A 207,500-nucleotide genomic window follows, 5' to 3' on the forward strand; every position below is an offset into this window, starting at 1 on the left:
TAAGATCGGCGCCCTTGGCCTTGAGCGCGTCGAGCAGTTCGATGCGCTTGAACAACCCGGCGTACATCGCCGCAGTCTGGCCTGCGCCGTTGCGCTGATCGGGGCTGCAATCGGTGGCCATCAGCCTTCGAGCAATCTGCATCTCGCCTTTGAAAATCGCGCCCATCAGCGCTGTGTTGCCACGTTGGTCCTGCGCGCAGGCATCAGCGCCCGCCGCCAGTAACCGGTCAACTGCCGCACCCTGGCCGTGATACGCCGCCAGAATCAAAGCGGTGTAGCCCTTGCTGTCGCGGGTATCGAGGGAATAACCGGACTCGATAAAGGTCTCGAGCATCGGCACATCACCACGCCGGGCGGCATCGAAATAGTAATCCTGCAACTGCGCCTTGATCGCCTCGGGGTTCTGTTCGGCCAGCGCTGTAAATGACAGGCAACCGAGCAACAGTAAAAGAAAGGCACGCATAAACGCTCTCCTTGGGCAGAACGGGGCCTGAATCAGGCCCCGCGTTGCATGACGTCGAGATCAGTCGACCAGTTTCGCTGCCAGCGCCTTGACCCGGCTCAGGTCACCCTTGGCCACTTTGGTCACACCGGTGCCGTATTCCGGATCTGCCTTATAAAGAAAGGACAGGATGATGTGCTTGCTCTCGTCATCGGTGGTCGCCAGCGAACCGCCGAAGCTGGCGATCAGGTCCTGACGCTCCTGCTGGCTGAACGAGCGATACAGATCCCCGGCCTGTTTGAAGTTCTGCTCACGCTGAATCTTCGCCTGCTGGGTGCTGCCCGACAGTGCCAGCTGGCTGTAACGCGCGCTCTGCGGCTCTTCACGCGGTTGCAGGCGGCTTGGCTGATAGTTCACGCCAGACGCCGTGGCACCGAAGTTCATCGCACCGTCCTGATTGCCATTGTTGACCGCAACTTTTGGCGCATTGATCGGAAGTTGCAGGCCGTTTGCACCCAGGCGATACATCTGCGTATCGGCATAAGAAAACACTCGACCTTGCAACAGACGATCTTCTGAAGGTTCGATACCCGGCACAACATTGGCCGGGGCCATGGCAACTTGTTCGGTTTCCTGGAACACATTGGCCGGATTACGGTTCAACACCATTTGTCCAACTTTTCGCTCAGGAACATTCGGCCAGATCTTGGTAGCGTCCAATGGATCGAAATCAAACTTGGACAAATCTTGCGGATTCAGCACTTGGATGTACAAGTCCCATTTCGGGAAATCACCCTTATTGATATGACTGACCAGATCATTAGTCATATGACTGTAATCTTTGCCCTGAACTTTCTCGACTTGTTCAGGTGTCAGGTTTTTGATGCCCTGCAAACTTTTCCAGTGGAACTTCACATAGTGCACTTCGCCTTTGGCGTTAACCAACTTGTAGGCATGCACGCCATTACCGTCCATTTCCCGATAACTGGCTGGAGTACCCGAATTGGAATACAGCTCGGTCAGCGTGCGAGTGGCTTCCGGCACGTGGGAGAAGAAGTCGAAACGACGCGAGTCATCGTCAAGGTTGGTGCGTGGATCGGGTTTGAACGCATGGACCATGTCCGGAAACTTGATCGCGTCGCGAATGAAGAAGGTCGGGAAGTTGTTGCCGACCAGGTCCCAGTTGCCATCAGCGGTGTAGAACTTGGTGGCAAAGCCCCGTGGATCGCGCAGGGTTTCCGGGGAGTGGTTACCGTGAACCACTGCGGAGAAGCGCACGAACACTGGCGTCACCTGCCCGGCAGCGAATACCTTGGCCTTGCTCAGGTCGCTGAGGTCGTTGGTCACGGTGAACGTGCCATGGGCACCGGTACCGCGGGCATGCACCACGCGTTCGGGAATGCGTTCACGGTCGAAACGCTGGAGTTTCTGGATCAGTTGCACGTCTTGCAGCAGCACCGGGCCGTTGGCGCCGGCGGTTTGCGAGTTCTGATTGTCGCCCACCGCTGCACCATTATCCCGGGTCAGGGGCGCGGCGTGCACGGAGAAGGTCAACAGGCTGGCGGTGAGTACGCCGAGCGTACGGCGATGGGGAAAAGCCCCCAGTCCAAGGGTGGAATTCATATCAGGTTCCTCTGGTTCTTTTGGGCGCATCCAGGTGCGCCAACCAGAGGCTAGAGGGCTAAGTCCGCGAACATAAATAGAAAGTTCGTAACCCGACGATTGAAAATTTTGGCTTCCCGATCAGCGTGTTACGGCGTATTTCGCGCGCGATTAGTGGCACTTTGCAAACTAATTGCAGATTTATCGGTCGATAAAAACGGGCATTGTAAGAAGGTGTTTCGCGCAGGACGCGTTTGCTGATTTACACTGCGTACACCAACCTCATCTGTAACAAGGAAATAACCTATGGGCGTGCTTAGTGAGTTCAAGGCCTTCGCGGTCAAAGGCAATGTGGTCGACATGGCCGTCGGTATCATCATCGGTGCCGCCTTTGGCAAAATTGTTTCGTCGTTTGTCGGCGACGTGATCATGCCGCCAATCGGCCTGTTGATCGGAGGGGTGGACTTCAGTGATCTGGCCATCACGCTTAAAGCCGCCGAGGGCAACGCCCCTGCCGTGGTCATGGCTTACGGTAAATTCATCCAGAGCATTCTGGACTTCGTGATCGTCGCCTTCGCGATCTTCATGGGTGTCAAAGCCATCAACCGCCTTAAACGCGAAGAAGCCGTAGCCCCTTCCCTGCCACCAGTTCCGACCAAGGAAGAAGAGTTGCTCGGTGAGATCCGCGATCTGCTCAAGGCCCAGAACAACCGGCCTTGACTGCTTGATGAATAAAGAACGGCGCCTGATGGCGCCGTTTTTTTACCAGTAGTTTTCCACCGCCACCTGTCCCGGCCGCCGCGTCAGGCTCAGGCTCATGTGGCGTTTCTTCAGCAGTGCCCGGGTGTCGTCGATCATCTGCGGATTGCCGCACAGCATGACGCGCGAGTGGTCGGGGGCCAGTTCAACGCCGGCTTCACGCTCCAGCTCGCCACTTTCAATCAGGCTGGTAATACGCCCATGCAAGGCACCAGGAACCTTTTCTCGGGTAACGGTGGGAATGAACTGCAGTTTATGGGCGTGTTCTGCCAGGTACTCACGCTCGGACAGTTCTGCAATCAACGACTGATAAGCCAGCTCTCGCGCTTCGCGCACGCTGTACACCAGAATGATCCGCTCGAATCGCTCCCACACTTCGAAGTCCTGCAGAATCGACAGAAACGGCGCAACGCCGGTTCCGGTGGATAACAGCCACAAATCCCGACCGTCGACAAACCGATCCAGCGTCAGGTAACCAAAGGCCTGGCGTTCCACCAGCAGGGTATCGCCGACCTGCAAGCGGCTCAGTTCACTGGTGAATTCGCCACCTGGCACCACGATGGAGAAGAACTCGAGAAACTCGTCGAAGGGTGAAGAGACCATCGAGTAAGCACGCCAGACCGTGCTGCCATCAGCCTTTGTCACCCCCAGGCGAGCGAATTGTCCCGCGCGAAATCTGAAGCCCGTATCGCGCGTGGTGCGCAGGGTAAACAGACTGGGGGTCAAAGGCTGCACGTCGAGCAAGGTCTGGGCAGTAAATTTATCTGCGCTGACAGTCATGGGGGCACTCCACGGAAAAGACCCTGACAGTCTCGCGCAAACTCAGAGCATAAACACCACTGCTTTTGTAGTGGTTTACCGTTCAGACCGCCCGAAAAAATGAGAATTAAACCCAAATGCCGTTAATACAGCAGTATTCAAAGTCCGATTGAATGACAGGTTAAATCCAACGCGTTATTGATGACTAATAACCTTTCCAGCAACTAACCGCCCCCTCCAAGAGCAAAAAAATTCAACGCCATTTGTAAGACTTGTCCTACACTCGGTTGCGTGCAGGATCCGATTGGATCCATAAAAAGCACCCGACGAACGACTCATGGAGAGTGAGTGATGGAAATGTGGAAGGAGTCGCAATTAAAGCAACTGACTTTCGCAAGAGAAATAGAGACCGCTTATCCGATCTTGCTGCGATTCGCTCAAAATATTGGCTTCAATTTTTGTGCCATCTCATTGACATCAAACAATCGGAACGCTGACTTAAAGACCTTGCAAATCAATAACTATCCGAAAGAGTGGAACCAACTTTATGAAAGACAAAACTACAGAAAAATCGACCCGGTAGTAGCACACTGCAGTCATTCAATGCTGCCGATTGTCTGGACCGAGGACGTGTTTTCGCAAACCTTGTCGCTGTGGGACGCGCAACAGAGGCATGGGTTGCGACACGGTTGGTCCCAGTCGTTCCACCACGAAGACAGCGGGCTGTGCAGCACCCTGAGCCTTGCCAGGAAAAACGGTCCATTAAGTCCGCTCGAGTTATACGAGCATTTTGGCTATATGTTTTACGCAACCAGCCACCTGAGTGACCTGTTCGCCAAAACCTTGCCCAAACCGGCCAAAAAGCCCGTCCCCCCACGCCTTTCACCGCGAGAACTGGAAGTGCTCAAGCTCTCGGCGCTCGGCAAGACGGCCTATGAGATTGCCAGGATCCTCTGCCTGAGCGAGCGGACGGTGAATTACCACGTGCAAAACGTGATTCTCAAACTGAACGTCTGCAACAAGATTTCTGCGGTCATTGCCGCCAAGAGTTGCGGCCTTCTCGACATGCCCGCCCACTAAAAGCTGCGAGTATTTCAACGGAAAAAAACGTACCATTTGCAACCTTCCTGAGTGATGACGTGCGCCGCACGCCGCAGTCCACTCGGATGGTTCCGCCGCGCGACGCCCTGGGCTGCGGGCCACCCGTTGAATAACCAGAGTTCTCGCCCGATGCCCTTGCTCGAAACACCCTTTGCCCAACTCGACCTGATCCGCCAGCCCGAGCAGCAGAATGAACCTCTGCAAGCGTTCGATGCGGCTGACGAATACCTGCTCAATCATCTGGCCGCGCAACAACCGGCGGCAGACACCCGGGTGTTGGTACTCAATGACAGCTTCGGAGCGCTGGCGGCGAGTCTGGCAGGCAAGGTTCAGGTCAGCAGCAGTGGCGACTCGTTTCTCGCATTCCAGGGCCTGGAAAAGAACTTGGTACGCAACGGCCTGGCATTTGATGCCGTGCGCGGGATTGCGGCCAGTGAGCCGTTGATCGGGCCGTTCGACCGGGTGCTGATCCGCGTGCCCAAGACGCTGGCATTGCTGGAAGAGCAACTGATCCGCCTGCAAGGGCTACTGGCACCCGGCGCCGAAGTGGTGGCAGCGGCCATGATCAAGCATTTGCCGCGCGCAGCCGGTGATCTGCTGGAGCGTTACATTGGCCCGGTACAGGCTTCACTGGCGGTGAAGAAAGCTCGCCTGTTGATCGCAACGCCTGAAGCCAAAGCCCCGGCGACCTCGCCCTACCCTTCGCGTTATCAACTGGACGAGCCGGCCATCGAATTGCTCAACCACGCCAACGTGTTCTGCCGTGAAGGTCTGGACATCGGCACCCGGGCCTTCCTCCCGCACCTGCCAAAAAACCTCGGCAGCGCCCGGGTCGCCGACCTTGGTTGCGGTAACGGCGTCCTGGCCATCGCCAGCGCCCTGCACAACCCCGACGCGCACTACACGCTGGTCGACGAATCGTTCATGGCCGTGCAATCGGCCGCCGAGAACTGGCGCGCCGCGCTGGGCGAGCGCGAAGTGCTCGTGCGCGCTGGCGATGGTCTGGCCGGACAGGCGCCGCAATCGCTGGATGTGGTGCTGTGCAATCCGCCGTTCCATCAACAACAGGTGGTGGGTGACTTCCTCGCCTGGCGCATGTTCCAGCAAGCCCGCGAGGCGCTGGTGGTGGGCGGTGCGTTGTACATCGTCGGCAACCGGCACCTGGGTTATCACAGCAAACTGGCGCGGCTGTTCCGTGGCGTCGAGCAAGTGGCAGCCACACCGAAATTCGTGATTCTCAAAGCCCGCAAGTAAAGCGTCAGGCAAAAAAAACCCTCCGCAATGCGGAGGGTCATAAAACCGTGCCCAAGGGCAGCGGGACGGGATGTTTCAGTGTGTGGTCAGGCCGGCCGCGTTCATGAACAGGCGCATCAGGCTGGCGGCAATGAACAGCGCGCCGACGCTACCGATCCAGATCAGGGCCAACCAGCCGAGCCGCTGCCACAGCGGCTTTTTTTCGGCTTCTTCAATCTCGTGCAGGGAATGTTTGCCGTTCATTGCATCGTTCCTCTTGGGCGATGGCGTCGCTGAGGACGCCACCGCGAGACGGCTTGCTCTCACAAGGTGAGCAGAGCGAGAGATCAGTGGTAACCGTCTTCATGGGTGACCTTGCCGCGGAACACGTAGTAGCTCCAGAAGGTGTAACCCAGGATGAACGGGATGATGAACAGCGTGCCGACCAGCATGAAGCCCTGGCTCTGCGGCGGTGCGGCGGCGTCCCAGATCGAGATCGACGGCGGCACGATGTTCGGCCACAGGCTGATGCCCAGACCGCTATAGCCGAGGAAAATCAGCACCAGGGTCAGCAAAAACGGCATGTAGTTGGCATTGCGCGCCACCGCGCGGATCAGCCCGTACAGCGTCACCAGCACCAGAATCGGCACCGGCATGAACCAGAACAGGTTCGGCATGCTGAACCAGCGTGTCGCGATCTCGGGGTGAGCCAGCGGCGTCCACAGACTGACGATGCCGATCACCGCCAACAGCACGAATGCCAGCGGCCGCGCGAGGTTGTGCATCTGCTCCTGCAACTTGCCTTCGGTCTTCATGATCAACCAGGTGCAACCGAGCAAGGCATAGGCCACCACCAGCGCGGCGCCGCAGAACAGGGTGAACGGTGTCAGCCAGTCCAGTGAACCACCGGCGTATTGCCGATTGACCACCGGCAAACCGTCGATGAAAGCCCCGAGTGCCACGCCCTGGAAGAACGTCGCCGCCACCGAGCCGCCGATGAACGCCTTGTCCCACAGGTGACGCTTGTCGTCCTTGGCCTTGAAGCGGAACTCGAACGCCACGCCGCGGAAAATCAGGCCGATCAGCATGAAGATCAACGGCAGGTACAGCGCCGACAGCACCACCGAATAGGCCAGCGGGAACGCGCCGAACAACGCCGCGCCGCCCAGTACCAGCCAGGTTTCATTGCCGTCCCAAACCGGGGCGACGGTGTTCATCATCACGTCACGGTCGGTCTTGCCCGGGATGAACGGGAAGAGAATCCCGATCCCCAGGTCGAAGCCGTCCATGACCACGTACATCATGATGCCGAAGATGATGATCACGGCCCAGATCAGCGGAAGATCAATACCCATGAGTCAAATCTCCTTTTCCAGGCTGCGCTGCGAGTCGGCGTCGGTACCTTCATCATCGGCTGCGGACAACGGCCGAGCCGGAGTGCGTTTCTGGCCAGGACCACCTTCGTTGGTTTCCTTGCCTTCGTCGGTTTTCGGCCCTTTGCGCACCAGGCGCATCATGTAGCCAAGCCCCGCACCGAACAGCGCGAAATACACCACGACGAACATGATCAGGGTGATGCTCATCTGCATGAAACTGTGATTGGACGAGGCATCCGCCGTGCGCATCAGCCCGTAGACCACCCACGGCTGCCGACCGATTTCAGTGGTGAACCAGCCAGCGAGGATCGCGATCAGGCCGGACGGCCCCATCCACAGCGCCAGATACAGGAACGGCCGCGAGGTGTAGAGCGAATCGCGCTTGCGCAGCCACAGGCTCCACAGACCGGTGAAGATCATCAGGAAGCCGAGACCGACCATGACCCGGAACGACCAGAACACAATGGTCGAGTTCGGCCGGTCTTCAGGCGGGAACTCCTTGAGTGCCGGCACTTGCTTGTCCAGCGAGTGGGTCAGGATCAGGCTGCCGAGGTACGGGATCTCTACGGCGAATTTGGTTTTCTCTTCTTTCATGTCCGGCCAGCCGAACAGGATCAACGGGGTCGCTTCGTTGCCTTTGTTTTCCCAGTGGCCTTCGATCGCGGCGATTTTCGCCGGCTGATGCTCAAGGGTGTTCAGCCCGTGGAAGTCACCGATAACCGCCTGGATTGGCGCGACGATCAGCGCCATCCACATTGCCATCGACAGCATGGTGCGGATCGCCGGGTTGTCCTTGCCGCGAAGCAGGTGCCAGGCCGCCGACGAGCCAACGAAGAACGCCGTGGCCACGAACGCGGCGGTCGCCATGTGCATCAGGCGATACGGGAACGATGGGTTGAACACGATGGCCAGCCAGTCGGTCGGGATCACCTGGCCGTTGACGATCTCGAAGCCTTGCGGCGTCTGCATCCAGCTGTTGGAAGCGAGAATCCAGAATGTCGAGATCAGCGTGCCGATCGCCACCATCACCGTGGAGAAGAAGTGCAGTTTGCGTCCGACCTTGTTCCAGCCGAACAGCATCACCCCGAGGAAACCGGCCTCAAGGAAGAATGCCGTGAGCACCTCGTAGGTCAGCAACGGTCCGGTGACGGAACCGGCAAAGTCCGAGAAACGGCTCCAGTTGGTGCCGAACTGGTAAGCCATGACCAGACCGGAGACCACACCCATGCCGAAGTTGACGGCAAAGATTTTCGACCAGAAGTGGTAGAGATCCCGGTAAGTGTCGTTATGGGTTTTCAACCACAACCCTTCAAGCACCGCCAGGTAGCTCGCCAGACCAATGGTGATGGCCGGGAACAGGATGTGGAACGAGATGGTGAACGCGAACTGAATTCGGGCGAGATCGAGTGCCTCTAAACCGAACATAAGTCTTCCTCTGTCAGGTAATACCGGCATTGGGGCTTGTGGCCCCTGCCTACTGCCCCCACGGATATGGAGTGCGGCGAATTCTGATTCGTTCTTTTTTAACAGCCATCGCAACGCAGGGAGTCTGGCCAACGGGCCACCAGAGCATGGCCCGGGAGGGTCTTGATCTGGATCAAGCAACGTTAAAAGAGTAGTCCCATTTCCGACGAAGAACGGCGTGGTCGTTTGCCGCGTGACAAGTTGCCTCATTGCCTGGGCAACGTTCTGAAATACATCCCCAGAGCGGCACGACCTGTAGTGAGGGGATTCATCCCCGATGGGCGGCGAAGCAGCCCCACAGACATCCTGCCTTTTGGTGCATCGTCAATTTTTTACGACTGCTGCGCAGCCGATCGGGGATAAATCTCCTCACCACATTGAGATGAGGTATGCCAGGGAGCGATAGATGTCTGGCTAACTAAATTTTTTGTCATAGCAACTTCCTGTTACAGACTGGTGATAACCTCGACGTTCCCCTTCGAGCCAGACCTGCCTTCAGATGCCCAGCCAAGAGCCCCTGCTGTTACGTCACCATCGTCCTTTTCTTGCGTTCTGGTTCGCCCGGATCTTTACCGCCAGTGGCTTTCAGATGCTTACCGTGGCGATCGGCTGGAATCTGTATCAACTCACCGGCAACGTGCTCGACCTGGGGCTGGTCGGGCTGGTGGAATTCGCACCACGGGTGCTGTTCATGCTGCACACCGGGCATGTCGCCGACCGCTATGACCGACGCCGGGTCGCGGCGATCTGTCAGTCGTTGCAGGCGTTGATTGCCCTGGCACTGGCCATCGGCAGTGCGACCGACCACGTCACCCGGGAAATGATCTTTATCCTCGCCTTCCTGCTCGGTGCGGCGCGCTCCTTCGAGATGCCGACGACCCAGGCGCTGCTGCCAAGTATCGTGCCCAGCGCCCTGTTTCCACGGGCGGTCGCCGCAGCGCAGTCGGCTCAACAGTCAGCCACCATTGTCGCTCCTGCCCTCGGTGGCTTGCTTTACGCGTTTGGCAGTGTCTGGGTCTACGGCCCGACGGTGTTGCTCTATGTCATCGCCTGCACCTTGATGCTCAACCTGCCCGCACGACAGACGCCGCTGAACAAAGGCAAAGCCACACTGGATTCGTTGTTGGCAGGCATCCGCTTCATTCGCAGCCGCCCGGACATCCTCGGGGCGATCTCGCTGGATCTGTTCGCGGTGTTGCTCGGTGGCGCCACCGCGTTGCTGCCGGTGTTCGCCAAGGACATCCTGCTCACCGGGCCTTGGGGCCTGGGGCTGCTGCGTTCGGCGCCGGCGGTTGGCGCGTTGGGGATGTCACTGTTCCTCGCCCGGTTCTCCGTCGAACGCAACGTTGGCCGGGTGATGTTCACCGCCGTTGGCGTGTTCGGCGTCGCAACCATCGCCTTCGGTCTGTCGACCTCGTTCTGGTTCTCGCTGGCGGTGCTGGTGGTGCTCGGCGCGGCGGACATGATCAGCATGGTGATCCGCGCCTCCTTTGTGCAACTGGAAACCCCGGACGAAATGCGCGGCCGGGTCAGCGCGGTGAACGGCCTGTTCATCGGCGCCTCGAACCAGTTGGGCGAATTCGAATCCGGCCTCACCGCGCACTGGTTCGGCACCGTCCCGGCGGTGGTGATGGGCGGGATCGGCACGCTGGTGGTCACCGGAACGTGGATCAAACTGTTCCCGACCCTGGCCAACCGCGACCGGATGCATGTGCCGGTGGAAGAGGCGAAGGTCTGACTCTCGTCACACCAGCATCTCCCCCGCCACTTTCGCCCGTAACGCCTTGCCACCAAGCTGCTCCACCAGCGTCAGGGCAAACGCCAGTGCGCCACCGGAGCCTTGGGCGGTGATGCAATTGCCGTCGACCACCACCGGTTGATCAACAAACGTACAGCCCGACAATTGATGACTGGCACTCGGCAGGCAGGTCATGCGCCGTTGGCGTAATACGCCTGAGGCTTGCAGGGCAATGGCCGGGGCTTCGCCGATGGCGGCGAACAGGCGGCCGGCGCTGGCCTGGTCCTTGAGCAATTGCTGCAGCGGCTGATGCGCCGCGAGATGTTGGGCGCCGACGGCACCACCGGGCAGGACGATCAGGTCGAAGGTCTGCGCCAATACATCAACCAGCATGCCGTCCGCTGTCAGGCGCGTACCGCGCGCGCAGGTCAGCATGCGCCGGCCTTCGATGCTGGCCGCCACGACTTCGACGCCGGCGCGGCGCAGCACGTCGATCAGGGTCACGCTTTGCAGATCATCAATGCCCTCGGCGAGGGTAATCAGGGCTCTAAAGGTCATGGGCGCTATCCGCTGGGTGATCTTTCAAGCGTAGTCAGCTTTGCCTTGCCCTGTTCGATGACAGCCGTTACTTGATGTAAAGCTGGGCCGACAGGGTGTTGCGTGGCGCGTTGATCGAGGTGTTACTGAAGGTGAAGGTGCCTTCCTGCTTGCCCGCCAGATCAAAGGTATACAGTGAGCCGACGGTGTTGCTGCCAGGCTTGCACTCAGTCAGGTTGCCGTTATCAAAGGCGCACACCGGCGCCCGGGTGCCGTTGACTTCAAAACCATCGAGCGTGGCATGCGGCTGGTTCTGGCCATAGCCGATTTCCAGCACGAACACCTTGATGCTCGGGCCGCTGTGATCGCATTGGGTTTGCGGCTGGTTATCGCCGATGTCTTCCAGACCACAGGCCGGCGATTGAACCTTGATCACCTTCACTTCAGTCAACGGTGGCGCCGAAGCTGCCAGCGCCGCCGTCGACCCGGCCATCAGCCCGGCCACTACCCCGAAAGCCTTTATCCAGCGCTTGCCCATGTGATCACGTTTCCCCGAAAAATTCAGCGCGCAGTATGGCGCAGTTGGCCTTGTGGCAAAACTTCGACGACGTTCGGCACCAACAACCGCCATATTCCTCACGCTGCTGGTATGATGCGCGGCTTTTTCCGGCCCACCACAAAATCCCAGGCGCTTGCGACGGTCTGTGCTTTGCTGTTGAGGTCGATACATTCACGGCGCCGCGCGCGCCACGGGGAGCAGACATGCTGGAAAGGCTGTTTCAACTCAAGGCACACAACACCAACGTGCGTACCGAGATTCTGGCGGGCGTCACGACCTTCCTGGCCATGGCCTACATTCTGTTCGTCAACCCGAGCATCCTCGGCGAGACCGGCATGGACAAGGGCGCGGTGTTCGTCGCCACCTGTCTGGCAGCCGCCATCGGCTCGACCATCATGGGCCTGATCGCCAACTACCCGATCGCCCTCGCCCCGGGCATGGGCCTGAACGCCTTCTTCACTTACACCGTGGTCCTGCACATGGGCCACACCTGGCAAGTGGCGCTGGGCGCGGTGTTCATCTCGGCAGTGTGCTTCTTCCTGCTGTCGATCTTCCGCATCCGCGAATGGATCATCAACAGCATCCCGCTGCCGCTGCGCTCGGCGATTGCCGCCGGTATCGGCCTGTTCCTGGCGCTGATCGCCCTGCACAACGCGGGCATCGTGGTCAGCAACCCGGCGACCATGGTCGGCCTCGGTGACCTGAAAGCCCCCGCGCCGATCCTCGCCACCCTCGGCTTCGCCCTGATCGTCGCCCTCGAAGCGCTGAAAGTGCGCGGCGCAGTGCTGATCGGCATTCTGGCAGTGACCATCATTTCCATCGCCATGGGCTTCACCCCGTTCGGCGGCGTGACCTCGATGCCACCTTCGCTGGCCCCGACCTTCATGCAACTGGACATCAAGGGCGCGCTGGACATCGGTCTGGTCAGCGTGATCTTCGCCTTCCTGTTCGTCGACCTGTTCGACAACTCCGGCACCCTGATCGGCGTCGCCAAACGCGCCGGACTGATGGGCAAGGACGGCCACATGCCGAAAATGGGCCGGGCACTGATCGCCGACAGCACCGCGGCGATGGCCGGCTCGCTGCTGGGTACTTCGACCACCACCAGCTACATCGAATCCGCGGCCGGCGTGAGTGCTGGTGGCCGTACCGGGCTGACGGCGATCGTCGTGGCGATCCTGTTTCTGCTGGCGCTGTTCTTCTCGCCACTGGCGGCCAGCGTTCCGGCGTTCGCCACCGCTCCGGCGCTGCTGTTCGTCGCCGTGCTGATGACTTCCGGTCTGGCGGAAATAGACTGGGAAGACATCACCGTCGCCGCACCGGTCGTGGTCACCGCGCTGGCCATGCCGTTCACCTACTCGATCGCCAACGGCATCGCCTTCGGTTTCATCTCCTGGACCGTGATCAAGCTGCTGTCGGGCCGCGCCCGTGAGCTGAACCCGGCGCTGGTGATTCTGTCGATTCTGTTTGTGATCAAGTTGGGTTGGTTCAACGCATGACTTTCGATTCCCAGGCCTACGCCACTCAGCTCGAAGACAAGGTCACGCGTTTGCGTGACCTGCTGGCCCCGTTCGATGCACCAGAGCCGACCGTGTTCGACTCGCCGCTGCAGAACTTCCGCCTGCGCGCGGAATTTCGCCTGTGGCGCGAGGCCGGTGAGCGGCACTACGCGATGTTTTCCCAGGACGACAAACGCACGCCGATCCTGATCGAAGAGTTCCCGATTGCCAGCCTGCGCATCAACCAGTTGATGCCGCAGCTCAAGGCGGCATGGCAGGCCAGTTCGGCGCTGAGCCACAAGCTGTTCCAGGTGGAGTTCCTGACCACGTTGGCCGGCGATGCGATGATCACCCTGTGCTATCACCGTCCGCTGGACGAGCACTGGCATGCGGCCGCGTCGAAGTTGGCGGCTGATCTCAACGTCAGCGTCATCGGGCGTTCCAAGGGCAAGCGCGAAGTCATCGGCCACGATTACGTGGTGGAGCAACTTGAGGTCGGCGGCCGCACGTTCAGCTATCGCCAGCCGGAAGGCGCGTTCACCCAGCCCAACGGCACGGTGAACCAGAAGATGCTCAACTGGGCGTACGAAGCACTGGGTGATCGTCCTGACGATCTGCTGGAGCTGTACTGCGGCAACGGCAACTTCACCCTGCCGCTCGCCACCCGCGTGCGCAAAGTACTGGCCACCGAAATCAGCAAGACCTCGGTCAACGCCGCACTGAGCAACCTCAGCGAAAACGCTGTGGATAACGTCACGCTGGTGCGCCTGTCCGCCGAAGAGCTGACCGAAGCGCTTAACGAAGTGCGCCCGTTCCGTCGCCTGCAAGGCATCGACCTGAAGAGCTACGAGTTCGGCAGCGTGTTCGTCGACCCGCCGCGCGCCGGCATGGACCCGGACACCTGCGAGCTGACCCGGCGCTTCGACAACATCCTGTACATCTCCTGCAACCCGGAAACCCTCGCGGCCAACATCGCCCAACTGCACAACACGCACCGCATCACCCGCTGCGCGATGTTCGACCAGTTCCCGTGGACGCATCACATGGAGTCCGGGGTGTTGCTGACCCGGCGTTGATGGCGAATGCCGAATACAAAAAAAGCCGTCGTGATTGACGGCTTTTTTGTGGGTGCAGTTTCTTGATCTGTGCGATCACCGAACATAAAACGTCGGACGCAACGCCGTTCAATTGACCATGGTAACCATCTGGTACATTTTACCTCCACAGGCTGAAACCTTCGGCCCAAGCCAAAAACAATAAGTGGAGTTTGCCCCCATGCCCCCTATCGTTCTGGTGCTCAACGGCCCGAACCTGAACTTGCTCGGCACTCGTGAACCGGCAACCTACGGTCACGAAACCCTGGCTGATATTTCTGCTCTGTGCGGCCGCGCTGCCGAAGAATTCGGCCTGGCCGTGGAGTTTCGCCAGACCAATCACGAAGGCGAATTGCTCGACTGGATTCATGCGGCACGCGGCCGCTGCGCCGGGATCGTGATCAACCCGGCGGCGTGGACGCACACCTCGGTGGCAATCCGCGACGCGCTGGTGGCCAGTGAGTTGCCGGTGATCGAAGTGCACCTGTCCAACGTGCATGCGCGTGAGCCGTTCCGCCACCACTCGTTCGTCTCGGCCATCGCCACGGCGGTGATGTGCGGCTTCGGCAGCCATGGCTATCGCCTGGCCCTGGAGCATTTCAGTCAGCGACTGAAGGGGCGCGCAGCATGACCCGTAAACCGGTAATACTGGCTGGCCTGATCGGTGCGGGTATTCAAGCCTCGCGGACGCCAGCACTGCATGAACATGAGGGCGACGCCCAAGGCTTGCGCTACCTGTATCGGCTGATCGACCTCGATCAGTTGCAACTCGACAGCAACGCCCTGCCCGACTTGCTGCAGGCCGCCGAGCGGATGAACTACACCGGTCTGAACATCACTTTCCCGTGCAAGCAGGCGATCATCTCGCTGCTCGACGAACTGTCCCCGGAAGCCCGGGGCATTGGCGCGGTCAACACCGTGGTGCTCAAGGACGGCAAACGCATCGGCCACAACACTGATTGCCTGGGTTTTGCCGAAGGTTTTCGCCGAGGCCTGAAGGACGCTGCGCGTGAACGTGTCGTCCAGATGGGCGCCGGCGGTGCGGGAGCGGCGGTGGCCCACGCGTTGTTGAGCGAAGGCGTACAGCAGCTGAGTATTTTCGATGTCGACCGCGAGCGCGCCGAGAGTCTGGCGAACAACCTCAACCACCATTTCGGCGTCGGTCGCGCCGTCGCCGGACGTGATCTGCCGGGCACGCTGAATCAGGCCGATGGTCTGGTGAACACCACGCCGATGGGCATGGCCAAACTGCCGGGCATGCCGGTGCCGGTGGAGTTGCTGCGCAAGGAATTGTGGGTCGCGGAGATCGTTTACTTCCCGCTGGAAACCGAACTGCTGCGCAACGCCCGCGTGCTGGGTTGCCGCACGCTGGACGGCGGCAACATGGCGGTGTTTCAAGCGGTGAAGGCGTTTGAATTGTTCAGCGGCGTGGTGCCGGACGCACAGCGGATGCTGGCGCATTTTCAAAGCATGAATGGCTGAAGCTCAAAAGGAACCTGTGGGAGCGGGCTTGCTCGCGAAAGCGGTGTGTCAGGCGCCAGATGTATAGGCTGACATGCCGCCTTCGCGAGCAAGCCCGCTCCCACAATGGGTAGGTGTCACGGCTGCAAGTAGCGCAACACCGACTCGCAGATCATCTCGCGATGACGCTGCTTGATGCTTTCGTCCGGCAGGTCGATCTGAAAGATCTCACCGAACGTATGGCGGTTCGAGACGCGATAGAAGCAGAACGAGCTGATCAACAGGTGCACATCCAGCGCGTCCAGCCCGGCGCGGAAGACACCCTCCTCGGCACCGCGACGCAAAATCTCGCCCAGTGAATCGAGGATCGTATTGTTCATCGCCTTGATCGTGTCCGAACGCTTCACGAACTCGGCGTTGTGAATATTTTCGATACAGACGATGCGCACGAAATCGACGTTGCGGTCGTGGTGATCAAAGGTGAACTCCACCAGTCGGCGGATCGCCACCACCGGCGGCAACTCGGCCAGGTGCAGGCGGTTTTCGGTGCTGCGGATGTCGCCGTAAAGCTTCTCCAGCACCTCGACGTACAACTGCTCCTTACTGCCGAAGTAGTAATAGATCATGCGTTTGGAGGTGTGGATACGCTCGGCGATCGCGTCGACGCGGGCGCCGGACAAGCCCTGCTGGACGAACTCGACGATCGCCTCCTGCAGGATGTTCTCGCGGGTTTTTTCCGGGTTGTTCTTGCGACTCTTGCGCGGCTCGATACCGGATTCGACGGGAGCAGCGGGGAGTTCTGAAGTCATTGTCATTGCGGGCTCACGGCCATCACTGCACAGGTTGGCGATTATGGGCCGCGCTGCACAGTGAAGGAAGCCACGCGGCTCGTGTTTAATCCCGCGTTTACGAAATTCCTACAACTTCGCCTGACGCACGGCGCCGCTGCGTGATTTGGCCATCGCCGCCAGACGGACCGCAACGTTCGCCGCACCATAACCGGCATAGCCGTTTTTACGCTGGATGATCTCGAAGAAGAAGCGCCCCTCGAACGGCTCGGTGTACACGTGGAACAACTCGCCGCCCTGCGCGTCGCGGTCGTAGAGCACGTTGTAGTACGCCAGCTCGCTGAGGAACTCGTCGTCGAAATCGAAGCGCGCGGCGAGGTCGTCGTAATAGTTGAGCGGGATATCCAGCAACGGCACACCAGCTTCTTTGGCGCGGCTGACTTCGGCGAAGATGTCATCACAATCGAAGGCGATGTGATGCACACCGGAGCCGCGATAACTCGACAGCGCGTGGGAGATCGCGGTGTTGCGATTCTCGGAGATGTTCAGCGGTAGACGGATCGAGCTGTCGCGGCTGCGCAACGCCCGGCTTTTCACCAGACCGTACGGATCGGGCAGCACCACTTCATCGTCGGCCTCGAAATCCAGCAGGCTCTTGTAAAACAGCACCCAACTGTCGAGGCTGTCGGCCGGCAGCGCCATGGCCATGTGATCAATGCGCTTGAGGCCGCCACGGGCCTGTGCGTTCGGCAGCAGATTGAAGTCAGTGCCATAAACGTCCGCCGCCTCATCCACCAGATAAATCAGGCTGCCGTCCGGCGCACGCACTGCGGCCAGTTCCAGTTCGTTGGGGCCGACCAGTCCGCGATAGGGCTGGCCCTTGTAGGCAACGGCACGGGCCAAGGCGCTGGCGCTGTCCTTGACCCGCACAGCGGTGGCACACAGCGACGGGCCGTGGGCCTCGAAAAAACTGTGGCCGAACGAATACGGTTCGGCGTTGAGGATCAGGTTGATATCGCCTTGGCGCAACAGGCTCACGCTCTTGGAGCGGTGCTGCCCGGCCTTGACGAAGCCCAGGCGCTCCAGCCAGTTGCTCAGTTTGGCGCCGAGGCTTTCGTCGACGGCGAACTCAAGAAACTCGATGCCGTTGTACTCGCTGGCCGGCGGCGTTTCGAAGAGGATGTCGCGGTTGGCCACCGGCGTTGTTTGCTGTTCCAGGCGCTGACGGGTTTTCTCTTCCAGATACAGCAGCGAACGCAGACCATCGGCGGCATTCGCCCGTGGTGGTGCGGCGCGGAAGCCATCGTTGAAAATTTCCAGCGACAACGGCCCGGTGTAACCGCTCTGGATGATTGGCGCGAGGAACCCCGGCAGATCGAATTCGCCCTGCCCCGGGAAACAGCGGAAATGCCGGCTCCACTCCAGGACGTCCATGGCGAGGATCGGCGCATCGGCCATTTGCACGAAGAAGATCTTGTCGCCTGGAATGTCGGCAATCGCGCTTGGATCGCCTTTCAACGACAAGGTGTGAAAGCTGTCGAGCAGCACGCCGAGCGCCGGGTGATCGGCCTGGCGCACGATGTCCCAGACCTGTTGATAAGTATTGACGTGACGGCCCCAGGCCAGCGCTTCATAGCCGATGCGCAGCCCGCGAGCGCCAGCACGTTCGGCCAGCAGCCGCAGGTCATCGACCAGAATCTGCCGGTCGCCGACGCTGTCCGCCGAGGCGTTGCTGCAGACCAGCACCAGATCGGTGCCCAGTTCCTGCATCAGGTCGAATTTGCGCTCGGCCCGCTCCAGATTGCGCGCCAGACGATCACGGCGGCAGCCTTCAAAATCGCGGAACGGCTGGAATAGCGTGATGGCGATCCCCAGGTCAGCACACATCTGCCTGATTTCCCGCGGGCTGCCGTCGTAATACAGAAGATCGTTTTCGAAGATCTCGACGCCGTCGAACCCGGCGGCGGCAATGGCTTCGAGCTTTTCCGGCAGGGTGCCGCTCAGGGAAACGGTGGCAATGGAACGCTGCATGTTTCTACTCCCGATGGGGATCGTCTTGTCACGCGTCCCTGTAGGAGCTGCCGAAGGCTGCGATCCTTTGATCTTCACAAACAAAGATCGCAGCCTTCGGCATCTCCTACAGAGGTACGTTTTTTATCGTGAGGAAATTATTGGCTGCATCGTCTTCAGCAGCAATTTAAAGTGTACCAGCCGGTTAGTTTTGCGTGCGATTATCGAACACTATGGCGTTTCGGCGAATTGACGATTTTTCGTCCACTGCCCACCATCGACGTCACATTGAGTCCGGAAATGAACCTTCGGTCGCAGTGCGTGCAAACAACACCACATAACAAATTCAAAAACGGGTGGAACAATGATTCCTTCACAGACTTCCCGCATGGCTCCGGCCATGAGCACTGCCACGGGTGGCATCGGCGACAAGATCCGCGGCGCCATGGCTGTCGGCAAGACCCGTTGGGGCATGCTGGCGCTGGTGTTTTTCGCCACGACCCTGAACTACATCGACCGCGCCGCCCTCGGCGTCATGCAGCCGATCCTCGCCAAGGAAATGAGCTGGACGGCGATGGATTACGCCAACATCAACTTCTGGTTCCAGGTCGGCTACGCGATCGGCTTCGTCCTGCAGGGACGCTTGATCGACCGCGTCGGCGTCAAGCGCGTGTTCTTCTGCGCGGTGCTGCTCTGGAGCCTGGCCACTGGCGCCCACGGCCTGGCGACGTCGGCCGTCGGCTTCATGGTCTGCCGGTTCATCCTCGGCCTGACCGAAGCGGCCAACTACCCGGCCTGCGTGAAAACCACACGCCTGTGGTTCCCCGCCGGTGAACGCGCAGTGGCCACCGGCATCTTCAACGCCGGGACCAACGTCGGCGCCATGTTCACGCCAATGCTGCTGCCGCTGATTCTTCACGTGTGGGGCTGGCAGGCGGCGTTCCTGTGCATGGCGGCACTCGGTGGGATCTGGCTGCTGTTCTGGGGCCTGAAATACTTCAACCCGGAAGACCATCCACGGGTGAAAAAATCCGAACTCGACTACATCCAGCAGGAAGTCGAACCGGAACAGGCCCGCGTACCGTTTTCACGCATCCTGCGCATGCGCGGCACCTGGGCGTTCGCCCTCGCCTATTCGCTGACCGCGCCGGTGTTCTGGTTCTACCTGTATTGGCTGCCGCCGTTTCTCAATCAGCAATACAACCTGGGCATCAACGTCACCCAGATGGGTATTCCGCTGATCATCATCTACGTGACGGCCGACTTCGGCAGTGTCGGCGGCGGCATTCTGTCTTCGTTCCTGATCGGTCGCGGCATGAACCCGATCAAGGCGCGGCTGCTGTCGATGTTCCTGTTCGCCTGCTGCATCATCGGCGTGGTCATGGCGGCCGGCTTGAGCAACCTGTGGGTCGCCGTCGCGGCAATCTCCCTGGCGATCGGTGCGCATCAGGCCTGGACCGCGAATATCTGGAGCCTGGTGATGGACTACACGCCCAAGCACATGATGAGCACGGTGTTCGGCTTCGGCGGCATGTGCGCCGCGATCGGCGGGATGTTCATGACCCAGATCGTCGGCCACATCCTGACCGTCACCAATAACAACTACACGGTGCTGTTCACCCTGATCCCGGCGATGTACTTCATTGCCCTGACCTGGATGTACTTCATGGCCCCGCGCAAGATTCCAGACGTCACCGAGTAACCTGCCTGCCCCCCCTCCCCCCTGTGGGAGCGGGCTTGCTCGCGAAAGCGGACTGACATTCAACATTGATGTTGACTGATCCACCGCCTTCGCGAGCAAGCCCGCTCCCACAGGGTTATGTATCTCTCTCACCTGCGGCTCTGCTGCCACGCCGCCGCCAAGCCGCTGCAACAGATCACCGCAATGCCGATCACCGTCAACAGACTCGGCGTGTGATTGAACACCACCCACCCCAATAGCCCGGCAAACACGATCTGGCAGTAGCCGAACGGCGCCAGCAACGCTGGTGCTGCGTGGCGGAACGCCTGGGTCAGAAACAGGTGCGCGGTCATCCCGCAGCTGCCCAGCGCCAGCATCAACACAGCGTGTGACCAGGTCGGCACTTGCCAGAAGAACGGCACCAGCGCACTCATCACCAGCGTGTTGCACAGACCGGCGAAAAAGTTGCTGGTGGTCGGACTGTCGACCTCACTGAGCTTGCGCGTCAGCAGTTGATAGAAGCAGAAAAACAACGCCGAGCAGAACGGCAGCAGCACCGCCGGGGTGAACAATTCACCGCCCGGGTGAACGATGATCAGCACGCCGATGAATCCACAGATCACCGCAATCCACTGCCCGCGCGTCACCCGTTCCTTGAGCAACGGCACCGACAGCGCCGTCACCAGCACCGGCGCGAGAAAGTTGACCGCCGTGGCCTCGGCCAGCGGGATGTACAACAGCGCCGTGGTGAAAAACAGACTGGTGCCGAGCAGGCACAGCGCCCGCGCCAACTGCCATAACGGCCGTTTGGTGCGCAGCACGCGCAACCCCGACTGTGGCAGGAAAATCCCCGCCATCAGCAAGGTGTGCACCAGATACCGCGCCCACACCACCATGATGATCGGGTAGAAGCCCGAAAGGTATTTCGACAGCGCGTCGTGGCTGGAAAACAGGAAAGTCGCCACGACAATCAGCAAGATCCCCTTGAAGGGTTGGTTGACACCAGAGAGCGGGGTGCTGACGGTCATTGGATATCTCTGAAGGAAAAATAAACAGTGGCGAGGACGCTGGCGCCCCGCCACAAAAACTGACTTACAACTGCGCCAACAATTCCCGCGTCCTGTCGAGCGCCATCTGCGCTCGTTGCAATCCGCTTACGCCCTGCTCCAGCAGTTTTACCGTGGGGATCTCCAGGCTCAGTGGAATATTAGCTGGCAGACTGCGCAACAAACCGTGCAGGTCACAATCGCCCTCGCCGGGAAACCGCCGCTCATTGCGCGCCTGACGCAAGATCTCGGCCATGTCCGCCGGTCGCGGTCCCGCCACATCACACAATTGCGCATAACGCAGGCGCGCAGGCGCGACGTGGGCCAGATCCTCCAGCCGTGAACCGGAGCGATCGAAATGAAAGGCATCGACCAGCACCGCGGCGTTTTCCCGGTCGGCATTGGCAACGATGCGCAACGCCTGCTCGAGGTTGCGCGCATCGGTCCAGGGCATGAACTCCAGATGCGGATGCAAACCGTAAGGCGCCGCCAGATCACACAACGCCGCAAAGTTGTCGGTCAGCCGATGCTCGTCAGGATCATTGCCGGCGACCAGTAATTCACTGGCGCCGAACTCCGCGCCGACGGCCAGCAGCCTCTCGAAATCGGCGACCACGGTTTGCGGTTTCAGACGCAGGATTTCCACATCGAGCACAGCGATGCCAGTGTCGCGCAAACGCGCCAACGTCTGACGCCGTAAGCCGCCATCGGCCACCAATGGAAAGTGATATTCCTCAGGCGTCGCCGGCTCCAGGCGCAGGCCGACATGGCTGTAACCGGCACGCGCCGCCACCTCGACCATTTGCGGCGGTGACAACTCGAGTACGGTGAGACTGGCCAGAGAAAGAATTCGCTCTTTCATGCTCAAGCCTCGACCGCTGCTGGGGAACAGGCACGACCGCTGGCTGCTGCCGCGCGAATCGCCTCGACCAGCGCCAATGTTCGCGCGGCATCGGCGGCACTGACCAAGGGTTCGACTTCACGCCGCGCGACCTGCACAAAATGCTGCAGCTGCAACCGCAACGCGTCCCCGGCCTCACACTGTTCTTGCTGCGCGATCAGCGGTTCGTGCCAGCCGGCATCGACTTGATCGGCAGCGTAATGCCAGCGCTTGAGTTGCGGAATGCTCAGCGCCCCGGCGGTTCCCGCCAACAGATAACACGGCTGATCGTCCTGACGCGGATAGACCGGGTTCTCCCCGGAGTTCAGCTCCCAGCTCCACGGCGCGGCAACCGCATCGGAACCGCTCAGCGTGCCCAGTGCACCGTCGGCAAATTGCAGTAACACAGCGACGCTGTCTTCGTTGGCAAACCCACGCACCGCGTTGTCGGCGACGGCCTGCACCGACTGCACTTCACCGCACAGGTGACGCAGCAGATCGAGGTCGTGAATCAGATTGGTCAGCAACAGGCCCGCCCCCGGTTCACGGCGCCACGGAACCTCGAAATATCGGTCGGGTTTGCGTAACTGGAACAGCGCGGTAACCGTGGTCAGCCGCCCAAGCGCGCCGCTGCGCAGCAATTGGTGGGCACGCACGATCAGCGGATTGTGCCGCCGATGATGGCCGACCAGCACCGGCACGCCACTACGTTTGACTGCCGCCACCAACTCACGCACCTCATCCAGGTGCACGCCGAGCGGCTTCTCCAGCAATACGGGAACCCCGGCGACGAGGCAATCCAGCGCCGTGCTGACATGCTGATTATTCGGATTGGCCACGATCACCGCGTCCGGCCGTACCTGCTCCAGCATCTGCCGGTGATCGGCGAAATACGCCACGCCCCACTGCGCCGCCAGCGCGGGAGCCTGCGGGCCGGGATCGGCCACTGCGCACAACCGGGCTTCTTCGAGGGTTTGCAGGTGCTGGTAATGCTGCTGGCCCATGTTGCCAGCGCCGATCAGGGCGATACGAAGGGGCGAAGTCAAGGTGCGATCCTCTTGTGATTGTTGTTGGAAATGTCACTCCAGCAACAATTTAGAACCACGTTCCACAATCCAACACCCAGTGGTGGGAAAACCGTGCGGACACCGCACAACTTTGTACTTGACGCTCAACCTGTAGGAGCTGCCGCAGGCTGCGATCTTTTGACTTTGATTTTCAAGATCAAAAGATCGCAGCCTTCGGCAGCTCCTACATAGGATCGGTCAGACGAACAATTCGGACGCCAGACTCGCCGCCGACAATTCCTCGGCGAACGTCACCAGCAAAGGCGCCAATTCGTGCAGCCGCGCGCCGGGCATCCGTGCGCTTGGCCCGGCAATGCTCAGTACACCGATTACCCGCCCGTCAACGGGATGCTTGACCACCGCGGCAATCGCCGAGGTGCCCACCGCCGAACTTTCCTCGACACAGGCATAACCCTGCTCCCGCGCCAGCCGCAGGCGCTCCAGCAGTTCGATATTGGAGCGCGGCGCATTCGGCCCGACGCCCACCGGCACTTCCACGCCCTGGCGTTCAACCAGCGACAACGCTTCGGCGTCGCTCATGCAGGCCAGCCAGGCGTGCCCGGAAGCGGTGTAGAACAGCGGCGCATCGCGACCCATGTCCGGGTCATAACGCAGGCCCGTCCGTGCGCCCTGCGCCTTGGCGATCCAGGTCTGGCGCTCGCCATCGATCACCCCCAGGCGCACCAGTTCGCCGGTTTCCTGAGCCAGTCGATCCAGCACCGGTTGCACGATGTCGGCACCGCTGCTCGACAGGTACTGAAACCCCATCGCCACCAGTTTGGTCGACAGGTGATAGCGCAAAGTGTCGGCATTCTGCCGCACGTAGCCCAGGCGAATCAGCTCCGCGAGCATCCGGTGAGTGGCACTTTTCGGGATGTCCAGTTGCTCGGCCAAGGTCTGCATCGGCAGCCCGCGCGGCGCACTGGTGAGGCTTTCCAGCACGCTGAAAACCCGTTCGATCTGACTGCCGGCCATGGGAAAATCCAAGTGAAATTTTGCCGATTCTAGAAGACATCCGAGACAAAGCGAAATCCGGAACTGGCTGTGCGATAACCGCCCACTTTACTGAACCATGCCTTGTTGCAACTGCATATCATTGGTTAATTTCTGGAACCAAATTCCAATAAAACCCAGCTGCGGAGCTTTGCCTGATGCCTGCCGAACTTCCCGAAATCGACTGCGACGTTCTGGTCGTCGGCTCCGGTGCCGCCGGTTTATCCACCGCGGTCACTGCCGCGTGGCACGGACTGAAGGTCATCGTGGTTGAAAAAGATCCGGTGTTCGGTGGTGCTACTGCGTGGTCCGGCGGCTGGGCATGGGTGCCGTGCAATCCGCTGGCTCGGCGCGCCGGCATCGTCGAAGACGTCGAGCAACCGCGCACGTACCTGCGACATGAACTCGGCGAGCATTACGACCCGGCAATGGTCGACGCTTTCCTCACTGCCGGGCCGCACATGGTGGCGTTTTTCGAACAGCACACTGCTCTGCAATTTGCCGACGGCAACGCTATTGCCGACATTCATGGCGATACACCCAGCGCCGGCACGGGCGGTCGCTCGGTGATCGCGGCGCCTTACGACGGACGAAAAGTCGGACGCCTGCTCAGGCGCCTGCGTACAACGATGCGCGAAACGTCCTTCATGGGCATGCCGATCATGGCCGGCGCCGACCTTTCGGCGTTCCTCAATCTCAGCCGATCATTGAAAGCCGCGTGGCACGTAACCCGTCGCTTTACCCAACACTTGCTCGATCTGGCGGTACATGGCCGGGCCATGCAATTGGTCAACGGTGTGGCGCTGGTCGCAAGGCTGGCGAAGTCCGCCGAGGACCTTGGCGTTTTGTTATGGGAGTCGGCACCCGTGACCGAACTGCTGCGCGATGAAGCAGGGGTTTGTGGGGCGCTGGTCAACAGCGCCAAAGGCCCGATCCGCATTCATGCACGCAAAGCCGTGGTGCTGGCCGCCGGCGGTTTTGCCAACGACATCAAGCGGCGCAAGGCCTTGTTTTCGCGCACGCCCACGGGTCATGAACATTGGGCGCTGCCGCCGCTGGCGGTGAACGGCGATGGCCTGCGCCTCGGCGAAAGCGTCGGCGCCACGGTCAACACCGACCTGGCGTCACCCGTGGCCTGGGCGCCGGTCTCGCAAGTGCCGCATGCTGACGGCAGCATCGGCCATTTCCCGCACATCATCGAACGCGGCAAACCGGGAATCATCGGCGTACTGCGCAACGGCCAGCGCTTCGTCAACGAGGCCAACGGTTACTACGACTACGTCAGCGCCATGGTCGCCGCCACGCCTGAAGGCGAAGAAGTCGCCTCGTGGCTGATCTGCAGCCGCGCCTTTCAACGGCGATATGGCCTGGGCATGTCGCGGCCATTTCCCGTTCCGGTGTCAGGGTTTATCCGCAGCGGCTATCTGAAAACCGGCAACACCCTTGAAGAATTGGCCAGTGCCTGCGGCATCGATCCCGGCGGATTACGCCGCACGGTGGATCACTACAACCTGCAGGCTCGCCTTGGCGAAGACCCGTTGTTCGGGCGCGGTTCCACGTCCTACAACCGCAAGCAGGGCGATCCGGCGAACCTTCCCAACCCTTGCGTTGCCCCAATAGAGGCCGGCCCGTTCTATGCCGTGAAAGTCCAACCGGGCTGCTTCGGTACCTTTGCCGGGCTCAAGGTCAACCCGCATGCGCAAGTGCTCGATGCCCATGCCCAGCCCATCGCCGGGCTCTATGCCGCCGGCGGTGACATGGCCAGCATCATGGGCGGGCACTATCCGGCGGGCGGAATCAACCTCGGCCCGGCGCTGACTTTCGGCTACATCGCCGCCCGGCATATCGCCGGCATCACTGCTTTCGAACAGGAGATCGACCATGCAGCACATCGTTAACGCCCAGGGTTTGAACATGCCGAAACTCGGCCTCGGCACCTGGCCGATGCTCGGCGACGAATGCACCCGTGCCGTCGAGCAGGCACTGGAACTCGGCTACCGGCACATCGACACGGCAGCGGCCTACAACAACGAAGACGCGGTCGGACAAGCATTGGCGAACACACCGACACCCCGCGAGCAGATTCATGTCACCACCAAGGTCTGGTGGGACCAGTTGCAACCCGACGCCATGCGCCACTCGATGGAACGAAGCCTCAAGGCTTTGCGCAGCGAGTACGTCGACCTGTTCATGATCCACTGGCCGAGTACCGATTGGGATCTGCCGCGCACTCTCGACACGTTGGCCTCGTTCCAGGAACAGGGTCTGGCGCGCAACATCGGTGTGGCGAATTTTCCGCTGCCGCTGCTGCGCACAGTCGTCGAGGAATATGGAATTGCGCTGTCAGCCATTCAGGTCGAGTACCACGTCCTCCTCGGCCAGAACGCCCTGCTCGACTACGCGCGCCAACACGACCTGGCGCTGACCGCCTACACACCGCTGGCGCGCAACAAGGTCTCGGACATTGCGCAGATTCAGCAGATCGCGAAAAAACACGGTGTGCTGCCGACTCAGGTGGCGTTGAAATGGCTGCTGGAACAGCCCAACGTCGCGGCGATTCCCAAGGCCAGCAGCCGGGCCAATCAACTGGCGAACCTGGCTTCGCTGCAGGTTGAACTGGACGCTGAAGACCACGCACTGATCGCCGCACTGCCGAAAAACCAGCGTCAGGTCAGCCCGGATTTCGCCCCGGTGTGGGATGCCTTTGATCGCTGACACACAGTGCGAAAGGAGAAATCCGTCAACGGATTGAATTAGTCGCCCACACGTTCGTCAATAACAGGCCCGCCCTCGTCACCCGAGGCCGGGCCTGTTTGCGTGTACGCCAATAGACGGACGACCGGACTGGCGCCACACTCCCACACCAGCAACACTCATCACCACGAACAGAAAAGAGGATTCCCACATGCTATGGAAAAAAGGCCGACGCAGTGACAACGTCGTCGATGCCCGTGGCGATGATAGCGGCGGCGGTGGTGGCATGCGGTTCGGTGGCGGCAAAGGCCTGAGCCTGGGGGCGATCCTGCTGATCGTCGGCATCGGCTGGATCACCGGACAGGATCCGTTGCAGATCCTCGGCCAGCTCACCGGGCAAATGACCGAACAATCGGCACCGGCTTCGACGCAAACCCGTCAGGCGCCACCAGCCAATGACCAGCAGGCCGAATTCGTGCGTTCGATCCTCGGCGATACCGAAGACACCTGGGGTGCGATTTTCCAGCAGGCCGGGCGCCAATATAAGGATCCGACCCTAGTGCTGTTCAGCAACCGGGTGAACTCCGCCTGCGGCCTGGCGACTTCTGCCACCGGCCCGTTCTATTGCCCGGCAGATCAGAAAGTCTATCTGGACATGGCCTTCTTTCAGGAAATGGCCCAGCGCTTCAAGGCCGCCGGCGACTTCGCCCAGGCCTACGTGATCGCGCATGAAGTCGGCCACCATGTGCAGACGCTGCTCGGCGTCTCGGCGAAGATTCAGACGGCTCGTCAGCAAGGTCGGCAGATGGAAGGCGACGGCGGTTTGCTGGTGCGTCAGGAACTGCAGGCCGACTGCCTCGCCGGCGTCTGGGCCTACAACGCGCAGAAGCGTTTGAATTGGCTGGAACCGGGCGATATCGAAGAAGCCTTGAACGCGGCCAACGCCATCGGTGATGATCGCCTGCAACAACAGGGTCAGGGCCGTGTGGTGCCGGACTCGTTTACCCATGGCACGTCGGCGCAAAGGGTGCGCTGGTTCAAAACCGGATTCGCTCAAGGCCAGGTCGGCCAGTGCGATACCTTCGCGGCGAAAAACCTGTAAATGCGCAAATGGCTTCTGGCTTTACTGATCATCGGCGGCAGCGCGCACGCGGCGGGCGTCGATGCCATCAGCTCCGGGCGTCTGCAATTCAAGGCCGGCGAAATGGCCGTGGGCATCGGCCCGGCGCCGGAAAAGATCGAACGGGTGCTGATCGTCATTCACGGTCGTCTGCGCAACGCCGAGACCTATCGCAAGAGTGCCGAGCGCGCCACCGAACTGGCCGGGCAAACCGCGCACACGCTGGTGATCGCGCCGCAGTTTCTCAATGAAAGCGACGTCGCCCTGTACTCCCTGCCCAACACCTTGCTGCGCTGGAACGGCAACGAATGGATGGGCGGCGGGTTATCCACAGGGCCGAATCCGCTGAGTTCCTACGCCGCGCTGGATGAAATCGTCGCCCGTGTCAGCGACCGCAAGCAGTTTCCGGACGTGCAGCAGATCGTGATTTTCGGCCATTCCGGTGGCGGTCAAGTGGTGCAGCGTTATGCCCTGCTGGCCAAGGAGCAACCGGCACTGAAGGCCAACGGCATTCGCCTGCGGTACGTGGTGGCCAATCCGTCGTCGTACGCTTATTTCAACGAACAACGGCCGGTAGCGTTCGATCATGCACAGTGTCCGGGATTCAATCGCTGGAAGTACGGGCTGGCAGACATGCCAGTGTACGCCGGTGGGCAAACGCCGTTGCAGCTTGAGAGCAGTTACATCAAACGCGAAGTGATTTATCTGCTGGGGCAGCAGGACATAGACCCGCAACATCCGGCGCTGGACAAGAGTTGCGCCGCCGAGGCGCAGGGCGCGTATCGGCTGGAACGCGGCAAGCTGTTTTTCGGCTACCTGCTGCGCCGGCATCCGGAAGGGGTCAATCAGCGGCTGGTTGAAGTGCCCGGGGTCGGGCATAACGGCGATGGGATGTTGACGTCGCCGGAGGGGCTGAAAGCGCTGTTTGATTAATGCCTTGTGGTGACTGTTGAGGCGCCATCGCGAGCAGGCTCACTCCTACAGGGGAAACGCATTCCAATTGTAGGAGTGAGCCTGCTCGCGATGAGGCCAGATCAGACAATAAAGATCTCAGGCCAAAAGCATCCGCCGCAACTCGACACAATCCTGCGCATGCCAGTCCGTCAGCTCCGGCCACGGATTGTCCGGCAGATTCACCAGCACCGTCCGTGCCCCGGCCGCCCGACCGCAATCCAGATCAAAGCGGTAATCCCCGACCATCACCATTTCGCTGGCCGGCACGCTCCAGGCTTCGGCCAGTTTCAGCAACCCGCCGGGATGCGGCTTCGGTGGCGCTTCATCGCGGCCCAGCACATCTTCCACGGCGAAGCAGTCGGCCAGGCCGATGGCGTCGAGCGTCACATGCGCCAGCTCCCGTGCGTTGCGCGTCAGGATGCCTAGCCGATAGCCGCGCCCGTGCAGGTCGCGCACCAGCTCCACCGCACCGACCGCCGGTTTCGAGCCCAGCGCCAGATCGCGCTCATGCTCCAGCAACCACGCGTGTTTCGCTGCGGCCTCCTCGGCCGGCAGCGCTGCAAGGTGGGTGAGAATGTCGTCCTCGGGCGGAATCGCCAGCGCCACGCGAATCGCCGCAAAGTCATGCACGGCGATGGTCAGGGTGCCGTCCATGTCGAACACCCAGTGCTTCACATCGCTCAGGCTCATGCCCAGTCCTTGCGGTGACGAATCAGGCCTTCCTGGGTCACCGATGCCACCAGTTGCCCGGCGCGGTTGTACACGCTGCCACGGGAGAATCCCCGGGAATTGCCGGCCCACGGGCTGTCCATCGCGTAGAGCAACCAGTCATCGGCGCGCAGATCGTTGTGGAACCACAATGCATGATCGAGGCTGGCGACCTGCATGTCTTTCTGCCAGACCGACTTGCCGTGCGGCAGCATCGAAGTGGTCAGCAGGCCGAAGTCCGAGGCGTAGGCCAGCAGGTATTTGTGCAGCGCCGGAATATCCGCCAGCGCACCGTCGGCACGGAACCACACATACTTCACCGGATCGGCCGGCTGCGGGTTGTACGGATCCTTTTCGGTGACCGGGCGCACTTCGATCGGTTTCGGGCACAGCAGTTTTTCGCGCATGTGTTCGGGGATCAGGTGCGCGCGTTGCTGGGTCAGTTCCAGCTCCGACGGCAGGTTTTCCGGGCCGACCACCACCGGCATCTGGCTCTGATGCTCGAAGCCTGCCTCGTCGTACTGGAACGACGCGCTGCAGGTGAAGATCGGGTGGCCCTTCTGGATCGCAGTGACCCGTCGGGTGCTGAAGCTGCCGCCGTCACGCACGCGATCCACCGAGTACACCACCGGCAACTTGGCGTCGCCCGGGCGCAAAAAATAGCCGTGCATCGAATGCACATGACGCGCCTCTTCAACCGTCTGACTGGCCGCCGACAGCGACTGACCGAGCACCTGGCCACCGAACAACTGACGGAAACCCAAGTCCTGGCTGCGGCCACGGAACAGGTTTTCCTCGATCGGCTCCAGGGTCAGCAGGTCGACCAGATCTTCCAACACTTGGCTCATTCAGACTCTCCTCACACAACGCTATGCCGCGCAGTCTTGGCTGCGGCGGCCCATTCAGGTTCTGGCGCGAGCCATTGTCGCGCCATTGTAAACGTCCGTGTCGGCTTAGCCATGCAAGGTCTGCAGCCATTGCTCCCGGGTGATGCGGTACAACAGATGCCGACGCAACGGGTGATCGACGGCAAGTTTGGGGTGATCGAAATCATCGGCCGGATCGTGATGCATGCCAATCGCCTGCATGACTTTCTCCGAGGGCAGATTGCTCTGGGCGGTGAAAGACACGATTTCCTTCAGCGATAACCGGTCAAAGCCGCAACGCAGAGCGGTCCAGGCCGCTTCACTGGCATAGCCCAGGCCCCAATGCTCGCGGGCCAGACGCCAGCCGATTTCCACCGCCGGGGTGAACGGGGCATCGAAACCGACCACACCCAGGCCAGTGAAACCGATGAACTCACCGCTGTCCTTGCGCTCCAGCGCCCATAATCCGAAACCGTGTTCGGCAAAATGTCCGCGCACCCGCCCAATGAGCGATGCACTTTCCAGGCGGCTCAAGGGCTGCGGAAAGTAACGCATGACCTGCGGATCGGCACACATCGCCGCAAATGCCGGCAAATCTTCGTCCTGCCATTGGCGCAGCAGCAATCGTGCACTTTCCAGTTGCAGTATCGGCTCCATCGTGCCCCTCCGTTTCCATGCCGCAAGTCTACATCGCTGGTAGGATCCTTCACTCTTTCCATCGTTCCTACATGAAGTCGCCATGCCACTGCCGCTGATCTATCACGAAGACTACAGCCCCGAGTTTCCGGCGGATCACCGCTTTCCAATGGACAAGTTCCGCTTGCTGCGCGATCACCTGGTCGACAGCGGCCTGACCCGCGACGCCGACCTGCTGCGTCCCGAGATCTGCCCCAACGACATCCTCGCCCTGGCCCATGACCGTCGCTATATCGAACGCTACATGAGCGGCGAGTTGTCCCGCGAAGACCAGCGGCGCCTCGGCCTGCCGTGGAACGAAGCCTTGGCGCGGCGCACGGTACGGGCGGTCGGCGGCTCGATTCTGGCGGCAGAAAAAGCCCTGGAGCATGGTCTGGCCTGTCACCTCGCCGGCGGCACCCATCACGCCCACTACGACTACCCGGCCGGGTTCTGCATTTTCAACGACCTGGCGATCATCAGCCATTACCTGTTGCAAAGCGGCCGGGTGAACCGGGTGCTGATCTTCGATTGCGACGTGCATCAGGGCGATGGCACCGCGCGGATCCTGCATGACACCCCGGAGGCGATCACCGTTTCCCTGCATTGCGAAAAGAATTTTCCTGCACGCAAGGCCGAAAGCGACTGGGACATTCCGCTGCCCAAAGGCATGGGCGATGGCGACTATCTGCAGGTGGTGGATGACACCCTCAACTACCTGCTGCCGCTGTATCAACCGGACCTGGTGCTGTACGACGCCGGGGTCGATGTGCACAAGGACGACGCCCTCGGTTATCTGCAGCTGACAGACGAAGGCGTCGCCGCCCGCGATGAAAGCGTGATGCGCCATTGCCTGGGCCGCGACATCCCGGTAGTCGGCGTGATCGGCGGCGGCTACAGCAAGGATCGCCACGCCCTCGCCCGCCGCCACGGCATCCTGCATCACAGCGCGCAACGGGTCTGGACGTCACACGGTTGTCACTAAGCTGTGCTGCGTTACCCACAATGGCTGTGGAACGGCCTGTGGATAACCTGAGCGAAAGGGACTACAGGCCATATCGAACATGGCCTGCAGCACGATGGTTATTTTTTAACCACATACTGAATTCACCTCGATCTCTTTGTAGGAGTGAGCCTGCTCGCGATGGCGGACCAACATTCAGCACTTATGTCGCCTGATAAACCGCCATCGCGAGCAGGCTCACTCCTACAAAGGTCTGCGCTGTTAGAATGCGCGCCTTATCCCGCCATACCGCAGCGCACGCCATGACCCAGACCTCCGCCCCCTTCCCCGCTCACGTCGCCATCATTGGCGGTGGCCCCGCCGGCCTGATGGCCGCCGAAGTGCTGAGCCAGGCCGGCGTGCGCGTCGATCTGTACGACGGCATGCCCTCGGTGGGGCGCAAGTTCCTGCTGGCCGGGGTTGGCGGCATGAACATCACCCACTCCGAGCCTTACCCGGCGTTCCTCGCGCGCTACGCCGAACGCGCGCCGCAGATCGCGCCCTTGCTGCGCGGCTTCGACGCCGACGCGTTGTGCCGCTGGATTCATGATCTGGGCATCGAGACCTTTATCGGCAGCTCCGGCCGGGTATTCCCCACCGACATGAAAGCCGCTCCCCTGCTGCGCGCCTGGCTCAAGCGCCTGCGCGACAGTGGCGTGGTTATCCACACCCGTCATCGCTGGCTCGGCTGGGATGAACACGGCGCACTGCGCATCAGCAGCCCCGACGGCGAAATCACCGTCAAACCCGATGCCACCCTGCTCGCCCTCGGCGGCGGCAGTTGGTCGCGCCTGGGTTCGGATGGCGCGTGGATGCTGCCCCTGGAGCAAAAAGGCGTAGGACTGGCGCCCTTGCAGCCGAGCAATTGCGGATTCGAGGTGCAGGCCTGGAGCGAATTGCTTGTCAGCAAATTCGCCGGCGCACCGCTGAAAAATGTCGCCATCGGTTTGAACGACGACGTGCCACGCTTGGGCGAATGCGTGATCACTGCGACCGGGGTTGAAGGCAGCCTGATCTACGCGCTGTCGGCACCGATTCGCGAGGCAATCAACGCGCATGGCTCAGCCACGGTGCACATCGATCTGTTGCCCGGCCGACCTGTGGATAAATTGCAGGCAGCGTTGAGCAAACCGCGCGGCTCGCGTTCGATGGCCAAGCATCTGCACAGTCAGGTCGGGATCGACGGAGTGAAAGCAGCGTTGTTGCGTGAATTGACTGACTCGGCAACCTTCGCTGATCCGGCGTTGCTGGCGCGGGCGATCAAGGCGTTGCCGCTGCCCCTGGTGAAAACCCGCCCGCTGGACGAAGCCATCAGCAGCGCCGGTGGCGTGACGTTTGAGGCGATGGATGAGCGCTTGATGCTCAAGGCGTTGCCGGGGGTGTTTTGTGCAGGCGAGATGCTGGATTGGGAGGCGCCAACGGGCGGATATCTGCTGACGGCGTGTTTTGCCAGCGGGCGGGCGGCGGGATTGGCAATGTTGGAGTGGTTGCAGAGTAAGGGCTGAAGACCGCGGCGCGCCCTTCGCGAGCAAGCCCGCTCCCACAGGAGATCTGCATTTCACTGAAGACCAATGTGGGAGCGGGCTTGCTCGCGAAGGCGCCTTTACAGACAGCGCATCAAATTAAGGCTTGCGCTTGCGTGGCCCGGTATTAAATACCGGCACTTTACGCACAGGCTTGATCGACGGCTCCGGCGCCTGGGTGTCACCACTGTCGACCCACTTGCCCAGATTGCGCTTGCCGCCACCGCCGCCGGACGTTTTCGGCTTTTTCGGTTTCTTCGGCTTCTTGATCACCTGACCGCTGGCGTCGGTATCCGGCACGCGGTGCTCGGGTTCGAAGTCAGGCTCGTTCTGGCGCTTCAAGGTCTGACGCGTGAGCATCTCGATTGCCGAGAGCATGTTCACCTCATCGGCGCACACCAGCGAGATCGCCTCACCGGTCGCACCGGCACGGCCAGTACGACCAATACGGTGGATGTAATCCTCGGCGACGATCGGCAGGTCGAAGTTGACCACCAGCGGCAGGTCTTCGATGTCCAGACCACGGGCCGCGACATCGGTCGCCACCAGAATCTGCACTTCACTGAGTTTGAAACGATCCAGCGCACGCTGACGGGTCGCCTGCGGCTTGTCGCCGTGGATACCGTCGGCGTTCACACCGAGGCCCTGGAGTTTTTCCACCAGCGCGTCCACTCCATTGCGGGTTTTGGCAAACACCAGCACCTGCTTCCACTTGTTCTTGCGCATCAGGTGCACGAACAGTTCCGGCTTGCGCTTCTTGTCCACCGTCACCACCCACTGCTTGACGGTGTTGGCCGCGACGTTGCGCGGGCTGACTTCAATACTCAGCGGATCGTTGAGCATCTGCCCGGCCAGCAGTCGGATGTCATCGGAGAAGGTCGCGGAGAACAACAACGTCTGGCGCTTCTTCGGCAACGCACGGTAGATGTTCGCCAGCTCTTCGGAGAAGCCGAGGTCGAGCATGCGGTCGGCTTCGTCGAGCACCAGGGTTTGCAACTGATTGAATTTCAGCGCGTTCTGACGGAACAGGTCGAGCAGACGGCCCGGTGTCGCCACCAGCAGATCGACGCCGCCGCGCAGCTTCATCATTTGCGGGTTGATGCTGACGCCGCCGTACACCGCGTAAGTGCGCAACGGCAGGTTTTCAGCGTACTGGCGCACGGATTCGTGCACCTGCTCGGCGAGTTCGCGGGTCGGCACCAGAATCAGCGCGCGAACCGAGTTGGCGGTGACTTTCGGCCCTTCCATGGCCAGCAACTGCAGCAGCGGCAAGGCGAAACCGGCGGTCTTGCCGGTACCGGTCTGGGCCGCAGCCATCAGGTCGCGACCGGCCAGCACGGCCGGAATGGCTTGCGCCTGAACCGGCGTTGGAGTCTGGTAGCCGAGCGTCTCAAGGGAGCGCAGCAAGGGTTCGATCAGGCCAAGGGTGGCGAAAGTCATGGGAGTACCGTAGGAAAATTCAGCGCAATTGTGCGACACGAGTGTGCAATGGCGCGCAGTTTACCCTAATTCACACGCTGTTCTGCTGGAACGGCGGTCTTCGGCGGCTCCACGACGAGCGGCTGCGCCGGCCGCCGCCACTGCGGCAGACCGATCAGCACCACGGCACTGATGATCACCAGCATCGCCAGCGCTTCTTCCATGCCGATGGTCTCGCCGACAAACACGATCCCCAGCAACACCGCCACCGCCGGGTTGACGTAGGCATAACTGGTGGCCGCCGCCGGACGCACGTGTTTGAGCAGGTACATGTAGGAATTGAAAGCGATGATCGAGCCGAAGAAGATCAGATAACCCAGGGCCAGCCAGCCCTCCATCGGTGGCAAGGCTTGCAGGTGCTCGCCGCTCACTGCGCTGCCGATCAACAGCACCACGCCGCCCACCAGCATCTCCACGGCACTGGCCATCGCCCCTTGCGGCAGCGGCAGGTGCTTGCTCCACACCGAACCGAACGCCCAGGTCGCCGCCGCAAAAATCAACAGCGCCGCGCCCATCGGACTCGATTGCAGGTTGGAACCCATGTTGAGCATGGCGATGCCGACAATCCCCAACGCCACCCCGGCCCACTCCAGGCGAGTATTGCGCGCGCCCCAGAAATACCCGAAGAGCAACGTGAACAGCGGCACCGTCGCCACCGCCAGTGCCGCCACGCCGGAAGCCACGCCAGTATGCTCGGCGACACTGACCGCGCCGTTACCGAAACTGAGCAGCAGAATCCCGATGATCCCCGCCGCTTTCCATTGCGCCCAGGTCGGCGCCGGTGCCCCGCGCCAGCGCAGGAAGGCGTACATCAGGCTGCCGGCAATCACGAAGCGCACCCCGCCGAGCATCAGTGGCGGCCAGTATTCGACGCCGAGGCGGATCACCAGATAGGTTGATCCCCAAATCACGTACAGCGCGAAAAACGCGGCGATCAACGGCAAGGAAAAACGGCGCAAGGCAGGCATGGGCAGCTCGACAGTCAGAGGCAGGGTGTGAATTATTCTAGAAAGGCCCGCGAGCAAAAATAAGCTACAAAACCTGTTTATCGCGCCGGTACACTTTTGAAACAACGGAGATCGACGGGATAAACCGCGATTTCGAAAGTCTGGCAATTTCAGGAGTCCGGCCTTGGACAAATACGACCGCATGCTGCTCAGCGCCCTGTTGGAAAACGGTCGCGCGTCCTATGCCGATCTGGCGCGCAAAGTGAACCTGTCCGCCCCGGCAGTGGCCGAGCGCGTGGCCAAGCTTGAAGCCGCCGGAGTGATCACCGGGTATCAGGCGAACATCGACCTGTCGAAAATCGGTTTGCCGATCCAGTGCATGATCGAATTGCGCCTGCACCAGAACGGCAGCCAGAAGGTCTACGACGAACTGGTGAAAATCCCGCAGCTGACCGAGTGCTTTCGGGTGACGGGCGATCCGTGCGTGATGATGAAGGGTGCAGTGGCGTCGATGACGGAGCTGGAAGAATTGATCAATCGCGTGGCGAAGTTCGGCTTCAGCAAGACCTCGATTGTGCTGTCGAGCGCGATCGAGAAGCGCGTGCCGCTCAGCCACATCGAAGGCAACGGTAAGTAATCAGGAACTCAGAAGATCCAAATGTGGGAGCGGGCTTGCTCGCGAAGAGGGAGTGTCAGACAACCTTTTGCCGAATGACACACCGCTTTCGCGAGCAAGCCCGCTCCCACAGGGGATTTTGGGTGACTTCGAGATCAGCAATAGCGCTGCAGGTGTTCGCTGACTTTGGCCGCCGGGACTTTCTGCAGTTTGCACAGCAGGTCATGGTTCAGCTCACGCACCCCATGCTTGTGCCGCAATTCTTCCGCCAGATGCGCCATCAGGTTGGCCGCCATCTCGGCATCCGCCATCGCCCTGTGCGCCTGGCCGGTGTGTGGCAGGCGGGCGAACGTGGTGAGGGTGCCGAGCTTGTGGTTCGGCGCCGCCGGCATCAGGCGTCGGGCAAGCAGCAACGAACAGGCGAAGTTCTGCAATCGAGTGCGTTTGATCCGCCCAAGCTCGAAGTCCCAGAACTTCTGGTCGAACGAGGCGTTGTGCGCCACCAGCGGGGTGCAGCCGACGAATTCGTTGACCTCTTCCATGACCCGCTCGGCCGAGGGTGCACTGCGCAACATGGCGTTGCTGATGCCGGTCAGTTGTTCGATGAACGCAGGAACGCGCACGCCGGCGTTCATCAGGCTCTGGTAACGCTCGACGATACGGCCGTTTTCCAGCATGACCACGGCGATTTCCGTGGCGCGGCAGCTGCTGTTCGGCGACAGGCCGGTGGTTTCAAAGTCGATGACTGCAATGCGTTCCAAACCGGGTTCAACTCCGTACAAATCAATTCTTGAGCAACGCTCAGTTTTTCAACAGCAGTGCGCCTTCAATCGGCACATAACGGCTGGCGGCGCGGATCAGCGAGTTGGCGGTCAGGCCCGGCACGCCATAGGCCACTGCCTGTACGCCGTGCTTGCTGATGATGCGTTCGAGCAGCATGTCGAAGTCGCCGTCACCGGAGGCCAGGACGATTTCGTCGACGTGGTCGGCGGCGTCCATAATGTCGAGGGTGATGCCCACGTCCCAGTCGCCCTTGGCCGAGCCGTCGCTGCGCTGGATATAGGGTTTGAGCTTCACGGTGAAACCGAGGTTGCGCAGGATCTGCTGGAACTGCTGCTGCTTGCTGTCGCCACGGTCGATTGCGTAGGCATAGGCCTCGACGATCTGCCCTTGCTTGCTAATGTCAGCCCACAGCGCGGCGTAGTTGAAGTGACAACCATAGGCCTGACGCACGGTGTAGTAGAGGTTCTGCACATCGGCGAACACTGCGATTTTTTTCACCGGGATTCCTGTGAGCGCATAGCGCACGAAGCGGGATCAGGCGCCGGGCCCGAAAAAGGCGCTCAGTATGCCAGCCCACAGGAAGGTGGCGCGAATAATCGACCCACCACTCCGGACGGATGGTGGATTGTGGTGAGGGGATTTATCCCCGATGGGCAGCGCAGCGGCCCCGAAAATGGGACTGCTGCGCACTCCATCGGGGATAAATCCCCTCACCACAGATTTGATACTGACGGCTGATCAGTCAGACAAACGAATCGTCGTCATCGAAGAATGACGAGTTGTCATCGCTGTAGTCGGTGTCAGTGAATCCGCCCTGGTCATTGCCAGAGAAACCGTTATCGGCCACACGCTGGTCATTGCCCCAGTCGTTACCGCTCTGGTCGGCCACTTGCGCCGGCTCTTCCTTGATCACTTCAACGATTTCTTCGGGCTGCTGGTTGTGATGGAACAGGCTGCTGATGCCCTGCGCCAGCATCACGCCACCGGCCACGCCAGCGGCAGTCTTCAGGGCGCCGCCGAGGAAGCTGCTGCCCGCAGCCGGAGCTGCTTGCTGCGCGTAGTTGGGCGGTGGTGCGGCATAGTTCTGTTGTGGCGCTGGCGCAGCGTAGTTCTGCTGCGGTGCCGGCTCACGCCAGCCGCCGGTAGAAGCCGGAGCGCTCTGGGTCGGCGCTGGACGCGAGCTGCCGCCGCCGAAGATGCTCGACAGGAAACCACCGCCGCCGCTTGGCGCCGGGGCCGCAGTCTGGGACTTGGCCGCTTGCAGTTCAGCCTGCAACTGCTGGACTTGTCGGGTCAGCTGCTTGTTCTGTTCGTCGAGGCTCTTGATCGCCGCCTCTTGCACCAGAATCGCCTGGGTCATGAAATAACCTGCCGCCGGCTGGCGGGTCAGGTGTTCCTTGATCCGCGCCTCGGCCTGGGCGTCGCGCGGGGCTGCCTCCGTTTCGGCCTGTTGCAGCCGGGAAAACAGTCCATCGATCAGGGTTTGCTCTTCGCTGTTCATGGCGACCTCGTAGATTGCCGGGGATAACGTTGCCCGTGCCCACTGCGGACATGGCGCACCTCTGTAATGGAGGCAGTGACAGGATGTTTCAACGACCTTTACCGAATGTTTACGTTTGTGTCGGCCCGCGCGTCATCGGTTAAAGTGAGCCACTGTTTTCGACCTGCGATACCGACTGATGAATGCCTTCGATGTACTGCGCGACTCTCTGTATTTTTTCAAACGCCACCTGGTCAGCATCGTGCAGTTATGCCTGCCGTTGGTGATCTTCGAGGCCGTGCTGCAGCAAGTGGTGGATCGCGCCACTGACCCCGACAGTTTCTCCGCCGCCAGCGTGGTCGTCGGTTTGCTGGTGTATCCGCTGTACACCGCCGCGCTGATCCTGTTCCTCGACGCCCGCACCCGTGGCGACGCTCCGCGCAACCTCGACCTGCTGGCAATGTCTGCGCGCCTGTGGCCGCGCCTCGCCCTGCTCACGGCGCTCAATACCTTGCTGATTCTGCTGGGGTTGTCGCTGTACTTCCTGCCGGGTCTGATGCTGATGGTCATGCTCGCATTCGCTGAATACCTGCTGGTGCTGCGCGGGATGGGGCCGTTGCAGGCGATGAAGGAAAGCCTGCGCCTGACCCGTGGGCATTTCTGGCGGATCCTGCTGTGCATTCTGTGTGTAATGGGGCCGCTGTGGCTGCTCAAGGGTGCAACGCTGGCGGTGTACCCCGACCCGCAGAATCCGCTGATCGCGGTACTGATCGACAGTGCGCACAGTTTCCTGCAACTGTTCACCAGTGTGGTGCTGTTCCGCCTGTTCATGCTGATCAGCGAATTGCCTGACAAACGTAACGGAGCGGTCTGACCTCGCGGCCCTTGGGCCAAGCGTCCGCGGTCGGGTATGCTCGGGATCACTTTTGTAACGCGATAAGCCGAGCCATGCCCCGTCTGCTGCGCTACACCCTGTTGCTGATTGTGCCCGCCATCGCCGTGATCGGCGGGCTGATCTACAGCCTGACCTGGCGCCCCGATGCGCGAGAAACCTTGCCCGTCACCTGCAGCGGTACGCCGCCGACCCTGGTGCCGGGGCAAGCGCTGAAAGTCATGACCTGGAACGTGCAGTACCTGGCGGGCAAGCGCTACGTGTTCTGGAACGATCTTGCCCAAGGCTCTGATGAAGCGCCATCCCGGGAAGACATGGCCTTCAGTCTCGACGAAGTGGCGCGGGTGATCCGCGACGAGCAACCCGACGTGGTGCTGCTGCAGGAGCTGGATGACGGCGCCAAGGCCAGTGATTACCAGAATCAGCTCAAGCTGCTGCAGGAACGGGTCACCGATCTCTACCCGTGCAGCGCCCATGCTTTCGACTGGAAAGCCGAGTTCGTCCCCGACCCGCATATCTTCGGCAGCGTTGGCCGGCAACTGGTGACCCTGAGCCGTTACCGCATCGAACACGCCGAACGCCTGCAATTGCCGGTGCCCCCGGCGAATTTCATCTCCCGCCAGTTCCAACCCAAAGACGCCCTGCTCGCCACCAAGCTGCCGCTGAGCGACGGCGGACAACTGACGGTATTCAACACCCATCTGGATCGCGCCCGCCAACCGGACGAGACCTTGCAGGCGCAAGTGACAGCGGTGGCCAAAGTGCTCGACAAGTACGAAAGCCAGGGCCTGCCATGGCTGATCGGCGGCGACTTCAATCTGTTGCCGCTGGGCCAGTATCAGCGTCTGCCCGCCGAGCAGCGCACGCCCTACGCGATCGACAGCGCCCTGCATCTGTTGTGGGACAAGTACCCGATGATCCCGACCAACAACGAAGCCAGCGGCATCGACCGCGCCCACTGGCTGACCCACTACCCCAACGACCCCGGACTGAATGGCCCGGATCGCACCGTCGACTATCTGTTCTACAGCCCGAAAATCAAACGGGTCGAAGCAAGGGTGCGCCAGGACGATACGTTGCGCATTTCCGATCACTTGCCGGTGATTGCGCGGTTCCTGCTGCCCGCAGCCCCGTAGCCAGTTAACACGATATCCCCCTGTGGGAGCGGGCTTGCTCGCGAAAGCGTTGTGTCAGTTGATGCATCCGTGCCTGGCGCACCGCCTTCGCGAGCAAGCCCGCTCCCACAGTAGATTGATGTCGTACCGTGATTGGTTGGCAGGCTGCGATGTTTTGCTCTTCAGGTGCCGCGCGGCTTGGCCCGCGCGGTCGCCTCGGCCACCAATGGATCATCCGGCCAATAATGTTTCGGATAGCGCCCCTTCAGATCCTTCTTCACCTCGGCATAGGTGCTGCGCCAGAAGTTGGCCAGATCCTGCGTCACCTGCACCGGCCGGCGCGCCGGGGACAACAGATGCAGCTTGACCACTTGCCGGCCGCCGGCAATTCGTGGCGTCTCGGCGAGGCCGAACAGCTCCTGCAAACGCACCGCGAGAATCGGCGGAAACTCGCTGTAATCCAGACGAATCGATGACCCCGACGGCACGCTGATGTGATGCGGCGCCAGCTCATCAAGCCTCTGCGGCAACGGCCACGGCAGCAGATTGCGCACGATGCTCGACAGGTCCAGATTGGCGAAATGGCTGAGCCGCGAGACCTTGCCCAAGTAAGGCATTAACCAATGCTCGAGAGTGTTCAGCAACGTTGCATCGCTGACATCCGGCCATTGGCTTTCGGCCTGAGCGTTCAGATCCAGTTGCCGCAGCAACGCGACCCGCGCCTGCCACTGGCGCAACTCCGGCGTCCATGGCAACAACTCCAGCCCCTTGCGCCGCACCAGATTGACCAGCGCCTGACTGCGCGCCGCTTCGTCGAGACCGGTCAACGGTTCGCGGCTGAGGATCAGTTCGCCAACCTTGCGCTGACGCTCGGCGCGCAGCACGCCTTCGCGCTCGTCCCAGTCCAGTTGATCGACGGCGTGCACTTGCTCGGCGAGCACCGAATCGAACAGCGCCGGATCAAAATCCGCCGCCAGGTAAATCCGTTCCTCACGCTGGCCCTGACGACTGCCGAGATCGGCGATAACGATCCACTGCTCCTTCATCAGGCTGTCGGCTTCGGCGAACAGCGCAGCGCGACCATTGGCCAGACGATATTCGGCGCCACCGGCACGCCGCTGCTGGGCAACCCGATCCGGGTAAGCCAGCGCCAGCAGCGCACCGAGCCAGCGCGGGTGATCGGGATCGCTGACCGGCGCGCTGGCCTTGCCGCGCAGGTAACCGCGATATTGCCGCGCCAGTTGCCGCGCACGCTGCACGCCGCCCTGAGCACCGCGTGCCGCGCGTTCTTCGCCGGAGAGCAGCACCAGGCGGCTGTGCAGATCGGCCCCGGCGCCGCGCGAAATATCGCGCTCGCCGAGCAGTGCCGCGACGTCACACGCCATGTTCGCCAGCCCCAGCGCCTGACCACGCAGCAACAGATGGGCGATGCGCGGATGCGCAGGCAACTCGGCCATGGCCTGACCGTGCGCGGTCAGCGCCTCGCCTTCAAGTGCGCCCAGACGCTGCAACAAGTCCTGCGCCTGTGCATAAGCCGCTGCCGGCGGCACATCGAGCCAGACCAGTTCGCCCGGCGCCACGCCCCAGCGTCCGAGTTGCAGCGCCAGACTCGCCAGATCCGCCGACAGAATTTCGGCACTGCCGTAAGCGGCGAGTTGCTCGTGCTGATCCTGCGACCACAAGCGGTAACACACACCCGGTTCCAGACGTCCGGCCCGGCCCGCACGCTGGGTGGCGCTGGCCCTGGAAATACGCTGCGTATCGAGACGGGTCATGCCGCTGCCGGGGTCGAAACGCGGCACCCGCGCCAGCCCGGCGTCGATTACCACGCGCACGCCGTTGATGGTCAGGCTGGTCTCGGCGATGTTGGTCGCCAGCACCACTTTGCGCTGGCCGGCCGGCGCCGGGTCGATGGCAGCGCGCTGGGCGTTGAGGTCCAGTTCACCGTGTAACGGGCAGAGCAATACGTCTTTACGCTCGCCGATGGCATCGCTCAGTTGCTGATGCACCCGACGGATTTCCGCCTGCCCCGGCAAGAACACCAGCAGGCTGCCAGTTTCATCGTGCAGAGCTTCGAGGACGGTCTGGGTCACGCGCTGGTCGATGTATTCGCCGGGCTGGAACGGCCGGCCCCAGCGCATCGTCACCGGGTACATGCGCCCTTCGCTGCGCAGGATCGGCGCGTCATCCAGCAACCCGGCCAGACGCTCGCCTTCCAGCGTGGCGGACATCAGCAGAATCTTCAGCGGCTGTTCAGCGCGGAACAGTTCACGACCGTTCAAACTCAGGGCCAAGGCCAGATCGGCATCAAGACTGCGTTCGTGAAATTCGTCGAAGATCAGCAGACCGACGCCTTCCAGCGCCGGATCATCCTGCAGACGCCGGGTGAGAATCCCCTCGGTGACCACTTCGATACGGGTATCGGGGCCGACCTTGCTGTCGAGGCGGATGCGATAACCGACGGTTTCACCGACCTTCTCACCCAGTTCGCTGGCCAACCGTTCGGCAGCGGCTCGCGCGGCGAGACGCCGTGGTTCGAGCATCAGAATGGTCTGCCCGGCCAGCCACGCTTCATCGAGCAAGGCTAAAGGCACGCGGGTGGTTTTACCGGCGCCGGGCGGTGCTTCGAGCACGGCTTCGTGGCGTGTCGCCAAGGCTTCACGCAGGGCGGGTAAAACTTCATCGATCGGCAAAGAAATCATGCTGGCTCCCCAGGGCGTGCCCACAGTAAATTGCGAGTCGCGTTAAAGCTGTGAGCGTGCCAGGCAAGGCGCGGGACGCAGGTAAGGGTCGTTTCCTTGCCAAGTTCCGCAACGCAGCATGGCGCGTTCACAGCTTTAGCCCGGAGGGCCGAACCCCGCCAGGATTCATCAACCTTCACGCGGTGTCGATCTGGAGAAAACAACTTCAATCCTCAACATATTTCGGTAGGGGTGAGACGAGGCCGCAATTTACTGTGGGCGCGCCCTGCCGAGGGCGAGTATAACGGCGAACTGCCGGGCGTTCGTCAGGGTCTTAACTTCACAAGACGAAGCTTCGTTAATAGATGACTCAGGAGATTTTCCATGCGCTTACCTTCTCGCCTGATCGGCGGTGTTCTGGTTGCCACCCTGCTCACTCAACTCACGGCCTGCGGTTCGATTTTCTATCCGGACCGTCGCGGTCAGATCGACGGCAAGATCGATCCGGCGATTGCCGTGCTCGACGCCGTGGGCCTGCTGTTCTACGTGATTCCAGGGCTGATAGCGTTCGCGGTCGACTTCACCACCGGTGCGATCTATTTCGAACCGGGCCACACCGCTCAGGTCGATCCGGCCAAACTCAAACAAGCCATCGGCCCGGACGGTCAGGTCGATAACCTCAAGTTGCAGGCTATTCTCGAAACAGAACTGGGCCGCAATCTGCCGCTGGACGATCCACGCCTGATCCAGCACAAGGGCAGCACGCAACAACTGGCGATGTTTGGCCTGCAACCCGCCGCATAAGGAAATCACATGACCACCAGCCCCGAACACGCCCGCCTGCTGCGGCTGGCAACCCGCGCTTCGGTGGCGGTGGCCTGCACGCTGATCATCGCCAAAGCCATCGCCTGGTGGCTGAGCGGCTCGGTGAGCATGCTCGCCGGCCTCACCGACTCGGCGCTGGATGGCGTCACTTCGCTGCTCAATCTGCTGGCGGTGCATTACGCGCTGCGTCCGGCCGATGACGATCACCGTTACGGCCACGGCAAGGCCGAATCGCTGGCGGGCATGGCGCAAGCGCTGTTCATCGGCGGCAGTGCGGTGCTGATTGCGTTCCAGGCGTATGAACGCATCAAGCAACCGGAGCCGTTGGGCGCGCCGTGGCTGAGCATCGGCGTGATCGTGTTCTCGCTGCTGCTGACCGCGGCGTTGCTGACGCTGCAACATAGGGTGATCAAGCAGACCGGCTCCAACGCCGTGCGCGCCGACTCGCTGCATTACCGCTCGGACATGCTGCTCAACGGCAGCATTCTGATCGCGCTGATTCTCGCCGGCATGGGCTTTCATCAGTTGGACGCATGGTTCGGTCTGGGGATCGCCGGGTACATCTTGTGGAGCGCGATCCAGATCGCCCGGGAAAGTTTTTCGGTGCTGATGGATGAAGAGCTGCCGGCGGACGTCAGTCAGCACATGCTCGAACTGGCCTGCGGCGTACCCGGCGTATTGGGCGCGCATGATTTGCGCACGCGGATTTCAGGCAACCACTGGTTCGTGCAGTTGCATCTGGAGTTGCCAGGGGAGCTGACCTTGTCAGTGGCTCACGGCATCAGCGATCAGGCGGCGGATGCGATTCACGCCGCCTACCCGCGAGCCGAAGTGCTGGTGCACGCCGACCCACAGGAAGTGGTCAAGACCGAACGGGCGCAAACCCGGATTCAGTAAGACACCTGATAACCGCGACTGCTCAGGCAATTGCCCTGCGCCTGACGGTAAGCCTGCACCACCTCAGGCGCCGGTTGATAGGTCGCGGTACGCGGGTCGAAACCGCTCTGCTGCACAGCGTATTGGTAGCACTGATAACCGTCCTGCTGCACCTGTTCCGGCGACTGCCCGTTGGCCGGATAGGCCTCGACGTCATAGCCCTGGGATTGCGGCTGCGGTTGCGGCGGTTGCTGCACCGGGGGTTCGACTACGACGTAATCCTGAGTGGCTTCCTGATACGCATAGTAGGAACCGGCAGCGAGGAACAGCAGCGCACCGCCGATCCACACTTCACGGGCATAGTCCGGCAGATACTGGGTGCGAATCCCTCGTGGCGGCTGCACGACGATGTAGCGCGGGCCTTGCGGGCGATACCAGTAGCCGCCGGAATAGAAGTAATCCTGACCGCGATACGGCACTCGGTATTCGCGATCCGGGAAGCGGTCGATCACATGCCCCGGGCGGTATTGCGGGCCTGGCCCCCAACCGTTGCCATGTCCGTCCGGGCGACCCGGCCAGCGATTGTCATTGGGCCGGTTGCCGGTTTGCCATTGCTGGTTGTGGTAACCATTCTGCGGCCGCTCGTCGCGGTAGTAACCCTGGCGCGGTTCCTGAGTCTGGCGCACGGTGTCGGGCCGTGGCTGGATCGGCAGGTTGTTCGACGGGGGCGCCTGATGCACCGGAGCGGGTTGATTGGGCGCGCGGTTCTGGTTCTGCCACTGGCCATTGTTGTGCTGCTGGCCGTTGTGCTCGAACTGACGGCTGTTGTCGCCCCGAATGATTTCATTGTTCTGCGGCCGCGGCTGATTTTGCGGCGGCGGATTGTTCTGCCCGTGGGGCTGATGATCGCCCCCATGGCCCTGGTTATTTCCCTGATGCTCAGGGCCGCGTCCACCATTAGGGCTGCGGCTCTCCGGATCGTCGGCGAGCGCTTGCGCACTGACGCTCACACACAGCAAACCAACACCGGCCAGACGCCAGATGCGCGACTTCATGCTCTTCCTCACTGCGGGTATTAAGAGGGCTTGTAGCTAAGACCGGGAATACGCACACCGGGTTCTGCGACAGGTTATCAGTCACGAGACTTATTTATTGAGGAAGGCTGTGCATCGAGGCACAAAAAATCGCAGGCAAGAAAAAGGGAGACCCGTCGGCCTCCCTTTAGAGAACTTCGTCCTGGCTCGACGCTTTTGACGTCGGCTCACCTCACGCCGTCTTCTGGACAGTGTGCAGCTCGGGGGCCGGCCCAGCCCCGGTGGGGGTGGCGGCCGCGGCGGGCCTGATTGGGCGGGCCGCAGTGGACTGTGTTACCGAGCAGTGATTCTGGTGATAAGAATAGGCCGGGAGGCGCGACAGAGGATTGCGAAGATTGCTCAAATAAACACTGCTTGCGCAATTTTTAACCCTGGATAGATAATCCGCCGCAATAGTTACAACCAAGGACTGTTTCATGAGCAAACTCGACCGTTACGACCTGAGTATTTTGGCGGAATTGCAGCGCGACGCCCGCATCTCCAACCAGGAACTGGCCGAGCGCATCGGTCTGTCGCCCTCGCCCTGCTCGCGCCGGGTCAAGCAACTGGAGGACGACGGCTACATCTCGCGCCAGGTCGCCCTGCTCGATCGCAAGATGCTCGGCCTGAGCCTGACGGCCTACGTGCTGATCGGCATGGACCGGCACACACCGGAGCGTTTCGAGAATTTCGAAGCGGCGATCCGCACCTTGCCGCAGGTGCTGGAATGCAGCCTGGTGACCGGCGTGGATGCCGACTATCAGTTGAAAGTGGTGGTGCCGGACATGGATCACTATCAGAAGCTGTTGCTGGGGCACCTGACCCGGATTGAAGGCGTGACCAGCGTGCGTTCGAGTTTTGTACTGAATCAGGTGCTCAACAGCACCGAACTGCCGCTGACGCATCTGCGCAACTGACATCGCCTTCGCGAGCAAGCCCGCTCCCACAGTTGAGATTCGTCAAGCACACTATCTGTGTTCAACCGAGATCCCCTGTGGGAGCGGGCTTGCTCGCGAAGAGGCCGGTACAGGCACCCCATAACCGCGGCACACCGACACAGGTCAATGCGGCCCTGCCACCCTCGGCGTATAATCGCCCAGCCCTTTCAGCCCTGTGCGCGCCGGAGATGCCCGATGGATCCTGCAGTATTCGAAGAGTGGATGATGACTGGCCTGGTCAGCATCCTGATCATTTTCATGGGTTTCATCGTCTGGGATCTGGCGAAGAAGTCCAAGGCCGGGCGTTTCGGCTCGTTCATTCTGTTCTTCGTCCTGGGCCTGGGCGTGGCCGCGTTCATCATCAAGAGTGTGGTGATCGGCCTGATCGAATCCGGCGCTCTATAACCGCGCCGGCACTTCTTTCCATTGGCCCTGATCGAGCCCTTCAAGCGTCCAGTCGCCAATCCGTACCCGCACCAGCCGTAACGTCGGCAGCCCCACCGCTGCGGTCATACGTCGTACCTGACGGTTGCGCCCTTCACGAATTACCAACTCCAGCCAACTGGTCGGCACGCTTTTGCGAAAGCGTACCGGCGGATTGCGTGGCCACAGTTCAGGTTCCTCCAGTTGCCGCGCCTCGGCAGGCAAAGTCTTGCCGTCATTCAACTCGACACCTTCGCGCAGACGCTGCAACTGCTCGCCTGTCGGCACGCCTTCGACCTGCACCCAGTAAGTCTTCGCCAGTTTGTGTTTCGGATCAGCGATGCGCGCCTGCAACTGGCCGTCATTAGTCAGCAACAACAAGCCTTCGCTGTCGCGATCAAGGCGTCCGGCCGGATAGATACCGGGCACGTCAATGTAATCCTTGAGCGTCGCCCGCCCGCCTTCGTCGCTGAACTGCGTCAGCACATCGAACGGTTTGTTGAACAGGATCAACTTCGGCTCGGCCGGCGGCGCTTTGGCGACACGACGTGGAGCCGAGGAGGATGGCTTCGGACCGGGACGGCGGAAAGGTGGACGCGGGGGACAGGACATAAGAGAACAAACATCTAACGGTCAGGGCTGCTAATGCTAGTAGCCCGACCGTTAAATGACCATCAACAAATCAGCGGAACGGCGGCTCGTCGAAGCTGCGCAGTTTGCGCGAGTGCAGCGAGTTGAGTTCGGTGCGCAGCAGATCCACCGCCGCGATGCCGATCTTCAAGTGTTGGCTGACCGCGCGCTCGTAGAACGCGTTGGCCGAACCCGGCAGCTTGATTTCACTGTGCAGCGGTTTGTCCGAAACGCACAGCAACGTGCCGTAAGGTACCCGCAAGCGATAACCCTGGGCGGCGATGGTGCCGCTTTCCATGTCCACCGCCACGGCGCGGGACAGGTTGATCAGCGGACGTTCCTGCGCCCAGCGCAGTTCCCAGTTACGGTCGTCGTAAGTCAGCACGGTGCCGGTGCGCAGACGTTTTTTCAGCTCTTCGCCCTTCTCGCCGGTGATATTGGCGGCTGCTTGCTGCAGCGCCAGTTGCACTTCCGCCAGTGCCGGGATCGGAATGTTCGGCGGCACCACGCGGTCGAGAATCCCGTCACGACGCATGTAGGCGTGGGCCAGCACGTAATCGCCGATGGTCTGCGACTGACGCAGGCCGCCGCAGTGACCGATCATCAGCCAGCAATGCGGGCGCAGCACCGCCAGGTGGTCGGTGATGTTCTTCGCGTTGGACGGGCCGACGCCGATGTTGACCAGGGTCACACCGTGGCCGTCATTGGCGATCAGGTGATAGGCCGGCATCTGGTAGCGGTGCCAGACCACGCCGGCGGCAATCGCCGACGCTTCGCCGTGATCCATGCCTTTCTCGATGATCACGTTGCCCGGCAAAACCATGCGCACGAAACGCGGGTCGTTGCGCAGTTGTTCCAGGCCATGAACGATGAACTGGTCGACGTAGCGGTGATAGTTGGTCAGCAGAATCCACGGCTGCACATGCCGCCAGTCGCTGCCGGTGTAGTGCACCAGGCGACGCAGGGAGAAGTCGACGCGCGCGGCGTCAAACAGCGCCAGTGGCAGCGGATCGGTGTTTTCCCAGTCGTAGAGACCGTCGGCGATGCCATCGGTGGCGGCGGACAGGTCGGTACTCGGGAACACTCGCGCCAGCACCGCAGCGGTGACGCCGGAGCCGGCCAGCTCATCGCCCTGCTCGACCACGTACGGGTATGGAATATTCTGCTGACTGACGCCGACTTCCACGGTCACGGTGAAGTCGTGCATCAACGGCACCAGTTGTTCCAGCAGGTATTTGCGGAACGCCTTGGGATGGGTGACGGTGACGCTGTAGGTGCCCGGCAGTTGCACCTTGGCGTAGGCGCGGGTGGTCTGCGGGACTTCGCCCTGACACAGGTAGGTCAGACGCAGTTCGGGATAACGAAACAGGGCACGCTGTTCGGCGTCAGGCTCGACGCGATCCTTGAGGTAACGCTTGAGCGCCGAGTTGAGCGCAGTGGTGGCCCGCTCATGCAGCTCGGCCAGACGATCCACGGCTTGTTCGGCGGTTTGAACGACAATAAACGCTTCGGTCACGATCAGCTTCCTGTGTTCTGACTTGCAGAGCTTCATCTTGCCTGCATCGTGGTCTCACGGGAACAGTGGCGTTGTGGGTGTACCCAAATCTTCCCATCTATGGAGATACCCTGTGGGAGCGAGCCTGCTCGCGAATGCGGTGGGTCATTCACAAAGATGTCGACTGATACACCGCTTTCGCGAGCAGGCTCGCTCCCACATGGGGGATGCGTGGTGGGTCAGAAACCTTGCGGGGTTGAGCGAGCGACGATAGCTTCGACGTCCAGCCCACGCGGCAATGCACCGTAGACCCGGCCGCCACCGCTCAGGCGGCTGGCAATGAACGCGTCGCTGACCGCCGAGTTACCGGCCTCCAGCAATAGCTTGGCCTGCAAACCGAGCGCGATGTCTTCGGTGAGTTGCCGCGCCCGATACTGAATGTCGCTGGTGTCCTTGAACTGCGCCTGCAACTGCTGGATATGCGCGGCCAGGCGCTTGTCGCCGTGCCCATCGCCCAATTCGCTGAACAACACGTCGAGCACACCCGGTTCTTTCGACAGCGCACGCAGCACGTCCAGGCACTGCACATTGCCCGAGCCTTCCCACGTCGAGTTGACCGGCGCTTCGCGATACAGCCGTGGCAGGATGCTCTCCTCGACATACCCGGCACCGCCCATGCACTCGGCGGCTTCGTTGATCATTCCGGGGGCACGTTTGCAGATCCAGTATTTGCCCACCGCCGTCACCAGCCGGGCGAATTGCGCTTCATGGCGATCATCCAGATGATCCAGCGCCTTGCCCATGCGCAGGCTCAGGGCCAGCGCGGCCTCGCTTTCCAGCGCCAGATCGGCCAGCACGTTCTGCATCAACGGTTGCTCGCTGAGCAGTTTGCCGCCGACCTTGCGGTGCGCGCAGTGGTGGCTGGCCTGGGTCAGCGCCTGACGCATCAATGAACTGGAGCCGACCATGCAATCGAAACGGGTCATCGCCACCATCTCGATGATGGTTGGCACGCCGCGCCCTTCTTCGCCAACCATCCACGCCAAAGCGCCACGGAATTCCACTTCACTGGAGGCGTTGGACTGGTTGCCGAGTTTGTTTTTCAGGCGCTGGATGTAGAACTGATTGCGCGTGTCGTCGGGGCGATGGCGCGGCAGCAGGAAGCAGGTCAGGCCCTTGTCGGTCTGCGCCAGCGTCAGGAACGCATCGCACATCGGCGCCGAGCAGAACCACTTGTGCCCGACCAGTTCATAGGCCTGCCCCGGGCCACTGGCACCGACCGGATAGGCCTTGGTAGTGTTGGCGCGCACGTCGGTGCCGCCCTGTTTCTCGGTCATCGCCATGCCAATGGTCACGCCGGCCTTGTGCGCCATGCCGACGTTACGCGGGTCATATTCGGTGGCAAGGATCTTCGGCAGCCACTGTTCGGCCAGATCCGGCTGCAAGCGCATGGCCGGGACACTGGCGAAAGTCATGGTCAACGGGCAACCGCTGCCGGCCTCGGCCTGGCTGTGCAGATAGCTCATCGAGGCGCGGGCGACATGCGCGCCATCCTGCGGATGGGTCCAGGGTGATGAGGTCAGGCCATGTTCGATCGCGGTGCGCATCAGCTCGTGATAAGCGGGATGGAATTCCACCAGATCGATGCGATGGCCGTAGCGGTCATGGCTGACGAATACCGGTTTGTTCTGATTGGCGAGGAACCCGGCTGCCATCAGCGGTCCGCCGGCCAGCGCACCGTAGGCATCGATCCGCGACTCGGCCCACCCGGCGCCGAAACGGCGTGACCACTCCTGCAGCGGCAGGTCGATGCGGTACAGGTTGGCGCCATCCAGCGACGGTGGCTGGTTGGTGACTTCGTGGGTTTCGGCGAACTGATGCAGGTTCATGACGGGGCTCCTTTGGTCAGCCAAGGAATCCAGTTAAGCACCGGCTCGTGGCTGATCAAAGTGTCATAAGCGCCGAACTGTCGGCGCTTTCACCCTATTACGCGCTGAGCACCCGACGCTCCAGCGCCGTCTGCAGGTCTTCGAATTTCACCGGTTTGTTCAGGTAATCGATGCGCGTACCCGGCGCGCAGTGTTCGCGATCCGTGCCCAGTGCCAGCATGAACACCGGCAGATTGGCGCAGCCGGGCAACGCATGAATCTGGCAGCACAACGACGCGCCTTCATGATTGGGCAACTGGCAATCAATCAGCACCGCGTCGAAGGTTTCCCGTTGCAGGCAATCAAGTGCCGCCGCGCCGTTGTCCGCCGTGCGCACGCGGAAACCGAGCTTGAGCAGCATGCCGCGCATCACCAGTTGATTGACGCTGTTGTCGTCCACCAGCAACACCGTGCAGTCCTGCGGTGCCCGGCTGCGCTCATGCAGCGCGTCCGGGGTTGGCGCCGCTTCAACCTGCGGCAGCTCGAACTCGACATCCAGTTGAAAACGGCTGCCGCTGCCTGGTTGGGAGCGGTGAGTCAGCTTGCCGCCGAGCAGTTCCACCAGTTGCCGACAGATCGCCAGCCCCACGCCCAGCCCGCCGTATTCGCGGGTCATCGAGCCATCAAGCTGGAAGAAGCGCTGATACATCGTCGCCTCGCCCAGATCGGTGAAACCGATGCCGGTATCGATGACCGCAAACGACAGCGCCAGGCGGTTGTCCGTCGCCGGTTTGCCAGTGACCCGCAGCGCCAGACCGCCGACCCGGGTGAACTTGATCGCGTTGTCCAGCAGGCACTCCAGGCACTGCGCCAGTTTTGCGCTGTCGCCGTGCAAGCGATCCGGCAGGGTCGGCAGCACCTCGACCTTGAAGTCCAGCGACTTGCTCGCCGCGTTGCCGTCGAACTGCACGCGCAAGGCCTCGACCACCGCGCGCAGACTGAAGCTGCCCGGCGTCGCCTTGAGCTTGCCGGCCTGCAATTCGGTGAGGGTGAGGATGCCGTTGACCATGCGCATCATGTCCCGGGCAGAGCCAGCGGCGGTTTGCTGGTATTGTTCCAGTTCAGGCTCCAGCTCGACGGTCTGCATCAGTTCCAGCGAACCGATCACCCCGTTCATCGGCGTGCGCAATTCGTGGGTCAGGGTCGCGAGGAATTCATCCTTGAGCTTGTTGCTGTGGGCCAGTTGCTGGTTGAGCACTTCGAGTTTCTGCCCGGCATCGAACAGGGTTTGCGCCTGTTGCTCGCGCATCGCGTTGATGCGATCAGCCAGCGCCAGCGACAGCAGCGCGACTTCGATGGCCGAACCGATCTGGCTGGCGTACATGGTCAGGAACACGTTCGGCAGCAGGCCCAGCACCATCAGCGTATTGACGATGCCGCCGAGCAGGAATGCCGACCAGGCAATGATGAAATAACGCGCCACCCGCAAGCCACGCCACCAGGCGAGAATCCCCGCGGCGAAGATCACCACGGTGAACACCAGCGCCAACAGGGTCGCCAGGCGCAGCGACAATGCGTAACTGGTCATCAGCGACAGCCCGACCACCAGCGCGCCGAACGCGATCAGGGCGATCAGCAGATAGTCGAGCCAGCGGCTGTGGGTTCTGGTCTGCAGGAAACTGCGGGCGAACTGGCTGCCGAACAACCCGGCGCAACCGATGAAAAACGGTGTGGCGGCGTTGGCCCACCACGGATTGTCCGGCCAGAAATACTCGACCGCCGCGCCGTTTACCGACAGTTGATAAAGGCCGAACGAGGCGATGTAGAAGATGTAATAGAGGTAGCTGGTGTCGCGCACGCTCAGGTAGATGAACAGGTTGTAGACCAGCATCCCCAGCAGCACGCCATAGATGATCCCCAGCACATACAGGCGCACCGGCTGGTCTTCGAGGTACGCGGTGCTCGACCATAACGTCACTGGTGCCTGGATCGAGCCTTCACTGGCCAGGCGCAGGTACACGGTTTTTTGCTGGTCAGGGGCGAAGGTCAGGTCGAACAGGTAATTGTTCTGCCGGATCTCGCGACTGGCGAACGGCAAGGCGTCGCCGGTCTGCCGGATCAGGCGGTAGTCGCCATTGGCATCGGCCATATAAAGGTCGAGGTGATCGAGCGGCGGATACGCCAGCTCCAGCAGCCAGGTGCGTTGCGCGGCCGGATTGTTTGGACGGTAATGCAGGTCGATCTTCAGCCAGAACGCCGAGCGCGAGTAACCGGCATTGAGCGTGGCTTTGTCGTGGGGTTTGAAATTGCCCGCCGCCGCTTGAGCGCGGACGTCGGCGATGTTCGCCTGACCGCTCGGGTCTTCGAACACTTGCAAGGAGCGGCCCAGGGGAAGGCTCTGGGTATTTTCGTCGAACTCGACGGCGCTTGCGAGGAGGGGCAAGCAGAACAGCAACATCAGCAAATAGCGCATTGAAGCCCCAGCGTGGCTCGTCCGGTTGTGTCAGGAAGCCCCCCATTCCCTTTGAGTAGACGTAAAACCGGTATTACCTGTTATTGGTTTGGATCCAGACTAGCATAGCCGTTGATGGCCATTGAGCACCATCGAAATTTTTCCTACAAAGGCTCTAGAACGGGCGTTTCAGAGCAAAGCAGCGAGCTAGAGCTGTTGAGTTGGTCAACTCAGTAAAGCAGCAGACATTGTGAATGCTTTTGTGATGACAAGCTCGATCGGGACTGAACCCCAAATTCAGCTTTGGTGGTAAGCTCGCGCACCATGAATATCTACAGCTCCCGCCCCGTTGTCCTCTGTCTCTCCGGCCACGACCCCAGTGGTGGCGCCGGCTTGCAGGCAGATATCGAAGCCTTGCTCGCGCAGGGTTGCCATGCGGCTCCGGCCGTCACCGCCCTGACCGTGCAAGACACCGTCAACGTCACTGATTTCCGCGTCCTCGACCGTGAGTGGGTGCTGGCGCAAGCCAATGCCGTGCTCAACGACTCCGAAGTCGCAGCGGTCAAACTGGGCATGCTCGGTTCGCTGGAAATGGTCGACACCGTGGTCGAACTGCTCTCTGCGCACCCGCACTTGCCAGTGGTTTGCGACCCGGTGCTGCGTGCCGGCGGCGGCGGACGCCTGGGCAAGGACGAAGTCGGTTATGCGATGCGCGAGCGTCTGCTGCCGCTGTCGATCATTGCCACCCCCAACCTGCCCGAAGCGCGGATTCTCGCCGAACTGCCCGAAGGCACCGCGGATGAGTGCGCGGAAAAACTCCTGCCGTTCGTCAAAAACCTGCTGATCACCGGCGGCCATGGCGACGAAACTGAAATCCACAATCGCCTGTACAGCCGTGACGGCCTGCGTGAAACCTTCTATTGCCAGCGTTTGCCGGGTAGTTATCACGGCTCCGGCTGCACATTGGCCAGCGCCCTCGCCGGTCGGCTGGCCCAAGGTGAAAACCTCGCCAGCGCGGTGCGCACGGCACTGGATTACACCTGGCGCACCCTGCGCGATGCCGAACAACTGGGCAAAGGCCAGTTCGTGCCGCGTCGCCTGCCGCTGGATTTTTGCTCGTAACGTCGTGAGGTCTGCCTGATGAAACTACGTGGCCTGTACGCCATCACCGACAGCCAATTGCTGGCGGGCAAGTTTCTGTCCTACGTGGAGGCGGCGCTGGAAGGCGGCGTCACCCTGCTGCAATACCGCGACAAAAGCAGCGACGAGGCCCGCCGTCTGCGCGAGGCCGAAGCGCTGCGTAACCTGTGCGAACGCTACAAGACGCAGTTGATCATCAACGATGACGCCGAGCTGGCCGCGCGCCTCAACGTCGGCGTGCACCTGGGGCAGACTGACGGCCCGTTGTCTCCGACCCGCGCGCTGCTTGGTTCAAAAGCCATCATCGGTTCGACCTGCCACGCGCAACTCGAACTGGCCGAGCAAGCCGCCAAAGAAGGCGCGAGCTATGTCGCCTTCGGTCGCTTCTTCAATTCCAACACCAAACCCGGCGCGCCAAGCTGCAGCCTCGATCTGCTCGACGAGGCCAAACGCAAGCTGCATCTGCCGGTCTGCGCGATTGGTGGCATCACCCTCGACAACGCCGCACCGCTGGTGGCCCACGGGGTCGACCTGCTGGCGGTGGTCCACGGTTTGTTCGGTGCCGAAAGCACCGCCGAAGTGACCCGCCGCGCCCGCGCCTTCAACGAACTTCTGAAAATCTGATTTGAGAGCCCGATCATGTCTCGTTCCGAAACCCTGTTTGCCAATGCCCAGAAACACATTCCCGGTGGCGTGAACTCGCCGGTTCGCGCGTTCAAGAGTGTGGGCGGCACACCGCTGTTCTTCAAGCATGCCGAAGGCGCCTACGTCACTGACGAAGACGACAAGCGTTATGTGGATTACGTCGGTTCGTGGGGGCCGATGATCCTCGGCCACAGCCACCCGGACGTGCTCGATGCAGTGCGCAATCAACTGCAACACGGCCTGTCCTACGGCGCGCCGACCGCGATGGAAACCGAGATGGCCGACCTGGTCTGCTCGCTGGTACCGTCGATGGACATGGTGCGCATGGTCAGCTCCGGCACCGAAGCGACCATGAGCGCGATTCGTCTGGCCCGTGGTTACACCGGTCGTGACAGCATCATCAAGTTCGAAGGTTGCTACCACGGTCACTCCGACAGCCTGCTGGTCAAGGCCGGTTCCGGCGCGCTGACCCAGGGCGTGCCAAGCTCCGCCGGTGTGCCGGCCGCGTTCGCCAAACACACCCTGACCCTGCCGTTCAACGACATCGACGCCGTGGAAAAGATGCTCGCCGAAGTCGGTCAGGACGTCGCCTGCATCATCGTCGAGCCAGTCGCTGGCAACATGAACTGCGTGCCGCCGGCACCGGGTTTCCTCGAAGGCCTGCGTGCGCTGTGCGACAAGCATGGCGTGGTGCTGATTTTCGACGAAGTGATGACCGGTTTCCGCGTTGCCCTCGGCGGCGCCCAGGCGCACTACGACGTGACCCCGGATCTGACCACCTTCGGCAAGATCATCGGCGGCGGCATGCCGGTCGGCTGCTTCGGCGGCAAGCGTGAAATCATGGAGCGCATCGCGCCGCTGGGCCCGGTGTATCAGGCCGGCACCCTGTCGGGTAACCCACTGGCGATGGCCGCCGGTCTGACCACCCTGCGCCTGATCAGCCGTCCGGGGTTCCACGCCGAACTGACCGACTACACCACGCGCCTGCTCGACGGCCTGCAACAACGCGCCGATGCCGCGGGCATTCCGTTCGTGACCACGCAAGCGGGTGGCATGTTCGGCCTGTATTTCAGCGGCGCCGACGACATCGTCACCTTTGAAGACGTGATGGCCAGCGACGCAGCACTGTTCGGTCGCTTCTTCCATCTGATGCTGGAAGGTGGCGTGTACCTGGCGCCGAGTGCATTCGAAGCCGGTTTCACCTCGATCGCCCACGGCGAAGCCGAGCTGAAAATCACCCTGGACGCTGCAGAACGCGCCTTCGCTGCATTGAAGTAATCGCCGTACCGCTGACGTTGGCCATGGCCAGCGTCAGCTTTCACCTACACTCACGCCGTTTTTCCCACGCCTCTGCTAAAAATCCATCAGAAAGTGGCCGATATATTCCCCGCGCAGCAGAAAAACGAGTAAAGACTTTGTAAGGTTGGCCCTGCTTATTTCATAATGCGCGCTTATTGGATCCCTCGATGGGTCCGCGTGCCCTTCAGAGGTAAGTCGATTCCCATGAACCGCACCGGCCGCACCCTTGCCTTGGGCTGCCTGTTGCTCCTTCAGCCCCTGCTCGCGCATGCACAAGCAGGCGGCAACTCGTTGTTGATCCCGGCGATGGGTCGTTGCACCCTCAACACTCAGCCGCAAGACGTCACGCAGGCACTGGCCGCCTGCCAGAAAGCGGCCGACGAAGGGGATGCGCAAGCGCAATACGAGTTGGGTGAGTTCTACTACGACGGCAAGAATGCGCCACGCGATCTCAATCAAGCCCTGAGCTATTTCGAAAAGGCCTCGCTGCAAGGCCACGCTCAGGCGCAGTTCAAGCTTGGCACCATGTTCTTCCACGGCGAAGGCGTGCAGGCCAACAACATTCAGGCGTACATCGTGCTGAAGATGGCCGCGGTCAACGGCGCCGAAGATGCGCTGGACACCGCCGACGAAGTCTCCGAAAAAATGTCCCGCGAAGACCTCGAAACCGCGACCCAGGTGCTCGGGCAAATTTTCCGTAAATACCTGATGGAACTGCAGAGCGCCGACGGGCGTACGCCGTTCTCGCCACTTCCCTGATTTCTGCTTTGCTCTGACTATCCCCATTCGCGAGCAGGCTCGCTCCCACATTTGATCTCCAGCGCTGCGAAGATCTTTTGTGGGAGCGAGCCTGCTCGCGAAGGGGGGCGACGCGGTTCTGAGCCCTACTTCTCAGGCATCGGCATCGGAAACGGCATCACATTGCCGACCGCGCCACGGGCTTCGCTGATTTTCGGGGTGCCCAGACGTTCCACCTCGTCGATGCGCACGATCGAATGCATCGGCACAAAGCTGCGCACCACGCCTTCGAACTGCGCCTTGAGCTTCTCTTCGCTCGGATCGACCACCACTTGCGTGCGCTCGCCAAAGACGAACTCTTCCACTTCCAGAAAACCCCACAGATCACTTTGATAGATCTGCTTGGCGTACATTTCGAACACCTGGCCCTGGTTGAGGAAAATCACCTTATAGATTGGAGCTTCGCGTTTGGTCATGGCGGGGGATAACATCGGGGATAAAAATGAGGGCGCAAACTATAGCATAGCCACCGGACGCACAGCGGTAGGAACCTGAGGGCTTGTTCCCTATAATGCGCGGTTCTTTGAATCACGTGACGACCAAAATCCATGGCCAAGAAGCTTTACATCGAAACCCACGGTTGCCAGATGAACGAGTACGACAGCTCGCGCATGGTCGATCTGCTGGGCGAACATCAGGCCCTGGAAGTCACCGCCCGCGCCGAAGACGCCGACGTGATTCTGCTCAACACCTGCTCGATCCGCGAACGTGCACAGGACCGGGTGTACTCGCAGCTCGGCCGCTGGCGCGAACTGAAACTGGCCAACCCGGACATGGTGATCGCCGTCGGTGGTTGCGTGGCCAGCCAGGAAGGTGCGGCGATCCGTGATCGCGCCCCGTATGTCGACGTGGTCTTCGGCCCGCAGACCCTGCACCGTCTGCCGGAAATGATCGACGCCGCACGCAGCAGCAAGTTGCCGCAAGTCGACGTCTCGTTCCCGGAAATCGAAAAATTCGACCACCTGCCCGAGCCGCGCATCGACGGCCCGAGCGCCTACGTGTCGGTGATGGAAGGTTGCAGCAAGTACTGCACGTTCTGCGTGGTGCCTTACACCCGTGGCGAAGAAGTCAGCCGGCCGTTCGATGACGTGATTGCCGAGATCATTCATCTCGCCGAGAACGGCGTGCGTGAAGTGACCTTGCTCGGACAGAACGTCAACGGTTATCGCGGTACGACTCATGACGGTCGCCTGGCCGATCTGGCCGAGCTGATCCGCGTGGTCGCCGCTGTCGACGGCATCGACCGCATCCGCTACACCACTTCGCACCCGCTGGAGTTCTCCGACAGCCTGATCCAGGCCCACGCCGAAGTGCCGGAGCTGGTCAAACACCTGCACTTGCCGGTGCAGTCGGGTTCCGACCGGATCCTCGCGGCGATGAAGCGCAACCACACCGCGCTGGAGTACAAATCCAAGCTGCGCAAACTGCGCGCTGCGGTACCGGGCATCTGCATCAGTTCGGACTTCATCGTCGGCTTCCCTGGCGAGACCGAAAAAGACTTCGAACAGACCATGAAGCTGATTGCCGACGTCGGCTTCGACTTCTCCTACTCGTTCGTCTATAGCCAGCGCCCGGGCACGCCGGCGGCCGATCTGGCCGATGACACCCCGGAGGAGCTGAAGAAAGAACGCCTGAACGCCTTGCAGCATCGTTTGAATCAGCAAGGGTTCGAGATCAGCCGACAAATGGTCGGTTCGATCCAGCGCATTCTGGTCACCGACTACTCGAAGAAAGATCCGGGCGAGCTGCAAGGGCGTACCGAGAATAATCGTATCGTCAACTTCCGCTGCGATAATCCGACCCTGATCGGCCAGTTCGCCGATGTGCACATCGATGCGGCGCAACCGCACTCGCTGCGCGGCTCGTTGATCCAGTAACACCGCGCGTCTTCTGTGGCAGGGCTGTTGTGGTGAGGGGATTTATCCCCGATGGTTGGCGCAGCCGACCCAAAGCTGAAGTTGCGGTGAATCTGCCATAACGAGAGCTCTGGTTTTGGGGCCGCTCCGCGGCCCATCGGGGATGAATCCCCTCGCCACAGATAACTCCACCCGCCATAGAAAGGCGCTCCAAACTCGCATCGATATTTAAGAGCTTTCGCACCCACGCCACTGGCGTTATCCTTGATTTCATCTTAATTGCCCCAGGGCGGCTAAATACGACCTTGAACGCACCCATAGAACCACATCGTTTTATCCTCGAGCCCTTTGAGGCTCGCCGCTTCGCCAATCTGTGCGGGCAATTCGACGAGCATCTGCGCTTGATCGAACAGCGCCTGGCCATCGAGATCCGTAATCGCGGAAACCAGTTCGAGCTGATCGGCGACCCCAAGCACACCACGTCTGCGGAAAACCTGCTGCGCCGCCTGTACCGCGAAACCAAGGGTACCGAGCTGTCGCCAGACATGGTGCACCTGTTCCTCCAGGAATCGGCCGTGGTCGAACTGGACAACCACGCCCCCGCCGAAGCCTCCGTCGCCCTGCGCACCAAGAAAGGCATGATTCGCCCACGCGGCTTGAATCAGCTGCGCTACGTGAAGGAAATCCTCGGCAACGACATCAACTTCGGCATCGGTCCGGCCGGTACCGGCAAGACCTATCTGGCTGTGGCTTGCGCCGTCGATGCCCTGGAGCGCGAGCAGATCCGCCGCATCCTGCTGGTGCGTCCGGCGGTTGAAGCCGGTGAAAAACTCGGCTTCCTGCCCGGCGATCTCGCCCAGAAGATCGACCCGTACCTGCGCCCGCTGTACGACGCCCTCTACGAAATGCTCGGCTTCGAATACGTGGCCAAGCTGATCGAGCGCCAGGTGATCGAAGTCGCGCCGCTGGCCTACATGCGCGGTCGGACGCTGAACAACAGCTTCATCATTCTCGACGAAAGCCAGAACACCACCGTCGAGCAGATGAAAATGTTCCTGACCCGGATCGGCTTTGGCTCCACCGCGGTCATCACCGGCGACATCACCCAGGTCGACCTGCCGCGCGGTACCAAGTCCGGGCTGCACCATGTGATCGAAGTGCTCAAGGACGTTCCTGGCATCAGCTTCACCCACTTCCAGCCCAAAGACGTCGTGCGCCATCCGTTGGTGCAGCGGATCGTCGAGGCCTACGAGCGCTTCGAGACCCGTGCCGAAGCCGCCAGGGAAACCTCGCGCGATGCTTGAGCTGGATCTGCAAATCGCTACTGAAGCGAACGCCCCGAGTGAAGCCGACTTCCGCAAATGGTGCGAACTGGCCCTGCGCCAGCGCAGCGCCGACTCGGAAATGACCATTCGTCTGGTTGACGAGGAAGAAGGTCGTGAGCTCAATCACACCTGGCGCCACAAGGATTACGCGACCAACGTCCTGTCGTTCCCGGCCGAAGTCCCGGACGAGTTTCTCGATATCCCGCTGCTTGGCGATCTGGTGATCTGCGTGGCCGTGGTCGAGCGCGAAGCTGCCGAACAAGGCAAGGAACTCCAGGCCCATTGGGCACATCTAGTCATTCACGGCTGCTTGCATCTGCTCGGTTACGACCATATAGATGACGACGAAGCCGAAGAAATGGAAGCACTGGAACGCGAGTTGCTTGCCGAACTGGGCTATCCCGATCCGTACGCGGACGACGAAGCCGAAACATCCCCTATCGTTACAACAAAGGATTCAGAGTAATCGCTATGAGCGAAGATCGATCGAGCAACGGGCAGAAGTCATGGCTGGGTAAACTGACCCAGGCTTTTGCCCACGAGCCGAAGAACCGTCAGGAGCTGCTTGAGCTGCTGCGTGATGCACATCAGAACAAACTGCTGGACAGCGAAGCGCTGGCCATCGTCGAAGGCGCCATTCAAGTGGCTGACCTGCAAGTACGCGACATCATGGTGCCGCGCTCGCAGATGATCAGCATCAAGGCGAACCAGACACCCCGTGAATTCCTCCCGGCCGTGGTCGACTCGGCCCACTCGCGCTATCCGGTCATCGGCGAAAGCCACGACGACGTGATGGGCGTGCTGCTGGCCAAGGATCTGCTGCCGCTGATCCTCAAGGAGAACGGCGACAGCTTCAACATCAAGGACCTGTTGCGCCCGGCCACCTTCGTGCCGGAGTCCAAGCGTCTGAACGTGTTGCTGCGTGAATTCCGCGCCAACCACAACCATATGGCCATCGTCATCGACGAATACGGCGGCGTGGCCGGGTTGGTGACAATTGAAGACGTGCTGGAACAGATCGTCGGCGACATCGAAGACGAGCACGACGTCGAAGAAGACAGCTACATCAAGCCGCTGCCCAGCGGTGACTTCCTGATCAAGGCCCTGACACCGATCGAGAACTTCAACGAGTTCTTCGACAGCGAATTCTCTGACGACGAGTTCGACACCGTCGGCGGTCTGGTGATGAGCGCGTTCGGGCACTTGCCAAAACGCAACGAAATCACTGAAATCGGCGCCTATCGTTTCCGCATCCTGAACGCCGACAGCCGTCGGATTCATTTGCTGCGACTGACCCCTATCGCCCGGTAAGAAATCTAAGGATTGAAATGCGCTGGACAACCCGCCCCGGCTGGCCCGGTAACCTGCTGGCCGTGGCGGCCGGTGCAATCACCACCTTCGCCCTCGCCCCGTTCAACATCTGGCCGCTGGCTTTGCTCGCGGTCGGCCTGTTCTACGCCGGCCTGCGCGAGCTGAAACCGCGTCAGGCACTGGGCCGTGGCTGGTGCTTCGGTTTCGGCCTGTTCGGCGCCGGTACCAGCTGGATTTACTACAGCATCCACCATTTCGGTGGCGCGTCGGTGCTGCTGGCCGGGTTCCTGATGCTGCTGTTTACCGCAGCGATCGCGCTGTTCTTCGCCCTGCCCGCCTGGGTCTGGGCGCGCTGGTTGCGCCGCAACGAGGCACCGTTGGCCGATGCGCTGGCGTTTGCCGCGCTGTGGGTCGGCCAGGAAGCGTTTCGTGGCTGGTTCCTCACCGGTTTTCCGTGGCTCTACTCCGGCTACAGCCAGCTCGACGGCCCATTGGCCGGACTCGCGCCGGTCGGTGGCATGTGGCTGGTGTCGTTCGTGCTGGCGCTGACTGCGGCACTGATCTACAACGCACCGCGCCTGCTGCAATCCGGTCGCAAAGGCTTTATCGCGGCCGGTTTGCTGTTGCTGGTCGGGCCTTGGGTAGCCGGTATTGCGCTCAAGGGCCACGCCTGGACCAGTCCGTCCGGCCCGGCACTGAGCGTCGCCGCGATTCAGGGCAACGTCGAACAAAGCATGAAATGGGATCCGGCGCAGCTTAACGCGCAACTGGCGCTGTACCGCGACCTGAGTTTTCGCTCGAAGCCGGTGGATCTGCTGATCTGGCCGGAAACCGCCGTGCCGGTGCTCAAGGAGTCCGCCGAGGGCTACCTGAACATGATGGGTAACTTCGCCGCCGAGCGTAAATCGGCGCTGATCACCGGGGTGCCGATCCGCGAGACGGTTCGCCATGAAAAACGCTTCTTCAACGGCATCACCGTGGTCGGCGAAGGCGATGGCACATACCTCAAGCAGAAACTGGTGCCGTTCGGTGAGTACGTACCGTTGCAGGATCTGTTGCGCGGGTTGATTGCGTTCTTTGATTTGCCGATGTCCGACTTCGCTCGCGGGCCGGCGGATCAGGCGTTGCTGCAGGCCAAGGGTTATCAGATCGCGCCGTTCATCTGCTACGAAGTGGTGTACCCGGAATTCGCCGCTGGGCTGTCGGCACGCAGCGATCTGCTGCTGACGATCAGCAACGACACCTGGTTCGGCACCTCGATCGGCCCGCTGCAACACCTGCAAATGGCGCAAATGCGCGCACTTGAGGCAGGCCGCTGGATGATCCGCGCTACGAACAATGGCGTGACCGGACTGATCAACCCGTTCGGGCAGATCACCGAGCAGATCCCGCAGTTCGAACAGGGCATTCTGTATGGCGAAGTGGTGCCGATGCACAACCTGACGCCGTACCTGCAATGGCGTTCGTGGCCGCTGATCATCGTCTGTGTGCTGCTGTTTGGCTGGGCGCTGATGGCGAGCCGGATGTCGAAAACCCTTTAAAAAGCTTCGCGAGCAAGCCCGCTCCCACATTTGGAATGCAATTCAAATGTGGGAGCGGGCTTGCTCGCGAATGGACATCAGCAGCACCCAATCAATCAGGGTTGGCATCACCCCGGTAAAACAACGAATACCCCACCTGCCCCACCGCCTCATTCAGCAACTGCCCGCTCTGCCAGATCGACTTGAACTCCGGCAGCCAGCCACCAAAAGGGCGCGCATTATCGGTCCCGAGAAACCCAACGGGCGCCGGCACCACTTCGAATCCTGCCTGCTGGAAACACCACACGGCGCGCGGCATGTGCCAGGCCTGCGTGACCACCACGACGCGCTTGATGCCTTGGGGCAACAAGATGTCGGCGCTGAATTTGGCGTTTTCCCAGGTGGTACGGCTCTCGCCTTCCTGCCAGCGCGTGGTCACGCCAAAATCATCGCGCAACGAATCGGCCATCAGCTTCGCCTCGGTCGGCGGCGTGCCGTAATGCAGGCCACCGCTGGTCAGAATCGGTAGCCCGGAGGCTTTGGCCAATCGCGCCGCATAGCGCTGACGCTCCAGCCCCACGCCGGTTGGCTGGTCCTCGCCCCAGGCCAGATCGCCGCGCTCGCGCCCGGAACCCAGCACCACGATGGCATCGGCGCGCTGCGCCAATATCGACCACGACTCACGGGGCAGCGGCGGCTCACGCTCCAGCGCTTTGGCGCCCCATTGCACCACCACCGGCAGGCTCATCAGCCAGAAACCACCCAGGCCAAGGGCAAAACACAGGCCGGCCAGCCGTGGCCGGGAGCGACGCAGCCACCAGGCGAGCAGCAACAGCAGCAAAAGAATGCCGGGCGGCAAGAGCAGTTGTTTGATGAAGTAACGAAAAGGCATCGGGGCATCTCCAGAGATGCCCGAAGCCTAAGAGTGTTAATGAAACGTTACAACCGATAGGTAGGATCCTGTTGGAAAAGATCCGTTATTTGACCTGCCATGCGTTTACTTGGCCTGCACAGAACGAACCTTGACGGTGTCTCTGCCGGGCGCCTTGTCCTTGAGCCAGATGACCTTGGCCGATTGTGGTGCATCGAGCTGCTTCACTGCCTGTGACAAGCTGCCATGCGACTCACGTTCACTACGATCCAGATAGGCCTTGACCAGTTTGAACTCGGCGGGGCTCAAGCCACGCAATTCCAGTTCCACGGGGCGCTCGTCGCGCAGCCGGCCAGCGGTTTTGGCAGCGTCGAGCGCCATGCCCAGACGATCCATCAACCGTTCGTACAACTCGGGTTTCGTCACGTTTTTTTGCCGTTGCTCCACCATCCCTCACCTCATTGAAGATAAGACTCACTCCCCAATAAGAGCTTAGCTTCGCTGCACAAACCGGCTGAACGCCGCGACCAACGGCCCTCGCCACGGTTTTCCGGGGCCAGACAGCTGTAATCAGGGTTTCCCTAGGCCAAGCGCGGTCATGTATGCTACGGCGCTTCCTGTCATTCCACTTCCAGCCTGTCCGGAGCATCCCCCGGAGGGCGCGTTGAAGAGGATTAGGCCACCCCTATCCAGTACAAAAGTAGCCATGCACGAACAATATCAGCCCCGTGAAATCGAAGCCGCCGCCCAGTCGTTCTGGGACGAGCAAAAGTCCTTTGAAGTCAGTGAACAGCCAGGCAAGGAAACCTACTACTGCCTGTCGATGTTCCCTTACCCCAGCGGCAAGCTACACATGGGGCACGTGCGCAACTACACCATCGGCGACGTGATCTCCCGCTACCAGCGCATGCAAGGCAAGAACGTTCTGCAACCAATGGGTTGGGACGCCTTCGGCATGCCGGCGGAAAACGCCGCGATGAAGAACAACGTGGCACCCGCCAAGTGGACCTACGAAAACATCGCCTACATGAAGTCCCAGCTGCGCAGCCTGGGCCTCGCGGTGGACTGGTCGCGTGAAGTGACCACCTGCAAGCCGGATTACTACCGCTGGGAACAATGGCTGTTCACCCGCCTGTTCGAAAAAGGCGTGATCTACCGCAAGAACGGCACCGTGAACTGGGACCCGGTCGACCAGACCGTGCTGGCCAACGAACAAGTGATCGACGGGCGCGGCTGGCGCTCCGGCGCGCTGATCGAAAAGCGCGAAATCCCGATGTACTACTTCAAGATCACCGCTTACGCGGATGAGCTGCTGGAGAGCCTCGACGAACTGACTGGCTGGCCGGAACAGGTCAAGACCATGCAGCGCAACTGGATCGGCAAATCCCGCGGCATGGAAGTACAGTTCCCGTACAACGTCGACTCGATCGGCGAAGCAGGCACCCTCAAGGTCTTCACCACCCGTCCGGACACCCTGATGGGCGCGACCTACGTTGCCGTGGCAGCCGAGCACCCGCTGGCCACCCAGGCAGCGCAGAACAACCCAGAGCTGCAAGCCTTCATCGCCGAATGCAAGGGCGGCAGCGTGGCTGAAGCCGACGTCGCCACTCAAGAGAAAAAAGGCCTGCCGACCGGCCTGTTCGTCGAGCACCCGCTGACCGGTGAAAAACTTCCGGTCTGGGTCGCCAACTACGTGCTGATGCACTACGGCGACGGCGCCGTGATGGCAGTTCCGGCGCACGACGAGCGCGATTTCGAATTCGCCCACAAGTACAACCTGCCGGTGAAATCGGTGGTGCGCACCAGCTCCGGTGACACCAACCCGGCTCCGTGGCAAGACGCCTACGGCGAGCACGGCACGCTGATCAACTCCGGCGAGTTCGACGGCCTGGACTTCACCGGCGCCTTCGACGCCATGGAAGTCGCCCTGATCAAGAAAAACCTCGGCGCCTCGCGCACCCAGTTCCGCCTGCGCGACTGGGGCATCAGCCGTCAGCGCTACTGGGGCTGCCCGATCCCGATCATCCACTGCGCCACTTGCGGTGACGTGCCGGTGCCGGAAGACCAGTTGCCGGTGGTGCTGCCGGAAGACGTGGTGCCGGACGGCGCCGGTTCGCCGCTGGCGCGCATGCCGGAATTCTACGAGTGCAGTTGCCCGAAATGCGGCCAGCCTGCCAAGCGTGAAACCGACACCATGGACACCTTCGTCGAGTCCTCGTGGTACTACGCCCGTTACGCCTCGCCGCACTTCGAAGGTGGCCTGGTGGAAAAATCCGCGGCCGACCACTGGTTGCCGGTGGATCAGTACATCGGTGGCATCGAACACGCCATTCTTCACCTGCTGTACGCGCGTTTCTTCCACAAGCTGATGCGTGACGAAGGTCTGGTCAGCTCCAACGAGCCGTTCAAGAACCTGCTGACCCAGGGCATGGTGATCGCCGAAACTTACTACCGTCGCGAAGCCAACGGTGCCTACACCTGGTTCAACCCGGCGGACGTGGAACTCGAGCGTGACAGCAAGGCCAAGGTCATCAGCGCCAAACTGAAATCCGACGGCCTGCCGGTGGAAATCGGTGGCACCGAGAAAATGGCCAAGTCGAAGAACAACGGCGTCGACCCACAGTCGATGATCGATCAGTTCGGCGCCGACACCTGCCGCCTGTTCATGATGTTCGCTTCGCCGCCGGACATGAGCGCCGAATGGTCGGACTCCGGCGTTGAAGGCTCGCACCGTTTCCTCAAGCGCGTCTGGCGTCTGGCGCAGGCCCACGTCACCCAAGGCCTGCCGGGCAAGCTGGACATCGCCGGCCTGAACGACGAGCAGAAAGCTGTGCGCCGCGCCATCCACCTGGCCATCAAACAGGCCAGCCATGACGTCGGCCAGAACCACAAATTCAACACCGCCATCGCTCAGGTGATGACGCTGATGAACGTGCTGGAAAAAGCCGCGCAAGGCTCCGAACAGGAACGCGCGCTGATTCACGAAGGTCTGGAAGCCGTGACGTTGCTGCTGGCTCCAATCACGCCGCACATCAGCCATGAGCTGTGGAATCAACTGGGCCACGCTGACCCGGTGATCGATGCCGGCTGGCCTGCGGTCGATGAAAGCGCACTGGTGCAGGACAGCCTGCAACTGGTCATTCAAGTGAACGGCAAGCTGCGTGGCCAGATCGAAATGCCGGCCAGCGCCACCCGCGAAGAAGTTGAAGCGGCGGCCCGCGCCAACGAAAACGTGCTGCGTTTCGTCGACGGTCTGACCATTCGCAAAGTGATCGTTGTACCAGGGAAACTGGTTAACATCGTCGCCAGCTAAATTGGATTGGGCGTCAGGTTCGCCTGACGCACTGTAAAACCTTTCGGGCCGCAGGGTCGGCCCACATGGTTTCAAGGGGAGCAACACAATGATCAAACGCAATCTGCTGGTGATGGGCCTCGCCGTTCTGCTGAGCGCCTGCGGTTTCCAGCTGCGTGGCACCGGCACCAACGAACTGTCGATCAAGGAGCTCGATCTGAGCGCCCGTAACGCGTATGGCGAGACCGTCACCCAACTGCGTCAGGTGCTCGAGTCCAGCGGCGTCAAGGTCTACAGCGGTGCACCGTACAAGCTGTATCTGGCTGACGAACAGGAAAACCAGCGCATCCTCAGCTACGCCGGCGCCGGTCGTACGGGTGAGTACCAAGTGACCACCGTGCTGAACTACGACATCGTAGGCGAACACAATCTGAACCTGCTGAGCGACAAGCTTGAAGTGCAGAAAGTGTTCATCCACGACGGCAACAACCTCGTCGGCTCCGATCAGGAAGCCAACGACGCCCGTCGCGAAACCCGTCGCGAACTGGTTCAGCGCATGATGCTGCGCCTGCAACAGCTGACGCCGGGCCAACTGCAGCAATTGCAGCAAGCGGCCAACGACCGTGCCCGGGCTGAAGCCGACGCGCTGAAGGCGGCACAGAAAGCTGAAGCGGAAACCCCGCGTCAGTCGCCGCTCGAACTGCCGCAGCAGTAAGACGTACGGGGTGCTCAGGCGCCCCGTTCGCCCTCTCTTATGAAGCTCGCTCCCGCTCAACTCGGCAAACACCTGCAAGGCGCGCTCGCGCCCGTCTATATCATCAGCGGCGATGACCCGCTGTTGTGCCAGGAAGCCGCCGACGCCATTCGCAGTGCTGCCCGCCAGCAAGGTTTCGACGAACGCCAGGTGTTCGCCGCCGACGCCAATTTCGATTGGGGGACCTTGTTGCAGGCCGGCGCCAGCATGTCGCTGTTCGCCGAAAAACGCCTACTGGAACTGCGCCTGCCTTCGGGCAAGCCCGGTGACAAGGGCGCTGCCGCGCTGATCGAATACTGCTCGCGCCCCGCTGAAGACACGGTGCTGCTGATCAGCTTGCCCAAGCTCGACGGCAGTGCGCAGAAAACCAAGTGGGGCAAGGCCCTGGTCGAAGGCCAGCAGACCCAGTTCATCCAGATCTGGCCGGTGGATGCCAACCAGTTGCCGAGCTGGATTCGCCAGCGTCTGTCGCAAGCCGGTTTGTCGGCCAGCCAGGACGCGGTCGAACTGATCGCCGCACGCGTCGAGGGCAACCTGCTCGCCGCTGCGCAGGAAATCGAAAAGCTCAAGTTGATGGCCGAAGGTGGGCAGATCACCGTCGAAACCGTGCAGGCCGCAGTGGCCGACAGTGCGCGCTTCGACGTGTTTGGCCTGACCGACGCCGTGCTCAACGGCGAACCGGCCCACGCCTTGCGCATGCTTGAAGGCCTGCGCGGTGAAGGCGTCGAGCCACCGGTGATTCTCTGGGCACTGGCGCGGGAGTTGCGCCTGCTGACCAATATCTCGCTGCAGTACAGCCAAGGCACGCCGCTGGACAAGTGCTTCAGCCAGGCGAAACCGCCAGTCTGGGACAAGCGCAAACCGCTGATGAGCAAAGCCCTGCAACGCTACTCGGCGCAACGCTGGGCGCAGTTGTTGCTCGAAGCCCAGCGCATCGATGCGCAGATCAAGGGTCAGGCCGCCGGTTCGCCGTGGATGAGCCTGAGCCGGTTGGCGCTGTTGATGTCCGGCCAGCGTCTTTCACTGCCCGCCGAGTAAGACGTTCAACCGCATAACGCCCTTTCGCGAGCAAGCCCGCTCCCACAGTCGATCGCATTCACATGATAGAACTCGGTCGACTGTGGGAGCGGGCTTGCTCGCGAAGGCGTCAGAATATTCCTACGCAATAGAGGCTGGACAGACGCGCGGCTTCGGCAGATTATTCGCCCCGCAGCACCCACCTACCGAGAGAACCCTCATGAGCAAAAAGCCATCGAAACATGGCCCGAACAAGGCCAAATCCATCATCGCCCAACCCCTGTTCCGCAGTCGCCAGGAACGACCAGCCAAGGGTAAAGGCAGCTACCGCCGCGAAGCCTTCCAGTCTAATAGCTGGGAGGCTTCTTACTTTCTGGCTGCCTGAAGCACAGCACCCCCTGGTCATGTTAAGGTCTGCACCTGATTCGTATCCCCTGGAACTGTGCATGCCCTTCAGTCTTTCCCGTCGTTGGCCCATTCGCCAACTGATCGCTGCCTCCAGCTTCATTCTGCTTGTCGCCTGCGCGGAAAAACCTACCGCCGCCGATGCGCAACCCCTTCAAGCCGCCCCTGTCGCAACAGCCCCGGCAATCATCCCGCCGGTAGTGCCGTCCGCTGACCCGCTTGATCTTCAGCCAACCCAGACCTTTGCCGAATGGCAGGCGGGTTTCCGCAAGGATGCCTTGGCAGCCGGGATCCGCGCCGATCTGTTCGACCGCGCGTTTGCCAATGTCAGCTTCGATGCCAGTGTGATCAAAGCCGACCGCAGCCAGCCGGAGTTCTCTCGTCCAGTATGGGAATACCTCGATGGCGCCCTGTCGCCGCTGCGAGTGCGCAAGGGGCAGGCGCTGATCAGTCAGTACGCCGACATCCTGCAAAGCATCGAACAGCGTTATGGCGTGGATCGCCAGGCACTGGTGTCGGTATGGGGCATGGAAAGCAACTTCGGTCAGTTCCAGGGCAGCAAATCGGTGATCAACTCGCTGGCGACCCTGGCCTACGAAGGTCGTCGCCCCGCATTTGCTCATGCACAACTGATCGCGGCGCTGCAGATCCTGCAACAGGGCGACATCACGCCAGAAAAGATGCTTGGCTCGTGGGCCGGCGCGATGGGCCAGACCCAGTTCATTCCGACGACCTACAACACCCACGCCGTGGATTTCGACGGTGACGGTCGCCGCGACATCTGGAGCAGCCCGGCCGATGCACTGGCCTCCACCGCGCACTACCTGCAAAGCTCAGGCTGGCAGCGTGGTCAGCCGTGGGGCTTCGAAGTGCAACTGCCGAGCGGATTCAACTACACCCTGGCCGATGGCGCGATGCGCAAGACCGTTGCCGAATGGCGTCAACTGGGCGTGATCCTGCCTAATGGCGGTCAGGCCCCGGCCGGCTCGGAACAGCTGTCTGCCGCCCTGCTGCTGCCGGCCGGCTACCGTGGCCCGGCGTTCCTGATCCTCGATAACTTCCGGGCGATCCTCAAGTACAACAACTCGTCGTCCTATGCACTGGCAGTCAGCCTGTTGTCCGAGCGCTTCAATGGCGCAGGCCTGATCAATGGCACCTGGCCGAAAGACGATCTGCCACTGAGCCGCACCGAGCGTATCGAATTGCAGAACCTGCTGAGCGCGCGTAACTACGATGCGGGAACGGCGGACGGGATTATCGGCGCCAATACCCGCAAGGCGATCCGCAGTGCCCAGCAGTCGTTTGGCTGGCCGGCGGACGGCTATCCGACGCATAAGCTGCTTGAGAGCCTGCGCGCCCAATAGAAACACTGCCGTATGGCGGGTATCGCTTTCGCGAGCAGGCTCGCTCCCACAGTTAACAGTATTCCAATGTGGGAGCGAGCCTGCTCGCGAAGACTGACTGTCAGGCAATAACCGTTTCAGTCTTGATCACCACATCCTGTTCCAACATCAATTCCTTCTTCCCCGCATCCAGTCGAACCAGCGCCCCCATCGGCAGCGTCAGGTTCGGATCACAATGCCCGCTGCGCCACCCCGACAGCACCGGAATCCGTAACGGCTCGAACGTCTGCTTGAGCAAGCGGTTCAAAGCCTCGACATCGACCCCGGCGACATCCCCCACCAGCACACCGCGCAATCTGGCCAGCTTGCCGGCCAGACGCATCTGCGTGAGCAAACGGTCGATGCGATACAGCGGCTCGTTGACGTCCTCGATCAGCAGAATCACGCCCTCGACATCAATCTCATACGGTGTGCCCAGCGTTGCGGCGATCATCGCCAGATTGCCGCCGAGCAAACGCCCGTGCGCAATACCCGGTTCGACGGTGGTCAAGGGATAAGCCACCGGATGGCTCAACACACTCCCCGCCTTCAACTGACCGCGCAGCATGGCGAAGAATGAGGTGACGGTCGGCGGCTCCTTGTCGCCCAGCAGGTCGGCGTTGAGCAGCGGGCCGTGGAAGGTCACGAACCCGGCGTAGCGGCTGATCGCCAGATGCAGTGCGGTGATGTCGCTGTAGCCGACAAATGGCTTGGCGTGACGACTCAGCAGATCGTAATCGATCCGGTCCAGCAGGCGCGGCGTACCGTAGCCACCGCGCAGGCAAATGATCGCGTCGACTTCAGGGTCGGCGAACGCGGCATGCAGGTCGTTGAGGCGTACGTCATCGCTGCCGGCCAGATAGCCGTCCTTCTCGTAGACACCGGGGAACACTTTCAGCGCATACCCGCGGGCGCGCATCCACTGCACAGCCTTTTCCGTGTCCAGCGCACCGGGGCCAGCAGGGGCGATCACGCCGATCAGCCCTTCGGATGGCAGCGCCGGTACGGGTTTATGCGGAAAAAGGCTGTGGGTCGGTCGAACGGTCATCCATGGGTCTCCCTGTGTGAAGTCTTGCAGACACAGTAGTCAGGTCCAGAGACAAACAAAAGAGTGCGCGGCAGGCCCAAACAAAAATACCCGCCGAAGCGGGTATTTTTCGAGGCTATCAGCGCCGGATCAGGAACCGAGCAGTTCAGCCTTGACCAGTTTCGCCTGCTCGTCGGCGTGATACGAGGAACGTACCAGCGGGCCGGAAGCAACGTTCTTGAAGCCCATCTTGTAACCTTCCTCGGCGAACCAGGCGAAGGTGTCCGGGTGCACGAAACGCTGCACCGGCAAGTGGCTGCGCGACGGTTGCAGGTACTGGCCGAGGGTCAGCATGTCGATGTCGTGTTCGCGCATGCGCTTCATGACTTCGATGACTTCTTCGTCAGTCTCGCCCAGCCCCAGCATCAGGCCGGACTTGGTCGGAATGTGCGGCATCATCTGCTTAAAGCGTTGCAGCAGGGTCAGCGACCACTGGTAATCCGAACCCGGACGCGCAGCCTTGTACAGGCGCGGCACGGTTTCCAGGTTGTGGTTGAACACATCCGGCGGCTCGGCAGCGGTGATTTCCAGGGCGATGTCCATGCGGCCACGGTAGTCCGGGACCAGGGTTTCCAACTGCACGTTCGGCGACAGCTTGCGGATCTCGCGGATGCAGTCGGCAAAGTGCTGGGCACCGCCGTCGCGCAGGTCGTCGCGGTCAACCGAGGTGATCACCACGTACTTGAGCTTGAGGTCGGCAATGGCGATCGCCAGGCTCTCCGGCTCGTTGACGTCCAGTGGTTTCGGACGACCGTGGCCAACGTCGCAGAACGGGCAACGACGGGTGCAGATGTCGCCCATGATCATGAAGGTCGCGGTGCCGCCGGAGAAGCACTCGCCCAGGTTCGGGCAGGAGGCTTCTTCGCAGACGCTGTGCAGCTTGTGCTTGCGCAGCAGACTCTTGATCCGGTCGACTTCCGGCGAAACCGGGATGCGCACGCGAATCCAGTCGGGTTTCTTCGGCAGTTCGGTGGTCGGAATGATCTTTACCGGGATGCGTGCAACCTTCTCGGCGCCGCGCAGCTTGACGCCGGCTTCAACCTTGGGACGCGGGGCCGGGCGCTCGGTCACGTCGAGCGTCGGGATCATGGTTTGCACTGCATCAGTAGTCATATCAGTCGATTCCGCCCGTCAGGGTCGTCTGCTCAGCATAGTCGAGGTGTTTGACGAGCTGCGCGCGCAGCCGGGCACTTACCTCGGCAAATTCAATCGATCCTGCGTGATCGCTCAGCTGGGTCATCGCCAGCCCGGCATAGCCGCAGGGATTAATCCGTCGAAACGGCTCCAGGTTCATATCCACGTTCAGGGCCAGGCCATGAAAGGAGCAACCGTGGCGAATCCGCAAACCCAGAGAAGCGATTTTCGCTCCGTCGACGTAGACGCCGGGAGCATCTGGCTTGGCGGCGGCGGTGACGCCGTAGCTGGCCAGCAGTTCGATCAGGCACTGTTCCATGCGCGTGACCAGATCACGTACGCCGAAACCCAGCTTGCGCACATCCAGCAACAGGTAAGCCACCAATTGGCCCGGGCCATGATAAGTCACCTGCCCGCCGCGATCGACCTGTACCACCGGGATATCGCCCGGCAGCAACAGGTGTTCGGCCTTGCCGGCCTGGCCTTGGGTGAACACCGGAGGGTGCTCGACCAGCCAGATTTCGTCGGCGGCATCGCTGCCGCGTTCGTTGGTGAAGCGTTGCATGGCATGCCAGACCGGCTCGTAAGCCATCTGGCCAAGTTCGCGAAAGCCCAGCGTGCCCGGCATCACAACACCATGTGCACGAAACCGGAAGCCCGCAGTTCGCTGTTGATGTTGTACAGCTGATCCTGGTCTGTCGCGACGATGTGCAGCTGGATGGTGGTGTACTTGCCGTTGCTGCTTTGACGCTCGTCGATGCGCTCATCATTGATGGTTGCGTGTTTCTTGACGATGTCGATGATTTTGTCTTTGTTGCCGACGCCCGTATCGCTGATCACCTTAATCGGATAATCAGTCTGCGGAAATTCGATCTTTGGCGCCTTTACTTCGGTATCGGTCATGGCGTAACGGCCTCTAGAGCGCAAGCCGTGGTAACGCACATGGCCCCGCACCGGATCGGGGCGGGGCCATGCAGGTCAACACAAATCAGTTGAACAAGCCGTAGAAGAATAGACGGATGCTATCCCACATGCGGCGGAAGATACCACCCTCCTCGACAGCGTCCAGAGCGATCAGGTCAGCGCTGTGCACTACCTTGTCGTCCAGTTTCACTTCGACTTTACCGATCACGTCGCCCTTGGCGATTGGCGCGGTCAGTTGCGGGTTCATGGTCATGCTGGCAGCGAGCTTTTTCAGCTGGCCTTTTGGCAGGGTCATGGTCAGGTCTTCAGCCAGGCCGGCCTTGACTTGACTGGTGGTGCCTTTCCACACCGGGGCCTGAGCCAGTTCGGTGCCCTTCTGGTAGAAGGTCTGGGTTTCGAAGAAACGGAAACCGTAGGTCAGCAGCTTCTGGGTTTCAGCGGCACGCGCCACTTCGCTGTTGGTGCCGAACACCACGGCGATCAGACGCTGGCCATCACGTACAGCCGAGGACACCATGCAGTAGCCGGCTTCGTCGGTGTGACCGGTTTTCAGACCGTCAACGGTCTTGTCGCGCCACAGCAGCAGGTTGCGGTTAGGCTGCTTGATGCCGTTCCAGAAGAACTCTTTCTGCGAGTAGATCGCGTAGTGAGCCGGGTCTTCATGGATGATCGCACGGGCCAGGATCGCCATGTCGTGAGCCGACGAGTAGTGCTCAGGGTTCGGCAGACCGGTCGGGTTCATGAAGTGCGAGTTGGTCATGCCCAGATCGGCGACCGTCTTGTTCATCAGGTCGGCGAACGCGTCTTCGCTGCCGGCGATGTGCTCGGACAGCGCCACGCTGGCGTCGTTGCCGGACTGGATGATGATGCCATGCAGCAGGTCGCTGACGGTCACTTGCGAGCCGACTTTGATGAACATCCGCGAACCGCCGGTACGCCAGGCGTTTTCGCTGACAGTCACCGGGTCGTTCTCACCGATCTGGCCACGGCGGATTTCCAGCGTAGCGATGTACGCGGTCATCAGTTTGGTCAGGCTGGCTGGCGGCAGACGCTGGTCACCGTTGTTCTCCACCAGCACGTTGCCGCTGCTGGCGTCCATGAGCACGTAGGCTTTTGCAGCCAGTTGAGGTGGCGACGGCATCATCTCGGCCGCGAAGGCGGCTGGCGAGAGGAGCAGCGGGACTAGCAGACACAGGCGTTTGGCAAAGGTGGTGATGTTCATCCGTCTCTCGAAATCGCTAATGGAAACTTGCCCGAAGGCAAAACTATTCAGACAGCCTTCTAACGGGCCATCGCGTGTTCAGTTGCTCACTCCAGTCACCCTTGCCGGGCTTTTGTTCTTCGACGAGCCAACAACCTGGTCCACCCCCCAAAACCGCAAGTGAACCGTCAATCAAGTGCTACGTTTCTTACTCGGTGACCACGCTCGGCGAGCCGAGATTGGCCAGGCGCACACTGTTCTGCACCTGGGCGATCTCACCCGGCGAACCGATCGGCCCCAGGCGTACCCGGTGCAGGGTCTGCTGATTGCGCACGATCGAGCTGATGAACACCGGAGCGCTCACCATCCCGCTGAGCTTCGACCTCAGGAGTTCTGCAGCGTCCGGGTTGGCGAACGCGCCCACCTGCAGATACTGGCCAGACGCTGGTGCAGAAGCGTTTTTTTTTGCGCTGATCTGTACAGGGACAGTGTCAGAGGCATGTTGCTGCGGCGGCGGGGTCCACTGCTCGATGGTACCGGCCGACGCCGTGATCACCGGGGCGCTATTCTGCGCGACTTGCGGCTCGTTGAGCATCAGCGGCGCCGGACGGCCCTTGGCGGCCCACCATTGCTGCGGATCGATGCCCTCGACCTTGACCCGCGCGGTGCCGATTTCGGCATAACCGAGCTTCTTCGCGGCCGCGTAGGACAAGTCGATGATCCGGTCCGAATAGAACGGCCCGCGATCGTTGACCCGCAGGATCACGCTCTTGTTGTTGTCCAGGTTGGTCACCCGAACGTAACTTGGCAGTGGCAGAGTCTTGTGAGCGGCACTCATGCCGTACAGGTCATACACTTCGCCGTTGGCGGTGTTTTGCCCGTGGAACTTGGTGCCGTACCAGGACGCCGTGCCCGAGGCGACGTAGGTCTTGGATTCCTGCAACGGGAAATAGGTCTTGCCCAGCACGGTGTACGGGTTGGCCTTGTACGGGCCGGTGTGCAGGGTCGGCGTGGCGTCCGGGATCCGCGAAACATCGACATCCCACCACGGCGCGCCGTCTTTGTGCGCGCGGTTGATGTCCAGCCCCGGCTGCGCACGTACGGCGGTGGACGAGGTCTTCTGGGTTGGCGTGCGGCTGGTCGAACAGCTGGCGACCAGCACCGCCAACGCAGCGAAAGCCACCAGCTTCAGGGGTTTATTGATAGGCAATGCCCGCATTACTTGACGCCCCGTGCTTTTACCAGCTCTTCAGACAGTTGATGTACGGCCATGGCGTACATCACGCTGCGGTTATAACGCGTGATCGCGTAGAAATTCTTCAGGCCCATCCAGTATTCAGGGCCGTTGTCGCCTTCGAGGCGAAATGCAGTAACCGGCATATCATCGCGCAGCGCATCATGACTTGACCAGCCCAGCGCCCGCAACTCTCCGACCGTTTTCGTCGGCTCGATGCCGGTGGTCAGGCCTTCATCGACCTGCTCGCCGCGCACATCGGCGCGACTGACCACCGGTTCCCCGGCGACCCAGCCATGCCGTTTGAAGTAACTGGCCACGCTGCCGATCGCATCGTCCGGATTGGTCCAGATATTGATGTGACCGTCACCGTCGAAATCCACCGCATAGGCGCGAAAGCTGCTCGGCATGAATTGCGGCAAGCCCATCGCCCCGGCGTACGAGCCTTTGAGGGTCAATGGATCGACCTGTTCTTCACGGGCCAGCAGCAGGAACTCACGCAATTCCTTGCGGAAAAATTCGGCACGGGGAGGATAGTCGAAACCGAGCGTGGACAACGCATCAATCACCCGGTAATTGCCGGTATTACGTCCGAAAAAGGTCTCGACGCCGATGATCGACACGATGACTTGTGCCGGTACGCCGTATTCCTGCTCGGCACGGGCCAGCACGGCCTCGTGCTGGCGCCAGAAGTCCACACCACGGGCGATGCGCGCGTCGGTGATGAACATCGGGCGATATTCTTTCCACTGCTTGACCCGCTCGGCGGGTTTGGAGATGGCGTCGAGAATCGCCTGCTTGCGCTGCGCCTCGCGGAACACCGCCATCAGTTGCTCGCCGGCAAAACCGTAGTCGCGGGTCATTTCACCGACGAATTCGGCCACCTGCGGTGAGCCTTCGTAATCGCCGGCCAGCGCTTCCTGCGCGCTGCCAAGGATGCCGACCAGGCCGACCCACGGCGCGTAACGAGTCGCCCAGCTGCGCATGACTTGCATTGAACTCTTCACCTTATTCAAACCTGTGCGATCCACTTGCGATGCGTATGAATCGACATCAAAACCCCAAACGCTGACAGCAGTGTCACCAGCGAAGTTCCTCCGTAGCTAATGAAGGGCAACGGCACCCCCACCACCGGCAACAGGCCACTGACCATACCGATGTTGACGAAAACATAAACAAAAAACGTCATGGTCAGCGCGCCGGCGAGCAATTTGCCGAACAGCGTCTGCGCCTGGGCGGTAATCACCAGGCCGCGACCGATCAGCAACAGATAGATCAGCAGCAGCGCGCAGATGCCCACCAGACCGAACTCCTCGCCCAGTACGGCGATGATGAAGTCGGTGTGGCTTTCCGGCAAAAAGTCCAGGTGCGACTGGGTGCCCAGCAGCCAGCCCTTGCCGAACACGCCCCCGGAACCGATCGCGGCTTTCGACTGGATGATGTTCCAGCCGGTGCCGAGCGGATCGCTTTCCGGGTCGAGGAACGTGAGGATCCGCTGCTTCTGGTAGTCGTGCATAATGAAGAACCACATGGCGATCGCCACCGGTACGGCGGCGGCCAGCACGCTGAGGATCCAGCGCCAGCGCAGTCCGCCCATGAACAGCACGAACGCGCCGCCGGCCAGAATCAGCAGCGACGTGCCGAGGTCGGGCTGGCGCACGATCAGAATGAACGGCACACCGATCAGCATCAGGCTGATGCCGACGTGCTTGAGTTGCGGTGGCAGCGTGCGTTTGGACAGATACCAGGCAATCGTCGCCGGCATCAGAATCTTCATGAACTCCGAGGGCTGGAAGCGGATCACCCCGGGGATGTTGATCCAGCGAGTTGCGCCCATGGCGTTGTGGCCCATGATGTCCACCACCATCAGCAGCACCACGCCGACCACGTAACCGAGCGGCACCCAACGCGCCATGAACCGTGGTTCGAACTGGGCGATGACAATCATCGACACCAGGCCGATGCCGAACGACGTGGCTTGTTTGCCCAGCAGATCCCAGCTCTTGCCACTGGCCGAATACAGCACGAACAGACTGCCTGCGGCGAGGATCAGCAGCAGGATCAACAGCGGGCCATCGATATGCAGACGTTGCAGCAGCGTCGCCCGGCGACGCATCACATCCTCGCTGGAGAGCATGCGATCAAAATTATTCATCACGGGCCGTAGCCTCCGCACTGATAGGACCGGCGTATTCGGCCTTCAATCGACCCTCCTGGTCCAGAAGCCAGGCGTCCATCACCTGACGCACCACTGGCGCGGCGACCCCGGAGCCGGACTCACCGTTCTCGACCATCACCGAAACCACTATTTTCGGGTTGTCGGCCGGAGCGAATCCAACGAACAAGGCGTGGTCGCGGTGGCGTTCCTGAACCTTGGAACGGTCGTATTTTTCACCTTGTTTGATCGCGACGACCTGAGCGGTACCGGACTTGCCGGCGATGCGGTATTGCGCACCGATTGCTGCCTTGCGCGCAGTACCCCGGGCGCCGTGCATCACCTGCTGCATGCCGTGGTTGACCTTGGTCCAGTCCGACGGATCGCGCAGGACGATGTCCGGCATCGGGTTCTCGTCTACCGGTTTGGCGCCCTCAATGGTCTTGGCCAGGTGCGGCCGGTTCCAGATGCCTTTGTTGGCGACCAGCGCCGTGGCCTGCGCCAGTTGCAACGGTGTGGACTGCATATAACCCTGGCCAATCCCCAGAATCAGGGTTTCGCCCGGGAACCACGCCTGCTTGCGCGTCGCGCGTTTCCACTCGCGGGATGGCATCAGGCCGGGGGATTCTTCGAACATGTCCAGCGAGACCTTCTGGCCGATGCCGAACTTATTCATGTAGGCCGACAACCGATCGATGCCCAGCTTGTGCGCCAGGTCATAGAAGTAGGTGTCGTTGGAACGCATGATCGCCGTGTCGAGATCGACGAAGCCGTCACCGGTGCGGTTCCAGTTGCGGTACTTGTGATCGTAGTTGGGCAGCATGTAGTAACCGGGGTCGAACACCCGGCTCGACGCCGTCACTACGCCAGAATCTAGACCGGCAATCGCCACCGCCGGCTTGATCGTCGAACCCGGCGGGTACAGGCCGCGCAGCACGCGGTTGAACAGCGGCCGGTCGATGGAGTCGCGCAGTTCGGCATAGGCCTTGAAGCTGATGCCGGTGACGAACAGGTTCGGGTCGAAACTCGGCTGGCTGACCATCGCCAGCACTTCGCCAGTCTTCGGATCGAGCGCCACCACCGCGCCGCGACGCCCGCCCAGCGCGGCTTCGGCCGCTTCCTGCAGCTTGATGTCCAGGCTCAGGACGATGTCCTTGCCGGGAATCGGATCGGTACGCTTGAGCACGCGCAATACGCGGCCCCGAGCGTTGGTTTCGACTTCCTCGTACCCCACCTGCCCGTGCAGCTCCGGCTCGTAGAAACGCTCGATGCCGGTCTTGCCGATGTGGTGGGTGCCGCTGTAGTTGACCGGGTCGAGGGTCTTCAGCTCTTTCTCGTTGATGCGCCCCATGTAACCCACCGAGTGCGCAAAATGCGCGCCCTGCGGGTAGTGGCGCACCAGTTGCGCGACCACTTCCACCCCAGGCAGGCGGAACTGGTTCACCGCGATCCGGGCGATCTGCTCTTCGGTCAACTCAAACAGGATCGGCACCGGCTCGAATGGCCGACGCCCCTGACGCATGCGTTTCTCAAAGATCACCCGGTCCTCGGGCGTCAGTTGCAGCACTTCGACGATCACGTCGAGCACTTGCTGCCAGTCGCCGGAACGCTCGCGGGTCATGCTCAGGCTGAAGCTCGGGCGGTTGTCCGCCACCACCACGCCGTTGCGGTCGAAGATCAAGCCGCGGGTCGGTGGAATCGGCTGCACGTGGACGCGGTTGTTTTCCGAGAGTGTCGAGTGGTACTCGTACTGGATCACCTGCAAGTAGTACAGCCGCGCAATCAGCACGCAGATCAACAGCATGACCGCAATGGCCCCGAACACGACGCGGCTGCGCACCAGGCGGGCGTCCTTTTCGTGGTCCTTGATGCGGATCGGCTGAGACATGAGGGCAGGACTACTTGTGGTAAGGGTGACCGGACAGCACGGTCCAGGCACGGTACAGCTGTTCGCCGATCAGGATCCGCACCAGCGGGTGCGGCAAGGTCAGCGGCGACAACGACCAGCGCTGATCGGCGCGGGCACAGACTTCCGGCGCCAGCCCTTCGGGGCCACCGACCATGAAATTGACCGTGCGCGAATCCAGCCGCCAACGGTCGAGTTCGACCGCCAGTTGCTCGGTGCTCCAGGGCTTGCCGTGGACTTCCAGCGTGACGATCCGCTCGTTCGGCCCGACCTTGGCCAGCATGGCTTCGCCTTCCTGGCGGATGAAACGGGCCACGTCGGCGTTCTTGCCACGGGTATTGAGCGGAATTTCCACCAGTTCCAGCGCCAGCTCGGACGGAAGACGCTTGGCATATTCATGCCAGCCTTCTTCCACCCACTTGGGCATGCGTGAACCGACGGCGATCAGTCGCAGTCGCACAGCAATCCCTTACAGCTGGTCTTTGTTGAGCTTGGTGAAATGCTCGTGGGTGTTTTCCGGGCTGTGGTGCTTGGCGTCTGCCGCACGGCTTTGCTCGGCACCGGCCCACAGGCGCTCCAGGTCATAGAACTGACGTGCCGAGGCAGTCATCATGTGCACGATCACCAGGTCCAGGTCGAGCAGCACCCAGTCGCTGTCGCCCTTGCCTTCTTCGCCCAGCGGCTTGGCGCCCTGCTTTTTGACTTCTTCACGGACCTTGTCCAGCATCGCGTTGATCTGGCGATTGGACGTACCGGTGGCGATGATCATGTAGTCGGTGATGCTCTGCTTGTCGCGCACATCGATGATCTGGATGTCTTGTGCCTTGACGTCTTCCAGAGCTGCCACGGCAACCTTGACCAGCTCGTCGCCCTTGAGCGGCTCGTTGGTGTTGGCGACTTCCGGCAGCGGTGCGCTCTTGAACGTGCCTTTGCGCTTAACTTTGCTTACGTCTTTGTCAGTCATATAAAACTCGTTTTGCTCGTATATTCGGCGGCTTGGCGATACGTGGATTCGTATCAGTGAAGCACGCCTTGTTCAGTTCGACGCACGGTACAGACCGTGCGCATCGATGTAGGCCAGGACCGCGTCGGGCACCAGGAAACGTACCGACTTACCGCTGGCCAGCAGTTGACGGATCTGGGTGGCGGAAACCGCGAGCGGTGTCTGCCAGACGAATGCAATCTGTCCGCTCGGCCCTTTCAGGGCCAGCGGGTCGCTCACCGAACGCGCTGCCAGCAGGTTGCGCAAGGCATCCGGCGGTTCGCTGTCGGCGTCCGGGCGCTGTAGCACCAGGATGTGGCAATGCTGGAGCAACTCTTCCCAGCGGTGCCAAGTGGGCAGGCCGCAAAATGCGTCCCAGCCCAAAAGCAGAAAAACCTGGGTCTCGGCGGCCATTTCGGCACGCATCAACTCCAGGGTATCAATGGTGTAAGACGGCTTGTCCCGCTGCAATTCGCGGGCGTCCACCACCAGCGGCGGCACTCCGGCCACCGCGCACTCAACCATTGCCAACCGATCCTGCGCCGACACCTGCGGCGTATCGCGGTGCGGCGGCCGGGCGCTGGGCATCATGCGCAGCTCGTCGAGCAGCAGCGCTTCGGCGACTTCCAGCGCACCACGCAAATGGCCGATGTGCACCGGGTCGAACGTGCCGCCCAGTACGCCGATGCGCCGGGGTCGGAGTTCGCCGTCAGGCAGCGGCGCTGTCAAGTCGAGGTCGGTCAAGTCAGACCGTCGCCTGGCCGCGCAACTGGCCATCACCGACCACGATGTACTTCTCGCAGGTCAGTCCTTCGAGGCCGACCGGGCCGCGGGCGTGCAGCTTATCAGTAGAAATGCCGATCTCGGCACCCAATCCGTATTCGAATCCATCGGCGAAGCAGGTCGGGGTGTTGATCATCACCGACGCCGAGTCGACTTCCGCGACGAAACGCCGGGTGTCGGCGAGGTTTTCACTGACGATCGAGTCGGTGTGATGCGAGCCGTAATGGTTGATGTGTTCGATGGCCTGATCCAGTCCGTCGACCACACGGATCGACAGGATCGGCGCCAGATACTCGGTGCTCCAGTCGTCTTCGCTGGCCGCTATCACGTCGATGATCGCGCGGGTGCGTTCGCAGCCACGCAGCTCGACGCCTTTCTCGCGGAACTGGGCAGCCATCGACGGCAGGAAATCCTTCGCAACACTTTGATCAACCAGCAAGGTCTCCATCGCGCCACAGATGCCATAACGGTAAGTCTTGGCATTGAAGGCGATGCGCTGGGCTTTGGCCAGATCGGCGTGCTCGCTGACAAATACGTGGCAGATACCGTCCAGGTGCTTGATCACCGGCACCCGGGCATCACGGCTGATACGTTCGATCAGGCCACGGCCACCGCGCGGCACGATCACGTCGACATACTCGGGCATGCTGATCATCGCGCCGACGGCGGCACGGTCGGTGGTTTCGACCACTTGCACCACGGCTGCCGGCAATTCGGCCTCGGCCAGACCGCGCTGAATGCACGCGGCAATCGCCCGGTTGGAATGAATCGCCTCGGAGCCACCGCGCAGGATGGTCGCGTTACCGGACTTCAGGCACAGGCTGGCGGCATCGATGGTCACGTTGGGCCGGGATTCGTAGATGATCCCGATCACACCCAGCGGTACGCGCATCTTGCCGACCTGAATCCCGGACGGGCGGAAGCTCATGTCACGGATCGCACCGACCGGATCGGGCAGTGCCGCCACCTGACGCAGGCCGACGATCATGCCGTCGATGCGCGCCGGGGTCAGTTCCAGACGCTCCAGCAAGGCCGGCTCCAGACCGTTGGCGCGACCAGCCGCCAGATCCTGTTCATTGGCTGCGGCCAGCTCGGCGCGAGCAGCGTCCAGCGCATTGGCAGCAGCCTGCAGGGCGCGGTTCTTCTGCGCGGTGCTGGCACGGCCGATGACCCGGGAAGCTTCGCGGGCGGCGCGACCCAATCGGGTCATGTAGTCAAGAACGGACTCAGTCATGGTCTGCTGGGGTCTTGGCAAAGAGGAAAGCGGCAGATTATAGCTGTCGCGTCCCGGGACTAACAGCGGTGACAGGCGGATGGTCGAAATGGACTGCAATTTGCCGACGTTCAGCCGTAATTAAGCCGCGGATTGTTATCATCACGACCTCCTTCGCCTGGATAACCACCGTTTGCCATGTCCAACCTGACCGTTCGCGCCACCGACGAGCGCCTGCCTCTGGGCCTTCCGGACGCTTTTTTCGACCGTGACGCGCAAGTGCTGGCCCGCGATCTGCTTGGCAAAGTCATCCGCCACCGGGTCGGCGATCTGTGGCTCAGCGCCCGGATCATCGAAACCGAAGCCTATTACTGCGAGGAGAAAGGCAGTCATGCATCGCTCGGCTACACGGAAAAGCGTAAGGCTTTGTTTCTGGATGGCGGACACATCTATATGTATTACGCCCGCGGTGGCGATTCGCTGAACTTCAGCGCTCAGGGCCCCGGCAATGCGGTGCTGATCAAGTCCGCCTACCCGTGGGTCGATGAAATCAGCGGGCCGGCGAGTCTGGCGCAGATGCTGCTGAACAATCCCGATGCTCAAGGTCGACCGCGCCCTTCGCAAAAGCTTTGCGCCGGGCAGACGCTGCTGTGCAAGGCGCTGGGGCTGAAGGTGCCGATGTGGGACGCCAAGCGTTTCGATCATGAGCTGATGCTGGTGGAAGACACCGGGCCGGCGCCGACGCAGATCATTCAGACCACTCGCCTGGGCATCCCCCATGGCCGCGACGAACACCTGATGTACCGTTTCGTCGACGCCGCGTATGCCCAGTGGTGCACGCGGAACCCGCTGCGCCGGGGCCAGGTCGAAGGTCGCGATTATTTTTTGCTGTCCTGAAGTGACACAGGTTTTGAACCCTATGCGCCCTTGTGGGAGCGGGCTTGCTCGCGAAGAGGGCGTGTCAGATACGAGCTCGTGGATGACACACCGCATTCGCGAGCAAGCCCGCTCCCACAGGGGTACTGAGTGATTGCTGAAATTTTGTGCAGCCTTCGGGACTTATTGAAGATTTGATGGAGTTGTGTGTATGGGCCCATGGCTCGATAGCGTGACCGGGTGGCTCGCCGCCAATCCGCAGTGGCTGGCCGCTGCGGTATTTATCGTCGCTTGCGTGGAGTGCCTGGCAATTGCCGGGCTGATCGTGCCCGGCACGGTGTTGCTGTTTGCCGTGGCCGTACTCGCCGGCAGCGGCGCACTGTCGTTGAGTGAAACCCTGCTGCTGGGCTTTCTCGGCGGGATACTCGGCGATGTGATCTCGTACTTCCTCGGCCGCCATTTCCATCAGAACATCCGCCGCCTGCCGGGACTGCGCCACCATCCGGAATGGATGGCCGGGGCCGAAACCTACTTCCAGCGTTACGGCATCGCCAGTCTGCTGGTCGGGCGCTTCATCGGCCCGTTGCGGCCGATGTTGCCGATGGTTGCCGGGATGTGCGACATGCCCTTCCCGCGTTTCGCCGCCGTCAGCCTGCTGGCCGCCGCCGGCTGGAGCGTCGCCTACCTGCTGCCGGGTTGGGCCACCGGCGCGGCGATCCGCTTGCCGCTGCCGGAAGGTTTCTGGCTGCAGGCCGGCATCGTTGCCGCCAGTATTGCGGTGATGGTCGGCATGAGCGTCAACAGCAGCTTGCGCCAGCATCGCCGGGCGACGATCTGGATCAGCAGCATGAGCCTGTTGATTCTGATCGGCCTGTTTATTGGCTATCCGTATCTGCACGCCCTCGACCAAGGCGTGATGACTCTGGTGCAGGAACATCGCCAACCGATGCTGGACGAGATCGCGGTGACGTTCACCCTGATCGGTGAATTTCGCAACATGCTGATGTTCAGCGCCCTGCTTACCGGCCTGTTGCTGCTGTGCCGGCAATGGCGCCAGGCAATCTTTGCCGGTGGCGTGCTGCTGTGCACCGCACTGCTCAATACCGTCACCAAACAGTTTTTCGCCCGGGTCCGCCCGGAGGTGCTGACCGATCCGCTGACCAGTTACAGCATGCCCAGCGGCCATGCGTCGGGGGCTTTCGCGCTGTTTCTGGTGCTGGCGGTTCTCGCCGGTCGCGGCCAACCGCCACGCATGCGCCTGACCTGGCTGCTGCTCGGCTGTATTCCAGCGCTGTCGATTGCTCTGTCACGGGTGTACCTGGGTGCGCATTGGCCGACGGATATTCTGGCCGGCGCAATGCTGGCGGCATGCGTGTGTGCGGCGGGTCTGTGGCTGAGCCAGCGCCAGACGCCGCTCAATGCCATGCCGTTCAAGGTCTGGTGGCTGATTCTGCCGGCGCTGCTGTTACTGTTCAGCCTGTTCGTCTTCAGGCATCTGCCGCAAACGATGTTGCGATACGCTTATTGAGAATCAAAAGATCGCAGCCTGCGGCAGCTCCTACATGAGATTTCGTTTCACACCCACACCATCGCGCGAATGTGAAACCAAAACCCTGTAGGAGCTGCCGCAGGCTGCGATCCTTTTCGATCAGGCGAACAGCTCGCCCTGCAACTCATCAAGCAGCGCCTGGATCGCATCCAGTCGCTGCTGCGGATCGTCGAGTTGCAGCAGGTCGATCTTGTCTTCTTCGGCGAACGGCAGCAGATACGCCAGCTGATTGGCCAGCGACTGCTGCCCCAGCGCTTCGGTGCCCATGTTCAACGCCTCGACCATCGGGTGCTCGGCCAAGGCCTTGAGCAGCGCCACCAGATCGGCGTCTTCGTCCTGCAACGGTTGCTCCGGCTCATCGTCCAGCCACTCGACGTCGGCGAGGATCAACTGATCGCGCTGCACCTCTGTGCGCAACACCTGAAAACGCCGCCCGCCCTGCACCCGGATCCCCAGCAGACCGTTGTCCTGTTGCTGGAAATCGGTGATCCGCGCCTCGCAGCCGACCAGGGCAAAGCCCTCTGGCGCAACGCCGACTTCGTGGCCATCGAGGATGCACACCACGCCGAAACCGCCGCCCTGTTTCATGCAGCGGCCGATCATGTCCAGGTAGCGCGCCTCGAAGATCTGCAAGTCGAGGTTGCAGCCGGGGAACAGCACTGTGTTGAGCGGAAAAAGCGGCAGACTCATAGACATTTCCTTACACCACCATCGACACCGCCAACGGCAGGAACACCGCCGTGGCCACGCCCATCAGACTCATCGCCAGCGCCGCGAAGGCGCCGCACTCATCGCTTTCCTGCAGCGCCACCGAAGTGCCGACCGCGTGCGCGGTCATGCCCAGCGCCATGCCGCGCGCCTCGGGGCTGCGCACGCCGAGCCGGGTCAGCAGCGCCGGGCCGAAGATCGCGCCGATCACCCCAGTGATCAGCACGAACACCGCCGCCAGCGCCGCCACGCCACCGATCTGCTCGGCCACCAGCATGGCAATCGGCGAGGTCACCGACTTCGGCGCCATGGTCATCAGAATCATGTGCTCGGCGCCGAACCACCAGCCGAGCAACACGCCCATGCCCGTGGCGACCACGCCGCCTATCACCAGCGTAGTAAAAATCGGCCAGAACAATTGGCGGATGCGCTTTAGGTTGAGATACAGCGGCACCGCCAGCGCCACCGTCGCCGGGCCCAGCAGAATGCTGAGGATTTCGGTGCTCTTGCGGTACTCGGCGTAGGTCAGGCCGCAGCCGACCAGCACGCCGATCACCACCAGCATCGAGACCAGCACCGGTTGCAGAAAGATCCAGCGGGTTTTCTCGAACGCCGCCAGTACCAGTTGATAGGCACCGAGGGTGATGCCGATGCCGAACAGCGGATGATGGATCACCGAAGCCCAGGCGCCTTGCCAATCGAAGAGCATCACGACTCCTCCGAGTGCGGCGCATGGCGCTTGACCAGGCGTTGCATCAGCACCCCGGCGAAGGCCATCGACAGGATCAACGACAACACCAGCGCGCCGACAATGGCCCAGAAGTCAGCGGCAATGTCGCTCGCATAAACCATCACGCCCACCGCCGGCGGCACCAGCAGCAGCGGCAGATAACGCAACAGACTGCCGGCCGCGAGGTTCAGCGGCTCGCCGACTTCACCGCGAATGATCAGGAACACCAGCAACAGCAGCAGACCGATGATCGGCCCCGGCAGCACCGGCAACAGCAAATGGTTGAGTGCCGTGCCGAGCAATTGGAACAGCACCAGCATGGTCAGGCCACGTAACAACATCAGACATCTCCCCCCGCAAGTCCTCGGCATTATAAGCACGGCAGCGCTATGGATCGGCATTCGCCAAAAGCATGGTCGGTTGACCGGAGCAAATCGCCATGTTGATCTACAGTGGTTCGCAGGGCGGTCAAATCCCCCACCTGAAAAACTATAAAACCGATGAACCCAAGGAGAGTCTCAATGCCCTATGTTCCCGTTGCAGAGCTCAAAGATTATGTCGGCAAGGAACTCGGACGTTCCGAATGGCTCACCATCGATCAGGAGCGCATCAACCTGTTCGCCGAAGCCACCGGGGATTATCAGTTCATCCATGTCGATCCGGTCAAAGCCGCGCAAACGCCTTTTGGCAGCACCATTGCCCACGGTTTCCTGTCGTTGTCGCTGATCCCGAAACTGATGGAAGACATCCTCGTGCTGCCGCAAGGCCTGAAGATGGTGGTCAATTACGGCCTGGACAGCGTGCGTTTCATCCAGCCGGTGAAGGTCAATTCAAAAGTGCGCCTGAAAGTCGATCTGGCCGAAGTGACCGAGAAAAAACCCGGTCAATGGCTGCTCAAGGCCACCGCGACGCTTGAGATAGAAGGCTCGGACAAACCGGCCTATATCGCCGAACCGCTGTCGCTCTGCTTCGTTTAAGTCACGGGATGCGAAACAGCGCACGCTGTTTCGCATCAGCGCTGTTTTCCCGGCTGTATAAGGTCACATAGCTGCGGCATACTCGGTCGCCTAATTGCCCGGATCCCGCTATGCGCCCACTCGCTTCTCTTGCACCCCTTGCCCTGACCCTGATGCTCACCGCGTGCGGCGACGGCGAATCGCTGTTGCCCCCGGATGCACGGCTGCCGGACGGCGGACGCTATCGCGGTGAACTGGTCAACGGCTTGCTGCAAGGCCAGGGCCGGGTCGACTACCCCAATGGCAGCTGGTATGCCGGGCAGTTCGACAAGGGCCAATGGCATGGCCAGGGCGAATGGCACGGCAGCAACGGCGAGGTCTATCGTGGCCAGTTCCAGCAGGGCCTGTTCGATGGCCAGGGCAGCCTGACCACCAACGCCAGCAGTTACACCGGCGGTTTCAAGCAGGGCCGACGCGATGGCGAAGGCACCCTTAAAGAAAACGCCATGACCTACCGTGGCGAGTTCAAGGCTGACCAGTATTCAGGGCTGGGTCGTCTGGAAATGGACGACGGCAGCTCCTATCAGGGCCAGTTCGCCCACGGCAAACCCAACGGCGAAGGCCAGCGCGGCGACGCCAGCGGCAATACCTTCAGCGGCCATTTCGTCAACGGCCAGCTCGAAGGTAACGGCACATTCAACAGTGCCGATGGCGACATCTATGTCGGCGGCTTCAAGAACAGCCAGCTGCACGGCAAGGGCCGCTACGAGAACGCCGACGGCGACGTGTGGCTCGGCCAGTTCAAGGAAGGCGCGCTGACCGGCAAGGGCGAATTGATCGGCGCCGACGGCAGCCACTACATCGGCTACTTCAACGACTGGCGCTTCAGCGGCCAGGGCCGTTTGAACCTGTCTGACGGCAGCTTCTACATCGGCGGGTTCGACGGCGACAGCTACGCCGGGCGCGGCACTCTGGTGCTGACTGACGGCACCGTGCTCAGCGGCACGTGGATCAACGGCCAGCGCGTACGTGACGCCGACGGCAAGCTGTTGCCCGACACCCTCGAACTCGGCCTGCTGGCCCAGGGCCGCCTACTCGATAACGCGCTGGCCGCCGTGCCCGCCTCGACGCCGGCAGTCGAGCTGTACACCCTGACCCTCGGTGGCGACGGCAAGCAAAGCGTGTTCCTGCGCGAGTCCGACTACGTCGCCAACATGCTCACGACGCGTTTCGGCGCTTTTGGCCAGATTCGTCTGGTCAACCACCGCGAGCATCTCGCCGACCGGCCGATGGCCACCCGCGAAAACCTGCGCCGCGCCGCGCAGACCCTCGCTGAACGCAGCGGCCCGGAAGACCTGGTGTTCATCTACCTGACCAGCCACGGCACCGCCGAACACGAGCTGGTGCTCGACCAGCCGCGCATGGAGCTGGCCGACCTGCCCGCCGACGAACTCGCCGCCGTGCTTGCTCCACTGAAAAATCGCGACAAGGTGATCGTGATCTCATCGTGCTATTCCGGCGGTTTCATCCCCGCGCTGAAAGATGAGCGCACACTGATCATGACCGCCTCGCGCGCCGACCGCGTGTCGTTCGGTTGCTCGGAAGAAGCCAACTTCACCTACTTCGGCGACGCCCTGTTCGCTCAGGCCCTGAACCAGACCGACGATCTGGAGCAGGCCTTCAAACTGGCCAAGGCCACCGTCGCCGAGCGCGAACTGGCGGATAACTTCGAAGCCTCGGAACCACAGATCTGGGCACCGAAAACCGTGCTGGCGCACTGGCAACTGCTGCGTAAACAGCAGGCAAGAAAAGCGTTGCAGAGTGCTGCATTGAACGACGGAGCAACAAACAGCAACTAAGCTGAACAGTATCAAGGGAGAAACACTATGTACTTGACGCCTCAGCACGTATTGCTTGCCGGAGCCACCGGACTGACCGGTGAACATCTGCTCGACCGTTTGCTCAACGAGCCGACGATCACCCGCGTGCTCGCCCCGTCCCGTCGTCCATTGGCGGAGCATCCGCACCTGGAAAACCCGGTGGGCGACCCACAAGCGTTTCTGCCGCAACTCAGTGGTCGCGTCGATATCGCCTATTGCTGCCTCGGCACCACCATCAAACAGGCGGGTTCCGAAGCCGCGTTCCGCGCGGTGGATCTGGACATGGTGGTGGCCTTCGCCAAACGTGCGCGGGAGATGGGCGCGCGGCACCTGATCGTGATCAGCGCGCTGGGCGCCGATCCGAAATCGTCGATTTTCTACAACCGGGTCAAAGGCGAGATGGAGCAGGCGTTGCGCGCGCAGGACTGGCCGCAACTGACCATCTGCCGGCCATCGCTGTTGCTGGGTGATCGTACCGAACCGCGCCTGGGCGAACAGCTGGCGGCGCCGTTTTCCAAACTGATTCCCGGCAAGTACCGCGGCATCGAAGCCTGCCAACTGGCCCGGGCGATGTGGCGCCTGGCGCTGGAAGAACAGGATGGGGTGCGGATCGTCGAGTCGGATGAGCTGCGAAAGCTCGGCAAGTAAACACCGTACTTTGTGGCGAGGGGATTTATCCCCGATCGGCTGCGCAGCAGTCGTCGTTTTTCAGATTTTGGGGGCGCTGCGCACCCCATCGGGGATAAATCCCCTCGCCACACTCCCCTACAACCCACCAGTCGCCTGAAACCCCACGCCAATCACGGTCAGCAAAGACAACGGCAACAGCAGCGTATCAAGCAACGCACTCGCCGGCAGGTCCACTCCCGGATAACTCGGCGCCTCAGCCCCGAAGCGGTCCATCGCACAGCACCCGCCATTCATCGCGTACAAATCCAGGCGTGTCCCGGAATACACCACCGGCGCGCCCGGCTTGGCCGCATCCAGCGTACGCGCTGTGGCGCAGCCGGCCAGTTGCAGCGCCAGCGCAATCATCAACAGCTTATTCATCGCTGCTCAGATGATGCTCGCCCCAACGCGGCAGCATGTCCTGTGGAATGCCCAGCAGATTGAGAATCCGCGCCACGACGAAATCGATCAGGTCGTCGATGGTCTGCGGCTGGTGATAGAAACCCGGCGAGGCCGGCAGGATGGTCACGCCCATGTTCGACAACTTGAGCATGTGCTCCAGATGAATACTCGAATACGGTGCCTCGCGTGGCACCAGAATCAACTGGCGCCGCTCCTTCAAGGTGACGTCCGCCGCGCGCTCGATCAGGTTGTTGCACGCGCCCGTGGCAATCGCCGACAAGGTACCCGTGGAACACGGCACCACGACCATCGCCGCCGGTGCGCCGGAGCCCGAAGCTACCGGCGACATCCAGTCTTCCTTGCCGTACACGCGGATCTGCCCGGCGGCCGCCCCGGTGTACTCGGTGAGGAACGCCTGCATCATCTGCGGCTTGGGCGGCAGCGTGACATCGGTCTCGGTGGCCATCACCAGTTGCGCGGCCTTGGAGATCAGGAAGTGCACTTCGCGATCTTCCCGTACCAGGCAATCGAGCAGGCGCAATCCGTACTGCGCGCCGGACGCGCCGGTCATCGCCAGCGTGATGCGTTCCGGGCCGCCGCTCTGGGCAAAAGTGTTCATTTCAGCGCCTCGGCGAGTTTGCCGTGCAGGCCGCCGAAGCCGCCGTTGCTCATGATCACCACGTGGGTGCCGGGCTGGGCCTGGCTCTTCACGCGTTCGATGATGCCTTCCAGCGAATCGCTGACAATCGACGGCACGCTGCACAGTGCGGCAGTGGCGCCCAGATCCCAACCGAGGTTGGCCGGGGCGTACCAGATCACCTGATCGGCATCGACTACGCTGTCCGGCAGACCGTCACGGTGCGCGCCGAGCTTCATCGAGTTGGAGCGCGGCTCGATGATTGCGATCAGCGGTGCATCGCCGATGCGCTTGCGCAAGCCATCGAGGGTGGTGGCGATCGCAGTCGGGTGGTGGGCGAAGTCGTCGTAGATGGTGATGCCGCGTACTTCCGCGACTTTCTCCATCCGGCGTTTGACGTTCTTGAATGCGCTCAACCCGGCGATGCCCATCGCTGGCACCACACCGACATGCCGCGCCGCTGCCAGCGCAGCCAGGGCGTTGGCAACGTTGTGCTGACCGGTCAGCTCCCATTCGACAGTGCCCTGGGACACGCCTTCGAACATTACTTCGAACGCCGAGCCATCGTCTTTGAGCAACTTGACCTGCCACTGACCGCCGACGCCGGTGGTCTGCACCGGGGTCCAGCAGCCCATTTCAATCACGCGCTGCAAGGCCGGTTCGGTGGTCGGGTGGATCACCAGACCTTCGCTCGGAATGGTCCGCACCAAGTGGTGGAACTGCCGCTCGATCGCCGGCAAATCGGGGAAGATGTCGGCGTGATCGAACTCAAGGTTGTTGAGGATCGCGGTACGCGGGCGGTAGTGGACGAACTTCGAACGCTTGTCGAAAAACGCGCTGTCGTACTCGTCGGCCTCGATCACGAAGAACGGCGTGCCGCCCAGACGTGCGGACACCGAGAAATTCTGCGGCACGCCGCCGATCAGGAACCCCGGGCTCATCCCGGCATGTTCCAGCACCCAGGCGAGCATGCTGCTGGTGGTGGTCTTGCCGTGCGTGCCGGCAACCGCCAGCACCCAGCGCCCTTGCAGCACGTGATCGGCCAGCCATTGCGGGCCGGATACGTACGGCAGGCCTTTGTTCAGCACATATTCCACCGCTGGGTTGCCGCGGGACATGGCGTTGCCGATCACCACCAGATCCGGTGCCGGATCGAGCTGGGCCGGGTCGTAGCCCTGGGTCAACTGAATGCCCTGGGCCTCAAGCTGCGTGCTCATCGGCGGATAGACGTTGGCGTCGGAGCCGGTCACGTGATGGCCCAGCTCTTTGGCCAGAACCGCCATCGAGCCCATGAAAGTCCCGCAGATACCCAGAATATGAATGTGCATAGTCGACCTCGTAAAACATGGCCGCAGGTTAGCGCAGGGAGGGGGAAATCGCACCTTGTGTTTCGCCTTTGCCGACGCCTTCGCGAGCAGGCTCGCTCCCACAAGATAGGCGCTGATCCTGTGGGAGCGACCTGCTCGCGAACGGTGCGGCGCGGTTTAACGGGAGATCGCGTGTTTGCGCAGCTTTCTATAGAGGGTATTACGGCTGACCCCGAGCTGCTGCGCGGTCTGGGTCATGTGCCAGCGCGTTTGCTCCAGCACATCGAGCAACGCCAGACGTTCAGCGTCTTCCAGCGGATGCTCGGACTCAACCGACTTCAGTTCCAGCGTTGGCCGCCCCTGCCGAATCATCGCCGGCAAATCCTCCAGCCCGATTCGCCCTTCATCACACAATGCCGCCAATGTGCGCAAGACATTGCGCAACTGCCGCACGTTGCCCGGCCAGTTGAAGGTCAGTAACGCCTGACGCGCCGGTTCGTCGATCAAGATTGTTTCGCCGCCGGCCTCCTCGGCCAGCAGGAAATCCAGCAACTGCGATTTATCACTGCGTTCGCGCAACGCCGGTAGCGCAACTTCGAGGCCATTGAGCCGGTAATACAGATCTTCACGGAAGCTGCCGCCTTCGACCCGTTCCAGCAGATTACGGTGAGTGGCGCTGATGATCCGCACGTTGACCGCCTCCGGCTCGCCGCCAATCGGCACCACCTGCCGGTCTTCCAGCACCCGCAACAACCGGGTTTGCAGCGCCAGCGGCATGTCACCGATCTCATCGAGAAACAGCGTGCCGCCATCGGCCTGATGCAGCTTGCCGCGCATGCCGTCCTTGCGCGCGCCGGTGAAACTGCCGCCGCGATAACCGAACAGCTCGCTCTCGATCAGGCTTTCCGGGATCGCCGCACAATTGAGGGCGACGAAGGCTTTGCTGGCGCGCTGGCTGGCGTGATGCACAGCCTTGGCAAAGGCTTCCTTGCCGGAGCCGGTTTCGCCATTGATCAGCAGCGGCACGTCGCGTTCGAATACCCGCAACGCCTTGCGGAAATCCGCTTGCAGCGCCGCGTCACCGAGGCAAATGCCCACCAGCGCTTGAGGCTTGGCCACGACCGGGGCCGGCAGGATCGGCGCCGGCTTGCGCGATTCGCCGCGCAACAAGGCAAACAGATGCCGTCCGTCGCGGGTGCGCAGCGGCCAACTGGCGCTGGCATTGGCGCTGGCCCGACCGAGCAGCTCATCCAGCGAACAATCGAAAAACGCTTCCACCGGTTTGCCGAGCAAACCACCGCGAATATGCCCGAGCAGGTTCAGCGCACTCTGGTTGACCGCACTGATCCGCCCTTCCCCGTCAAACGCCAGCAGCCCTTCGCTGAACAAGCCGACGGACTCGGCCTGCAAGTGAAAACGCAGCAGCCACTGGTTATCAAAGCAGCGCAGGAAATAGCAGCTCTCGATCATCTTCGCCGACAGGTTGACCAGCGCCATGGTGTGGAACTGGCTCTGCCGCGAGACATCGTGGCGCGCCGAGGACACGTCGAGCACCGCCAGCAGTTCGCCGTGCGGGTCGAACACCGGGCTCGCCGAGCAGGTCAGGCCGGTGTGGCGGCCGCGAAAGTGTTCGTCCTGATGGATGGTCAGTGCCTGGCGCTCGACCAGACAGGTACCGATGCCGTTGGTGCCTTCGCAGGCTTCGCTCCAGTCGGCGCCGAGCCAGAGACCGGCGCGTTCGAAAATCTTGCGCTCGGCCGGCGCGGTGACGCAGTTGAGGATCACCCCGCGCGCGTCGGTCAGCAGCACCGCATGACCGGCGCCGGAGAGTTGTTGATGCAGGCTGCTCATTTCATTACCGGCGATCTGCAACACCTGTTGCAGGCGTTCGCGGCTTTCAAGCACGCGCCCGTGTTCGAGCACGGTGGGCGCCATGGTCAGGGCCGGATCGAGGTGATAGTCCTCAAGACAGCGCAGCCACGAGCGGGCAATCGACGGATCGGCACCGGGCCCGTGCAGGTGCGGCTTGCCCTGACTGACGGTGAGAACCTGCTGGGCATGGCGACTCAAATGGTTGTCGTGCATTTCTTATTATTCTCCCCGAGATCAGTGCCGCCTCTTTATTGGCTGGCACATACCTTGTGGTGAGGGGATTTATCCCCGATCGGCTGCGCAGCAGTCGTAAATCCGGCATACGCGGTGAATCTGAGTCGCCACAATTTTTATTGGGGCTGCTTCGCAACCCATCGGGGATAAATCCCCTCACCACAAAGGTGCATCTGGGCAATTGGCAGTCAGCATCCTCCAGCCATCGACGCATTGCAATGCTGGCAAGACCAGCCGGTCACTGGCTGTGCCAAAAGCGGTACAAACTGTCACCCCCTCTGTACCGAAACCATCACAGGCTGCGTCCGCCCGTCCGACACAAACCGCGCAAAGCCTTGATTTGCCTGCCCTGCACGGCAGTGGCCCGACCTTTGCTCTACGCTTATAGCAAGCGCACTTGCGCGTTTCTCTAATAAGTACAAAGCCAAGGAGAACAACATCATGCGTTACGCTCACCCCGGTACTGAAGGCGCCAAAGTCTCGTTCAAGAGCAAGTACGGTAACTACATCGGCGGCGAGTTCGTCGCACCTGTCAAAGGTCAGTACTTCACCAACACCTCGCCAGTGAATGGCCAGCCAATTGCCGAATTCCCTCGCTCCACTGCCGAAGACATCGACAAGGCACTGGACGCCGCCCACGCCGCTGCCGATGCGTGGGGCGCGACCTCTGTGCAGGCGCGCTCGCTGATCCTGCTGAAAATCGCCGACCGCATCGAACAGAACCTCGAACTGCTGGCGATCACCGAAACCTGGGACAACGGCAAAGCCATCCGCGAGACCCTCAACGCCGACATCCCGCTGGCCGCCGACCATTTCCGCTACTTCGCCGGCTGCCTGCGCGCGCAGGAAGGCAGCGCTGCCGAAATCGACGGCAACACCGTGGCCTATCACATCCATGAACCGCTGGGTGTGGTCGGGCAGATCATCCCGTGGAACTTCCCGCTGCTGATGGCCGCGTGGAAACTCGCCCCGGCACTGGCCGCCGGCAACTGCGTGGTACTCAAGCCTGCCGAGCAAACCCCGCTGGGCATCTGCGTGCTGATGGAGCTGATCGGTGATCTGCTGCCACCGGGCGTGCTCAACGTGGTGCAAGGTTTCGGCAAAGAAGCCGGCGAAGCCCTGGCCACCAGCAAACGCATCGCCAAGATCGCCTTCACCGGCTCGACCCCGGTCGGCTCGCATATCATGAAATGCGCCGCCGAGAACATCATTCCGTCCACCGTGGAACTGGGCGGCAAGTCGCCGAACATCTTCTTCGAAGACATCATGCAGGCCGAACCGACCTTCATCGAAAAAGCTGCCGAAGGCCTGGTGCTGGCGTTTTTCAACCAGGGCGAAGTCTGCACCTGCCCGTCCCGCGCACTGGTACAGGAATCGATCTACGACGAATTCATGCAAGTGGTGATGAAGAAAGTCCTGCAGATCAAACGCGGCGACCCGCTGGACACCGACACCATGGTTGGCGCGCAGGCGTCCGAGCAGCAATTCGACAAGATCCTTTCGTACCTGGAAATCGCCAAGGGCGAAGGCGCCGAGCTGCTGACCGGCGGCAAGGTGGAAAAACTCGAGGGCAATCTGGCAACCGGTTATTACATCCAGCCGACCCTGCTCAAGGGCACCAACAAAATGCGCGTGTTCCAGGAAGAAATCTTCGGCCCGGTGGTGAGCATCACCACCTTCAAGGACGAAGCCGAAGCCCTGGCGATCGCCAACGACACCGAGTTCGGCCTCGGCGCCGGCCTGTGGACCCGCGACATCAACCGCGCCTACCGCATGGGCCGCGCGATCAAAGCCGGTCGTGTGTGGACCAACTGCTACCACCTGTACCCGGCGCACGCCGCGTTTGGCGGGTACAAGAAGTCCGGCGTCGGCCGTGAAACCCACAAGATGATGCTCGATCACTATCAGCAGACGAAAAACCTGCTGGTGAGCTACGACATCAATCCGTTGGGCTTCTTCTAAAACCCGGGGGCGATACAGATATTTCTGTGTCGCCCTTTCGACCGCTTTCGCGAGCAGGCTCGCTCCCACAGGGGAGTCGTGTCGCACCACATACACAGGCTCGGCACAAATCCACTGTGGGAGCGAGCCTGCTCGCGATGGCGTCCTCAATGACACAACACAAGGCCTGGCCGCTCTGGCACGGCCCTTGCGTACCCGTCATTCAGGTTTTGCACAAAAACTGCCGCTGCGTGAACAGCATCCATCCACCTCAACCACTGCACCCGAAAGTCCAACAGATCGAACAATAAAAAACAGAGAGGACTTATGACTTCCACCACACAGCTCAAACCCACACTCGGCACCCTGCACCTCTGGGGTATTGCCGTCGGCCTGGTGATTTCCGGCGAATACTTCGGCTGGAGTTACGGCTGGGGCACCGCGGGCACCCTCGGATTTCTGGTCACGGCGCTAATGGTCGCGACCATGTACACCTGCTTCATCTTCAGCTTCACCGAACTGACCACCGCGATTCCCCACGCAGGCGGACCGTTTGCCTACAGCCGCCGGGCGTTTGGCGAAAAAGGCGGGTTGATTGCCGGCATCGCCACGCTGATCGAATTCGTTTTTGCCCCACCGGCGATCGCCATGGCCATCGGCGCCTACCTCAACGTGCAGTACCCGGAGCTTGATCCGAAGGTGGCAGCGGTCGGCGCGTATTTCGTGTTCATGACCCTGAACATCCTAGGCGTCAGCATTGCCGCGACTTTTGAGCTGGTGGTCACCGTGCTGGCGGTCGCCGAGTTGCTGGTGTTCATGGGCGTGGTCGCGCCGGGCTTTAGCTTCAGTAACTTCGTGCTCAACGGCTGGTCGGGTGCCAACGAGTTCACCCTGGGCTCGATCCCCGGAATCTTTGCCGCGATCCCGTTCGCGATCTGGTTCTTCCTCGCCATCGAAGGCGCGGCTATGGCCGCCGAAGAAGCGAAGGATCCGAAACGCACGATTCCCAAGGCCTACGTCAGCGGCATCCTGACCCTGGTGTTCCTTGCCATCGGCGTGATGGTGATGGCCGGCGGCGTCGGCGACTGGCGTCAGCTGTCGAACATCAACGACCCGCTGCCGCAGGCGATGAAAGCGGTGGTCGGCAACAACTCATCGTGGATGCACATGCTGGTGTGGATCGGCCTGTTCGGCCTGGTGGCGAGTTTCCACGGGATCATCCTCGGCTACTCGCGACAATTCTTCGCCCTCGCCCGCGCCGGTTATCTGCCGAAAAGCCTGGCCAAACTGTCGCGCTTCCAGACCCCGCATCGGGCGATTCTGGCTGGTGGTGTGATTGGTATCGCGGCGATTTACAGCGATGGACTGGTCAATCTGCAAGGCATGACCCTGACTGCTGCGATGATCACCATGTCGGTGTTCGGCGCGATCGTGATGTACATCATCAGCATGCTCAGCCTGTTCAAACTGCGCAAAACCGAACCGAACCTGGAACGCACCTTCCGCGCCCCGGGCTATCCGGTGGTGCCAGCAATTGCGCTGTTTCTGGCGGTGGTGTGCCTGATCGCGATGGCGTGGTTCAACACGCTGATCGGTTGTGTGTTCCTGGGCTTTATGGCCGCCGGCTACCTGTATTTCCAGCTGACCGCCAAGCAACGCTCAGAAGCGCCGGCAGACGCTATGCTCGAAGGTATCTAGTTGCACCGGCACCGGGCCTGTCGCCCGGTGCCCGCTATATAGAAGTGCATGAAGATCCAATGTGGGAGCGGGCTTGCTCGCGAAGGCGTCGTGTCATCCAACATCGATGTCGTCTGACACGACGCCTTCGCGAGCAAGCCCGCTCCCACAGGGAGACCGAGTTACCCACAGAATCAGGAGGACACCGCCCCATGGCCGCATTTGCCCATTCCGTCGGCGCCCAGACCTACCGCTTCGACAGCCTCAAGGACGTCATGGCCAAGGCCAGCCCGGCGCGCTCCGGTGACTTTCTGGCCGGCGTTGCCGCGCTCAATGACGGCGAACGCGTGGCTGCACAAATGGCGCTGGCCGACATCCCGCTCACGCACTTCCTGCAAGAAGCGCTGATTCCCTACGAAGCCGATGAAGTCACCCGACTGATCATCGACACCTACGACAAACAAGCCTTCGCCGTGGTCAGCCACCTCACCGTCGGTGGTTTCCGCGACTGGCTGCTCAGCGACGCGGCGGACGAAACCAGCCTGCGCGCTCTCGGCCCCGGCCTGACCCCGGAAATGGTCGCCGCCGTGTCGAAAATCATGCGCGTGCAGGATCTGGTGCTGGTGGCGCAGAAGATCCGCGTGGTCACAAAATTTCGCGGCACCCTCGGCCTGCGCGGGCGCTTGTCGACCCGGCTGCAACCGAACCATCCGACCGACGAGCCCTCCGGCATCGCCGCGAGCATTCTCGACGGTCTGCTGTACGGCAATGGCGACGCAATGATCGGGATCAACCCGGCCACCGACAGCATCGCCTCGATCTGCGCGATGCTGGAGATGCTCGACGCGATCATCCAGCGCTACGACATCCCGACCCAGGCTTGCGTGCTGACCCACGTCACCACCTCGATCGAGGCGATCAACCGGGGGGTGCCGCTGGATCTGGTGTTCCAGTCGATCGCCGGCACCGAAGCGGCCAACGCCAGTTTCGGCATCAACCTCAACGTATTGCAGGAAGGCTATGACGCGGGGCTGAGCCTGAAGCGCGGCACTCTGGGGCAGAACCTGATGTATTTCGAGACCGGTCAGGGCAGCGCGCTGTCGGCCAACGCCCACCACGGTGTCGACCAGCAGACCTGCGAAACCCGGGCCTATGCCGTGGCGCGGCACTTCAAGCCGTTTCTGGTGAACACCGTGGTCGGCTTCATCGGCCCGGAATATCTCTATAACGGCAAGCAGATCATCCGCGCCGGCCTCGAAGATCATTTCTGCGGCAAGTTGCTCGGCGTGCCGATGGGTTGCGACATCTGCTACACCAATCACGCCGAAGCCGATCAGGACGACATGGACACCCTGCTGACCCTGCTCGGTGTGGCCGGGATCAACTTCATCATGGGCATCCCCGGCTCCGACGACATCATGCTCAACTACCAGACCACCTCGTTCCACGACGCGCTCTACGCGCGCCAGACCCTGGGCCTGAAACCGGCGCCGGAGTTCGAGCAATGGCTGGCGAACATGGGCATCTTCACCCAGGCGGACGGCAAGGTTCGCTTTGGCAACAACCTGCCGCCGGCCTTCCGCCAGGCGCTGGCGCAACTGGGATGAGTGTGATGGAAAAACCGCCTGTCGACCCGCAAAACCCATGGTTGGAGCTGCGCCGCCTGACTCCGGCACGCATCGCCCTCGGCCGCACCGGCACCAGCCTGCCGACCAGCGCCCAGCTGGATTTCCAGTTCGCCCACGCTCAGGCACGGGATGCGGTGCATCTGCCGTTCGACCACGCCGGGCTCAGCGCGCAACTGAGTGAACGCGGGCGCGAGACCTTGTTGCTGCACAGCGCCGCGACTGATCGCAACAGCTACCTGCAACGCCCGGATCTGGGGCGCAAACTCAGCGACACCTCGGCGCAGAGCCTGCGGGATTACGCGCAGGCCAACCCCGGCGGGGTCGATCTGGCGATTGTGGTGGCGGACGGTCTGTCGGCACTGGCGGTGCATCGGCATACCCTGCCGTTTCTGACCCGCCTGGAGGAGCAGATGAGCGCCGACGGCTGGTCGCTTGCCCCGGTAGTGCTGGTGGAACAGGGCCGCGTCGCCATCGGTGACGAGATCGGTCAGTTGCTGGGTGCAAAAATGGTCGTCATGCTGATCGGAGAGCGTCCGGGCCTCAGCTCGCCCGACAGCCTCGGTTTATATTTCACCTACAATCCAAAAGTCGGGCTGACCGATGCCTACCGCAATTGCATCTCCAACGTGCGGCTTGAGGGCTTGAGCTACGGCATGGCGGCACATCGCTTGCTGTATCTGATGCGCGAAGCCTGCCGGCGGCAGCTGTCGGGGGTCAATCTGAAGGACGAAGCACAGGTGCAGACGTTGGAGTCGGACGCCGGTGCGGACATGAAGGGAAATTTCCTGCTTGATCCGCCCACAACCTGAACCGTTTCCGCATTGCGTTTCTGCGCTGCTTTCAGGCAGGATCGACGCACGGCCGCAGGGTTTCCCATCGCCGTCAGAGCAGTTGAAGACAGCCACTTGAAGACGAGACCTATCATGCGGATTATTCAAGCGACCCTCGAACACCTGGATTTGCTGACCCCGTTGTTCGTCAAATATCGCGAGTTCTACGGTTCCCTGCCCTACCCGGATTCCTCCCGCGCGTTTCTCGAAAAACGCCTGCGCCGCAAGGAGTCGGTGATTTATCTGGCCCTGGCCGATGATGACGACAAGAAGCTCATGGGTTTCTGCCAGCTGTATCCAAGCTTTTCCTCGCTGTCGCTCAAGCGCGTGTGGATCCTCAACGACATCTATGTCGCCGAAGACGCCCGCCGCCAACTGGTGGCCGACAACCTGATTCGCACCGCGAAGAAAATGGCCAAGGAAACCCAGGCCGTGCGCATGCGCGTTTCCACCAGCAGCAATAACGAAGTGGCGCAGAAAACCTACGAATCCATTGGTTTCAAGGAAGACACCGAGTTCAAGAACTACGTGCTGCCGATCAGCGACGAGCTCTGAAATCAAAAGATCGCAGCCTTCGGCAGAACGCATTCCAATGCAGGAGCTGCCGAAGGTGCGATCTTTTGATCTTTTATCAAACCCGAAGTCTGCCTGACATTTGTTCACACCCCGACATCCCTCGCTACAAAACCAACGCGCTTTTCACCTCTCAGACCGTATAATCCCGAGCTTTCCGGCTTGTAAGAAAAACTACACCCCACTGTAGGCTTACACCCGAATCATCCGCACAGGCCTGCCGAGTCGGGCCGTCACCACAGGTGCCCCCATGGATTTCAACCCGCTCGACCTTATCCTGCATCTCGATGTGTACCTCGATTTGCTGGTCACCAACTACGGGCCGTGGATCTACGCGATTCTGTTCGCTGTCATCTTCTGTGAAACCGGTCTGGTGGTGATGCCGTTCCTGCCGGGTGATTCGCTGTTGTTCATCGCCGGTGCCGTGGCGGCGGGCGGTGGCATGGATCCGGTGCTGTTGGGCGGACTGCTGATGCTCGCGGCGATCCTCGGCGACAGCACCAACTATGTGATTGGCCGAACGGCGGGCGAAAAACTGTTCAGCAACCCGAACTCGAAAATCTTCCGTCGCGACTACCTGCAAAAAACCCACGATTTCTACGACAAGCACGGCGGTAAAACCGTGACCCTGGCGCGCTTCCTGCCAATCATCCGCACGTTTGCCCCGTTCGTCGCCGGCGTCGGGAAAATGCCCTACCCGCGTTTCTTCGCGTTCAGCGTGTTCGGCACCATCCTCTGGGTCGGCGGCCTGGTGACCCTGGGTTACTTCTTCGGCAACGTGCCGTTCATCAAGAAGAACCTGTCGTTGCTGGTGGTTGGCATCATCCTGCTGTCGCTGGTGCCGATGATCATCGGCGTGGTGCGCAGCCGTTTCGGCGGCTCCAGCTCCAAAGCCGAAACCCACTGATCCGATGTGGTCACTGAGCGCCTGGCGTCGCCGGCGCATTCTGGCCAGGCACCCGATTGCCGACGACCTGTGGCAACGGGTGCGCCATCACCTGAGCTTTCTCGACGGCATCAGCGCCGCCGAAGACCAATGGTTGCGTGAAGCCAGCGTGCTGTTTCTGGAAGAAAAACACCTGACCGCCCTGCCCGGCGTCGAACTGCATCAGGAACAGCGCCTGCTGCTCGCCGCCCAGGCCCAGTTGCCGCTGCTCAATCTCGGCGACTTGAACTGGTATCAGGGTTTCCACGAAATCGTCCTCTACCCCGACGACTTCCTCAGCCCGCAACGCCATCGCGATGCCAGCGGCGTCGAGCACGAGTGGGACGGCGAACACAGTGGCGAAGCCTGGCAACAGGGGCCGATCATCCTCGCCTGGCCGGGGGTGATGGCCAGTGGTGGCTGGGAAGGCTACAACCTGGTGATCCACGAACTGGCGCACAAACTCGACATGCTCAACGGCGACGCCAACGGTCTGCCGCCACTGCACGCCGACATGCGCGTCAGCGACTGGGCCGAGGTCATGCAACACGCCTACGATGACCTCAACCGCCAGCTCGACCGCAACCCCGACGCCGAAACCGCCATCGACCCGTACGCCGCGGAGAACCCGGCGGAGTTCTTTGCGGTCACCAGCGAATACTTCTTCAGCGCTCCGGATCTGCTGCACGCGGCTTATCCACAGGTCTACTTGCAACTGCAGCTTTTCTACCGGCAGGATCCGTTGGGCAGGCTGCGGCAACTTCAGGCCACAGACCCGGTCTATCAGGCGCACGAGTAAGCGCTGCACGACTTCTGGTACGTGGCGTCGGCGTAGGAATATGCCTATAATCGCCGCCACTTTTTGGTCAATCCGGCCAAGTTTTTTTGGTCAACTACGGGGGCAACGCCCAATGAGCTACAGCAAGATTCCGGCTGGCAAAGACCTGCCGAACGACATCTACGTCGCGATCGAGATCCCGGCCAACCACGCGCCGATCAAATACGAAATCGACAAAGACAGCGATTGCCTGTTCGTTGACCGTTTCATGGCCACCCCAATGTTCTACCCGGCCAACTACGGTTACATCCCGAACACCCTGGCTGACGACGGTGATCCCCTCGACGTGCTGGTTGTGACCCCTTACCCGGTTGCTCCAGGCTCGGTGATCCGCGCGCGTCCAGTCGGCATCCTGAACATGACCGACGACGGCGGCGGCGATGCCAAAGTCATCGCAGTCCCACACGACAAGCTGTCCCAGCTGTACGTCGACGTGAAGGAATACACCGACCTGCCACCACTGCTGATCCAGCAGATCGAGCACTTCTTCGCGAACTACAAAGATCTCGAAAAAGGCAAGTGGGTCAAGATCGAAGGCTGGGCTGGCGCTGATGCCGCTCGCGACGCGATCACCAAGTCGGTAGCTGCCTACAAGGGCTAAGCGCCGGCTGGCTGCATGACGCTTGAAGAAAACCCCGGTTGATCCGGGGTTTTTTGTGCCTGAAAAACGCCGCTTTAAACAGTGTGTTTATTGCGGACTACAGAAAAGTTTCGAAGTGAGTGATTTCCCACAAGCACGTCTTACATCCAGTCGCAAAATACAGGCTTTTTTTGAACAGCCGGTTTATTCAAACCGCTCTGGCACGGCCGTAGACTCGGTGTTTATGAGAAAGAACACTAGCGGTCCAAGATTCAAGGCACTCCTGGAAGCAGCGAACATCACCACCACGGGATTCGCAAAGTTCTGGGGCACGGAAGCCCAAAACATTCATAACTGGTACACCCGGGGCGTCCCGGCGTATCGCATGGAGGAAGTCTCACGCCTGCTCTCGGTCAACAGCGAGTGGCTGAAAACCGGCGAAGGCAGCAAAGAGTCACCCCGCCTGCAAACGCCTGCCAGCAACGGCGACACCTTCGACGCGCAGTCCGTCAACGGCGTCTATTCCATCATCAACCCCAACGACATCGAACTGCCGTTTTTCAAGGAAACACCGCTCAGCACCGGCGCCGACAAAACCCACGTCATCCTCGACCCCGAGCAAACCGTTCGCCTGCCCCGCGCCCATCTCGCGCAACTGGAAATCCGCCCAAGCGACGCCATCTGCGCGCACATGATCGGCAACAGCATGGCCGAGCGCATCGAAGACGGCTCCATCGTCGGCATCGACCGCGGCCTGACCCAGGTGGTCGACGGCGAAATCTACGCCATCGAACACGACGGCATGCTGCGCATCAAATACCTGCACCGCATGCCCGGCAACGCCCTGCGCCTGCGCAGCCACAACAGCGCCGAATACCCGGACGAAATCTTCCGCGCAGCACAAATCGATGAGCAGCGGATACACATTCTGGGCTGGGTATTCTGGTGGTCGACCCTGGGCAAACGCCGGCCGGTGGTACCGTTTCTCTGATCGGATACGGATCTTCAACCCTGCACCAAACCCTGTGGGAGCGAGCCTGCTCGCGAAGAGGCCCCGAAAATCAGTACAAATTACGAATTTTGCCCCCCGCAGTGGCTCTATTCCGCAGTTGAGGCTGGGAATCCCCAACAAAACTCAGTATCCTGCGCCCCACATTTGCGCATCGCCCCGCTCCCGCGGCTCAGATGACGCCTGACGCGGCAGACCAACGTCTGACCAAGTCCCACAGCCGGACGCAGATCCGGGTGTACGTTTTGAAGGCTGACGCGGTTTACCAAAAATAAACCAAGCCAGTCCCCGAGAAGCCGGCCACAAGCCGGCTTTTTAATGCCTGCCTGAAAGCAACGTTATCTTGACGAGCTCGACAGATTAACCGGGCAGCACCCGCCACTCAGGCATCGCAATAAGCCATTAGCACATCCGCCCTAATTGCCCCGCGCCCAACCTCACCACTAAATTTCCATTCTGTTTTTGTGCATTACAAAAGCGCCAAGGAATGGAGCAACACCATGTCGTCGTTTTTCAAACTCAATCAATCCGTTGTTCTACTGACCGCACTCCTGACCGCTACCTCTTCAGCCATGGCAGAGGAGCAGAAGCTCGTCGGTGACTGGTGGATCATTTACGGCAACGGCGTTCCCCACAAGAACATCATGTATGTCGCCGACAGCACTTCAGTCGTGCCGTCGAAGCAGACCAAAGGGGCCAAGTTGGTCGCCGTGACGCTGGTGTATGAGGAACCCGGCAAACCGATGATCGATGCCTATAACCTCGAAGTTCAGTGTTCGACGAACAAGGTCCGAATTCTCAACGGCCAGTCCGTAGATCGCATCGCCTACATGATGCGCAACCTGAAAGTTAATGACCAATGGCAGCAGCCGAAGGAGTTCTGGGTGCAGCGCACCAGCGAGTTCGTTTGCTCACCTGCCAAAAAGGACATGATCGCGCTGGGCAAGATGGAGTACCTGCAGATGATTCAGGGTATGCAGCAGATGTTCTTCAAACTGGCGCCGATTCAGGAGAAAGGCCAGATGATGGATAACCTCGACTCGATCCTGGGCAACAAGTAAGCGGCGGGAATAACGATGAACCCATGGACTAAAACGTTATTGGCGCTGCTGATAACGCCCGCCGTTTTGCTGATCAATGGCTGCCACTTGATTGCCCAGTCGCGCTGGGAAGGACGCGATGTTCAGGAAGCGCTCGATCTGTTCGGCAAACCTGACTCGATGAAAAAACAGACCGGGGCCAACGGCGAGAATCTGGCTGTGCTCACCTGGTACAAATCGTCCAGTTGGACCACCACGGAAGCGGCCGGTACTTCAATGAATCACACCGGTAACGGCATGGTTTACACCGAGTACTACGAGACGGTCGGTCACAGTTCCGATTGCAAACTCGAAGCCACCGTCAACAAGGCGAAAAAGATCGTGCTGTTCAGGATCGAGGACGGAAAGATCATTCACGGCAAGTGCATCAACGTGCCGTTCGTGCCTGGTTACATTCCGCCTGGTTTCTAGTGCAACCCTGAGCAGGCTGCTGCTCAGGGATAGCTGAACGACTTCACAAGCGTCAGTTCACCCACCGCCCGCATCGGCACCACAAACGTCTCCATCTTCTCGCTCGGCGTGCCTTCCTCGGTAATCACCGTCACCTGCGCCGTGGTCAGCGGCTGCACCGCCTCCTCCCCGCCTTCATCATCCCCCCGATAACCTCCGCCGAAGTAGTTCACATACACCAGATATTGGCCCTTGATCGGTGCCGGCATGGCGAAGATTTCCGGGCCATAGCCGGTGGTGACGTCGACGTCGAGCGCGGCGCCGTTGGGTGCGACGCGGTCGCCGTACCAGATGTGCGCGCCGTCGGGGGTGATCAGGTGCAGGTCGAGGTCGGTGCCGTCGCTGTCCCAGGAGAGCAGCACGCGCAGTTTGGCCGAGGTGGCGCCGCCGCTGGCGTTGAGGAACTGCGTGCGATGGCGTTGCTGGCCGTCGGGGCTGCGCACTTCGATGCTGTTGCTGCCGTTGGGGAAGGAGAACGGGCGGTCGAAGCGGCCACTGTCGTCGATTTTCAGCGGCATGCTGACACCGTTGACGATCAGCCGGCCGGGATCCTTGCTCTTGGGGGTGGCTTTGATTTCGCCGCTGATGCGCGCGGTATTGGCCTGGCCGACCGGGGTGTTGACCGAAGAGGCTGGGTAGTTGACGGTCTGGCGGAAGTTCTCGCCTTCGCCCTCGGGCGCGCCGGTGCGCCAGCCGCCGACCGGGGTGTCGAGTTTGACGCTGTCAGCGGCCATTGCCATCGGCCATGCATTGAACGCGCAGAGCAACAGCAAGACCTGTGGATAACGGAGTGTCATGGTCTATTCCAGCAAGAGGTGACGGGCGAGCCCTTCGATGTAGGTTTCATCCTGGCCATTGGGATGTGCTTCAAAGGCCAGGTGCAGGTATTCGTGAGTCAGGTCGAGGCGATCCTGCAGCGTGAGCACGCCGCGCACGTAAATGCGCTGGCGTTCGCGATCGACAAACGGGCGGCCGAACGCCAGTTTGCACACGGCGAACGAGCTGACTTCGTTGTAGCCGGTTTCGCTTTCCAGCGTCGGACGCCAGCCGCGACGCTGCTTTTGCAGCCAGTCCTGTGCGGCGGGCAGTGCTTCGCAGGAAGCAACCGGGTTGTCCCAACGGCTGAGGCTCGCGCGCGGATAGGCGTGCAGCAGAATCGCGTCGTAGCGCTGGCCGGCGTTGGCCTGCTCGACGGCTTGTTGCCAAGCGAGTTTGTCCGGGCCGGGTTGATCGGAGTGATAGGTGACGGTGCTGCCGGCCAGCACCAGATCCGCGGTCCATGCGGCGATGTTGCGCGACTCGGCGGAGGCCGGGCGTGGGGCGACGCGCTGACGGTTGCTGCTGTCGTCGATGCTCAGGCAATCGCCGTTGCGCGTGGCGTTTTGCAGCAGATAGGTGCGGATCGCCACGGCCAGTGCCTTGGCAGCTTCGGCGGGTTCAGGTTTGGCTTCGCGCTCAAGGACGCGGGCGACGTATTCTTCGCGATCAAGTCTGGCGACCAGTTTGTCGTCGAGCAGAAACAGCTCACCGGCGCTGTGGATATCCAGCGCGTTACCGTTGGCGAACTCGACGCGGTAATCGCCCTGCAATGGGCCCGAAGTCACCACCCGATCACCGGCCAGAACCCGGGAAACGGGATAACGCGAAAACAGACCGACCTCAACACAACGCCCTGCTTCCGCCGGCCACGAAGAAGGCAACACTGTCGCCAACGCCTGTCCGTAATGGCGCAAAACCATCTGACTGGTACCACGCCCACTGGCCCAGATCGGCGAGCCGTCCGCCGTCCAACCGGCGAAACCGCCCTGCCGCGATTGCGGATCCTGATCGCCGAGCCAGCTCCAGGTTTTCACCCGCAAGCGCCCGCCCAGCTCACCGACCACATTGCCGTCCGCCGCATTCAGCACGACGTCGAGCAACACGCGGCGCATCTGCTCCCGCGCTGGCAGCACCGACAACACCTTCAGCAAGTCAGTCACGGAAACCCGCGTGGCCGGCTGCACGCCTGGCAAATCCAGCAACCACGAAGGCGCCTGCCGCACCTGCCAATACGTGCGCCAATCGGCAGCAGCGATGCCCAATCGCGCCGGCTCAAAGTACAAGCCGCAGGATTTGACCAACGCCTGATCACGCTCGATCCTGCCGCCCGCCGAGCAGCAATAAACCTCTTCCTTCGACTGCCCGCGACATTCATACGCCGGCTCGCGCGCACCGGTATCCACCAGCCACGCATAGACGAACAATTTCCACAGACTGCCCAGCGGCGTATCCAGCGTCGACGGCAAGGGCTCGCGGGCGGTCAGTTGCGTCTGATTCAACGACAGCAACTCGCCCTTGTACGCCAGCCGCAACGGCTCATCCTGCGCCGTCGCCAGCGCAGGCATCACACACATCAACAGCCACAGCAGCGGCCGGTTCATGTCAGTTGACCGTGACCTGACCGAGGGCGGCTTTCGCTTCCCGGGCCTGATGCTGCGGCGCGTAGACCTGAGTGAAACGCACCGGCGGCAGGTTGAACTGACCCTTCTGCGAGAAGCGCACCAGATGGCGCAGACGCAATTCGCCGCTCAGCGCATCCACCGGCACCGCGTAGGCCAATTGCCCCGGTTCGAAGCGCGCCTTTTCCAGCGCGGTCGGCTCGGTGCCGTCCTTGCCCTGCAACTTGATCCCCCAGGTGGTGCGCTCGACATCGGCGCCCGGTGGCAGCGGCACTTCGAGCATGCCGTAGCGCAACGGTTTCGGCGCCTTGCTGGTGAGGATCACTTCGTCCAGGTACAGGCTGTCGCTGGACAGCGGCTTGTTGCCGACCGGTTCCAGTTTGAAGGTGAATGCCTCGTCGCCCGGCACCAGTCGCGACAGGCGCCGGGCGATGGTCACGGCCATTGGATCGACGGCCGGTTGCTGGGTCTGGAAGCTCAACGCTGCCCGCAGCGGACGCTCCTGAGTGCCGGACACCGACAACACGCTCGGCACCGGCGTCGCACCCTGCCAGGTCCAGAACATCTCGCCGGTCGCGCCGTAGTTTTTCTTCCAGCCTTCACCCGGCAGCAGCGCGATGGTCGGCGAGGCCTGAGCGATGCTGCGTTGCAACCAGCTCAGCGCCAGGGCGCGTTCGAGGGTCGATTGCTGCGGCAACAGACGTTGCAGCAACGCCGTCGCCCGCGCCTGATCGAACGCTTGCAGCGACAGGTTCAGCGCTTCGGCAAACGGCTGCGAACTGACCGCCAGACGCTGTTGCGCGGCGCCAACCTGACGATTGAATGCGTCCGGCAACGCAACTTTCGACTGGGTCGCCAGCGCCGCAGTCAATACCCGCGCCGCCGCCAGCCCGAGCGCCGAATCCGGATCGCTCATCACCAGGCTGTCTTCACCGTCACCCATCAGGGTTTCGGCGCTGCCCTCACCGGCCTTGGCCAGATCGTCCATCAAACCGCTGAGCAGGGTATTCACCGGCAGGTGCATCTGCTTGGCGAACGACAGAATCAGTGCCCGCTGCAGCAGCGGCGTGTTCGGCGCTTGCTTGGCGTAGACCTCCAGCACTCGCTGCCAGTGCTCCGGTGGCAAGGTCAGTTCCAGCACCTGACTGGCGTTCCAGTCGGCGTAGTAGGCGTAAGCGGTGAGGAACGCGTCCGGCTCGCCGTCGAAGCCCCACCAGGTGAAGCTCGCCGACGGCCCGGCCATTTGCACCAGACGCAGGCGGCTGTTCTGCATGATCAGGCGCAGGCGATCGCGGATCTGCGGGCTCGACGCCAGCGACGGATAAGCGATGCTCAGCGGCAGCAAACGGCTGGCCGTCTGCTCGACGCCGCCGTACGGGTAGCTCAGCAGATCGTCGAGCGCGGAACGGAACAGCGCTTGCGGACTGTCATCCAGACGCAGACGAATGTCGGTGGCGTCGGCCGGCAGGCTCAACGGGGTATCGCCGCTGGCCACGACGAGGCTCTGGGTTTGCGTGACTTGCCAGCCGTCACCGGTCGCGCTCAGGCGCACGGCGAGGGCGTCAGCGGTTTTGCCGTCCTGCACCAGCTCGGCGGTCCACTCACCCGAGGCCAGGGCGAACGCTGGCAGCGGCACGTAGTTGATGCCGTTGATCAGGGTCACCGGCAGGCGCTGTTCGGCGCCAGCGTAATGGGTGACCAGTTCAGCCTTGACCGGTTTTTCGGCCTGGCTGAAGGCGAACACACCGAGCTGTGGCTGATCGCCCTTGCGGAATTTGCTCGGCCCGCTCCACTTCAGGTACAGCGGTTTTTCCGAACGGACGAACTGCTTCTTCTGCCCGACCTGACCGTCATCGGCAATGGCCCGGGCGGTGATGCGCCAGCGGGTCAGCGAGTCCGGCATCTTGAAGGTGAAGCGGGTTTTGCCGTCGGCACCGGTCAGCAATTCCGGTTGCCATGCGGCGGTGTCGACGTCTTCGCGACGCGGACGCTCCAGCACTTTCACCCCACGTTCGCTGCGGTTGGCCTTGCCCGGCGCGCCGGGGCTGCCCGGCAACGCCACGTCGTAACTGATGAACGACAGGCTGGCGCTGGTGCGCACATTATTGCGACGCGGGTGGTAGAAGAACTGGTCGATGGTCGGCGCGACTTCCGGTTGCAGCGCGTAGACCATTTCATCGACAACACTCACCGTCAGATGCGCCGGAACTGCTTTACCGGCGAACTGCGTAGTCAGGTCGACGGTCACCGTGTCGCCCGGCAGATACACCTGTTTGTCGGTGCTGATCGCCACGTCGATTTGCGGGGCAATCACTTTGATCCCGGCGTTCTGGAAGCTGTACTGCCCGCCCTTGGTGTAGAGCACCGAGAAGGTCAGGTTCGGCGCGAAGTTGTCCTTCACCGGAATGCGCGCGCGGTATTGGGTGTCGCTGAGTTTTTCCAGTTTCAGCCAGTCGCCGCCCTTGGCCAGCAGCGCGGTGGCTTCGACCTTGTCGCGCTCCAGCGACAGCAGTGCATCGCTGACCGGCTCAGGGAAGGTGATCAGTGCCAGCGCTTCATCGCCGGCCTTGTACTCGGGCTTGTCGAGGACGATTTCCACGGTGCCCGGCACCGCTTTGACACCGTCGCCGGTGACCGAATGGCCGGTGGCGCCGAGGACGCGACCGTGTTGATCTTTCAGCGTCAGGTTGTAAGTACCCGGACGCTCGAAGGCCAGACTAAAGCCTTTGTCAGTCGCCGCGAGTTTGCCTTCGCCAGTGCTCTGGTCTTCCAGACGCACCCAGCTGTAGCTGCTTGGGGTCACGGCTTTGCTCTGCTCGCTGCCGCCCTCGTTGGCGTAGCTGAACGCGACTTTGTCTTTGACTGCGCTGAAACGTTGCGGCGCGCCCAGGCGGAAGCTCGCGGCGCCACGGTCGATGAGGATTTCCTTGGTAGTCTTGACCCGATACGCCGCGCCGTCGCTGGCGAACACGGTGAGCATGTAACGGCTCGGTTTGTCGGCGGCCGGCAGGTCGAGTGTCGCGTTACCCTTGCTGTCAGTGGTCAGTTCGGTGCTGGTCAGCTCCACCGGGAATTGCCCGAGGTATTGCAACTCGTTGTCGACCATCGACAGTTGCTGGGCACGCAGGCTCAGGCTCAGTTTGGCGTTGGCCACCGGTTTGCCGTCCGGGTACAGCAGCACCAGACTGCCCTTCACCGGCTCGCCGGTGCGGTAATCCTGCTTGGCCAGATTCAGCGAAATTTCGAAGTGCGGCTTGATGTACTCGGCCACGCGGAAGGCGCTGCTGTAGGCCTGATCCTTGTAGTTGAAGCGGATCTCGTAACCACCGGCCACAGCGTTGTCCGGCAACTGGAACCGGCCCTGGGTACCAGCCTTGGAATCGAGTTTCAGGTCGAGGCGTTGCAGCTCGGTGCCGGTGGCATCAAGCACACTGACGTTGACGTCAGCAGCGCCCGGCAGCACCGAATCCCGCGCATTCTTGAACTCGCGACCGACGATTTTCAGCGACACCCAATCCCCCGGGCGATACAGCGGTCGGTCGGTGAACGCATAGAGTTTGGTGTCGTAGATTTCGCTGTCGTAATAGAAGTTTTCCGAGACGAACACCCCGCCCTCTTCGTCCTCGCCAATGACGAACGAACGCTCGGGGCTGACGTGTTTCAGGCGCAGCAAACCATCGGCATCAGTGGCACCGCTGCTCATCACGCCGAGGCCGTCAGTCCACAGCACATTGACCTTCGGCACCGAACTGCCTTCGTGTTTGCGTGCGGCCCAGACCAGCAATTCATCACCGGCAATCTTGCTCACTGCCACGGTGTTGGAAACGAAGACCATGGTGGTCGCGCGATACTTGCCGATCAGCGCTTCGACCAGGTACAGGCCCGGCTTCAGGTTGCCCAACGGGATGTACACGTTACCCGGCGCAACGCTGACGAACTCGCTGGAAGACCCGGCCAGATTGACTCCGGCCGGCGGCTGGATCGGCTTGGCCTGCCACAGCGGATAGCGGAACTGGCTGACCACCGGCAGGCCCGGAATCAGCGCGAATTGCGGCTGCGCGTCGTACGGCGTCGGCGCGGCGATGGCGTTGCCCATCTTCAGTTCCGGCACTTCCTCGGTGACCTGCTTGCGCGACTCGTAGGAGAACGCGCGCTGCATCACCCGCCGCGATTTGCGGTACCAGTTGTCCCACAGGTACGCGAGGGTGTTGGACAGGCCCTCGCCTTTGAACTGACCGTCGCTGACCACGCGGTGCAGGTTCTTCTGACGTTTGAGGAAATCCAGCGGCTTGTCGATGCGATACACGCGAATGTCGGCGCCGCCATAGGGTTCCATACGAAAGCGGCGGTAGTCGCGGCCCGGCGCCTCGAGTCGGACCATTGCCTGCTCGTCGGCGGCGAAACTGCTGTCGGCCAGCAGGAAGAAGCTTTCACCAGAGACCGGCGTGTAGCCGCTCGGCTCCACCGAATCTTCAGCGTTGACGGTCGCCAATGGCAGCAACAGTGCCAGCAGCAGAGGAATTCGAGCGCAGAGTCGCAGCATGCGGGCACCGGTCATTGGGAGAGAAAGTTCAGTCGATAGACGCCGATGAAGTTGGGGTTGGCTGCGTCGGGTATCCATCGGGTGTCCTTCCATGTCATGAGTTGCTGCAGGCTTGCCGAACGCATGCCGTTGTCAGTGGGGGTGGTGGTGCCGGTGTGATAGGCGATGTAGCGGCCCATCCAGATCATCAGGTGCTGGTCGTCGCCCTGATCGAAAAACATCAAGTCGCCGGGGCGTGCCTGGGACACGTCGCGGCTGACCAGATGGCTGTTGAACTGAATCAGTTTGATCGCGTTGACGTACGGCCCGACCTTGCCGCCGCCCTGCTGCCATTGCTGGGCGAGCTTGCGCTGCTCATCGCTGAGCGTGAGCTCCGGCGGCAGGTAGCGATTGGACAGGCCGTTGCTGCGCAGCCATTTGTCGTCGTGGACTTTCAGCGCTTCGTTGGCGGCGAAACGCACGAGCCCGGCGCAGTCCTGCTGATACCAGCGCGGGCTAGGGCCCTGGCTCAGTTGTTCCTGAGCGATGCGCACGAACCAGGCGCGGAACACCTGGGACTGCGCCGGATCCAGCGCCGGCGTTTCGACGGCTCGGGCGCCCGCGCTGAGCAGTAGCGCGAGCAGGCCGAGGCTGCGGATCAGTGTCGTCACAGCGCTTTCCACTCCAGCGGCAGCCATTGCCAGTGGCCGTCAGGCTCGCTGCCTTCCGGCAGGGTCAGGGCGTATTTGCCGTAGCCGCCGAGGGTGCGCAGTTTCGGAATCAGGTAGGTTTGCGCGGCGTTGTAGAACACCGGCTCCATGTCCTGCGGCAGGCTGTCGAGGGTTTCCTGCTGCATCAGTTGCGCCATCGAATCCGGACCGAAGTAGATCGGCATCAGCACATCTTTCGGCAGCACGTCGGCCATCGGCGGGAAGCGCTTGTCGAGAGTACCGAGAGCCTTGTCCACCAGTTTGTCGTCGAGGGAAAACAGCAGCGTCGAACCGTGACGGGCGAGGCTGACTTTCATGAACGCTTTACCGCTAATCGCATCCGGATTCTCGGCAGTCTTGGCGGCGTACGGGCCGAAATTGGAGCTGACCTGACGCTGCCAGACATGGCTCTGGCCTTCCTGTTTCTCGACCACCGGGAATGCGTGTTCATCGACATTCGTCTCGTAGGCGCCCACCATCGAACCGAACAACGTGCCCAGGTCGCCATCGAGCTTGCCGCTGTCCTCGTCCTTCAGGCTGGCAACCAGCAACGGCGTGTACAACCGCGAATCGGCGTACCAGCACAGGCCCGCCGCGCCAGCCACGTGTTCGGTGAGTTTCTGCGCCACCGCTTCGTCGGCGCCGAGTTTCACCAGCAGCGGTTTCTGCGGTTCGGCCGCTACCGGCAAGGTCACGCAGGCACTGGCGCCCAGCGGCATGGCTTGCCACACCGGTTTGAAATCGAAGTCCGGCTGATTATCCAGTTCGTCCATGGCGAGGTAGCTGTGCCAGCCCTTGTCGTCCATGTCGAAACGCAGCCCGGCGAAGTTCGGGATGAAGCGCTGATAGCCCATCGCAAGGACGCTGGAATTGACCGACAGACGCTGTTTGATCTCCGGCGCCTTGGCCGGTAGACCGAAGGCCTCGGGGAACAGTTTGTCGCCGTTGAGCAGCGCTGCCAGCGCTTGCGGCGAGACGTGCCCGGACTCTTCCGATTCGCCACTGGCCGGGTCGTAATATTTGTTCGGGTTGGACAGCACCACCAGTTTGTCGCCGCGCGACGCGAACAGCAGCGATTTGCTGGCGTTGTAGCTGAGCTGGTACAGCGGCACTTCGTCGCTGCCGACCTTGAGGCTGCCGAAGACGCTGAGTTGCGAATCGTCCAGCGCCACTTTCGCCAGCGGTTCGAGCAGCTTCGCCAACCCGCCGCGATCCATTACCAGCAGAAAATCCTTGAGCCGGCCATCAGCGCCACGCCACAACGCCACATCGGCCGGTTGATCGAAAAGCTGTTCGATCAGGCTGTCCTGCAGCTTCAGGTCGTGTTCGTAGATGATCCGGCGCAGGCTACCGATCAGCCCCAGGTGATCGGCGTGGGTTTCGTAATAGAAGACGAAATCCTCAGTGAGCGTAGCCTTGAGGAACGGCACCGTCAGCAGGTCCTTGGGCAACTGGCTCAGGGAGCGGGTTTCCAGCAGCGCATCCGGACGACTCAGGCCGAGTTTGTCACTGGCCAGTGCCGCCGCCGGCACCTTGGGCTTGTGCAGCAGCCAGCCAAGACCACCGGCCACCCCGGCCACCAGGACCAGGCCGATCAGCAGCGCCGGCCAGCGCCGGGAAGGTTGGCCGGCAGGTGTCGGGACGGCCGGAGAAGCAGCGTTATCACTCATGTTCACAAAACCCGAAGTTCATCCGTGGTGCGGGATGCTTAATAGTTGAAAGTCTTGACCAGCAGCAGATCACCGATCGCCCGCAGGGGCACGATGAATGTTTCGCGTTTTTCGTCGACCGTGTTTTCGTTGAGCACCAGCGTGATTTGCGAGGTGATCACCTCGTTCTGATTGCTGGCCTCCTCGAAGTTATAGCCGCCGTCGCCGAAGTTGCCCCAATAGTTGACGTAAACCAGATAGGTGCCATGCAGCGGCGCGGTCATGGTGAACATTTCCGGGCCGGGGCCATCGACACCATCCGGGTCCAGACCGCCGCCGTTGGTCAACGCCGTGTGGGCGAAAAACGCATGCTGGCCGTCGGGCGTAATGATGTGCAGGTCGAGTTCGGCCTTGGGATCGTCCCAACCCAGCACCACACGGATTTTCGCCGGCGTGCGCAGGTTGTTCGCTTCGTAGAACTGCACACGCTTGAGCGACTGGCCCTCGGCACTGCGCACTTCGACACTGTTGGAACCGGCGCCGAACGCATACGGCCGGGCGAAACGCCCGTCATCGTCGGTATACAGATTCAATGGATTGCCGTTGACCGCCAGCGTGTGCGGCCCGCGCTGATTGCCGATGGCCTTGAGCTGGCCCTGAATCATCGTGCGATTGCGCTGAATGCCGCGATCGATCGGCGGCGTGGGGTAGGCGACTTGCGGGTTTTCACTGCGGTCGAGCAGACCGTTGTAACGCCAGCCACCGGATGGCTCAGACAGCTCGGCAATCGGCGCCGCCCACAGCGCAGGCGCGCAGGCCAAACCGATCAGCAGCCAAAGAAATGAACGCATGTAATGCCTCCTGCCATGCCTGAACGAAACCTTGCACCCGATCCTCGGTACTTCACAGCGGTGGAAACTGCGTTTCGTCTGAAAGACCCGTGACTATGGGGTCGTAGAAGGCGCGAAGATTAGCGATTCGGCAGTTTTTTAACAATCGGATACATCTTGAAATGCGGTAGGAATCACGCCCTCGGGTGGACGATGAGCCGAATAGGCGTCATATTCGGCTCACGAAATGAGCCGAATAGCGTTTCTATTCGGCTCACGCACTCAGGAATGGCATTCATGGCAACTCACTGGATCTGGCAGCAGCCCGACTGGCCCGACTTCAACTGGCAGGCAGAGCGTCTCACTGCGCTGTTGCGCGAATGCGTTCAGGCGCAGGGACAATTGATGGGCATGGCGGGATCAGTGGGCAATTCATTGAGCGCTCAGACTGAACTGGACGCGTTGCTGCAAAACATCGTGACCTCCTCGGCCATCGAGGGGGAACAATTGAATGTTGAATCCGTGCGTTCTTCACTGGCACGACGCCTGGGGCTGGAATCGCCTGATGGCGACAACGTCAGCAAGCGCAGCGAAGGGCTCGCGCAACTGATGCTCGATGCCACTCAACGCTTTGCCGAACCGCTGACACTGCAACGATTGCTGGAATGGCATTCATGGCTGTTTCCAGAACAGGAGAGTGGTTTCCTTTCGCGTGCAATCAATGTCGGCGCATTACGCGGCGATGAGCCGATGCAGGTGGTTTCAGGGCGAATCGACCGTCCGACCGTGCACTTCGAGGCGCCACCGCGACAAGGCCTTGAGCGGCAACTCGACAGTTTTCTCAAGTGGTTCGACGCCAGTCGGCAACAGGCAGGCCTCGATCCATTCTTGCGAGCTGGCATCGCACATTTCTGGTTCGTCACCTTGCATCCGTTCGACGACGGCAATGGACGCCTGACTCGCACCCTTACCGATCTGGCACTGGCTCAGAGCGAAGCGCAGGCGATTCGTTTTTATGCGATGTCCGCCAGCATCCTCGATGATCGTGCGGGCTATTACCGGATTCTCGAATCCAGTCAGAAAGCCACGCTGGACATTACCGACTGGCTCACATGGTTCCTGCAAACCTTACTGCGCAGTCTGCAACAGGCCATTGCGCGGATTGAAAGTGTGTTGGGAAAATCACGCTTCTGGCAGGCGCACCGCGAATCCGGGCTGTCGGCGGAGCAGATCAAAGTGCTCAATCGTTTGCTCGACGGTGGTGAGCGTGGTTTCGAGCACGGTATCAGTGCAGCGCAATACCAGAGTGTGGCCAAGGTTTCCAAAGCCACGGCCACCCGACATCTGGCGGAACTGCTGGAAAAAGGCTGCCTGCAACGTCTTCCGGGCGGGGGGCGGAGCACTCGGTATCAGATTCAATATCCGGGTGACTCGACCGACTGACACCCTTGTCCGTCGGCCCACTCATTTGCCCATAAACCCCCTATCTGCTAGTGTCGCGCCGGTTTAACGTCAACCGGAAATCGCCGCCATGGCCCGCAAAAAAGCTGCACTGGATTTCGAACAGTCCCTCGCCGACCTGCAAACACTGGTCGAGCGTCTGGAGAACGGTGAATTGTCGCTGGAAGACTCGCTGACCGCTTTCGAGCAGGGCATCGGTCTGACCCGTGACTGCCAGGCAGCGCTGGCCCAGGCCGAGCAGAAGGTGCAAGTGCTGCTGGAGCGCGATGGCGAACTCGCCGAGGAACCCTTCGACGCGGAACAGCCAGAATGATTGCAGCGTATTCGGCGACCAGCCAGGCGCGGGTCAATGCGGCACTGGAAATCCTCTTCAAGGCTCCGCTGCCGGAGCTGTCGCGCCTGTATGAGGCGATGCACTACAGCGTGATGATCGGCGGCAAACGCGTACGTCCGCTACTCGCCTACGCTGCGTGCGAAGCGCTGGGCGGCAAGGCTGAGCAAGCCAACGGTGCGGCTTGCGCGGTGGAGCTGATCCACGCTTATTCGCTGGTGCACGACGATTTGCCGGCGATGGACGACGACGATCTGCGTCGCGGCCAGCCCACCACCCACAAGAAATTCGATGAAGCCTGCGCGATTCTCGCCGGTGACGGCTTGCAGAGCCTGGCGTTCAGCGCCCTGCTCGACCCGCGCCTGAGCGATCTGGACGCTGACATCCGTCTGCAACAGGTCACGGCGCTGGCGCATGCGGCCGGCCCGGCAGGCATGGTCGGCGGTCAGGCCATCGACCTCGGCTCGGTCGGCCTGAAGCTGGATCAGCAAGCGCTGGAGCAGATGCACCGACACAAGACCGGCGCGCTGATCGAGGTCAGCGTCAAACTTGGCGCTCTGGCCAGCGGCCGTGCCGAAAAAGACCAACTCAAGGCTTTGCAGACTTATGCACAGGCCATCGGTCTGGCCTTCCAGGTGCAGGACGACATTCTTGACGTCGAAAGCGATACCGAAACCCTCGGCAAACGCCAGGGCGCCGACATCGCTCGCGACAAACCGACCTACCCGGCCCTGCTGGGGCTGGACGCGGCCAAGGTCTACGCTCTGGAACTGCGCGATCAGGCACTGTACGCGCTGCGACCGTTTGACGCGGCAGCCGAGCCTTTGCGCGACCTGGCCCGGTATATCGTCGAGCGGCGCAACTGAACGCCAACCTGCCAAAAAAGACCAACGCGTGGGCAGGGGGCGATGCATCAGGTAAACTGCCGCATCTTTTATACCTATAACGATTCGCCTGATGCCCACGACGTTTCATGAGATTCCCCGCAAGCGCCCGACCACGCCCCTGCTCGACCGCGCGAACACGCCGGACGGCCTGCGCCGGTTAGGCGAAGCCGAGCTGGAAACCCTGGCCGATGAGTTGCGCCTGGAATTGCTCTACACGGTCGGCCAGACCGGTGGGCATTTCGGTGCCGGCCTGGGCGTCATCGAGCTGACCATCGCGTTGCATTACGTCTTCGACACCCCGGATGACCGGTTGGTGTGGGACGTCGGTCATCAGGCGTATCCGCACAAGATCCTCACCGGTCGCCGCCAGCGCATGGAAACCCTGCGTCAGAAGGACGGCATCGCCGCCTTCCCGCGTCGCGCCGAGAGCGAGTACGACACCTTTGGCGTCGGCCACTCCAGCACCTCGATCAGCGCCGCGCTGGGTATGGCGATTGCCGCCCGCCTGCAGAACAGCGATCGCAAGGCGATTGCGGTGATCGGTGACGGCGCGCTGACTGCCGGCATGGCCTTCGAGGCGCTGAACCACGCGCCGGAAGTCAACGCCAATATGCTGGTGATCCTCAACGACAACGACATGTCGATCTCGCGCAACGTCGGTGGCCTGTCCAATTATCTGGCGAAGATTCTTTCCAGCCGTACTTACGCGAGCATGCGTGAGGGCAGCAAGAAAGTCCTGTCGCGCCTGCCCGGCGCCTGGGAAATCGCCCGTCGCACCGAAGAATATGCCAAGGGCATGCTGGTTCCCGGCACCCTGTTCGAAGAGCTGGGCTGGAACTACATCGGCCCGATCGACGGCCACGACCTGCCGACCCTGATCGCCACCCTGCGCAACATGCGCGATCTGAAGGGCCCGCAGTTTCTGCACATCGTCACCAAGAAAGGCAAAGGCTTCGCCCCGGCGGAAGTCGACCCGATCGGTTACCACGCGATCACCAAGCTCGAACCGCTCGACGCCCCGGCTGCTGCGCCGAAAAAGGCCGGCGGGCCGAAGTATTCGGCGGTGTTCGGCGAATGGCTGTGCGACATGGCCGCGGCTGATCCGCGCCTGGTCGGGATTACCCCGGCGATGAAGGAAGGCTCGGACCTGGTGGCGTTCAGCGAACGTTTCCCGCTGCGCTACTTCGACGTTGCGATTGCCGAACAGCACGCTGTGACGTTCGCTGCCGGCATGGCCTGCGAAGGCGCCAAACCGGTGGTGGCGATCTACTCGACGTTCCTGCAACGCGGTTACGACCAGTTGGTGCATGACGTCGCGGTGCAGAACCTCGACGTGCTGTTCGCCATCGACCGCGCCGGTCTGGTGGGCGAAGACGGCCCGACTCACGCCGGCAGCTTCGATCTGTCTTACCTGCGCTGCATTCCGGGCATGGTCATCATGACCCCGAGCGATGAAAACGAATTGCGCAAAATGCTCACCACCGGCCACCTGTACAACGGCCCGGCGGCGGTGCGCTACCCGCGCGGCACCGGCCCGAACGCGACCATCGACAAGGATCTCGAGCCGATCGAAATCGGCAAGGGCATCGTCCGCCGCCAGGGCAGCAAAGTCGCCCTGCTGGTGTTCGGCGTGCAACTGACCGAAGCGCTGAAAGTCGCCGAGAAGCTGGATGCGACCGTGGTCGACATGCGCTTCGTCAAGCCGCTGGATGAGGCACTGGTGCGCGAAATCGCCGGCAACCACGAATTGCTGGTGACGATCGAAGAGAACGCGGTCATGGGCGGTGCCGGTGGCGCGGTCAGCGAGTTCCTGGCGCGCGAGAACATCCTCAAGTCGATGCTGCATCTGGGCTTGCCGGACATCTACGTCGAGCACGCCAAACCCGCGCAGATGCTGGCCGAGTGCGGGCTGGACGAAGCGGGAATCGAAGCTTCGATTCGCGAGCGTCTGGAACTGCTCAACAAGTAACACGCAATACCCATGTGGGAGCGGGCTTGCTCGCGAAGGCGTCGGATCAGTCGATGATGAGTGGACTGATACACCGCCTTCGCGAGCAAGCCCGCTCCCACATTTGATTTGTGTACATCAGAAATACCCACGGGAACACCGATGAACCTCTCGCGTCTCGCCCTGCCCCTCCTCCTGCTGCCAGCCGCCAGCGCCCTCGCCGACACCTTCAAACGCGACGAAGCGCTGAAGCTGCCCGACACGCTGATCAGCGCCAACCGCCAGGTCGAAGCGCGCAACGACAGCAGCGCGGCCAACACCGTGTTCACCCGCGAAGACATCGACCGCCTGCAACCGGGCTGCGTCACCGATCTGCTGCAGCGGGTGCCGGGCGTGCAAGTGGCGCAGGCCGGTGGGCGCGGCAGTCTGCCGGGGATCTACATTCGCGGCACGCAATCGGCGCAGAGTCTGGTGCTGGTCGACGGCCAGCGCATCGGCAGTTCGACCTCCGGCGACAGCAATCTGCAGCACCTGAACATCGACCAGATCGAGCGCGTGGAAGTGTTGCGCGGTTCGCGCTCGGTGATTTACGGCAGCGATGCGATTGGCGGGGTGATCCAGATCTTCACCCGGCGCGGCACCGAGCAAGGCCTGCAGCCGCGCTTGCACGTCGGCTTCGGCAGCAACCAGACCTGGGAACGCAGCCTCGGCCTGTCCGGTGGCGATGACAAGACCCGCTTCAACCTCGGCGCCAGCCTCGATGACACCGCCGGCCTCGACCGCACTCACGAGTCGTACCCGAGCGACAGCGATCACGATGCCTATCGCAATAAATCCGTCAGCCTGAGCCTCAGCCATGCGTTGACCGACGACGTCGAAGTCGGCGCCAACCTGCTGGATAACCGTGGCAAAAGCGAGTTCGACAACCCGTTCGGCCGCTTCGATACGACTACTTTCGAGTCGGTGCAACAGCAGCCTTACAGCGACTTCAACGTCAGCAGTGTCAGCAGCTACGTCGATGCCCGGGTCAACGAAATCTGGAAAACCCGCGTCGAATTCGGCCACAGCGAAAATCGCGAGAAAACCTTCGACAAGCTCAGCGACGAGCGCACGGTGTTCAACACCTATCGGGACTCGGTGAACTGGCAGAACGACCTGACTCTGGATGCGCGCAACAGCTTGATCCTCGGCGGCGACTGGTACGAAGACCGGGTCAACAGCAGCACCGCATTCAACGAGGACAGCCGCTGGAACCGTGCCGCGTTCATCCAGCATCGCTATCAGGCCGACAGCTTCTCCACGGAACTGGGTCTGCGTCACGACGACAACCAGCAATTCGGTAGCCAGAACACCTGGAGCGGCACCTTCACACTGCCCCTGAACCCGGACAACGATCTGCTGCTGAGCTACAGCGAAGGCTTCCGCGCGCCGACCTTCAACGACCTGTACTACCCGGATTTCAGCAACCCGGATCTGAAGCCGGAAACCTCGAAAAGCTATGAGCTGCAATGGCGCAGTCAGTTGAGCGATAGCAGTCGGCTGGAGGCGTCGATTTACCGCACTGATCTGCAAGACGCGATCATCTTCGGCAGCAACTCACGCCCGGAGAACGTCGCCTCGGCGCGGATCAATGGCTTTGAAGCGGCGTTGAAACAGGAACTGTTCGGCTGGCAAAGCAATCTCGGTGTGGCGATTATCGACCCGCGTGATCGTGATAGCGGGCACACGTTGGCGCGTCGTGCGCGGCGCACGATGAGTTGGGATCTGGATCGACAGTTTGACCGGTTGGGACTGGGCGCCAGTTGGCAGGCGGTAAGCAGTAGTTACGACGACAAGGACAACACCCACTCACTGGGCGGCTACGGCTTGATCGGACTGCGCAGCAGCTGGGCGCTGAATCGCGAGATCAAACTGGATCTGAAGGTCGATAACCTGCTGGACAAGGGTTACAGCCGTGCGCTGTACAGCTATGACGGCAGCCAGTATGGCTATCGCGAGGAAGGTCGGGCGTGGGTAGTTGGCGTCACCTGGAATCCCCAGCTTTGATTTGAATCTTCGCTGATTTGACTGGCCCCTTCGCGAGCAGGCTCGCTCCCACAATTTGGAATGCAATTCCCTGTGGGAGCGAGCCTGCTCGCGAAGAAGCCACCCCGGCTTCAGCGGTCAGGCGCGATCAATTGGCAGAGTTTGGCGGTGGCATCAATCATTTGGCCGCTTGGGCGCTCAAGGCCTTTATCGGTAACCAACAGCAGTTTCCCCTGCTTCACTGCTGCCACCTGCGGCCAGTCTTTCCATGCATCGAGCTGGGCCTGATCACCGGCCAGAATCACCTCCGGATTGCGCTGCAGCACCGCCTCGACACTCACCTGCGGCGCCGGCAAACTCAGATCGGCAAACACATTGCGTGCGCCACAGACTTCGAGCGCATCGCTGATGATCTGCCCGCCACCGACGGTGTACAGCGGCTTGTCCCAGACTTGATAAAACACGGTCAGCGGCGTGTCCCGGCGATAGCGCTGACGCAGTCCGTCGAGTTTCTGGCGCAGGTCCGCCGCCAGTTTCGTCCCACGCTCAGGTCGCCCCAGTTGCGCGGCAATCGTCTCGATCTGCGCAGACAGCTGTTCGAGATTGTGCGGCTCGGCGACGTAGGTCGGAATGTTCAGGCGTTTGAGCTGATCGCGTTGTGCCGGGCCGACACTGCCGGGCCACAGCAGCAGCAAATCCGGCTTGAGACTGAGCAGGCGCTCCATGTCGAGTTGGCCATAACGCCCCACCGAGGGAACATCGGCAACGGCTGCCGGACGCTCGCCGGCATCGAGCACGCCAACCAGCAGATCAGCCGAGCCCAGCTCAATAACGATTTCCGACAAAGAAGGCGCGAGACTGACCACTCGCAGACTCGCCAGCACCGGGCCGGCGCAGGCCAGCAGCAGAACCGCCAGCCACAGACGACGCATCAGCCGAGTTGACGCGGGATGCGATAGAGGTAGAACAGCACCGCCGTGGACAACGCCAGCAGCATCAGCGGTACGGCTTCGAGGCCGACGAACACCGCCAGCGCACCGATCCATGCCGGCAATGCGGCCGCGAGGAATGCACTGCGACGCTGGGCCGCCAAGGCAATCCAGGCCGCCGGTTCGTCGGGGGTATCAAGGGCTTTTTGCGTGGCGATCAGCGCGTGCTTGTAGCGGCCGAAAAACTTCAGACTGACAAACATCGAGGCCACGCCGGCAATGAACAACGGCATGGCCAGCACCGGCAGAATGCCTTCGCCCTGGCCGAACAGGCCATTGAGGACAAACAGCGGCAGCAGCGCCAGCGCCAGGTATTTCCACCAGTCGACCGCCAGGCGGCGTCGCACCTGACCGCGGGTCACGCGCGGTCGACCTCGCCCTGATGCTCGTTGCCCATCATGTGGTCGAGCTTGCTGGCCTTGGTCGCCAGGTACAGCTTGTTGTGCGGGTTGTGGCCGGTGTGCAGCGGCACGCGCTCGGCGACGACGATGCCCATGTCGGTCAGGGCTTTGACCTTGCGCGGGTTGTTGGTCATCAGACGCAGCGACTTCACGCCCAGATGCTCAAGCATCGGCAGGCACATGGCGTAGTCACGCTGATCGGCGGCAAAGCCCAGACGCTCGTTGGCTTCAACAGTGTCAGCGCCGCCGTCCTGCAACTCGTAGGCGCGGATCTTGTTCAGCAGACCGATGCCGCGACCTTCCTGACGCAGGTACAGCAGCACGCCACGGCCTTCACGGGCGATGGCCTTGAGCGCCGCTTCGAGTTGCGAGCCGCAGTCGCAGCGCTGGCTGAACAGCGCATCACCGGTCAGGCACTCGGAGTGCAACCGGCCGAGAACCGGGGCACCGTCGGCGAAATCACCCAGGCTCAGCACAACGTGCTCGCGGCCGGTAGCCTCATCGAGAAAACCGTGCATGGTGAATTGCGCAAAAGGCGTTGGCAGCTTGGAAGCGGCGACAAAAACGACAGGCACCGGTGTGCTCCTGATCTAAAAATTCTGAAAATTCGCAGGCCGGCATTGTAACAGCAGGTTCCTGCAGACGCTTAGGCTGAATTATCGGGCATAACGATCAAAAAGTTTGATAACACCCGGGCAGTGCAGAACCCTGTGGGAGCGGGCTTGCTCGCGAAAGCGTCGTGTCAGTCGATCAATAGGCTGGCAGACACACCGCATTCGCGAGCAAGCCCGCTCCCACAGGGGGGACGGCCCTGTCATTTCGACTCGAATGGATACGGCTGCTTCCACTGTTCGAAAATTGGCTTCAGCTCGCCGCTCTTCACCAACTGCTCCATGCGTCGGTCGAACACTGCCATCAACGTGCGCGATTGCGGTGTGTTGGCGAAGCACAGGTACAGCGGCAGTTCGGCGATATGCGTCTTGCGAAACTGCGTCGGTTCCCTGGCCCGGCCAAGCACGTAATCGATTTCGGTCAAAGCATCAATGTAATAGTCGGCGCGGTTGTGGGTGAGCATCGAGAGGATCCCGGTACGTCGCACGACCTCGTTGAAGTTGCGCACGCCGGGCAGATAATTCTGATAGTCGTAACCACGAACCCAGGCCAGCCGATATTGACCGAGGGTTTCTGGGGTCGGTGCTGGATTACTTGCCAGGCCCAGGGCGTAGATGTGGTCGGTGTCGAAATTCCAGCGCGGATAGAGCAGGTCGCTGAATTCTTCATGATAAGAACCGACACAAGCATCGACCTCGCCACGCTGGGCCAGCCCAACTGAACGAGTGTACGGTTCGCTGCGAATATCGAGTTTCACTCCGGCCGGTTCGAACACCTTGCGCAGCACGTCCCAGCCCAGGCCATGACCGTCCGCGGCGGTGTAATCTTCCCAGTCCTCGCTGGCCAGATGGATGACCGCGGGCGTCGGCGCAGCTTCCTGCGCACTGGCGACAGTGCCCAGCAAGGTAAACATCACAAGCGCCAACCAGCGTCGAGCCATCCCTAGTTTCCTCACTTAACCCTGACGATCCGGATCAGGCGAAAATCCACACCAGTCCCTGCATTGCCAGCCAGGCGAATACGCCGGCCAGCACGTCGTCGAGCATGATGCCGACGCCGCCGTGGACATGCCGGTCGATCCAGCGGATCGGCCATGGCTTGAGAATGTCGAAAAAGCGGAACACCAGAAAACCCGCGAGCAACCAGTACCAGCCTTCCGGCACCAGCCACAGGGTGATCCACATCCCGACCATTTCGTCCCAGACGATGCCTTCGTGGTCGTGCACCCGCAGATCGTCGGCGACCTTGCCGCACAGCCAGAAGCCGAACAGCATGGTGATTCCGAGCATCAGCCAGTAACCCCAGTCGGGCAACATCTGCCACAACGGGATAAAGGGTAGCGCAACTAACGAACCCCACGTGCCCGGCGCTTTCGGCAAGGTGCCGGAGCCGAAGCCGAACGCGAGGAAATGCCAGGGATTGCGCCAGACCGACGGCGGAACGAATTCGGCCGGAACCTGTTTCGGGTGATCTGTCACGGTGTCTCCTGAAAATGTTGATAACCCCGGATTTGCGGGGTGATGTCGTGTCCTTCGCGATCCAGCAGGACCACACCCTGGCCCTGCGCCACACGCCCGATCACATGGATCGGCCAGCCATCGGCCAGCAGTGCCGGCAACTCGACGGACGGTAGCGTGAAGGCCAGCACATAGTCATCGCCGCCGCTCAACGCCGCCCGTTCCGCGCCGCGCTGACCGAGAAAAGCCACTAAAGCATCGGACAACGGTACGCGCTCACGTTCAACTTCGAGGCGAACCTGCGAGGCCAGAGCGATATGCCCGCAATCGGCGAGCAGGCCGTCAGAGATGTCGAGGGCCGATGTGGCCTTGCCACGCAAGGCCTGACCGAGCGCCAGTTGCGGTTGCGGCGACCAGTAATGATCGAGCAACGGCTGAGCGATACCTGCTTCGGCCTCGCGCTGGCCAAGCACCAGCGGCAAAGCCCCGGCGGCATTGCCCAGCTCACCGCCAACACAGAGCAGATCGCCCGGTTGTGCGCCGCTACGGGTCAAGGCCTGCCCGGCCGGAACGCGACCGAACACCGTGACCGTCAGGCTCAACGGCCCGCGCGTGGTGTCGCCGCCGACCAGCGCGATGCTGCAGCTCTGCGCCATGCGGTTCAAACCGTGGGCATAGGCTTGCAGCCAATCGGCGGTCACCGTCGGCACAGTCAGGGCAAGGGTAAAGGCAACGGGCGTGGCGCCCATGGCGGCCAGATCGCTGACCGCGACGGCCAGCGAGCGCTGACCGAGCAGAAACGGATCGCAGGGATCGGCGAAATGCACGCCGGCCACCAGCGTATCGGTGGAAATCGCGAGCTGTTCCCCGGGGGGAACCGCCAGCAAGGCGCAGTCGTCGCCAATCCCCAGAGCAACGCCCTCGCCGCCCTGCGCACAAGGCGCGGCGGCGAAGAAATTGCGGATCAGCTCAAACTCGCCCATGAGGTCTCAAGCGCGTATCAGCGCTTGAACGCCTTCACTTCAGCTTCACGCAGGCGCGGAGCCAGCTTGTCGAGTACGCCGTTGACGAACTTGTGGCCGTCGGTCGAACCGAAGACTTTCGCCAGCTCGATACCTTCGTTGATCACCACGCGGTATGGCACGTCGACGCGCTTGAGCAGTTCCCAGGTGGACAGGCGCAGAACCGCCAGTTCAACCGGGTCCAGCTCTTCGATTTCGATGTCCAGGCACGGCTTGAGCGCGGTGTCGATTTCGGTGCGGCTCGCCGGCACCCCGTGGAGGATTTCGCGGAAATACGCGCCGTCGACATCGGTGAAATCGTTATCAACGCGGAACTGCGCTTCGATCTCGTTCAGCGAAGCCTTGGCCATGTGCCACTGATACAGGGCCTGAGTCGCGAGCTGACGGGCTTCGCGACGCTTGACGCTCTTCGATGGCTTGCCGGCATCCGCAGGTTTCGGATCGCGCGGGTTGAAACGATCGCTATCGTCGCTAATCACTTGGCCTCCAACTGCGCCAGCAGGCTGACCATTTCCAGAGCGGACAGGGCAGCTTCAGCACCTTTGTTGCCAGCCTTGGTGCCGGAACGTTCGATGGCTTGCTCGATGGAATCAACGGTCAGGACGCCGAACGCGACCGGTACGCCGAACTCCATGGACACCTGGGCCAGACCCTTGGTGCACTCGCCTGCCACGTATTCGAAGTGTGGAGTGCCGCCACGAATGACCGCGCCGAGGGCGATGATGGCTGCGAACTCGCCTTTCTGGGCGACTTTCTGCGCAACCAGCGGGATTTCGAAGGCGCCAGGCGCGCGGATGATGGTGATGTCGCTTTCGCTCACGCCGTGGCGAACCAGGGCATCAACTGCACCGCTGACCAGGCTTTCAACCACGAAGCTGTTGAAACGGCCCACTACCAGAGCGTAGCGGCCTTTAGGGGCGATGAAGGTACCTTCGATGGTCTTCAGGGTCATTCGTCAGATCTCTTAAAGAGCCGGGACACGTTTCGTACGCATCCCTCAGTGATATTAGCCACAAATTCATGACCGGAAACACCGCATTGCTGTTCGACTACACCCCTGTGGCGAAGGGATTCATCCCCGATGGACTGCGCAGCAGTCCCAACCAAATAGGGCCGCTACGCAGCCCGTCGGGGATGAATCCCCTCACCACAAGGATCTACATCAACAATGCCGAATTCACCGGGTCATTATTCGGAGGGCACGTATTCTACAACTTCCAGATCGAAACCGGATATCGCATTAAATTTCATTGGCGCAGACATCAGGCGCATTTTGCGCACGCCGAGGTCACGCAGGATCTGCGAACCGGCACCGACGATGCTGTAAGTGGTCGGCTTTTTCACCGCCGCCTGATCAGCGGTTTCGCGGATATGCGCCAGCAACACATCGCCGTCCAGCGGGTGGCCGAGCAACAGCACCACACCGCTGCCGGCCTCGGCCACCGCAGCCATCGCGGCGCGCAGGCTCCAGCGGCCCGGTTGCTTGACCATCAGCAGGTCGCGCAGCGGATCCATGTTGTGCACGCGAACCAGGGTCGGTTCCTCGGCGCAAACGGTGCCCAGCGTGAGGGCCATGTGCACGTCGCCTTCCACCGAATCACGATAGGTCACCAGGTTGAATTGGCCCAGTTCGCTGTCCAGCGGCTGCTCGGCAATCCGCTGAACGGTACGTTCGTGGATCATCCGGTAGTGAATCAGGTCGGCGATGGTGCCGATCTTGATGTTGTGTTCGGCGGCAAACGCTTCCAGTTCGGCGCGACGGGACATGGTGCCGTCGTCGTTCATCACTTCGCAGATCACGCCGCTTGGTTCGAAACCGGCCATACGCGCCAGGTCGCAGGCCGCTTCAGTATGACCAGCGCGCGCCAGGGTGCCGCCGGCCTGGGCCATCAGCGGGAAGATGTGGCCCGGGCTGACGATGTCTTCAGCCTTGGCGTCTTTTGCCGCAGCCGCTTGCACGGTGCGCGCACGGTCGGCGGCGGAGATACCGGTGGTGACGCCTTCGGCGGCTTCGATCGATACGGTGAACTTGGTGCCGAAACCGGAACCGTTGCGTGGCGCCATCAGTGGCAGCTTCAACAGCTCGCAACGCTCGCGGCTCATCGGCATGCAGATCAGGCCACGGGCGTGCTTGGCCATGAAGTTGATGTGCTCGGCCTTGCAGCATTCGGCGGCCATGATCAGGTCGCCTTCGTTCTCGCGGTCTTCGTCATCCATGAGGATGACCATCTTGCCTTGGCGGATGTCTTCAACCAGTTCTTCGATGCTATTGAGCGCCACAAGGCACCCCCTTCAGTCAGGATTTGAGATAGCCGTTGGCGGCCAGAAAGCTTTCAGTAATACCGCCAGCGCTTGGCTCAGCAGCCTTGTCGCCGAGGAGCAAACGCTCCAGATAACGCGCCAGCAAATCGACTTCCAGGTTCACCCGGCGGCCCGGCTTGTAGGAAGCCATGATGGTTTCGCTCAAGGTGTGCGGAATGATCGTCAGCATGAATTCGGCGCCATCGACCGCGTTCACGGTCAGGCTGGTGCCGTCGACGGTGATCGAGCCTTTATGGGCGATGTACTTGGCCAGTTCTTTCGGCGCGCGGATGCGAAATTCCACCGCACGAGCGTTGTCGCTGCGCGACACCACTTCGCCGACACCGTCGACGTGACCGCTGACCAGATGCCCGCCGAGACGGGTGGTCGGGGTCAGGGCTTTTTCCAGATTGACCGGGCTGCCGCTTTTCAGGTCATTCATGGCGGTGCAGTCGAGGGTTTCGCGGCTGACGTCGGCGGCAAAACCGTTGCCCGGCAGTTCAACCGCCGTCAGGCACACGCCGTTGACCGCGATGCTGTCGCCGAGTTTGACGTCGCTCAGGTCGAGCTTGCCGGTTTCGACATGCACCCGCACATCACCGCCCTTGGGGGTCAGTGCACGGATACTGCCGATGGATTCGATGATGCCGGTAAACATGGGGTTCTCCTTGAGAACGAAGCCAGCGCTAAGGCGATGGCCGGGAATTATACGCTCGCCGAAACGACTGGCGTCGCAGTGACTCGCCAGTCATCGCCAACCACGCGAATTTCAGTGATTTTCAGCTCGGGGGCGTCCTTCATATAGGCCAGCGGCCAGTCCAGCAACGGTCGCGCCGTGGAGCCGAGGAACTTGCCGGCGATGAAGATCACGAACTCGTCGACCAGACCGAGCTGAGCGAATGCACCAGCCAGACGCGGGCCGGCCTCGACCAGCACTTCGTTGACGCCACGGTTGGCCAGTTCGATGAGCAACTGATGCAGATCGACCTGACCGTCGTCACCCGGCACGATCAGGCATTCCGGGCCATTGGCGTATTGCTCTTCGACCGCCATGCAGGTGGCGACCAGCGCCGGGCCGGCCTTGAAGAACGGCGCATCCAGCGGCACCCGCAGGCGCCCATCGATCAGCACCCGCAGCGGCGGACGGCTCATGGCCCGTGCGGTTTGTTCGGCATCCAGACCCAGTTCGTCGGCGCGCACGGTCAGGCGCGCGCCGTCGGCCAGTACGGTGTCGGCGCCGGTCAACACCACGGCCGCCTGCGCGCGCAAACGCTGCACAGCGGAACGCGCGGCCGGCCCGGTGATCCACTGGCTCTCGCCACTTTCCATCGCCGTGCGACCGTCGAGACTCATCGCCAACTTGACCCGCACGAACGGCAAGCCATGTTCCATGCGTTTCAGGAAACCTTGATTGAGCTGGCGCGCCTCGGCTTCCAGCACGCCGCTTTCGGTGGCGATCCCGGCATCAGCCAGACGCTGCAAGCCACGCCCGGCGACCTGTGGGTTCGGATCGCGCATCGCGGCGACCACCCGAGCAACCCCGGCAGTCACCAACGCATCGGCGCACGGCGGTGTGCGGCCATGGTGGCTGCACGGCTCAAGGGTCACGTAAGCCGTGGCGCCCCGGGCCAGTTCACCGGCAGCGCGCAGGGCGTGGACCTCGGCGTGGGGTTCGCCGGCGCGCTCGTGAAAGCCTTCGCCGACAATCTGCCCGTCACGCACGATCACGCAGCCAACCCGTGGATTGGGATGGGTGGTGTAGTGGCCCTTGCGCGCCAGTTCCAGCGCGCGCGCCATGAAGTGGGCGTCGAGGATCGCCTGCTCGGCGGCGCGGGTCATTCTTTCACCGGTTCGCGGGCGAGGCGGTCGATCTCTTCACGGAACTCGTTGAGGTCCTGGAAGCGCCGGTATACCGAAGCGAAACGGATGTAGGCCACTTCATCGAGCTTTTGCAGCTCGGCCATCACCAGTTCGCCGACCACGAGGGATTTGACCTCGCGCTCGCCGGTGGCGCGCAGCTTGTGCTTGATGTGAACCAGAGAGGATTCGAGACGCTCGACGCTCACCGGACGTTTCTCCAGCGCGCGTTGCATGCCGGCGCGGAGTTTTTCTTCGTCGAACGGTTGGCGGCTGCCGTCGGTTTTGATCAGGCGCGGCAACACCAGTTCGGCCGTCTCGAATGTCGTGAAACGTTCGCCGCAGGCCAGGCATTCACGCCGGCGGCGCACCTGTTCGCCCTCGGCGACCAGACGCGAGTCGATGACCTTGGTGTCGTTGGCACCGCAGAAGGGACAGTGCATGGTGGCTGGCAACAAAAAAAGGGAGGGCCATGGTAGCGCATCCCGGTGGCAAGACAAGCCATAGGGTTTGCGGTATACAGACTGCCATGATCGTTTGATCCACGGATTTCATTTTCTGGAGCTGCCAATGTCGCTACGACCGCTCGTTTTGCTCAGTCTTTTCGCCCTGCTGGTGGCCTGCGGCAGCGACAAGCCCAAACCGCAACCGCCAACACCGGGACCTGCACCACAACAGGCGCAGAAAAAAGCCCGCGAGGCCGCTGATCTTGGTCCGCTGCCGGCCTATCAACGGGAACTGAGCGGCACCCTGCAAGGCGTGCCGGCCGGGGCCGAAGTCGAACTGGCGCTGCTGGTGATCGATGAAAAGTCGCGCCCGCAACAACTGCTCGCCAGTTCCAGCCTGATCGGCAACAACCAGATTCTGCCGTTTCGCCTGCGCTTCAATCCGGAGTCATTTCCGGCTGGCGCACGGGTTGAGCTGCGCGGTCGTGCCACGCAGTCCGGCCAGTTGATCCTGCACCTGCCGTCGCAAACCATTACCCAGCCGACCACCCAGGCGCTGGGCCAGCTGCAATTTGTCAAAGCACCATGACCGTGCCGCTCGACCTGCAACAGGCGTTGGGTGAATTGCTCGGTGATGCGCGGCTCAAGGCCTGTCCTTTACCGGGCACCGATTTGCAGCTGTGGCTGATCGACGGCGAGAACATGGATCGTGAATTCAGCCCGGACGAAACCCGGCGCATCCTTCACGAGCCGCCCTATTGGAGTTTCTGCTGGGCCAGCGGCCTGGCGGTGGCGCGCTATCTCGCGGAGTTCCCCGAGTGGGTGCGCGGCAAGCGGGTGCTGGATTTCGGCGCCGGTTCCGGGATCGCCGCGATTGCTGCGGTGAAGGCCGGGGCGTTGGAGGTGGTTGCCTGTGATCTTGATCCGCTGGCAATTGCCGCGTGCCGGGCCAACGCTGAACTCAATGATGTGCAGATGAGTTATTCGACGGACTTCTTTGCCGAGGCCGATCGCTTCGATCTGATTCTGGTGGCGGACGTGCTCTACGACCGCGAGAACCTGCCGCTGCTCGATGCGTTTCTCAGCCGTGGCCGCGAGGCGCTGGTGGCGGATTCACGGGTCCGGGATTTTCGCCATCCGTTGTATGAGCGAATCGAAATGCTTGAGGCGATGACCTTGCCGGATCTGGCGGAGCCGGAAGAGTTCAGACATGTGAGTCTTTACCATGCCCGGCGTGACTAAAAGCTTCGCGAGCAGGCTCGCTCCCACAGGGGTAACGCATTCCAAATGTGGGAGCGAGCCTGCTCGCGAAAGCATTCTGGCAGGCAACACACCTCTCAAAGACTGACCGCTTCCGGCCACACCCCGCCAAGCCGTATAGTTGCCCCATCCACGCTTTTACGAGATTCCCCATGAGTCAGCAAACGCCGTACATCTTCGACGCCACGACTGCCGATTTCGACCAGTCGGTGATCGAAGCCTCCTTCAACAAACCGGTGCTGGTGGATTTCTGGGCCGAGTGGTGTGCGCCGTGCAAGGCGTTGATGCCGATGCTGCAAGGCATTGCCGAGAGCTATCAGGGCGAACTGCTGCTGGCCAAGGTCAACTGCGACATCGAACAGGACATCGTCGCCCGCTTCGGCATCCGCAGCCTGCCAACCGTGGTGCTGTTCAAGGACGGTCAACCGGTGGACGGTTTTGCCGGTGCGCAACCGGAATCCGCAGTGCGCGCGTTGCTTGAGCCGCATGTGCAAATGCCGCCGCCGGCCGCTGCCGATCCGTTCGAACAGGCGCAGGCGCTGTTCGATGAAGGGCGTTTCGCTGACGCGGAAGCGGCGCTGGTGGTCATGCTCACCGAAGACAACAGCAACGCCAAGGCGCTGATCCTCTACGCCCGCTGCCTGACCGAGCGCGGCGAACTGGGCGAAGCGCAAACCGTGCTCGACGCGGTCAAGAGCGATGAGCACAAGGCTGCACTGGCCGGGGCCAAGGCGCAGATCAAGTTCCTGGGACTTGCCCGTGATCTGCCGGATGCTGCCGACCTCAAGGCGCGTCTGGCCAAAGATCCGCAAGACGACGAAGCGGTGTATCAACTGGCGATCCAGCAACTGGCGCGTCAGCAATACGAAGCGGCGCTGGAGGCGTTGCTCAAACTGTTCATCCGTAACCGTAGCTACGGCGAAGGGTTGCCGCACAAGACGTTGCTGCAGGTGTTCGAACTGCTGGGCAACGATCATCCGCTGGTGACCGCTTACCGGCGCAAGGTCTTCGCTGCGCTGTACTAAGCGCTCACTCGACCCAGCTGTAGAGCGGCGTATCGCCGCCGCTCGCCACTTTCACCTGTGAACTGTGGCGCAAGCGCACCAGCAGGCGTTTGCCTGCGGCCGCGCTGCCGGTCAATCCCTCAAGCTGCTCCAGAAGATCTGGCCCGCTGAGTTGCCCGGCCTTGCGCAACAGATCCTGCGCGACCTGCCACAACGCATCGTCCTGGTTCAGTGGCTTCACTGCCGGCGTGCTCAATGCCGCTTCAGGCTGATCACCCTGCGGCTGCGCGCCAAGGGCTGCGCCGAGCTTCACCCAATCACTGTCATCCAGCTCCACCGTCAAATCCACCGGCGTCGCGCCGACGGTTCCGCGTATCCGCAACATCTGCTTCGCTCCTGCACATTTCTGACCTGCATGCTCCCACGGGACTTGTGCAACGCCAAGCGCACGGGCAAACTCTGCGAACTTTCGTTATAAGATTACATAACAAACTCTTCACTTTATTTTCCGGAGACCGCCATGCGTCGTCTGCTGCTCGCTTTGCCGTTTGCCCTGTTGCCGCTGGCCATCGCCCATGCCGCCGATGAGCACGATCATGACCATGAGCACGGCAGCCTCGGCGCCCACGAACATGGCGTCGGCCGCTTGAACGCCGCACTCGACGGCCAGACCCTGGAGCTGGAACTGGAAAGCCCGGCGATGAACCTGGTGGGCTTCGAACACGCCGCCGCCAGCGACGCCGACAAAGCCAAAGTCGTGGCCGCGCGCACCAAACTGGAAAACCCGCTGGCGCTGTTCAGCCTGCCAGCCGCCGCCGGTTGCAAGGTCACCAGCCAGGAACTGGAAAGCCCGCTGTTCGGCGACAAACCGGCTGCCGACGAGCATGACGATGATGACCACGACGAAGATGCCAAGGGTGGTGAAGCGCATCACCACGATCACAGCGAAATCCACGCACACTACCAATTCAGTTGCGCTGCACCAGGTGCCTTGAAGACGCTGGATCTGGCGAACGTCTTCAATACCTTCCCGGCCACTCAGAAAATTCAGGTACAACTGATCGGCCCGAGCGGCCAGCAGGGTACCGAAGTGACGGCCAAGGCGGCTGCCTTGAATTTCTGATCACACCGATAATCCCCTGTGGGAGCGGGCTTGCTCGCGAATGCGGTGTGTCAGTCAACATGGATTTGGCTGATCCACCGCGTTCGCGAGCAAGCCCGCTCCCACAGGGTTATGTGTTCACTCCATGAAACTGGTGCCATGACCCAAGCACTCATCGAACTGTCCGACCTGGGCTTCAACTGGCCCGGTCACCCGCCGCTGCTGGACATCCCGGCGTTTCGCCTGGAACCGGGCGAAACCCTGTTCCTCAAAGGCCCCAGCGGGAGTGGCAAGACCACCCTGCTCGGCCTGCTCGGTGGCGTGCAGAAACCCGGGCGCGGCAGCATTCGCCTGCTCGGCCAGGAACTGACCGAGCTGGGTGCCGGCGCCCGCGACCGCTTTCGCGTCGATCACACTGGCTACATCTTCCAGCAGTTCAACCTGCTGCCGTTTCTTTCGGTACGCGAGAACGTCGAGTTGCCGTGCCACTTCTCCAGATTGCGTGCCGAGCGGGCGAAACAGCGTCACGGCAGCGTCGATCAGGCCGCCGCCACCCTGCTCGCCCACTTGGGCCTGAAAGATGAAAGCATCCTCGGTCGTCGCGCCGATTCGCTGTCGATCGGTCAGCAGCAACGGGTCGCCGCCGCTCGCGCGTTGATCGGCCAACCCGAACTGGTGATCGCCGACGAACCGACCTCGGCGCTGGATTACGACGCCCGGGAAAACTTTATCCGTCTGCTGTTCGCCGAATGCCGCGAAGCCGGATCGAGCCTGTTGTTCGTCAGCCACGACCAGAGCCTGGCGCCGCTGTTCGACCGCCACCTGTCCCTGGCCGAGCTCAATCGCGCCGCCACGTCTGCCGAGGTCTGAGATGTATCTGTTTCGTCTGGCCATGGCCAGCCTGGCCAACCGCCGCTTTACCGCCCTGCTCACCGCGTTCGCCATTGCTCTGTCGGTGTGCCTGTTACTTGCCGTCGAGCGCGTGCGCACCGAGGCCAAGGCCAGTTTCGCCAGCACCATCAGCGGCACTGACCTGATCGTCGGCGCCCGCTCCGGTTCGGTGAACCTGCTGTTGTACTCGGTGTTCCGCATCGGTAACGCGACCAACAACATCCGTTGGGACAGCTTCGAACATTTCGCCAGCAACCCGAAAGTGAAATGGGCGATCCCGATGTCCCTCGGCGACTCCCATCGCGGCTATCGGGTGATGGGCACCACCGAAGCCTATTTCGAGCATTACCAGTACGGGCGCCAGCAGCATCTGCAACTGGCTGACGGCCGGGCGTTTGCCACCGATCCGTTCGAAGTGGTGCTCGGCGCCGAAGTCGCCGAAGCGCTACATTACAAGCTCGGCGACCAACTGGTGCTGGCCCATGGTGTGGCGGCTATCAGTCTGGTCAAACACGACGACAAGCCATTCACCGTGGTCGGCATTCTCAAGCGCACGGGTACCCCGGTGGATCGCACGCTGCACATCAGCCTCGGCGGCATGGAGGCGATTCACATCGACTGGCACAACGGGGTGCCGGCCCGGGGCAACGGCCGGATCACCGCAGATCAGGCACGCAACATGGACCTGACGCCGCAGGCGATCACCGCGTTCATGCTCGGCCTCAACAGCAAGATTTCCACCTTCGCCCTGCAACGCGAGATCAATGAGTTCCGTGGCGAGCCGATGCTGGCGATCCTGCCGGGCGTGGCCTTGCAGGAGTTGTGGAGCCTGATGAGCACCGCTGAAAAGGCGCTGTTCGTGGTCTCGCTGTTCGTGGTGCTGACCGGGTTGATCGGCATGCTCACGGCGATTCTCACCAGCCTCAACGAGCGCCGCCGCGAGATGGCGATTCTGCGTTCGGTCGGTGCGCGGCCGTGGCACATCGCGAGCCTGCTGGTGCTGGAAGCCTTTGCCCTGGCGCTGACCGGCGTAATCGCCGGACTGGCATTGCTGTACATCGGCATCGCCGCCGCGCAGGGTTATGTGCAGGCCAATTACGGTTTGTATCTGCCACTGGCGTGGCCGAGCGAGTATGAATGGACGCTGCTCGGTGGCATTCTGGCAGCCGCGCTGCTGATGGGCAGCGTGCCGGCCTGGCGCGCGTATCGCCAATCCCTGGCCGATGGCCTGTCGATCCGTTTATGAGGATGTTCACCATGCCCCGCGCCGTGCTTGCGCTGCTGTTGCTGGTTGCCCTGCCTGTGTGGGCAGCGGCGCCGAAAGACCTGACCTGGTCGGAGATGATCCCGCCGGACGCCGCGCCGGAAGTGCCGAACATGACGCCGTTGCACGACATGTCGAAGATGAGTGATGCGCTGTCCGCCGAGTCGGCGCCAGCCGCCAAACAGGACATGCCCAATGCACCGGTAGTGCAGAGTCTCGATGGGCAGAACATCCGCCTGCCGGGCTACATCGTGCCGCTGGAAGTCAACGAAGAGGGACGCACCACCGACTTCCTGCTGGTGCCGTACTTCGGCGCCTGCATCCATGTGCCGCCACCGCCGTCGAACCAGATCGTGCATGTGAAAAGCGAGCTGGGCGTGAAGCTCGACGAGCTGTATCAGCCGTACTGGGTCGAGGGACCGTTGCAGGTCAAGGCGTCCACCAGCGAACTGGCCGATGCCGGGTATCAGATGGCGGCTGACAAGATTTATGTGTATGAGCTGCCGGAGTGAATCCCGGTAGTTTTTGTATTGTTTGATCCGGCCTCTTCGCGAGCAAGCCCGCTCCCACAGGTGACCGCGTTCCAAAGTGGGAGCGGGCTTGCTCGCGATGGGGCCGGCCAAGGTTCCACAAAAAACCGCGGCATCACTGTTTCATTGAGCTGAGTCAAAAGACCGTATCAGTTGGCTTCATACCATAGGACATCAGAAACTTTTAACGTCCTTTTGGAGCCCCCATGAACAAGTCCTTGCTCAGCGCCTCGCTGTTTGCCCTCGCGCTCGCAGCCCCGCTCGCCCACGCTCACGAAGCCGGCGACATCATCGTTCGCGCCGGTGCGATCACCGTCAACCCGAAGGCCGACAGCTCCAATGTCAAGGTCGATCAGGGTCCGTTGAGCGGCACCAACCTGGGCGGCAAGGCGACCATGAGCAGCGACACCCAACTGGGTCTGAACTTCGCCTACATGCTGACCAACAACATCGGTATCGAGTTGCTGGCCGCCTCGCCGTTCGAGCATGACGTAAAAATCAAAGGCACTGCGCTGCCAGCCGCCAACGGCAAACTCGGCACCCTGAAACACCTGCCGCCCACCCTCAGCGTCGTGTACTACCCGCTGGATGCGAAATCGCCGTTCCAGCCCTACATCGGCGGCGGCATCAACTACACCTGGATCTACGACGAGCACGTCGGCAGCGAAGCCCAGTCCAACGGCTTCAGCAACTTCAAGGCGAAAAACTCCTGGGGCCTGGCCTGGCAGGTCGGCGCTGACTACATGCTGACCGACAACATCATGCTCAACGCCCAGGTGCGCTACATCGACATCGACACCCGCGCCACCGTCGAGAATAACGCCGTGGCACCGGGCACCCGTGCCAAGGTCAATGTTGATGTCGATCCGTTTGTGTACATGGTGGGTCTGGGCTACAAGTTCTAAGGCAGATTCAACCAGGAACGTTCACGTGGTGGTGAATGAGGCTTTGGGTGAGCAGGCTTAGAACTGACGACGATCACTTCGTGATCGATCGGGGATAAATCCCCTCGCCACAGGATTAGCGACAAATTCCGGCCGTGAAAAAGGCGCCTGTAAAAAGGCGCCTTTTTCATGTCTGCCCCAAACTCACCTTCCGAGCAAGCGGGCCAACCCGACACTCATCGAAGTTTGCGCCGGCAGTGTGAAACGCTCCAGCAAACGACGGTTGTTCGCCCGTGAGTGACGGATGTCTCCCGAGCGGGCCGGACCGTAGCTGACAGGTGGTAGCTCACCAACAATCTGTTCCAGTTCGGCAAGCATCTGCTTGAGATTGGTCGACTGATTCCAGCCGACATTCACCGCGCCGACCTCTACTTGCGGTTTATCGATGGCTTGCGCCAGCAGATACACCAGATCCTCGACGTACAAGAAATCACGCGTCTGCTCGCCATCGCCGAACACGGTGATCGGTAGGCCCTTCTGGGCGCGTTCGCTGAAGATGCTGATGACACCGGAGTACGGCGAGGATGGATCCTGGCGTGGACCAAAGATGTTGAAGAAGCGAAAGATCACCGGTTCCAGGTCATGCTGCCGACGGTAGAAGTCGAAATAGTACTCTCCTGCCAACTTATCCGAAGCGTAGGGCGTCAGTGGGGCTTTCGGAGTGTCTTCGTCAATCGACTCACCCTCACCGTTGTTGCCGTACACCGCTGCGCTGGAAGCGTACACCACACGCTTGACCCCGGCCTGGCGCATGGCCTCGCAGACATTCAGGGTACCGATGAAGTTACTCTGGTGTGTTTTCACGGGGTCATCCACAGATGCCTGCACCGAAGCCACTGCGGCCAGATGCGCAACAGCACTGCAACCTTGCATTGCCTGCGCGACCAGCGCCGCATCGGCAACATCACCCACCAGCAGCTCAACCCTGGAGTTGTCCAGTGGAAGGTTGGCGCGTTTGCCGGTCGACAGATCGTCCAGAATCCGCACCGAGTGTCCCTTGGCAAGCAAGGCGTCTGTAAGGTGGGAGCCGATGAAACCGGCACCGCCGGTGATTAAAACTGGGCGTTTAGCCATGACGATAGAACCTATCCAGTAAAGCGGGGAGCGCGGCGCGCCAGGCGCGGGGCTTGATCCCGAAAGTGTGCAGAATTTTCTTGCAGGCGAGTACCGCGTGTTGCGGTTCCTCGGCGGCGTCCGGCCGCGCGGCATGCGCCTGAGCGGTCGGCGCTTCGATTGCCAGCTGATGCAGGCTGCGCGCCTCGGTCAGAATCGCCTGCCCGAGCGCCAGCGGGGTGGTCGCTTCGTGGCCGGCGTAATGGTAAGTGCCCCACAGCGGCGCTGCGCAATCGAGTTGCTTGAGCACCGAAATGATCACCCGTGCCGCGTCATCCACCGGGGTCGGATTGCCCCGGCGGTCATCGGCCATGAGCAATTCGTCCGGTTGTTCGGCGCGGGCGAGGAAGCGCCCGAGGGTACCTTCAGGGCTGTCATCGAGCAGCCAGCCGAAGCGCAGCAACACGTGTTGCGGGCAAGTGGCGCGAACACTTTGCTCGATGCGCCACAGCGCCTGACCGCGCAGGCCCAACGGCACCGGCTCGTCCTTTTCGCTGTAGGCGGTCGCCCGCGAACCGTCGAACACCCGATAGCTGGAAGGCTGCACGAGGATGATGTTGTGGTGCTGGCACAGCTCGGCCAGCCGTTCGATGGCGCGTTCCTGCCCGGCCAGACGGCTTTCGCTGACGGTCTCGGCCTGGAACCAGTCGAAATAGTAGGCGAGGTTGATCAACGCATCCGGACGGGTATCGTCGAGCAGTTGCGTCAGGCTCGCGGCATCCCAGCCGTCTTCTGGCGGGCGGGGGGCGAGGAAACCGATGTCTTCTTCCGCACCGAGGCGAATCAGCGCCTGCCCAAGGGCATTTCCGCCGCCCAGTAACATAAGGCGCATTCGCATAGAGTCAGCAGGCCCAGTCTGATTGGAACGATGGCTTTAGCGACGGTGCTGGTGACACCCGTCGTCGATAATTGCCGGAATCGTTGCATTTTGCGGGTTTAGTGCGCAACCGTCACCCGTAAAGTGTAGATCCCTGGCATTTGTGGCGTTGCAGCAGGCCTCTTCGCGAGCAAGCCCGCTCCCACAGTTGACCGCATTCCCCTGTGGGAGCGGGCTTGCTCGCGAAGAGGCCCGGCCAAACGCTGAAGATCCCAGCGGTACTTGCATCTTGCCGCCCCCACCCGCATAACTTGAGCCATGAATCTGCCCATCCCCAAGGACGCCGCCCTGGCAGGCTTTCACCCCGCCGTCAGCGCCTGGTTCTGCGAGACGTTCCCGACGGTCACCGCCGCCCAGGCCCGCGCATGGCCGTTGATCCGCCAGCGCCGCTCGACGCTGATCGCCGCGCCCACCGGCTCCGGCAAAACCCTCACTGCATTCCTCGCCGTGCTTGACGACCTCGTCCACCGTGGCCTGGAAAATCCCGAAGGCCTGCCAGACGAAACTCTGGTGGTCTACGTTTCGCCGCTCAAGGCGTTGTCCAATGACATCCGCATCAACCTGCAAACTCCGCTGGCCGGAATCACCGAGCAGTTGCGCCAGACGGGCCTGCCCGAACTGCAGATCACCACGGCGGTGCGCACCGGCGACACCCCGCAAAAAGACCGCGTCGCCATGCGCAAAAGTGCGCCGCACATCTTGGTGACCACTCCGGAATCGCTGTACGTGCTGCTTGGCTCCGAGTCCGGACGCAAAATGCTCGGCAGCACGCGCACGGTGATCATCGACGAGATCCACGCCATCGCTGCTGGCAAACGCGGCAGTCATCTGGCGCTGAGCCTCGAACGCCTGCAGGCGCTGTGTGCCGAACCCTTGACCCGCATCGGCTTGTCCGCCACGCAAAAGCCGATCGATGCCGTGGCACGGTTTCTGGTAGGCACCGATCGCCCCTGCGAAATCATCGACATCGGCCACGCCCGGCCACGGGATCTGGGCATCGAGGTGCCGCCGGTGCCGTTGTCGGCAGTGATGGCTAACGACGTCTGGGAACTGGTTTATGACCGGCTCGCCGAACTGGCCCGCGAACACCGCACCACGCTGATTTTCGTCAACACCCGGCGCCTGGCCGAACGCCTTAGCCGACACCTCAGCGAACGGCTGGGCAAACACGCGGTGGCCGCGCATCACGGCAGCCTGGCCAAAGAATTCCGCCTCGACGCCGAACAGCGGCTCAAGCGTGGCGAACTGCAAGTGCTGATCGCCACGGCTTCGCTGGAATTGGGCATCGATATCGGCGAAGTCGATCTGGTCTGTCAGATCGCCTCGCCGCGCTCGATTGCCGGGTTTCTGCAAAGAGTCGGGCGCTCCGGGCACCAGGTCGGCGGTACGCCCAAAGGCCGCTTGTTCGCCACTACTCGCGACGACCTGATCGAGTGCGCCGCCCTGCTCGACTGCGTGCGCCGTGGCGAACTCGACACCCTGCACATCCCCCAAGCGCCGCTGGATGTGCTGGCGCAGCAGATCATCGCCGAAGTCAGTTGCCGGGAATGGGCGGAAGACGCGCTGCTGGCGCTGTTTCGCAAAGCCTCGCCCTACCGCGATCTCGACGAAAAACACTATCAGGCGCTGCTGACGATGCTCGCCGAAGGCTACAACGGTCGTCAGGGCATCCGCAGCGCCTACCTGCACCGCGATGCGGTCAGCCGCACCCTGCGTGGCCGCCGTGGCGCGCAACTGACCGCCGTGACCAGCGGCGGCACCATCCCCGATAATGCCGACTACAGCGTGCTGCTCGAACCGCAAGGCCTGAGCATCGGCAGCGTCAATGAAGACTTTGCCGTGGAAAGTATCGCGGGTGATGTGTTCCAGCTCGGCAACACCTCCTACCGAATCCTGCGGGTTGAAACCGGCAAGGTGCGGGTCGAGGATGCTCAGGGCCAGCCGCCGACCATTCCGTTCTGGCTCGGCGAAGCCCCGGGGCGCAGCGATGAATTGTCTGCGGCGGTGGCGCGGCTGCAAGCGACTCTCGACCTGTTGCTCGGCGCCAGCCCCGGCGATCTGCAACCGGCGCTCGTTTGGCTGACCGCAACCCTCGGCCTGAACCGCGCCAGCGCCGAACAACTGGTGGACTATCTCGCCCGCGCTCGCCTGACCCTCGGCGCCCTGCCCTCGCAGGACACGCTGTTGATGGAACGGTTTTTCGACGAGTCCGGCGGCACCCAGTTGATCATCCATTCACCGTTCGGCAGCCGCATCAACCGCGCCTGGGGCCTCGCCCTGCGCAAGCGTTTCTGCCGCACCTTCAACTTCGAATTGCAGGCTGCCGCCAGCGAAGACGCGATCGTCCTGTCGCTGTCCACCAGCCACAGTTTCGAACTGGATGATGTCTGGCGGTACCTGCACAGCAACAGCGCCGAGCACATCCTGATTCAGGCAATTCTCGACGCGCCATTGTTCGGTGTGCGCTGGCGCTGGAATGCCGGGGTGGCGTTGGCGCTGCCGCGTTTTACCGGCGGGCGCAAAGTCGCGCCGCAGTTGCAGCGGATGAAAAGCGAAGACCTGATTGCCAGCGTGTTCCCCGATCAGATTGCCTGCCTGGAAAACCTCGCCGGCGAGCGGGAAGTCCCTGAACATCCGCTGGTGGAACAAACCCTCGACGACTGCCTGCACGAGGCCATGGACAGCGACGGCTGGCTCAACCTGCTGCGGCGCATGGAGCGCGGCGAGGTGCGATTGATCAGCCGCGATCTGCCGGCACCGTCACCGCTGGCGGCAGAAATTCTCAGCGCGCGGCCGTACAGCTTTCTCGACGATGCGCCGCTGGAAGAACGCCGCACCCAAGCGGTGATCAACCGGCGCTGGAGCGATCCGCAGTCCACTGATGATCTCGGTGCGCTGGACGCAGACGCCATTAACGCGGTACGTGAAGAAGCGTGGCCGACGCCGGCCAACGTCGATGAAATGCACGAGGCGCTGATGAGCCTTGCCTGCATCAGCGACCTTGAAGTTCAGGCTGGCGAACACTGGCGCGAATGGCTTGACGCGCTGACTGCGAGCGGTCGCGCCTGCCGCTTGGCCGTTCCGCCAGTAACGGCAAAAGAAAAGCTTCGCGAGCAGGCTCGCTCCCACATTCAACCGCGTTCCGCCAGTTGGAACACTGTCAACTGTGGGAGCGAGCCTGCTCGCGAAGACGGCCTCACAGTCACTACACATCCACAGCCTGGCTCGTTGTGGCTGGCGCGAGAACGCCTGACCTGCCTGTTGGCGCTTTATCCACAGGCCACGCTGCAACCGCAGCAAGAGGCCTTGCCCGGTTTCAACGAACCTTGGACGTTAGAGGAAGCGCTGGTCGAAGTGCTCCGCGCGCGACTGGGCGCATTTGGCCCGCTGCCGTTAGCCGCCATTGCCGAACCACTCGTGTTGCCGATACCGCAGGTCAATCAGGCCCTCGCGCAACTGGAGCGCGAAGGCTACGTGCTGCGCGGTAAATTCACCCCGGGCGCGACGGTTGAGGAATGGTGCGAACGGCATCTGCTGGCGCGCATTCATCGCTACACGGTCAAGCGTTTGCGCCGGGAAATCGAGCCGGTGGCTCTGCAGGATTTCATGCGTTTTCTGTTCGACTGGCAGCATCTGTCCTCCGCTACGCGCGCTCAGGGCAGCGCGGTGTTGCCGGCGATTGTCGGCCAGTTCGAAGGTTACCCGGCAGCGGCCTCCGCGTGGGACAGCGACATTCTCCCGGCGCGCCTGAAAGACTATTCGCCGAGCTGGCTGGATGACCTGTGCCGCAACGGCAAACTGGTTTGGACGCGCCTCAGCGCCCGGCAGAAAGTCAGCGGCACGGCGTTGCGCAGTACGCCGATTGTGCTGCTGCCGCGCAGTCAGGTCGGGTTGTGGAGTGCATTGGCCGAGCAAACGCCGGTCAGCGAACTGTCGCCGAAAGCGCAAAAGGTCTACGAAGCGCTGAGTCAGCACGGCGCGCTGTTTTTCGATGAGTTGATTCACGAGGCGCATCTGCTGCGCACCGAGCTGGAAATCGCCTTGCAGGAACTGGTCGGCGCCGGCCTGGTAAAGCCGACAGCTTCGCCGGTTTACGCGCCCTGATCACCCCGGCGAGCAAGCGCCAGCAACGCAGCAGTCGACGCGGGCGCGGGGCGTTTGTCGGTGGCATGGACGATGCCGGGCGCTGGGCGTTGTTGCGGCGCGGGCCACCGTTGGAAAGCGGCCAGATGGCGTCACCCGAAACCCTCGAACATGTCGCCATGACGTTGCTGCGCCGCTACGGTGTGGTGTTCTGGCGTCTGCTGGAGCGCGAAGCGGACTGGCTGCCGAGCTGGCGCGAATTGCTGCGCACGTTTCATCGGCTGGAGGCCCGTGGCGAGATTCGTGGCGGGCGCTTTGTCAGTGGGCTGGCGGGGGAACAGTTTGCCTTGCCCGAGGCGATTCCGTTGTTGCGGGAGGTTCGGCGGCGAGCGCATGACGGCAGTTTGATCGCGGTGTGCGGGGTGGATCCATTGAACCTGGCGGGGACATTGCTGCCGGGAGCGAAGGTGCCAGCGTTGGTGAGTAATCGGTTGGTGTATCGGGATGGCTTGCCGGTGGCGGCGGAGATTGCCGGCAAGCAGGTTTTCTGGAGTGAACTGGATCAGGTGGTCATGGAGCAGGTGCGGAGCAAGCTGATCCGGCATTGATGTGAGCTGAACTGACGCCTGCTCGCGAAAGGGCCAGTAGCCCTATCCAGAAACCCGCCTTAGGTCCGCGATTCCTGTGGCGCCTCGCTCGCCACCAACTCCCCCTCACCCTGCCGCTTGGGCAACAAGACCTGCTGTGGATAAGTCTGCGCGAAATGCACGTCAGGACTGTTATCCACAAGCTTTTTCAAACGCTGGTTGAACGCCCGGCTCACTGCATACTGCCCGCCCGACACGGTACGGAATTGTGCGGTCAGCACCACGCCGTTCAAGTCCATCCGGTCCACCCCGAACACATCCAGCGGCCCCTGCAGGTTGTACTTGAGGAACGGGTCTTCACGGATCGAATCACCAGTCTCGCGGATCAGCTCGATGGCCTTGTCGACATCGGTGTCGTAAGTGAACTGCACCGAGAAAAATGCATAGGCGAACTGCCGTGATTGGTTGGTCACTGCCTTGATCTGGCCGAACGGCACCGAGTGCACGAAGCCCTTGCCGTCACGCAGGCGCAGGGTGCGAATGGTCAGGCCTTCGACGGTGCCGGCATGCCCGGAATCAAGCACCACCCAGTCGCCGATCGACAGGGTGTCTTCGATGATGATGAACAGCCCGGTGATCACGTCCTGCACCAGTTGCTGCGAACCGAAACCGATGGCCAGACCGACCACCCCGGCACCGGCCAGCAGTGGCGCAACGTTGATGCCGAGGTTGGCCATGGTGGTGATCGCGCAGATCACCACCAGGATGATTTTGATCGCATTGCGCAGCAGCGGCAGGATGGTTTTCACCCGGGTGCTGGGCTGGCGCGACGAGCGTTTGCTCACCGGCGGTTTCAGCGCTTCTTGAATCGCCGTGTCGAGCACCACCCACAGCAGCCAGGTGACGAGGAAGATCAGGCCGATGCTACTCAACGCATTACTGATCGCCCGGCCGATCGTGCTGCTCTGGGCGAAATCGAGCAGTGAAACGCCCCAGATCCGCCCGAGAATATCGATGAAGGCAATCGCAATAACGATCCGCAGCAACGCGTGCAACAGGCTGAGAAAGCGTTCCTTGTAGGCGCTGCTGCGCTGGATCGCTTCGGCCTTTCGCGACTTGAACAGGTGCTGGAGGATGGTGCTGAGGAACACCGTGCCGATCAGCAGCACCGTGGTGAACAGCGCACAGCGCAGGGCCTTCTGATTGTCTTCGCCGATACCAATCAGATTCACCGCCGAAACCAGCACCATCAACACAATCGGCCAGTACCAGAGCCCGGAAAAAATCCGCAGCGACTCCTGCAGCGACGGCTGTTTCAAACGTTGCGCCAGCGGTCGATTACGAATCAGATGCGCCACTGGCCGACGCAGGCGAATCACCAGCAGACCAAAGATGATCGAGGCGATCAGTCCGGTGAACACCGCAACGCTGCTGGTGATATTGCCGCCCAACTGACGGGCGATCTGTGGGCTGGTCAACGCATCACTGAGGGCGGCGAGAAAGCCGATCAGGAACAGCGGTTTCGGGCAGTAGTCGCGGATAATCCGCGCGGCCGGTCGTTTGTGGCCGACGTTGAACATCACCACCACGCACAACAGCATCGAGGTGGAGAAAATCCCGCTGCTGGTGGCATACGCCAGACACAACGCCAGCGCCCGACCCACCGAGGCTTGCAGAAAGTGGCTGACGTACAGCGTCAGCGGCAGGCAGATCAGCGCCGGCACGGTGTACGGCAGCAGGTAACCCGCCAGATCCTGACTGCGCTGGCGGGTGCGCAGCCAACGACCCTGACTCAGCCGCTTGGCCAGCAGGCTGCCGAGCACCGTGAGCAACGCAAAGGCGCCAAGCCACACGCTGGACAACATCAGGAAATCCCCGGCGACGCTCCAGCCGGAGCGGTTCGACGGCTGGTTGACCAGTCTGTCGACTTCGTCCGCCGCACGGTCGGCACGCAGACGCCAGGCGTCGACCAGATGTTCATTGAGATCGAGTTTGTCCTGCACGTCGTCGATGCTCGAACTGATCGCGCCGAGCAGACCACCCTGCACAATCGGCTCGGGTTTGGCCGGTTCTTCAGCAGCGGCCGGAACACCCGGCAGCGTGGCGGCTTCGAGTTCGCTGGCGCCGAGAAACAGTAGCGCTCCCAGCAGAATGGCGATCCTGAACTTGATCAAAACTCCGATCCCTCTTGGCTGAACCTGTAAGGAACTGATCGGTGAATGGCGGACAAGTTCGGTTTTTGGGTCAATGACCTTCCCCCTGTGGTGAGGGGATTCATCCCCGATCGGCTGCGCAGCAGTCGTAGACATCTGCTTTCACACCCTTTGGAACCGTTTGGGGTTGCTTCGCAACCCATCGGGGATAAATCCCCTCACCACAGAATTCACAGCACTCCGTGGATATTTGCGCCAGCAGCAAATATCAAATGCCCAACCCTGTATTTTTCCGCACAACACAAACCCCGACACTGCGCTCCATTCAAACCTCTACCGGAGTGCTGTCATGCCCATTGCCTTGCTCGCGCTGACCCTCAGCGCATTCGCCATCGGGACGACCGAGTTCGTCATCGTTGGCCTGTTGCCCACCATCGGCGCCGATCTCGGCGTCAGCCTGCCGTCCGCCGGGCTGCTGGTCAGTCTGTATGCACTGGGCGTCGCCATTGGCGCGCCGGTGCTGACCGCCCTCACCGGCAAAGTCCCGCGCAAATTGTTGCTGCTGTCGCTGATGGTGTTGTTCACCCTCGGCAACCTGCTGGCCTGGCTGGCGCCGAGTTATGAATCGCTGGTGCTGGCGCGGATCGTCACGGGTCTGGCGCACGGGGTGTTCTTCTCCATCGGCTCGACCATCGCCACCAGCCTGGTGCCCAAGGAAAAAGCTGCCAGCGCGATTGCCATAATGTTCACCGGCCTCACCGTGGCGTTGGTCACCGGCGTGCCGCTGGGCACCTTCATTGGTCAGCATTTCGGCTGGCGCGAAACCTTTCTCGCCGTCTCGGCGTTGGGTGTGATCGCCTTCATCGGCAGCCTGCTGTATGTGCCGAACAACATCGCCCACAGCAAACCGGCGTCCTTGCTGCAGCAACTGCAAGTGCTGAAACAACCGCGTCTGCTGCTGGTGTACGGCATGACCGCGATCGGTTACGGCGGCTCGTTCATCGCCTTCACCTTCCTCGCGCCGATCCTGCAGGACCTCTCCGGTTTCAGCGCCGGCACCGTCAGCCTGGTGTTGCTGGTATACGGCGTGTCGGTGGCGGTCGGCAATATCTGGGGCGGCAAACTGGCGGACAAGCGTGGGCCGATCAGCGCCCTGAAAATCATCTTCGCCCTGCTGGCGGCGGTGCTGTTCGTACTGACCTTCACCGCCGCCAATCCATGGCTGGCGTTGGCGACAGTGCTGGTGTGGGGCGCGGTGGCGTTTGGCAACGTGCCGGGGTTGCAGGTGTATGTGGTGCGTCAGGCTGAACATCACACACCGCGGGCAGTGGACGTGGCATCCGGGCTGAACATTGCTGCGTTCAACCTCGGGATTGCCGGTGGGGCGTGGGGCGGCGGGTTGATCGTCGAACATCTGGGCCTGATTCATACGGCGTGGATCGGTGGTCTGGTGGTGCTGGTGGCGCTGGCACTCACCGCATGGAGCGGTCGACTGGATCGGCTCGGTCCGGCCTATGCCGAACCGGCTCAAGGCCGAGTATTCACGGGCCACTGAGTAACCCTGTGGGAGGGGGCTTGCTCCCGAAGTCGGTGTATCAGTCGCCATTGATGTTGACTGAACGACCGCCTTCGGGAGCAAGCCCCCTCCCACATTAGCTTTGTGTTGCTCTCAGGGATGTACCGTCCGTAACGCCACCGAAACTTTCCCGAACCGCCCGCAGTCATCAACAGACACAGGCTGTACGAGGACTGACAACGGGAGGGCGGCATGGCAACGATTCACATCGGTATTTCCGGCTGGCGCTACGCTCCGTGGCGCGGGGATTTCTACCCGAAAGGACTGGCGCAGAAGCGCGAACTGCAATTCGCTTCGCGGGCGGTCAACAGCATCGAAATCAATGGATCGTTCTATGCGTTGCAACGACCCGAACGTTACGCGCAGTGGTACGACGAAACGCCGGACGACTTCGTGTTCAGCGTCAAGGCGCCACGCTTCATCACCCACGTCCGGCGCTTGCGCGAGATCGAAAAACCGCTGGCGAATTTCTTCGCCTCCGGGGTGCTGGAGCTCAAGGAAAAACTCGGGCCGATCCTCTGGCAGTTTCCACCGAACTTCAAATTCGATCCTGAGCGCTTCGAACACTTCCTCTCATTGTTGCCCCACGATACTGCAGCGGCCGCCGCCCTCGCCCGCCAACACGATTCACATCTTCACGGCCACGCCAGCCTCAAAGCCTGGCGCAAAAAACCGCTGCGCCATGCCGTGGAAGTGCGCAATGACACGTTCATCGACCCCAACTTCGTGCGCTTGTTGAAACGCTACAACACCGCCCTGGTGATCGCCGACACCGCCGGCAAATGGCCGTACCGCGAAGACCTCACCAGCGATTTCGTCTACCTGCGCCTGCACGGTGCCGAAGAGCTGTACGCCAGCGGCTACACCGACGCCGCGTTGAACAAATGGGCTGAACGCATCGACGCCTGGCATCACGGCCGGCAGCCGGGCGATGCGCATCTGATCGCGCCGCGCCTCAAGCCGCGGGCGCGTACATCCCGCGAAGTGTTCTGCTATTTCGACAACGACATCAAAGTCCGCGCGCCCTACGACGCGCGCAGTTTGCTCCACCGATTCGAGCTGGATAAAACGCTCGCCACCACCCCCGGTGAACCGGCTGCCGAAGGGGTGCTGGCATGAGTATTCCAGAGCCGGTCGGGTTCACCGACGAGCAGACCAGCGTTGAAGTATCGGTGCGTCGTTTCACCGTGCTGACGGTCAACACCCACAAGGGTTTCACTGCGCTCAACCGACGTTTCATCCTCCCGGAGCTGCGCGAAGCGGTGCGCAGCGTGGCCGCCGACGTGGTGTTTTTGCAGGAAGTCCACGGCACCCACGAGCATCATCCCAAGCGCTACAGCAACTGGCCGACGATGCCGCAATACGAGTTCCTCGCCGACAGTCTATGGCCGCAGTTCGCCTACGGGCGCAACGCGGTGTACCCGGAGGGCGATCACGGCAATGCATTGCTGTCGAAATTCCAGATCATCCGCCACGACAACCTCGACGTCTCGATCAGCGGCCACGAGAACCGCGGGCTGCTGCATTGCGTGCTGCGCCTGCCCGGCGATGGCGTCGAAGTGCATGCGATCTGCGTGCATCTGGGTCTGCGCGAAAGCCATCGTAATGCGCAATTGAAACTGCTCGGCGAGCGTCTGGCGGAGCTGCCGGATAACGCGCCGGTGATCGTCGCCGGTGACTTCAACGACTGGCGCCAGCGCGCCGACGCGTTGCTTGAACCCTGCGGCCTGCGCGAGGTGTTCGCCGAGCACCACGGCAAACCGGCGCGCAGCTTTCCGGCGCGTCTGCCAACCCTGCGCCTGGACCGCATCTACGTGCGCAACCTCAAGGCCAGCCAACCGAAAGTCCTGGCCAACCGGCCCTGGTCACACCTTTCCGACCACGTCCCGTTATCGGTGGAGATCGAACTATGAGCAGCGCACCGCTGGAGAAATCCGCCGTGGAACCGATCAGCATCAACCCGCCGGTGCGCGAGCCCGGGCATGTCGACGTCGAGTACGGCTGGCAGGGCAATAACCGCGTCGAGTTGCTGGAAAACGGCGAGGAGTATTTCCCCCGGGTGTTCGACGCCATGCGTGCGGCGAAGAGTGAAATTCTGCTGGAGACCTTCATCGTTTTCGAAGACAAGGTCGGTGCAGAGTTGCAGCAGATCCTGATCGACGCCGCGCGGCGTGGCGTGCGCACCACTGTCAGCCTCGACGGTTTTGGTTGCGGCGAGTTGACCACCGGTTATCTCGCCGCACTGAGCGAAGCGGGCGTGCATCTGCAAATGTTTGACCCGGCGCCCAAGCACCTGGGCATTCGCACCAACTGGTTCCGCCGCCTGCACCGCAAGATTGTGGTGGTCGACGGACTGATCGCGTTCATTGGCGGGATCAACTTTTCCGGCGATCACCTAGCCGATTTCGGCCCCGAGGCGAAACAGGATTATGCGGTGCAGATTCAGGGGCCGGCGGTCGCTGACATCCATCACTTCGCCCTGCTGCAAAGTGGTCGTCCGGGACGCGCACGGTTCTGGTGGCAGCGCCGGCGTCAGCGCCGGGCGGACATGGCTTTCAACGATCACGACGGACAGGTACGTCTGGTGTTTCGCGACAACGATCAGCATCACACCGACATCGAAGATGTGTACTTGCACGCATTGCGCCGGGCCAAACGCCGGGTGGTGATCGCCAACGCCTATTTCTTCCCCGGCTACCGCCTGCTGCGCGAGATCCGCAACGCCGCGCGCCGCGGCGTCGAGGTGCGGCTGATCCTGCAAGGTCAACCGGACATGCTGGTGGCCAAACTGGCGGCGCGCATGACCTACGACTACCTGCTCAAGGCCGGCGTGCAGATCCACGAATATTGCCAGCGCCCGCTGCACGGCAAAGTCGCGTTGGTGGATGAGGAATGGAGCACTGTTGGCTCGAGCAATCTCGACCCGCTGAGCCTGTCGCTGAACCTGGAAGCCAACGTGCTGATCCGCGATCGCGCGTTCAATCAGCATTTGTTTCAGCGCCTCGAAGACCTGAGCCAGAACCACTGCAAGGCCATGGACGCCAGCATGTCCCCGCGAGGACGGATCTGGCACATGACCGTAGGGTTTCTGGTGTTTCACTTCCTGCGGCATTTCCCGTCAATGGCCGGTTGGTTGCCGGCGCACAAACCGCGGCTCAAGCCGTTTCGGGGGCGCACGTCATGAGCCATTCCCACGCACAGTCTGCGCCCGCCACTCACTCTCGCTGGAGTCGCTGGAAACGCCCACTGACGTTGCTGTTCTTCCTCGCGCTGATCGTGTTGCTGACGATGTTCGCCACCCGTATCGAATGGGCGGAAGTCCTGCAAACCCTGGCCGACTTCAAGGTGCGCACGCTGATCATTGCCGCCAGCCTGACCCTGCTGAGCTTTCTCACCTACGCCAGTTTCGACCTGATCGGCCGCACCTACATTCGTCAGGACCTGACCTGGAAACAGATCCTCCCGGTGGGGATCATCAGCTATGCGTTCAACCTCAATCTCAGTGCCTGGGTCGGCGGAATCGCCATGCGCTATCGGCTGTATTCGCGCCTGGGGGTGAGCAAAAGCAACATCGCCAAGATTCTCGGTCTGAGCCTGGCCACCAACTGGTTCGGTTATATGACGATTGCCGGCGTAGTGTTCAGCAGCGGCCTGGTGAGCATGCCGCCGGGATGGAAAATCAGCAGCGCCGCGTTGCAGGGCATCGGCGTGCTGCTGTTGTTATTGAGTGCCGGTTACCTCGCCGCGTGCCAGTTCTCCAAGCGCCGCGAGTGGTCGATTCGCGGGGTGGAAATCAACCTGCCATCACTGCGCATGGCCGTCCTGCAATTGCTGCTCGGTGCATTGAACTGGTCGCTGATGGCGGCGGTGATTTTCACTCTGCTGCCGAGCAAACTGGATTATCCGTTGGTGCTTGGAGTGCTGTTGATCAGTGCGATTGCCGGAGTCATCACGCACATTCCGGCGGGGCTTGGAGTGTTGGAAGCGGTGTTTGTCGCGCTGCTGCAGCACGAAGCTTCGCGGGGCAGTCTGGTGGCGGGGTTGCTGGCGTATCGGGCGATTTATTTTCTGTTGCCGTTGTTGATTACGGTGGTGATGTATTTGCTGGTGGAAGCCAAGGCCAAGGCGTTGCGGATCGAGAAGAAACCGTCCTGATTTTGTGGCTATGGCTGATGGCCCCTTCGCGAGCAAGCCCGCTCCCACAGGTAGAACGCATTCCAAATGTGGGAGCGGGCTTGCTCGCGAAGGCGTCCGAAGAGCCACAACAAATCATGTGGACTGGATGATGCTCAACCGCTCACCCACCACCATCTCGGTAATCCAGTCCACCAGAATCGAAGTATAGGCCTGCTGCGAAACCGGCTCGCTCAAGGCATGGTCGGCGCCGTCGATGATCCGGTGCGTCAGCGAATGCGTCTGCTGACAGGCGGCGCGGTAACTCATGATCGTTGCGTGGGGCACGTAATCGTCAGTTTCCGATTCCACCAGCAACACATCCCCGGTGAACTGCGAACAGGCGTGCAGCGCACGGTTGCTGTCTGCACGGACCAACGTCGCCCGATAGTCGCGCAGGTCGGCCTTGTCCAGTTCACGCTTGGGCGTGTGCCATTGCTCGTCGCGATACAGCGCCGGTACCCGCAGCGCCAGCCAGCGCACCGGACGCAACGAGGTGAGGATCGAAGCCAGGTAACCGCCATAACTGGTGCCAACCACCGCAATCGCCGAGGTGTCGAGCGCCGGATGCGCCAGCAGGCGGTCGTAAGCTGCGAGCAGGTCACGCAGGTTGTCTTCGCGCGTGACCCGGGTCAGCGGAATGCCGGTGCCACCGGTGTGGCCGCGCAGGTCGAAGGTCAGGCATACACAACCGAGACCGGCGATGCCTTTGGCGCGTTCAAGATCACGCTCCTGGCTACCGCCCCAACCGTGCACAAACAACACGCCGGGGACTTTCGATTTTGGACTGAGAAACGTCCCGCTCATCTGTTCATCATCAATGTCGATCTGAATGCTTTCGCTTCTAGCCGTCATAAGATTTGACCGTTACGTATTTGAGAAGGAAGTCGCTGTTCTCCGCTGGCCCGCGATAGATTTCGATGGCGTCCGCCGGCAGGCTTTGATCGCTATAGGTTTCTACGGTCGACACGCGGATCGCGGGCATCAGCGGATCATTGACGAAGCTTTGCAACGCGGCCAATTCAGCGCTGCTGGCACCGCCCATGCGCCAGGATTGTTCGAGCACCCCGCTGCGGGGTTTGCCATTGCTGTCTAGGCCTTGGGCAATGTCGTAGTTGCGCCGCGAGGCGTAGAAATCTGGATAAGCCTCATCCGCCACCCGGTCGAAAATCTGCGCCTGCTTGATGGCCAGTCGCATGTCATCCGGCAAGTCCAGCGCCAGCAGATCTTCGTAGCCGCCCTGCACTACCAACAGATTCGAACCACCATAGACGTCTTCGCCATGGGCATCCTTGGTCAAGTATTGATCACCGCAGTAGCTAAGCACTTTGTCGCCGATGAATGACTGGCCAACGCTGTGGGTTAAGACCTTGCTCAAGTCCTGTTCGAGCACCACGCCATCGCGAAACAACGCTTCCGCTTCTGCACGGGACAGTACTTCATCGAACGCGTCGAGGCTGTTGATAACTTCCTGACCGCGACCGGCGCAGGCGTGAATCGGCTTCAGGCGGATCGGTCCGCTGTACAGCAGATGCTCGGCAGCGGGTCGCGCATCTTCCACGGCAAACACCGTCAAGCCGTCGAGCACCACATCGCGAACGCGCTCGGAGAATTGCGGCGCCCAGCCTTGTGGCGCGTGAGCCAGATGACTGCGCAAGCCGTGGCTGATGGCTTTGGTGCAAATGAAATCGTGTTCGACGTACCCGCCCCACAAATCGCCGGGACCCCTGATCCCCAGATTACGCGCGCTGGCCGGGCCAACAATGGTCTGGGTCGGCAGCCAATACAAATCGCGACCGCGATGCTTCTGCGGGTCAAAGCTTCCGCCGAAGCTGAGCCCCAGAATCTGCGCCAGCCAGCGGGCAAGTGCCTTGTTGGTCTGCACTTCATGTTGCGGCGCCCCGGCCCGAACCGAATGGGCGACGACCACTTTCCTGCTCGACATCGGGGTCATGCGTCCCCCTTCAAGCCAATTGATGAATGTAATGAGAGAAGTGCAGAGATCAGGCCAATCGCCTGGCGCCGGGAATGCCCAATGATTCAATCGCTTGGAACAAGCATGGTGGCATCGGGCCTGTTTCAAACTGCACGACTGCCAGCGAATCCGCGGCAATTTGCACGAAACGGGACGCCGACTACTGCTGACTGACTTCCTTCCAGATGGCATCGAACATGACACAACGTTTGAGCATAGCCTGACGCCCGGTTTGAATCGCAAGCCGCTTGGCTTCAGGCGTCTGGTTAGTCAGGCGTTGCAGAATTCCCAGCATGGTTATCGCGTGGTCCTCATCCTCTTCGATATGCAGGCGAAAGAACTCCAGGCCTTCCTCACTGACATTCAGTCCCTCCAGTGCCAGCAGAATCGGTTTGTAAATCAGCGGCACAATGGCTTCGGCTCCCAGGCAGAGCGCTGCGAGGCCCTCTACAGGATTTTCACTCCGGCAAAGCTGCATGATGCATTGGGTGAAATCCACGGTCTGAGGTAAAGGCAATTCAGCCAAGGGATGGGTGCCCAGGATCCGTAGCGACCTTTGAAACAGCTCGGCATGTGTGAGCTTGTTGTCACCATCAATGCCCATTTCCTCCTGCATGTTTTCCATCAGCAATTTGATGTCGTCAAGGGATTCGAGGCGATTGATGATCGCACACAGAAAGCGGGTAAAGTTTCGCGAGTAGTAATGATGCTGGATCAGAAAGTAACGCATCCCCTGCAGAGAAACATGACCGTCTTGCATTGCCAGCAACAGTTCATGATTAACCAATCCATCTAACGCATCAGCGTCCAGCCATTCGTCCCATAATGTGCCTCCGGTTATGAATTTAATGACCTTCACCCTATCGCCGCCATTCAACTCTTTGTTTTCATCCAACTTTAAATTCCTTTTAATTCTTTATCAGCCATCCAACTGATCGAAACTTTCCAGTTATTCCGAAACCCCGAAAAACTTACAAAACCGTATTCATTGTGCGTCGCTGTAAATGACCGGGCGCTCAAACCTGGCCAGAAAGTAAGCACATAGAGAGGCGAAAATGATGCACAGACCGCCTGACGCAAGAATCACAGCGCTGCTCGAGAAATGCAGTAACAGCCATCCACTCAGCAGGCTCGCGGGAGGAATCGCGAGGTAGGCAATGAGCCGTGTAACTCCCACCGTTCGCCCCAGAATGGTTTGCGGAACCACTTGCTGGCGATAGGTGAAAAAAGCGATGACCACCACGGATTGGCAACCGGTAGAAAGCGCCCATAGTGCCGAAAGTGACCACGGATCGTTGGCCATCGCCCCCATCAGCGTGAACACCCCGGCCAGCAAACAGCTTCGACGGATAAGAATGCCGGCCGGATATCTCTTCACCAGAAACGCCCCCATAGCTGATCCGGCGACGGCACCTGCACCAATGAGCCCGTAGTAATAGCCGACATCACTCAATGGCACGGCCAGTAGCGTGGTGTAGACATAAACAAGGCTGGCACCGATCAAGGCAAAACCGAAATTGCAGAAAAAGAACAGCATGACAAACGAACACAGTTCTCGCTGCTGGATGACATACAGCAGTCCGGCTTTGATTTCCGTGAATACCCGCGTGGTGGCAGGCGCAGGCTTACCCTGCTCTTTCAGCAAGAAGCAAAGCGGCAGGGATAGCGCAAATCCGACAATGCTGCCAATCAGCAACTGCTCCTTGGTACTGAAGGACAGCAAGGCTGCAACGCTGATTGGTGCAACGATGCGAATGATGTTGTCACTGGCATTGACGATCGCATTGAACCGATGAAGTTTGGGGCCTTCAATCAGCGCTGGCGCGATACTCTGGAAAACCGGGTGGTGAGTGGCACCGACGCTTGCCAGCAGAAAGCTCAGCAATAACAGGGTGATACTCAAGCTGCTCCCGGACAGCGTACTCACAGCAGCATATATAAGGCAGCCGGTGACGATGTTGATCAGATCACCGCCGATCAGAAAACGCCGTTTGCTGTAGCGATCACTCCACACACCGGCGAAGGGCGTGACCAGTATGTAGGGCGCCATCGCGGCGAAAAAAGCCAGCGACGTCCAGACTGGGGAGCCGGTCTGCTCATAAACATAAAGCGGGATCAGAAACGCGATGGCCCATGAACAGATGGACGTGATGGCATAGGAAGCCAGGAGTTTGAACATCTAGACAGTCTCCGCCTGCCGCGACCGTTGCCCGTTCGCGAGATGTCCACACACCGTGCAGTCCGGATTCTGCTGCCAGACTTCAGCAACGCTGACGTTCAGGTCGTCGAATGTGAATTCCTTGAGCTTGTTGGTCAATTGTGGCGGTTGGCAGCCGGTGATGATCTTGACTGTTTCGCTGACCATCATCCCGGCGGTGACAGCCACCAAAGTCACAAGAGCCGGGCCGGGATGCTCATAAGTGATGTCGTGCTGTTTGGCCATGGTCGAAACGCTGTTCACCAGGCTGCTCTTGTTACGCGCCGACGTCAGCCAGCAAGCACCGCAGCCCGAGGAGCCAGGCACCACCGAATAAAACACCGAGCGCCGTACATCAAGCCCGCCTGAAATGAAGGGTACGCCCTGTTCAACACAGGCCTCATTCAGCCAGTCGGCCATGTAGTTCGCGGGTTTATCGGCGACACAAATCACAATATCGTGGCCGCGTACGATGCCGGCGACGTCTTGCGCCGACTGCAGGCGGGTTTCGTGAGCAGTAATGTCGAGGTGACTGTTGAATTCAAGCAACCTGCGCCTGGCCGTTGCAACCTTCGGCATGCCGACGTCGGCTTCCTTGTAAAGGATCTGCCGGTTCAAATTGCTCAACTCGATCGTGTCAAAATCGAGGATCGTCAGATGGTGGACACCCAGCGCTACCAGGTCGAACAGAATATGGGTGCCCAGACCGCCGCAGCCCAGGACACAGACCTTGGCCATGCGCAGTCTTTCCTGGGGGGTGAACTTGTTCTCGCCCACAGCCGCCATCGACCCGAAAAAGTCGATGTTGCGGGAAAATCTGATGCGATCATGATCCGAAAGAGAAGTAGTCTCAAAGGCATCCGGACTCTCGACCAGCCGGTATTTTATCAGATCTTGCGCGACGCTTCGGATTTCGTCCTGATCCACCGCGGGATAACGGCCTGCCACCTGGGTAATCAACTCCTCATAGGGTGTACGGCCATCAAGTGCCTTGGCGAACTCCCAGACAGCACCGTGGGGGTCGGGGATTTTTGCGTATTGACCGTTAAAGCGCAAAACGACCTGACCATCAAGTTTGAACGGAATAATCGTCGGTTTAAGACAAAGCTTCATATTCGAGCCTCAATCGCTATTAAAACAACTTGATAAAGAACCAGGGCCATTAAGGCCCCGGTTCTTACTGATCAGATCAGCCGATCTGAGAATCGCCAGCGGAAGATGCTTTTTCGAAAGTCATAATGATTTCCTCAAAAGTTGAAGGGCCGGTGGTGAAGCTGTTTCCACCGGGGTGAAGATGTGCACACCCCAAAACTAGAATAAGTTTTCAGTGGTTGCGAACTCACCTTGTTTCTTAATATTACTCACGTAAAATACACTTCCTACGCTTTTACGAAGTGCCGCCATTACTTCTTACGGAAACATAGAAAAACAATGTAGGAATTATCTTCAATACTTAAACAATAAAAAATCACTGCGAGAAACTTGAGAACAAATTCGCCTTCCAGACCATAAACATCAGTGTTTCATCAGAAACACACTCCCACCCGGGACAACGCTTGCGACCACCACCTCATCAAAAATTTCGACAGGTCAAAAAGATCTCACGCGTGAGCCATTGATGGCACTTTGAATTGGCTGTAGTGTGGCTCACGCGTGAGATGTTCATAACGGAGTCATTGCCATGAAAAGCCGCTCCCCCACTGTTGCGTCAGAGAGCCCAAAGGGAGAGCGCTCGAAACCGTCCGCGAAAAAACCGTCGAGCTTCTACATGAAGCAGATGCGCGCGGGCCTGGCTGCCGCCGGTTATGTGAAACACGAAACTTGGGTGCTTCCGGAAAACCGAAGCTTGCTCAAGCAGATGGAGCAACAGCTACGCCAACCGATTCTGGCTGGCTCATTCATGTCGGAGAATTACATGAGCGCAGGCAACAACTGGAACATCGATAGCCTCTTCAACGCCCTCAAGGCACTGGACGAGGTGGCTTCGCACGAGATCACGCTGTCTCTGATCCAGAGCTCCGAACCCAGCATCAAGCTGGAAATGAACGAATTCGGCGGTCTGCCGATTCACATCGCCGTGGCCGGTCAGCAGATCATCGTCGACACCGTGCTGGTGGATATCGATTCGATCACTGACGTGCGCGCCTTCAACGACGCCGTGCTGCGCAGCCGGGAAATGTTCCCGCTGTCGTCGATCGGCATCGAGTCGATGCCCAATGGTCAGACCGTTTACAACATGTTTGGCGCCCTCAGCGCCGACTCGAGCCTGACAAACGTCGTCACCGAGGTGAAAACCCTGGTCGACAACGTGCAGCGCGCGAGCGAAGCCTTCGAACACTTCTTCAAGTAATCAACAGGGAATATCCAATGACTCAGTCCATCTGGAGCAAGTTGTTCACCGCGCTGCGCGGCGGCGCCAATGAAGTCGGCGAAGCGATCGTCGACCAACAGGCCCTGCGTATCCTCGACCAGGAAATCCGCGACGCCGACACCGCGCTGTCGAATGCCCGTCGTGAGCTGGTCACTATCATGGCCAAGCACAAACTGGCCGCTGACCGCGTGAGCGAGTACGACGCCAAGATCAAGGATCTGGAAGCCAAGGCGGTTTCCGCGCTGAACGCCGGCCGCGAAGACTTGGCCATGGAAGTGGCCGAAGCGATTTCGACCCTGACCAACGACCTGACCGCCGAGAAAGCCCAGAGCGACGAATTCGGCACCTACGCCGAAAACATGCGCAAGGACATCACCAAGGCCGAGTCGCGGATCAAAAGCCTGCGCCAGCAGGTGGACATGGCCAAGGCCCGTGAAAGCGTGCAAAAGGCGCAGGTCAGCGCGTCCATCGCCAGCGGCGGTGCCAACGGCAAGCTAGAAACCGCCGTCGGCACGCTGAACCGTCTGCAGGCCAAGCAGCAGCAACGCGCTGCCGAGCTGAGTGCCGCCGATGAACTGGCTGACGCTTCGACCGGCAATGACCTGGAACGCAAACTGCGCGACGCCGGCATCACGCCGAACGAAGGCAGCGCCAATGCGATCCTCGAGCGTCTGAAGCAGAAGTCCGCGCAGTAAGCGTTTGCACAAAAACCTGTGGGAGCGGGCTTGCTCGCGAAAGCGATTTGTCAGTCATTACTTTAGCTGCCTGACACACCGCCTTCGCGAGCAAGCCCGCTCCCACATGGTTTACGGCGTGTCGTTCGTCGCCCGGCCCGGTACACTGGCGGCGTTTTTTACGACGAACACCTCCACCCGCCTCAAGGAATGTACCCATGGGATGGTTCAAAGACTTGCTGGGCACCAGCAACTGGCAGACCGCTGCGCCAACGCCAAACGTTGCCAGTGGCCCACTCGGGATGGCACAAGGCAAAGGCGTGCGATTCGATTCGACTCTGGCCTTGCTGCTCGATGGCAGCACCTCGGTGCAGGTTCCAGCGGCAGAGGCAATCTGGAGCGCCGGCTGGATCGACCTCGGCCAATCCAACAAGCTGCATCGCTACTACCTCAATAACGAAGACTTCTGGCTGCAAATCCACGTCACCGGTGACGACCAGATCGAGTCGGTCACCCTGTTCAACTACCTCAGCTACGTGACCGTCAACAGTGACGCCGAGCTGCAGCGCCTCGCCGGCCCCGAAAGCCCGATCGGCCTGCCGATCTATACCCACGACGGCGTCCAGTACAGCCGCGAATGGGGCACCGAACAAGGCCAGACCGAACTCGTACCGATGACCGAACATGTGGTCAACCCGGACGAGAGCTACACCATCGAACACCACTCCATGCTTTACGCGCGCGAGACCGGCCTGACCGATCGCCGCGAACTGCTGCTGTTCTCCGTCGAACAGGACGAGGAAGGCACCGTCAGCCTGAGTACCTCGCTGGGCATTTCGCTGTACACGACTGATTTGAGCACCATTTAAATAAGGAAGTTTTCCATGCTGGAAGTGCTGGCCGTTTCCCTGAACAAGACCGCACTGGTCGGTTTCGTCGTCTACCTGATCGGCGCCGTGCTGCTGTTCATGCTGTTTCAGTTCGTCTACACCCGCATCACGCCACACAAGGAGTTCGAGCTGATTCGCTCCGGCAACATCGCTGCCGCCATCGCTCTGGCGGGCGCGATCATCGGCTTCGCGATTCCGGCCAGCAACGTGATCGCGTTTTCGGTCAACGTTCTCGATTTCGTGCTGTGGGCGGTAATTGCTGCGGTGGTGCAACTGCTGGCCTTCCTCGCCACAAGCCTGGTGCTCAAGGGCACGTCGCAGCGTATCGCCAACGGTGAAATCGCCTCGGGAATCTACGTGGCCGCGGTGGCTATCAGCGTCGGCATGCTCAACGCCGCGTGCATGACCCCGTCCAACTGATCGGCAGGAAGCCTTCGATGAAACGCAGCAAGTACGTTCAACTGTCCCTCGCCGCTTCGGTGGCGCTGGCGATTTCCGGCGAGGTTACCGCGCAGGAGCAGCAACGCTTCCAATCTGTCGAGGAGTGCGTCGGCGCCGAAGTGGCCGCCGACGTCTGCTCCACCGCCTACGTCGCGGCATTGACCGAACACCGACGTATTGCGCCGGCCTACGATGACAAGGCCAAGTGCGACGCAGACTTTGCCGCCGACTGGTGCCAGAAAAACTCCGATGGCCGCTTCGTGCCCAAACTTGGCGGTTTCAAGGTGCCGCAGAACGGCGAGGCGCCACAGGACCTGAATGCGCTTGCCAATGCGCAGATGCCTGCCGGTGAAACCGCCGCTGCGCAGAATGCGCAAAGCACCTCCCACTCTTCCGGTTCCGGTGGTGCAGGTAACGGCTGGCTCACAGGCTGGTTGATCGGCAATGCGATGAGCAATAACGCCAACCGCACGGTCTATCGCGATCGCGATACGCGTCAGACCTACAACACCTCGGCGCAGTACCGCAAAATCGAATCGGCACCGGCTACCCGCACCGACACCCGCTACGACAGCACCCGGAGCAAACCGGTCAACGTCGCTTCGTCGACGTCCCGCGGCGGCTTCGGCAGCCAGTCTTCCGCGCGCAGCGGTTGGGGCGGCTGGGGCAGTTCGAGCAGCTGATCATGAAAAAGATCCACTGCGCCGAGCGCCCCGACTGGAAACAGACGGCCGAAAGCCTCGGCTTTCTGTTCCACACCATCGACGACGAGCCGTACTGGGACGAAAGCGCCTACTACCAGTTCACGCTCGCGCAGATCGAAAATGATCTGGAGGACCCGACCACCGAACTGCACGAGATGTGCATGGACCTGGTCGACCGCGTGGTGCACAGCGAAGAGCTGCTGGATCGCCTGAGCATCCCGGCGCCGTACTACGACATGATCCGCACGTCCTGGCTGGAAGGTCATCCGCATCTGTACGGGCGTATGGACTTTTCCTACAGCGGCAACGGCCCGGCCAAGCTGCTGGAACTCAACTACGACACGCCGACCAGTCTCTATGAGGCGGCGGCATTTCAGTGGGGCTGGCTGGAGCAGTGCATCGAGCGCGGGATGCTGCCGCGCCATGCCGACCAGTTCAACAGCATCGATACCAAGCTGCACCAGGCGTTTGCCGAGTTGCAGCTCAAGCGGCCGTTCTACTTTGCGTCGATGAAAGACTCGGTCGAAGACAAGGGGACCACCGACTACTTGCGCCTGATCGCGGAAAAGGTCGGCATCGAATCCCGGCACATCGACATCGAAGACATCGGCCTGACCGCCGAGGGTCGCTTCGTCGACCTTGAGGATCGCTGGATCCCGCACCTGTTCAAACTGCACGCCTGGGAATTCATCTTCCACGAGCCGTTCGGTGCGGCGATTGCCGAGTGCGATACACAGTTTTTCGAACCGGCATGGAAAGCGATCCTGTCGAACAAAGGCGCACTCCCACTGCTATGGGAACTGCACAAGGGCCACCCGAACCTGCTGGCGGCGCACCTTGATCCGAATCCGGCCAGTGCGGTGCCCAAGGGTTGGGTGCGCAAACCGTACTTTTCCCGGGAAGGCGCCAATATCGAACTGCACACGGCAGAAGGTCTGATCGTCAAAGAAGACGGGCCCTACACCGATGCGCCGTTCATCCTGCAGGAATTTGCGCCATTGCCGAAGTTCGACGACAGCTACACCCTGGTCGGCTCGTGGGTGATTGGTGATCAGGCCGCGGGGATCGGCGTGCGCGAAGACAACAGTCTGATCACCAAGGATTCAAGCCGGTTTCTGCCGCACCTGATCCTCGACTGAAACACACATCCGCATTTGTGGGAGCGGGCTTGCTCGCGAAAGCGGACTGCCATTCAACAAATGCTTTGACTGACCCGACGCCTTCGCGAGCAAGCCCGCTCCCACAGGAGATCAGTGGTAATCGCGGACCTTGCGCCACAAAAAAGGCCCGTCGTGTTGAACGACGGGCCTTTTTTATTCAGCGTGGATGCAGCAGCGAATCAGAACGGGATATCGTCATCGAAGCTGTCGAAATCCGGAGCCGGTTGCGGTGCAGCCTGCTGTGGAGCCGGGGCTGGACGCTGTTGCGGAGCCGACTGCTGCGGACGCGGAGCCTGTTGGCGTGGCGCCTGCTGCTGGTAGTTGTTGCCACCGCCTTGTTGGTCGCCCTGTTGTGGACGGCCGCCGAGCAGTTGCATGGTGCCTTGCATGTCGACCACGATTTCTGTGGTGTAACGCTTGATACCGTCTTTTTCCCACTCGCGGGTCTGCAGCTTGCCTTCGATGTACACCTGCGAACCTTTACGCAGGTACTCGCCGGCGATTTCCGCAACCTTGCCGAACATCGAAACACGGTGCCATTCGGTCTTCTCGACCTTTTGACCGGTTTGCTTGTCGGTCCACTGTTCGCTGGTTGCCAGACTCAGGTTGGTCACGGCGTTACCGTTAGGCAGGTAGCGAACTTCGGGATCCTGGCCGCAAGTGCCGACCAATATGACTTTGTTAACCCCACGGGCCATAACGTTCTCCTAGGCTTCGCAAGCAGCCCCGGCCGGGTTGTTCACCAGGCGTTCGAGGGTGTCGCGATCCACTAATTCTTTGTCCAGTTTGATGTAAACAGCCGCCTCATCAGCGACTATCACTGCATCTGTTACCCCTACGAGGGCCTTGAGGCGCTCGACCAGACCCGCTTCGCGGATCGCCTCGGGCGACAACGGCAAGCGCAGGCTCGTCACGTAGGGAGGTTCGCGCATGGTAACAGCAAAGGCCAGCCAGATGGCAGCCAGACCCGCACATCCAAGGAACACAACCGACAGACCGCCATGCTGAAACAGCCAGCCGCCAAGTATCCCGCCGAGCGCCGAACCGAGGAACTGGCTGGTGGAATACACGCCCATGGCCGTGCCCTTCCCGCCTGCCGGTGAAACCTTGCTGATCAGCGACGGCAACGAAGCTTCCAGCAGATTGAACGCGGTGAAGAACACCACCGTACCGATCACCAGAGCCCGCAAACTGTCACCGAACTGCCAGAAGAATAGCTCAGTGAACATCAGCGTCAGGACGGCGCCGAGCAAAATTCGTTTCATTTTGCGTTTCTTCTCGCCATAGATGATGAACGGGATCATGGCGAAGAAAGAGATCAGTAGCGCAGTCAGATAAACCCACCAGTGCTGCTCCTTGGGCAGCCCGGCCTTTTCCACCAGCGCCAGCGGCAGGGCGACGAAGCTCGACATCAGCATCGCGTGCAACACAAAAATGCCCAAGTCCAGGCGCAGCAGATCCGGATGTTTGAGCGTCGGCATCAAGGCCTGACGCGCGACGCCAGACTCTCGATGGCTCAGCGGCCCGGTGGATTTCGGCACCATGAACATCACGATGACGATCCCGAACAGGGCCATGCCGCCAGTGGCGAGGAACAGACCGGACAGGCCGAACGCGCGGGTCAGCAACGGCCCGACCACCATGGCCACGGCGAACGACAGACCGATGGTCATACCGATCATGGCCATGGCTTTGGTACGGTGTTGTTCACGGGTCAGGTCGGAAAGCAGTGCCATGACCGCAGCGGAAATCGCCCCGGCGCCCTGCAGGATGCGTCCGGCAATCACGCCCCAGATCGAATCGGCCTGAGCCGCCAGCACACTGCCAAGAGCGAAGACCACCAGCCCGAGGAAAATCACCGGCCGCCGGCCGATACGGTCGGAAATGATCCCGAACGGAATCTGGAAAATCGCCTGGGTCAGGCCGTAAGCGCCAATCGCCAGCCCGATCAGGGCCGGGGTCGCTCCCGCCAGGTCCATGCCGTAGGTCGCCAGTACCGGCAACACCATGAACATGCCAAGCATACGGAAGGCGAACACCAGGGCCAGACCGCTCGCTGCGCGGGTCTCGCTGCCACTCATGCGTTCGCTGTGGGGATCGTGCATGGAAAAACCTCGTGTGAACCGGCGGCGATTCTACCAGTCCCATCGAAAGACGGGGTATATCGCGACGCTATGACGCGTATAGATGAAACTCTCTTCATGCAAGGTAAAAAACCCTTCGTTTGATAGTGTGCATCCATCCAGTATTTGCCCGTATACTCCTACGTTTTCGACGCCCGCCGAGCGAGGCCACTTTGGACAAGATCCTGATACGTGGGGCCCGTACCCACAACCTGAAGAACATCGACCTGACCCTGCCACGGGACAAACTGATCGTCATCACCGGCCTGTCCGGATCCGGCAAGTCGTCCCTGGCCTTCGACACGCTGTACGCCGAAGGTCAGCGCCGCTATGTCGAATCCCTGTCGGCCTACGCCCGACAGTTCCTGTCGATGATGGAAAAACCCGACGTCGACACCATTGAAGGTTTGTCGCCGGCGATCTCCATCGAACAGAAGTCGACCTCGCACAACCCGCGTTCCACGGTCGGCACCATCACCGAAATCTACGACTACCTGCGTCTGCTGTATGCACGCGTCGGTACGCCGCGCTGCCCGGATCACGATATTCCGCTGGAAGCTCAGACCGTCAGCCAGATGGTCGACCTGGTGCTGGCGCAACCGGAGGGCAGCAAACTGATGCTGCTGGCGCCGGTGATCCGCGAGCGCAAAGGCGAGCACTTGTCAGTGTTCGAAGAGCTGCGCGCCCAAGGCTTCGTCCGTGCGCGGGTCAACGGTCGCATCTGCGAACTCGATGAACTGCCGAAACTGGATAAACAGAAGAAGCACTCGATCGATGTGATCGTCGACCGTTTCAAGGTCCGCGCCGACCTGCAGCAGCGTCTGGCCGAATCGTTCGAAACCGCACTGAAGCTGGCGGACGGCATTGCCTTGGTCGCGCCGATGGACGATGAGCCAGGTGAAGAGATGATCTTCTCCGCGCGCTTTGCCTGCCCGATCTGCGGCCATGCCATCAGCGAGCTTGAGCCGAAGCTGTTCTCCTTCAACAACCCGGCCGGCGCCTGCCCGACCTGCGATGGCCTGGGCGTGAAGCAGTTCTTCGACATCAAGCGCCTGGTCAATGGTGAACTGACTCTTGCCGAGGGCGCGATTCGCGGCTGGGACAGGCGTAACGTCTATTATTTCCAGATGCTCGGCTCACTGGCCTCGCACTACAAGTTCAGTCTTGAGAAGCCGTTCAACGAGCTGACCGCCGAACAGCAGAAACAGATCCTGCACGGCAGCGGCTCGCAGAATGTCGACTTCAAGTACCTCAATGACCGCGGCGACATCGTCAAACGTTCGCACCCGTTCGAAGGTATCGTGCCGAACCTTGAGCGTCGCTACCGCGAAACCGAATCGGCCAGCGTGCGCGAAGAGCTGGCCAAGTTTCTCAGCACCCAGGCTTGCCCGGATTGCCGCGGCACTCGTCTGCGCCGTGAAGCGCGGCACGTGTGGGTTGGCGAGAAAACCCTGCCGGCAGTGACCAACCTGCCGATTGGCGATGCCTGCGAATACTTCGGCGAGTTGAAGATGACCGGGCGGCGTGGCGAGATCGCCGACAAGATCCTCAAGGAGATCCGCGAGCGTCTGCAGTTCCTGGTCAACGTCGGCCTCGACTATCTATCGCTGGATCGCAGCGCCGACACCCTGTCCGGTGGCGAGGCGCAACGCATTCGTCTGGCCAGCCAGATCGGCGCCGGTCTGGTCGGGGTGCTGTATATCCTCGACGAACCGTCCATCGGCCTGCATCAGCGCGATAACGACCGGTTGCTCGGCACCCTCAAGCACCTGCGCGACATCGGCAACACGGTGATCGTGGTCGAACACGACGAAGACGCGATTCGTCTGGCCGACTATGTGGTGGATATCGGGCCGGGCGCCGGGGTGCACGGCGGGCAGATCGTGGCTGAAGGTACGCCGGCCGAAGTCATGGCGCACCCGGATTCCCTGACCGGTAAATACCTGTCGGGGCGGGTGAAGATCGAAGTGCCGGCCAAACGCACGCCGCGTAACAAGAAGCTGACGCTGTCGCTCAAGGGCGCGCGCGGCAACAACCTGCGCAACGTCGATCTGGAAATCCCGATCGGTCTGCTGACCTGCGTGACCGGGGTTTCCGGCTCGGGCAAATCGACGTTGATCAACAACACGCTGTTCCCGTTGAGCGCTACTGCACTCAATGGTGCGACCACGCTGGAAGCGGCCGCGCACGACAGCATCAAAGGCCTGGAACATCTCGACAAAGTCGTCGATATCGACCAGAGCCCGATCGGCCGTACGCCACGCTCCAATCCGGCGACCTACACCGGGCTTTTCACACCGATCCGCGAACTGTTCGCCGGTGTACCCGAGTCACGCTCCCGAGGTTACGGCCCGGGGCGTTTCTCGTTCAACGTCAAGGGCGGTCGCTGCGAGGCGTGCCAGGGCGACGGTCTGATCAAAGTGGAAATGCACTTCCTGCCGGACATTTACGTGCCGTGCGATGTGTGCAAGAGCAAGCGCTACAACCGCGAAACCCTTGAGATCAAATACAAGGGCAAGAGCATCCACGAAACCCTCGAGATGACCATCGAGGAGGCGCGGGAGTTCTTCGACGCGGTACCGGCGCTTGCACGCAAGCTACAGACGTTGATGGATGTGGGCCTGTCGTACATCAAGCTCGGGCAGTCGGCAACCACGCTGTCCGGTGGTGAAGCGCAGCGGGTCAAGCTGTCACGCGAGCTGTCCAAGCGCGACACCGGCAAAACTCTGTATATCCTCGATGAGCCGACCACCGGTCTGCACTTCGCGGATATCCAGCAACTGCTCGACGTGCTGCATCGCCTGCGCGACCACGGCAATACCGTAGTGGTGATCGAGCACAACCTGGACGTGATCAAGACTGCCGACTGGCTGGTGGATCTGGGGCCGGAGGGCGGCTCCAAGGGTGGTCAGATCATCGCCACCGGTACGCCGGAGGAAGTGGCCGAGATGAAGCAGTCTCACACCGGTCATTACCTCAAGCCATTGCTGATTCGCGATCGGGCTTGATCTCCGGGCATGAAAAAGCCCCTGTCACTTCAACCGTGACAGGGGCTTTTTTGTGTCTGTGCAATCAGGTGTGAGATTGCAGGTAATTCTCGAGACCGATGAGCTTGATCAGGCCCAACTGCTTTTCCAGCCAGTAGGTGTGATCTTCTTCAGTGTCGTTGAGCTGAACACGCAGGATTTCGCGACTGACATAATCCTTGTGCTGCTCGCACAACTCAATGCCTTTGCACAGAGCGGCGCGGACTTTGTACTCGAGACGCAGATCTGCTTCGAGCATCTCCGGGACGGTGGTGCCGACGTCGAGATCGTCCGGGCGCATGCGCGGTGTGCCTTCGAGCATCAGGATCCGGCGCATCAGTGCGTCGGCGTGACCGGCCTCTTCTTCCATCTCGTGGTTGATTCGTTCGTAGAGCTTGGTGAAACCCCAGTCCTCATACATCCGCGAGTGAACAAAATATTGGTCACGCGCGGCCAGTTCGCCGGTCAGCAACGTGTTGAGGTAATCGATTACGTCTGGGTGGCCTTGCATCGCCCTACATCTCCCTGCTTGAAAGTCTGTAGTTTGAACCAAGCTGACCGGAAGGTCACCCCGTTTCGCGCAATAAAAGCGAAGATATTCTGAGAAAACCAGCCTAAATAACGCAAAAACCGCCCCAATGAGGGCGGTTCTGCTTCTCGTTTAGACTTCGTTAAGCTGTACGTCGAGCAGCTTTGCGATTGCTTCTCCATACGCCGGATCGGCCTTATAGAAATGCTGCAACTGACGATCAACCACATCAGGTGAAACACCGCTCATGGCGCCGGCGATATTGCTGACCAGCAAGGCTTTCTGCTCGTCGCTCATCAGACGGAACAGCGCACCGGCGTGGCTGTAGTAATCGGTGTCTTCGCGATGATCGTAACGGTCAGCAGCACCACTCAATGCCAGTGCAGGCTCGGCGTAGTGCGGAGCTTGCTTCGGTGATTCAATGTAGCTGTTCGGTTCGTAGTTAGGTGCTGCACCACCATTGCTGCCGAAGGCCATCGAGCCGTCGCGCTGGTACGTATTCACCGGGCTGCGCGGCGCATTCACCGGTAATTGTTGGTGGTTTGTGCCCACGCGATAGCGATGTGCATCGGCGTAGGCGAACACGCGGCCTTGCAGCATGCGATCCGGCGACAGACCGACACCTGGCACCATGTTGCTCGGACCGAATGCGGCTTGCTCGACCTCGGCAAAGTAGTTCAGCGGGTTGCGGTTCAGCTCCAGTTCGCCGACTTCGATCAGCGGAAACTCCTTTTGCGACCAGGTCTTGGTCACGTCGAACGGGTTCTCATAGTGCGCTGCAGCCTGAGCCTCGGTCATGATCTGAATGCATACGCGCCATTTCGGGAAGTCGCCACGCTCGATGGCTTCGAACAGATCACGCTGAGCGTAATCCGGATCGGTACCCGCCAGGCGCGCAGCATCGGCCGGTGCCAGGTTCTTGATGCCTTGCTTGGTTTTGTAGTGCCACTTCACCCAGTGACGCTCACCTTTTGCATTGATCAGACTGTAGGTGTGGCTGCCGAAGCCGTGCATGTGACGGTAGCCATCGGGAATGCCGCGATCCGAAAACAGAATGGTCACTTGATGCAGTGCTTCCGGCGAATGCGACCAGAAGTCCCACATCATCTGGGCGCTTTTCAGGTTGCTCTGCGGCAGACGTTTCTGCGTGTGGATAAAGTCGGGAAACTTCAGTGGATCACGAATGAAGAAAACAGGGGTGTTGTTGCCAACGATGTCCCAGTTGCCCTCTTCGGTGTAGAACTTGAGGGCGAACCCACGTGGATCACGTTCAGTGTCAGCCGAGCCACGTTCGCCGCCTACAGTGGAGAAGCGCAAGAACGTTGGCGTTTGCTTGCCCACGGCCTCAAACAGTTTGGCGCTGGTGTATTCGGTGATATCACGGGTCACGATGAACGTACCGTAAGCACCCGAGCCCTTGGCGTGCACGCGGCGCTCAGGAATGTTTTCACGGTTGAAATGGGCAAGCTTCTCGATCAGATGAAAATCGTCGAGCAGCAGCGGGCCACGGGGGCCGGCGGAGCGAGAATTCTGGTTATCGGCGACAGGTGCGCCACTGGCGGTCGTAAGCGTTTTGATCTGGCTCATACGGTCTTCTTCCTCTGTCAGTCTTGAAACTGCCGGCTAATCGGCTTGCTGGGAAGTATTGATCATCGATGAGACACCTACAAATTCATTAACTTGCAGTCATCGATAGATAATTACTAATTATGTTTCCCTGCACATAGTGGCAACACAACAATGTCAGAAGCTTGTACGAACAGCGCATTTCTTGCGGGCACAAAAAACCGGGCACTAGGCCCGGTTTTTCGTTTCAGACTGACGTCTTACTCGGCGGATACAGCTTCGCCAGCAGTAGCACGATCAACCAACTCGACGTACGCCATAGGCGCGTTGTCGCCAGCGCGGAAGCCGCACTTGAGGATGCGCAGGTAGCCACCCTCACGGGTAGCGTAACGCTTGCCCAGGTCGTTGAAGAGCTTACCAACGATAGCTTTCGAACGAGTACGGTCGAAAGCCAGACGGCGGTTAGCCAGGCTGTCTGTCTTGGCCAGAGTGATCAGCGGCTCGGCAACGCGGCGCAGTTCTTTGGCTTTTGGCAGAGTAGTCTTGATCAGCTCGTGCTCGAACAACGACACCGCCATGTTCTGGAACATGGCCTTGCGGTGCGAGCTGGTGCGGCTCAGGTGACGCCCACTTTTACGATGACGCATGGTTCATTCCTTACCAAACACTACGTTCGGTGATTACGACGATCAGGCAGTCGCCTTGTCGTCCTTCTTAAGACTTGCAGGCGGCCAGTTGTCGAGGCGCATGCCGAGGGACAGACCGCGGGAGGCCAGAACGTCCTTGATTTCAGTCAAGGATTTCTTGCCCAGGTTCGGAGTCTTCAACAGCTCTACTTCGGTACGCTGAATCAGGTCGCCGATGTAGTAGATGTTTTCCGCCTTAAGGCAGTTAGCCGAACGTACAGTCAGTTCCAGATCGTCAACCGGGCGAAGCAGGATCGGATCGATCTCGTCTTCCTGCTCGACAACCACTGGCTCACTGTCACCTTTGAGGTCGACGAACGCAGCCAACTGCTGTTGCAGGATGGTTGCAGCGCGGCGGATAGCCTCTTCAGGATCCAGGGTACCGTTGGTTTCCAGATCAATAACCAGCTTGTCCAGGTTGGTACGCTGCTCGACACGGGCGTTTTCCACCACGTATGCGATACGGCGAACCGGGCTGAACGAAGAGTCGAGCTGCAAGCGACCAATGCTGCGGCTTTCGTCTTCATCGCTCTGACGCGAGTCGGCTGGTTCATAACCACGACCACGAGCTACGGTGAGCTTCATGTTCAGGGCGCCGTTAGACGCCAGGTTAGCGATTACGTGATCGGGGTTAACGATCTCGACATCATGATCCAGCTGAATATCGGCAGCGGTAACCACCCCCGAACCCTTCTTCGACAAGGTCAGCGTAACTTCGTCACGACCGTGCAGCTTGATGGCCAGACCTTTAAGGTTCAACAGGATTTCAATTACGTCTTCCTGTACACCTTCGATGGCGCTGTACTCGTGGAGCACACCGTCAATCTCGGCCTCGACTACTGCGCAGCCGGGCATTGAGGACAACAGGATGCGGCGCAGCGCGTTGCCCAGGGTGTGGCCAAAACCACGCTCGAGAGGCTCGAGAGTGATCTTGGCGCGGGTTGGACTGACAACCTGCACATCAATGTGGCGGGGTGTCAGGAACTCATTTACCGAAATCTGCATGGATGCACCTATTTTCTAGCCCTTACTTGGAGTAGAGCTCGACAATCAGGCTTTCGTTGATGTCGGCGGACAGATCACTGCGAGCAGGAACGTTCTTGAAAACGCCCGACTTCTTCTCAGTGTCTACTTCTACCCATTCTACGCGGCCACGTTGGGCACACAGATCGAGAGCTTGGACAATGCGAAGTTGGTTTTTTGCTTTCTCGCGAACTGCGACCACGTCACCAGCACGAACCTGATACGACGGAACGTTTACGGTCTGACCGTTAACGCTGATCGACTTGTGCGATACCAGCTGACGGGATTCGGCACGAGTCGAACCAAAGCCCATACGGTATACAACGTTGTCCAGACGGCATTCGAGCAGTTGCAGCAGGTTTTCACCGGTTGCACCTTTCTTGCCAGCAGCTTCTTTGTAGTAGCCGCTGAACTGACGCTCGAGAACGCCGTAGATACGACGAACCTTCTGCTTTTCACGCAGTTGGGTGCCGTAGTCGGACTGGCGACCGCGGCGTTGGCCGTGGATACCAGGTGCTGCTTCAATGTTGCACTTCGATTCGATCGCGCGCACGCCGCTCTTCAGGAAGAGATCGGTGCCTTCGCGACGAGCGAGTTTGCATTTTGGACCAATGTAACGAGCCATTCTTTACAATCTCCTGGATTACACGCGGCGCTTCTTCGGCGGACGGCACCCGTTGTGCGGGATTGGCGTCACGTCGGTGATGCTGGCGATCTTGTAGCCACAGCCGTTCAAAGCGCGGACTGCGGATTCACGACCTGGACCTGGACCCTTGACGTTAACGTCGAGGTTTTTCAGGCCGTATTCCAGCGCAGCTTGACCAGCACGCTCAGCAGCTACTTGAGCAGCGAACGGAGTGGACTTGCGGGAACCGCGGAAACCCGAACCACCGGAGGTAGCCCAGGAAAGAGCGTTACCTTGACGGTCGGTAATGGTCACGATGGTGTTGTTAAAAGAAGCATGGATGTGGGCGATGCCATCAACCACTGTCTTTTTAACTTTTTTACGAGGACGAGCAGCAGGTTTTGCCATGATTAAATTCCTGTCGATTCGCTGGGGCGATTACTTGCGGATCGGCTTACGCGGACCTTTACGGGTACGCGCGTTGGTCTTGGTACGCTGACCGCGTACTGGAAGACCGCGACGATGACGCAGACCGCGATAGCAACCGAGGTCCATCAAGCGCTTGATTTTCATGTTGATTTCGCGACGCAGGTCACCTTCAGTGGTGAACTTCGCCACTTCGCCACGCAGCTGTTCAATTTGCTCGTCGCTCAGATCTTTGATCTTTGCTGCTGGGTTTACCCCAGTGTCTGCACAGATTTTCTGCGCAGTAGTGCGACCGACACCATAGATGTAGGTCAGCGAGATAACAGTATGCTTGTTATCTGGAATGTTAACGCCTGCAATACGGGCCATTCAGTGGGACTCCAATTGACAGCTACCTACGCCCCGGAAGCCAAGAAATAGGGCGCGAGATAATATCGCTGTAATAACAAATAATCAACCCGGCAGCGCACTAGCTGCCGGGCTTGAAGCACAATCACACTCAGCCTTGGCGCTGTTTGTGACGCGGTTCCGCGCTGCAAATTACTCGAACAACACCTTCGCGGCGAATAATCTTGCAGTTACGGCACAGCTTTTTCACCGATGCACGAACTTTCATCACCAACTCCTCGAACCTTATGGGTACTCAGCGCAACATGCCGCTGCCGTAACCCTTCAGGTTGGCTTTCTTCATCAGGGATTCGTACTGGTGCGAAACGAGGTGCGATTGTACTTGGGACATGAAGTCCATCACAACCACGACCACGATCAGCAACGAGGTCCCGCCAAGGTAGAACGGAACGTTTGCTGCAACCACCAGGAATTGGGGCAACAGGCACACGGCCGTCATGTAAAGAGCACCGAACATGGTCAAGCGAGTCAGAACGCCATCAATATAGCGTGCAGACTGCTCACCTGGACGGATGCCCGGAATAAAGGCACCGGACTTCTTCAGGTTTTCCGCTACGTCTTTCGGATTGAACATCAACGCCGTATAGAAGAAGCAGAAGAAAATAATCCCTGCACTAAACAGCAGAATATTCAACGGCTGACCAGGAGCGATCGACTGCGAGATGTCCTGCAACCAGCCCATACCTTCAGACTGACCAAACCAGGCACCCAACGAAGCCGGGAACAGCAAAATGCTGCTCGCGAAAATAGCCGGAATAACACCGGCCATGTTCACCTTCAGCGGCAAGTGGCTTGTCTGCGCAGCAAAAACCTTGCGGCCCTGCTGACGCTTGGCGTAGTGAACAGCGATACGACGCTGGCCACGCTCAATGAACACCACGAAACCGATAATCGCTACTGCCAGCAAACCGATGGCAACCAAGGCGAAGATATTGATATCACCCTGACGCGCAGACTCGAAAGACTGCCCTATTGCTCTCGGAAGACCGGCGACGATACCCGAAAAAATCAACATCGAGATACCGTTGCCTACACCACGCTCAGTAATCTGCTCACCCAGCCACATCATGAACATCGCACCAGCCACAAAAGTGGATACCGCGACGAAATGGAAGCCAAAGTCACCAGTGAACGCAACGCCCTGCCCCGCCAGACCAATGGACATGCCAATAGCCTGAACGAGAGCGAGGACGACGGTGCCGTAGCGGGTGTACTGGCTGATCTTGCGACGGCCAGCTTCACCTTCCTTCTTCAACTGCTCCAGCTGCGGGCTGACGGCGGTCATCAGTTGCATGATGATCGATGCCGAAATGTACGGCATGATCCCCAGTGCAAAGATGCTCATCCGTTCCAGCGCGCCGCCGGAGAACATGTTGAACAAGCTAAGAATGGTCCCCTCATTCTGTCGAAACAGGTCTGCGAGTCGGTCCGGGTTGATACCTGGAACCGGGATGTGTGCGCCTATTCGGTAGACGATAATCGCCAGGAACAGAAAACGCAGACGAGCCCAGAGTTCAGACATACCGCCTTTGCCGAGCGCAGAGAGAGCACCTTGCTTAGCCATTTATTCCTCGAACTTGCCGCCAGCTGCTTCGATAGCCGCACGCGCACCTTTGGTGGCGCCGATTCCCTTGCCGATAGTGACAGCGCGAGTCACTTCACCGGACAGCATGATTTTCACACGCTGTACGTTGACGTTGATCACGTTGGCATCTTTCAGGGACTGCACGGTGACGATGTCGCCTTCCACTTTGGCCAGCTCGGACAGACGCACTTCTGCGCGGTCCATGGCTTTCAGGGAAACGAAACCGAACTTCGGCAGGCGACGATGCAGCGGCTGTTGACCGCCTTCAAAGCCTGGAGCAATAGTGCCACCGGAGCGGGAGGTTTGACCTTTGTGGCCACGGCCACCAGTCTTACCCAAACCGCTACCGATACCACGGCCCGGACGATGCTTTTCGCGACGGGAACCCGGCGCTGGACTCAGATCATTGAGTTTCATCGATTAACCCTCGACACGCAGCATGTAGTAAGCCTTGTTGATCATCCCGCGATTCTCGGGAGTATCCTGGACTTCTACAGTGTGACCGATGCGACGCAGACCCAGACCCTTAACGCACAGTTTGTGGTTAGGGATGCGGCCGGTCATGCTTTTGATCAGCGTAACTTTAACGGTAGCCATGATCAGAAGATCTCCTTGACAGTCAGGCCACGCTTGGCAGCGATGGACTCAGGAGATTGCATGGCTTTCAGACCTTTGAAAGTGGCGTGAACCACGTTTACCGGGTTAGTCGAGCCGTAGCACTTGGCCAGAACGTTCTGAACGCCAGCAACTTCGAGGACAGCACGCATAGCGCCGCCAGCGATGATACCGGTACCTTCAGAAGCAGGCTGCATGTACACCTTCGAAGCGCCGTGAGCGGACTTCATTGCGTACTGCAGGGTAGTGCCGTTCAGGTCAACTTGAATCATGTTGCGGCGAGCAGCTTCCATTGCCTTCTGGATCGCAGCAGGCACTTCACGCGACTTGCCACGGCCGAAGCCAACACGCCCTTTACCATCACCAACCACGGTCAACGCGGTGAAAGTGAAGATACGGCCGCCTTTAACGGTTTTGGCTACGCGGTTAACTTGAACCAGCTTCTCAATGTAGCCTTCGTCGCGCTTTTGGTCGTTATTTGACATAACTTAGAACTCCAGCCCAGCTTCACGAGCAGCATCAGCCAGCGCTTTAACGCGGCCATGGTACTTGAAGCCAGAGCGGTCGAAAGCCACTTGCGAGACGCCAGCGGCCTTAGCACGCGTAGCGACCAGCTGGCCAACCTTTGTGGCCGCGTCGATGTTGCCAGTGGCGCCATCACGCAGTTCTTTATCCAAAGTCGAGGCGCTTGCCAGGACTTTGTTGCCGTCGGCCGAGATGACCTGGGCGTAGATGTGCTGCGACGAGCGGAACACGCAGAGACGCACGACTTCGAGTTCGTGCATTTTCAGGCGTGCTTTGCGAGCGCGACGCAGTCGAGTAACTTTTTTGTCGGTCATTTGCTATGCCCTACTTCTTCTTGGCTTCTTTACGACGGACGACTTCGTCCGCGTAGCGCACACCTTTGCCTTTGTACGGCTCTGGTGGACGGAAGTCGCGGATCTCAGCGGCCACTTGACCTACCAGCTGTTTATCGATGCCCTTGATCAGGATATCGGTCTGGCTAGGAGTCTCAGCGGTGATGCCTTGCGGCAGTTCGTAATCCACTGGGTGCGAGAAGCCAAGAGCCAGGTTCAGCACCTGACCTTTTGCTTGCGCTTTGTAACCAACACCGACCAGCTGGAGCTTGCGCTCGAAGCCTTGGCTTACGCCTTGGACCATGTTGTTTACCAACGCACGCGTGGTACCGGCCATTGCGCGAGTCTGTTGATCGCCATTGCGAGCAGCGAAACGCAGCTCACCAGCTTCTTCAACGATCTCAACGGACGAATGGATGTTCAGTTCAAGAGTACCCTTGGCACCCTTCACCGAAAGCTGTTGGCCTGCGAATTTTACTTCGACACCGGCTGGCAGCTTAACGGGGTTCTTAGCGACGCGAGACATGCTTATCCCCCCTTAGAACACAGTGCAAAGAACTTCGCCGCCGACACCGGCAGCGCGCGCAGCACGATCCGTCATCACACCTTTGTTGGTGGAGACGATAGACACGCCAAGACCGCCACGAACTTTCGGCAGATCTTCAACGGACTTGTACTGACGCAGGCCTGGACGACTAACGCGCTTCACTTCCTCGATGACCGGACGGCCTTCGAAGTATTTCAGCGAGATGGACAACGACGGCTTAGCGTCGGTGGTGATCTGAAAATCCGCGATGTAACCTTCGTCCTTCAGGACTTTTGCTACAGCCACCTTCAACGTGGAAGACGGCATGCTTACGACAGACTTTTCAGCCATCTGGGCATTACGGATTCGAGTTAGCATGTCCGCTAACGGGTCCTGCATACTCATGGGCTAGACGCTCCTAATACAGAAAAATTAGCCTTGCGGCTACTACATGTCGCCGAGAAACTCCGGGCATGAAAAACACGGGCTCAGGCGAGCCGGTCATTCTAGACACACCCCAGAAATGAATCAAGCCCCAAAAGGGGCTTGATTCAGATTCAAGGCCACCGATGGTCAGGTTCTTGCGAACCCGACCATCAAGGCTTTGACAGCGATTACCAGCTGGCTTTAACCAGACCTGGAACGTCACCACGCATTGCCGCTTCACGCAGTTTGTTACGGCCCAGGCCGAACTTGCGGTAAACGCCGTGCGGACGACCAGTCAGGCGGCAACGGTTACGCATGCGCGAAGCGCTTGCGTCACGTGGTTGCTTCTGCAGAGCTACGGTAGCTTCCCAACGCGCTTCTGGACTTGCGTTCAGATCAACGATGATAGCTTTCAGCGCTGCACGCTTGGTGGCGTACTTGGCAACAGTGAGCTGACGCTTCAGCTCACGGTTTTTCATGCTCTTCTTGGCCATTTTCCTACTCCAATCAGTTGCGGAACGGGAATTTGAAAGCACGCAGCAGAGCGCGGCCTTCATCATCGTTCTTGGCAGTGGTGGTCAGGGTAATGTCCAGACCGCGGAGAGCATCGATCTTGTCGTAGTCGATTTCCGGGAAAATGATCTGCTCTTTCACGCCCATGCTGTAGTTGCCACGACCATCGAAGGACTTGGCATTCAGGCCGCGGAAGTCGCGAACCCGAGGCAGGGAGATCGACAGCAGACGATCCAGGAACTCGTACATACGCTCACGGCGCAGAGTCACTTTGACGCCGATCGGCCATCCTTCACGGACTTTAAAGCCAGCAATGGATTTACGAGCGTAGGTCACAACGACTTTTTGGCCGGTGATCTTTTCCAGGTCAGCAACAGCGTGCTCGATGACTTTTTTGTCGCCGATCGCTTCGCCCAGACCCATGTTCAGGGTGATTTTGGTAACGCGCGGAACTTCCATCACGTTCGAAAGCTTAAGTTCTTCCTTAAGTTTCGGAGCGATTTCCTTCCGGTAAATCTCTTTTAGTCGTGCCATGGTCTTCTACCTAGCAGTGTTCAAGCATCAACCGCTTTTTGGGTCGACTTGAAGACACGAATTTTCTTACCGTCTTCTACTTTGAAACCAACGCGGTCAGCCTTGTTGGTTTCGCCGTTGAAGATGGCGACGTTGGAAGCGTGCAGTGGCGCTTCTTTCTCGACGATACCGCCCTGTACGCCCGACATCGGGTTAGGCTTGGTATGACGCTTGACCAGGTTCAGACCACCAACAACCAGACGGTTGTCAGCAAGAACCTTCAGCACCTTACCGCGCTTACCTTTGTCTTTGCCGGCGATCACGATGATCTCGTCGTCACGACGAATCTTTTGCATGTCGGATCTCCTTACAGCACTTCTGGGGCGAGCGAGACGATCTTCATGAACTTCTCAGTACGAAGTTCACGGGTCACTGGCCCAAAGATACGGGTGCCGATCGGCTCTTGCTTGTTGTTCAGAAGAACAGCAGCGTTGCCATCAAAGCGGATAATGGAGCCATCAGCACGACGTACGCCGTGACGAGTGCGGACTACAACAGCAGTCATCACTTGGCCTTTTTTCACTTTACCGCGAGGAATTGCTTCCTTGACGGTAACTTTGATGATGTCACCGATACCAGCGTAACGACGATGGGAGCCACCCAGCACCTTGATGCACATAACGCGGCGAGCGCCGCTGTTATCGGCCACATCGAGCATGGATTGAGTCTGAATCATATAATTTCTCCGACCCCTAGCCCTTAGACTTCCACAGCGCGTTCGAGAACATCAACCAGCGCCCAAGACTTGGTCTTGGCCATCGGACGAGTTTCACGAATAGTGACTTTGTCGCCGATGTGGCACTGATTGGTTTCGTCGTGCGCGTGCAGCTTAGTCGAACGCTTAACGTATTTACCGTAGATCGGGTGCTTAACGCGACGCTCGATCAGAACGGTGATGGTTTTGTCCATCTTGTCGCTGACAACACGGCCAGTCAGCGTACGGACAGTTTTTTCGGCTTCAGCCATGATCACTTACCTGCCTGCTGGTTGAGCACAGTCTTCACGCGAGCGATGTCACGCTTAACTTGCGAGAGCAGATGAGACTGCCCCAACTGGCCAGTTGCTTTCTGCATACGCAGATTGAACTGGTCGCGCAGCAAGCCGAGCAGTTGCTCGTTCAGCTGCTGTGCGGATTTTTCACGAAGTTCATTCGCCTTCATCACATCACCGTCCGTTTAACAAAGGAGGTGGCGAGCGGCAGCTTTGCAGCAGCCAGGGCGAAAGCCTCACGCGCCAGCTCTTCAGAAACACCCTCGATTTCATACAGGACTTTGCCTGGCTGAATCTGGGCAACCCAGTACTCCACGTTACCCTTACCTTTACCCATACGAACCTCGAGAGGTTTCTTGGAGATCGGCTTGTCCGGGAATACACGGATCCAGATCTTGCCACCACGTTTTACGTGACGGGTCAGAGCACGACGCGCTGACTCGATCTGACGAGCGGTGAGACGACCACGAGCAACAGACTTCAGCGCGAACTCGCCGAAGCTGACTTTGCTACCGCGCAGTGCCAGACCACGGTTGTGGCCGGTCATCTGCTTGCGGAACTTCGTACGCTTTGGTTGCAACATTTGGCGTACCCCTTACTTAGCAGCTTTTTTACGAGGCGCTGGTGCTTGTGGTTTCAGCTCTTCTTGGCGACCACCAATTACTTCGCCTTTGAAGATCCAAACCTTTACACCGATCACACCGTAGGTGGTGTGAGCTTCGTAGTTGGCATAGTCGATGTCGGCACGCAGGGTGTGCAGTGGCACACGACCTTCGCGATACCATTCAGTACGTGCGATTTCAGCACCGCCGAGACGACCGCTCACTTGGATTTTGATGCCTTTGGCACCAATGCGCATGGCGTTCTGTACTGCGCGCTTCATAGCGCGACGGAACATTACACGACGCTCCAGCTGCTGAGCTACGCTCTGCGCAACCAGCATACCGTCGAGCTCCGGCTTGCGGATCTCTTCGATATTGATGTGCACAGGCACACCCATTTGCTTGGTCAGGTCCTGACGCAGTTTCTCAACATCTTCACCTTTCTTCCCGATAACGATACCTGGACGAGCGGTGTGGATGGTGATGCGTGCAGTTTGGGCCGGACGATGGATATCGATACGGCTTACGGACGCGCTTTTTAGTTTGTCTTGGAGATACTCACGCACTTTCAGATCTGCGAACAAGTAGTCCGCATAAGTCCGACCGTCTGCGTACCAGACGGAGGTGTGCTCCTTGACGATTCCCAGGCGAATGCCAATGGGATGTACTTTCTGACCCATCTCTTCGACTCCGTTACTTGTCAGCAACCTTGACAGTGATATGGCAAGACCGCTTGACGATGCGATCAGCACGGCCTTTGGCACGTGGCATGATGCGCTTCAGCGAACGCCCTTCGTTGACGAAAACGGTGCTGACCTTCAGGTCATCAACGTCTGCGCCTTCGTTATGCTCGGCGTTGGCTACGGCCGACTCCAGCACTTTCTTCATGATCTCGGCGGCTTTCTTACTGCTGAAAGCCAACAGGTTGAGCGCTTCGCCCACCTTCTTCCCGCGGATCTGGTCGGCGACCAAGCGGGCTTTCTGGGCGGAGATTCGAGCGCCCGACAACTTAGCGGCTACTTCCATTTCCTTACCCCTTAACGCTTGGCTTTCTTGTCAGCCACGTGCCCACGATAAGTGCGGGTACCGGCGAACTCGCCCAGTTTATGGCCAACCATGTCTTCGTTCACGAGAACTGGGACGTGCTGACGGCCGTTGTGTACTGCGATGGTCAGACCGACCATTTGTGGCAGGATCATCGAACGACGCGACCAAGTCTTAATTGGTTTGCGATCGTTCTTTTCCGCCGCCACTTCGATCTTCTTCAGTAGGTGAAGATCAATAAAAGGACCTTTTTTCAGAGAACGTGGCACTGTCGTATCCCTCTATTTACTTGCGACGACGGACGATCATTTTGTCGGTACGCTTATTACCACGAGTCTTCGCGCCCTTAGTCGGGAAGCCCCATGGCGATACCGGATGACGACCACCAGAGGTACGACCTTCACCACCACCATGTGGGTGGTCAACCGGGTTCATGGCAACACCACGAACGGTTGGGCGAACGCCACGCCAGCGTTTGGCACCAGCTTTACCCAGCGAACGCAGGCTATGCTCGGAGTTCGAGACTTCGCCCAGGGTCGCACGACATTCAGCCAGGACTTTACGCATTTCACCGGAACGCAGACGCAGGGTAACGTACACGCCTTCACGAGCGATCAGCTGAGCCGAAGCACCAGCGGAACGAGCGATCTGTGCGCCTTTACCTGGCTTCAGTTCGATGCCGTGTACGGTAGAACCGACTGGAATGTTGCGCAGTTGCAGAGCGTTGCCTGGCTTGATTGGAGCCAGAGCGCCTGCGATCAGCTGGTCGCCAGCACTCACGCCTTTAGGGGCGATGATGTAGCGACGCTCGCCGTCTGCGTAGCAGAGCAGTGCAATGTGAGCAGTACGGTTTGGATCGTATTCGATACGCTCGACAGTGGCGACGATGCCATCTTTGTCGTTGCGACGGAAATCGACCATACGGTAATGCTGCTTATGACCACCACCGATGTGACGAGTGGTAATACGGCCATTGTTGTTACGACCACCAGTCTTCGATTTTTTCTCGAGCAGCGGTGCGTGAGGAGCGCCTTTATGCAGCTCCTGGTTGACCACCTTGACCACAAAACGGCGGCCAGGGGAAGTCGGTTTGCATTTAACGATTGCCATGATGCACCCCTTCCTTACTCAGCACTGCTGCTGAAATCGAGATCTTGGCCTGGCTGAAGGGAGATAACTGCCTTCTTCCAGTCATTACGCTTGCCCAGACCGCGAGCAGTGCGCTTGCTCTTACCCAGAACGTTCAGGGTAGTGACGCGCTCTACTTTCACGCTGAACAGGCTTTCGACGGCCTTCTTGATTTCCAGCTTGGTTGCATCAGTAGCAACCTTGAAAACGAACTGGCCTTTCTTGTCTGCCAGAACCGTAGCCTTCTCGGAAACGTGCGGGCCAAGCAGAACTTTAAATACGCGTTCCTGGTTCATCCCAGCAGCTCCTCGAATTTCTTCACGGCCGACACGGTGATCAACACCTTGTCGTATGCGATCAGACTAACTGGATCGGAACCTTGCACGTCACGTACATCTACGTGTGGCAGGTTACGAGCAGCCAGGTACAGGTTCTGATCAACAGCGTCCGACACGATGAGAACATCGGTCAGGCTCATGTTGTTCAGCTTGCCCAGCAGATCTTTGGTTTTCGGAGTTTCAACAGCGAAATCCTGAACCACGACCAAACGATCAGTACGCACCAGCTCAGCAAGGATGGAACGCATTGCTGCGCGATACATCTTCTTGTTCAGCTTCTGGGAGTGATCCTGTGGACGAGCTGCGAAAGTGGTACCGCCGCCACGCCAGATTGGGCTACGGATAGTACCGGCACGAGCACGGCCAGTACCTTTCTGACGCCATGGGCGCTTACCGCCACCACGAACGTCGGAACGGGTCTTTTGCTGCTTGCTACCTTGACGGCCGCCGGCCATGTAGGCCACGACTGCTTGGTGAACCAGCGTCTCGTTGAACTCGCCGCCAAATGTCAGTTCGGAAACTTCGATCGCTTGAGCGTCATTTACATTTAATTGCATGTCAGCTTCCCCTTAACCGCGAGCCTTGGCTGCTGGACGTACAACCAGGTTGCCGCCAGTAGCGCCAGGAACAGCGCCCTTGACCAACAACAGATTGCGTTCAGCGTCCACGCGCACTACTTCCAGGGACTGCACGGTCACGCGCTCAGCGCCCATATGACCGGACATTTTTTTGCCCTTGAATACACGACCAGGAGTCTGGCACTGGCCGATAGAGCCTGGGACGCGGTGGGATACGGAGTTACCGTGGGTGTTATCTTGCCCGCGGAAATTCCAACGCTTGATCGTACCCTGGAAGCCTTTACCCTTGGACTGACCGGTTACATCAACCAGTTGACCAGCGGCGAAGATTTCAGCGTTGATCAGATCGCCAGCCTGGTACTCGCCTTCTTCAAGACGGAATTCCATGGTGGTGCGACCAGCGGCAACGTTCGCTTTAGCGAAGTGACCAGCTTGAGCTGCTGTTACACGCGAAGCACGACGCTCGCCGACAGTGACTTGCACTGCACGATAGCCATCGGTCTCTTCAGTTTTGAACTGGGTGACGCGATTCGGCTCGATCTCAATGACCGTGACCGGAATGGAGACACCTTCTTCGGTGAAAATACGGGTCATACCGCATTTACGACCGACTACACCAATAGTCATGTTGTAAACCTCATGAGTGTACGGGGCTTTCACCCGCTATGGCCGCCCATTTCAGAGCGTTACACGACCAAGACCGAGTCTTAGCCGAGGCTGATCTGCACTTCCACACCGGCCGCAAGATCAAGCTTCATAAGAGCATCAACGGTTTTATCCGTTGGCTGGACGATGTCCAGAACGCGCTTATGAGTGCGGATTTCGTACTGGTCACGCGCGTCTTTGTTGACGTGCGGGGAAACCAGAACGGTGAACCGCTCTTTACGGGTAGGCAGTGGAATTGGACCACGCACTTGAGCACCAGTACGTTTCGCGGTTTCCACGATTTCCTGGGTTGATTGGTCGATCAGGCGATGGTCGAAAGCCTTCAACCTGATACGGATTTGCTGATTTTGCATTGGATTTCAGACTCCGGCTGCTATTCCCACCGGGCGCAATACGCCCGTTAAAAGGAGGCGCAATTCTATAGACGCCCCAGATAGGTGTCAACCCAATAAAAAAGCCCCCGCTGAGCGGGGGCTTTTTCACTTCATCAAGCAGACTCTATAAAAGAGAATTACTCGATGATTTTGGCTACGACGCCAGCGCCGACGGTACGACCGCCTTCACGGATAGCGAAACGCAGACCGTCTTCCATCGCGATGGTTTTGATCAGGGTAACAGTCATCTGAATGTTGTCACCTGGCATTACCATTTCAACGCCTTCTGGCAGCTCGCAGTTACCAGTCACGTCAGTAGTACGGAAGTAGAACTGTGGACGGTAGCCTTTGAAGAACGGAGTGTGACGACCGCCTTCTTCCTTGCTCAGAACGTAAACTTCTGCGGTGAACTTGGTGTGCGGCTTAACCGAACCTGGCTTAACCAGAACCTGACCACGCTCAACGTCGTCACGCTTGGTACCACGCAGCAGAACGCCGCAGTTCTCGCCAGCACGACCTTCGTCGAGCAGCTTGCGGAACATCTCAACACCGGTGCAGGTGGTGGTAGTGGTGTCACGCAGACCAACGATTTCCAGTGCATCTTGAACGCGAACGATACCGCGCTCGATACGACCAGTCACAACAGTACCGCGACCCGAGATCGAGAATACGTCTTCGATTGGCATCAGGAATGGCTTGTCGATCATACGAACTGGTTCTGGGATGTAGGTATCCAGAGTTTCAACCAGCTTACGAACGGCAGTGGTGCCCATTTCGTTGTCGTCTTTGCCTTCCAGCGCCATACGAGCCGAACCGATGATGATCGGAGTGTCGTCGCCTGGGAAGTCATAAGTAGACAGCAGGTCGCGAACTTCCATCTCAACCAGTTCCAGCAGCTCAGCGTCGTCTACCAGGTCAGCCTTGTTCAGGAAAACCACGATGTACGGAACGCCTACCTGACGGGACAGCAGGATGTGCTCACGGGTTTGTGGCATCGGACCATCAGCGGCCGAGCAAACCAGGATCGCGCCGTCCATCTGGGCAGCACCGGTGATCATGTTCTTCACGTAGTCAGCGTGACCTGGGCAGTCAACGTGAGCGTAGTGACGAATAGTCGAGTTGTACTCAACGTGAGCGGTGTTGATGGTGATACCGCGAGCTTTTTCTTCTGGAGCGCTGTCGATCTTGTCGAATTCAACTACGGCCGAACCGAAAACTTCGGAGCAGACGCGAGTCAGAGCAGCGGTCAGAGTGGTTTTACCGTGGTCAACGTGACCGATGGTGCCAACGTTGACGTGCGGTAGGGAACGATCAAATTTTTCTTTAGCCACGACAATTAACTCCTAGCCTAAAGGGGCTGAATCAGCCTTGTTTTTTGGTTACGGATTCGACGATGTGCGACGGAGCCGTATCGTATTTTTTGAATTCCATAGAGTAGCTTGCGCGACCCTGGGACATGGAACGAACGTCGGTCGCATAACCGAACATCTCACCCAGTGGAACCTCGGCACGGATAACCTTGCCGGACACTGTGTCTTCCATACCCTGGATCATGCCGCGACGACGGTTAAGGTCGCCCATTACATCACCCATATAGTCTTCAGGCGTAACAACCTCTACCGCCATGATCGGCTCGAGCAACTCACCACCGCCCTTCTGGGCCAGTTGCTTGGTCGCCATGGAAGCAGCCACTTTAAACGCCATCTCGTTGGAGTCGACGTCGTGGTAAGAACCATCGAACACGGTAGCCTTCAGGCCGATCAGCGGATAGCCGGCAACAACGCCGTTCTTCATCTGCTCTTCGATACCCTTCTGGATAGCCGGGATGTATTCCTTAGGAACCACACCACCTACAACTTCGTTCACGAATTGCAGACCTTCCTGACCTTCGTCAGCAGGAGCAAAACGGATCCAGCAGTGACCGAACTGGCCGCGACCACCGGACTGACGAACGAACTTGCCTTCGATTTCACAGTTCTTCGTGATGCGCTCACGATACGAAACCTGAGGCTTGCCGATGTTGGCTTCGACGTTGAACTCACGGCGCATCCGGTCAACCAGGATGTCCAGGTGCAGCTCGCCCATGCCGGAGATGATCGTTTGACCAGTCTCTTCATCAGTTTTAACGCGGAAAGACGGGTCTTCCTGAGCCAGCTTGCCCAGTGCGATACCCATTTTTTCCTGGTCATCCTTGGTCTTAGGCTCTACGGCAACCGAAATAACCGGCTCCGGGAAGTCCATGCGAACCAGAATGATTGGCTTGTCAGCGTTGCAGAGGGTTTCACCAGTGGTGACGTCCTTCATGCCGATCAGGGCCGCGATGTCGCCAGCGCGTACTTCCTTGATCTCTTCACGGGCGTTTGCGTGCATTTGCACCATACGGCCCACGCGCTCTTTCTTGCCTTTAACCGAGTTGATCACGCCGTCGCCGGAGTTCAACACGCCCGAGTAAACACGGACGAAGGTCAAAGTACCCACGAATGGGTCGGTAGCGATTTTGAACGCCAGTGCCGCGAACGGCTCGTCATCACTTGCGTGACGCTCCATTTCCTCTTCCTCGTTATCAGGGTTCGAGCCCTTGATAGCTGGAATGTCGGTTGGAGCAGGCAGGAAGTCGATAACGGCGTCGAGAACCAGGGGAACGCCCTTGTTCTTGAACGACGAACCGCACACAGCCAGAACGATTTCGCCAGCGATAGTGCGCTGACGCAGAGCGGCCTTGATCTCTTCGATCGACAGCTCTTCGCCTTCCAGGTACTTGTTCATCAGCTCTTCACTGGCTTCGGCCGCAGCCTCAACCATGTTGCTGCGCCACTCAGTAGCCAGCTCGAGCATGTCCGCAGGGATTTCCTTGCGAACAGGAACCATACCCTTGTCAGAGTCGTTCCAGTAAACAGCCTGCATGTTGATCAGGTCGATCTGGCCCTGGAAGTTGTCTTCCGAACCGATAGCCAGCTGAATCGGCACCGGAGTGTGACCCAGACGCTGTTTGATCTGACCGATCACGCGCAGGAAGTTGGCACCAGCACGATCCATCTTGTTTACGTAAACAAGACGTGGAACGCCGTATTTGTTGGCTTGACGCCATACGGTTTCCGACTGAGGCTCAACACCCGAAGTACCGCAGAATACAACGACAGCGCCGTCGAGTACGCGCAGGGAACGTTCAACTTCAATGGTGAAGTCTACGTGGCCCGGGGTATCGATGACGTTGAAACGGTGCTCGTGCGGGTACTGCTTCTCGGAACCTTTCCAGAAGGCGGTAATGGCAGCAGAAGTAATGGTAATACCACGCTCCTGCTCCTGAACCATCCAGTCTGTGGTCGCGGCGCCGTCATGCACCTCGCCCATTTTGTGACTTTTGCCAGTGTAAAAAAGGACGCGCTCGGTGGTGGTGGTTTTACCAGCATCCACGTGAGCGACGATACCGATGTTACGGTAGCGACTAATCGGAGTAGTACGAGCCATAAAGCCCTCGCAAAATTAGTGAAGCTAAAATTAGAAGCGGTAGTGCGAGAAAGCTTTGTTGGCTTCGGCCATACGGTGCACGTCTTCACGCTTCTTAACAGCAGCACCTTTACCTTCAGCAGCATCCAGCAGTTCGCCAGCCAAGCGCAGAGCCATAGACTTCTCGCCACGCTTACGGGCGAAGTCTACCAACCAGCGCATTGCCAGAGCGTTACGGCGGGAAGGACGAACCTCGACCGGAACCTGGTAAGTAGCACCACCAACGCGGCGCGACTTCACTTCGACCAGCGGAGCGATGGCGTCGAGTGCTTTTTCGAAGAGTTCCAGGGGATCGGTGCCGGCCTTACGAGCCTTCACGGTTTCCAGGGCACCATAAACAATACGTTCGGCAACGGCTTTCTTGCCGCTTTCCATAACGTGGTTCATGAATTTGGCGAGGATCTGGCTTCCGTATTTCGGATCGTCCAGAATCTCACGCTTTGCTGCTACGCGACGTCTTGGCATGATAAGCCCTCAAGCGGTCTTCAGGTTAGTTCGGGACAGATCCAGTGGATGCAAGCCCGACCTTACTCTTATCGACTCAATAAAATGAAAATCTGCAAAACGACCGATTACTTCGGACGCTTGGTACCGTACTTCGAACGACCCTGGTTACGGCCTTTAACGCCGGAAGTATCCAAGGAGCCGCGAACGGTGTGGTAACGAACACCTGGCAAGTCTTTTACACGACCGCCGCGGATCAGTACCACGCTGTGCTCTTGCAGGTTGTGGCCTTCACCACCGATGTACGAGGAAACCTCGAAACCGTTGGTCAGACGCACACGGCATACTTTACGCAGTGCCGAGTTAGGTTTTTTCGGCGTAGTGGTGTACACACGGGTGCACACGCCACGACGCTGCGGGCAGTTCTGCAGCGCAGGCACGTCGGATTTCTCGACGATACGCTTACGCGGCTGACGTACCAGCTGGTTGATAGTTGCCATCTACTAGCTCCACTGTTGTCTTGCGACGCTATTGTCTTGCAAGAAAAGCAAAATGACAGGAACGGATTCCCGCCAAATTTAGGGGATCAAGAGTCTAAAGAGGATCTTGTCCCCAGTCAAGGCAAGGCCCCGACCTCCCCGCCCGTCGAACCTTGACAATTTGTCTCGATTCGACGAACGGAGCGATCAGGGCCTCAGCTTAGTTACCGCAGAACTCAGTTACCGCTCGAGTTCAGCGCTTCGGTCAGTGCAGCTTCCACTTCACTGGCGCTTACGCGCAACGGCTTGTCTGCATCACGACGACGCTTGCGCTCGCTGTGGTACGCCAGGCCGGTACCGGCCGGGATCAGACGACCCACAACCACGTTTTCTTTCAGGCCGCGCAGGTAGTCGCGCTTGCCGGTGACTGCCGCTTCGGTCAGTACGCGAGTGGTTTCCTGGAAGGAAGCCGCCGAGATGAACGATTCGGTCGACAACGACGCCTTGGTGATACCCAGCAGAACGCGAGTGAACTTGGAGACAAACTTGTCTTCCGCGCTCAGACGCTCGTTCTCTACCAGTACGTGAGTCAGCTCCATCTGGTCGCCCTTGATGAAACTGGAATCGCCGGACTCGGAGATCTCAACTTTACGCAGCATCTGACGCAGGATGGTCTCGATGTGCTTGTCGTTGATCTTCACGCCTTGCAGACGGTAAACGTCCTGGATCTCGTTCACGATGTACTTGGCCAGCGCGCTCACACCCAGCAGACGCAGGATGTCGTGCGGATCGCTTGGACCATCGGAGATAACTTCGCCGCGGTTTACCTGTTCACCTTCGAACACGTTCAGGTGACGCCACTTCGGAATCAGCTCTTCGTACGGATCGCTACCGTCGTTCGGGGTAATGACCAGACGGCGCTTGCCTTTGGTCTCTTTACCGAACGCGATGGTGCCGCTGACTTCAGCCAGAATCGACGCTTCCTTCGGACGACGAGCTTCGAACAGGTCGGCAACACGCGGCAGACCACCGGTGATGTCGCGAGTTTTCGAAGTTTCTTGCGGGATACGAGCGATAACGTCACCGATCGCGATCTTCGCACCGTCCGCAACACCGACCAGGGCGTTGGCTGGCAGGAAGTACTGAGCGATAACGTCAGTGCCTGGCAGCAACAGATCCTTGCCGTTGTCGTCGACCATCTTCACTGCTGGACGGATTTCTTTGCCCGCAGCTGGACGATCTTTCGCGTCGAGTACTTCAATGTTGGTCATACCGGTCAATTCGTCAGTCTGACGCTTGATCGTGATGCCTTCTTCCATGCCCACGTAGGTCACGGTACCTTTCATTTCGGTAACGATCGGGTGAGTGTGCGGATCCCACTTGGCCACGATTGCGCCAGCGTCGACCTTGTCACCTTCTTTAACCGAAATCACAGCACCGTACGGCAGCTTGTAACGCTCACGCTCACGACCGAAGTCATCAGCGATTGCCAGCTCACCGGAACGGGACACGGCAACCAGGTGGCCATCCACTCGCTCAACGTGTTTCAGGTTGTGCAGACGGACAGTACCGCCATTCTTCACCTGAACGCTGTCGGCTGCGGAAGTACGGCTTGCCGCACCACCGATGTGGAACGTACGCATCGTCAGCTGGGTACCCGGCTCACCGATGGACTGGGCAGCGATAACGCCGACCGCTTCACCGATGTTCACCTGGTGACCACGAGCCAGATCACGGCCGTAGCACTTGGCGCAAATGCCATAGCGGGTTTCGCAGCTGATCGGCGAACGCACGATCACTTCGTCGATGCTGTTCAGCTCGATGAACTCGACCCACTTCTCGTCTACCAGGGTACCGGCAGGAACGATGACGTCCTCGGTGCCTGGCTTGAATACGTCACGGGCAATAACACGACCCAGTACGCGCTCACCCAACGGCTCTACAACGTCACCGCCTTCAATGTGCGGAGTCATCAGCAGACCGTGTTCGGTGCCGCAATCGATCTCGGTTACAACCAGATCCTGCGCCACGTCTACCAGACGACGAGTCAGGTAACCGGAGTTCGCAGTTTTCAACGCGGTATCCGCCAGACCTTTACGAGCACCGTGAGTCGAGATGAAGTACTGAAGTACGCTCAGACCTTCACGGAAGTTCGCAGTAATCGGCGTTTCAATGATGGAACCGTCCGGCTTGGCCATCAGACCACGCATACCGGCCAGCTGACGAATCTGTGCTGCGGAACCCCGCGCACCCGAGTCGGCCATCATGTACATCGAGTTGAAGGACTCTTGGTCGACTTCATCACCGTGACGGTCGATGACTTTCTCTTTCGAGAGGTTAGCCATCATCGCCTTGGAAACTTCGTCGTTCGCCTTCGACCAAAGGTCGATCACTTTGTTGTACTTCTCGCCCTGGGTTACCAGGCCGGAGGCGTACTGGCTCTCGATCTCTTTCACTTCGTCGGTGGCTGCACCGATGATGCGGGCTTTTTCGTCCGGGATAACGAAGTCGTTAACACCGATGGAAACGCCGGAGATGGTCGAGTAAGCGAAACCGGTGTACATCAACTGGTCAGCGAAGATCACGGTCTCTTTCAGACCAACCACGCGGTAGCACTGGTTGATCAGCTTGGAGATCGCCTTTTTCTTCATCGGCAGGTTGACGACATCGTACGACAGACCTTTTGGCACAACCTGGAACAGCAGCGCACGGCCGACAGTGGTGTCGACGATACGAGTGTTGCTCACGCTGTTGCCGTCACGGTCGTTGACGGTTTCGTTGATACGAACCTTGACCTTGGCGTGCAGTGCGGCTTCGCCGGCACGGAACACACGGTCAACTTCCTGCAGATCCGCGAACACACGACCTTCGCCCTTGGCGTTGATCGCTTCACGAGTCATGTAGTACAGACCCAATACAACGTCCTGCGACGGAACGATGATTGGCTCACCGTTGGCTGGCGACAGAATGTTGTTGGTCGACATCATCAACGCGCGCGCTTCGAGCTGGGCTTCCAGCGTCAGCGGTACGTGCACGGCCATTTGGTCGCCGTCGAAGTCGGCGTTGTACGCGGCGCAGACCAGAGGGTGCAGCTGGATAGCCTTACCTTCGATCAGTACCGGTTCAAACGCCTGGATACCCAGACGGTGAAGGGTCGGTGCACGGTTGAGAAGAACCGGGTGTTCGCGAATCACTTCAGCGAGAACGTCCCAAACCTCTGGCAGCTCGCGCTCGACCATCTTCTTGGCCGCTTTGATGGTGGTCGCGAGACCACGCATTTCCAGCTTGCCGAAAATGAACGGTTTGAACAGCTCGAGAGCCATCTTCTTCGGCAGACCGCACTGGTGCAGACGCAGGGTCGGGCCTACGGTAATTACCGAACGACCGGAGTAGTCAACACGCTTACCGAGCAGGTTCTGACGGAAACGACCTTGCTTACCCTTGATCATGTCAGCCAGGGATTTCAGAGGACGCTTGTTCGAACCGGTGATAGCGCGGCCACGACGACCGTTGTCGAGCAGTGCATCGACAGCTTCCTGCAACATACGCTTTTCGTTGCGCACGATGATGTCCGGAGCGGACAGATCCAACAGGCGCTTCAAACGGTTGTTACGGTTGATCACTCGACGATACAGATCGTTGAGGTCGGAAGTCGCGAAACGACCGCCATCCAACGGGACCAGTGGACGCAGATCTGGCGGCAGAACCGGCAGAACGGTCAGCACCATCCACTCTGGCAGGTTGCCGGAACCCTGGAAGGCTTCCATCAACTTCAGACGCTTGGACAGCTTCTTGATCTTGGTTTCCGAGTTGGTTTGCGGAATCTCTTCGCGCAGACGGCCAATCTCATGCTCCAGGTCGATAGCGTGCAGCAGTTCACGGACAGCTTCAGCACCCATGCGGGCGTCGAAGTCATCACCGAACTCTTCCAGCGCTTCGAAGTACTGCTCGTCGTTCAGCAGCTGACCTTTTTCAAGGGTGGTCATGCCCGGATCGATAACGACGTAGCTCTCGAAGTAGAGAACGCGTTCGATATCACGCAGGGTCATGTCCATCAGCAGGCCGATACGGGACGGCAGCGATTTCAGGAACCAGATGTGGGCAACCGGCGAAGCCAGTTCGATGTGCGCCATGCGCTCACGACGAACCTTGGCCAGTGCGACTTCAACGCCGCACTTCTCGCAAATCACACCACGGTGCTTCAAGCGCTTGTACTTACCGCACAGGCACTCGTAATCCTTTACCGGGCCAAAGATCTTGGCGCAGAACAGACCGTCACGCTCAGGTTTGAACGTACGGTAGTTGATGGTTTCCGGCTTTTTAACTTCACCGAACGACCACGAGCGGATCATCTCAGGCGAGGCCAATCCGATACGGATGGCGTCGAACTCTTCGACTTGACCCTGGTTTTTCAGCAAATTCAGTAGGTCTTTCAAGGCCTTTCCTCCTGGCGGAGCAGAGAGCGGGCAGTCCTGCCCCGCTCTCGATCGCGTCACGTGTTATTCGGTTTCCAGATCGATATCGATGCCGAGGGAACGAATTTCCTTGATCAACACGTTGAAGGACTCGGGCATGCCCGGCTCCATACGGTGATCGCCATCCACGATGTTTTTGTACATCTTGGTACGGCCGTTCACATCGTCCGACTTCACTGTGAGCATTTCTTGCAGAGTGTAAGCGGCACCGTATGCTTCCAGTGCCCAGACCTCCATCTCCCCGAAACGCTGACCACCGAACTGTGCCTTACCACCCAGCGGCTGCTGGGTAACCAGGCTGTACGAACCGGTAGAACGCGCGTGCATCTTGTCGTCTACCAAGTGGTTCAGCTTCAGCATGTACATGTAGCCAACGGTAACTGGACGCTCGAACTTGTTGCCGGTACGGCCGTCAGTCAGCTGCATTTGGCCGCTTTCCGGCAGGTCTGCCAGTTTCAGCATGGCCTTGATTTCGCTTTCCTTGGCGCCGTCGAACACTGGAGTGGCCATTGGAACGCCGCCACGCAGGTTTTTCGCCAGATCCAGGATTTCCTGATCGGAGAAGCTATCCAGATCTTCGTTACGACCGCCGATCTGGTTGTAGATCTCGTCCAGGAAGGTACGCAGTTCAGCGACTTTACGCTGCTCTTCGACCATCCGGTTGATCTTCTCGCCCAGACCTTTGGCCGCGAGGCCCAGGTGGGTTTCAAGGATCTGACCAACGTTCATACGCGAAGGTACGCCCAACGGGTTGAGGACGACGTCGACCGGGGTGCCATTGGCATCGTGCGGCATGTCTTCAACCGGCATGATCACGGAGACCACACCTTTGTTACCGTGACGACCGGCCATCTTGTCGCCCGGCTGGATGCGACGACGGATTGCCAGGTAAACCTTGACGATTTTCAGCACGCCTGGAGCCAGGTCATCGCCCTGCTGCAGTTTGCGCTTCTTGTCTTCGAACTTGTCGTCCAGCAGACGGCGACGATCAACGATGTAGGCCTGAGCCTTCTCGAGCTGCTCGTTCAGAGCATCTTCAGCCATGCGCAGTTTGAACCACTGACCATGCTCAAGACCGTCGAGAACTTCGTCGGTGATGTCCTGACCTTTCTTCAGACCGGCGCCGCCTTCAGCCTTGTGGCCTACCAGAGCGGAGCGCAGACGTTCGAAGGTCGCGCCTTCTACGATACGGAACTCTTCGTTCAAATCCTTGCGGATCTCGTCCAACTGGGACTTCTCGATCGACAGAGCACGAGCATCACGCTCAACGCCGTCGCGGGTGAAGACCTGTACGTCGATGACAGTACCTTTGGTACCGGTAGGTACACGCAGGGAGGTGTCTTTAACGTCGCTGGCTTTTTCACCGAAGATCGCACGCAGCAGTTTTTCTTCCGGAGTCAGTTGGGTCTCGCCTTTCGGAGTGACTTTACCGACCAGGATGTCGCCTGCGCCTACTTCAGCACCTACGTAAACGATACCGGCTTCGTCCAGCTTGTTCAGTGCAGCCTCACCCACGTTCGGGATGTCCGCAGTGATTTCCTCTGGGCCAAGCTTGGTGTCACGAGCCACACAGGTCAGTTCCTGAATGTGAATCGTGGTGAAGCGGTCTTCCTGAACCACACGCTCGGACAGGCAGATGGAGTCTTCGAAGTTGAAGCCGTTCCATGCCATGAACGCGATGCGCATGTTCTGACCCAGTGCCAGTTCACCCATGTCGGTGGACGGGCCGTCAGCCATGATGTCGCTACGCTGAACGCGATCACCCTTGCTCACCAGCGGACGCTGGTTGATGCAGGTGTTCTGGTTCGAGCGGGTGTATTTGGTCAGGTTGTAGATGTCGACACCAGCTTCGCCAGTTTCAACTTCGTCATCAGCAACACGAACCACGATACGGCTGGCATCAACGGAGTCGATCACGCCGCCACGACGAGCCACGACGCAAACGCCGGAGTCGCGGGCCACGTTACGCTCCATGCCGGTACCTACCAGCGGCTTGTCAGCGCGCAGGGTTGGTACAGCCTGACGCTGCATGTTCGAACCCATCAACGCACGGTTGGCGTCGTCGTGCTCGAGGAACGGAATCAGCGACGCTGCAACCGAAACTACCTGCTTCGGCGAAACGTCCATCAGGGTGACGTCTTCCGGCGCCTTGACGGTGAATTCGTTCAGGTGACGTACGGCTACCAGTTCGTCGATCAGGACTTTCTGCTCGTTCATGGTCGCCGAAGCCTGCGCGATCACATGATCGGCTTCTTCAATGGCGGACAGGAACACGATCTCGTCGGTGACTACACCCTCTTTCACCACACGGTACGGGCTTTCCAGGAAACCGTACTGGTTGGTGCGGGCATAAGCAGCCAGGGAGTTGATCAGACCGATGTTCGGACCTTCCGGCGTTTCAATCGGGCATACACGACCGTAGTGAGTCGGGTGTACGTCACGGACTTCAAAGCCTGCGCGCTCGCGAGTCAGACCGCCAGGGCCGAGTGCAGAGACACGACGCTTGTGGGTGATCTCGGACAGCGGGTTGTTCTGGTCCATGAACTGCGAGAGCTGGCTGGAACCGAAGAACTCTTTTACCGCCGCAGCCACTGGCTTGGCGTTGATCAGGTCTTGCGGCATCAGGCCTTCGCTTTCAGCCATCGACAGACGCTCTTTGACCGCACGCTCAACACGTACCAGGCCAACGCGGAACTGGTTCTCGGCCATTTCGCCTACGCAGCGAACACGACGGTTACCCAGGTGGTCGATGTCATCGACGATGCCTTTACCATTACGGATGTCGACCAGAGTCTTCAGGACCGCGACGATGTCTTCCTTGCACAACACGCCCGAACCTTCGATCTCGGTACGACCGATACGACGGTTGAACTTCATCCGGCCGACCGCAGACAGGTCATAGCGCTCAGGGCTGAAGAACAGGTTGTTGAACAGGGTTTCGGCAGCGTCTTTGGTCGGCGGCTCGCCTGGACGCATCATGCGATAGATCTCGACCAGTGCTTCCAATTGGTTGCTGGTGGAGTCGATCTTCAGCGTGTCGGAGATGAACGGACCGCAGTCGATGTCGTTGGTGTACAGAGTTTCGATGCGAACAACGCCGGCCTTGGCGATTTTCGCCAGGACTTCGGTCGACAGCTCGGTGTTGCACTCTGCCAGGATTTCGCCGGTAGCCGGATGCACGATGACCTTGGCGGTGGTGCGACCCAGGACGTAGTCCAGAGGCACGTCCAGCTCTTTGATCCCGGCCTTTTCCAGCTGGTTGATGTGGCGGGCAGTAATACGACGGCCCTGCTCGACAATAACCTTGCCTTTATCGTCCTGGATATCGAGGACAGCTACTTCACCGCGCAGACGCTGCGGCACCAGTTCCAGGCTCAGGCCTTCGCCTTTAACGTGGAATACGTTGGTGGTGTAGAAAGCGTCCAGCACTTCTTCGGTGGTGTAGCCGAGCGCGCGCAGCAGCACCGAGGCCGGCAGCTTGCGACGACGGTCGATACGCACGAACACGCAGTCTTTCGGGTCGAACTCGAAGTCCAGCCACGAACCGCGGTAAGGAATGATGCGCGCGGAGTACAGCAGTTTACCGGAACTGTGCGTCTTGCCGCGGTCGTGGTCAAAGAACACGCCCGGGGAACGGTGCAGCTGGGAAACGATAACACGCTCGGTACCGTTGATTACGAAGGTACCGTTCTCAGTCATCAATGGGATTTCGCCCATGTAGACTTCTTGCTCTTTGATGTCCTTGATCGCTTTGTTCGACGATTCTTTGTCGAAAATGATCAGGCGCACTTTTACCCGCAAAGGTACGGCGAAAGTTACACCGCGCAATACGCATTCTTTGACATCAAATGCCGGTTCGCCCAGGCGATAACCGACGTACTCCAGCGCAGCATTGCCGGAGTAGCTGATGATCGGGAAAACGGATTTGAAGGCCGCATGCAGGCCCACGTCGCGGAACTGATCTTTAGTCGCTCCCGCTTGCAAGAATTCACGATACGAATCCAGCTGGATGGCCAGGAGGTACGGCACATCCATGACGTCCGGCAACTTGCTAAAGTCCTTGCGGATACGTTTTTTCTCAGTATATGAGTAAGCCATCAGCGTTCCCCAGCTTGGTCACCTGCTTGTTTGGCCCCTCCCGACGGGAGCAGCCAGAAAATCGTGCAAACCCCATGGTTTGCGCCACCGCATCGGGTGGTTACAGCGCCTTTATCAGCACCGACCCAGTCGGCTGCCAATAACGGAAAAAGGCCGGTGGCAAGAGCCACCAGCCATCAGCCTGTCGCTTGACGCTCGGGCTGGAGGAGCAAAGTCGATACTTATTTCAGCTCGACTTTAGCGCCTGCTTCTTCCAGCTTCTTCTTGGCGTCTTCAGCAGCTTCTTTCGAAACGCCTTCAGCTACAACCTGAGGAGCGCCGTCTACTTTCTCTTTGGCTTCTTTCAGGCCCAGACCGGTCAGTTCACGAACTGCCTTGATCACGTTAACCTTCTTCTCGCCAGCTTCCAGCAGAACAACGTTGAACTCGGTTTGCTCTTCAACAGCAGCAGCAGCTACAGCTGGGCCAGCCGAAGCAGCAGCAGCGGTAACACCGAAGGTTTCTTCCATCGCTTTGATCAGCTCAACGATTTCCACTACGGATTTCTGGCCGATTGCTTCGATGATTTGTTCGTTAGTCAGAGACATGACTCAATTCCTGAATTGGGGGACGGCCTACGCGACCATCGAAATAAACAAAAAACGCGAGAAGTTGACGAGCCTTAGGCTGCGGCAGCTTCTTTCTGGTCGCGAATTGCCGCCAGAGTACGAGCCAACTTGCTGGTAGCGCCTTGAATCACGCTCATCAGCTGAGAAATTGCTTCGTCACGGGTCGGCAGAGTTGCCAGTACGTCGATCTGATTAGCTGCGAGGAACTTGCCCTCGAACGCAGCTGCCTTGATCTCGAACTTGTCCTGACCCTTGGCAAACTCTTTGAAGATACGGGCAGCAGCGCCCGGATGTTCGTTCGAGAATGCAATCAGGGTCGGGCCGGTGAACACGTCGTTGAGGACACTGTATTCAGTGTCAGCAACTGCGCGCTTGAGCAGGGTGTTACGTACAACACGTACGTAAACGCCAGCTTCACGAGCCTCTTTACGGAGTCCGGTCATTGCGCCTACTGTTACGCCACGGGCATCAACCACGACAGCGGACAGAGCGACTTTGGCAGCCTCGTTGACTTCAGCGACGATGGCCTTCTTGTCTTCGAGATTAATTGCCACGGGTTTAACTCCTGCTTGTTACCGTTTCACTCGGTCGAAACCGAATGTCGTTTTGGTGTCTGATTCGGTAAGGAACCGGGAGCACCATCTGCGTAGGCTTGTGGTTTAAGGCTTGCGCCGCCTACGGTCTTGGATAGCCCCCGCCAGGCAGGGACCCCAATCTTTCAATTGGCGCGAATAATCGCGCCAACCTTTGTCTTACGCGTCCAGCGAGCTCTGGTCGATAACCAGACCTGGGCCCATAGTGGTGCTCAGGGTAACGCGCTTGACGTAAATACCTTTCGAGGAAGCTGGCTTGATACGCTTCAGATCAGCGATCAGGGCTTCAACGTTTTCCTTCAGCTTGACGGCATCGAAGCCGATCTTGCCAACGGAAGTGTGGATGATGCCGTTTTTGTCGGTGCGATAACGAACCTGACCAGCCTTGGCGTTTTTAACCGCGGTAGCTACGTCTGGAGTTACGGTGCCGACTTTCGGGTTAGGCATCAGGCCACGTGGACCGAGGATCTGACCCAGCTGACCTACAACGCGCATGGCATCCGGGGATGCGATCACTACGTCATAGTTCAGGTCGCCGCCTTTCATTTCGGCAGCCAGGTCGTCCATACCTACACGGTCAGCGCCGGCAGCCAGAGCGGCCTCAGCAGCTGGACCCTGGGTGAACACAGCAACGCGAACGGTCTTGCCAGTGCCGTGTGGCAGCACAGTAGCGCTACGAACAACCTGGTCGGATTTACGCGGGTCTACACCCAGGTTTACAGCAACGTCGAACGACTCGCTGAACTTGACAGTCGACAGCTCAGCCAGCAGAGCAGCAGCGTCTACAATGTTGTAGGCCTTGCCTGCTTCGATTTTGCCGGCGATAGCCTTTTGACGCTTGGTCAGCTTAGCCATTACACACCCTCCACGTTAAGGCCCATGCTACGAGCAGAACCGGCGATAGTACGCACGGCTGCATCCATATCAGCTGCAGTCAGATCCGCGTTTTTGGTTTTCGCGATTTCTTCCAGCTGAGCACGGGTAACAGTGCCAACCTTAACGGTGTTCGGACGAGCGGAACCGCTGGTCAGACCGGCCGCCTTCTTCAGCAGAACCGAAGCAGGGGTGGATTTGGTTTCGAAAGTGAAGCTACGGTCGCTGTAGACAGTGATGATCACTGGAGTCGGCAGACCTGCTTCAAGACCCTGAGTACGGGCGTTGAAAGCCTTGCAGAATTCCATGATGTTCACGCCGTGCTGACCCAGAGCAGGACCAACAGGTGGGCTTGGGTTAGCCTGAGCGGCCTTCACTTGCAGCTTGATGTAAGCGGTAATCTTCTTGGCCATGAGGCACTCCAATTACGGGTTCGAACGCCTCGAAAGGCTCCCCGGTTACTTGCGCGTTTATCCCAGTGACGACAAAACCCCACAGCCTAGGGCTGCGGGGTTGGGATGCTTGTTCAGCTAGACCTTTTCGACCTGACTGAACTCCAACTCTACCGGAGTAGAGCGACCGAAAATAAGCACTGCCACCTGGACACGGCTCTTTTCGTAGTTAACTTCTTCGACGGTGCCGTTAAAGTCAGCGAATGGACCGTCAGTAACACGAACTACCTCACCCGGCTCAAACAGAGTCTTCGGTTTCGGCTTATCGCTACCATCAGCCACGCGACGCAGAATGGCTTCCGCCTCTTTGTCGGTGATTGGAGCAGGCTTGTCGGCGGTACCGCCAATGAAGCCCATCACCCGAGGAGTATCCTTGACCAAGTGCCAAGTACCCTCATTCATATCCATCTGTACCAGCACATAGCCTGGGAAGAACTTGCGTTCGCTTTTGCGCTTCTGGCCATTACGCATTTCAACCACTTCTTCAGTGGGAACCAGAATTTCGCCGAAGCCATCTTCCATGCCAGCCAGCTTAACGCGCTCAATCAGCGAGCGCATGACATGCTTCTCGTAACCCGAGTAAGCATGCACAACGTACCAACGCTTAGCCACGGGACACCCTTAGCCGACAATCAAGGAAACAAGCCAGCCGAGCAGGGAATCAACACCCCACAACAGCAACGCCATAACGATAACCACAGCAACAACGATCAACGTTGTCTGCGTGGTTTCCTGGCGAGTTGGCCATACGACTTTACGAATCTCGGTGCGCGCTTCCTTAACCAGTACAAAGAACGACTTGCCCTTTGCAGTCTGCAAGCCTACAAAGGCAGCTACAGCAGCAATTACGAGCAAAGCGAGTACACGGTACAGGATCGGCGAAGCAGCGTAATACTGATTGCCAACAACGCCAACAACCACCAAAGCAGCTACTACAAGCCACTTGAGCAGATCGAAGCGAGAGCCTTGAGCTTCAGCCTTAGGAGTCATCTATGAAGATCCTGTGAAAAGAAAGCCAGACACACCGAGTGAATCTGGCAGGTCAGGAGGGAATCGAACCCCCAACCTACGGTTTTGGAGACCGTCGCTCTGCCAATTGAGCTACTGACCTAAAACAAAATCAGGCCGACCATTATGCCGGCCCGAAAAATACATTACAACCGCTTATTCGATGATTTTAGCTACGACGCCAGCGCCGACGGTACGACCGCCTTCACGGATAGCGAAACGCAGACCATCTTCCATCGCGATGGTTTTGATCAGGGTAACAGTCATCTGAATGTTGTCACCTGGCATTACCATTTCAACGCCTTCTGGCAGCTCGCAGTTACCAGTCACGTCAGTAGTACGGAAGTAGAACTGTGGACGGTAGCCTTTGAAGAACGGAGTGTGACGACCGCCTTCTTCCTTGCTCAGAACGTAAACTTCTGCGGTGAACTTGGTGTGCGGCTTAACCGAACCTGGCTTAACCAGAACCTGACCACGCTCAACGTCGTCACGCTTGGTACCACGCAGCAGAACGCCGCAGTTCTCGCCAGCACGACCTTCGTCGAGCAACTTGCGGAACATCTCAACACCGGTGCAGGTGGTGGTGGTGGTGTCACGCAGACCAACGATTTCCAGTGCATCTTGAACGCGAACGATACCGCGCTCGATACGACCAGTCACAACAGTACCGCGACCCGAGATCGAGAATACGTCTTCGATTGGCATCAGGAATGGCTTGTCGATCATACGAACTGGTTCTGGGATGTAGGTATCCAGAGTTTCAACCAGTTTACGAACGGCAGTGGTGCCCATTTCGTTGTCGTCTTTGCCTTCCAGCGCCATACGAGCCGAACCGATGATGATCGGAGTGTCGTCGCCCGGGAAGTCATAAGTGGACAGCAGGTCGCGAACTTCCATCTCAACCAGCTCCAGCAGCTCAGCGTCGTCTACCAGGTCAGCCTTGTTCAGGAAAACCACGATGTACGGAACGCCGACCTGACGGGACAGCAGGATGTGCTCACGAGTCTGTGGCATCGGACCATCAGCGGCCGAGCAAACCAGGATCGCGCCGTCCATCTGAGCAGCACCGGTGATCATGTTCTTCACGTAGTCAGCGTGACCTGGGCAGTCAACGTGAGCGTAGTGACGAATAGTCGAGTTATACTCAACGTGAGCGGTGTTAATGGTGATACCGCGAGCTTTTTCTTCTGGAGCGCTGTCGATCTTGTCGAATTCAACTACGGCCGAACCGAAAACTTCGGAGCAGACGCGAGTCAGAGCAGCGGTCAGAGTGGTTTTACCGTGGTCAACGTGACCAATGGTCCCTACGTTGACGTGGGGCAGGGAACGATCAAATTTTTCCTTAGCCATCGATAACACCCTCAACAGAAGAATTAGACGAACGATATCTACCATTAAAACAAAGGCAGATATTTTCATATCTGCCTTGTTATATGGAGCTCTTGAGCGGATTTGAACCGCTGACCTCACCCTTACCAAGGGTGTGCTCTACCAACTGAGCTACAAGAGCGTAACACTTTGCACAACCTGCAAACTTGGAGCGGGTAGCGGGAATCGAACCCGCATCATCAGCTTGGAAGGCTGAGGTTCTACCACTAAACTATACCCGCGGAGCTTGCAGCTCACGCTAAAAATGGTGGAGGGGGAAGGATTCGAACCTTCGAAGTCGTAGACGTCAGATTTACAGTCTGATCCCTTTGGCCGCTCGGGAACCCCTCCTAAGCGAGCCGGCATTCTATACTATGCCGACCTTCTGTCAAGCATTTTCTCATTAAAAACCTGAGGTTAGCTGCGTTGACACCGCTCCGCTTTGACAACCTGTTTAGGTGTTCGCTGTGGAGCGGGCGCCATTCTATGCAAACTATTCCAGCGGTGCAACCCCCTCACACAGCATTATTTTATGTTTTAACTCATTGAATTCCTTGGAAAGGTTCTGCAACTGCACATCCCCCAATAAACGCTGGCTCTCGGGCGCAATGCGCAACCAATATCCAGGCTCGGGAAGATCCTTTTGCGATGCCTGAACCTTCACACTCATGCCCGCTAGACGCATCTGTAGCGCGGAAAGGCTGCTTTCTTGAGTCAAACCACCCAAAAACAGACACTCCTGTCCGGCATGGCGCGCGCCTTGCACTCCCGCCGAGTCACCAGTCGCCTCACTCAATAAGCGAATATCTTGCTGGGACCCGCGGTACATGCTGAGAGGAGTGACATCTTTTGCACGCAAGGGCGCCTCCTGCTGATGCCAGACGTAATAGAACACATTGAGAACAACGAGCAGCAGGAACAACCAACGCATACAAACCTCAAGTTAAAGGACACGCCATCGCCAACCCTACAAATACCAGGTCAGGGACGATCCGAGCATCAGGCACGACGTCCGCCACCAATCCAGCATCGCCACCGGTAATAAAGACAGCAAAGCGCTCCCCCCAATAGGATCGAGCCATTTCCATCTGGGTCAGAACGAAACCTCTCAACATTAAAGAGCACCCTCGCTCCACCGCCTCGACGGTACTGCGCCCCGGAGCATGGCTCGTCAACGCTTTTTCGGCAGCCAAGTCCCCATAACGGATTTTCCGGGTATGTGTACGTAATTGGTTACGCATCAAGGGCATCCCTGGGCAAATGAATCCTCCAAGGTGCTCTCCTTCGGCATTAATAAAATCGGCTGTCACAGCAGTGCCGAAATCCAGAATCAGACAGGCGCCGGCAGCCAGATGAAAGCCACCGAGCATCGCCAACCAGCGATCCAGCCCCAAGCGTTCATAGTCGTCATAGCCATTCCTGACACCAGACATTTCACTGGCCGACTTTGCGCAAACGACCGAGATGCCGAACGTCTGCTCGAGAATTCGGGTGAGCGCAGCAGTTTCTTCACTGGTTCTTACGCTGACCAACCGACATTTGCGCAACGACAGGCTCTCAAATGCACACAAGCTATCCACCAGAGCCTGATCCGAGTCGACAACACCTTCCGCGAAAAGACCACCAGCAGCCGTATTCAATACGCGCCACTTGATAAAGCTATTCCCACAGTCGAGCTCAAGAATCATCACGCAACCTCAGACTGAGCTCACCACCACTAAATACTTTTTCCACGCCGTCCACCTTCAAGCGCAGCGCACCCTGGCTATCAATACCAAGCACTACGCCTTCTATATGACTAACGCCCGCAACCAAAGAAACCGGGCGACCTTGCCACATGTGATCCTTTTCCCATTCCTCCTGGAACGCAGAGAAACCATGGACCTGATGACGCTGGATATAACCGCGCAGTTGGTCGCTCAGCTCAGCCACCAAGACGTTGCGATCGCAGGTTTGACCCGTCTGGAGTCGAATTGACGTCCATTGCTGGTCAACTTCCTCAGCAACCTGCATGTTCACATTAATGCCTATACCCAGCACCACATGGCAAACATCTGCCGGATCCCCTACTAGCTCAAGAAGAATACCGGCGATTTTCTTGTTCCCGACCAGCACATCGTTGGGCCACTTCAACCCTGCGCCCGCCACCCCCAGCTTTCGCAGGGCATGCATAACAGCCAAACCGACCACCAGACTCAAGCCCTCAAGCTGGCGCATGCCACCTTCAATGCGCAGGACCAGGCTGTAGTAGAGATTTTCAGCAAAAGGGCTTACCCATTTGCGGCCTCTGCGACCGCGACCGGAAATCTGTCGTTCGGCCAATACCAGAAACGGCGCCGCTCGACCCTGATTGATCGCGCGAAGCGCCTCTGCGTTAGTGGAATCGATGGAATCAAAGACTGTAATCGGCCAAACCGCTGCTAAGGCACTAATCTTCAGGGGGTCGAGGAGCGTCAAGGGTGCAGCCAGTTGATAGCCTCTGCCCCGGACTTTGTTTATGGACAACCCGAGCTCAGCCTCAAGATGCTGAAGCTGCTTCCACACCGCACTTCGACTGATTCCCAGGGTAACCCCCAGAGCCTCGCCGGAATGGAATCGACCATCCTTTAATAGATTCAACAACGTCAGCATGCAGGTCTCGCCTCACAATGAGGTCCGAATAATAGCCATGAGCCGGGCGATTGCATAGAAATCAAGCGCACC

203 protein-coding genes, 4 tRNA genes and 1 pseudogene (1 of these 208 cut by a window edge) are annotated in these 207,500 nt (G+C 60.2%); 78 read left to right on the forward strand and 130 right to left on the reverse strand.

What is annotated here, in order from left to right:
• A protein-coding gene (locus ACM6I7_RS26580) for an ankyrin repeat domain-containing protein (RefSeq protein ID WP_097089277.1) crosses the window boundary here: on the reverse strand, positions 1-463 show its 5' portion. It extends 74 nt beyond the left edge of the window; only the first 463 of its 537 coding nucleotides appear in the window; the start codon lies at positions 461-463; the stop codon falls past the left edge of the window.
• A 60-nt stretch (positions 464-523) separates the two neighbouring features.
• Entirely contained in the window at positions 524-2,065 is a 1,542-nt protein-coding gene (gene katB, locus ACM6I7_RS26585) for a catalase KatB (RefSeq protein ID WP_115988853.1), read from the reverse strand.
• Between the two features lie 285 nt (positions 2,066-2,350).
• Between katB and mscL the strand changes: the two genes are divergently transcribed.
• Entirely contained in the window at positions 2,351-2,764 is a 414-nt protein-coding gene (mscL, locus tag ACM6I7_RS26590; protein WP_027612841.1) for a large-conductance mechanosensitive channel protein MscL, read from the forward strand.
• Positions 2,765-2,806: 42 nt separating this feature from the next.
• Here the strand turns inward: mscL and ACM6I7_RS26595 are convergent, their stop codons facing one another.
• Positions 2,807-3,583, reverse strand: a complete 777-nt coding sequence (locus ACM6I7_RS26595; protein ID WP_414889561.1) for a ferredoxin--NADP reductase — start codon at positions 3,581-3,583, stop codon at positions 2,807-2,809.
• Positions 3,584-3,913: 330 nt separating this feature from the next.
• Here ACM6I7_RS26595 and ACM6I7_RS26600 point away from each other — a divergent pair, with 330 nt between their 5' ends.
• Together ACM6I7_RS26600 and ACM6I7_RS26605 are read left to right on the forward strand one after the other, a co-directional pair.
• Entirely contained in the window at positions 3,914-4,642 is a 729-nt protein-coding gene (locus tag ACM6I7_RS26600; RefSeq protein ID WP_027612843.1) for a helix-turn-helix transcriptional regulator, read from the forward strand.
• A gap of 150 nt (positions 4,643-4,792) precedes the next feature.
• A complete protein-coding gene (locus ACM6I7_RS26605; RefSeq protein WP_183784163.1) occupies positions 4,793-5,917 on the forward strand; it encodes a methyltransferase in 1,125 nt (374 codons plus the stop codon).
• A 75-nt stretch (positions 5,918-5,992) separates the two neighbouring features.
• On the opposite strand, the gene ACM6I7_RS26610 is transcribed toward ACM6I7_RS26605, so the two are convergent.
• From ACM6I7_RS26610 to ACM6I7_RS26620, 3 genes are all read right to left on the reverse strand, one after another.
• Positions 5,993-6,160: a DUF2474 domain-containing protein gene (locus tag ACM6I7_RS26610; RefSeq protein WP_007963754.1), complete on the reverse strand. Its 168-nt coding sequence runs from the start codon at positions 6,158-6,160 to the stop codon at positions 5,993-5,995.
• 83 nt (positions 6,161-6,243) lie between these two features.
• The gene (gene cydB, locus ACM6I7_RS26615) at positions 6,244-7,251 is read right to left on the reverse strand and encodes a cytochrome d ubiquinol oxidase subunit II (RefSeq protein ID WP_007963753.1); all 1,008 of its coding nucleotides are present in this window, start codon (positions 7,249-7,251) and stop codon (positions 6,244-6,246) included.
• A 3-nt stretch (positions 7,252-7,254) separates the two neighbouring features.
• A complete protein-coding gene (locus ACM6I7_RS26620; protein WP_027612845.1) occupies positions 7,255-8,697 on the reverse strand; it encodes a cytochrome ubiquinol oxidase subunit I in 1,443 nt (480 codons plus the stop codon).
• Between the two features lie 538 nt (positions 8,698-9,235).
• Here ACM6I7_RS26620 and ACM6I7_RS26625 point away from each other — a divergent pair.
• A complete protein-coding gene (locus tag ACM6I7_RS26625; protein ID WP_258676111.1) occupies positions 9,236-10,474 on the forward strand; it encodes an MFS transporter in 1,239 nt (412 codons plus the stop codon).
• Positions 10,475-10,480: 6 nt separating this feature from the next.
• Here the strand turns inward: ACM6I7_RS26625 and ACM6I7_RS26630 are convergent, their stop codons facing one another.
• Entirely contained in the window at positions 10,481-11,032 is a 552-nt protein-coding gene (locus tag ACM6I7_RS26630) for a DJ-1 family glyoxalase III (protein ID WP_330207136.1), read from the reverse strand.
• A gap of 67 nt (positions 11,033-11,099) precedes the next feature.
• The gene (locus ACM6I7_RS26635; protein WP_097089283.1) at positions 11,100-11,549 is read right to left on the reverse strand and encodes a DUF4879 domain-containing protein; all 450 of its coding nucleotides are present in this window, start codon (positions 11,547-11,549) and stop codon (positions 11,100-11,102) included.
• A gap of 224 nt (positions 11,550-11,773) precedes the next feature.
• Here ACM6I7_RS26635 and ACM6I7_RS26640 point away from each other — a divergent pair, with 224 nt between their 5' ends.
• From ACM6I7_RS26640 to ACM6I7_RS26655, 4 genes are all read left to right on the forward strand, one after another.
• Positions 11,774-13,069, forward strand: coding sequence for an NCS2 family permease (locus ACM6I7_RS26640; protein WP_007963748.1), 1,296 nt, complete (start codon positions 11,774-11,776; stop codon positions 13,067-13,069).
• Positions 13,066-14,145, forward strand: coding sequence for a tRNA (uridine(54)-C5)-methyltransferase TrmA (gene trmA / locus ACM6I7_RS26645; RefSeq protein WP_414889562.1), 1,080 nt, complete (start codon positions 13,066-13,068; stop codon positions 14,143-14,145). The genes ACM6I7_RS26640 and trmA overlap by 4 nt, the downstream gene beginning before the upstream one ends.
• Positions 14,146-14,344: 199 nt before the next feature.
• Complete coding sequence (gene aroQ, locus ACM6I7_RS26650; RefSeq protein ID WP_025108744.1) at positions 14,345-14,794, forward strand: type II 3-dehydroquinate dehydratase; 450 nt, start codon at positions 14,345-14,347, stop codon at positions 14,792-14,794.
• A complete protein-coding gene (locus ACM6I7_RS26655; protein WP_414889563.1) occupies positions 14,791-15,645 on the forward strand; it encodes a shikimate dehydrogenase in 855 nt (284 codons plus the stop codon). The genes aroQ and ACM6I7_RS26655 overlap by 4 nt, the downstream gene beginning before the upstream one ends.
• A 116-nt stretch (positions 15,646-15,761) precedes the next feature.
• Here ACM6I7_RS26655 and ACM6I7_RS26660 read toward each other — a convergent pair whose 3' ends face one another.
• Complete coding sequence (locus tag ACM6I7_RS26660; RefSeq protein WP_027612854.1) at positions 15,762-16,439, reverse strand: TetR family transcriptional regulator; 678 nt, start codon at positions 16,437-16,439, stop codon at positions 15,762-15,764.
• A 102-nt stretch (positions 16,440-16,541) separates the two neighbouring features.
• The gene (gene quiC / locus ACM6I7_RS26665) at positions 16,542-18,443 is read right to left on the reverse strand and encodes a 3-dehydroshikimate dehydratase QuiC (protein ID WP_134787380.1); all 1,902 of its coding nucleotides are present in this window, start codon (positions 18,441-18,443) and stop codon (positions 16,542-16,544) included.
• A gap of 343 nt (positions 18,444-18,786) precedes the next feature.
• Here quiC and ACM6I7_RS26670 point away from each other — a divergent pair, with 343 nt between their 5' ends.
• Entirely contained in the window at positions 18,787-20,124 is a 1,338-nt protein-coding gene (locus ACM6I7_RS26670; RefSeq protein ID WP_414889564.1) for an MFS transporter, read from the forward strand.
• A 128-nt stretch (positions 20,125-20,252) separates the two neighbouring features.
• On the opposite strand, the gene ACM6I7_RS26675 is transcribed toward ACM6I7_RS26670, so the two are convergent.
• The 4 genes from ACM6I7_RS26675 to ACM6I7_RS26690 all read right to left on the reverse strand — a co-directional run bounded on the left by ACM6I7_RS26675 (position 20,253) and on the right by ACM6I7_RS26690 (position 24,071).
• Entirely contained in the window at positions 20,253-21,131 is an 879-nt protein-coding gene (locus ACM6I7_RS26675) for a DMT family transporter (protein ID WP_047602585.1), read from the reverse strand.
• 64 nt (positions 21,132-21,195) lie between these two features.
• Complete coding sequence (locus tag ACM6I7_RS26680) at positions 21,196-22,011, reverse strand: sugar phosphate isomerase/epimerase family protein (protein WP_414889565.1); 816 nt, start codon at positions 22,009-22,011, stop codon at positions 21,196-21,198.
• A gap of 2 nt (positions 22,012-22,013) precedes the next feature.
• Positions 22,014-23,075, reverse strand: a complete 1,062-nt coding sequence (locus tag ACM6I7_RS26685) for a Gfo/Idh/MocA family protein (RefSeq protein ID WP_414889566.1) — start codon at positions 23,073-23,075, stop codon at positions 22,014-22,016.
• A gap of 219 nt (positions 23,076-23,294) precedes the next feature.
• Positions 23,295-24,071: an IclR family transcriptional regulator gene (locus ACM6I7_RS26690; RefSeq protein ID WP_414889567.1), complete on the reverse strand. Its 777-nt coding sequence runs from the start codon at positions 24,069-24,071 to the stop codon at positions 23,295-23,297.
• Positions 24,072-24,247: 176 nt separating this feature from the next.
• On the opposite strand from ACM6I7_RS26690, the gene ACM6I7_RS26695 reads away from it, so the two are divergent.
• The 4 genes from ACM6I7_RS26695 (at position 24,248) to ACM6I7_RS26710 (ending at position 28,836) form a co-directional block, all read left to right on the forward strand.
• Positions 24,248-25,987 (forward strand): FAD-dependent oxidoreductase, encoded by a 1,740-nt coding sequence (locus tag ACM6I7_RS26695; protein ID WP_414889568.1) that lies wholly within the window; start codon positions 24,248-24,250, stop codon positions 25,985-25,987.
• Entirely contained in the window at positions 25,971-26,804 is an 834-nt protein-coding gene (locus ACM6I7_RS26700) for an aldo/keto reductase (RefSeq protein WP_414889569.1), read from the forward strand. The genes ACM6I7_RS26695 and ACM6I7_RS26700 overlap by 17 nt, the downstream gene beginning before the upstream one ends.
• 190 nt (positions 26,805-26,994) lie before the next feature.
• On the forward strand, positions 26,995-27,885 hold the full coding sequence (locus tag ACM6I7_RS26705) for a neutral zinc metallopeptidase (RefSeq protein ID WP_414889570.1): 891 nt from the start codon (positions 26,995-26,997) through the stop codon (positions 27,883-27,885).
• Complete coding sequence (locus tag ACM6I7_RS26710) at positions 27,886-28,836, forward strand: alpha/beta fold hydrolase (protein ID WP_414889571.1); 951 nt, start codon at positions 27,886-27,888, stop codon at positions 28,834-28,836.
• A gap of 117 nt (positions 28,837-28,953) precedes the next feature.
• Here ACM6I7_RS26710 and ACM6I7_RS26715 read toward each other — a convergent pair whose 3' ends face one another.
• The 3 genes from ACM6I7_RS26715 to ACM6I7_RS26725 form a co-directional block, all read right to left on the reverse strand.
• On the reverse strand, positions 28,954-29,547 hold the full coding sequence (locus ACM6I7_RS26715; RefSeq protein ID WP_414889572.1) for an HAD family hydrolase: 594 nt from the start codon (positions 29,545-29,547) through the stop codon (positions 28,954-28,956).
• Positions 29,544-30,413, reverse strand: coding sequence for an acyl-CoA thioesterase II (gene tesB, locus ACM6I7_RS26720; protein ID WP_003228466.1), 870 nt, complete (start codon positions 30,411-30,413; stop codon positions 29,544-29,546). The genes ACM6I7_RS26715 and tesB overlap by 4 nt, the downstream gene beginning before the upstream one ends.
• A gap of 105 nt (positions 30,414-30,518) precedes the next feature.
• Positions 30,519-31,088 (reverse strand): GNAT family N-acetyltransferase, encoded by a 570-nt coding sequence (locus tag ACM6I7_RS26725; RefSeq protein ID WP_095139254.1) that lies wholly within the window; start codon positions 31,086-31,088, stop codon positions 30,519-30,521.
• Positions 31,089-31,170: 82 nt separating this feature from the next.
• Between ACM6I7_RS26725 and ACM6I7_RS26730 the strand changes: the two genes are divergently transcribed.
• Together ACM6I7_RS26730 and ACM6I7_RS26735 are read left to right on the forward strand one after the other, a co-directional pair.
• Positions 31,171-32,091, forward strand: coding sequence for a histone deacetylase (locus tag ACM6I7_RS26730; RefSeq protein WP_414889573.1), 921 nt, complete (start codon positions 31,171-31,173; stop codon positions 32,089-32,091).
• A gap of 281 nt (positions 32,092-32,372) precedes the next feature.
• Positions 32,373-33,614 (forward strand): TIGR03862 family flavoprotein, encoded by a 1,242-nt coding sequence (locus tag ACM6I7_RS26735; protein WP_414889574.1) that lies wholly within the window; start codon positions 32,373-32,375, stop codon positions 33,612-33,614.
• Positions 33,615-33,731: 117 nt separating this feature from the next.
• On the opposite strand, the gene ACM6I7_RS26740 is transcribed toward ACM6I7_RS26735, so the two are convergent.
• Positions 33,732-35,072 (reverse strand): DEAD/DEAH box helicase, encoded by a 1,341-nt coding sequence (locus tag ACM6I7_RS26740; RefSeq protein WP_115986815.1) that lies wholly within the window; start codon positions 35,070-35,072, stop codon positions 33,732-33,734.
• A gap of 65 nt (positions 35,073-35,137) precedes the next feature.
• Complete coding sequence (gene yedA / locus ACM6I7_RS26745; protein WP_414889575.1) at positions 35,138-36,079, reverse strand: drug/metabolite exporter YedA; 942 nt, start codon at positions 36,077-36,079, stop codon at positions 35,138-35,140.
• A 163-nt stretch (positions 36,080-36,242) separates the two neighbouring features.
• Between yedA and ACM6I7_RS26750 the strand changes: the two genes are divergently transcribed.
• Positions 36,243-36,695 carry an Lrp/AsnC family transcriptional regulator gene (locus ACM6I7_RS26750; RefSeq protein WP_027612871.1) on the forward strand — a complete coding sequence of 151 codons (453 nt, stop codon included), beginning with the start codon at positions 36,243-36,245 and terminating at the stop codon, positions 36,693-36,695.
• Between the two features lie 134 nt (positions 36,696-36,829).
• On the opposite strand, the gene ACM6I7_RS26755 is transcribed toward ACM6I7_RS26750, so the two are convergent.
• The 3 genes from ACM6I7_RS26755 to ACM6I7_RS26765 all read right to left on the reverse strand — a co-directional run bounded on the left by ACM6I7_RS26755 (position 36,830) and on the right by ACM6I7_RS26765 (position 38,958).
• Positions 36,830-37,435, reverse strand: a complete 606-nt coding sequence (locus tag ACM6I7_RS26755) for a PolC-type DNA polymerase III (protein WP_414889576.1) — start codon at positions 37,433-37,435, stop codon at positions 36,830-36,832.
• 40 nt (positions 37,436-37,475) lie between these two features.
• Positions 37,476-37,955 (reverse strand): NYN domain-containing protein, encoded by a 480-nt coding sequence (locus ACM6I7_RS26760; RefSeq protein WP_007963710.1) that lies wholly within the window; start codon positions 37,953-37,955, stop codon positions 37,476-37,478.
• Between the two features lie 244 nt (positions 37,956-38,199).
• Entirely contained in the window at positions 38,200-38,958 is a 759-nt protein-coding gene (locus ACM6I7_RS26765; protein ID WP_414889577.1) for a DUF2076 domain-containing protein, read from the reverse strand.
• A 178-nt stretch (positions 38,959-39,136) separates the two neighbouring features.
• Between ACM6I7_RS26765 and ACM6I7_RS26770 the strand changes: the two genes are divergently transcribed.
• Positions 39,137-39,811: a YciC family protein gene (locus tag ACM6I7_RS26770; RefSeq protein ID WP_115986818.1), complete on the forward strand. Its 675-nt coding sequence runs from the start codon at positions 39,137-39,139 to the stop codon at positions 39,809-39,811.
• A 74-nt stretch (positions 39,812-39,885) separates the two neighbouring features.
• Positions 39,886-40,965 carry an endonuclease/exonuclease/phosphatase family protein gene (locus ACM6I7_RS26775; protein WP_414889578.1) on the forward strand — a complete coding sequence of 360 codons (1,080 nt, stop codon included), beginning with the start codon at positions 39,886-39,888 and terminating at the stop codon, positions 40,963-40,965.
• A 161-nt stretch (positions 40,966-41,126) separates the two neighbouring features.
• Here the strand turns inward: ACM6I7_RS26775 and hrpB are convergent, their stop codons facing one another.
• On the reverse strand, positions 41,127-43,646 hold the full coding sequence (hrpB, locus tag ACM6I7_RS26780) for an ATP-dependent helicase HrpB (RefSeq protein WP_414889579.1): 2,520 nt from the start codon (positions 43,644-43,646) through the stop codon (positions 41,127-41,129).
• 363 nt (positions 43,647-44,009) lie between these two features.
• Here hrpB and ACM6I7_RS26785 point away from each other — a divergent pair, with 363 nt between their 5' ends.
• Entirely contained in the window at positions 44,010-44,429 is a 420-nt protein-coding gene (locus tag ACM6I7_RS26785) for a hypothetical protein (protein ID WP_025108718.1), read from the forward strand.
• A 9-nt stretch (positions 44,430-44,438) separates the two neighbouring features.
• A complete protein-coding gene (locus ACM6I7_RS26790) occupies positions 44,439-45,347 on the forward strand; it encodes a cation diffusion facilitator family transporter (RefSeq protein WP_134787396.1) in 909 nt (302 codons plus the stop codon).
• Here the strand turns inward: ACM6I7_RS26790 and ACM6I7_RS26795 are convergent.
• Positions 45,341-46,381, reverse strand: a complete 1,041-nt coding sequence (locus tag ACM6I7_RS26795) for a DUF6515 family protein (protein WP_096795269.1) — start codon at positions 46,379-46,381, stop codon at positions 45,341-45,343. The genes ACM6I7_RS26790 and ACM6I7_RS26795 overlap by 7 nt on opposite strands.
• Before the next feature lie 455 nt (positions 46,382-46,836).
• Here ACM6I7_RS26795 and ACM6I7_RS26800 point away from each other — a divergent pair, with 455 nt between their 5' ends.
• Both ACM6I7_RS26800 and ACM6I7_RS26805 read left to right on the forward strand, forming a co-directional pair.
• Entirely contained in the window at positions 46,837-47,316 is a 480-nt protein-coding gene (locus ACM6I7_RS26800; RefSeq protein ID WP_008081091.1) for an Lrp/AsnC family transcriptional regulator, read from the forward strand.
• A 216-nt stretch (positions 47,317-47,532) separates the two neighbouring features.
• Complete coding sequence (locus ACM6I7_RS26805) at positions 47,533-47,742, forward strand: DUF2788 domain-containing protein (RefSeq protein ID WP_003228500.1); 210 nt, start codon at positions 47,533-47,535, stop codon at positions 47,740-47,742.
• Here ACM6I7_RS26805 and ACM6I7_RS26810 read toward each other — a convergent pair.
• From ACM6I7_RS26810 to ACM6I7_RS26825, 4 genes are all read right to left on the reverse strand, one after another.
• Entirely contained in the window at positions 47,737-48,372 is a 636-nt protein-coding gene (locus tag ACM6I7_RS26810; RefSeq protein ID WP_414889580.1) for a pseudouridine synthase, read from the reverse strand. The genes ACM6I7_RS26805 and ACM6I7_RS26810 overlap by 6 nt on opposite strands.
• 70 nt (positions 48,373-48,442) lie before the next feature.
• Entirely contained in the window at positions 48,443-49,942 is a 1,500-nt protein-coding gene (amn, locus tag ACM6I7_RS26815) for an AMP nucleosidase (RefSeq protein ID WP_167734182.1), read from the reverse strand.
• 182 nt (positions 49,943-50,124) lie between these two features.
• Complete coding sequence (locus ACM6I7_RS26820) at positions 50,125-51,774, reverse strand: acyl-CoA dehydrogenase family protein (RefSeq protein WP_027612881.1); 1,650 nt, start codon at positions 51,772-51,774, stop codon at positions 50,125-50,127.
• A gap of 97 nt (positions 51,775-51,871) precedes the next feature.
• A complete protein-coding gene (locus tag ACM6I7_RS26825; RefSeq protein ID WP_414889581.1) occupies positions 51,872-54,226 on the reverse strand; it encodes a 7TM diverse intracellular signaling domain-containing protein in 2,355 nt (784 codons plus the stop codon).
• A 303-nt stretch (positions 54,227-54,529) separates the two neighbouring features.
• On the opposite strand from ACM6I7_RS26825, the gene ACM6I7_RS26830 reads away from it, so the two are divergent.
• From ACM6I7_RS26830 to ACM6I7_RS26845, 4 genes are all read left to right on the forward strand, one after another.
• Entirely contained in the window at positions 54,530-55,327 is a 798-nt protein-coding gene (locus tag ACM6I7_RS26830; RefSeq protein WP_007960553.1) for a hydroxymethylpyrimidine/phosphomethylpyrimidine kinase, read from the forward strand.
• A gap of 18 nt (positions 55,328-55,345) precedes the next feature.
• The gene (thiE, locus tag ACM6I7_RS26835; protein ID WP_003228513.1) at positions 55,346-55,969 is read left to right on the forward strand and encodes a thiamine phosphate synthase; all 624 of its coding nucleotides are present in this window, start codon (positions 55,346-55,348) and stop codon (positions 55,967-55,969) included.
• Between the two features lie 15 nt (positions 55,970-55,984).
• Positions 55,985-57,268, forward strand: coding sequence for a glutamate-1-semialdehyde 2,1-aminomutase (gene hemL / locus ACM6I7_RS26840; RefSeq protein WP_103367251.1), 1,284 nt, complete (start codon positions 55,985-55,987; stop codon positions 57,266-57,268).
• Positions 57,269-57,493: 225 nt separating this feature from the next.
• Positions 57,494-58,048, forward strand: a complete 555-nt coding sequence (locus tag ACM6I7_RS26845; RefSeq protein WP_003228518.1) for a tetratricopeptide repeat protein — start codon at positions 57,494-57,496, stop codon at positions 58,046-58,048.
• Between the two features lie 125 nt (positions 58,049-58,173).
• On the opposite strand, the gene ACM6I7_RS26850 is transcribed toward ACM6I7_RS26845, so the two are convergent.
• Positions 58,174-58,503 (reverse strand): DUF1820 family protein, encoded by a 330-nt coding sequence (locus ACM6I7_RS26850; RefSeq protein ID WP_003185742.1) that lies wholly within the window; start codon positions 58,501-58,503, stop codon positions 58,174-58,176.
• Positions 58,504-58,635: 132 nt separating this feature from the next.
• Between ACM6I7_RS26850 and miaB the strand changes: the two genes are divergently transcribed.
• The 5 genes from miaB to lnt all read left to right on the forward strand — a co-directional run bounded on the left by miaB (position 58,636) and on the right by lnt (position 64,120).
• Complete coding sequence (miaB, locus tag ACM6I7_RS26855) at positions 58,636-59,964, forward strand: tRNA (N6-isopentenyl adenosine(37)-C2)-methylthiotransferase MiaB (RefSeq protein WP_064589373.1); 1,329 nt, start codon at positions 58,636-58,638, stop codon at positions 59,962-59,964.
• Between the two features lie 284 nt (positions 59,965-60,248).
• Positions 60,249-61,247 (forward strand): PhoH family protein, encoded by a 999-nt coding sequence (locus ACM6I7_RS26860; RefSeq protein ID WP_097089326.1) that lies wholly within the window; start codon positions 60,249-60,251, stop codon positions 61,245-61,247.
• On the forward strand, positions 61,240-61,734 hold the full coding sequence (gene ybeY / locus ACM6I7_RS26865; protein ID WP_096795275.1) for an rRNA maturation RNase YbeY: 495 nt from the start codon (positions 61,240-61,242) through the stop codon (positions 61,732-61,734). The genes ACM6I7_RS26860 and ybeY overlap by 8 nt, the downstream gene beginning before the upstream one ends.
• Positions 61,735-61,739: 5 nt before the next feature.
• A complete protein-coding gene (locus tag ACM6I7_RS26870) occupies positions 61,740-62,579 on the forward strand; it encodes an HlyC/CorC family transporter (protein ID WP_027612886.1) in 840 nt (279 codons plus the stop codon).
• A 17-nt stretch (positions 62,580-62,596) separates the two neighbouring features.
• On the forward strand, positions 62,597-64,120 hold the full coding sequence (lnt, locus tag ACM6I7_RS26875) for an apolipoprotein N-acyltransferase (RefSeq protein ID WP_414889582.1): 1,524 nt from the start codon (positions 62,597-62,599) through the stop codon (positions 64,118-64,120).
• A 91-nt stretch (positions 64,121-64,211) separates the two neighbouring features.
• Here lnt and ACM6I7_RS26880 read toward each other — a convergent pair whose 3' ends face one another.
• Both ACM6I7_RS26880 and ACM6I7_RS26885 read right to left on the reverse strand, forming a co-directional pair.
• On the reverse strand, positions 64,212-64,991 hold the full coding sequence (locus tag ACM6I7_RS26880) for a YdcF family protein (protein WP_115988823.1): 780 nt from the start codon (positions 64,989-64,991) through the stop codon (positions 64,212-64,214).
• Positions 64,992-65,096: 105 nt separating this feature from the next.
• Positions 65,097-65,420 carry a hypothetical protein gene (locus ACM6I7_RS26885; protein ID WP_095139203.1) on the reverse strand — a complete coding sequence of 108 codons (324 nt, stop codon included), beginning with the start codon at positions 65,418-65,420 and terminating at the stop codon, positions 65,097-65,099.
• 256 nt (positions 65,421-65,676) lie between these two features.
• On the opposite strand from ACM6I7_RS26885, the gene leuS reads away from it, so the two are divergent.
• The 5 genes from leuS to ACM6I7_RS26910 all read left to right on the forward strand — a co-directional run bounded on the left by leuS (position 65,677) and on the right by ACM6I7_RS26910 (position 71,802).
• Positions 65,677-68,283 (forward strand): leucine--tRNA ligase, encoded by a 2,607-nt coding sequence (leuS, locus tag ACM6I7_RS26890; protein WP_150368172.1) that lies wholly within the window; start codon positions 65,677-65,679, stop codon positions 68,281-68,283.
• 88 nt (positions 68,284-68,371) lie between these two features.
• On the forward strand, positions 68,372-68,977 hold the full coding sequence (gene lptE / locus ACM6I7_RS26895) for an LPS assembly lipoprotein LptE (protein WP_007960576.1): 606 nt from the start codon (positions 68,372-68,374) through the stop codon (positions 68,975-68,977).
• Positions 68,978-69,016: 39 nt separating this feature from the next.
• On the forward strand, positions 69,017-70,054 hold the full coding sequence (gene holA, locus ACM6I7_RS26900) for a DNA polymerase III subunit delta (protein ID WP_414889583.1): 1,038 nt from the start codon (positions 69,017-69,019) through the stop codon (positions 70,052-70,054).
• Positions 70,055-70,253: 199 nt separating this feature from the next.
• Positions 70,254-70,418 (forward strand): alternative ribosome rescue factor ArfA, encoded by a 165-nt coding sequence (arfA, locus tag ACM6I7_RS26905; RefSeq protein ID WP_115986894.1) that lies wholly within the window; start codon positions 70,254-70,256, stop codon positions 70,416-70,418.
• A 61-nt stretch (positions 70,419-70,479) separates the two neighbouring features.
• Positions 70,480-71,802 (forward strand): lytic murein transglycosylase, encoded by a 1,323-nt coding sequence (locus tag ACM6I7_RS26910; RefSeq protein ID WP_414889584.1) that lies wholly within the window; start codon positions 70,480-70,482, stop codon positions 71,800-71,802.
• A gap of 100 nt (positions 71,803-71,902) precedes the next feature.
• On the opposite strand, the gene ACM6I7_RS26915 is transcribed toward ACM6I7_RS26910, so the two are convergent.
• The 13 genes from ACM6I7_RS26915 to ACM6I7_RS26975 all read right to left on the reverse strand — a co-directional run bounded on the left by ACM6I7_RS26915 (position 71,903) and on the right by ACM6I7_RS26975 (position 84,460).
• Entirely contained in the window at positions 71,903-72,868 is a 966-nt protein-coding gene (locus tag ACM6I7_RS26915) for a S66 peptidase family protein (protein ID WP_096796300.1), read from the reverse strand.
• A gap of 129 nt (positions 72,869-72,997) precedes the next feature.
• Positions 72,998-73,996, reverse strand: coding sequence for a lipoyl synthase (gene lipA, locus ACM6I7_RS26920; RefSeq protein WP_160768663.1), 999 nt, complete (start codon positions 73,994-73,996; stop codon positions 72,998-73,000).
• Positions 73,997-74,021: 25 nt separating this feature from the next.
• Positions 74,022-74,669, reverse strand: a complete 648-nt coding sequence (gene lipB, locus ACM6I7_RS26925) for a lipoyl(octanoyl) transferase LipB (RefSeq protein ID WP_027612894.1) — start codon at positions 74,667-74,669, stop codon at positions 74,022-74,024.
• Positions 74,669-74,944 carry a DUF493 domain-containing protein gene (locus ACM6I7_RS26930; RefSeq protein WP_027612895.1) on the reverse strand — a complete coding sequence of 92 codons (276 nt, stop codon included), beginning with the start codon at positions 74,942-74,944 and terminating at the stop codon, positions 74,669-74,671. Before ACM6I7_RS26930 ends, lipB begins: the two co-directional genes overlap by 1 nt.
• Before the next feature lie 85 nt (positions 74,945-75,029).
• Complete coding sequence (locus ACM6I7_RS26935; protein ID WP_003228546.1) at positions 75,030-76,187, reverse strand: D-alanyl-D-alanine carboxypeptidase family protein; 1,158 nt, start codon at positions 76,185-76,187, stop codon at positions 75,030-75,032.
• 187 nt (positions 76,188-76,374) lie between these two features.
• Positions 76,375-77,385 (reverse strand): septal ring lytic transglycosylase RlpA family protein, encoded by a 1,011-nt coding sequence (locus tag ACM6I7_RS26940; protein ID WP_247268891.1) that lies wholly within the window; start codon positions 77,383-77,385, stop codon positions 76,375-76,377.
• Positions 77,385-78,395: a lytic murein transglycosylase B gene (mltB, locus tag ACM6I7_RS26945; protein ID WP_007960589.1), complete on the reverse strand. Its 1,011-nt coding sequence runs from the start codon at positions 78,393-78,395 to the stop codon at positions 77,385-77,387. Before mltB ends, ACM6I7_RS26940 begins: the two co-directional genes overlap by 1 nt.
• 17 nt (positions 78,396-78,412) lie before the next feature.
• Positions 78,413-79,516 (reverse strand): rod shape-determining protein RodA, encoded by a 1,104-nt coding sequence (gene rodA, locus ACM6I7_RS26950; RefSeq protein ID WP_047296919.1) that lies wholly within the window; start codon positions 79,514-79,516, stop codon positions 78,413-78,415.
• 31 nt (positions 79,517-79,547) lie between these two features.
• On the reverse strand, positions 79,548-81,443 hold the full coding sequence (gene mrdA, locus ACM6I7_RS26955; RefSeq protein ID WP_096796302.1) for a penicillin-binding protein 2: 1,896 nt from the start codon (positions 81,441-81,443) through the stop codon (positions 79,548-79,550).
• 10 nt (positions 81,444-81,453) lie between these two features.
• Positions 81,454-81,921, reverse strand: a complete 468-nt coding sequence (gene rlmH / locus ACM6I7_RS26960; RefSeq protein WP_003185785.1) for a 23S rRNA (pseudouridine(1915)-N(3))-methyltransferase RlmH — start codon at positions 81,919-81,921, stop codon at positions 81,454-81,456.
• A gap of 9 nt (positions 81,922-81,930) precedes the next feature.
• Positions 81,931-82,425 carry a ribosome silencing factor gene (gene rsfS / locus ACM6I7_RS26965; protein ID WP_007960601.1) on the reverse strand — a complete coding sequence of 165 codons (495 nt, stop codon included), beginning with the start codon at positions 82,423-82,425 and terminating at the stop codon, positions 81,931-81,933.
• Positions 82,426-82,497: 72 nt separating this feature from the next.
• Positions 82,498-83,220 (reverse strand): nicotinate-nucleotide adenylyltransferase, encoded by a 723-nt coding sequence (gene nadD, locus ACM6I7_RS26970; RefSeq protein ID WP_049827899.1) that lies wholly within the window; start codon positions 83,218-83,220, stop codon positions 82,498-82,500.
• Entirely contained in the window at positions 83,189-84,460 is a 1,272-nt protein-coding gene (locus ACM6I7_RS26975; RefSeq protein ID WP_414889585.1) for a glutamate-5-semialdehyde dehydrogenase, read from the reverse strand. Before ACM6I7_RS26975 ends, nadD begins: the two co-directional genes overlap by 32 nt.
• A gap of 177 nt (positions 84,461-84,637) precedes the next feature.
• Between ACM6I7_RS26975 and ACM6I7_RS26980 the strand changes: the two genes are divergently transcribed.
• Together ACM6I7_RS26980 and ACM6I7_RS26985 are read left to right on the forward strand one after the other, a co-directional pair.
• Entirely contained in the window at positions 84,638-85,336 is a 699-nt protein-coding gene (locus ACM6I7_RS26980) for a DNA-3-methyladenine glycosylase (RefSeq protein ID WP_414889586.1), read from the forward strand.
• 190 nt (positions 85,337-85,526) lie between these two features.
• Positions 85,527-86,843 (forward strand): bifunctional DedA family/phosphatase PAP2 family protein, encoded by a 1,317-nt coding sequence (locus ACM6I7_RS26985; protein ID WP_253149611.1) that lies wholly within the window; start codon positions 85,527-85,529, stop codon positions 86,841-86,843.
• Between the two features lie 120 nt (positions 86,844-86,963).
• On the opposite strand, the gene ACM6I7_RS26990 is transcribed toward ACM6I7_RS26985, so the two are convergent.
• The 3 genes from ACM6I7_RS26990 to ACM6I7_RS27000 are packed head-to-tail and all read right to left on the reverse strand — an operon-like array spanning position 86,964 to position 88,643.
• Complete coding sequence (locus ACM6I7_RS26990) at positions 86,964-87,554, reverse strand: LON peptidase substrate-binding domain-containing protein (RefSeq protein WP_007960613.1); 591 nt, start codon at positions 87,552-87,554, stop codon at positions 86,964-86,966.
• 10 nt (positions 87,555-87,564) lie between these two features.
• Entirely contained in the window at positions 87,565-88,281 is a 717-nt protein-coding gene (locus ACM6I7_RS26995; protein WP_096796307.1) for an LrgB family protein, read from the reverse strand.
• The gene (locus ACM6I7_RS27000; RefSeq protein WP_095139173.1) at positions 88,281-88,643 is read right to left on the reverse strand and encodes a CidA/LrgA family protein; all 363 of its coding nucleotides are present in this window, start codon (positions 88,641-88,643) and stop codon (positions 88,281-88,283) included. The genes ACM6I7_RS26995 and ACM6I7_RS27000 overlap by 1 nt, the downstream gene beginning before the upstream one ends.
• 180 nt (positions 88,644-88,823) lie before the next feature.
• Between ACM6I7_RS27000 and ACM6I7_RS27005 the strand changes: the two genes are divergently transcribed.
• The 3 genes from ACM6I7_RS27005 to ACM6I7_RS27015 all read left to right on the forward strand — a co-directional run bounded on the left by ACM6I7_RS27005 (position 88,824) and on the right by ACM6I7_RS27015 (position 91,786).
• Positions 88,824-89,279 carry a MaoC family dehydratase gene (locus tag ACM6I7_RS27005; protein WP_003228575.1) on the forward strand — a complete coding sequence of 152 codons (456 nt, stop codon included), beginning with the start codon at positions 88,824-88,826 and terminating at the stop codon, positions 89,277-89,279.
• A gap of 110 nt (positions 89,280-89,389) precedes the next feature.
• Entirely contained in the window at positions 89,390-91,117 is a 1,728-nt protein-coding gene (locus tag ACM6I7_RS27010) for a C13 family peptidase (protein WP_414889587.1), read from the forward strand.
• Between the two features lie 27 nt (positions 91,118-91,144).
• Entirely contained in the window at positions 91,145-91,786 is a 642-nt protein-coding gene (locus tag ACM6I7_RS27015) for an oxidoreductase (RefSeq protein WP_007968134.1), read from the forward strand.
• A 117-nt stretch (positions 91,787-91,903) separates the two neighbouring features.
• Here ACM6I7_RS27015 and ACM6I7_RS27020 read toward each other — a convergent pair whose 3' ends face one another.
• From ACM6I7_RS27020 to ACM6I7_RS27035, 4 genes are all read right to left on the reverse strand, one after another.
• A complete protein-coding gene (locus ACM6I7_RS27020) occupies positions 91,904-92,188 on the reverse strand; it encodes a YceK/YidQ family lipoprotein (RefSeq protein WP_096796309.1) in 285 nt (94 codons plus the stop codon).
• On the reverse strand, positions 92,181-92,828 hold the full coding sequence (gene ubiX, locus ACM6I7_RS27025; RefSeq protein WP_007968137.1) for a flavin prenyltransferase UbiX: 648 nt from the start codon (positions 92,826-92,828) through the stop codon (positions 92,181-92,183). Before ubiX ends, ACM6I7_RS27020 begins: the two co-directional genes overlap by 8 nt.
• Positions 92,825-94,174, reverse strand: a complete 1,350-nt coding sequence (mpl, locus tag ACM6I7_RS27030; RefSeq protein WP_202370600.1) for a UDP-N-acetylmuramate:L-alanyl-gamma-D-glutamyl-meso-diaminopimelate ligase — start codon at positions 94,172-94,174, stop codon at positions 92,825-92,827. Before mpl ends, ubiX begins: the two co-directional genes overlap by 4 nt.
• 156 nt (positions 94,175-94,330) lie before the next feature.
• On the reverse strand, positions 94,331-96,238 hold the full coding sequence (locus ACM6I7_RS27035; protein WP_414889588.1) for a sigma-54-dependent Fis family transcriptional regulator: 1,908 nt from the start codon (positions 96,236-96,238) through the stop codon (positions 94,331-94,333).
• Positions 96,239-96,700: 462 nt separating this feature from the next.
• Here ACM6I7_RS27035 and ACM6I7_RS27040 point away from each other — a divergent pair, with 462 nt between their 5' ends.
• The 11 genes from ACM6I7_RS27040 to ACM6I7_RS27090 all read left to right on the forward strand — a co-directional run bounded on the left by ACM6I7_RS27040 (position 96,701) and on the right by ACM6I7_RS27090 (position 107,771).
• On the forward strand, positions 96,701-98,221 hold the full coding sequence (locus ACM6I7_RS27040; protein ID WP_025108675.1) for an aldehyde dehydrogenase family protein: 1,521 nt from the start codon (positions 96,701-96,703) through the stop codon (positions 98,219-98,221).
• Positions 98,222-98,527: 306 nt separating this feature from the next.
• Positions 98,528-99,898, forward strand: a complete 1,371-nt coding sequence (eat, locus tag ACM6I7_RS27045) for an ethanolamine permease (RefSeq protein WP_414889589.1) — start codon at positions 98,528-98,530, stop codon at positions 99,896-99,898.
• Between the two features lie 191 nt (positions 99,899-100,089).
• Positions 100,090-101,484: an ethanolamine ammonia-lyase subunit EutB gene (locus ACM6I7_RS27050; RefSeq protein WP_414889590.1), complete on the forward strand. Its 1,395-nt coding sequence runs from the start codon at positions 100,090-100,092 to the stop codon at positions 101,482-101,484.
• A gap of 5 nt (positions 101,485-101,489) precedes the next feature.
• Positions 101,490-102,314 (forward strand): ethanolamine ammonia-lyase subunit EutC, encoded by an 825-nt coding sequence (gene eutC, locus ACM6I7_RS27055; RefSeq protein ID WP_285373987.1) that lies wholly within the window; start codon positions 101,490-101,492, stop codon positions 102,312-102,314.
• Between the two features lie 114 nt (positions 102,315-102,428).
• Positions 102,429-102,890 carry a GNAT family N-acetyltransferase gene (locus tag ACM6I7_RS27060; RefSeq protein ID WP_003228592.1) on the forward strand — a complete coding sequence of 154 codons (462 nt, stop codon included), beginning with the start codon at positions 102,429-102,431 and terminating at the stop codon, positions 102,888-102,890.
• Between the two features lie 268 nt (positions 102,891-103,158).
• The gene (locus ACM6I7_RS27065; protein ID WP_027612912.1) at positions 103,159-103,815 is read left to right on the forward strand and encodes a DedA family protein; all 657 of its coding nucleotides are present in this window, start codon (positions 103,159-103,161) and stop codon (positions 103,813-103,815) included.
• 4 nt (positions 103,816-103,819) lie between these two features.
• Complete coding sequence (locus ACM6I7_RS27070; RefSeq protein WP_027612913.1) at positions 103,820-104,632, forward strand: zinc-dependent peptidase; 813 nt, start codon at positions 103,820-103,822, stop codon at positions 104,630-104,632.
• A 112-nt stretch (positions 104,633-104,744) separates the two neighbouring features.
• Positions 104,745-105,272 carry an inorganic diphosphatase gene (ppa, locus tag ACM6I7_RS27075; RefSeq protein ID WP_008052339.1) on the forward strand — a complete coding sequence of 176 codons (528 nt, stop codon included), beginning with the start codon at positions 104,745-104,747 and terminating at the stop codon, positions 105,270-105,272.
• Between the two features lie 223 nt (positions 105,273-105,495).
• A complete protein-coding gene (locus tag ACM6I7_RS27080; protein ID WP_414889591.1) occupies positions 105,496-106,242 on the forward strand; it encodes a S24 family peptidase in 747 nt (248 codons plus the stop codon).
• Between the two features lie 518 nt (positions 106,243-106,760).
• On the forward strand, positions 106,761-107,321 hold the full coding sequence (locus tag ACM6I7_RS27085; RefSeq protein ID WP_414889592.1) for a hypothetical protein: 561 nt from the start codon (positions 106,761-106,763) through the stop codon (positions 107,319-107,321).
• A gap of 15 nt (positions 107,322-107,336) precedes the next feature.
• The gene (locus ACM6I7_RS27090) at positions 107,337-107,771 is read left to right on the forward strand and encodes a hypothetical protein (RefSeq protein ID WP_027612917.1); all 435 of its coding nucleotides are present in this window, start codon (positions 107,337-107,339) and stop codon (positions 107,769-107,771) included.
• Positions 107,772-107,794: 23 nt separating this feature from the next.
• Here ACM6I7_RS27090 and ACM6I7_RS27095 read toward each other — a convergent pair whose 3' ends face one another.
• Genes ACM6I7_RS27095 through ACM6I7_RS27120 form a run of 6 tightly spaced genes read right to left on the reverse strand, consistent with a single transcriptional unit; the run spans position 107,795 to position 117,980 of the window.
• Positions 107,795-108,607 (reverse strand): YfaP family protein, encoded by an 813-nt coding sequence (locus ACM6I7_RS27095; protein WP_096796320.1) that lies wholly within the window; start codon positions 108,605-108,607, stop codon positions 107,795-107,797.
• Between the two features lie 3 nt (positions 108,608-108,610).
• Positions 108,611-110,230 carry a DUF2300 domain-containing protein gene (locus ACM6I7_RS27100; RefSeq protein ID WP_414889593.1) on the reverse strand — a complete coding sequence of 540 codons (1,620 nt, stop codon included), beginning with the start codon at positions 110,228-110,230 and terminating at the stop codon, positions 108,611-108,613.
• A gap of 1 nt (position 110,231) precedes the next feature.
• Positions 110,232-114,806: an alpha-2-macroglobulin family protein gene (locus ACM6I7_RS27105; RefSeq protein WP_414889594.1), complete on the reverse strand. Its 4,575-nt coding sequence runs from the start codon at positions 114,804-114,806 to the stop codon at positions 110,232-110,234.
• Positions 114,803-115,468 (reverse strand): DUF1175 domain-containing protein, encoded by a 666-nt coding sequence (locus tag ACM6I7_RS27110; RefSeq protein WP_045121987.1) that lies wholly within the window; start codon positions 115,466-115,468, stop codon positions 114,803-114,805. The genes ACM6I7_RS27105 and ACM6I7_RS27110 overlap by 4 nt, the downstream gene beginning before the upstream one ends.
• Positions 115,438-117,150 carry a DUF2138 domain-containing protein gene (locus ACM6I7_RS27115; RefSeq protein ID WP_414889595.1) on the reverse strand — a complete coding sequence of 571 codons (1,713 nt, stop codon included), beginning with the start codon at positions 117,148-117,150 and terminating at the stop codon, positions 115,438-115,440. The genes ACM6I7_RS27110 and ACM6I7_RS27115 overlap by 31 nt, the downstream gene beginning before the upstream one ends.
• A gap of 38 nt (positions 117,151-117,188) precedes the next feature.
• Positions 117,189-117,980, reverse strand: a complete 792-nt coding sequence (locus ACM6I7_RS27120; RefSeq protein WP_285373992.1) for a YfaP family protein — start codon at positions 117,978-117,980, stop codon at positions 117,189-117,191.
• 276 nt (positions 117,981-118,256) lie between these two features.
• On the opposite strand from ACM6I7_RS27120, the gene ACM6I7_RS27125 reads away from it, so the two are divergent.
• The 5 genes from ACM6I7_RS27125 (at position 118,257) to ACM6I7_RS27145 (ending at position 124,632) form a co-directional block, all read left to right on the forward strand.
• Entirely contained in the window at positions 118,257-119,402 is a 1,146-nt protein-coding gene (locus tag ACM6I7_RS27125) for a Fic family protein (RefSeq protein ID WP_027612924.1), read from the forward strand.
• A gap of 88 nt (positions 119,403-119,490) precedes the next feature.
• The gene (locus tag ACM6I7_RS27130) at positions 119,491-119,733 is read left to right on the forward strand and encodes an exodeoxyribonuclease VII small subunit (RefSeq protein WP_003228627.1); all 243 of its coding nucleotides are present in this window, start codon (positions 119,491-119,493) and stop codon (positions 119,731-119,733) included.
• Entirely contained in the window at positions 119,730-120,617 is an 888-nt protein-coding gene (gene ispA / locus ACM6I7_RS27135; protein ID WP_414889596.1) for a (2E,6E)-farnesyl diphosphate synthase, read from the forward strand. The genes ACM6I7_RS27130 and ispA overlap by 4 nt, the downstream gene beginning before the upstream one ends.
• Before the next feature lie 91 nt (positions 120,618-120,708).
• Positions 120,709-122,607, forward strand: coding sequence for a 1-deoxy-D-xylulose-5-phosphate synthase (gene dxs, locus ACM6I7_RS27140; RefSeq protein WP_247840993.1), 1,899 nt, complete (start codon positions 120,709-120,711; stop codon positions 122,605-122,607).
• 141 nt (positions 122,608-122,748) lie between these two features.
• On the forward strand, positions 122,749-124,632 hold the full coding sequence (locus ACM6I7_RS27145; protein WP_414889597.1) for a TonB-dependent receptor domain-containing protein: 1,884 nt from the start codon (positions 122,749-122,751) through the stop codon (positions 124,630-124,632).
• Between the two features lie 110 nt (positions 124,633-124,742).
• Here the strand turns inward: ACM6I7_RS27145 and ACM6I7_RS27150 are convergent, their stop codons facing one another.
• The 12 genes from ACM6I7_RS27150 to nrdR form a co-directional block, all read right to left on the reverse strand.
• A complete protein-coding gene (locus ACM6I7_RS27150; RefSeq protein ID WP_414889598.1) occupies positions 124,743-125,543 on the reverse strand; it encodes a cobalamin-binding protein in 801 nt (266 codons plus the stop codon).
• Entirely contained in the window at positions 125,543-125,962 is a 420-nt protein-coding gene (locus ACM6I7_RS27155) for a hypothetical protein (protein WP_027612930.1), read from the reverse strand. The genes ACM6I7_RS27150 and ACM6I7_RS27155 overlap by 1 nt, the downstream gene beginning before the upstream one ends.
• The gene (gene ribA, locus ACM6I7_RS27160) at positions 125,959-126,576 is read right to left on the reverse strand and encodes a GTP cyclohydrolase II (RefSeq protein ID WP_027612931.1); all 618 of its coding nucleotides are present in this window, start codon (positions 126,574-126,576) and stop codon (positions 125,959-125,961) included. The genes ACM6I7_RS27155 and ribA overlap by 4 nt, the downstream gene beginning before the upstream one ends.
• A gap of 239 nt (positions 126,577-126,815) precedes the next feature.
• Complete coding sequence (locus ACM6I7_RS27165; RefSeq protein WP_414889599.1) at positions 126,816-127,553, reverse strand: substrate-binding periplasmic protein; 738 nt, start codon at positions 127,551-127,553, stop codon at positions 126,816-126,818.
• A 34-nt stretch (positions 127,554-127,587) separates the two neighbouring features.
• Positions 127,588-128,091 (reverse strand): phosphatidylglycerophosphatase A, encoded by a 504-nt coding sequence (locus ACM6I7_RS27170; RefSeq protein ID WP_007910933.1) that lies wholly within the window; start codon positions 128,089-128,091, stop codon positions 127,588-127,590.
• Complete coding sequence (thiL, locus tag ACM6I7_RS27175; protein WP_414889600.1) at positions 128,088-129,053, reverse strand: thiamine-phosphate kinase; 966 nt, start codon at positions 129,051-129,053, stop codon at positions 128,088-128,090. The genes ACM6I7_RS27170 and thiL overlap by 4 nt, the downstream gene beginning before the upstream one ends.
• Before the next feature lie 17 nt (positions 129,054-129,070).
• Complete coding sequence (gene nusB / locus ACM6I7_RS27180) at positions 129,071-129,571, reverse strand: transcription antitermination factor NusB (protein ID WP_003228643.1); 501 nt, start codon at positions 129,569-129,571, stop codon at positions 129,071-129,073.
• Positions 129,568-130,044 carry a 6,7-dimethyl-8-ribityllumazine synthase gene (ribE, locus tag ACM6I7_RS27185; protein ID WP_003228649.1) on the reverse strand — a complete coding sequence of 159 codons (477 nt, stop codon included), beginning with the start codon at positions 130,042-130,044 and terminating at the stop codon, positions 129,568-129,570. Before ribE ends, nusB begins: the two co-directional genes overlap by 4 nt.
• Positions 130,045-130,280: 236 nt before the next feature.
• Positions 130,281-131,372, reverse strand: coding sequence for a bifunctional 3,4-dihydroxy-2-butanone-4-phosphate synthase/GTP cyclohydrolase II (gene ribBA, locus ACM6I7_RS27190; protein ID WP_007966103.1), 1,092 nt, complete (start codon positions 131,370-131,372; stop codon positions 130,281-130,283).
• Positions 131,373-131,388: 16 nt separating this feature from the next.
• Complete coding sequence (locus tag ACM6I7_RS27195; protein ID WP_103367225.1) at positions 131,389-132,051, reverse strand: riboflavin synthase; 663 nt, start codon at positions 132,049-132,051, stop codon at positions 131,389-131,391.
• Positions 132,052-132,098: 47 nt separating this feature from the next.
• Positions 132,099-133,232 carry a bifunctional diaminohydroxyphosphoribosylaminopyrimidine deaminase/5-amino-6-(5-phosphoribosylamino)uracil reductase RibD gene (gene ribD, locus ACM6I7_RS27200; RefSeq protein WP_414889601.1) on the reverse strand — a complete coding sequence of 378 codons (1,134 nt, stop codon included), beginning with the start codon at positions 133,230-133,232 and terminating at the stop codon, positions 132,099-132,101.
• The gene (gene nrdR / locus ACM6I7_RS27205) at positions 133,229-133,693 is read right to left on the reverse strand and encodes a transcriptional regulator NrdR (RefSeq protein WP_003228656.1); all 465 of its coding nucleotides are present in this window, start codon (positions 133,691-133,693) and stop codon (positions 133,229-133,231) included. The genes ribD and nrdR overlap by 4 nt, the downstream gene beginning before the upstream one ends.
• A gap of 127 nt (positions 133,694-133,820) precedes the next feature.
• On the opposite strand from nrdR, the gene ACM6I7_RS27210 reads away from it, so the two are divergent.
• The 3 genes from ACM6I7_RS27210 (at position 133,821) to trxA (ending at position 135,981) form a co-directional block, all read left to right on the forward strand.
• On the forward strand, positions 133,821-134,285 hold the full coding sequence (locus tag ACM6I7_RS27210) for a YbaY family lipoprotein (protein ID WP_098965824.1): 465 nt from the start codon (positions 133,821-133,823) through the stop codon (positions 134,283-134,285).
• On the forward strand, positions 134,282-134,938 hold the full coding sequence (locus tag ACM6I7_RS27215; protein WP_414889602.1) for a class I SAM-dependent methyltransferase: 657 nt from the start codon (positions 134,282-134,284) through the stop codon (positions 134,936-134,938). The genes ACM6I7_RS27210 and ACM6I7_RS27215 overlap by 4 nt, the downstream gene beginning before the upstream one ends.
• Before the next feature lie 170 nt (positions 134,939-135,108).
• Complete coding sequence (trxA, locus tag ACM6I7_RS27220; RefSeq protein WP_096796332.1) at positions 135,109-135,981, forward strand: thioredoxin; 873 nt, start codon at positions 135,109-135,111, stop codon at positions 135,979-135,981.
• Between the two features lie 4 nt (positions 135,982-135,985).
• Here the strand turns inward: trxA and ACM6I7_RS27225 are convergent, their stop codons facing one another.
• On the reverse strand, positions 135,986-136,345 hold the full coding sequence (locus ACM6I7_RS27225; RefSeq protein ID WP_115988796.1) for a hypothetical protein: 360 nt from the start codon (positions 136,343-136,345) through the stop codon (positions 135,986-135,988).
• 135 nt (positions 136,346-136,480) lie between these two features.
• On the opposite strand from ACM6I7_RS27225, the gene ACM6I7_RS27230 reads away from it, so the two are divergent.
• The 5 genes from ACM6I7_RS27230 (at position 136,481) to ACM6I7_RS27250 (ending at position 140,652) form a co-directional block, all read left to right on the forward strand.
• The gene (locus tag ACM6I7_RS27230; RefSeq protein WP_098965832.1) at positions 136,481-137,083 is read left to right on the forward strand and encodes a DUF2796 domain-containing protein; all 603 of its coding nucleotides are present in this window, start codon (positions 136,481-136,483) and stop codon (positions 137,081-137,083) included.
• Positions 137,084-137,221: 138 nt separating this feature from the next.
• Positions 137,222-137,932 carry an ABC transporter ATP-binding protein gene (locus ACM6I7_RS27235; RefSeq protein ID WP_003228669.1) on the forward strand — a complete coding sequence of 237 codons (711 nt, stop codon included), beginning with the start codon at positions 137,222-137,224 and terminating at the stop codon, positions 137,930-137,932.
• Between the two features lies 1 nt (position 137,933).
• On the forward strand, positions 137,934-139,199 hold the full coding sequence (locus ACM6I7_RS27240) for an ABC transporter permease (RefSeq protein WP_007966122.1): 1,266 nt from the start codon (positions 137,934-137,936) through the stop codon (positions 139,197-139,199).
• An 11-nt stretch (positions 139,200-139,210) separates the two neighbouring features.
• The gene (locus ACM6I7_RS27245; protein ID WP_003228673.1) at positions 139,211-139,729 is read left to right on the forward strand and encodes a DUF3299 domain-containing protein; all 519 of its coding nucleotides are present in this window, start codon (positions 139,211-139,213) and stop codon (positions 139,727-139,729) included.
• A gap of 224 nt (positions 139,730-139,953) precedes the next feature.
• A complete protein-coding gene (locus ACM6I7_RS27250) occupies positions 139,954-140,652 on the forward strand; it encodes an OmpW/AlkL family protein (protein ID WP_027612943.1) in 699 nt (232 codons plus the stop codon).
• A 183-nt stretch (positions 140,653-140,835) separates the two neighbouring features.
• Here ACM6I7_RS27250 and ACM6I7_RS27255 read toward each other — a convergent pair whose 3' ends face one another.
• Positions 140,836-141,765, reverse strand: a complete 930-nt coding sequence (locus tag ACM6I7_RS27255) for an NAD-dependent epimerase/dehydratase family protein (RefSeq protein WP_139055389.1) — start codon at positions 141,763-141,765, stop codon at positions 140,836-140,838.
• On the reverse strand, positions 141,758-142,642 hold the full coding sequence (locus tag ACM6I7_RS27260) for a sugar nucleotide-binding protein (RefSeq protein ID WP_027612945.1): 885 nt from the start codon (positions 142,640-142,642) through the stop codon (positions 141,758-141,760). The genes ACM6I7_RS27255 and ACM6I7_RS27260 overlap by 8 nt, the downstream gene beginning before the upstream one ends.
• Before the next feature lie 297 nt (positions 142,643-142,939).
• On the opposite strand from ACM6I7_RS27260, the pseudogene ACM6I7_RS27265 reads away from it, so the two are divergent.
• Positions 142,940-147,372: pseudogene (locus ACM6I7_RS27265) on the forward strand (DEAD/DEAH box helicase).
• Between the two features lie 59 nt (positions 147,373-147,431).
• On the opposite strand, the gene ACM6I7_RS27270 reads toward ACM6I7_RS27265, so the two are convergent.
• The gene (locus ACM6I7_RS27270) at positions 147,432-149,525 is read right to left on the reverse strand and encodes a mechanosensitive ion channel family protein (protein WP_027612947.1); all 2,094 of its coding nucleotides are present in this window, start codon (positions 149,523-149,525) and stop codon (positions 147,432-147,434) included.
• A 328-nt stretch (positions 149,526-149,853) separates the two neighbouring features.
• On the opposite strand from ACM6I7_RS27270, the gene ACM6I7_RS27275 reads away from it, so the two are divergent.
• The 5 genes from ACM6I7_RS27275 to ACM6I7_RS27295 all read left to right on the forward strand — a co-directional run bounded on the left by ACM6I7_RS27275 (position 149,854) and on the right by ACM6I7_RS27295 (position 155,235).
• Positions 149,854-151,059, forward strand: a complete 1,206-nt coding sequence (locus ACM6I7_RS27275) for an MFS transporter (RefSeq protein WP_414889603.1) — start codon at positions 149,854-149,856, stop codon at positions 151,057-151,059.
• Between the two features lie 213 nt (positions 151,060-151,272).
• A complete protein-coding gene (locus ACM6I7_RS27280; protein ID WP_096796340.1) occupies positions 151,273-152,199 on the forward strand; it encodes a DUF72 domain-containing protein in 927 nt (308 codons plus the stop codon).
• Entirely contained in the window at positions 152,196-152,993 is a 798-nt protein-coding gene (locus tag ACM6I7_RS27285) for an endonuclease/exonuclease/phosphatase family protein (protein WP_027612950.1), read from the forward strand. Before ACM6I7_RS27280 ends, ACM6I7_RS27285 begins: the two co-directional genes overlap by 4 nt.
• A complete protein-coding gene (gene clsB / locus ACM6I7_RS27290) occupies positions 152,990-154,264 on the forward strand; it encodes a cardiolipin synthase ClsB (protein WP_027612951.1) in 1,275 nt (424 codons plus the stop codon). Before ACM6I7_RS27285 ends, clsB begins: the two co-directional genes overlap by 4 nt.
• Positions 154,261-155,235 carry a lysylphosphatidylglycerol synthase domain-containing protein gene (locus ACM6I7_RS27295; protein ID WP_027612952.1) on the forward strand — a complete coding sequence of 325 codons (975 nt, stop codon included), beginning with the start codon at positions 154,261-154,263 and terminating at the stop codon, positions 155,233-155,235. The genes clsB and ACM6I7_RS27295 overlap by 4 nt, the downstream gene beginning before the upstream one ends.
• Before the next feature lie 114 nt (positions 155,236-155,349).
• Here the strand turns inward: ACM6I7_RS27295 and ACM6I7_RS27300 are convergent, their stop codons facing one another.
• The 5 genes from ACM6I7_RS27300 to ACM6I7_RS27320 all read right to left on the reverse strand — a co-directional run bounded on the left by ACM6I7_RS27300 (position 155,350) and on the right by ACM6I7_RS27320 (position 160,538).
• Positions 155,350-156,108, reverse strand: a complete 759-nt coding sequence (locus tag ACM6I7_RS27300; RefSeq protein ID WP_027614239.1) for an alpha/beta hydrolase family protein — start codon at positions 156,106-156,108, stop codon at positions 155,350-155,352.
• The gene (locus ACM6I7_RS27305) at positions 156,098-157,207 is read right to left on the reverse strand and encodes a DUF3182 family protein (protein WP_414889604.1); all 1,110 of its coding nucleotides are present in this window, start codon (positions 157,205-157,207) and stop codon (positions 156,098-156,100) included. Before ACM6I7_RS27305 ends, ACM6I7_RS27300 begins: the two co-directional genes overlap by 11 nt.
• Before the next feature lie 181 nt (positions 157,208-157,388).
• Positions 157,389-158,123 carry a TenA family transcriptional regulator gene (locus ACM6I7_RS27310; RefSeq protein ID WP_097089401.1) on the reverse strand — a complete coding sequence of 245 codons (735 nt, stop codon included), beginning with the start codon at positions 158,121-158,123 and terminating at the stop codon, positions 157,389-157,391.
• A 90-nt stretch (positions 158,124-158,213) separates the two neighbouring features.
• The gene (locus ACM6I7_RS27315) at positions 158,214-159,407 is read right to left on the reverse strand and encodes an MFS transporter (protein ID WP_097089403.1); all 1,194 of its coding nucleotides are present in this window, start codon (positions 159,405-159,407) and stop codon (positions 158,214-158,216) included.
• The gene (locus ACM6I7_RS27320; protein ID WP_097089405.1) at positions 159,408-160,538 is read right to left on the reverse strand and encodes a HesA/MoeB/ThiF family protein; all 1,131 of its coding nucleotides are present in this window, start codon (positions 160,536-160,538) and stop codon (positions 159,408-159,410) included.
• 568 nt (positions 160,539-161,106) lie between these two features.
• Here ACM6I7_RS27320 and ACM6I7_RS27325 point away from each other — a divergent pair.
• From ACM6I7_RS27325 to ACM6I7_RS27350, 6 genes are all read left to right on the forward strand, one after another.
• Positions 161,107-161,775, forward strand: coding sequence for a YjfI family protein (locus ACM6I7_RS27325; RefSeq protein WP_041074461.1), 669 nt, complete (start codon positions 161,107-161,109; stop codon positions 161,773-161,775).
• A 17-nt stretch (positions 161,776-161,792) separates the two neighbouring features.
• Positions 161,793-162,491: a PspA/IM30 family protein gene (locus ACM6I7_RS27330; RefSeq protein WP_097089407.1), complete on the forward strand. Its 699-nt coding sequence runs from the start codon at positions 161,793-161,795 to the stop codon at positions 162,489-162,491.
• Positions 162,492-162,688: 197 nt separating this feature from the next.
• Complete coding sequence (locus ACM6I7_RS27335; protein ID WP_103367214.1) at positions 162,689-163,339, forward strand: DUF2491 family protein; 651 nt, start codon at positions 162,689-162,691, stop codon at positions 163,337-163,339.
• A 15-nt stretch (positions 163,340-163,354) separates the two neighbouring features.
• Positions 163,355-163,780 carry a DUF350 domain-containing protein gene (locus ACM6I7_RS27340; protein WP_095139066.1) on the forward strand — a complete coding sequence of 142 codons (426 nt, stop codon included), beginning with the start codon at positions 163,355-163,357 and terminating at the stop codon, positions 163,778-163,780.
• A gap of 17 nt (positions 163,781-163,797) precedes the next feature.
• A complete protein-coding gene (locus tag ACM6I7_RS27345; RefSeq protein WP_414889605.1) occupies positions 163,798-164,484 on the forward strand; it encodes a DUF1190 domain-containing protein in 687 nt (228 codons plus the stop codon).
• A gap of 2 nt (positions 164,485-164,486) precedes the next feature.
• The gene (locus tag ACM6I7_RS27350) at positions 164,487-165,644 is read left to right on the forward strand and encodes a glutathionylspermidine synthase family protein (protein WP_096796347.1); all 1,158 of its coding nucleotides are present in this window, start codon (positions 164,487-164,489) and stop codon (positions 165,642-165,644) included.
• 200 nt (positions 165,645-165,844) lie between these two features.
• Here ACM6I7_RS27350 and ACM6I7_RS27355 read toward each other — a convergent pair whose 3' ends face one another.
• On the reverse strand, positions 165,845-166,363 hold the full coding sequence (locus ACM6I7_RS27355; protein WP_007966163.1) for a single-stranded DNA-binding protein: 519 nt from the start codon (positions 166,361-166,363) through the stop codon (positions 165,845-165,847).
• Between the two features lie 9 nt (positions 166,364-166,372).
• Positions 166,373-167,770, reverse strand: a complete 1,398-nt coding sequence (locus tag ACM6I7_RS27360; RefSeq protein WP_139055401.1) for an MFS transporter — start codon at positions 167,768-167,770, stop codon at positions 166,373-166,375.
• Positions 167,771-167,961: 191 nt separating this feature from the next.
• On the opposite strand from ACM6I7_RS27360, the gene uvrA reads away from it, so the two are divergent.
• On the forward strand, positions 167,962-170,796 hold the full coding sequence (gene uvrA, locus ACM6I7_RS27365; RefSeq protein ID WP_027614251.1) for an excinuclease ABC subunit UvrA: 2,835 nt from the start codon (positions 167,962-167,964) through the stop codon (positions 170,794-170,796).
• A 64-nt stretch (positions 170,797-170,860) separates the two neighbouring features.
• On the opposite strand, the gene bfr is transcribed toward uvrA, so the two are convergent.
• The 50 genes from bfr to birA all read right to left on the reverse strand — a co-directional run bounded on the left by bfr (position 170,861) and on the right by birA (position 207,428).
• Positions 170,861-171,325, reverse strand: a complete 465-nt coding sequence (gene bfr, locus ACM6I7_RS27370) for a bacterioferritin (protein WP_003228714.1) — start codon at positions 171,323-171,325, stop codon at positions 170,861-170,863.
• Positions 171,326-171,475: 150 nt separating this feature from the next.
• A complete protein-coding gene (locus ACM6I7_RS27375; protein WP_097089412.1) occupies positions 171,476-172,930 on the reverse strand; it encodes a catalase in 1,455 nt (484 codons plus the stop codon).
• Positions 172,931-173,169: 239 nt separating this feature from the next.
• The gene (gene rplQ / locus ACM6I7_RS27380; RefSeq protein WP_003176402.1) at positions 173,170-173,556 is read right to left on the reverse strand and encodes a 50S ribosomal protein L17; all 387 of its coding nucleotides are present in this window, start codon (positions 173,554-173,556) and stop codon (positions 173,170-173,172) included.
• A 42-nt stretch (positions 173,557-173,598) separates the two neighbouring features.
• Entirely contained in the window at positions 173,599-174,600 is a 1,002-nt protein-coding gene (locus ACM6I7_RS27385; protein ID WP_003186012.1) for a DNA-directed RNA polymerase subunit alpha, read from the reverse strand.
• 22 nt (positions 174,601-174,622) lie between these two features.
• A complete protein-coding gene (rpsD, locus tag ACM6I7_RS27390) occupies positions 174,623-175,243 on the reverse strand; it encodes a 30S ribosomal protein S4 (RefSeq protein WP_003176404.1) in 621 nt (206 codons plus the stop codon).
• Positions 175,244-175,261: 18 nt separating this feature from the next.
• Positions 175,262-175,651 (reverse strand): 30S ribosomal protein S11, encoded by a 390-nt coding sequence (rpsK, locus tag ACM6I7_RS27395; RefSeq protein ID WP_002555466.1) that lies wholly within the window; start codon positions 175,649-175,651, stop codon positions 175,262-175,264.
• A 30-nt stretch (positions 175,652-175,681) separates the two neighbouring features.
• Positions 175,682-176,038: a 30S ribosomal protein S13 gene (gene rpsM, locus ACM6I7_RS27400; protein WP_008374135.1), complete on the reverse strand. Its 357-nt coding sequence runs from the start codon at positions 176,036-176,038 to the stop codon at positions 175,682-175,684.
• Positions 176,039-176,168: 130 nt separating this feature from the next.
• Positions 176,169-176,285 (reverse strand): 50S ribosomal protein L36, encoded by a 117-nt coding sequence (rpmJ, locus tag ACM6I7_RS27405; protein WP_002555468.1) that lies wholly within the window; start codon positions 176,283-176,285, stop codon positions 176,169-176,171.
• A gap of 27 nt (positions 176,286-176,312) precedes the next feature.
• Positions 176,313-177,641, reverse strand: coding sequence for a preprotein translocase subunit SecY (secY, locus tag ACM6I7_RS27410; protein ID WP_003228718.1), 1,329 nt, complete (start codon positions 177,639-177,641; stop codon positions 176,313-176,315).
• Positions 177,642-178,079 carry a 50S ribosomal protein L15 gene (gene rplO, locus ACM6I7_RS27415; protein ID WP_003228720.1) on the reverse strand — a complete coding sequence of 146 codons (438 nt, stop codon included), beginning with the start codon at positions 178,077-178,079 and terminating at the stop codon, positions 177,642-177,644.
• 3 nt (positions 178,080-178,082) lie between these two features.
• The gene (gene rpmD, locus ACM6I7_RS27420; RefSeq protein WP_003176408.1) at positions 178,083-178,259 is read right to left on the reverse strand and encodes a 50S ribosomal protein L30; all 177 of its coding nucleotides are present in this window, start codon (positions 178,257-178,259) and stop codon (positions 178,083-178,085) included.
• Positions 178,260-178,261: 2 nt separating this feature from the next.
• Complete coding sequence (gene rpsE, locus ACM6I7_RS27425; RefSeq protein WP_003176409.1) at positions 178,262-178,762, reverse strand: 30S ribosomal protein S5; 501 nt, start codon at positions 178,760-178,762, stop codon at positions 178,262-178,264.
• Positions 178,763-178,765: 3 nt separating this feature from the next.
• The gene (gene rplR / locus ACM6I7_RS27430) at positions 178,766-179,116 is read right to left on the reverse strand and encodes a 50S ribosomal protein L18 (protein ID WP_003186037.1); all 351 of its coding nucleotides are present in this window, start codon (positions 179,114-179,116) and stop codon (positions 178,766-178,768) included.
• Between the two features lie 10 nt (positions 179,117-179,126).
• Complete coding sequence (gene rplF, locus ACM6I7_RS27435; protein ID WP_007966176.1) at positions 179,127-179,660, reverse strand: 50S ribosomal protein L6; 534 nt, start codon at positions 179,658-179,660, stop codon at positions 179,127-179,129.
• Between the two features lie 12 nt (positions 179,661-179,672).
• Complete coding sequence (gene rpsH, locus ACM6I7_RS27440; protein WP_007966178.1) at positions 179,673-180,065, reverse strand: 30S ribosomal protein S8; 393 nt, start codon at positions 180,063-180,065, stop codon at positions 179,673-179,675.
• Positions 180,066-180,274: 209 nt separating this feature from the next.
• A complete protein-coding gene (rpsN, locus tag ACM6I7_RS27445) occupies positions 180,275-180,580 on the reverse strand; it encodes a 30S ribosomal protein S14 (RefSeq protein ID WP_003228726.1) in 306 nt (101 codons plus the stop codon).
• A 13-nt stretch (positions 180,581-180,593) separates the two neighbouring features.
• A complete protein-coding gene (rplE, locus tag ACM6I7_RS27450) occupies positions 180,594-181,133 on the reverse strand; it encodes a 50S ribosomal protein L5 (protein WP_003210069.1) in 540 nt (179 codons plus the stop codon).
• A gap of 20 nt (positions 181,134-181,153) precedes the next feature.
• On the reverse strand, positions 181,154-181,468 hold the full coding sequence (rplX, locus tag ACM6I7_RS27455; RefSeq protein WP_003186046.1) for a 50S ribosomal protein L24: 315 nt from the start codon (positions 181,466-181,468) through the stop codon (positions 181,154-181,156).
• An 11-nt stretch (positions 181,469-181,479) separates the two neighbouring features.
• On the reverse strand, positions 181,480-181,848 hold the full coding sequence (gene rplN / locus ACM6I7_RS27460; RefSeq protein WP_002555479.1) for a 50S ribosomal protein L14: 369 nt from the start codon (positions 181,846-181,848) through the stop codon (positions 181,480-181,482).
• A gap of 23 nt (positions 181,849-181,871) precedes the next feature.
• A complete protein-coding gene (gene rpsQ, locus ACM6I7_RS27465) occupies positions 181,872-182,138 on the reverse strand; it encodes a 30S ribosomal protein S17 (protein WP_003194644.1) in 267 nt (88 codons plus the stop codon).
• 2 nt (positions 182,139-182,140) lie between these two features.
• A complete protein-coding gene (gene rpmC / locus ACM6I7_RS27470; RefSeq protein ID WP_002555481.1) occupies positions 182,141-182,332 on the reverse strand; it encodes a 50S ribosomal protein L29 in 192 nt (63 codons plus the stop codon).
• The gene (rplP, locus tag ACM6I7_RS27475) at positions 182,332-182,745 is read right to left on the reverse strand and encodes a 50S ribosomal protein L16 (protein WP_003228729.1); all 414 of its coding nucleotides are present in this window, start codon (positions 182,743-182,745) and stop codon (positions 182,332-182,334) included. The genes rpmC and rplP overlap by 1 nt, the downstream gene beginning before the upstream one ends.
• Before the next feature lie 12 nt (positions 182,746-182,757).
• Positions 182,758-183,444 carry a 30S ribosomal protein S3 gene (gene rpsC, locus ACM6I7_RS27480; protein ID WP_003176422.1) on the reverse strand — a complete coding sequence of 229 codons (687 nt, stop codon included), beginning with the start codon at positions 183,442-183,444 and terminating at the stop codon, positions 182,758-182,760.
• Positions 183,445-183,457: 13 nt separating this feature from the next.
• Positions 183,458-183,790: a 50S ribosomal protein L22 gene (gene rplV / locus ACM6I7_RS27485; RefSeq protein ID WP_003103908.1), complete on the reverse strand. Its 333-nt coding sequence runs from the start codon at positions 183,788-183,790 to the stop codon at positions 183,458-183,460.
• Positions 183,791-183,801: 11 nt separating this feature from the next.
• Entirely contained in the window at positions 183,802-184,077 is a 276-nt protein-coding gene (gene rpsS, locus ACM6I7_RS27490; protein ID WP_003228731.1) for a 30S ribosomal protein S19, read from the reverse strand.
• Between the two features lie 16 nt (positions 184,078-184,093).
• Entirely contained in the window at positions 184,094-184,918 is an 825-nt protein-coding gene (gene rplB / locus ACM6I7_RS27495) for a 50S ribosomal protein L2 (protein ID WP_003228734.1), read from the reverse strand.
• A gap of 14 nt (positions 184,919-184,932) precedes the next feature.
• Positions 184,933-185,232 carry a 50S ribosomal protein L23 gene (gene rplW / locus ACM6I7_RS27500; protein WP_002555488.1) on the reverse strand — a complete coding sequence of 100 codons (300 nt, stop codon included), beginning with the start codon at positions 185,230-185,232 and terminating at the stop codon, positions 184,933-184,935.
• Entirely contained in the window at positions 185,229-185,831 is a 603-nt protein-coding gene (gene rplD / locus ACM6I7_RS27505; RefSeq protein ID WP_003228735.1) for a 50S ribosomal protein L4, read from the reverse strand. Before rplD ends, rplW begins: the two co-directional genes overlap by 4 nt.
• Before the next feature lie 12 nt (positions 185,832-185,843).
• A complete protein-coding gene (gene rplC, locus ACM6I7_RS27510; protein WP_003228738.1) occupies positions 185,844-186,479 on the reverse strand; it encodes a 50S ribosomal protein L3 in 636 nt (211 codons plus the stop codon).
• An 80-nt stretch (positions 186,480-186,559) separates the two neighbouring features.
• The gene (gene rpsJ / locus ACM6I7_RS27515) at positions 186,560-186,871 is read right to left on the reverse strand and encodes a 30S ribosomal protein S10 (RefSeq protein ID WP_003186070.1); all 312 of its coding nucleotides are present in this window, start codon (positions 186,869-186,871) and stop codon (positions 186,560-186,562) included.
• Positions 186,872-187,029: 158 nt separating this feature from the next.
• Positions 187,030-188,223, reverse strand: coding sequence for an elongation factor Tu (tuf, locus tag ACM6I7_RS27520; protein WP_024014521.1), 1,194 nt, complete (start codon positions 188,221-188,223; stop codon positions 187,030-187,032).
• A 31-nt stretch (positions 188,224-188,254) separates the two neighbouring features.
• On the reverse strand, positions 188,255-190,360 hold the full coding sequence (fusA, locus tag ACM6I7_RS27525; RefSeq protein WP_007962223.1) for an elongation factor G: 2,106 nt from the start codon (positions 190,358-190,360) through the stop codon (positions 188,255-188,257).
• A gap of 30 nt (positions 190,361-190,390) precedes the next feature.
• Positions 190,391-190,864: a 30S ribosomal protein S7 gene (rpsG, locus tag ACM6I7_RS27530; protein WP_003228745.1), complete on the reverse strand. Its 474-nt coding sequence runs from the start codon at positions 190,862-190,864 to the stop codon at positions 190,391-190,393.
• Positions 190,865-190,971: 107 nt separating this feature from the next.
• Positions 190,972-191,343 (reverse strand): 30S ribosomal protein S12, encoded by a 372-nt coding sequence (gene rpsL / locus ACM6I7_RS27535; RefSeq protein WP_003186084.1) that lies wholly within the window; start codon positions 191,341-191,343, stop codon positions 190,972-190,974.
• 215 nt (positions 191,344-191,558) lie between these two features.
• Entirely contained in the window at positions 191,559-195,758 is a 4,200-nt protein-coding gene (rpoC, locus tag ACM6I7_RS27540) for a DNA-directed RNA polymerase subunit beta' (RefSeq protein ID WP_027614261.1), read from the reverse strand.
• A gap of 63 nt (positions 195,759-195,821) precedes the next feature.
• Positions 195,822-199,895 carry a DNA-directed RNA polymerase subunit beta gene (gene rpoB, locus ACM6I7_RS27545; protein ID WP_027614262.1) on the reverse strand — a complete coding sequence of 1,358 codons (4,074 nt, stop codon included), beginning with the start codon at positions 199,893-199,895 and terminating at the stop codon, positions 195,822-195,824.
• 221 nt (positions 199,896-200,116) lie between these two features.
• Positions 200,117-200,482, reverse strand: coding sequence for a 50S ribosomal protein L7/L12 (gene rplL, locus ACM6I7_RS27550; protein WP_007962228.1), 366 nt, complete (start codon positions 200,480-200,482; stop codon positions 200,117-200,119).
• A 74-nt stretch (positions 200,483-200,556) separates the two neighbouring features.
• Positions 200,557-201,057 (reverse strand): 50S ribosomal protein L10, encoded by a 501-nt coding sequence (rplJ, locus tag ACM6I7_RS27555; RefSeq protein ID WP_003228752.1) that lies wholly within the window; start codon positions 201,055-201,057, stop codon positions 200,557-200,559.
• A gap of 198 nt (positions 201,058-201,255) precedes the next feature.
• On the reverse strand, positions 201,256-201,951 hold the full coding sequence (rplA, locus tag ACM6I7_RS27560) for a 50S ribosomal protein L1 (RefSeq protein WP_003228754.1): 696 nt from the start codon (positions 201,949-201,951) through the stop codon (positions 201,256-201,258).
• Positions 201,951-202,382 (reverse strand): 50S ribosomal protein L11, encoded by a 432-nt coding sequence (gene rplK / locus ACM6I7_RS27565; RefSeq protein ID WP_003228756.1) that lies wholly within the window; start codon positions 202,380-202,382, stop codon positions 201,951-201,953. Before rplK ends, rplA begins: the two co-directional genes overlap by 1 nt.
• A 117-nt stretch (positions 202,383-202,499) precedes the next feature.
• Positions 202,500-203,033 carry a transcription termination/antitermination protein NusG gene (nusG, locus tag ACM6I7_RS27570; RefSeq protein WP_025113545.1) on the reverse strand — a complete coding sequence of 178 codons (534 nt, stop codon included), beginning with the start codon at positions 203,031-203,033 and terminating at the stop codon, positions 202,500-202,502.
• A gap of 9 nt (positions 203,034-203,042) precedes the next feature.
• Complete coding sequence (gene secE / locus ACM6I7_RS27575; protein ID WP_041074957.1) at positions 203,043-203,411, reverse strand: preprotein translocase subunit SecE; 369 nt, start codon at positions 203,409-203,411, stop codon at positions 203,043-203,045.
• 45 nt (positions 203,412-203,456) lie between these two features.
• Positions 203,457-203,532 (reverse strand) — tRNA-Trp (locus ACM6I7_RS27580).
• A gap of 53 nt (positions 203,533-203,585) precedes the next feature.
• Positions 203,586-204,779, reverse strand: coding sequence for an elongation factor Tu (gene tuf, locus ACM6I7_RS27585; protein WP_024014521.1), 1,194 nt, complete (start codon positions 204,777-204,779; stop codon positions 203,586-203,588).
• 84 nt (positions 204,780-204,863) lie between these two features.
• Positions 204,864-204,939 (reverse strand) — tRNA-Thr (locus ACM6I7_RS27590).
• Positions 204,940-204,965: 26 nt separating this feature from the next.
• Positions 204,966-205,039 (reverse strand) — tRNA-Gly (locus tag ACM6I7_RS27595).
• Positions 205,040-205,063: 24 nt separating this feature from the next.
• Positions 205,064-205,148: transfer RNA gene (locus ACM6I7_RS27600), tRNA-Tyr, on the reverse strand.
• A 142-nt stretch (positions 205,149-205,290) separates the two neighbouring features.
• Positions 205,291-205,728, reverse strand: coding sequence for a hypothetical protein (locus ACM6I7_RS27605; protein WP_027614313.1), 438 nt, complete (start codon positions 205,726-205,728; stop codon positions 205,291-205,293).
• 7 nt (positions 205,729-205,735) lie between these two features.
• Entirely contained in the window at positions 205,736-206,485 is a 750-nt protein-coding gene (locus tag ACM6I7_RS27610) for a pantothenate kinase (RefSeq protein ID WP_027614312.1), read from the reverse strand.
• Positions 206,475-207,428: a bifunctional biotin--[acetyl-CoA-carboxylase] ligase/biotin operon repressor BirA gene (gene birA, locus ACM6I7_RS27615; protein ID WP_183786271.1), complete on the reverse strand. Its 954-nt coding sequence runs from the start codon at positions 207,426-207,428 to the stop codon at positions 206,475-206,477. The genes ACM6I7_RS27610 and birA overlap by 11 nt, the downstream gene beginning before the upstream one ends.
• Positions 207,429-207,500: the final 72 nt, after the last annotated feature.

This window comes from Pseudomonas sp. IT-93MI4 (genome assembly GCF_949767635.1).
Lineage (GTDB): Bacteria > Pseudomonadota > Gammaproteobacteria > Pseudomonadales > Pseudomonadaceae > Aquipseudomonas > Aquipseudomonas putida_A.

Excerpts from the sequence above, each read along its gene's own strand:
- ACM6I7_RS26695 (WP_414889568.1), top strand. The coding sequence starts at position 24,248 with ATGCCTGCCGAACTTCCCGAAATCGACTGCGACGTTCTGGTCGTCGGC.
- ACM6I7_RS27100 (WP_414889593.1), bottom strand. The coding sequence starts at position 110,230 with ATGAACCGGCCGCTGCTGTGGCTGTTGATGTGTGTGATGCCTGCGCTG.
- ACM6I7_RS26660 (WP_027612854.1), bottom strand. The coding sequence starts at position 16,439 with ATGACAATGACTTCAGAACTCCCCGCTGCTCCCGTCGAATCCGGTATC.
- rplN (WP_002555479.1), bottom strand. The coding sequence starts at position 181,848 with ATGATTCAGACTCAATCCATGCTCGATGTGGCCGATAACAGCGGCGCT.
- rpsJ (WP_003186070.1), bottom strand. The coding sequence starts at position 186,871 with ATGCAAAATCAGCAAATCCGTATCAGGTTGAAGGCTTTCGACCATCGC.
- ACM6I7_RS26915 (WP_096796300.1), bottom strand. The coding sequence starts at position 72,868 with ATGACCGTTCGACCGACCCACAGCCTTTTTCCGCATAAACCCGTACCG.
- ACM6I7_RS26935 (WP_003228546.1), bottom strand. The coding sequence starts at position 76,187 with ATGAACATCACCACCTTTGCCAAACGCCTGTGTCTGCTAGTCCCGCTG.
- ACM6I7_RS26990 (WP_007960613.1), bottom strand. The coding sequence starts at position 87,554 with ATGAGTCTGCCGCTTTTTCCGCTCAACACAGTGCTGTTCCCCGGCTGC.
- ispA (WP_414889596.1), top strand. The coding sequence starts at position 119,730 with ATGATTGCAGCGTATTCGGCGACCAGCCAGGCGCGGGTCAATGCGGCA.
- secE (WP_041074957.1), bottom strand. The coding sequence starts at position 203,411 with ATGACTCCTAAGGCTGAAGCTCAAGGCTCTCGCTTCGATCTGCTCAAG.
- ACM6I7_RS27215 (WP_414889602.1), top strand. The coding sequence starts at position 134,282 with ATGACCGTGCCGCTCGACCTGCAACAGGCGTTGGGTGAATTGCTCGGT.
- bfr (WP_003228714.1), bottom strand. The coding sequence starts at position 171,325 with ATGCAAGGCCACCCAGACGTAATCGATTACCTCAACACGTTGCTGACC.
- ACM6I7_RS26775 (WP_414889578.1), top strand. The coding sequence starts at position 39,886 with ATGCCCCGTCTGCTGCGCTACACCCTGTTGCTGATTGTGCCCGCCATC.
- rpsE (WP_003176409.1), bottom strand. The coding sequence starts at position 178,762 with ATGTCAAATAACGACCAAAAGCGCGACGAAGGCTACATTGAGAAGCTG.
- ACM6I7_RS26790 (WP_134787396.1), top strand. The coding sequence starts at position 44,439 with ATGACCACCAGCCCCGAACACGCCCGCCTGCTGCGGCTGGCAACCCGC.
- ACM6I7_RS27145 (WP_414889597.1), top strand. The coding sequence starts at position 122,749 with ATGAACCTCTCGCGTCTCGCCCTGCCCCTCCTCCTGCTGCCAGCCGCC.
- trxA (WP_096796332.1), top strand. The coding sequence starts at position 135,109 with ATGAGTCAGCAAACGCCGTACATCTTCGACGCCACGACTGCCGATTTC.
- rplF (WP_007966176.1), bottom strand. The coding sequence starts at position 179,660 with ATGTCTCGCGTCGCTAAGAACCCCGTTAAGCTGCCAGCCGGTGTCGAA.
- ACM6I7_RS27010 (WP_414889587.1), top strand. The coding sequence starts at position 89,390 with ATGCGCCCACTCGCTTCTCTTGCACCCCTTGCCCTGACCCTGATGCTC.
- ACM6I7_RS27285 (WP_027612950.1), top strand. The coding sequence starts at position 152,196 with ATGAGTATTCCAGAGCCGGTCGGGTTCACCGACGAGCAGACCAGCGTT.
- rplW (WP_002555488.1), bottom strand. The coding sequence starts at position 185,232 with ATGAACCAGGAACGCGTATTTAAAGTTCTGCTTGGCCCGCACGTTTCC.
- rpsL (WP_003186084.1), bottom strand. The coding sequence starts at position 191,343 with ATGGCAACTATCAACCAGCTGGTACGTCAGCCGCGTAAGCGTATCGTC.
- hrpB (WP_414889579.1), bottom strand. The coding sequence starts at position 43,646 with ATGATTTCTTTGCCGATCGATGAAGTTTTACCCGCCCTGCGTGAAGCC.
- ACM6I7_RS27120 (WP_285373992.1), bottom strand. The coding sequence starts at position 117,980 with ATGCGTTCATTTCTTTGGCTGCTGATCGGTTTGGCCTGCGCGCCTGCG.
- ACM6I7_RS26910 (WP_414889584.1), top strand. The coding sequence starts at position 70,480 with ATGCCCTTCAGTCTTTCCCGTCGTTGGCCCATTCGCCAACTGATCGCT.
- ACM6I7_RS26705 (WP_414889570.1), top strand. The coding sequence starts at position 26,995 with ATGCTATGGAAAAAAGGCCGACGCAGTGACAACGTCGTCGATGCCCGT.
- ACM6I7_RS26670 (WP_414889564.1), top strand. The coding sequence starts at position 18,787 with ATGATTCCTTCACAGACTTCCCGCATGGCTCCGGCCATGAGCACTGCC.
- rplA (WP_003228754.1), bottom strand. The coding sequence starts at position 201,951 with ATGGCTAAGCTGACCAAGCGTCAAAAGGCTATCGCCGGCAAAATCGAA.
- ACM6I7_RS26995 (WP_096796307.1), bottom strand. The coding sequence starts at position 88,281 with ATGCTCTTCGATTGGCAAGGCGCCTGGGCTTCGGTGATCCATCATCCG.
- ACM6I7_RS27085 (WP_414889592.1), top strand. The coding sequence starts at position 106,761 with ATGTCGTCGTTTTTCAAACTCAATCAATCCGTTGTTCTACTGACCGCA.
- ACM6I7_RS26625 (WP_258676111.1), top strand. The coding sequence starts at position 9,236 with ATGCCCAGCCAAGAGCCCCTGCTGTTACGTCACCATCGTCCTTTTCTT.
- ACM6I7_RS26680 (WP_414889565.1), bottom strand. The coding sequence starts at position 22,011 with ATGAAAGAGCGAATTCTTTCTCTGGCCAGTCTCACCGTACTCGAGTTG.
- ACM6I7_RS27280 (WP_096796340.1), top strand. The coding sequence starts at position 151,273 with ATGGCAACGATTCACATCGGTATTTCCGGCTGGCGCTACGCTCCGTGG.
- ACM6I7_RS26600 (WP_027612843.1), top strand. The coding sequence starts at position 3,914 with ATGGAAATGTGGAAGGAGTCGCAATTAAAGCAACTGACTTTCGCAAGA.
- ACM6I7_RS26820 (WP_027612881.1), bottom strand. The coding sequence starts at position 51,774 with ATGAACCTGCATCAGTTCGCCGAAACCCACGAAGTCACCAACCAGCCA.
- rplQ (WP_003176402.1), bottom strand. The coding sequence starts at position 173,556 with ATGCGTCATCGTAAAAGTGGGCGTCACCTGAGCCGCACCAGCTCGCAC.
- ACM6I7_RS27315 (WP_097089403.1), bottom strand. The coding sequence starts at position 159,407 with ATGTTCAAACTCCTGGCTTCCTATGCCATCACGTCCATCTGTTCATGG.
- ACM6I7_RS27385 (WP_003186012.1), bottom strand. The coding sequence starts at position 174,600 with ATGCAGATTTCGGTAAATGAGTTCCTGACACCCCGCCACATTGATGTG.
- holA (WP_414889583.1), top strand. The coding sequence starts at position 69,017 with ATGAAGCTCGCTCCCGCTCAACTCGGCAAACACCTGCAAGGCGCGCTC.
- ACM6I7_RS26800 (WP_008081091.1), top strand. The coding sequence starts at position 46,837 with ATGAGCAAACTCGACCGTTACGACCTGAGTATTTTGGCGGAATTGCAG.
- rodA (WP_047296919.1), bottom strand. The coding sequence starts at position 79,516 with ATGCGTCGCCGGGCGACGCTGCTGCAACGTCTGCATATCGATGGCCCG.
- ACM6I7_RS27210 (WP_098965824.1), top strand. The coding sequence starts at position 133,821 with ATGTCGCTACGACCGCTCGTTTTGCTCAGTCTTTTCGCCCTGCTGGTG.
- eat (WP_414889589.1), top strand. The coding sequence starts at position 98,528 with ATGACTTCCACCACACAGCTCAAACCCACACTCGGCACCCTGCACCTC.
- lipA (WP_160768663.1), bottom strand. The coding sequence starts at position 73,996 with ATGATCCCGACGCTCGACGTGACCGAGCGCCCGGCCCCGCGTCCCAAG.
- rpsD (WP_003176404.1), bottom strand. The coding sequence starts at position 175,243 with ATGGCTCGTTACATTGGTCCAAAATGCAAACTCGCTCGTCGCGAAGGC.
- ACM6I7_RS26700 (WP_414889569.1), top strand. The coding sequence starts at position 25,971 with ATGCAGCACATCGTTAACGCCCAGGGTTTGAACATGCCGAAACTCGGC.
- ACM6I7_RS27360 (WP_139055401.1), bottom strand. The coding sequence starts at position 167,770 with ATGCACGATCCCCACAGCGAACGCATGAGTGGCAGCGAGACCCGCGCA.
- ACM6I7_RS26975 (WP_414889585.1), bottom strand. The coding sequence starts at position 84,460 with ATGACTGAGTCCGTTCTTGACTACATGACCCGATTGGGTCGCGCCGCC.
- ACM6I7_RS27320 (WP_097089405.1), bottom strand. The coding sequence starts at position 160,538 with ATGAAGCTTTGTCTTAAACCGACGATTATTCCGTTCAAACTTGATGGT.
- ACM6I7_RS26730 (WP_414889573.1), top strand. The coding sequence starts at position 31,171 with ATGCCACTGCCGCTGATCTATCACGAAGACTACAGCCCCGAGTTTCCG.
- rplE (WP_003210069.1), bottom strand. The coding sequence starts at position 181,133 with ATGGCACGACTAAAAGAGATTTACCGGAAGGAAATCGCTCCGAAACTT.
- rpsN (WP_003228726.1), bottom strand. The coding sequence starts at position 180,580 with ATGGCCAAGAAGAGCATGAAAAACCGTGAGCTGAAGCGTCAGCTCACT.
- miaB (WP_064589373.1), top strand. The coding sequence starts at position 58,636 with ATGGCCAAGAAGCTTTACATCGAAACCCACGGTTGCCAGATGAACGAG.
- ACM6I7_RS26675 (WP_047602585.1), bottom strand. The coding sequence starts at position 21,131 with ATGACCGTCAGCACCCCGCTCTCTGGTGTCAACCAACCCTTCAAGGGG.
- ACM6I7_RS26985 (WP_253149611.1), top strand. The coding sequence starts at position 85,527 with ATGGGCCCATGGCTCGATAGCGTGACCGGGTGGCTCGCCGCCAATCCG.
- ACM6I7_RS27070 (WP_027612913.1), top strand. The coding sequence starts at position 103,820 with ATGTGGTCACTGAGCGCCTGGCGTCGCCGGCGCATTCTGGCCAGGCAC.
- nadD (WP_049827899.1), bottom strand. The coding sequence starts at position 83,220 with ATGGCCAGTTGCGCGGCCAGGCGACGGTCTGACTTGACCGACCTCGAC.
- ppa (WP_008052339.1), top strand. The coding sequence starts at position 104,745 with ATGAGCTACAGCAAGATTCCGGCTGGCAAAGACCTGCCGAACGACATC.
- eutC (WP_285373987.1), top strand. The coding sequence starts at position 101,490 with ATGGAAAAACCGCCTGTCGACCCGCAAAACCCATGGTTGGAGCTGCGC.
- ACM6I7_RS27130 (WP_003228627.1), top strand. The coding sequence starts at position 119,491 with ATGGCCCGCAAAAAAGCTGCACTGGATTTCGAACAGTCCCTCGCCGAC.
- mscL (WP_027612841.1), top strand. The coding sequence starts at position 2,351 with ATGGGCGTGCTTAGTGAGTTCAAGGCCTTCGCGGTCAAAGGCAATGTG.
- ACM6I7_RS26885 (WP_095139203.1), bottom strand. The coding sequence starts at position 65,420 with ATGGTGGAGCAACGGCAAAAAAACGTGACGAAACCCGAGTTGTACGAA.
- rplP (WP_003228729.1), bottom strand. The coding sequence starts at position 182,745 with ATGTTGCAACCAAAGCGTACGAAGTTCCGCAAGCAGATGACCGGCCAC.
- ACM6I7_RS27115 (WP_414889595.1), bottom strand. The coding sequence starts at position 117,150 with ATGAGTGATAACGCTGCTTCTCCGGCCGTCCCGACACCTGCCGGCCAA.
- ACM6I7_RS27610 (WP_027614312.1), bottom strand. The coding sequence starts at position 206,485 with ATGATTCTTGAGCTCGACTGTGGGAATAGCTTTATCAAGTGGCGCGTA.
- secY (WP_003228718.1), bottom strand. The coding sequence starts at position 177,641 with ATGGCTAAGCAAGGTGCTCTCTCTGCGCTCGGCAAAGGCGGTATGTCT.
- birA (WP_183786271.1), bottom strand. The coding sequence starts at position 207,428 with ATGCTGACGTTGTTGAATCTATTAAAGGATGGTCGATTCCATTCCGGC.
- ACM6I7_RS27050 (WP_414889590.1), top strand. The coding sequence starts at position 100,090 with ATGGCCGCATTTGCCCATTCCGTCGGCGCCCAGACCTACCGCTTCGAC.
- rplR (WP_003186037.1), bottom strand. The coding sequence starts at position 179,116 with ATGACCGACAAAAAAGTTACTCGACTGCGTCGCGCTCGCAAAGCACGC.
- tuf (WP_024014521.1), bottom strand. The coding sequence starts at position 204,779 with ATGGCTAAGGAAAAATTTGATCGTTCCCTGCCCCACGTCAACGTAGGG.
- lptE (WP_007960576.1), top strand. The coding sequence starts at position 68,372 with ATGATCAAACGCAATCTGCTGGTGATGGGCCTCGCCGTTCTGCTGAGC.
- ribD (WP_414889601.1), bottom strand. The coding sequence starts at position 133,232 with ATGACCCGCGCCGCCGAGCAGGCGATCCTCGACGCCCACTTCATGGCG.
- ACM6I7_RS27255 (WP_139055389.1), bottom strand. The coding sequence starts at position 141,765 with ATGGCTAAACGCCCAGTTTTAATCACCGGCGGTGCCGGTTTCATCGGC.
- ACM6I7_RS27260 (WP_027612945.1), bottom strand. The coding sequence starts at position 142,642 with ATGCGAATGCGCCTTATGTTACTGGGCGGCGGAAATGCCCTTGGGCAG.
- ACM6I7_RS27080 (WP_414889591.1), top strand. The coding sequence starts at position 105,496 with ATGAGAAAGAACACTAGCGGTCCAAGATTCAAGGCACTCCTGGAAGCA.
- rplO (WP_003228720.1), bottom strand. The coding sequence starts at position 178,079 with ATGAAACTCAATGATCTGAGTCCAGCGCCGGGTTCCCGTCGCGAAAAG.
- trmA (WP_414889562.1), top strand. The coding sequence starts at position 13,066 with ATGACTTTCGATTCCCAGGCCTACGCCACTCAGCTCGAAGACAAGGTC.
- ACM6I7_RS27325 (WP_041074461.1), top strand. The coding sequence starts at position 161,107 with ATGAAAAGCCGCTCCCCCACTGTTGCGTCAGAGAGCCCAAAGGGAGAG.
- ACM6I7_RS27035 (WP_414889588.1), bottom strand. The coding sequence starts at position 96,238 with ATGCACGACAACCATTTGAGTCGCCATGCCCAGCAGGTTCTCACCGTC.
- ACM6I7_RS26610 (WP_007963754.1), bottom strand. The coding sequence starts at position 6,160 with ATGAACGGCAAACATTCCCTGCACGAGATTGAAGAAGCCGAAAAAAAG.
- rpmD (WP_003176408.1), bottom strand. The coding sequence starts at position 178,259 with ATGGCTACCGTTAAAGTTACGCTGATCAAAAGCATGACCGGCCGCATC.
- rplX (WP_003186046.1), bottom strand. The coding sequence starts at position 181,468 with ATGCAAAAGATTCGTCGTGACGACGAGATCATCGTGATCGCCGGCAAA.
- ACM6I7_RS26805 (WP_003228500.1), top strand. The coding sequence starts at position 47,533 with ATGGATCCTGCAGTATTCGAAGAGTGGATGATGACTGGCCTGGTCAGC.
- ACM6I7_RS27275 (WP_414889603.1), top strand. The coding sequence starts at position 149,854 with ATGCCCATTGCCTTGCTCGCGCTGACCCTCAGCGCATTCGCCATCGGG.
- ACM6I7_RS26845 (WP_003228518.1), top strand. The coding sequence starts at position 57,494 with ATGAACCGCACCGGCCGCACCCTTGCCTTGGGCTGCCTGTTGCTCCTT.
- mltB (WP_007960589.1), bottom strand. The coding sequence starts at position 78,395 with ATGCAAGTCATGCGCAGCTGGGCGACTCGTTACGCGCCGTGGGTCGGC.
- amn (WP_167734182.1), bottom strand. The coding sequence starts at position 49,942 with ATGAAGCTCTGCAAGTCAGAACACAGGAAGCTGATCGTGACCGAAGCG.
- ribE (WP_003228649.1), bottom strand. The coding sequence starts at position 130,044 with ATGACCCTGAAGACCATCGAAGGTACCTTCATCGCCCCTAAAGGCCGC.
- ACM6I7_RS27300 (WP_027614239.1), bottom strand. The coding sequence starts at position 156,108 with ATGACGGCTAGAAGCGAAAGCATTCAGATCGACATTGATGATGAACAG.
- ACM6I7_RS27110 (WP_045121987.1), bottom strand. The coding sequence starts at position 115,468 with ATGGCTGCCGCTGGAGTGGAAAGCGCTGTGACGACACTGATCCGCAGC.
- rplV (WP_003103908.1), bottom strand. The coding sequence starts at position 183,790 with ATGGAAGTAGCCGCTAAGTTGTCGGGCGCTCGAATCTCCGCCCAGAAA.
- ACM6I7_RS26880 (WP_115988823.1), bottom strand. The coding sequence starts at position 64,991 with ATGCCTTTTCGTTACTTCATCAAACAACTGCTCTTGCCGCCCGGCATT.
- ACM6I7_RS26770 (WP_115986818.1), top strand. The coding sequence starts at position 39,137 with ATGAATGCCTTCGATGTACTGCGCGACTCTCTGTATTTTTTCAAACGC.
- ACM6I7_RS26785 (WP_025108718.1), top strand. The coding sequence starts at position 44,010 with ATGCGCTTACCTTCTCGCCTGATCGGCGGTGTTCTGGTTGCCACCCTG.
- ACM6I7_RS26810 (WP_414889580.1), bottom strand. The coding sequence starts at position 48,372 with ATGTCCTGTCCCCCGCGTCCACCTTTCCGCCGTCCCGGTCCGAAGCCA.
- ACM6I7_RS26735 (WP_414889574.1), top strand. The coding sequence starts at position 32,373 with ATGACCCAGACCTCCGCCCCCTTCCCCGCTCACGTCGCCATCATTGGC.
- ACM6I7_RS27090 (WP_027612917.1), top strand. The coding sequence starts at position 107,337 with ATGAACCCATGGACTAAAACGTTATTGGCGCTGCTGATAACGCCCGCC.
- lipB (WP_027612894.1), bottom strand. The coding sequence starts at position 74,669 with ATGCCGGGCACGCTGGGCTTTCGCGAACTTGGCCAGATGGCTTACGAG.
- fusA (WP_007962223.1), bottom strand. The coding sequence starts at position 190,360 with ATGGCTCGTACTACTCCGATTAGTCGCTACCGTAACATCGGTATCGTC.
- ACM6I7_RS26870 (WP_027612886.1), top strand. The coding sequence starts at position 61,740 with ATGAGCGAAGATCGATCGAGCAACGGGCAGAAGTCATGGCTGGGTAAA.
- ACM6I7_RS27355 (WP_007966163.1), bottom strand. The coding sequence starts at position 166,363 with ATGGCCCGTGGGGTTAACAAAGTCATATTGGTCGGCACTTGCGGCCAG.
- ACM6I7_RS27245 (WP_003228673.1), top strand. The coding sequence starts at position 139,211 with ATGCCCCGCGCCGTGCTTGCGCTGCTGTTGCTGGTTGCCCTGCCTGTG.
- ACM6I7_RS27240 (WP_007966122.1), top strand. The coding sequence starts at position 137,934 with ATGTATCTGTTTCGTCTGGCCATGGCCAGCCTGGCCAACCGCCGCTTT.
- ACM6I7_RS27095 (WP_096796320.1), bottom strand. The coding sequence starts at position 108,607 with ATGACACTCCGTTATCCACAGGTCTTGCTGTTGCTCTGCGCGTTCAAT.
- ACM6I7_RS27000 (WP_095139173.1), bottom strand. The coding sequence starts at position 88,643 with ATGTTGTTACGTGGCCTGACCATGCTGGTGCTGTTCCAATTGCTCGGC.
- ACM6I7_RS26725 (WP_095139254.1), bottom strand. The coding sequence starts at position 31,088 with ATGGAGCCGATACTGCAACTGGAAAGTGCACGATTGCTGCTGCGCCAA.
- ACM6I7_RS27165 (WP_414889599.1), bottom strand. The coding sequence starts at position 127,553 with ATGGCTCGACGCTGGTTGGCGCTTGTGATGTTTACCTTGCTGGGCACT.
- ACM6I7_RS26640 (WP_007963748.1), top strand. The coding sequence starts at position 11,774 with ATGCTGGAAAGGCTGTTTCAACTCAAGGCACACAACACCAACGTGCGT.
- ACM6I7_RS27605 (WP_027614313.1), bottom strand. The coding sequence starts at position 205,728 with ATGCGTTGGTTGTTCCTGCTGCTCGTTGTTCTCAATGTGTTCTATTAC.
- rpoB (WP_027614262.1), bottom strand. The coding sequence starts at position 199,895 with ATGGCTTACTCATATACTGAGAAAAAACGTATCCGCAAGGACTTTAGC.
- tesB (WP_003228466.1), bottom strand. The coding sequence starts at position 30,413 with ATGAGCCAAGTGTTGGAAGATCTGGTCGACCTGCTGACCCTGGAGCCG.
- rplL (WP_007962228.1), bottom strand. The coding sequence starts at position 200,482 with ATGTCTCTGACTAACGAACAAATCATCGAAGCAATCGGCCAGAAATCC.
- ACM6I7_RS27305 (WP_414889604.1), bottom strand. The coding sequence starts at position 157,207 with ATGACCCCGATGTCGAGCAGGAAAGTGGTCGTCGCCCATTCGGTTCGG.
- rpsC (WP_003176422.1), bottom strand. The coding sequence starts at position 183,444 with ATGGGTCAGAAAGTACATCCCATTGGCATTCGCCTGGGAATCGTCAAG.
- ACM6I7_RS26740 (WP_115986815.1), bottom strand. The coding sequence starts at position 35,072 with ATGACTTTCGCCACCCTTGGCCTGATCGAACCCTTGCTGCGCTCCCTT.
- ACM6I7_RS26620 (WP_027612845.1), bottom strand. The coding sequence starts at position 8,697 with ATGTTCGGTTTAGAGGCACTCGATCTCGCCCGAATTCAGTTCGCGTTC.
- ACM6I7_RS27125 (WP_027612924.1), top strand. The coding sequence starts at position 118,257 with ATGGCAACTCACTGGATCTGGCAGCAGCCCGACTGGCCCGACTTCAAC.
- ACM6I7_RS27040 (WP_025108675.1), top strand. The coding sequence starts at position 96,701 with ATGCGTTACGCTCACCCCGGTACTGAAGGCGCCAAAGTCTCGTTCAAG.
- rpmC (WP_002555481.1), bottom strand. The coding sequence starts at position 182,332 with ATGAAGGCGAATGAACTTCGTGAAAAATCCGCACAGCAGCTGAACGAG.
- ACM6I7_RS26825 (WP_414889581.1), bottom strand. The coding sequence starts at position 54,226 with ATGCGCTATTTGCTGATGTTGCTGTTCTGCTTGCCCCTCCTCGCAAGC.
- ACM6I7_RS27335 (WP_103367214.1), top strand. The coding sequence starts at position 162,689 with ATGGGATGGTTCAAAGACTTGCTGGGCACCAGCAACTGGCAGACCGCT.
- ACM6I7_RS26930 (WP_027612895.1), bottom strand. The coding sequence starts at position 74,944 with ATGACCGATACCGAAGTAAAGGCGCCAAAGATCGAATTTCCGCAGACT.
- yedA (WP_414889575.1), bottom strand. The coding sequence starts at position 36,079 with ATGCCTGCCTTGCGCCGTTTTTCCTTGCCGTTGATCGCCGCGTTTTTC.
- katB (WP_115988853.1), bottom strand. The coding sequence starts at position 2,065 with ATGAATTCCACCCTTGGACTGGGGGCTTTTCCCCATCGCCGTACGCTC.
- ACM6I7_RS27150 (WP_414889598.1), bottom strand. The coding sequence starts at position 125,543 with ATGCGTCGTCTGTGGCTGGCGGTTCTGCTGCTGGCCTGCGCCGGCCCG.
- rpsM (WP_008374135.1), bottom strand. The coding sequence starts at position 176,038 with ATGGCCCGTATTGCAGGCGTTAACATTCCAGATAACAAGCATACTGTT.
- ACM6I7_RS26690 (WP_414889567.1), bottom strand. The coding sequence starts at position 24,071 with ATGGCCGGCAGTCAGATCGAACGGGTTTTCAGCGTGCTGGAAAGCCTC.
- rpsK (WP_002555466.1), bottom strand. The coding sequence starts at position 175,651 with ATGGCAAAACCTGCTGCTCGTCCTCGTAAAAAAGTTAAAAAGACAGTG.
- ACM6I7_RS27375 (WP_097089412.1), bottom strand. The coding sequence starts at position 172,930 with ATGAGCCAGATCAAAACGCTTACGACCGCCAGTGGCGCACCTGTCGCC.
- rplD (WP_003228735.1), bottom strand. The coding sequence starts at position 185,831 with ATGCAATTAAATGTAAATGACGCTCAAGCGATCGAAGTTTCCGAACTG.
- rplK (WP_003228756.1), bottom strand. The coding sequence starts at position 202,382 with ATGGCCAAGAAGATTACCGCTTACATCAAGCTGCAAGTGAAGGCCGCT.
- ACM6I7_RS27020 (WP_096796309.1), bottom strand. The coding sequence starts at position 92,188 with ATGAATAAGCTGTTGATGATTGCGCTGGCGCTGCAACTGGCCGGCTGC.
- ACM6I7_RS26630 (WP_330207136.1), bottom strand. The coding sequence starts at position 11,032 with ATGACCTTTAGAGCCCTGATTACCCTCGCCGAGGGCATTGATGATCTG.
- rpsQ (WP_003194644.1), bottom strand. The coding sequence starts at position 182,138 with ATGGCTGAAGCCGAAAAAACTGTCCGTACGCTGACTGGCCGTGTTGTC.
- ACM6I7_RS26795 (WP_096795269.1), bottom strand. The coding sequence starts at position 46,381 with ATGAAGTCGCGCATCTGGCGTCTGGCCGGTGTTGGTTTGCTGTGTGTG.
- aroQ (WP_025108744.1), top strand. The coding sequence starts at position 14,345 with ATGCCCCCTATCGTTCTGGTGCTCAACGGCCCGAACCTGAACTTGCTC.
- ACM6I7_RS26940 (WP_247268891.1), bottom strand. The coding sequence starts at position 77,385 with ATGCGGGCATTGCCTATCAATAAACCCCTGAAGCTGGTGGCTTTCGCT.
- nrdR (WP_003228656.1), bottom strand. The coding sequence starts at position 133,693 with ATGCACTGTCCCTTCTGCGGTGCCAACGACACCAAGGTCATCGACTCG.
- rplB (WP_003228734.1), bottom strand. The coding sequence starts at position 184,918 with ATGGCAATCGTTAAATGCAAACCGACTTCCCCTGGCCGCCGTTTTGTG.
- leuS (WP_150368172.1), top strand. The coding sequence starts at position 65,677 with ATGCACGAACAATATCAGCCCCGTGAAATCGAAGCCGCCGCCCAGTCG.
- ACM6I7_RS27060 (WP_003228592.1), top strand. The coding sequence starts at position 102,429 with ATGCGGATTATTCAAGCGACCCTCGAACACCTGGATTTGCTGACCCCG.
- mpl (WP_202370600.1), bottom strand. The coding sequence starts at position 94,174 with ATGCACATTCATATTCTGGGTATCTGCGGGACTTTCATGGGCTCGATG.
- ACM6I7_RS27250 (WP_027612943.1), top strand. The coding sequence starts at position 139,954 with ATGAACAAGTCCTTGCTCAGCGCCTCGCTGTTTGCCCTCGCGCTCGCA.
- ACM6I7_RS27340 (WP_095139066.1), top strand. The coding sequence starts at position 163,355 with ATGCTGGAAGTGCTGGCCGTTTCCCTGAACAAGACCGCACTGGTCGGT.
- ACM6I7_RS26830 (WP_007960553.1), top strand. The coding sequence starts at position 54,530 with ATGAATATCTACAGCTCCCGCCCCGTTGTCCTCTGTCTCTCCGGCCAC.
- ACM6I7_RS26710 (WP_414889571.1), top strand. The coding sequence starts at position 27,886 with ATGCGCAAATGGCTTCTGGCTTTACTGATCATCGGCGGCAGCGCGCAC.
- lnt (WP_414889582.1), top strand. The coding sequence starts at position 62,597 with ATGCGCTGGACAACCCGCCCCGGCTGGCCCGGTAACCTGCTGGCCGTG.
- ACM6I7_RS27345 (WP_414889605.1), top strand. The coding sequence starts at position 163,798 with ATGAAACGCAGCAAGTACGTTCAACTGTCCCTCGCCGCTTCGGTGGCG.
- thiE (WP_003228513.1), top strand. The coding sequence starts at position 55,346 with ATGAAACTACGTGGCCTGTACGCCATCACCGACAGCCAATTGCTGGCG.
- thiL (WP_414889600.1), bottom strand. The coding sequence starts at position 129,053 with ATGGGCGAGTTTGAGCTGATCCGCAATTTCTTCGCCGCCGCGCCTTGT.
- ACM6I7_RS27065 (WP_027612912.1), top strand. The coding sequence starts at position 103,159 with ATGGATTTCAACCCGCTCGACCTTATCCTGCATCTCGATGTGTACCTC.
- quiC (WP_134787380.1), bottom strand. The coding sequence starts at position 18,443 with ATGCAGCGTTCCATTGCCACCGTTTCCCTGAGCGGCACCCTGCCGGAA.
- ACM6I7_RS26715 (WP_414889572.1), bottom strand. The coding sequence starts at position 29,547 with ATGAGCCTGAGCGATGTGAAGCACTGGGTGTTCGACATGGACGGCACC.
- ACM6I7_RS27195 (WP_103367225.1), bottom strand. The coding sequence starts at position 132,051 with ATGTTTACCGGCATCATCGAATCCATCGGCAGTATCCGTGCACTGACC.
- ACM6I7_RS27225 (WP_115988796.1), bottom strand. The coding sequence starts at position 136,345 with ATGTTGCGGATACGCGGAACCGTCGGCGCGACGCCGGTGGATTTGACG.
- rpsH (WP_007966178.1), bottom strand. The coding sequence starts at position 180,065 with ATGAGTATGCAGGACCCGTTAGCGGACATGCTAACTCGAATCCGTAAT.
- rplC (WP_003228738.1), bottom strand. The coding sequence starts at position 186,479 with ATGACTATTGGTGTAGTCGGTCGTAAATGCGGTATGACCCGTATTTTC.
- dxs (WP_247840993.1), top strand. The coding sequence starts at position 120,709 with ATGCCCACGACGTTTCATGAGATTCCCCGCAAGCGCCCGACCACGCCC.
- arfA (WP_115986894.1), top strand. The coding sequence starts at position 70,254 with ATGAGCAAAAAGCCATCGAAACATGGCCCGAACAAGGCCAAATCCATC.
- ACM6I7_RS26595 (WP_414889561.1), bottom strand. The coding sequence starts at position 3,583 with ATGACTGTCAGCGCAGATAAATTTACTGCCCAGACCTTGCTCGACGTG.
- ACM6I7_RS27330 (WP_097089407.1), top strand. The coding sequence starts at position 161,793 with ATGACTCAGTCCATCTGGAGCAAGTTGTTCACCGCGCTGCGCGGCGGC.
- ACM6I7_RS26980 (WP_414889586.1), top strand. The coding sequence starts at position 84,638 with ATGTCCAACCTGACCGTTCGCGCCACCGACGAGCGCCTGCCTCTGGGC.
- ACM6I7_RS27230 (WP_098965832.1), top strand. The coding sequence starts at position 136,481 with ATGCGTCGTCTGCTGCTCGCTTTGCCGTTTGCCCTGTTGCCGCTGGCC.
- clsB (WP_027612951.1), top strand. The coding sequence starts at position 152,990 with ATGAGCAGCGCACCGCTGGAGAAATCCGCCGTGGAACCGATCAGCATC.
- ybeY (WP_096795275.1), top strand. The coding sequence starts at position 61,240 with ATGCTTGAGCTGGATCTGCAAATCGCTACTGAAGCGAACGCCCCGAGT.
- rpsG (WP_003228745.1), bottom strand. The coding sequence starts at position 190,864 with ATGCCAAGACGTCGCGTAGCAGCAAAGCGTGAGATTCTGGACGATCCG.
- cydB (WP_007963753.1), bottom strand. The coding sequence starts at position 7,251 with ATGGGTATTGATCTTCCGCTGATCTGGGCCGTGATCATCATCTTCGGC.
- ACM6I7_RS27105 (WP_414889594.1), bottom strand. The coding sequence starts at position 114,806 with ATGACCGGTGCCCGCATGCTGCGACTCTGCGCTCGAATTCCTCTGCTG.
- rsfS (WP_007960601.1), bottom strand. The coding sequence starts at position 82,425 with ATGACTGACAAAGACGTAAGCAAAGTTAAGCGCAAAGGCACGTTCAAG.
- mrdA (WP_096796302.1), bottom strand. The coding sequence starts at position 81,443 with ATGTCTCAGCCGATCCGCATCAAGGACCACGAAAAGGACGCCCGCCTG.
- ACM6I7_RS26605 (WP_183784163.1), top strand. The coding sequence starts at position 4,793 with ATGCCCTTGCTCGAAACACCCTTTGCCCAACTCGACCTGATCCGCCAG.
- ACM6I7_RS26635 (WP_097089283.1), bottom strand. The coding sequence starts at position 11,549 with ATGGGCAAGCGCTGGATAAAGGCTTTCGGGGTAGTGGCCGGGCTGATG.
- rpmJ (WP_002555468.1), bottom strand. The coding sequence starts at position 176,285 with ATGAAAGTTCGTGCATCGGTGAAAAAGCTGTGCCGTAACTGCAAGATT.
- ACM6I7_RS27295 (WP_027612952.1), top strand. The coding sequence starts at position 154,261 with ATGAGCCATTCCCACGCACAGTCTGCGCCCGCCACTCACTCTCGCTGG.
- ACM6I7_RS26655 (WP_414889563.1), top strand. The coding sequence starts at position 14,791 with ATGACCCGTAAACCGGTAATACTGGCTGGCCTGATCGGTGCGGGTATT.
- ubiX (WP_007968137.1), bottom strand. The coding sequence starts at position 92,828 with ATGAACACTTTTGCCCAGAGCGGCGGCCCGGAACGCATCACGCTGGCG.
- hemL (WP_103367251.1), top strand. The coding sequence starts at position 55,985 with ATGTCTCGTTCCGAAACCCTGTTTGCCAATGCCCAGAAACACATTCCC.
- ACM6I7_RS27235 (WP_003228669.1), top strand. The coding sequence starts at position 137,222 with ATGACCCAAGCACTCATCGAACTGTCCGACCTGGGCTTCAACTGGCCC.
- ACM6I7_RS27005 (WP_003228575.1), top strand. The coding sequence starts at position 88,824 with ATGCCCTATGTTCCCGTTGCAGAGCTCAAAGATTATGTCGGCAAGGAA.
- ACM6I7_RS26850 (WP_003185742.1), bottom strand. The coding sequence starts at position 58,503 with ATGACCAAACGCGAAGCTCCAATCTATAAGGTGATTTTCCTCAACCAG.
- ACM6I7_RS27350 (WP_096796347.1), top strand. The coding sequence starts at position 164,487 with ATGAAAAAGATCCACTGCGCCGAGCGCCCCGACTGGAAACAGACGGCC.
- ACM6I7_RS26765 (WP_414889577.1), bottom strand. The coding sequence starts at position 38,958 with ATGAACAGCGAAGAGCAAACCCTGATCGATGGACTGTTTTCCCGGCTG.
- ACM6I7_RS27015 (WP_007968134.1), top strand. The coding sequence starts at position 91,145 with ATGTACTTGACGCCTCAGCACGTATTGCTTGCCGGAGCCACCGGACTG.